This is a genomic window from Streptomyces sp. NPDC107454 (assembly GCF_055582885.1).
Map to the genome: position 1 here is coordinate 1 of NZ_JBVJPA010000019.1, position 202,430 is coordinate 202,430.

At 70.5% G+C, this 202,430-nt stretch carries 160 protein-coding genes, 1 tRNA gene, 1 rRNA gene, 2 pseudogenes and 1 riboswitch; of the genes and pseudogenes, 105 read left to right on the forward strand and 59 right to left on the reverse strand.

Annotation, left to right across the window (positions count from 1 at the left end):
• The 3 genes from rrf to ACZ69M_RS39545 form a co-directional block, all read left to right on the forward strand.
• Positions 1-94: ribosomal RNA gene (gene rrf / locus ACZ69M_RS39535) — 5S ribosomal RNA — on the forward strand; the annotation flags it as partial.
• Positions 95-208: 114 nt separating this feature from the next.
• Positions 209-871, forward strand: coding sequence for a DegT/DnrJ/EryC1/StrS family aminotransferase (locus ACZ69M_RS39540; RefSeq protein WP_470057922.1), 663 nt, complete (start codon positions 209-211; stop codon positions 869-871).
• 84 nt (positions 872-955) lie between these two features.
• A tRNA-Thr gene (locus ACZ69M_RS39545) sits at positions 956-1,031 on the forward strand.
• Between the two features lie 64 nt (positions 1,032-1,095).
• Here ACZ69M_RS39545 and ACZ69M_RS39550 read toward each other — a convergent pair.
• Positions 1,096-3,843 carry a SpoIIE family protein phosphatase gene (locus tag ACZ69M_RS39550; protein ID WP_470057724.1) on the reverse strand — a complete coding sequence of 916 codons (2,748 nt, stop codon included), beginning with the start codon at positions 3,841-3,843 and terminating at the stop codon, positions 1,096-1,098.
• Positions 3,844-4,271: 428 nt separating this feature from the next.
• On the opposite strand from ACZ69M_RS39550, the gene ACZ69M_RS39555 reads away from it, so the two are divergent.
• The 10 genes from ACZ69M_RS39555 to ACZ69M_RS39600 all read left to right on the forward strand — a co-directional run bounded on the left by ACZ69M_RS39555 (position 4,272) and on the right by ACZ69M_RS39600 (position 19,261).
• Complete coding sequence (locus tag ACZ69M_RS39555) at positions 4,272-9,767, forward strand: HAMP domain-containing protein (protein ID WP_470057726.1); 5,496 nt, start codon at positions 4,272-4,274, stop codon at positions 9,765-9,767.
• A 301-nt stretch (positions 9,768-10,068) separates the two neighbouring features.
• The gene (locus tag ACZ69M_RS39560; protein WP_054228614.1) at positions 10,069-10,752 is read left to right on the forward strand and encodes a response regulator; all 684 of its coding nucleotides are present in this window, start codon (positions 10,069-10,071) and stop codon (positions 10,750-10,752) included.
• A 124-nt stretch (positions 10,753-10,876) separates the two neighbouring features.
• On the forward strand, positions 10,877-13,615 hold the full coding sequence (locus tag ACZ69M_RS39565; RefSeq protein WP_470057727.1) for a DNA translocase FtsK: 2,739 nt from the start codon (positions 10,877-10,879) through the stop codon (positions 13,613-13,615).
• Positions 13,616-13,928: 313 nt separating this feature from the next.
• Positions 13,929-14,783, forward strand: coding sequence for a helix-turn-helix domain-containing protein (locus ACZ69M_RS39570; protein WP_352051086.1), 855 nt, complete (start codon positions 13,929-13,931; stop codon positions 14,781-14,783).
• Positions 14,784-14,925: 142 nt separating this feature from the next.
• Complete coding sequence (gene rimO / locus ACZ69M_RS39575) at positions 14,926-16,413, forward strand: 30S ribosomal protein S12 methylthiotransferase RimO (RefSeq protein WP_470057729.1); 1,488 nt, start codon at positions 14,926-14,928, stop codon at positions 16,411-16,413.
• Positions 16,410-17,123, forward strand: coding sequence for a CDP-diacylglycerol--glycerol-3-phosphate 3-phosphatidyltransferase (pgsA, locus tag ACZ69M_RS39580; protein ID WP_470057731.1), 714 nt, complete (start codon positions 16,410-16,412; stop codon positions 17,121-17,123). The genes rimO and pgsA overlap by 4 nt, the downstream gene beginning before the upstream one ends.
• On the forward strand, positions 17,120-17,665 hold the full coding sequence (locus ACZ69M_RS39585; RefSeq protein WP_470057733.1) for a CinA family protein: 546 nt from the start codon (positions 17,120-17,122) through the stop codon (positions 17,663-17,665). Before pgsA ends, ACZ69M_RS39585 begins: the two co-directional genes overlap by 4 nt.
• A 109-nt stretch (positions 17,666-17,774) precedes the next feature.
• Positions 17,775-18,152, forward strand: coding sequence for a helix-turn-helix domain-containing protein (locus ACZ69M_RS39590; protein WP_054228608.1), 378 nt, complete (start codon positions 17,775-17,777; stop codon positions 18,150-18,152).
• A 213-nt stretch (positions 18,153-18,365) separates the two neighbouring features.
• Entirely contained in the window at positions 18,366-18,836 is a 471-nt protein-coding gene (locus ACZ69M_RS39595; protein ID WP_352051082.1) for a Dps family protein, read from the forward strand.
• 164 nt (positions 18,837-19,000) lie between these two features.
• Complete coding sequence (locus ACZ69M_RS39600) at positions 19,001-19,261, forward strand: hypothetical protein (RefSeq protein ID WP_470057735.1); 261 nt, start codon at positions 19,001-19,003, stop codon at positions 19,259-19,261.
• 207 nt (positions 19,262-19,468) lie between these two features.
• Here the strand turns inward: ACZ69M_RS39600 and ACZ69M_RS39605 are convergent, their stop codons facing one another.
• The 3 genes from ACZ69M_RS39605 to ACZ69M_RS39615 all read right to left on the reverse strand — a co-directional run bounded on the left by ACZ69M_RS39605 (position 19,469) and on the right by ACZ69M_RS39615 (position 26,205).
• Positions 19,469-20,230, reverse strand: a complete 762-nt coding sequence (locus ACZ69M_RS39605) for an SDR family NAD(P)-dependent oxidoreductase (protein ID WP_470057737.1) — start codon at positions 20,228-20,230, stop codon at positions 19,469-19,471.
• A 72-nt stretch (positions 20,231-20,302) separates the two neighbouring features.
• A complete protein-coding gene (locus ACZ69M_RS39610) occupies positions 20,303-21,139 on the reverse strand; it encodes a DNA-formamidopyrimidine glycosylase family protein (RefSeq protein WP_470057738.1) in 837 nt (278 codons plus the stop codon).
• Positions 21,140-21,231: 92 nt separating this feature from the next.
• Positions 21,232-26,205, reverse strand: coding sequence for an ATP-dependent helicase (locus tag ACZ69M_RS39615; RefSeq protein WP_470057740.1), 4,974 nt, complete (start codon positions 26,203-26,205; stop codon positions 21,232-21,234).
• A 148-nt stretch (positions 26,206-26,353) separates the two neighbouring features.
• Between ACZ69M_RS39615 and ACZ69M_RS39620 the strand changes: the two genes are divergently transcribed.
• Genes ACZ69M_RS39620 through ACZ69M_RS39630 form a run of 3 tightly spaced genes read left to right on the forward strand, consistent with a single transcriptional unit; the run spans position 26,354 to position 28,292 of the window.
• A complete protein-coding gene (locus tag ACZ69M_RS39620) occupies positions 26,354-27,349 on the forward strand; it encodes an AraC family transcriptional regulator (protein ID WP_470057742.1) in 996 nt (331 codons plus the stop codon).
• A complete protein-coding gene (locus ACZ69M_RS39625; protein WP_470057924.1) occupies positions 27,247-27,987 on the forward strand; it encodes an AzlC family ABC transporter permease in 741 nt (246 codons plus the stop codon). The genes ACZ69M_RS39620 and ACZ69M_RS39625 overlap by 103 nt, the downstream gene beginning before the upstream one ends.
• On the forward strand, positions 27,984-28,292 hold the full coding sequence (locus ACZ69M_RS39630; protein ID WP_352051076.1) for an AzlD domain-containing protein: 309 nt from the start codon (positions 27,984-27,986) through the stop codon (positions 28,290-28,292). Before ACZ69M_RS39625 ends, ACZ69M_RS39630 begins: the two co-directional genes overlap by 4 nt.
• Before the next feature lie 58 nt (positions 28,293-28,350).
• Here the strand turns inward: ACZ69M_RS39630 and ACZ69M_RS39635 are convergent, their stop codons facing one another.
• Entirely contained in the window at positions 28,351-29,304 is a 954-nt protein-coding gene (locus ACZ69M_RS39635; RefSeq protein WP_470057744.1) for a hypothetical protein, read from the reverse strand.
• Positions 29,305-29,384: 80 nt separating this feature from the next.
• Here ACZ69M_RS39635 and ACZ69M_RS39640 point away from each other — a divergent pair, with 80 nt between their 5' ends.
• Complete coding sequence (locus tag ACZ69M_RS39640; RefSeq protein ID WP_099920341.1) at positions 29,385-29,579, forward strand: DUF3046 domain-containing protein; 195 nt, start codon at positions 29,385-29,387, stop codon at positions 29,577-29,579.
• 60 nt (positions 29,580-29,639) lie between these two features.
• Positions 29,640-30,854, forward strand: a complete 1,215-nt coding sequence (locus ACZ69M_RS39645) for an AI-2E family transporter (protein ID WP_470057746.1) — start codon at positions 29,640-29,642, stop codon at positions 30,852-30,854.
• A gap of 31 nt (positions 30,855-30,885) precedes the next feature.
• Here the strand turns inward: ACZ69M_RS39645 and ACZ69M_RS39650 are convergent, their stop codons facing one another.
• Positions 30,886-31,740 carry a hypothetical protein gene (locus tag ACZ69M_RS39650; protein WP_470057748.1) on the reverse strand — a complete coding sequence of 285 codons (855 nt, stop codon included), beginning with the start codon at positions 31,738-31,740 and terminating at the stop codon, positions 30,886-30,888.
• Between the two features lie 326 nt (positions 31,741-32,066).
• Here ACZ69M_RS39650 and recA point away from each other — a divergent pair, with 326 nt between their 5' ends.
• The 3 genes from recA (at position 32,067) to ACZ69M_RS39665 (ending at position 35,942) form a co-directional block, all read left to right on the forward strand.
• Entirely contained in the window at positions 32,067-33,191 is a 1,125-nt protein-coding gene (recA, locus tag ACZ69M_RS39655; protein WP_470057749.1) for a recombinase RecA, read from the forward strand.
• Between the two features lie 3 nt (positions 33,192-33,194).
• A complete protein-coding gene (gene recX / locus ACZ69M_RS39660; protein WP_470057751.1) occupies positions 33,195-34,169 on the forward strand; it encodes a recombination regulator RecX in 975 nt (324 codons plus the stop codon).
• 141 nt (positions 34,170-34,310) lie between these two features.
• Positions 34,311-35,942 (forward strand): nuclease/transposase family protein, encoded by a 1,632-nt coding sequence (locus ACZ69M_RS39665; protein WP_470057753.1) that lies wholly within the window; start codon positions 34,311-34,313, stop codon positions 35,940-35,942.
• Positions 35,943-35,947: 5 nt separating this feature from the next.
• On the opposite strand, the pseudogene ACZ69M_RS39670 reads toward ACZ69M_RS39665, so the two are convergent.
• From ACZ69M_RS39670 to ACZ69M_RS39705, 8 genes and pseudogenes are all read right to left on the reverse strand, one after another.
• Positions 35,948-36,160, reverse strand: a pseudogene (locus ACZ69M_RS39670) (rhodanese-like domain-containing protein); the annotation flags it as partial.
• A complete protein-coding gene (locus tag ACZ69M_RS39675; protein WP_470057926.1) occupies positions 36,151-36,687 on the reverse strand; it encodes a cupin domain-containing protein in 537 nt (178 codons plus the stop codon). The pseudogene ACZ69M_RS39670 and the gene ACZ69M_RS39675, both read right to left, overlap by 10 nt.
• Before the next feature lie 88 nt (positions 36,688-36,775).
• Positions 36,776-36,862, reverse strand: coding sequence for a putative leader peptide (locus tag ACZ69M_RS39680; protein WP_313960178.1), 87 nt, complete (start codon positions 36,860-36,862; stop codon positions 36,776-36,778).
• Between the two features lie 159 nt (positions 36,863-37,021).
• Positions 37,022-38,878, reverse strand: a complete 1,857-nt coding sequence (locus ACZ69M_RS39685; protein ID WP_470057755.1) for an FAD-dependent monooxygenase — start codon at positions 38,876-38,878, stop codon at positions 37,022-37,024.
• A 176-nt stretch (positions 38,879-39,054) separates the two neighbouring features.
• Positions 39,055-39,951 carry an amino acid ABC transporter permease gene (locus tag ACZ69M_RS39690; protein WP_470057757.1) on the reverse strand — a complete coding sequence of 299 codons (897 nt, stop codon included), beginning with the start codon at positions 39,949-39,951 and terminating at the stop codon, positions 39,055-39,057.
• Positions 39,948-40,613 (reverse strand): amino acid ABC transporter permease, encoded by a 666-nt coding sequence (locus tag ACZ69M_RS39695; RefSeq protein WP_388203577.1) that lies wholly within the window; start codon positions 40,611-40,613, stop codon positions 39,948-39,950. The genes ACZ69M_RS39690 and ACZ69M_RS39695 overlap by 4 nt, the downstream gene beginning before the upstream one ends.
• A 75-nt stretch (positions 40,614-40,688) precedes the next feature.
• Positions 40,689-41,528, reverse strand: a complete 840-nt coding sequence (locus ACZ69M_RS39700) for a glutamate ABC transporter substrate-binding protein (RefSeq protein WP_470057759.1) — start codon at positions 41,526-41,528, stop codon at positions 40,689-40,691.
• Between the two features lie 74 nt (positions 41,529-41,602).
• Complete coding sequence (locus ACZ69M_RS39705) at positions 41,603-42,379, reverse strand: amino acid ABC transporter ATP-binding protein (protein WP_384915644.1); 777 nt, start codon at positions 42,377-42,379, stop codon at positions 41,603-41,605.
• Positions 42,380-42,676: 297 nt separating this feature from the next.
• On the opposite strand from ACZ69M_RS39705, the gene ACZ69M_RS39710 reads away from it, so the two are divergent.
• Positions 42,677-43,363, forward strand: coding sequence for a response regulator transcription factor (locus ACZ69M_RS39710; RefSeq protein WP_470057761.1), 687 nt, complete (start codon positions 42,677-42,679; stop codon positions 43,361-43,363).
• A 9-nt stretch (positions 43,364-43,372) separates the two neighbouring features.
• On the forward strand, positions 43,373-44,782 hold the full coding sequence (locus ACZ69M_RS39715) for a sensor histidine kinase (RefSeq protein WP_470057762.1): 1,410 nt from the start codon (positions 43,373-43,375) through the stop codon (positions 44,780-44,782).
• Positions 44,783-44,824: 42 nt separating this feature from the next.
• Here ACZ69M_RS39715 and ACZ69M_RS39720 read toward each other — a convergent pair whose 3' ends face one another.
• The gene (locus tag ACZ69M_RS39720; RefSeq protein WP_470057764.1) at positions 44,825-45,823 is read right to left on the reverse strand and encodes a TAXI family TRAP transporter solute-binding subunit; all 999 of its coding nucleotides are present in this window, start codon (positions 45,821-45,823) and stop codon (positions 44,825-44,827) included.
• A gap of 231 nt (positions 45,824-46,054) precedes the next feature.
• Between ACZ69M_RS39720 and ACZ69M_RS39725 the strand changes: the two genes are divergently transcribed.
• Entirely contained in the window at positions 46,055-46,546 is a 492-nt protein-coding gene (locus ACZ69M_RS39725; RefSeq protein WP_470057766.1) for a pyrophosphohydrolase domain-containing protein, read from the forward strand.
• 24 nt (positions 46,547-46,570) lie between these two features.
• On the opposite strand, the gene ACZ69M_RS39730 is transcribed toward ACZ69M_RS39725, so the two are convergent.
• Positions 46,571-47,830 carry a cation:proton antiporter gene (locus tag ACZ69M_RS39730; RefSeq protein ID WP_470057768.1) on the reverse strand — a complete coding sequence of 420 codons (1,260 nt, stop codon included), beginning with the start codon at positions 47,828-47,830 and terminating at the stop codon, positions 46,571-46,573.
• Between the two features lie 4 nt (positions 47,831-47,834).
• Positions 47,835-48,320: a cation:proton antiporter regulatory subunit gene (locus ACZ69M_RS39735; RefSeq protein ID WP_168496318.1), complete on the reverse strand. Its 486-nt coding sequence runs from the start codon at positions 48,318-48,320 to the stop codon at positions 47,835-47,837.
• Positions 48,321-48,564: 244 nt separating this feature from the next.
• Here ACZ69M_RS39735 and ACZ69M_RS39740 point away from each other — a divergent pair, with 244 nt between their 5' ends.
• Both ACZ69M_RS39740 and ACZ69M_RS39745 read left to right on the forward strand, forming a co-directional pair.
• Positions 48,565-49,641: a HAMP domain-containing sensor histidine kinase gene (locus ACZ69M_RS39740; protein WP_470057770.1), complete on the forward strand. Its 1,077-nt coding sequence runs from the start codon at positions 48,565-48,567 to the stop codon at positions 49,639-49,641.
• A 32-nt stretch (positions 49,642-49,673) separates the two neighbouring features.
• A complete protein-coding gene (locus ACZ69M_RS39745) occupies positions 49,674-50,357 on the forward strand; it encodes a response regulator (protein ID WP_470057928.1) in 684 nt (227 codons plus the stop codon).
• Between the two features lie 92 nt (positions 50,358-50,449).
• On the opposite strand, the gene ACZ69M_RS39750 is transcribed toward ACZ69M_RS39745, so the two are convergent.
• The 3 genes from ACZ69M_RS39750 to ACZ69M_RS39760 all read right to left on the reverse strand — a co-directional run bounded on the left by ACZ69M_RS39750 (position 50,450) and on the right by ACZ69M_RS39760 (position 54,314).
• On the reverse strand, positions 50,450-50,926 hold the full coding sequence (locus tag ACZ69M_RS39750) for a hypothetical protein (protein WP_470057772.1): 477 nt from the start codon (positions 50,924-50,926) through the stop codon (positions 50,450-50,452).
• 604 nt (positions 50,927-51,530) lie between these two features.
• Complete coding sequence (locus tag ACZ69M_RS39755) at positions 51,531-53,390, reverse strand: M1 family metallopeptidase (RefSeq protein WP_470057774.1); 1,860 nt, start codon at positions 53,388-53,390, stop codon at positions 51,531-51,533.
• A 318-nt stretch (positions 53,391-53,708) separates the two neighbouring features.
• A complete protein-coding gene (locus tag ACZ69M_RS39760) occupies positions 53,709-54,314 on the reverse strand; it encodes a DUF6817 domain-containing protein (protein WP_470057930.1) in 606 nt (201 codons plus the stop codon).
• A gap of 67 nt (positions 54,315-54,381) precedes the next feature.
• Here ACZ69M_RS39760 and ACZ69M_RS39765 point away from each other — a divergent pair, with 67 nt between their 5' ends.
• Positions 54,382-54,882: a GNAT family N-acetyltransferase gene (locus ACZ69M_RS39765; protein WP_470057776.1), complete on the forward strand. Its 501-nt coding sequence runs from the start codon at positions 54,382-54,384 to the stop codon at positions 54,880-54,882.
• Between the two features lie 35 nt (positions 54,883-54,917).
• Here ACZ69M_RS39765 and ACZ69M_RS39770 read toward each other — a convergent pair whose 3' ends face one another.
• Complete coding sequence (locus tag ACZ69M_RS39770) at positions 54,918-56,855, reverse strand: serine/threonine-protein kinase (RefSeq protein ID WP_470057778.1); 1,938 nt, start codon at positions 56,853-56,855, stop codon at positions 54,918-54,920.
• Positions 56,856-57,010: 155 nt separating this feature from the next.
• On the opposite strand from ACZ69M_RS39770, the gene miaB reads away from it, so the two are divergent.
• Positions 57,011-58,540, forward strand: coding sequence for a tRNA (N6-isopentenyl adenosine(37)-C2)-methylthiotransferase MiaB (gene miaB / locus ACZ69M_RS39775; RefSeq protein WP_470057780.1), 1,530 nt, complete (start codon positions 57,011-57,013; stop codon positions 58,538-58,540).
• A gap of 72 nt (positions 58,541-58,612) precedes the next feature.
• Positions 58,613-59,332: a class III extradiol dioxygenase subunit B-like domain-containing protein gene (locus ACZ69M_RS39780; RefSeq protein ID WP_470057782.1), complete on the forward strand. Its 720-nt coding sequence runs from the start codon at positions 58,613-58,615 to the stop codon at positions 59,330-59,332.
• 246 nt (positions 59,333-59,578) lie between these two features.
• Here ACZ69M_RS39780 and ACZ69M_RS39785 read toward each other — a convergent pair whose 3' ends face one another.
• Together ACZ69M_RS39785 and ACZ69M_RS39790 are read right to left on the reverse strand one after the other, a co-directional pair.
• Positions 59,579-59,842 carry an antitoxin gene (locus ACZ69M_RS39785; protein WP_054229864.1) on the reverse strand — a complete coding sequence of 88 codons (264 nt, stop codon included), beginning with the start codon at positions 59,840-59,842 and terminating at the stop codon, positions 59,579-59,581.
• Between the two features lie 24 nt (positions 59,843-59,866).
• Positions 59,867-60,160 carry a hypothetical protein gene (locus ACZ69M_RS39790; RefSeq protein WP_470057784.1) on the reverse strand — a complete coding sequence of 98 codons (294 nt, stop codon included), beginning with the start codon at positions 60,158-60,160 and terminating at the stop codon, positions 59,867-59,869.
• Positions 60,161-60,343: 183 nt separating this feature from the next.
• Here ACZ69M_RS39790 and miaA point away from each other — a divergent pair, with 183 nt between their 5' ends.
• The 6 genes from miaA (at position 60,344) to hflX (ending at position 68,706) form a co-directional block, all read left to right on the forward strand.
• Complete coding sequence (miaA, locus tag ACZ69M_RS39795) at positions 60,344-61,282, forward strand: tRNA (adenosine(37)-N6)-dimethylallyltransferase MiaA (RefSeq protein ID WP_470057786.1); 939 nt, start codon at positions 60,344-60,346, stop codon at positions 61,280-61,282.
• A gap of 108 nt (positions 61,283-61,390) precedes the next feature.
• Entirely contained in the window at positions 61,391-61,993 is a 603-nt protein-coding gene (locus tag ACZ69M_RS39800) for a hypothetical protein (RefSeq protein ID WP_470057932.1), read from the forward strand.
• 64 nt (positions 61,994-62,057) lie between these two features.
• Positions 62,058-62,927 carry a diaminopimelate epimerase gene (dapF, locus tag ACZ69M_RS39805; RefSeq protein WP_470057788.1) on the forward strand — a complete coding sequence of 290 codons (870 nt, stop codon included), beginning with the start codon at positions 62,058-62,060 and terminating at the stop codon, positions 62,925-62,927.
• A 236-nt stretch (positions 62,928-63,163) separates the two neighbouring features.
• Entirely contained in the window at positions 63,164-65,446 is a 2,283-nt protein-coding gene (locus ACZ69M_RS39810; protein ID WP_470057789.1) for a RelA/SpoT family protein, read from the forward strand.
• A gap of 67 nt (positions 65,447-65,513) precedes the next feature.
• Complete coding sequence (locus ACZ69M_RS39815) at positions 65,514-66,995, forward strand: M1 family metallopeptidase (protein WP_470057791.1); 1,482 nt, start codon at positions 65,514-65,516, stop codon at positions 66,993-66,995.
• A 214-nt stretch (positions 66,996-67,209) separates the two neighbouring features.
• On the forward strand, positions 67,210-68,706 hold the full coding sequence (gene hflX, locus ACZ69M_RS39820) for a GTPase HflX (protein WP_470057793.1): 1,497 nt from the start codon (positions 67,210-67,212) through the stop codon (positions 68,704-68,706).
• An 85-nt stretch (positions 68,707-68,791) separates the two neighbouring features.
• On the opposite strand, the pseudogene ACZ69M_RS39825 reads toward hflX, so the two are convergent.
• A pseudogene (locus ACZ69M_RS39825) lies at positions 68,792-68,986 on the reverse strand (hypothetical protein); the annotation flags it as partial.
• Between the two features lie 291 nt (positions 68,987-69,277).
• Positions 69,278-70,507 carry a trypsin-like serine peptidase gene (locus tag ACZ69M_RS39830; protein ID WP_470057795.1) on the reverse strand — a complete coding sequence of 410 codons (1,230 nt, stop codon included), beginning with the start codon at positions 70,505-70,507 and terminating at the stop codon, positions 69,278-69,280.
• Positions 70,508-70,791: 284 nt separating this feature from the next.
• Here ACZ69M_RS39830 and ACZ69M_RS39835 point away from each other — a divergent pair, with 284 nt between their 5' ends.
• The 5 genes from ACZ69M_RS39835 (at position 70,792) to ACZ69M_RS39855 (ending at position 79,519) form a co-directional block, all read left to right on the forward strand.
• Positions 70,792-72,261 carry a diaminobutyrate--2-oxoglutarate transaminase family protein gene (locus ACZ69M_RS39835; RefSeq protein WP_470057796.1) on the forward strand — a complete coding sequence of 490 codons (1,470 nt, stop codon included), beginning with the start codon at positions 70,792-70,794 and terminating at the stop codon, positions 72,259-72,261.
• 232 nt (positions 72,262-72,493) lie between these two features.
• Positions 72,494-74,458 carry an IucA/IucC family protein gene (locus tag ACZ69M_RS39840; RefSeq protein WP_470057798.1) on the forward strand — a complete coding sequence of 655 codons (1,965 nt, stop codon included), beginning with the start codon at positions 72,494-72,496 and terminating at the stop codon, positions 74,456-74,458.
• Positions 74,459-74,602: 144 nt separating this feature from the next.
• Positions 74,603-75,340: a GNAT family N-acetyltransferase gene (locus ACZ69M_RS39845; protein ID WP_470057800.1), complete on the forward strand. Its 738-nt coding sequence runs from the start codon at positions 74,603-74,605 to the stop codon at positions 75,338-75,340.
• Positions 75,341-75,396: 56 nt separating this feature from the next.
• A complete protein-coding gene (locus ACZ69M_RS39850; protein WP_470057801.1) occupies positions 75,397-77,475 on the forward strand; it encodes an IucA/IucC family protein in 2,079 nt (692 codons plus the stop codon).
• Between the two features lie 40 nt (positions 77,476-77,515).
• On the forward strand, positions 77,516-79,519 hold the full coding sequence (locus ACZ69M_RS39855) for an ATP-dependent DNA helicase (RefSeq protein WP_470057803.1): 2,004 nt from the start codon (positions 77,516-77,518) through the stop codon (positions 79,517-79,519).
• A gap of 1,126 nt (positions 79,520-80,645) precedes the next feature.
• On the opposite strand, the gene lexA is transcribed toward ACZ69M_RS39855, so the two are convergent.
• Complete coding sequence (gene lexA / locus ACZ69M_RS39860) at positions 80,646-81,422, reverse strand: transcriptional repressor LexA (protein WP_054229877.1); 777 nt, start codon at positions 81,420-81,422, stop codon at positions 80,646-80,648.
• Positions 81,423-81,939: 517 nt separating this feature from the next.
• On the opposite strand from lexA, the gene nrdR reads away from it, so the two are divergent.
• Positions 81,940-82,524 (forward strand): transcriptional regulator NrdR, encoded by a 585-nt coding sequence (gene nrdR, locus ACZ69M_RS39865; protein ID WP_470057805.1) that lies wholly within the window; start codon positions 81,940-81,942, stop codon positions 82,522-82,524.
• A 151-nt stretch (positions 82,525-82,675) separates the two neighbouring features.
• On the forward strand, positions 82,676-85,573 hold the full coding sequence (locus tag ACZ69M_RS39870) for a vitamin B12-dependent ribonucleotide reductase (protein WP_470057807.1): 2,898 nt from the start codon (positions 82,676-82,678) through the stop codon (positions 85,571-85,573).
• Between the two features lie 114 nt (positions 85,574-85,687).
• Here the strand turns inward: ACZ69M_RS39870 and ACZ69M_RS39875 are convergent, their stop codons facing one another.
• Positions 85,688-86,221, reverse strand: coding sequence for a TerD family protein (locus ACZ69M_RS39875; RefSeq protein WP_099920298.1), 534 nt, complete (start codon positions 86,219-86,221; stop codon positions 85,688-85,690).
• 156 nt (positions 86,222-86,377) lie between these two features.
• On the opposite strand from ACZ69M_RS39875, the gene ACZ69M_RS39880 reads away from it, so the two are divergent.
• The 3 genes from ACZ69M_RS39880 to ACZ69M_RS39890 all read left to right on the forward strand — a co-directional run bounded on the left by ACZ69M_RS39880 (position 86,378) and on the right by ACZ69M_RS39890 (position 88,668).
• A complete protein-coding gene (locus tag ACZ69M_RS39880; protein WP_099920297.1) occupies positions 86,378-86,983 on the forward strand; it encodes a YdbC family protein in 606 nt (201 codons plus the stop codon).
• Positions 86,984-87,089: 106 nt separating this feature from the next.
• Entirely contained in the window at positions 87,090-87,773 is a 684-nt protein-coding gene (locus ACZ69M_RS39885) for a histidine phosphatase family protein (RefSeq protein WP_099943680.1), read from the forward strand.
• Positions 87,763-88,668 carry an ADP-ribosylglycohydrolase family protein gene (locus ACZ69M_RS39890; RefSeq protein WP_470057809.1) on the forward strand — a complete coding sequence of 302 codons (906 nt, stop codon included), beginning with the start codon at positions 87,763-87,765 and terminating at the stop codon, positions 88,666-88,668. The genes ACZ69M_RS39885 and ACZ69M_RS39890 overlap by 11 nt, the downstream gene beginning before the upstream one ends.
• Positions 88,669-89,234: 566 nt before the next feature.
• On the opposite strand, the gene ACZ69M_RS39895 is transcribed toward ACZ69M_RS39890, so the two are convergent.
• A complete protein-coding gene (locus ACZ69M_RS39895; protein WP_181652770.1) occupies positions 89,235-90,767 on the reverse strand; it encodes an MFS transporter in 1,533 nt (510 codons plus the stop codon).
• A gap of 196 nt (positions 90,768-90,963) precedes the next feature.
• Between ACZ69M_RS39895 and ACZ69M_RS39900 the strand changes: the two genes are divergently transcribed.
• The 3 genes from ACZ69M_RS39900 (at position 90,964) to ACZ69M_RS39910 (ending at position 93,239) form a co-directional block, all read left to right on the forward strand.
• Positions 90,964-91,608: a TetR/AcrR family transcriptional regulator gene (locus tag ACZ69M_RS39900; protein ID WP_470057812.1), complete on the forward strand. Its 645-nt coding sequence runs from the start codon at positions 90,964-90,966 to the stop codon at positions 91,606-91,608.
• A gap of 234 nt (positions 91,609-91,842) precedes the next feature.
• On the forward strand, positions 91,843-92,544 hold the full coding sequence (locus tag ACZ69M_RS39905; RefSeq protein WP_470057813.1) for a ribonuclease HII: 702 nt from the start codon (positions 91,843-91,845) through the stop codon (positions 92,542-92,544).
• 68 nt (positions 92,545-92,612) lie between these two features.
• Positions 92,613-93,239, forward strand: coding sequence for a hypothetical protein (locus ACZ69M_RS39910; protein WP_470057815.1), 627 nt, complete (start codon positions 92,613-92,615; stop codon positions 93,237-93,239).
• A gap of 466 nt (positions 93,240-93,705) precedes the next feature.
• Here ACZ69M_RS39910 and ACZ69M_RS39915 read toward each other — a convergent pair whose 3' ends face one another.
• Together ACZ69M_RS39915 and ACZ69M_RS39920 are read right to left on the reverse strand one after the other, a co-directional pair.
• Complete coding sequence (locus ACZ69M_RS39915) at positions 93,706-94,341, reverse strand: hypothetical protein (protein ID WP_403699853.1); 636 nt, start codon at positions 94,339-94,341, stop codon at positions 93,706-93,708.
• Positions 94,342-94,564: 223 nt separating this feature from the next.
• Positions 94,565-96,763 carry a RecQ family ATP-dependent DNA helicase gene (locus tag ACZ69M_RS39920; protein ID WP_470057816.1) on the reverse strand — a complete coding sequence of 733 codons (2,199 nt, stop codon included), beginning with the start codon at positions 96,761-96,763 and terminating at the stop codon, positions 94,565-94,567.
• A gap of 133 nt (positions 96,764-96,896) precedes the next feature.
• Between ACZ69M_RS39920 and ACZ69M_RS39925 the strand changes: the two genes are divergently transcribed.
• The 7 genes from ACZ69M_RS39925 to ACZ69M_RS39955 all read left to right on the forward strand — a co-directional run bounded on the left by ACZ69M_RS39925 (position 96,897) and on the right by ACZ69M_RS39955 (position 107,841).
• Complete coding sequence (locus tag ACZ69M_RS39925; RefSeq protein ID WP_470057818.1) at positions 96,897-98,423, forward strand: DUF4192 domain-containing protein; 1,527 nt, start codon at positions 96,897-96,899, stop codon at positions 98,421-98,423.
• A gap of 571 nt (positions 98,424-98,994) precedes the next feature.
• Positions 98,995-100,935: a glycogen debranching N-terminal domain-containing protein gene (locus ACZ69M_RS39930; RefSeq protein WP_470057820.1), complete on the forward strand. Its 1,941-nt coding sequence runs from the start codon at positions 98,995-98,997 to the stop codon at positions 100,933-100,935.
• A gap of 131 nt (positions 100,936-101,066) precedes the next feature.
• Positions 101,067-101,825 carry an NUDIX hydrolase gene (locus ACZ69M_RS39935; RefSeq protein WP_067375254.1) on the forward strand — a complete coding sequence of 253 codons (759 nt, stop codon included), beginning with the start codon at positions 101,067-101,069 and terminating at the stop codon, positions 101,823-101,825.
• 111 nt (positions 101,826-101,936) lie between these two features.
• Positions 101,937-103,850 (forward strand): ABC transporter ATP-binding protein, encoded by a 1,914-nt coding sequence (locus ACZ69M_RS39940; protein WP_470057822.1) that lies wholly within the window; start codon positions 101,937-101,939, stop codon positions 103,848-103,850.
• Positions 103,851-104,012: 162 nt separating this feature from the next.
• The gene (locus tag ACZ69M_RS39945) at positions 104,013-104,900 is read left to right on the forward strand and encodes a FadR/GntR family transcriptional regulator (protein ID WP_159064415.1); all 888 of its coding nucleotides are present in this window, start codon (positions 104,013-104,015) and stop codon (positions 104,898-104,900) included.
• Positions 104,901-105,353: 453 nt separating this feature from the next.
• Entirely contained in the window at positions 105,354-106,889 is a 1,536-nt protein-coding gene (locus ACZ69M_RS39950) for an RNA polymerase sigma factor (protein WP_470057825.1), read from the forward strand.
• A gap of 133 nt (positions 106,890-107,022) precedes the next feature.
• Positions 107,023-107,841 carry a S1 family serine peptidase gene (locus ACZ69M_RS39955; RefSeq protein WP_470057826.1) on the forward strand — a complete coding sequence of 273 codons (819 nt, stop codon included), beginning with the start codon at positions 107,023-107,025 and terminating at the stop codon, positions 107,839-107,841.
• 410 nt (positions 107,842-108,251) lie between these two features.
• On the opposite strand, the gene ACZ69M_RS39960 is transcribed toward ACZ69M_RS39955, so the two are convergent.
• The gene (locus ACZ69M_RS39960) at positions 108,252-108,482 is read right to left on the reverse strand and encodes a DUF7455 domain-containing protein (RefSeq protein WP_075030622.1); all 231 of its coding nucleotides are present in this window, start codon (positions 108,480-108,482) and stop codon (positions 108,252-108,254) included.
• Between the two features lie 440 nt (positions 108,483-108,922).
• On the opposite strand from ACZ69M_RS39960, the gene ACZ69M_RS39965 reads away from it, so the two are divergent.
• From ACZ69M_RS39965 to ACZ69M_RS39990, 6 genes are all read left to right on the forward strand, one after another.
• Positions 108,923-111,046 carry a DNA gyrase/topoisomerase IV subunit B gene (locus tag ACZ69M_RS39965; RefSeq protein WP_470057828.1) on the forward strand — a complete coding sequence of 708 codons (2,124 nt, stop codon included), beginning with the start codon at positions 108,923-108,925 and terminating at the stop codon, positions 111,044-111,046.
• A 561-nt stretch (positions 111,047-111,607) separates the two neighbouring features.
• A complete protein-coding gene (locus ACZ69M_RS39970) occupies positions 111,608-112,132 on the forward strand; it encodes a DUF1453 domain-containing protein (protein WP_470057829.1) in 525 nt (174 codons plus the stop codon).
• Positions 112,129-113,280, forward strand: coding sequence for a sensor histidine kinase (locus ACZ69M_RS39975; protein WP_470057831.1), 1,152 nt, complete (start codon positions 112,129-112,131; stop codon positions 113,278-113,280). The genes ACZ69M_RS39970 and ACZ69M_RS39975 overlap by 4 nt, the downstream gene beginning before the upstream one ends.
• Complete coding sequence (locus ACZ69M_RS39980; RefSeq protein WP_470057833.1) at positions 113,277-113,960, forward strand: response regulator transcription factor; 684 nt, start codon at positions 113,277-113,279, stop codon at positions 113,958-113,960. Before ACZ69M_RS39975 ends, ACZ69M_RS39980 begins: the two co-directional genes overlap by 4 nt.
• Before the next feature lie 105 nt (positions 113,961-114,065).
• Positions 114,066-114,554: a DUF485 domain-containing protein gene (locus ACZ69M_RS39985; RefSeq protein ID WP_352051119.1), complete on the forward strand. Its 489-nt coding sequence runs from the start codon at positions 114,066-114,068 to the stop codon at positions 114,552-114,554.
• A complete protein-coding gene (locus ACZ69M_RS39990; RefSeq protein WP_470057835.1) occupies positions 114,551-116,143 on the forward strand; it encodes a solute symporter family protein in 1,593 nt (530 codons plus the stop codon). Before ACZ69M_RS39985 ends, ACZ69M_RS39990 begins: the two co-directional genes overlap by 4 nt.
• A 120-nt stretch (positions 116,144-116,263) precedes the next feature.
• Here the strand turns inward: ACZ69M_RS39990 and ACZ69M_RS39995 are convergent, their stop codons facing one another.
• A complete protein-coding gene (locus ACZ69M_RS39995; RefSeq protein ID WP_266629486.1) occupies positions 116,264-116,956 on the reverse strand; it encodes a response regulator in 693 nt (230 codons plus the stop codon).
• A 161-nt stretch (positions 116,957-117,117) separates the two neighbouring features.
• On the opposite strand from ACZ69M_RS39995, the gene ACZ69M_RS40000 reads away from it, so the two are divergent.
• The 3 genes from ACZ69M_RS40000 (at position 117,118) to ACZ69M_RS40010 (ending at position 120,021) form a co-directional block, all read left to right on the forward strand.
• Positions 117,118-117,933: an ABC transporter ATP-binding protein gene (locus ACZ69M_RS40000; protein WP_054229902.1), complete on the forward strand. Its 816-nt coding sequence runs from the start codon at positions 117,118-117,120 to the stop codon at positions 117,931-117,933.
• Complete coding sequence (locus ACZ69M_RS40005) at positions 117,923-118,798, forward strand: ABC transporter permease (RefSeq protein WP_470057838.1); 876 nt, start codon at positions 117,923-117,925, stop codon at positions 118,796-118,798. Before ACZ69M_RS40000 ends, ACZ69M_RS40005 begins: the two co-directional genes overlap by 11 nt.
• Before the next feature lie 158 nt (positions 118,799-118,956).
• On the forward strand, positions 118,957-120,021 hold the full coding sequence (locus tag ACZ69M_RS40010; protein ID WP_470057840.1) for an ABC transporter substrate-binding protein: 1,065 nt from the start codon (positions 118,957-118,959) through the stop codon (positions 120,019-120,021).
• Between the two features lie 173 nt (positions 120,022-120,194).
• Here ACZ69M_RS40010 and ACZ69M_RS40015 read toward each other — a convergent pair whose 3' ends face one another.
• The 4 genes from ACZ69M_RS40015 to ACZ69M_RS40030 form a co-directional block, all read right to left on the reverse strand.
• Positions 120,195-120,875, reverse strand: a complete 681-nt coding sequence (locus ACZ69M_RS40015) for a response regulator (protein ID WP_470057841.1) — start codon at positions 120,873-120,875, stop codon at positions 120,195-120,197.
• Entirely contained in the window at positions 120,872-122,689 is a 1,818-nt protein-coding gene (locus ACZ69M_RS40020) for an ATP-binding protein (RefSeq protein WP_470057843.1), read from the reverse strand. Before ACZ69M_RS40020 ends, ACZ69M_RS40015 begins: the two co-directional genes overlap by 4 nt.
• Before the next feature lie 119 nt (positions 122,690-122,808).
• Positions 122,809-123,753, reverse strand: coding sequence for a sucrase ferredoxin (locus ACZ69M_RS40025; RefSeq protein ID WP_470057844.1), 945 nt, complete (start codon positions 123,751-123,753; stop codon positions 122,809-122,811).
• 100 nt (positions 123,754-123,853) lie between these two features.
• Complete coding sequence (locus tag ACZ69M_RS40030) at positions 123,854-125,149, reverse strand: citrate synthase (protein ID WP_470057846.1); 1,296 nt, start codon at positions 125,147-125,149, stop codon at positions 123,854-123,856.
• Between the two features lie 98 nt (positions 125,150-125,247).
• On the opposite strand from ACZ69M_RS40030, the gene ACZ69M_RS40035 reads away from it, so the two are divergent.
• Positions 125,248-126,438, forward strand: a complete 1,191-nt coding sequence (locus ACZ69M_RS40035) for a citrate synthase (RefSeq protein WP_470057848.1) — start codon at positions 125,248-125,250, stop codon at positions 126,436-126,438.
• Positions 126,439-126,606: 168 nt separating this feature from the next.
• Here the strand turns inward: ACZ69M_RS40035 and ACZ69M_RS40040 are convergent, their stop codons facing one another.
• From ACZ69M_RS40040 to ACZ69M_RS40050, 3 genes are all read right to left on the reverse strand, one after another.
• A complete protein-coding gene (locus ACZ69M_RS40040) occupies positions 126,607-126,843 on the reverse strand; it encodes a hypothetical protein (protein WP_054229908.1) in 237 nt (78 codons plus the stop codon).
• A 344-nt stretch (positions 126,844-127,187) separates the two neighbouring features.
• Positions 127,188-127,358 carry a hypothetical protein gene (locus ACZ69M_RS40045; protein ID WP_470057850.1) on the reverse strand — a complete coding sequence of 57 codons (171 nt, stop codon included), beginning with the start codon at positions 127,356-127,358 and terminating at the stop codon, positions 127,188-127,190.
• Between the two features lie 271 nt (positions 127,359-127,629).
• Positions 127,630-128,136, reverse strand: a complete 507-nt coding sequence (locus ACZ69M_RS40050) for a DUF6082 family protein (protein WP_452970582.1) — start codon at positions 128,134-128,136, stop codon at positions 127,630-127,632.
• Positions 128,137-128,573: 437 nt separating this feature from the next.
• Between ACZ69M_RS40050 and ACZ69M_RS40055 the strand changes: the two genes are divergently transcribed.
• Positions 128,574-129,728 (forward strand): CobW family GTP-binding protein, encoded by a 1,155-nt coding sequence (locus tag ACZ69M_RS40055; RefSeq protein ID WP_470057934.1) that lies wholly within the window; start codon positions 128,574-128,576, stop codon positions 129,726-129,728.
• Between the two features lies 1 nt (position 129,729).
• On the opposite strand, the gene ACZ69M_RS40060 is transcribed toward ACZ69M_RS40055, so the two are convergent.
• Positions 129,730-132,189: a DNA gyrase/topoisomerase IV subunit A gene (locus tag ACZ69M_RS40060; RefSeq protein ID WP_470057853.1), complete on the reverse strand. Its 2,460-nt coding sequence runs from the start codon at positions 132,187-132,189 to the stop codon at positions 129,730-129,732.
• Positions 132,190-132,468: 279 nt separating this feature from the next.
• Between ACZ69M_RS40060 and ACZ69M_RS40065 the strand changes: the two genes are divergently transcribed.
• The 4 genes from ACZ69M_RS40065 (at position 132,469) to ACZ69M_RS40080 (ending at position 137,337) form a co-directional block, all read left to right on the forward strand.
• Positions 132,469-133,809: a M16 family metallopeptidase gene (locus ACZ69M_RS40065; protein ID WP_403699793.1), complete on the forward strand. Its 1,341-nt coding sequence runs from the start codon at positions 132,469-132,471 to the stop codon at positions 133,807-133,809.
• On the forward strand, positions 133,806-135,194 hold the full coding sequence (locus tag ACZ69M_RS40070; RefSeq protein ID WP_470057855.1) for a M16 family metallopeptidase: 1,389 nt from the start codon (positions 133,806-133,808) through the stop codon (positions 135,192-135,194). The genes ACZ69M_RS40065 and ACZ69M_RS40070 overlap by 4 nt, the downstream gene beginning before the upstream one ends.
• Positions 135,195-135,493: 299 nt before the next feature.
• A riboswitch (cyclic di-AMP (ydaO/yuaA leader) is annotated at positions 135,494-135,654 on the forward strand.
• A gap of 12 nt (positions 135,655-135,666) precedes the next feature.
• A complete protein-coding gene (locus ACZ69M_RS40075) occupies positions 135,667-136,431 on the forward strand; it encodes a M23 family metallopeptidase (protein WP_067375294.1) in 765 nt (254 codons plus the stop codon).
• A gap of 210 nt (positions 136,432-136,641) precedes the next feature.
• Positions 136,642-137,337, forward strand: a complete 696-nt coding sequence (locus ACZ69M_RS40080) for a GntR family transcriptional regulator (RefSeq protein ID WP_470057857.1) — start codon at positions 136,642-136,644, stop codon at positions 137,335-137,337.
• Positions 137,338-137,520: 183 nt separating this feature from the next.
• Here the strand turns inward: ACZ69M_RS40080 and ACZ69M_RS40085 are convergent, their stop codons facing one another.
• Positions 137,521-137,802 carry an HPr family phosphocarrier protein gene (locus ACZ69M_RS40085; RefSeq protein ID WP_054229914.1) on the reverse strand — a complete coding sequence of 94 codons (282 nt, stop codon included), beginning with the start codon at positions 137,800-137,802 and terminating at the stop codon, positions 137,521-137,523.
• A gap of 178 nt (positions 137,803-137,980) precedes the next feature.
• On the opposite strand from ACZ69M_RS40085, the gene ACZ69M_RS40090 reads away from it, so the two are divergent.
• The 4 genes from ACZ69M_RS40090 to ACZ69M_RS40105 all read left to right on the forward strand — a co-directional run bounded on the left by ACZ69M_RS40090 (position 137,981) and on the right by ACZ69M_RS40105 (position 143,411).
• Entirely contained in the window at positions 137,981-140,800 is a 2,820-nt protein-coding gene (locus ACZ69M_RS40090) for a bifunctional acetate--CoA ligase family protein/GNAT family N-acetyltransferase (protein WP_470057859.1), read from the forward strand.
• A gap of 127 nt (positions 140,801-140,927) precedes the next feature.
• Positions 140,928-141,515 (forward strand): DUF5998 family protein, encoded by a 588-nt coding sequence (locus tag ACZ69M_RS40095; protein ID WP_470057860.1) that lies wholly within the window; start codon positions 140,928-140,930, stop codon positions 141,513-141,515.
• Positions 141,515-142,702, forward strand: coding sequence for an alkaline phosphatase family protein (locus ACZ69M_RS40100; RefSeq protein WP_470057862.1), 1,188 nt, complete (start codon positions 141,515-141,517; stop codon positions 142,700-142,702). Before ACZ69M_RS40095 ends, ACZ69M_RS40100 begins: the two co-directional genes overlap by 1 nt.
• A 61-nt stretch (positions 142,703-142,763) precedes the next feature.
• A complete protein-coding gene (locus ACZ69M_RS40105; RefSeq protein ID WP_470057863.1) occupies positions 142,764-143,411 on the forward strand; it encodes a thymidine kinase in 648 nt (215 codons plus the stop codon).
• 20 nt (positions 143,412-143,431) lie between these two features.
• Here ACZ69M_RS40105 and ACZ69M_RS40110 read toward each other — a convergent pair whose 3' ends face one another.
• The gene (locus ACZ69M_RS40110; protein WP_470057865.1) at positions 143,432-144,235 is read right to left on the reverse strand and encodes a VOC family protein; all 804 of its coding nucleotides are present in this window, start codon (positions 144,233-144,235) and stop codon (positions 143,432-143,434) included.
• A 323-nt stretch (positions 144,236-144,558) separates the two neighbouring features.
• On the opposite strand from ACZ69M_RS40110, the gene ACZ69M_RS40115 reads away from it, so the two are divergent.
• On the forward strand, positions 144,559-145,410 hold the full coding sequence (locus ACZ69M_RS40115; protein WP_470057867.1) for a sulfurtransferase: 852 nt from the start codon (positions 144,559-144,561) through the stop codon (positions 145,408-145,410).
• 85 nt (positions 145,411-145,495) lie between these two features.
• Here ACZ69M_RS40115 and sepH read toward each other — a convergent pair whose 3' ends face one another.
• Positions 145,496-146,551 carry a septation protein SepH gene (gene sepH, locus ACZ69M_RS40120; protein ID WP_097224578.1) on the reverse strand — a complete coding sequence of 352 codons (1,056 nt, stop codon included), beginning with the start codon at positions 146,549-146,551 and terminating at the stop codon, positions 145,496-145,498.
• A 471-nt stretch (positions 146,552-147,022) separates the two neighbouring features.
• On the opposite strand from sepH, the gene ACZ69M_RS40125 reads away from it, so the two are divergent.
• A complete protein-coding gene (locus ACZ69M_RS40125; protein WP_470057869.1) occupies positions 147,023-147,790 on the forward strand; it encodes a hypothetical protein in 768 nt (255 codons plus the stop codon).
• Here the strand turns inward: ACZ69M_RS40125 and ACZ69M_RS40130 are convergent.
• On the reverse strand, positions 147,714-149,033 hold the full coding sequence (locus ACZ69M_RS40130) for a D-arabinono-1,4-lactone oxidase (RefSeq protein ID WP_470057871.1): 1,320 nt from the start codon (positions 149,031-149,033) through the stop codon (positions 147,714-147,716). The genes ACZ69M_RS40125 and ACZ69M_RS40130 overlap by 77 nt on opposite strands.
• Positions 148,993-150,231 (reverse strand): MFS transporter, encoded by a 1,239-nt coding sequence (locus ACZ69M_RS40135; protein WP_470057873.1) that lies wholly within the window; start codon positions 150,229-150,231, stop codon positions 148,993-148,995. The genes ACZ69M_RS40130 and ACZ69M_RS40135 overlap by 41 nt, the downstream gene beginning before the upstream one ends.
• Before the next feature lie 188 nt (positions 150,232-150,419).
• On the opposite strand from ACZ69M_RS40135, the gene ACZ69M_RS40140 reads away from it, so the two are divergent.
• Both ACZ69M_RS40140 and ACZ69M_RS40145 read left to right on the forward strand, forming a co-directional pair.
• The gene (locus tag ACZ69M_RS40140; protein WP_470057875.1) at positions 150,420-151,547 is read left to right on the forward strand and encodes a ferrochelatase; all 1,128 of its coding nucleotides are present in this window, start codon (positions 150,420-150,422) and stop codon (positions 151,545-151,547) included.
• Between the two features lie 8 nt (positions 151,548-151,555).
• Positions 151,556-152,371: an inositol monophosphatase family protein gene (locus ACZ69M_RS40145; RefSeq protein WP_470057877.1), complete on the forward strand. Its 816-nt coding sequence runs from the start codon at positions 151,556-151,558 to the stop codon at positions 152,369-152,371.
• A gap of 137 nt (positions 152,372-152,508) precedes the next feature.
• Here ACZ69M_RS40145 and ACZ69M_RS40150 read toward each other — a convergent pair whose 3' ends face one another.
• Positions 152,509-152,682, reverse strand: a complete 174-nt coding sequence (locus ACZ69M_RS40150; RefSeq protein WP_165854003.1) for a hypothetical protein — start codon at positions 152,680-152,682, stop codon at positions 152,509-152,511.
• A gap of 417 nt (positions 152,683-153,099) precedes the next feature.
• Here ACZ69M_RS40150 and ACZ69M_RS40155 point away from each other — a divergent pair, with 417 nt between their 5' ends.
• The 4 genes from ACZ69M_RS40155 (at position 153,100) to ACZ69M_RS40170 (ending at position 156,681) form a co-directional block, all read left to right on the forward strand.
• Entirely contained in the window at positions 153,100-153,753 is a 654-nt protein-coding gene (locus ACZ69M_RS40155; protein WP_010983842.1) for a response regulator transcription factor, read from the forward strand.
• 6 nt (positions 153,754-153,759) lie between these two features.
• Positions 153,760-155,007: a sensor histidine kinase gene (locus ACZ69M_RS40160; RefSeq protein WP_352051145.1), complete on the forward strand. Its 1,248-nt coding sequence runs from the start codon at positions 153,760-153,762 to the stop codon at positions 155,005-155,007.
• Positions 155,008-155,399: 392 nt separating this feature from the next.
• Positions 155,400-155,696: a DUF4193 domain-containing protein gene (locus ACZ69M_RS40165; RefSeq protein WP_003997302.1), complete on the forward strand. Its 297-nt coding sequence runs from the start codon at positions 155,400-155,402 to the stop codon at positions 155,694-155,696.
• Positions 155,697-155,709: 13 nt separating this feature from the next.
• Positions 155,710-156,681, forward strand: coding sequence for a hypothetical protein (locus ACZ69M_RS40170; protein WP_470057880.1), 972 nt, complete (start codon positions 155,710-155,712; stop codon positions 156,679-156,681).
• 246 nt (positions 156,682-156,927) lie between these two features.
• Here the strand turns inward: ACZ69M_RS40170 and ACZ69M_RS40175 are convergent, their stop codons facing one another.
• Positions 156,928-157,389 (reverse strand): DUF3093 domain-containing protein, encoded by a 462-nt coding sequence (locus tag ACZ69M_RS40175; protein WP_067375327.1) that lies wholly within the window; start codon positions 157,387-157,389, stop codon positions 156,928-156,930.
• 58 nt (positions 157,390-157,447) lie between these two features.
• Between ACZ69M_RS40175 and ACZ69M_RS40180 the strand changes: the two genes are divergently transcribed.
• The 9 genes from ACZ69M_RS40180 (at position 157,448) to ACZ69M_RS40220 (ending at position 166,205) form a co-directional block, all read left to right on the forward strand.
• Entirely contained in the window at positions 157,448-158,032 is a 585-nt protein-coding gene (locus ACZ69M_RS40180; RefSeq protein WP_470057882.1) for a PaaI family thioesterase, read from the forward strand.
• Positions 158,029-158,553 carry a dUTP diphosphatase gene (gene dut / locus ACZ69M_RS40185; protein ID WP_054229931.1) on the forward strand — a complete coding sequence of 175 codons (525 nt, stop codon included), beginning with the start codon at positions 158,029-158,031 and terminating at the stop codon, positions 158,551-158,553. The genes ACZ69M_RS40180 and dut overlap by 4 nt, the downstream gene beginning before the upstream one ends.
• 1 nt (position 158,554) lies before the next feature.
• The gene (locus ACZ69M_RS40190) at positions 158,555-159,316 is read left to right on the forward strand and encodes a DUF3710 domain-containing protein (protein WP_266430079.1); all 762 of its coding nucleotides are present in this window, start codon (positions 158,555-158,557) and stop codon (positions 159,314-159,316) included.
• A 249-nt stretch (positions 159,317-159,565) separates the two neighbouring features.
• Positions 159,566-160,744, forward strand: a complete 1,179-nt coding sequence (locus ACZ69M_RS40195; RefSeq protein WP_470057885.1) for an alginate lyase family protein — start codon at positions 159,566-159,568, stop codon at positions 160,742-160,744.
• A gap of 86 nt (positions 160,745-160,830) precedes the next feature.
• Positions 160,831-161,529: an ABC transporter ATP-binding protein gene (locus ACZ69M_RS40200; protein ID WP_470057887.1), complete on the forward strand. Its 699-nt coding sequence runs from the start codon at positions 160,831-160,833 to the stop codon at positions 161,527-161,529.
• Between the two features lie 171 nt (positions 161,530-161,700).
• Entirely contained in the window at positions 161,701-164,238 is a 2,538-nt protein-coding gene (locus tag ACZ69M_RS40205) for a DUF4118 domain-containing protein (protein WP_470057889.1), read from the forward strand.
• Entirely contained in the window at positions 164,235-164,918 is a 684-nt protein-coding gene (locus tag ACZ69M_RS40210; RefSeq protein WP_054237129.1) for a response regulator, read from the forward strand. Before ACZ69M_RS40205 ends, ACZ69M_RS40210 begins: the two co-directional genes overlap by 4 nt.
• Before the next feature lie 117 nt (positions 164,919-165,035).
• Positions 165,036-165,434 (forward strand): OB-fold nucleic acid binding domain-containing protein, encoded by a 399-nt coding sequence (locus ACZ69M_RS40215; protein WP_079090087.1) that lies wholly within the window; start codon positions 165,036-165,038, stop codon positions 165,432-165,434.
• Positions 165,435-165,437: 3 nt separating this feature from the next.
• A complete protein-coding gene (locus tag ACZ69M_RS40220; RefSeq protein ID WP_470057891.1) occupies positions 165,438-166,205 on the forward strand; it encodes a DUF3159 domain-containing protein in 768 nt (255 codons plus the stop codon).
• Positions 166,206-166,378: 173 nt separating this feature from the next.
• On the opposite strand, the gene ACZ69M_RS40225 is transcribed toward ACZ69M_RS40220, so the two are convergent.
• Positions 166,379-167,056 (reverse strand): potassium channel family protein, encoded by a 678-nt coding sequence (locus ACZ69M_RS40225; RefSeq protein WP_054237132.1) that lies wholly within the window; start codon positions 167,054-167,056, stop codon positions 166,379-166,381.
• Positions 167,056-167,727 carry a potassium channel family protein gene (locus tag ACZ69M_RS40230; protein ID WP_054237133.1) on the reverse strand — a complete coding sequence of 224 codons (672 nt, stop codon included), beginning with the start codon at positions 167,725-167,727 and terminating at the stop codon, positions 167,056-167,058. Before ACZ69M_RS40230 ends, ACZ69M_RS40225 begins: the two co-directional genes overlap by 1 nt.
• A gap of 381 nt (positions 167,728-168,108) precedes the next feature.
• Here ACZ69M_RS40230 and ACZ69M_RS40235 point away from each other — a divergent pair, with 381 nt between their 5' ends.
• From ACZ69M_RS40235 to ACZ69M_RS40245, 3 genes are all read left to right on the forward strand, one after another.
• The gene (locus ACZ69M_RS40235; RefSeq protein WP_097286546.1) at positions 168,109-170,160 is read left to right on the forward strand and encodes an APC family permease; all 2,052 of its coding nucleotides are present in this window, start codon (positions 168,109-168,111) and stop codon (positions 170,158-170,160) included.
• A 139-nt stretch (positions 170,161-170,299) separates the two neighbouring features.
• Positions 170,300-171,628 carry a class I SAM-dependent RNA methyltransferase gene (locus ACZ69M_RS40240; RefSeq protein WP_470057894.1) on the forward strand — a complete coding sequence of 443 codons (1,329 nt, stop codon included), beginning with the start codon at positions 170,300-170,302 and terminating at the stop codon, positions 171,626-171,628.
• A gap of 119 nt (positions 171,629-171,747) precedes the next feature.
• Positions 171,748-173,214, forward strand: a complete 1,467-nt coding sequence (locus tag ACZ69M_RS40245) for a WGR domain-containing protein (protein ID WP_470057896.1) — start codon at positions 171,748-171,750, stop codon at positions 173,212-173,214.
• Positions 173,215-173,362: 148 nt separating this feature from the next.
• Here ACZ69M_RS40245 and ACZ69M_RS40250 read toward each other — a convergent pair whose 3' ends face one another.
• The 4 genes from ACZ69M_RS40250 to ACZ69M_RS40265 all read right to left on the reverse strand — a co-directional run bounded on the left by ACZ69M_RS40250 (position 173,363) and on the right by ACZ69M_RS40265 (position 182,362).
• Positions 173,363-175,576 carry an MMPL family transporter gene (locus tag ACZ69M_RS40250; protein WP_470057898.1) on the reverse strand — a complete coding sequence of 738 codons (2,214 nt, stop codon included), beginning with the start codon at positions 175,574-175,576 and terminating at the stop codon, positions 173,363-173,365.
• A gap of 187 nt (positions 175,577-175,763) precedes the next feature.
• Positions 175,764-177,479 carry a hypothetical protein gene (locus ACZ69M_RS40255; protein WP_470057935.1) on the reverse strand — a complete coding sequence of 572 codons (1,716 nt, stop codon included), beginning with the start codon at positions 177,477-177,479 and terminating at the stop codon, positions 175,764-175,766.
• A gap of 178 nt (positions 177,480-177,657) precedes the next feature.
• Positions 177,658-178,077 carry a TOBE domain-containing protein gene (locus ACZ69M_RS40260; RefSeq protein ID WP_470057900.1) on the reverse strand — a complete coding sequence of 140 codons (420 nt, stop codon included), beginning with the start codon at positions 178,075-178,077 and terminating at the stop codon, positions 177,658-177,660.
• 133 nt (positions 178,078-178,210) lie between these two features.
• Positions 178,211-182,362 (reverse strand): molybdopterin-dependent oxidoreductase, encoded by a 4,152-nt coding sequence (locus ACZ69M_RS40265; protein WP_470057901.1) that lies wholly within the window; start codon positions 182,360-182,362, stop codon positions 178,211-178,213.
• A 193-nt stretch (positions 182,363-182,555) separates the two neighbouring features.
• On the opposite strand from ACZ69M_RS40265, the gene ACZ69M_RS40270 reads away from it, so the two are divergent.
• The 4 genes from ACZ69M_RS40270 to ACZ69M_RS40285 all read left to right on the forward strand — a co-directional run bounded on the left by ACZ69M_RS40270 (position 182,556) and on the right by ACZ69M_RS40285 (position 185,336).
• Positions 182,556-182,945, forward strand: a complete 390-nt coding sequence (locus ACZ69M_RS40270; RefSeq protein WP_403699707.1) for a cell division protein SepF — start codon at positions 182,556-182,558, stop codon at positions 182,943-182,945.
• 161 nt (positions 182,946-183,106) lie between these two features.
• Complete coding sequence (locus ACZ69M_RS40275; RefSeq protein WP_470057902.1) at positions 183,107-184,264, forward strand: AAA family ATPase; 1,158 nt, start codon at positions 183,107-183,109, stop codon at positions 184,262-184,264.
• Positions 184,261-184,599, forward strand: a complete 339-nt coding sequence (locus tag ACZ69M_RS40280) for a nucleotide pyrophosphohydrolase (protein ID WP_075030563.1) — start codon at positions 184,261-184,263, stop codon at positions 184,597-184,599. Before ACZ69M_RS40275 ends, ACZ69M_RS40280 begins: the two co-directional genes overlap by 4 nt.
• Positions 184,600-184,859: 260 nt before the next feature.
• The gene (locus ACZ69M_RS40285; protein WP_382011838.1) at positions 184,860-185,336 is read left to right on the forward strand and encodes a DUF6099 family protein; all 477 of its coding nucleotides are present in this window, start codon (positions 184,860-184,862) and stop codon (positions 185,334-185,336) included.
• A 319-nt stretch (positions 185,337-185,655) separates the two neighbouring features.
• On the opposite strand, the gene ACZ69M_RS40290 is transcribed toward ACZ69M_RS40285, so the two are convergent.
• Positions 185,656-186,579 carry an LLM class F420-dependent oxidoreductase gene (locus ACZ69M_RS40290; RefSeq protein WP_470057904.1) on the reverse strand — a complete coding sequence of 308 codons (924 nt, stop codon included), beginning with the start codon at positions 186,577-186,579 and terminating at the stop codon, positions 185,656-185,658.
• Positions 186,580-186,809: 230 nt separating this feature from the next.
• Here ACZ69M_RS40290 and ACZ69M_RS40295 point away from each other — a divergent pair, with 230 nt between their 5' ends.
• Both ACZ69M_RS40295 and ACZ69M_RS40300 read left to right on the forward strand, forming a co-directional pair.
• Entirely contained in the window at positions 186,810-188,294 is a 1,485-nt protein-coding gene (locus ACZ69M_RS40295) for a 3' terminal RNA ribose 2'-O-methyltransferase Hen1 (RefSeq protein ID WP_470057906.1), read from the forward strand.
• Positions 188,291-190,846, forward strand: coding sequence for a polynucleotide kinase-phosphatase (locus tag ACZ69M_RS40300; protein ID WP_470057908.1), 2,556 nt, complete (start codon positions 188,291-188,293; stop codon positions 190,844-190,846). Before ACZ69M_RS40295 ends, ACZ69M_RS40300 begins: the two co-directional genes overlap by 4 nt.
• A gap of 47 nt (positions 190,847-190,893) precedes the next feature.
• Here the strand turns inward: ACZ69M_RS40300 and ACZ69M_RS40305 are convergent, their stop codons facing one another.
• Together ACZ69M_RS40305 and ACZ69M_RS40310 are read right to left on the reverse strand one after the other, a co-directional pair.
• On the reverse strand, positions 190,894-191,787 hold the full coding sequence (locus ACZ69M_RS40305) for a hypothetical protein (RefSeq protein ID WP_470057910.1): 894 nt from the start codon (positions 191,785-191,787) through the stop codon (positions 190,894-190,896).
• Positions 191,784-192,833, reverse strand: coding sequence for an SPFH domain-containing protein (locus ACZ69M_RS40310; protein ID WP_352053410.1), 1,050 nt, complete (start codon positions 192,831-192,833; stop codon positions 191,784-191,786). The genes ACZ69M_RS40305 and ACZ69M_RS40310 overlap by 4 nt, the downstream gene beginning before the upstream one ends.
• Positions 192,834-193,000: 167 nt before the next feature.
• Between ACZ69M_RS40310 and ACZ69M_RS40315 the strand changes: the two genes are divergently transcribed.
• The 3 genes from ACZ69M_RS40315 (at position 193,001) to ACZ69M_RS40325 (ending at position 196,952) form a co-directional block, all read left to right on the forward strand.
• Positions 193,001-194,230: an arginine deiminase gene (locus ACZ69M_RS40315; protein WP_352053409.1), complete on the forward strand. Its 1,230-nt coding sequence runs from the start codon at positions 193,001-193,003 to the stop codon at positions 194,228-194,230.
• Between the two features lie 117 nt (positions 194,231-194,347).
• Positions 194,348-195,382: an ornithine carbamoyltransferase gene (gene argF, locus ACZ69M_RS40320; RefSeq protein ID WP_470057912.1), complete on the forward strand. Its 1,035-nt coding sequence runs from the start codon at positions 194,348-194,350 to the stop codon at positions 195,380-195,382.
• A gap of 112 nt (positions 195,383-195,494) precedes the next feature.
• On the forward strand, positions 195,495-196,952 hold the full coding sequence (locus ACZ69M_RS40325) for an amino acid permease (RefSeq protein WP_470057914.1): 1,458 nt from the start codon (positions 195,495-195,497) through the stop codon (positions 196,950-196,952).
• Here the strand turns inward: ACZ69M_RS40325 and ACZ69M_RS40330 are convergent.
• Positions 196,912-197,364, reverse strand: coding sequence for an ATP-binding protein (locus tag ACZ69M_RS40330; RefSeq protein WP_060897576.1), 453 nt, complete (start codon positions 197,362-197,364; stop codon positions 196,912-196,914). The two genes, ACZ69M_RS40325 and ACZ69M_RS40330, sit on opposite strands and share 41 nt — an antisense overlap.
• 345 nt (positions 197,365-197,709) lie before the next feature.
• Between ACZ69M_RS40330 and ACZ69M_RS40335 the strand changes: the two genes are divergently transcribed.
• Positions 197,710-198,537 (forward strand): enoyl-CoA hydratase family protein, encoded by an 828-nt coding sequence (locus ACZ69M_RS40335; protein ID WP_099920224.1) that lies wholly within the window; start codon positions 197,710-197,712, stop codon positions 198,535-198,537.
• 26 nt (positions 198,538-198,563) lie between these two features.
• Positions 198,564-200,831 carry a bifunctional salicylyl-CoA 5-hydroxylase/oxidoreductase gene (locus ACZ69M_RS40340; RefSeq protein ID WP_470057917.1) on the forward strand — a complete coding sequence of 756 codons (2,268 nt, stop codon included), beginning with the start codon at positions 198,564-198,566 and terminating at the stop codon, positions 200,829-200,831.
• Positions 200,832-200,850: 19 nt separating this feature from the next.
• On the opposite strand, the gene ACZ69M_RS40345 is transcribed toward ACZ69M_RS40340, so the two are convergent.
• Positions 200,851-202,059, reverse strand: a complete 1,209-nt coding sequence (locus tag ACZ69M_RS40345; RefSeq protein ID WP_470057918.1) for a sulfate adenylyltransferase subunit 1 — start codon at positions 202,057-202,059, stop codon at positions 200,851-200,853.
• 2 nt (positions 202,060-202,061) lie between these two features.
• A partial coding sequence (locus ACZ69M_RS40350; RefSeq protein WP_470057920.1) for a phosphoadenosine phosphosulfate reductase domain-containing protein occupies positions 202,062-202,430 on the reverse strand: 369 nt, incomplete at its 5' end.

Sequence of the window (202,430 nt, forward strand, 5' to 3'; positions counted from 1 at the left end):
AACGCCCGGTTACATTCCGAACCCGGAAGCTAAGCCTCACAGCGCCGATGGTACTGCAGGGGGGACCCTGTGGGAGAGTAGGACGCCGCCGAACTCATATTAAAAGAGCTGGTCCCCGAACTTCGGTTCGGGGACCAGCTCTTTTTTGTTGTCCGACACTTTGCGTTCACTTTGCGCGACAAGCATCCGCGGCATGGGTACAGCTGCAATGCTCAGGGCCGCGGGCGTCGGAGTCGGCGACGAGGTCATCGTGCCGGCGTTCGGGAACGTCGAGGTCGCGGAGGCCGTGACCCAGGTCGGTGCGTCGGCCGTGTTCGCCGACATAGATCCGGTGACCTACTGCCTTGACGCCGGTGCTGTCGAGGCGGCCGTCACCCCGAGGTCGAACGCTGTCGTCGTCGTACACCGCTTCGGTCGGTCGGCCGACATGGTGCGACTGCGGGATGTCGGGCAGCGACACGGGCTCCTGGTGCTGGAACTGGGCGAGTCCGAGGCGCCGTACGACGAGATCGCGCAGCGCAGGGAGCGGGCCTCCTATCTCGACGGGCGGCTCAGCGGAGTGCGCACGCCGGACGGCGGTGACGGGCACACGTACCAGCAGTACGTCGTGCGCGTGCCCGGCAATGGCCGGCCGGACCGGGATGCCTTCGCACGGGCCGTACGGGCCAAGGGAGTCGAGTGCCGGGTGCCGGTGAAGACGCCTGTGCACCGGCTGCCCGGGTTCCGTCGGGACGTGCACCTCCCGGAGACCGAGCGGGCCGCCGACGAGACCCTCGCGCTGCCCGTGGACGCGTCGTTGACGAAGCGGGAGATGCAGCGGATCGTGTCCGCGTGCAATGCGCTCGGCGGATTGCTGCAGCCCGCCTTCTGATCCGACGGGACTGGTTGGGAGCACGCCGCTGTTCGGGGTATGATCTATTTCGTTGCCGCGAGGGAAACCTCGAAAAGGCGACTGGCCCCCCTAGCTCAGTCGGCAGAGCGTCTCCATGGTAAGGAGAAGGTCAACGGTTCGATTCCGTTGGGGGGCTCCAGCAGAAAAGGCCTCCACCCTTGCGGGTGGGGGCCTTTCGCATGTCCCGGAGTCGAGTGCCGACCTCAGTCCCGCTGAAGACCCGGCACCCGCATGGCCAGAATCGCCATGTCGTCGGACGGGGCGTCGGAGGCGAAGCGCTCGACCGCGCGCATGATGCGGGCGGCCACCGCTCCAGCCGTGAGGCCCGTACACGTCGTGAGGACGTCCGTGAGGCCGTCGTCGCCCAACATGCGGGTGCCCTCACGGCGTTCGGTGACGCCGTCCGTGACACACAGCAGGACGTCGCCCGGGTCGAGGGTGATGGTCTGCTCGTACAGCTCCAGGTCCTCCATGACACCGAGGAGGGGCTGCGGTTCGGCAGCCGCTTCCACGGTGCCGTCCTGGCGCAGGCGGAGCGGGAGCGGATGGCCCGCGCAGACCACCTTCAGCATGGCGCTGCCGTCCTCCTGAGGCCACAACTCGCCGTAGAGCAGGGTCAGGAAGCGGCTGCGGGCGCCCTCGTCCAGGATCGCCGAGTTCAGGCGCTCCAGGACCGCGGGGCCGCCGAAGCCCTCGCGGGCCAGGAGGCGCAGGGCGTGCCGGGCGAGGCCCGTGACCGCCGCCGCCTCCGGGCCCGTACCGCAGACGTCGCCGATGGCGAAGCCGTAGACGCCGTCACGGATCGGGAAGAGGTCGTAGAAGTCGCCGCCGACCTCGTTGCCCTCGCCTGCCGCGCGGTAGATGACCTCGACCTCGACGCCGTCGATGTGCGGGAGGTCGGGCGGCAGGAGGCTGCGCTGGAGGGACTGGCTGATGGCCGTGCGCTCCGAGTACAGGCGGGCGTTGTCGAGGGCCAGGGCGGCCCTGCGGGACAGGTCCTCGGCCAGTTCCAGGATTTCCTGGCGGAAGTGTTCGTCGGAGGGCTTGCCGAGCGTCAGCATGCCGATGACGCGGTTGCGGGCCACCAGGGGCAGGACGACGGTCTCGCCGCCGACCGCCGCGGCCGTCGCCAGGGTCGTACCGATGCCGGAGGTGACCGAGGCGGGCTCGCCGAGGCCCAGGCTGCGCATGGAAGTCCGCAGGGCCGCCTGGTGGGCGGCCTCGCCCGGGGCCGCCCAGACGCGGGCGCCGGGGGTGGGGACCGGGTCCGGTGGAGCGATCTTCGAGAGCAGGGCCTTGAGACCGTCGATGCGTTCCTCGTCCTCGTGCAGGACGTACGAGAGGTACGGGTCCGAGGCCTGGTCGGCGATCGTGTAGACCGCGCACCAGGTGGCGAGGGTCGGGACCGTCATCTGGGCCATCAGGGCGAGGGTCTGGTCGCGGTCCAGGGTGCCGGCGAGGAGGTCGGAGGCCTCGACGAGGAAGCTCAGCGAGCCGCGGCGCAGGCGTTCCAGCTCACCCAGGCGGGCCGATTCCACCGCGAGCGCGATGCGGTCGGCGGCGAACTGGAGGCGCAGGGCCTCCTCGTTCGAGTAGCGGGAGGGTCCCTCGGCCGCGACACCGAGGGAGCCGGTGAGGCGGCCCTCGACCTTCAGCGGGACCGTGACGACCGAGCGCATGCCGGTGCCGGCCAGCAGCGGTACGGCGCCGGGGACGACCGTCAGGTCCTCGTGGACGGCGGGCATGCGGGCCGAGCCGTAGCGGCCGGGGCCCGCCTCGACGGGGACGCGGGCGAAGCGCTGGCGGGCGGAGGGCAGGCCCGTCGAGGCTCGTACCTCCAACTCCGTCTCGTCGTCGGTCGCGAGGAGCAGGAACGCGGAGTCGCCGTCGAGCATGTCGCGGGCGCGCTCCACCGTGCGCTGGAGGAGGCCGTCCAGGTCGTCCGGGGCGGGGGAGCCGATGAAGACCTCGAAGGGGTCGGTGGCCTGGCCCTCGGAGCTGGTCGTCGTGTCGGTGGCCGACGCCCGCAACGGGGTCTGCAGGACGGCGCGTTCGTGGTCGCGTACGAGGAGGCAGACCGTGGAGGGTTCGCCGCCCGTGTCGCGTACGCGGAGGTGGGAGGCGTAGACCGGGGTCACGCGGCCGCTCGCGCCGCGGAGCCCGTACGTGCCCTCCCAGCGCGAGAGTTGGAGGGCCTCGACGATGCCGGTGCTGGTGCCCGGGGTGTGCGGCCAGGCCGCGAGGTCGGTGAGGGGCTTGCCGACGACCTGCTCGGCGGCGTACCCGAAGAGGTCCTCCGCGTCCTCGTTCCAGGCCGAGATGGCGCCGACGCGGTCGATCTGGATCACCGCGACGCGGACGCGGCCGTCGGCGAGCGGAAGGAGGTCGGCGGGGAGGGAGGGGCCCGCGGTGCGGGTGCCGACCGGGCGATCGGGGAGGTCGAGGTGGAACCAGACCTGCTTGTGCGTGGGGGAGTAGTCGACGCCCCAGCGGCCGGCCAGGGCGGCGCACAACTGGAGTCCGCGCCCGCCCTCGCGGTCGGGGCTGCCCATGTTCACAGCCGTCGCCTGGAGTGGAATTTCACGTTCCGGGTAGCGGTCCGCCACCTCGATGCGTACGCCTTCGTCGCTGCGCAGACACAGGACATCCGCGGAGGTGCCCGCATGCACGACAGCATTGGTGACGAGTTCGCTGGTCAGAACCACCGCGTCGTCGACGATGTCGGCGAAGCCCCAGCCCTGGAGGGTGTCGCGGACGAAGGATCTGGCGGTCGCGACCGATCGCCCGACGGGATCGAAACTGGCGGCCGCGCGCGCGGTGATCACAGCACTCCTTGTCCGGTTGTCGGCGTGCGGGGCCCCGTGGCCGACCCGCTCCTGCCGGGGCAGTGCCTGGTTCCCGGTCGACCGAGGATCCTGGGGCTGTCCCCCAGGATGCAGTCCGGTGGTCATGGTGCGGTGCCCCTCCGATGCCTGCCCGCTCGTTCTTGTGCCACCGTCCAGGCCGGACAAACCGGTGTGGCTGGACAGCCGCATGCAAGGTTACTTACCTTCGCCGTCCATGCGGATGCCGGTCACCGGTGTTTCCGTCGGGAGAGGGGCAGAGTTTCCGTTCGGACAGGTGCGTGTGTTTCCGTTTCCGTCCTGACAAGGCTGTGCCCGCTTCCGGGCGGTGTGCGGACGATGTGCGAAGCTGCCGAACTGTTATGGCCTGGTTCAGCCGGGGTGAAACACTGGGCAAGCTCCAGTGGGAAGGTCGGACAGGCTGAGTGCCTGCCGGTCCGCCGAGCAAGTAGTACCTGAGCACGAGCAGTAGTACCCGAGCAAGCAGTACCCGAGTACGCCGAGCAGTAATGGTCGACCCTTGCGGGAGGGACACAGTGGAGTCTGGCGCAGCGACGCGGGGCGGTAAGACGCGCGCAGAAGACGGACAGTCCCTGAACAACCGGCGCACACCACGCAATGGCACCACCGAGGTGGATACGGCTGCCCTGAACAGGCTGCTGACGGCCCTGGTGTCGATGCGGGACGGCAATTTCCGCAAGCGCCTCACGGTCTCCGGTGATGGCGTGATGTCGGAGATCGCGGCTGTCTTCAACGAGGTGGCGGACCGGAATCTGCATCTGACGGGTGAGCTGTCGCGGGTGCGGCGGGTGGTCGGGCGTGAGGGAAAGCTCACGGAGCGGCTGGAGTCGGGCGCCTGCGAGGGTTCCTGGGGTGTCGCGATCGACGCGTCGAACGCGCTCGTCGACGACCTCGTACGACCGGTCTCCGAGGTCGGCCGGGTGCTGTCCGCGGTGGCGGAGGGCGATCTGTCGCCGCGTATGGAGCTGCGGGCGCAGGCGGCGGACGGCAACGGGCATCCGCTGCGCGGGGAGTTCCTGAAGGTCGGACGGACGGTCAACAACCTGGTCGACCAGCTGTCGACGTTCACCGACGAGGTCACGCGCGTGGCCAGCGAGGTGGGCACCGAGGGCAAGCTGGGCGGGCAGGCCCGGGTGCGCGGAATGTCCGGTTCGTGGAAGGACCTCACGGATTCGGTCAACACCATGGCGTACCGGCTGACGGCTCAGGTGCGTGACATCGCTCTCGTGACGACGGCGGTCGCGAAGGGCGACTTGTCCCGGAAGGTCACGGTTCACGTGGCCGGCGAGATGCTGGAGCTGAAGAACACCGTCAACACGATGGTGGATCAGCTGTCCTCGTTCTCCTCCGAGGTGACGCGCGTCGCCCGCGAGGTGGGCACCGAGGGCGAGCTCGGCGGCCAGGCGCAGGTGCCAGGTGTGGCCGGTGTGTGGAAGGACCTCACCGACTCGGTGAACCTGATGGCCGGCAACCTCACGGCCCAGGTGCGTGGGATCGCGCAGGTGACGACGGCGGTCGCGAGCGGTGACCTGTCGCAGAAGGTGACTGTTTCCGCACGCGGCGAGGTCGCGCAGCTCGCCGAGACGATCAACCAGATGACCGAGACGCTGCGGACGTTCGCGGACGAGGTCACGCGGGTGGCCAACGAGGTCGGTGGCGAGGGGCGGCTCGGCGGTCAGGCGAACGTGCCGGGCGCGGCGGGGACGTGGAAGGACCTCACGGACTCCGTCAACACGGTCTTCCGGAACCTCACCACCCAGGTGCGGGACATCGCCGCGGTGACGACGGCGGTGGCCAACGGTGATCTGTCGCAGAAGGTCACCGTCGACGTGGCCGGCGAGATGCTGGAGCTGAAGAACACCGTCAACACGATGGTCGACCAGCTGTCGTCGTTCGGTGTCGAGGTCACGCGCGTGGCGCGCGAGGTCGGTGTCGAGGGTGAACTGGGCGGCCAGGCGCAGGTGCCGGGTGTGGCCGGTACGTGGAAGGACCTCACCGACTCCGTCAACACGGCGTTCCGGAACCTGACGGGTCAGGTCCGCAACATCGCGCAGGTGACGACGGCGGTCGCGAACGGTGACCTGTCTCAGAAGGTGACGGTCGACGTCTCCGGAGAGATGCTCCAGCTGAAGAACACCGTGAACACGATGGTGGACCAGCTGTCCTCATTCGCCGATCAGGTGACGCGGATGGCCAGGGACGTGGGTACGGAGGGCCGCCTGGGTGGTCAGGCCCGCGTGGACGGCGTGTCCGGTACGTGGAAGGAACTCACCGACTCCGTCAACTTCATGGCGGGGAACCTGACCTCGCAGGTACGGCAGATCGCCCAGGTCACCACGGCGGTGGCGCGGGGTGACCTGTCGCAGAAGATCGACGTGGACGCGCGCGGCGAGATCCTGGAGCTGAAGAACACCATCAACACGATGGTCGACCAGCTCTCCGCCTTCGCGGACCAGGTGACGCGGGTGGCCCGTGAGGTGGGTACGGAGGGCCGGCTCGGCGGTCAGGCGCAGGTGCCTGGCGTCGCCGGTGTGTGGCGCGACCTGACGGACTCCGTGAACGGCATGGCGGGCAACCTCACCGCCCAGGTGCGCAACATCGCGCAGGTCGCGACCGCGGTGGCGCGGGGTGACCTGTCGCAGAAGATCGACGTGGACGCGCGTGGCGAGATCCTGGAGCTGAAGAACACCCTCAACACGATGGTGGACCAGCTCTCGAACTTCGCCGAGCAGGTGACGCGGGTGGCCCGTGAGGTGGGCACGGAGGGCATGCTCGGCGGTCAGGCCGAGGTGCAGGGTGTCTCCGGCACCTGGAAGGACCTCACGCAGTCCGTGAACTTCATGGCGAACAACCTGACCATCCAGGTCCGTAACATCGCCGAGGTCACGACGGCGGTCGCCATGGGCGACCTGTCGAAGAAGATCACCGTCGACGCCAAGGGCGAGATCCTCGAACTCGTCACCACCGTGAACACGATGGTGGACCAGCTGTCGTCCTTCGCCGAGCAGGTGACCCGGGTGGCCCGCGAGGTGGGCACCGAGGGCATCCTCGGCGGGCAGGCCCATGTGCCCGGTGTCACGGGCATCTGGAAGGACCTCAGCAACAACGTGAACCTGATGGCCAACAACCTGACCATGCAGGTGCGCAACATCTCCCAGGTCGCCGCGGCCGTCGCCAACGGCGATCTGACCCGTACGGTGACGATCGAGGCGCGCGGCGAGGTCGCGCAGCTCGCCGACACCTTCAACACCATGGTGAAGACGCTGAGTTCGTTCGCCGACCAGGTCACCAAGGTGGCCCGCGAGGTGGGCACGGACGGCATCCTCGGCGGGCAGGCGCACGTCCCGGGTGTGGCCGGTACGTGGAAGGACCTCACCGAGTCCGTGAACGGGATGGCGTCCAACCTGACCGGTCAGGTGCGCAACATCGCGATGGTCACCACGGCCATCGCCAAGGGCGACCTCACCAAGAAGATCGACATCGACGCGCGCGGCGAGATCCTGGAGCTGAAGACCACCATCAACACGATGGTCGACCAGCTGTCGTCCTTCGCCGAGGAGGTCACCCGAGTCGCCCGCGAGGTGGGCACCGAGGGGCAACTGGGCGGCCAGGCCCGGGTGCGTGACGTCGACGGCACCTGGCGCGACCTCACGGAGTCGGTGAACGAGATGGCCGGGAACCTGACCCGGCAGGTGCGTGCCATCGCGCGCGTGGCGACCGCGGTGACCCGCGGCGACCTGAACCTGAAGATCGACGTGGACGCCTCGGGCGAGATCCAGGAACTTCAGGACTACATCAACAAGATGATCGCCAACCTGCGCGACACCACCATCGCCAACAAGGAACAGGACTGGCTCAAGGGCAACCTCGCCCGTATCTCCGCCCTGATGCAGGGGCGCCGCGACCTCGACGACGTGGCCTCGCTGATCATGAGCGAGCTGACGCCGGTGGTCTCGGCGCAGCACGGCGCGTTCTTCCTCTCCATGCCGCTGGTCGACGGCAAGGAGGCGGGCAACGACGAGGACGCCTACGAGCTGCGCATGCTCGGTTCGTACGGCTACTCGATGGGCTCCATGCCGACGTCGTTCCGGCCCGGTGAGGCGCTGATCGGGACGGCCGCGCAGGAGAAGCGCACGATCCTGGTGGAGAACGCGCCGAGCGGCTACCTGAAGATCTCGTCCGGGCTCGGTGAGGCGCCCCCGGCGCAGGTGATCGTGCTTCCGGTGCTCTTCGAGGGGACCGTGCTGGGCGTGATCGAGCTGGCGTCCTTCACGCCGTTCACGCAGATCCAGAAGGACTTCCTGAACCAGATCGCCGAGATGATCGCGACGAGCGTCAACACCATCTCCGTCAACACCAAGACGGAGGTGCTGCTCAAGCAGTCGCAGGAGCTCACCGAGCAGCTGCGGGAGCGCTCGGCGGAGTTGGAGAACCGGCAGAAGGCCCTTCAGGACTCCAACGCGGAACTGGAGGACAAGGCCGAGCTGCTGGCCCAGCAGAACCGCGACATCGAGGTCAAGAACACCGAGATCGAGGAGGCGCGGCAGGTCCTGGAGGAGCGTGCCGAGCAGCTCGCGGTCTCCATGCGCTACAAGAGCGAGTTCCTGGCGAACATGTCGCACGAGCTGCGCACGCCGCTCAACTCCCTGCTGATCCTCGCGAAGTTGCTCGCCGACAACGCCGAGTCGAATCTGACGCCGAAGCAGGTCGAGTTCGCGGAAACGATCCATGGAGCGGGTTCCGACCTGCTCCAGCTGATCAACGACATCCTCGATCTGTCGAAGGTCGAGGCGGGCAAGATGGACGTGTCGCCGACCCGCATCGCGCTGGTCCAACTCGTCGACTACGTAGAGGCCACTTTCCGTCCGCTGACCGCGGAGAAGGGCCTGGACTTCTCCGTCCGGGTGTCGCCGGAACTGCCCGCCACGCTGCACACCGACGAGCAGCGCCTCCTTCAGGTGCTGCGCAACCTGCTCTCCAACGCGGTGAAGTTCACCGACTCCGGAGCGGTCGAATTGGTGATCCGGCCCGCCGGCGCGGATGTCCCGGTGGCCATCCGGGAGCAGCTCCTGGAGGCGGGTTCGCTGCGGGACGCGGACGCCGGTCTGATCGCGTTCTCGGTGACGGACACCGGCATCGGGATCGCCGCCAGCAAGATGCGGGTGATTTTCGAGGCCTTCAAGCAGGCGGACGGTACGACGAGCAGGAAGTACGGCGGCACGGGTCTGGGGTTGTCCATCTCGCGGGAGATCGCGCGTCTGCTGGGCGGTGAGATCCACGCCCAGAGCGAGCCGGGACGCGGTTCGACGTTCACGCTGTATTTGCCGCTGCACCCGAGCGAACTGCCCCCGCAGGGCTACGGGCAGCTCGCGCCCGCCCTGGAGGCCGGGGAGTTGCTCGCCTCGGAGGCGGAGCTGTCCGGGGTCGGCATCGAGACGCCGGCCGAGGTGAAGTCGTACCAGGAGACGCAGAACGGGCCCGCCGCGCTCTTCAGGCGGCGCCGCAGGGCGCTGCCCGCGAACGAGCAGCGCCCGGGGCTGCCGGGGCCGAACGGGACCGCGGGTGCCTCTCAGGAGCAGTGGGCGGCCGGGGTTCAGCAGGAGGCGGCGCCGCAGCCGCGCCGAGGCATCCGGTTCGAGGGCGAGAAGGTGCTGATCGTCGACGACGACATCCGCAACGTGTTCGCGCTCACCAGCGTCCTGGAGCAGCACGGCCTGTCGGTGCTGTACGCCGAGAACGGCCGTGAGGGCATCGAGGTGCTGGAGCAGCACGACGATGTGACGGTCGTCCTGATGGACATCATGATGCCCGAGATGGACGGCTACGCCACGACGACGGCGATTCGCCGGATGCCGCAGTTCGCCGGGCTGCCGATCATCGCGCTCACGGCGAAGGCGATGAAGGGCGACCGGGAGAAGGCCATCGAGTCCGGTGCGTCCGACTACGTCACCAAGCCGGTCGATCCCGACCATCTGCTCTCCGTGATGGAACAGTGGATGCGCGAGGAGTGAGCGGGATGGGTGTCGCCGGGTGGTGTCGGCGGCCGGGAAGCCGGGCTGTGCGCGCCGACTCGGCGGCGCGGGGCGCCCGACGTCGTATAACTGACGGTGGCCGAAGCCGTGTAGAAGTGCGGGATTCGGGGAACCTTCTGGTCTCCCGCTACGTTTCTGCTACGTGCACAGTGACATCGCGGTGACAGGGTGTGGCGACAGGCGGGGTGCGGCTACCATGACCGGCACAAGGACGGGCGACGCAAGGGAGTCGTCCTCTGGGGCGGCGCCCGGTGCACTGCCGGGGCGAGGAGGGCGGGCCATGGTGCAGAAGGCCAAGATCCTTCTGGTCGATGACCGGCCGGAGAATCTGCTGGCGCTGGAGGCGATCCTCTCCGCGCTCGATCAGACACTGGTACGGGCATCGTCCGGAGAGGAAGCGCTCAAAGCGCTGCTGACCGACGACTTCGCGGTCATTCTGCTGGACGTCCAGATGCCCGGAATGGACGGTTTCGAAACCGCGGCGCACATCAAGCGGCGCGAACGGACTCGGGACATCCCGATCATCTTTCTCACGGCGATCAACCACGGCCCGCACCACACCTTCCGGGGGTACGCGGCGGGTGCGGTGGACTACATCTCCAAGCCGTTCGACCCATGGGTGCTGCGCGCGAAGGTCTCGGTCTTCGTCGAGCTCTACATGAAGAACTGCCAACTGCGCGAGCAGGCAGCGCTGCTGCGGCTGCAGCTGGAGGGCGGCGGCAAGACGGCGCTCGGCTCGGCCAAGGAGCCGGCCGGTCTCCTCGCCGAACTCTCCGCGCGGCTCGCCGCCGTTGAGGAGCAGGCCGAGGCGCTGTCCAAACAGCTCGACGACGACTCGGCGGACGCGGCGGCGGTGGCGACCGCGGCCCATCTCGAACGCAAACTCACGGGACTGCGCCGGGCGCTGGACGCGTTGGAGCCGGGCACGGGAAGCGGCGCGCCGTCGGTGCCGTCGCAGAACTGACCTCCGAGGAGTCCTTCGTTCGCGGTGAGCGCGCGTCAGTTCTGGTCCCTGGTACGGGCGACACGAACGGGTGAAGCAGTAGGCACACGTGTCCGCTGTCGTCTCCACCGGTAACCTCACACTCATGGCCTCACGTCAGTCCGCAGCCAAGAAGCCGCCCGCGAAGAAGGCGGCCGCTCCGACGAAGGCTCCGGCGAAGAAGGCCCCCGCGAAAAAGGCAGCCGCCAAGAAGGCGCCCGCCAAGAAGGTCGCGGCGAAGAAGGCCCCACCCGCGTCGGCGCCCAACCCCACCGCGGGTGTGTACAAGCTCGTACGCGCCGTGTGGCTGGGCCTCGCGCACGCCGTCGGCGCGATGTTCCGCGGCATAGGACGGGGCGCGAAGGGGCTCGACCCGGCGCATCGCAAGGACGGACTCGCGCTGCTGCTGATCGGGATCGCGCTGATCGTCGCGGCGGGCACGTGGTCCAACCTGCACGGTCCCGTCGGCGACCTCGTCGAGATGCTGGTGACGGGTGCCTTCGGGCGCCTCGACCTGCTGGTGCCGATACTGCTCGCGGTCATCGCCGCCCGCTTCATCCTGCATCCCGAGAAGCCGGAGGCCAACGGGCGCATCGTGATCGGCCTGTCCGCGCTCGTCATCGGTGTGCTCGGCCAGGTCCACATCGCCTGCGGGGCGCCCGCGCGCAGTGACGGCATGCAGGCGATAAGGGACGCTGGCGGGCTCATCGGCTGGGCGGCCTCGACGCCTCTGACGTACATGATGGGCGACGTCCTCGCGGTGCCGCTGCTCGTGCTGCTCACGATCTTCGGCCTGCTGGTCGTCACGGCGACTCCCGTCAACGCGATCCCGCAGCGGCTGCGGCTGCTCGGGCAGAAGCTGGGCGTCGTCCAGGCCGACCCCGACGAGGACGCCTTCGGCGAGGACGACGAGCGCTACGACGAGCAGTGGCGTGAGGCGCTTCCCGCCCGCTCCCGGCGGCGTTCACGCGCCCCTGAGGGATACGACGCGGAGAGCGCCGAGGAGGAGGCGCTCACCAAGCGCCGCGGCCGTCCCCGGCGGCCCGGTGCGCAGCAGCCCGACATGAACCGGCCCATGGACGCGGTGGACGTCGCCGCGGCCGCCGCCGCCGCGCTCGACGGCGCCGTGCTGCACGGGATGCCGCCCTCCCCGCTGGTCGCCGATCTGACGCAGGGTGTCACGGCGGAGCGTGACGGCTACGAGGAGACGACCCCGGTGCCGGCCGCGCGCGCCAAGGCCGTCCCGGGCGCCAAGCGGCCCAAGCAGGAGGCCCTGGCCGTCGAGTCCGTCGTGCCCGACCTCACCAAGTCCGCGCCCGACGCGCCCCGCGACCTGCCCCCGCGCGCGGAGCAGCTCCAGCTGTCCGGTGACATCACCTACTCCTTGCCGTCGCTGGACCTCCTGGAGCGTGGCGGGCCCGGCAAGACGCGCAGCGCCGCCAACGACGCCGTGGTCGCCTCGCTCCAGAACGTCTTCATGGAGTTCAAGGTCGACGCCGCCGTCACCGGCTTCACGCGCGGTCCGACGGTCACGCGCTACGAGGTCGAGCTCGGCCCCGCCGTCAAGGTCGAGCGGATCACGGCGCTCACCAAGAACATCGCGTACGCCGTCGCGAGCCCCGACGTGCGGATCATCAGTCCGATCCCCGGCAAGTCGGCGGTCGGCATCGAGATCCCCAACACCGACCGCGAGATGGTCAACCTCGGTGACGTGCTGCGCCTCGCGGACGCGGCCGAGGACGACCACCCGATGCTGGTCGCGCTCGGCAAGGACGTCGAGGGCGGCTATGTGATGGCCAATCTGGCGAAGATGCCGCACGTGCTCGTCGCCGGAGCCACCGGTTCCGGTAAATCCTCGTGCATTAACTGCCTGATTACGTCCGTCATGGTCCGGGCGACCCCCGAGGACGTCCGGATGGTCCTCGTCGACCCCAAGCGGGTCGAGCTGACCGCGTACGAGGGCATCCCGCACCTGATCACGCCGATCATCACCAACCCGAAGCGGGCCGCCGAGGCGCTGCAGTGGGTCGTACGGGAGATGGATCTGCGCTACGACGACCTCGCGGCGTTCGGCTACCGGCACATCGACGACTTCAACGAGGCCATCAGGAACGGCAAGGTGAAGCTGCCCGAGGGCAGCGAGCGCGAGCTGACGCCGTACCCGTATCTGCTGGTGATCGTCGACGAGCTCGCCGACCTGATGATGGTCGCGCCGCGCGACGTCGAGGACGCGATCGTGCGCATCACGCAGCTCGCGCGTGCGGCCGGCATCCACCTGGTGCTCGCCACCCAGCGGCCGTCCGTGGACGTCGTCACCGGTCTGATCAAGGCGAACGTGCCGTCCCGGCTCGCCTTCGCCACGTCGTCGCTGGCGGACTCGCGCGTCATCCTCGACCAGCCGGGTGCCGAGAAGCTGATCGGCAAGGGTGACGGGCTCTTCCTGCCGATGGGGGCCAACAAGCCCACCCGTATGCAGGGTGCCTTCGTCACCGAGGACGAGGTCGCGGCCATCGTGCAGCACTGCAAGGACCAGATGGCGCCGGTCTTCCGGGAAGACGTCACCGTGGGCACCAAGCAGAAGAAGGAGATCGACGAGGACATCGGCGACGACCTCGACCTGCTGTGCGCAGCCGCCGAACTGGTCGTCACCTCGCAGTTCGGGTCCACCTCGATGCTCCAGCGCAAGCTGCGGGTCGGCTTCGCCAAGGCAGGGCGGCTGATGGACCTCATGGAGTCGCGCGGCATCGTCGGGCCCAGCGAGGGCTCCAAGGCGCGTGATGTTCTTGTGAAGGCCGACGAGCTGGATGGAGTGCTCGCCGTGATTCGTGGGGAAGCTGAAGCGTAGAGCTTTTGGCGGAGGAAAACAGGACAGGTCGGTCACCGTACGGGTGAGATCTCGGCGGCTCGGTCATGGCGCGGACGGTTCGCTCCGTGACACATGGATATTCGAACGTGACTCACCCGTAAGGGAAAGACGGGCAACCGTTTCCCTTCGTCGTACGTCAAGTTGAGCGAGGGGACAGGTCCCTGTCCCAACATCAGGATGACCGGCCATTCTGATGGCGTACAAAGTCCCACCGCCCGGTTGCCCCACCCTTTCGCACCCCCCCTAAACTGAACCTCCAGCACAGGTGGCTACACGCTCGAAAGGCGCCCCCGTGTCCATCGGCAACTTCCCTGACGGCAACTCCCCCGAAGACGAGCGCCCGTTCGAAGAGCACCGCGAAGAAGTCCTCTCGGTCGGTCGTGCCCTGCGGCAGGCCCGCATCGAGGCAGGACTGACGGTTGACGACGTCAGCAACGCCACCCGGGTCCGTATCGGCATCGTGCACGCGATGGAGCAGGACGACTTCGCCCCCTGCGGCGGTGACGTGTACGCGCGCGGTCACATCCGGACGCTGGCCCGGGCCGTGCGCCTCGATCCGGCCCCGCTGCTCGCCCGCTACGACGCCGAACACGGCGGGCGTCCCGCGCCGACCCCCGCCGCCCCGCTGTTCGAGGCGGAACGTATCCGTCCCGAGCGCCGCGGGCCGAACTGGACCGCCGCGATGGTCGCGGCGATCGTCGCCGTGATCGGCTTCGTCGGCTTCACCGTGGTCAAGGGCAGCGGTGGGAGCGACGCGAAGTCGTCGGTCGCCGAGGGCTCCACACCGACCGCCAGTACGTCCACCACCTCGGCCAGCCCCAAGATCAGCAAGCCCGCCGACCCGAAGCCCGAGCCCTCCGACAGCGCCATCGCGGCGGCTCCGCAGGACAAGGTGACCGTCCAGGTGAGCGCCCCCGACGGGCGCAGCTGGATCTCCGCCAAGGACCACAATGGCCGGCTTCTCTTCGATGGTCTGCTCAAGCAGGGCGAGTCCAAGACCTTCCAGGACAAGACGAAGATCGACCTGGTCCTCGGCGACGCGGGCGCCATCAAGCTGTACGTGAACGGCAAGAAGATCGACGATCAGTTCCAGCCCGGCCAGGTCGAGCGACTGACGTACACGAAGGGCGACCCCGTCGTCGGATGACTTCGGACGGCCGTGAGGGTCGCACAAAGGGCTCACGAAACGGGCGCACAAAGGGTTCTCCGCACAGGCGGGTACGGGGTTGGCCAAGATCGGCCAACCCCGTCGACGTGGGCTGTCAGTGAGACAAAGTAGTCTTGAGCCCATGCCTGAACGCCGTACCGTCGCACTCGTCACCCTTGGCTGCGCCCGTAACGAGGTGGACTCGGAGGAGCTCGCAGGCCGCTTGGAGGCGGACGGCTGGCAACTCGTGGAGGACGCCGAAGAAGCGGACGTCGCCGTCGTCAACACCTGTGGCTTCGTCGAAGCCGCCAAGAAGGACTCCGTCGACGCACTCCTGGAAGCCAATGACCTCAAGGGGCATGGCAGAACCCAGGCCGTCGTGGCGGTGGGCTGCATGGCCGAGCGGTACGGCAAGGAGCTCGCCGAGGCCCTCCCCGAGGCCGACGGCGTCCTCGGCTTCGACGACTACGCGGACATCTCGGACCGCCTCCAGACCATCCTGAACGGCGGCATCCACGCCTCCCACACCCCCCGCGACCGGCGCAAGCTGCTGCCGATCAGCCCCGCCGAGCGGCAGAGCGCGGGCGAGGAGGTGGCCCTTCCCGGCCACGGCGCCCCCTCGGACCTCCCGGAGGGCGTCGCCCCGGTCTCCGGCCCGCGTGCGCCCCTGCGCCGCCGCCTGGACGGCTCCCCGGTGGCCTCGGTGAAGCTCGCCTCCGGCTGCGACCGGCGCTGCTCCTTCTGCGCCATCCCGTCCTTCCGCGGCTCCTTCATCTCGCGCCGCCCCAGCGACGTGCTGAACGAGACCCGCTGGCTGGCCGAGCAGGGCGTCAAGGAGATCATGCTGGTCTCCGAGAACAACACCTCGTACGGCAAGGACCTGGGCGACATCCGCCTCCTGGAGACCATGCTGCCCGAGCTCGCCGAGATCGACGGCATCGAGCGCGTGCGCGTGAGCTACCTCCAGCCCGCCGAGATGCGCCCCGGGCTCATCGACGTGCTGACCTCCACGCCGAACATCGCGCCCTACTTCGACCTGTCCTTCCAGCACTCCGCGCCCGACGTACTGCGCGCGATGCGGCGCTTCGGCGACACGGACCGCTTCCTGGAGCTGCTCGACACCATCCGCTCCAAGGCCCCGCAGGCCGGCGTGCGGTCCAACTTCATCGTGGGCTTCCCCGGTGAGACCGAGGCCGACCTCGCGGAGCTGGAGCGCTTCCTCACGGGCGCACGCCTCGACGCCATCGGCGTCTTCGGGTACTCCGACGAGGACGGCACGGAGGCGGCGACGTACGACAACAAGCTCGACCAGGACGTGGTCGACGAGCGCCTCGCGCGCGTGTCCCGGCTCGCCGAGGAACTGGTCGCGCAGCGCGCCGAGGAGCGCGTCGGTGAGACCGTCCACGTGCTCGTCGAGTCGATCGGCTCCGCCGACGGGGAGGAGTGGGGCGCGGTCGGCCGTGCCGCGCACCAGGCGCCCGAGACCGACGGTCAGGTGCAGTTCACGAGCGGCGAAGGTCTGACGGTGGGCCGTATCGTCGAGGCCAAGGTGGTCGGTGCGGAAGGTGTCGACCTGGTGGCCGAGCCGCTCCTGGGCTCGCTCCCGTGTACTGAGGAGGCGGCCAGATGACCGGAGCCCCGGCGTCCGCGGCGGGCGGCTCCTCCAGCGCGAACGGCGCGGCGGGCGCTCCCGGCGTTCCCGGGGGCTCCAAGCCGGCGCGGGGCGGGAAGCTGGGCGCTGTGGCCGTCAATCAGGCCAGCCTCTGGAACATCGCGAACATCCTGACCATGATCCGGCTCGTCCTGGTGCCGGGCTTCGTGGCGCTCATGCTGGCCGACGGCGGGTACGACCCCGCGTGGCGTGCCTGGGCGTGGGCTGCCTTCGCCGTCGCCATGATCACCGACATCTTCGACGGGCACCTGGCGCGTACGTACGACCTGGTCACCGACTTCGGGAAGATCGCTGACCCCATCGCCGACAAGGCGATCATGGGTGCGGCGCTGATCTGCCTGTCCTACCTCGGTGATCTGCCGTGGTGGGTCACGGGAGTGATCCTCGGGCGCGAGCTCGGGATCACCCTGATGCGCTTCCTGGTGATCCGCTACGGGGTCATTCCGGCCAGCCGTGGCGGCAAGCTGAAGACCCTCGCGCAGGGCACCGCGGTCGGGATGTACGTCCTGGCGCTGACGGGGCCGCTGGCCACCCTGAGGTTCTGGGTGATGGCCGTGGCGGTCGTCCTGACCGTCGTCACCGGGCTCGACTACGTAAGACAGGCCGTTGTGCTGCGCAGGAGCGGGATCGCCGAGCGGCAGGCGGCCGCCGAGGAGGCAGAACGGTGAGTTCTGCGGCCGCCGAAGTGCTGCGACTACTCACGGTGAGGGGCGAGACGCTCGCCGTCGCCGAGTCGCTGACCGGTGGTCTGGTGGCGGCGGAGATCACCGCGACGCCCGGGGCCTCCCAGGCCTTCCGGGGCTCCGTGACGGCGTACGCCACCGAACTCAAGCACGAACTGCTGGGTGTCGACGCCACTCTGTTGGCCCAGCGTGGTGCGGTGGATCCGCAGGTCGCGGCCCAGATGGCGGCCGGTGTGCGCAAGGCGCTCGGCGCGGACTGGGGGATCGCGACCACCGGTGTCGCGGGACCCGAACCCCAGGACGGGCAGCCGGTCGGGACGGTTTTCGTGGCCGTCGAAGGGCCCTCCCGAGCATCTTTTCATGCTGCCGGCGGCGGGAAAGTGATACCGCTGCGGTTGAACGGCGACCGGGCGGAAATCCGTATGGAGAGTGTACGGAGCGTACTCGCACTGCTCCTGAAGGAGCTGGCGGGCGAACAGACCGGGAATGAGCGGGCACAGGATACGGAACAGAACGGGGGGTTTTGATGTTTGCAGCCCTGAGTGAACACGACATCGCTCCCCGCACGGCCGCGGCGCAAGGCGGTACGGTGGGGCGTGAAGGATGCGGCTACGCGGTCCGAGGAGGGAGCCACCGATGATTCTGCTCCGTCGCCTGCTTGGTGACGTGCTGCGTCGGCAGCGCCAGCGCCAGGGCCGTACTCTGCGCGAAGTCTCCTCGTCCGCCCGAGTTTCACTCGGCTATCTCTCCGAGGTGGAGCGGGGGCAGAAGGAGGCATCCTCCGAGCTGCTCTCCGCCATCTGCGACGCGCTGGACGTACGGATGTCCGAGCTCATGCGGGAAGTGAGCGACGAGCTCGCTCTCGCCGAGCTGGCCCAGTCTGCAGCGGCCACTGAGCCGGTGCCCACACCGGTGCGCCGTCCGATGCTGAATTCCGTATCGGTCACCGGCGTACCACCGGAACGGGTCACCATCAAGGCGCCTGCCGAGGCGGTCGACGTCGTCGCCGCCTGACGCTCACGAGTTCGCGCTCATGAGCTGAGCACGCTTGTGAAAGCCCCGGCCGGGGCTGCTCCAGGGGAAACCTGGAGCGGTTTCGGCCGGGGCTTTCGCTGTCTCCCGGTCCACTCGCTCCAGGTGACCCGAATTGTGCGTATATGCCATGGTTGATGAGGTCGTGATGGACGCGGCCGTTGTTGATCAGGTCGAGTGGATCGGAGAATCCCGATGTACGTCGTGAAGAGCCCGTTGTCCGACGCGGATCTCAAGACCGTGTCCGGCGCCCTCCAGGGAGCGCTGGTCGACCTGGTGGATCTCTCCTTGGTGGCGAAGCAGATCCACTGGAACGTGGTCGGACCGCGCTTCCGTTCCATCCACCTCCAGCTCGACGAGGTCGTGGACACCGCACGGCTGCACTCCGACACGGTGGCGGAGCGCGCCTCGACGCTCGGAGTTCCGCCCGACGGACGTGCCGCGACCGTGGCCACCACCAGCGGTATCGGTGTGACACCCGAGGGCTGGATCAAGGACACCGACGCCGTGGAGGCGCTCGTGGACGCGCTGAGCGCGGTGATCAGCCGGATGCGGGTGCGGGTGGACGCGACGGGCGAAGCCGATCCGGTGAGCCAGGACATCTTCATCCAGATCACCGCCGACCTCGAGAAGCATCACTGGATGTTCCAGGCGGAGAACGGGTGACGCCCGGAGGCGGGCGGCTCACGGTGGTGACCGCCGGGCGCCCCGTGGTGGCCAGGGGGCGCCGTGACCGGCTTCGGATGTGTCTTGGGTGCGCCTCTGTGCCGTTGATGCGCCCTGCCGGTGGGTGAGAGCGCGGGTCTAGCTTCGGGCTGGAGGTGGACACCATGGCAGGGCGGATAGCGCGCTGGGGGGCTGCGCTGGGGCTCGGTGCGCTGTGGTGGTGGGGCGTCGTCCGGCTCGCGCTGGCGCCCGATGCCGGGGCGCTGGAAGGGGCGGTCGCGGCCGGGGGATGGGGGTTGAGCCTGCTGCCGGTGCACTGTGTGCCGAAGGCGGAGGTCGTGCGCGCCGGCGCCGGGGCGCACGGGCGGCGCGAGGGGTGGCTACGACGTGGGACGCGTGGGGGGCGTGAGCCGGGGGCTTCGTAGCGGCGGGGCGCTCGGTGGAGGGGGTGGGAGGGGTGTGGCGCGTTTGGGGGCGCGTGGCGCCTGGGGCTCGGCGCGGGAGGGGGCTGGGCACAGAGGGGGCGGGAGCAGGGTGGAGATGTCGCAGGGCGGATGCCCGGAGGCGGCGGCGCGGGGGTGCTGCTGGCGTTGGTGGGGTTGCTGGGGGCGGCGTGGGGGTGCCGCTGGGCGCTACCAAGGCATCGCTACGCCGCCGTTCGGGCGCAGGATCTGCCCCGTCGTGAACGCCGAGGCGTCGGAGGCCAGATGCAGCACGGCATGGGCGATGTCCTCGGGTTCGCCGACCCGGCCGAGCGGCGACAGCCGGGCCATGACCGCTTCGGTGCGCGCCTGGGCGTCCCCGTGACGGTCGGTCATCGGCGTACGTGTCCAGCCGGGCGCGACCGCGTTGACACGGATGCCGTGCGGGCCGATCTCGGTCGCCAGGGTCTTCGTCAGCTGCACGACGGCCGCCTTCGACGCGCCGTAGCAGAGCAGGCCGGGGCCGCCGGTGTCGATGGCGCCGGACGCCATCGTGATGATGCTCCCGCGGACGCTCGTCGCGATCATGAGGCGGGCGGCCTCCTGGCAGGCGTACAGCACGCCCTTGAAGTTGACGCCCAGCACGCGGTCCAGGTCCTCGTCCCGGGTCTCCAGGACCGGGCTGCGGTGCATGATCCCGGCGACCGCCGCCATGACGTCGAGCCGTTCGCAGGACGCGACGGCCTGTCGGAGCTGCGTACGGTCGCTGACGTCGAGCGGATGTGTGTGGGCCGTACCGCCCTGGGCCTTGATGAGGGTCGCCGTCTCGTGCAGGCCCTGCGGGTCCCGGTCCGCGCAGTGGACGGTGGCCCCCGCCTCCGCCAGTAGGACGGCTGACGCGCGGCCGATCCCGCTGGCGGCGCCGGTGACGAATGCGGTGCGTCCGGTGAGGTCGTACGCCTTGACGGGCATGAAGGGACGGTACGAGGGTTTCTGACGGTCCGTCAATTAGTCGTATGGCAAGGAGTTGTACGGCGGGGAGTTCTACGGGAGGGGCCGGTGCTCGGAGGGCGGGATACGGCCCGGGGCCGGAGTCGGGCCTGACTGGCACGTCGGGCACCAGTACGTGGGGCGCTCTCGGGAGCCGTCGCCCTGGTCGGCCCGGCGGATCGAGGTGCCACAGCGCAGACAGGGGCGGGGTGCGCGGCCGTACACGAAGAGGTTCTGGTCGCGACGGCCGGTGGTGATGCGGGTCGGGCGGTCGCGGTTGGTCTCCAGGAGCTTCTTGGCCAGGGCCGGGAGCAGGGTGGCGCGATCGGCGGGAAGCTCACCGATGGGCAGCCAGGGGGTGACCCGGAGGAGGAAGCACAGCTCGCTCTTGTAGACATTGCCGATCCCGGCGAGGTTGCGCTGGTCGAGGAGAGCCTCGCCGAGGGAGCGGGCGGGGTCTTGGAGGAGGTTCTCCAAGGCGCTGTCGGGGTTCCAGTCCGGGCCGAGGAGGTCGGGGCCGAGGTGGCCTACGGCGCGGTCCTCGTCCGTGGTGCGGAGCAACTCCAGGACGGGGAGCCGGTAGCCGACGGCCGTGCGGTCCGCGGTGCCGAGGATGGCCCGGATCTGGTGGGCGGGGCCGCCGCTCCAGCGCTGGCCGTTCGCGTACACCTTCCAGGAGCCGTCCATGCGCAGATGCGAGTGCAGGGTCAGGCCGCCCTCGATCCGGGTGAGGAGGTGCTTGCCGCGCGGGGTGACATCCAGGACGGTGCGGCCGGTGAGGTCTGCGGTGGCGTACTTGGGCACCCGCAGGTCGGAGCGGGTCAGCACCTTGCCCGCGAGGGCGATGTGCAGTCGCCTCGCGGCTTGCCAGACGGTGTCTCCTTCGGGCATGGGTTCCAGGGTGGCACGAGTGGGGTGAGGAGCGGCAGGGTGGGGCGGAGTGGGGTGGGATGCGGGTACGTGGGGTGCGTGCGGTTGGGGGCTCAGGCGCGCAGGCGCAGGCCGCGGGGGGTCGCGATGAAGCCGGCGCCTTCCAGGAGGGTGCCGAACGGGGATGTCAGGGCGGAGGCGCCGTTGACGCGCTCCACCGTGACCGTGCCGAGGGAGCCCGCGCGGGCGGCCGCGGCGAGGGCGTCGGCGGCGGCACGCAGACGGGCGTCCTCCATGACCGAGCCGTCCAGGTCCGAAGGCCAGGCCAGCAGGGTCTTGCCGCCGCGCTCCATGTACAGCGTCAGCTCACCGTCGACGAGCACGACCAGGGAGCCCGCCTTACGGCCCGGTTTGTGTCCGGCGCCGGTGGGGGGCTCGGGCCAGGAAAGGGCGGCGCCGTACGCGTTCGCGGGGTCGGCGGCAGCCAGGACCACGGCCTGGGAGGTGGCCCGGGACGAGGAACGGGAGCGGAACCGGTTGGGGGAGAGCACGGGGTCGGCGGGGTCGCTCGCGAAGCCGTGGTCGTCGGCGAAGACGGAGTCCTCGGTCTCGGGGAAACCGAGGGGGCTCGTCGCGTCGAGGTCGAGGTCGAGGTCGTCGGGGAAGGCGTGGGTGTGCGCGGGGTCGTCGTGGCCGTCAGGGAAACCGTTGGTGTGCGCGGGGTCGCGGCTGTCGGGGAAACCGTTGGTGTGGCGGCGGCCGGGGGCGTCCGGGAAACCGGTCGGCGCCGGGAAGGTGTCTCCCGGGATGCTGTCCCTGGGGTCCTGGGCGGTCAGTGATTCGCCCCGGTCCCGCGCGTTCGCCGCCGCGCGCAGGCGGTCCACCGCTCCGTCCATCGCGAACTGGGCGGCACCCAGTCCTTCCACCACGTAACCCCGGCGGGCCTGCCCGCTGTCCTCGAAGGCGGACAGGATGCGGTACACGGCGGAGAAGCCGCCTTCGACCCCTTCCGCGGCGACGGCGCCCCGGGTCACCACGCCGTGCCGGTCGAGCAGTGTGCGGGCCAGGGCGTGGGCGCGCACGGTGGCGTCGGGCTCACGGGCGGGCAGCAGCGACCAGCGGCCGGCCACCGTCGGCGGGCCCGTACGGGACTGGGGCCGTGCCGCGCCGGTCAGGGAGCCGTAGCGGCCGCGCGGGACCGTGCGTTTGGCGCGGTGCGCCGTGGACCCGGCGGTGCGACCCGAACCCAGGAGGGCGCGCATCGGTGCGAGCGTGTCGTTCGTGAGCCGACCGGACCAGGCCAGGTCCCAGATCGTGTCGGCGAGTTGGGGATCGGTGGCGTCGGGGTGGGTGGTGGCGCGGACCTGGTCGGCGATCTGGCGGAAGAACAGGCCGTAGCCCCCGGAGAGGGCGTCCAGCGCCGACTGGTGCAGGGCGGTCAGCTCCAGGGGGTGCGGGTCCGGGAGGAGCAGCGGAGCCGCGTCCGCGAGATAGAGCGAGACCCAGCCGTCCTTGCCCGGCAGCGCCCCGGCCCCGGCCCAGACCACCTCTCCGGCGGCCGTGAGTTCGTCGAGCAGCGCGGGGGCGTAACCGGAGACGCGGGAGGGGAGGACCAGCTTCTCCAGGGCGGAGGCGGGCACCGAGGCTCCCTGCAACTGCTCGATGGCGCGTACCAGTCCGTCGATGCCGCGCAGCCCGTGCCCGCTGTCGACGTGCTGCCACTGCGGCAGGAACTGTGCGAGCGCGGCGGGCGGCACCGGCTCCAACTCGTGGCGCAGGGCCGCGAGCGAACGGCGCCGCAGTCTGCGCAGCACGGCCGCGTCGCACCACTCCTGGCCGATGCCCGCCGGGTGGAACTCCCCTTGGACGACGCGGCCGTTCGCCGCGAGGCGTTGCAGTGCTCCGTCCGTGACGGCCGTGCCGAGACCGAAGCGGGCGGCTGCGGTGGTGGAGGTGAACGGGCCGTGGGTGCGTGCGTAGCGCGCGAGGAGGTCGCCGAGCGGGTCCTTGACCGGCTCCGTGAAGGCCTCGGGGACGCCGACGGGCAGCGCCGTGCCCAAAGCGTCCCGCAGGCGGCCGGCGTCCTCGATCGCCGCCCAGTGGTCGGCGCCGGCGATACGGACCTTGATGGCGCGGCGGGCGGCGGCCAGCTCCTTGGCCCACTGCGACTCGGCGCCGCGCTCGGCCAGGTCGGCATCCGTGAGCGGGCCCAGCAGGCGCAGCAGGTCGGCGACGCCTTCGGCGTCCTTGACCCGGCGGTCCTCGGTGAGCCACTGGAGCTCCCGCTCCAGCTCGGCCAGGACCTCGGCGTCGAGCAGCTCGCGCAGCTCGGCCTGGCCCAGGAGCTCGGCCAGCAGGCGGGAGTCCAGGGACAGGGCGGCGGCGCGTCGCTCGGCGAGCGGGGAGTCGCCCTCGTACAGGAACTGGGCCACGTATCCGAACAGGAGGGAGCGCGCGAAGGGGGAGGGCTCGGGCGTGGTGACCTCGACGAGCCGCACCTTGCGGGACTCGATGTCGCCCATCAGCTCGGTGAGCCCGGGGACGTCGAAGACGTCCTGGAGGCATTCGCGGACCGCTTCGAGGACGATCGGGAACGATCCGAACTCGCCGGCCACCTGGAGCAGTTGGGCGGCGCGCTGCCGCTGCTGCCACAGCGGGGTGCGCTTTCCCGGGCTGCGGCGCGGCAGCAGCAGCGCGCGGGCCGCGCACTCACGGAACCGGGCCGCGAACAGAGCCGAGCCGCCCACCTGGTCGGTGACGATCTGGTCGACCTCGCCCTTGTCGAAGGCGACGTCCGCCGCGCCGACGGGCGCCTGCTCCGTGTCGTACTCCGTGCCCAGCTTCATGGGCTCCTGGTCGAGCAGGTCCAGGCCCATCACGTCGGCGTCGGGCAGGCGCAGCACGATGCCGTCGTCGGCGTGCATGACCTGGGCGTCCATGCCGTAGCGCTCGGAGAGCCGGGCGCCCAGTGCCAGGGCCCAGGGGGCGTGCACCTGGGCGCCGAAGGGGGAGTGCACGACCACCCGCCAGTCGCCCAGCTCGTCACGGAACCGCTCGACGACGATCGTGCGGTCGTCCGGGACGTGACCGCACGCCTCGCGCTGTTCGGTGAGGTACGACAGCACGTTGTCGGCGGCCCAGGCGTCCAGTCCCGCGGCCAGCAGCCGCAGGCGGGCGTCGTCCCTGGGGAGCGAGCCCACCTCGCGGAGGAACGCGCCGACCGCCCGGCCGAGCTCGAGAGGGCGGCCGAGCTGGTCGCCCTTCCAGAAGGGGAGCCGGCCCGGGACACCGGGGGCGGGGGAAACCAGGACGCGGTCGCGGGTGATGTCCTCGATGCGCCAGGAACTCGTGCCGAGCGTGAAGACGTCCCCGACGCGGGACTCGTAGACCATCTCCTCGTCGAGCTCACCGACCCGGCCGCCGCCCTTCTTGGGGTCGGATCCCGCGAGGAAGACCCCGAACAGCCCGCGGTCGGGGATGGTCCCGCCGGAGGTGACGGCGAGGCGCTGAGCGCCGGGACGGCCCGTGATCGTACCCGCGACGCGGTCCCACACCACGCGGGGCCTGAGCTCCGCGAAGGCATCGGACGGATAGCGGCCCGCGAGCATGTCGAGCACGGCCGTGAACGCCGACTCGGGCAGCGAGGCGAAGGGCGCCGCCCGGCGGACCGTGGCGAGCAGGTCGTCGACCTGCCAGGTGTCGAGTGCGGTCATGGCGACGAGCTGCTGCGCCAGCACGTCCAAGGGGTTGGCGGGGACCCGCAGGGACTCGATGGAGCCGGTGCGCATCCGCTCGGTGACCACCGCCGCCTGGACCAGGTCGCCGCGGTACTTGGGGAAGACGACGCCGGTGGACACCGCGCCGACCTGGTGGCCCGCGCGGCCCACGCGCTGGAGGCCGGAGGCCACGGAGGGCGGTGACTCGACCTGGACGACGAGGTCGACCGCGCCCATGTCGATGCCGAGTTCGAGGCTGGAGGTGGCGACCACGGCGGGCAGGCGCCCCGCTTTCAGGTCCTCCTCGACCAGGGCCCGCTGCTCCTTGGACACCGAGCCGTGGTGAGCCCGCGCGATGACGGGCGGCGCCCCCTGGGCCGCGCCGGAGCCCCCCATCAGCTGGGCCGGGGCGTGCGCCTCCGCCAGGGGTTCGCCCGTCGCTCGCTCGTACGCGATCTCGTTCAGCCGGTTGCACAGGCGCTCCGCCAGGCGGCGGGAGTTGGCGAACACGATCGTGGAGCGGTGGGACTGGACGAGGTCGGCGATCCGCTCCTCGACATGAGGCCAGATGGAGGGCTTCTCCGCGCCCTCGCTGCCGTCGGCGACCGGGGAGCCGCCCAGCTCGGCCAGGTCCTCGACCGGGACGACCACGGAGAGGTCGAATTCCTTGCCCGACGGCGGTTGGACGATCTCCACCTTGCGGCGGGGCGAGAGATAGCGCGCCACCTCGTCCACCGGACGCACCGTCGCGGAGAGGCCGATGCGGCGCGCCGGCCTGGGCAGCACCTCGTCGAGGCGCTCGAGGGTGAGCGCGAGATGGGCGCCGCGCTTGGTGCCCGCGACCGCGTGCACCTCGTCCAGGATCACCGTCTCGATACCGGTCAGCGCGTCGCGCGTCGCCGACGTCAGCATCAGGAACAGTGACTCGGGGGTGGTGATCAGGATGTCCGGCGGGCGGGTGGCCAGCGCGCGGCGCTCGGCGGCGGGGGTGTCGCCGGAGCGGATGCCGACCTTCACCTCGGGCTCGGGCAGCCCGAGGCGCACCGACTCCTGCCGGATGCCGGTCAGCGGGCTGCGCAGATTCCGCTCCACGTCCACCGCGAGGGCCTTGAGCGGCGATACGTACAGCACCCGGCAGCGCTTCCTGGGGTCGGCCGGGGGTGGGGTCGAGGCCAGCTGGTCGAGCGCGGCGAGGAACGCTGCCAGGGTCTTGCCGGAGCCGGTCGGGGCGACCACCAGCACGTCCGAGCCCTCGCCGATGGCCTTCCACGCGCCGGCCTGGGCGGCGGTGGGCGCGGAGAAGGCCCCCGTGAACCAGCCGCGGGTCGCGGGGGAGAAGCCGTCCAGGGCTCGGTGTGCGGAGCTGACCATGCGTCCATCCTGCACCCGGCCACTGACAATCGCTCTGACCTGCGGGAACGCGCCCGATGGGGGCGATGCGCCGTCGGCTGGTGATGGGTCGGGGCCGGGGGGTGTCTCCCGCGGCCCCTCGGCGAGGGAGTGACGGAGAATGGGGGGCGTGACAGGTTCAGGGCAGGAGCGGGCTCGGCACTGGCGGTACGCGGAGCTGCCGGGTGTCGATCTGTTGCGGGCGCGGTTCGTCGAGAAGATCTTTGTGCGGCACACCCACGAGAACTTCGTGATCGCCGCCATCTCCGACGGTGTCGAGGTCTTCCACCACGGCGGCGCCGACCAGTACGCGGGTCCGGGCGCGCTCGCGCTGGTCAACCCCGACACCCCGCACACGGGCCGGGCGGGTGTTCCCGAGGGCTGGCGGTACGGGGCCGTGTACCCCTCGCCCGAGCTGGTGGCGGAGATCGCAGCGGAGACCACCACGATTCGTGGAACCCCCGGATTCGTCAGCCCGGTGCTCGACGATCCGTACGCGGCGGGTCTGGTGCACGAAGTGCTCCGGGCCGCGGAGGAGGGCAACGCGCTCGCGGCCGACACCCTGCTACGGGTCGCGGTGACCCGGTTGCTGCGCCTGAACGGCGGTCCGCTGCCGCAGCGGGGTGTGCACACCGCGGGCGCCCGTGTCGCCGCACGCGCGCGTGCCGTGCTGGAGGAGCGGATGGTCGAGCCTCCGACCCTGGAACGGCTCGCCGCCGACCTCGGCACCAGCCCCTTCGCCCTGCTGCGCGCGTTCCGCGAGACCTACGGCATGCCGCCCCACACCTGGCTGACCGACGCCCGGGTACGCCGGGCGCGCCACCTCCTGGACGCCGGTTCCGCGCCCGCCGAGGCGGCCGTCGCCGTCGGCTTCACCGACCAGCCCCATCTCAACCGTCACTTCACCCGGATCGTGGGCGTGCCTCCGGGCGCCTACCAGCGCGAGCGCAAGAACGTACAAGACGCCGACGGAGGGCCGTACCTACCGTCCGGGGTGTGGCAGAACAGACAGCTCTCGCAGATATACGAAGTGAAGAAAGCGGCGGAAAACCCGACGCGGCCGTCGTCCGGGACGCCCTGGGAGTCGGGGTCGCCGTCGGACTGTCCGGTTTCGCCTTCGGAGTGACTTCGGCAGGCAGCGGGCTCACCGTGCTGCAGACCTGCGCGCTCAGCCTCCTGGTGTTCACCGGCGCCTCGCAGTTCGCGCTCGTGGGCGCGCTCGCGAGCGGCGGCAACCCGCTCACGGCAGCTGCGGGCGCGTTCTTCCTCGGGGTGCGCAACGCGTTCTACGGACTGCGGCTGTCACAACTGCTGGCCCTCCCGCGCGCGGTACGTCCGTTCGCCGCGCAGTGGGTCATCGACGAGACCACGGCCGTCGCGCTCGCCCAGCCCACCCGCCGCAGTGTCCGGATCGGCTTCACCGTCACCGGGCTCACCCTGTACGTGCTGTGGAACCTCACCACGCTGCTGGGCGCCGTCGGGGCCGAGGCCATCGGCGACACCGACGCGTGGGGGCTGGACGCCGCCGGGCCCGCCGTCTTCCTCGCGCTGCTCGCACCGATGCTGAAGACCACCACGGAGCGCGCGGTCGCCGGTGCCGCGGTTCTTCTGGGGCTGGGTCTGCTGCCCGTGCTGCCCGCCGGAGTCCCCGTCCTGGTGGCGGCGCTGGCCGCTCCCGCCGCCCTCTACATAGAGGGGCGACGCGCTCCGAAGCCCGCCGGCCGTATGCAGGCCGACAACGACGCACCAAGGGAAGACCGTTGAACATCTGGATCGCGATCGGGGCGACCGCCGTCGGCTGCTACGCCGTCAAGCTCATCGGCCTGCTGGTCCCCGTCGGCGTCCTGGAGCGGCCGCTCGTCAAGCGCCTCGCCGCCCTGCTGCCCGTTGCCCTCCTGGCCGCGCTCACGGCTCAGCAGACCTTCGCCGACGGGCGTGTCCTGGTCGTGGACGCGAAGGTCGCAGGACTCGCTGCGGCCGCCGTTGCCCTGCTCCTGCGCGCCCCCTTCCTGCTCGTGGTCGGCGCGGCCGTGGTCGTGACGGCGGGAATGCGGGCACTGACAGGCTGACGCCCGGGACGCGGACGGCCCGCACACGCGTGTGCGGGCCGGGAACCGCCCGCGTCACTCAGCCGATGGGCCGTCCGTACGCCCGCAGGGTGCGCAGGGCCTCGATCGTCACCACGGGGCGGCACTCCAGGGCGGTACCCGGTGCCCACCGGCGCCAGCGGATCGGCCAGCCGCCGTCCTCACGCTGCTCGCCCGCCAGGAAGTCGAGCGAGCGCGCCATCTCCTCGTCGGTGAACCATGCGCGCGCGAGCGACCCAGGGGTCTTCGCGTAGTCGTGCGGGAAGTGGTGCTCGTCCGGCGCGTATCCGGATGCCACCGGAAACGCCTCCAGGCGCGCCGGGTCCAGTGCCGCGAGCCGGTGCTCGCGCACCAGGCGGCCCAGCCGGTCGGCGGCGGCCTCCGCGCGCGGTCGGTCGGGGGCGGAGTCCAGGAAGGCCACGGCCGCCTCGATCTCGTACGGGTGGGACTTGTCCAGGGACTCGACCGCCCGCCAGCAGAAGTCGGTGGCCCGGAACAGCCAGGCGTGCCATACCTCGTTGCGGTGCAGCAGGCCCACCACGGGCCCGGTGGCGAGGAGTTCACTCGGCGGGTCGTCGACGATCGGTACGAAAGGAGCGTGCGGATAGCCACGCTGACTGGGATGGACCGCCGGCAGTGCGCCGTCCGCCGTCGACACCGAGGTCAAGTAGCGGCACACGCGCTCCACGCGCTGTCCGCCGCACCGCCCGATCGAGTCGAGGACGCGTAGCGCGTGCCCGGTGTGCAGCGGCTGGCTGACCGGACCGCGGAGATCGGGTTCGAGCGCGTGACCGTATCCCTCGTCGTCATTGCGGTAGGCGGCCAGCGCGGTCTCCACCGCGTCGGCGGCGCCGACGTCGCTGTCCAGGAAGTGGTACGCGAAACGGCGCTGCTCCAGCACGCGTGCGGTGAGCCAGATGAAGTGCTCGGCGCGCGAGAGCGGGGTGTGCGCCGGGGGCGTCGGGGGGAGTGGGGATGCTCCTGATTCGGCCATGTCTCAGACCGTAGGACGGAAAGCGGTCTCGGCAAGGGGTCCCGGCCCGGGCCCACTCTCAGGGGCGGGATACTGGAGTCATGCGGTTGACGGTCTTCTGGCAGCGGATGGCGGATCACTTCGGTGAGGTGTACGCCGACACCTTCGCGCGCGATCATGTGATGACGGAGCTCGGCGGACGGACCGTGCACGAGGCGCTGAACGCCGGCTGGGAGGCCAAGGACGTGTGGCGCGTGGTGTGCGCGACCATGAACGTTCCGTACGAAAACCGCTGACGGACCCCGAAGATCCGGGGCCGGTCACCGATCGTCGGTGGCGTGGGCGAGACTTGCCCCGTGGCCCCGACAGACGAGACCGCGCAGGTCGACCAGCAGACATCCCCTTTCGGCACGACGCCGCCCACCCTGCCCCCGGGCGGGGAGGCCCCGGGGCAGGGCGCGCGCATGCCGCGCTGGCTGCCGCGCGCGATGGTGCTCGCGCTCACCCTCGTCGCCCTGTTCCAACTGGGCAGTTGGGCGTTCCACCAGCTCATCGGGCTGTTGATCAACATTCTGATCGCGTTCTTCCTGGCGCTCGCCATCGAGCCCGCCGTGAGCTGGATGGCCTCGTACGGTATGCGGCGGGGGCTGGCCGCCTTCCTCGTCTTCTTCGGTCTGCTGATCGTGACGGCCGGATTCATCACGCTGCTCGGCTCGATGCTCGCGGGTCAGATCATCAAGATGATCGAGGGCTTCCCCGAGTACCTGGACTCGGTGATCAACTGGATCAACTCGAGCTTCCACACCCATGTGAGACGGGTGGACGTCCAGGACAGCCTGGTGCACTCCGACTGGCTGCGGAAGTACGTGCAGAACAGCGCGACCGGCGTCCTGGACGTGTCCGCACAGGTGCTCGGCGGCCTCTTCAAGCTGCTGACGATCACGCTGTTCTCGTTCTACTTCGCGGCCGACGGGCCCCGGCTGCGGCGCGCGTTGTGCTCCGTGCTGCCGCCCGCGCGGCAGGCCGAGGTGCTGCGCGCGTGGGAGATAGCCGTCGACAAGACCGGCGGCTATCTGTACTCGCGCGGTCTGATGGCGCTGATCTCCGGCATCGCGCACTACATCCTGCTGCAGTCCCTGGGCGTGCCCTACGCGCCCGTGCTCGCCGTCTGGGTGGGTCTGGTCTCGCAGTTCATCCCCACCATCGGTACGTATCTCGCCGGGGCCCTGCCGATGCTGATCGCCTTCACCATCGACCCCTGGTACGCGCTGTGGGTGCTGATCTTCGTCGTGGTCTACCAGCAGTTCGAGAACTACGTACTGCAGCCCAAGCTGACGGCCAAGACCGTGGACATCCACCCCGCGGTCGCCTTCGGCTCGGTCATCGCGGGCACTGCCCTCCTCGGGGCCGTGGGTGCCCTGATCGCGATCCCCGCGGTCGCCACCCTCCAGGCCTTCCTGGGGGCCTATGTGAAGCGGTACGACGTCACGGACGACCCTCGGGTGCACGGTCACCGGACCAGGAGGTCGACCTCCTTCCGCGCCCGTCTTCGCGGGCTGCTCGGCCGATGAGGCTGATGAAGCCGATGAGGTTCACCAGGATTCACCAGGTGAGGGCCGCCCACACTCCGGCGCCCAGGACCGCCGCCGCGTAGCAGCAGACCGCCGCGCGGACGACCCGCTGCCGTGTCCGCTCGCTCCACGGCGTGTGCGAGAGCAGCCGGGCCAGCGCGGGCAGGACCAGCACGGCGTGCAGACTCACTCCGTGCAGCGGCTTGAGCGGGGCCGTCGAGTGGTACGCCGCCTCCTGGTGACCGGTGCGGGTGAGGACGACCCCGCGCGCGATCATCGCGGCGCCGGACGCCAGCGCGACGAGCAGGATCGCGAATCCGGAGCGCAGCGCGAGCGGCATCCCCGGAGGGCCCGTGGGCCGGTTCCTGAAGGAGGCCACCGCGAACACGGTGAGCAGCACCACGAGAACCCCGCCGCCCACCGCGAGCGTCATTGACACCGCCGTGTCGAAGCCGGTCTCCATGTTGAGGTGCGAGGGCACCCGCCGCCACGCCTGAAGGGTGATCCCGCCCACCTCCACGACACAGTCGGCGGCGAACACGACGAGCAGCGCCGAGCGCAGACGCGTTCCGACCCGCAGATACGACGTGACCCATGTGATCGCGATCAGCGTCAGCCCGAAAGAGAGCCCGAACGTGACGGGCTTGCGCCAGGAGACGGGCCCGTCCCAGGGGCCGCCGTCCACGGCGAAGACGACCAGATGCGCCAGCCCGGAGAGCACCAGCACGGCGCCGGTCGCATGACAGAGTCGCTCGGCGGGACGCACTCCGCCCCACGCCCCACGCCACCCGGGGCCCACCGGAGACGGTCGTGCCGCAGACGGTCGTGCGGGCGGGGCGACGTCGGTGGTCACGGCGGGAGCGGGGATTCCGCTGCGGCTCTCCATGGGGCCAAGCTTCGGCGGTCAGGGCCGTGAGGTCGTCGTACGGCCGAAGACTCCGGTGGTACGCCCCGTGGAGTAGGCGGGGATCCAGGCCGTTGTCGGTCCGCGAACGTAGGCTCGGAGGTGCTGCGTGGTGCGCTTGACACCAAAATCGAACATCCATTCTTATGGAATCTCCGGCTGGGCTCTCGGCGGGGATTTCGGCAGGGTTTTCGCAGAGATGTACCCGAGTTATCCACAGGCTGGACGGGCGTCGGGGCGCATTGTCAGTGGCAGGCGTTAGCGTCTTTGACGTGAAGCGATCGACTCAAGCAAACCGGGTGGAACCCATGGCAGGTACGGACCGCGAGAAGGCGCTCGACGCCGCGCTCGCACAGATTGAACGGCAATTCGGCAAGGGCGCGGTGATGCGCCTGGGCGAGCGGCCGAACGAGCCCATCGAGGTCATCCCCACCGGGTCGACCGCGCTCGACGTGGCCCTCGGTGTCGGCGGCCTGCCGCGCGGCCGAGTGGTGGAGGTGTACGGCCCGGAGTCCTCCGGTAAGACGACGCTGACGCTGCACGCGGTGGCGAACGCGCAGAAGGCCGGCGGCCAGGTGGCCTTCGTGGACGCCGAGCACGCCCTCGACCCCGAGTACGCGAAGAAGCTCGGTGTCGACATCGACAACCTGATCCTTTCCCAGCCGGACAACGGCGAGCAGGCGCTGGAAATCGTGGACATGCTCGTCCGCTCCGGCGCGCTCGACCTGATCGTCATCGACTCCGTCGCCGCCCTGGTGCCGCGCGCGGAGATCGAGGGCGAGATGGGCGACTCGCACGTGGGTCTGCAGGCCCGTCTGATGAGCCAGGCCCTGCGGAAGATCACCAGCGCGCTCAACCAGTCGAAGACCACTGCGATCTTCATCAACCAGCTGCGCGAGAAGATCGGCGTGATGTTCGGGTCCCCGGAGACCACGACGGGTGGCCGGGCGCTGAAGTTCTATGCCTCGGTGCGACTCGACATCCGCCGCATCGAGACGCTGAAGGACGGCACCGACGCGGTCGGCAACCGCACCCGCGTCAAGGTCGTCAAGAACAAGGTCGCGCCGCCCTTCAAGCAGGCCGAGTTCGACATCCTCTACGGGCACGGCATCAGCCGCGAGGGCGGCCTGATCGACATGGGCGTGGAGCACGGCTTCGTCCGCAAGGCCGGCGCCTGGTACACGTACGAGGGCGACCAGCTCGGCCAGGGCAAGGAGAACGCGCGCAACTTCCTGAAGGACAACCCCGACCTCGCCAACGAGATCGAGAAGAAGATCCTGGAGAAGCTGGGCGTCGGTGTGAGGCCGACGGAGCCCACCGCCGAGCCGGGCGCGGACGCGGCGGTCTCGACCCCCTCGGACGAGGCCCCGAAGACGGTGCCCGCTCCGGCGGCGAAGGCCACCAAGTCCAAGGCCGCGGCGGCCAAGAGCTAGTCCATGACGCGACGAACCGACTGGGCCGAGTACGCCTACCCCGGCCCCCCGCGGGGGCAGGGGCACGGGGGGAACGGCGACTCGGCCGGAGACGGTGAAAGAGCGCACGGCGGGGACGGACCGTACGGGGACGAGACGTACGGCGGCTCCTCCGCGTACTCCGGTGACACGTATGGCCCCGAGGCGTTCCACGGCGGGGATTCGTACGGCGGTGACGGTCCGGCGGCCTATGGCGAAGGCGAAGGTCTGACGGACGGTCATGATTCCCCGGGCGGTGGATCGCGCCGTGGCGGTGGGCGGCGCGGCGACGGGGGGCGCGGCGATGGGGGGCGCGGCGATGGGGGGCCGCGAGGTGGACGAGGGCGTCGGAGGCGTGGCGGTTTCGGTGAGCCGTCCGACGACCCACAGGACGGAGGCACTTCTTCCTCGTCGAGGGCCGAGAAGGGGGAGCCTCCAGCGGACCCGGCTGAGCGGGCGCGGGCGATCTGTCTGCGCCTGCTCACCGGGACCCCGCGCACGCGGAAGCAGCTCGCGGACGCGTTGCGCAAGCGTGAGATCCCCGACGATGTGGCGGACGAGGTGCTGTCACGGTTCGAGGAGGTCGGGCTGATCAACGACGGTGCCTTTGCGGACGCCTGGGTGGAGTCCCGGCACCACGGCCGGGGTCTGGCCCGGCGGGCGCTCGCGCGGGAGCTGCGGACCAAGGGTGTGGACTCGACGCTGATCGACGAGGCCGTCGGGCAGCTCGACTCCGAGCAGGAAGAGGCGACGGCGCGTGAGCTCGTCGCGCGCAAGCTCCGCTCCACGCGCGGCCTCGACCGCGACAAACGGTTGCGACGCCTCGCGGGCATGCTCGCCCGCAAGGGCTACTCCGAGGGGATGGCGCTGCGCGTGGTTCGCCAGGCGCTGGAGGAAGAGGGGGAGGACACGGAGGGGTTGGGAGCTGCTGCCGATGGAGACTCGAGCACGTTCTGGTGAGCAGGAGCGAGTGCCGGTGTGAGGCGTCGTGCCACGCGCCTTGAGGGAACTGGTGTTCGTGCGTCGAATGGGTGACCTTTTCAGGCGGTGCTCGTTGGATGCGGTGTCGGGATCTTCGGGTGGGACGAGCGGGGGTGAAGGATGGGCGAACTGAGGAAGGTGGCGGAGTCCTTCGTCGCGTCCGGTCCGACCGGCGTGGCGGTCAGGACCCGGCTCAAGCGCCTGCCCCCTGGGGACGAGGAGGTGCTGCGGCTGGTAGGTGCGTATCTGGGGTCGCTCGCTGCGAAGGATCTTGCGGCGCGGTGCCGGGACGGGCTGGAGCATTCCGCCGACATCTGGGCGGCCCGCAAGCGCGAGCTGACGCCTCTCTCGTCGTCGCGCTGGGCGGGCAGCATCACCAAGGCGTCGCACGACCAGTGGGTGCTGGCCCGCCGCTGTCAGTTGACGCACGTCCAGAACTTGGAAGCGGGCATCAGGACCCTCACACACCGGCTGTCCCTGCCCCTCGGGCAGAAGGGTTCCAGGAAGGCGCCGGGCGGTTACCGGTCGAAGCGGGAATGGCATGCCAAGGCGCGTCGCCTGCACGTGCTGGAAGACCGGCTGGCCGCCGAGCGGGCCGACCGCGAAGCCGGACTCGTGCACGTCGTACGCGGCGGCAAGCACCTGGCCCGCACCCGCCACCACCTCGACGCCGCCCGCCTCACCGAGGCCCAGTGGCGTGAACTCTGGGAGGCCGAGCGCTGGTTCTGCCAGGCGGATGGCGAGTCCGGCAAGCGCTACGGCAACGAGACGATCCGCGTCAGCCCCGAGGGCGAGGTGAGCATCAAGCTCTCCGCGCCGCTCGGGCATCTGGCGAACGCCGGGCACGGCCGGTACGTCCTCGCCTGCCGCGCCACGTTCGCGCACCGGGGCACCGAGTGGGCCGACCGGATTGAGGCCAACCGGGCCGTCGCCTACCGCGTTCATCTGGACGTGGGCCGAAACCGCTGGTATCTGACCGCCTCCTGGCAGATCCCGCCCACCCCCGCCATCCCCCTGCGCGCCGCGCTCGCCGACGGCGTGATCGGTGTGGACATGAACGCCGACCACCTCGCCGCCTGGCGCCTGGACACCCACGGCAACCCGACCGGCACCCCCCGCCGCTTCCTCTACGACCTGTCCGGCACACGGGAGCACCGCGACGCCCAGGTCCGCCACGCCCTCACACGGCTGTTGCACTGGGCCCTGGCCTGTGGGGTGAAGGCGATCGCCATCGAGGACCTGGACTTCGCCGCGGACAAGACCCGCGAGAAGCACGGCCGCAGGAAGCGGTTCCGGCAGGTCATCTCCGGCATGCCCACCGGCAGGCTCCGCGCCCGGCTGACCTCCATGGCCGACCAGACGGGCATCGCGATCATCGCCGTGGACCCCGCTTACACCTCCCGGTGGGGCGGCCAGCACTGGCAGAGGCCTCTCACCAGCAGCAACCGTAGGACGACTCGCCATGACGCGGCAGCGGTGGCGATCGGAAGGCGCGCCCAGGGACACCCGATCCGGCGACGGACGGCACCGCCCCCGCACGACCAGAGCGATCGTGCGGGGCATCGGACCGCCCAGGCCCGACCGGACATCCCCTGGCGTGAGGGAACCCGCCCCCGCATTCCCGGACCACGGACACGATCCGTGCCGCCCGGACGCGGAGCGAACGCGGGGGACCAGTGTGCCCAACACCGTCCGGGGCACACGGCTGAGCACGAGTCCTGGCAACAGGACTCACTCCCGCTCAGTCTTTAGGAACGGTCGAGCCGCCACTCCAGTTCGCGCTCGACGACGAGGGCGCCGGGGATCAGTCCGTCGCGCTCGCGCAGGGCGGCGTACCGGATGTCGACGAGGAGGGCTTCGCCGGCCTGCGTGGCGGAGTACGCCTCCTCGGCCTCCACCCGGTCGAGTCCCTCGCGGACCCGTTCCAGCAACGTGTCGATACCCACCGGGCGGTGTGCGCTCACTGCCAGTCCTCCGGACGCTCGACGTGCTCCAGGCGCAGTACCCGCCCCGTGCGGCTGTAGCGGCGGATCCGGGGCAGTGGCGGGTAGTACGCGTGGACGGAGATCGCGTACTCCTCGGTGGACTCGTTGAGCACCTCGTGCACGTGGTGGCGGCCGAAGGAGCGGCCCTCGCCGGCCGGCAGCCGACGTTCGCGGTCGACGTCCTCGGAGAGTTCGAGGGTCTTCCAGCCGTCGGTGGGCAGGCGGGCGGCGAGCGAGTACTCCTTGAGCTCGCCCGCGGCGGCGACGAAGGCGCCGACCGAGTCGGCGTGGTCGTGCCAGCCGGTCCCGGTGCCGGGGGGCCAGCCGATGAGCCAGGCCTCGCTGCCGCCGGGGCCCACCAGACGCACCCAGGTGCGGCCCTCGGGGTCGAGCGGGAGGGAGGCGATCAGTTCGGCGTCGGCGGCGGTGCGGCGCACGAAGTCGAACAGGTCGGCCTGGGTGGGGGCCTGGACCGGTGCGGAGAGGAAAGGCGTGAGGGAGGGGGTGGACACAGACACGGGTACCGTCCTGGGCGTTCGCGTGGGTGCGCGCGGCAGCCGACGGGGAGGGGCGGCGCGCGGGGTGAGAAGAGCTGCGAATTCAGCAGGACGGGCGACACACGCAGCCCGCATAGCGGACGAGGTCCATATGGACCCTCCGCCACAGGCGCACACAGGTGTCGGTCACGATCCGGAGTACACCATGGCGGTCCGAGCCGGTCAACTCACCGTCACTATGTGGACCATACGGTGACCGAGGGTGCCGCGATGGCCGTGGCTCAGCCTCTCCGGACGAGCTCGGCGACGTGAGCCCGGTGGTCCGGGGCGGGCCGGACCACCAGGGTCGTCAGGTCGTACTCGCCGCGGTCTGCGCTTCCGCTTCCACCGTGGCGGGGCCGCCCAGTGCCGTCTCGGCTGCCGCGTACAGGTCGGCCGGGCGCACCCCGCTCAGCGCGGTGACCAGGTGGCCGTCGGGGCGCACCAGGAGCACGGTGTGTGCCGCCGCGCCGGGATAGCTCTCGGCGACCAGCAGCTCGGCGCGGTGCGGCAGCGCGGTCACCGCGGCCGCGAGCCGGGGCATGATCCCGGCCGTCACCCAGTGCTTGCGCGCCCACACGCCCGTACCCGGAGCGATCAGTACGACGAGCAGCACCCCGCGACCGAGCCGCTCCCGCAGCTGTACGAACGAGCCGTCCTCCGCGGTCACGCGTACGTCGACGACCGGCGCACCGGGAGCCGTGTCCACCGGGGTCTCCGACTCGGTGTGCGCGGGCGCGAGCGGCGAGTCGACGTACGCCCCCGGCGCACCCAGCGGGCCGCGTCCCAGGTGGCCGTCCGTGAGCAGCGCGTCGTGGCCGCGGGCCGACCCGGGGACGTACGAGCGCAGGCCTCCGCCGCCGCGCAGCAGTGGCAGCGCCTGGTCGGCGGCGCGCAGCCGGGCGGCGACGACGGCCCGCCGCTCCGCCTGGTAGCTGTCGAGCAGCGCCTCGTGCGGGCCGTGGTGCCAGGCGAGCGCCAGCTTCCAGGCGAGGTTGTCGGCGTCCCGCAGGCCCTCGTCCAGGCCCTGGGTGCCGAGCGCGCCGAGCAGGTGCGCGGCGTCCCCGGCGAGGAAGACCCGGCCGGCCCGCCAGCGGCGGGCGAGGCGGTGGTGGACGGTGTGGACTCCGGTGTCGAGCAGCTCGTACGGGGGTGTGGAGCCCGCGTTCCAGCCCGCGAGGGTCTCGCGGATGCGCGCCACCAGCAGGTCGGGCGTGACCAGGTCCTTGCCGGGCGGCAGCAGCCAGTCCAGCCGCCACACGTCGTCGGCGAGGGGGCGCGCGGTCACCTCCCCGCTCGCGGGGCCCGACGTCCGCCACGGAGGCATCCGGTGCAGCAACGCCTGGCCGGGCCAGGGGAGTTCCGTGCGCAGCGCGGCGACGGCGTACCGTTCGACGGCTGTACGTCCGGGGAAGCGGATGTCCTGGAGCTTGCGCACGGTCGAGCGCGGTCCGTCGCAGCCGACCAGGTAACTGCCGCGCCACCATGTGCCGTTGGGGCCGCGGGTGTGCGCCGTGACGCCCGAGGACTCCTGCTCGATCGAGTCGAGGCGGCTGCCCACGGCGACCTTGATCAGCCGCTCGTGGATGATGGCCTCGCGCAGGGCGCCGGTCAGCGCGTGCTGGGCGAGGTGCAGCGGGGCGGGCGCGTCGGCGCCCTCGGAGTCCTGCGCGTCCGCGGTCGGGCCGAGCCTGGCGCTTTTCAGGCTCTGCGCGCTCCCCTTCAGGTCCCGTGCGCTCCCTCCGGAGCGCTGGGCGCCACTCTCCGAGCCGTGCGCGCCGTCCCCAAAGGCCTGCGGGCCGCCCATCGCGCCGCGTGTACCGCCCCCCGCGCCGTGCGTCGCGCCCCCGGGGCCGTGCGCATCGGCTTCGAAGTCCGGCGAGTCCGTGTCGGACGCCCGGACAGCGAAGTCGATCTCGCGCATCACCTGCTTGCGCCGCATCGACCGCCATCCGGCCCAACGGAAACCGGCATCGGTGAGGGGCAGGCCCGTCAGGCGCTCGATGAGCGCGGCCGTGTCCTCGCGCAGCACCACGGTCCGCGCGAGCCGTTGTTCGTCCTTGCCCGGCCCCTCGTCGAGGACCACGGAGGGGACCTCCTGGCGGGCCAGCGCAAGGGCCAGCGTGAGGCCCACGGGCCCCGCGCCGACGATGATCACCGGGTCCACGGCGCGCGGCCCCCTGCCCGGAGCGGTGTCCTGAGGAACGGTCGGGAACAGGCAGTTGGAACGGGGTGCACGATCACAGAACGTATGCAACCCATTGCCGGTGCTTGCGTCAAGTGACGGGGGCAGTGGTGATCATGCCACCGCCCCCGTTGACGCCGACGCAGGGTGAGGATCCGTCAGATGTTGCCGCCCGCGCCGCCCGCGCCGGTCGGCTCCGTGCCCCCGACCGCGGCCGGCGCGAGCACCACGCCCGTCGACTTCTTGCCACGCCGCAGTCGTCCCTCGAGCCAACTCGCGAAGCTCGTGAGGCTGAAGTTGATCGCGATGTAGATCAGGGCCACGACGGTGAAGCTGGCGATGGTGTTCGCGCCGTAGTACGCGCTCATCGGGCCGACGGAGGCGAGCAGCTCGGGGAAGGTCAGGACGGCGCCGCCGATCGCGGTGTCCTTCACGATCACGACGAGCTGGCTGACGATCGCCGGGAGCATCGCGGTGACCGCCTGCGGCAGCAGGATGAACCGCATGACCTGGTTCTTGCGCAGACCGACGGCCATGGCCGCCTCGGACTGCCCCTTGGGCAGCGTCAGGATGCCCGCGCGGACGATCTCCGCGAGGACCGAGGAGTTGTAGAGCACCAGTCCCGTGAAGACCGCGTAGAGCGGACGGTCGTCCGAGCTGATGTTCGTGTACTCGGAGTACGCGGCGAGAGCGAAGATCATGAGGACCAGCACCGGGATGGCGCGGAAGAACTCCACGATCGCGGCCGCCGGTATCCGGATCCAGGCGTGGTCGGAGAGCCGGGCGATGCCGAAGACGGCGCCGAGCGGCAGGGCGATGACCATGGAGAGGGCCGCGGCTTTCAGGGTGTTCAGCAGTCCCGGCCAGAGGTACGTGCTCCAGGCCTCGCCGTGGACGAAGGGTTTCCACTTCTCCCAGGCGAGCTGGTCCTTGTCGTTGAGGCTGGTGATCACCCACCACAACAGGGCCGCGATGGCGACCAGGAACAGCGCCGAGTAGAGGATGTTGCGCCGCTTGGCACGGGGGCCCTGGGCGTCGTACAGGACGGACGTCATCGCTTCACCGCAACCTTCTTGCCCACCCAGCCGAGGAGGAGGCCGGTCGGCAGCGTCAGACACATGAACCCGAAGGCGAAGACGGCTGAGATGGCGACGAGTTGGGCCTCGTTCTCGATCATGGACTTCATCAGGGTGGCCGCTTCGGCGACACCGATCGCGGCCGCCACCGTGGTGTTCTTCGTCAGGGCGATCAGCACGTTCGTCAGCGGACCGACGACCGAACGGAACGCCTGGGGAAGCACGATCAGGGTGAGGACCTGGGTGAAGTTCAGACCGATGGCGCGGGCCGCCTCCGCCTGCCCGACGGGCACGGTGTTGATGCCGGAGCGCAGCGCCTCGCAGACGAAGGCCGAGGTGTAGGCGATCAGACCGAGCACGGCCAGCCGGAAGTTGATCGTCTCGAACTTGTCCGCGCCGAGATTCACCCCCAGGGTCTGGCTGAGGCCCAACGAGGTGAACAGGATGATCACGGTCAGCGGGATGTTCCGCACGATGTTCACGTAGGCGGTGCCGAAACCGCGCATGAGAGGCACCGGACCGACCCGCATGCCGGCCAGCAGGGTTCCCCATATGAGGGAGCCGACGGCTGAGAGGACGGTGAGCTTCACCGTCATCCAGAACGCTCCCAGCAGGTCGTAACCTTGAAGAAAGTCGAACACGATTTCCCGCGCTTCCGCGTGTGGTGATGCCCGGGTGCGCCGCCCCCCGAGGGCGGCGCACCGGCGGGCCCTACATCAGCTGACGATGTTGCCGATCTTCGGAGCGGGCTCGTTCTTGTACTGCGCCGGACCGAAGTTCTTGTCCACGGCCTTCTGCCAGGAACCGTCGGAGACCATCGCCTCGAGAGCCGTGTTGATCTTGGCCTTGAGGTCGCTGCCCTTCTTGACGCCGATGCCGTAGTTCTCGTTGGTCATCTTGAAGCCGCCGAGCTTGAACTTGCCCTTGAAGGCGGCCTGCGAGGCGTAGCCGGCGAGGATCGAGTCGTCCGTCGTCAGGGCGTCGATCGCCTTGTTCTGCAGACCCGTCAGGCAGGCCGAGTACGTCGGGTACTGCTGGAGCTGGGCCTTGGGCGCCAGCTTGTCGTGCACGTTCTGCGCCGAGGTCGAACCGGTCACGGAACACAGCTTCTTGCTGTTGAGGTCCGAGGGCGACTTGATGGCGGTGTCGTCGGCGCGGATCAGCACGTCCTGGTGGGCGAGCAGGTAGGGGCCGGCGAAGTCGACCTTCTGCTGACGCTCGGGGGTGATCGAGTAGGAGGCGGCGATGAAGTCGACGTCACCGCGCGAGAGCGCGTTCTCGCGGTCGGCGCTCTTCGTCTCCTTCCACTCGATCTGGTCGGGCTTGTAGCCGAGCTTTCCGGCGACGTACGTGGCGACGTCGACGTCGAAGCCCGCGTAGCCCTGCGGGGTCTTCTGGCCGATGCCCGGCTGGTCGAACTTGATGCCGACGGTGATCTTGCCGCCGCCGCTGCCCGAGGAGCCGCTGTCCTTCTTGTCGTCGGAGCCGCACGCCGTGGCGGTCACGGCGAGTGCGAGTACGACGGCCGAGGCGGCGGTGACCTTGCGGAGCTTCATGGTGAACATCCTTTGGGTGGGGAAGAGACGCAGGCCTTCAGGCCTGGGCTTCAGTGATGAAGAAGCGCAGGCCGTCAGTGGTGAAGGATCTTCGACAGGAAGTCCTTGGCGCGGTCGCTGCGGGGATTGCTGAAGAACTGGTCCGGCACGGCCTCTTCGACGATGCGGCCGTCGGCCATGAAGACCACCCGGTTGGCAGCCGAACGGGCGAAGCCCATCTCATGGGTGACGACGATCATCGTCATGCCGTCGCTCGCGAGCTGCTGCATGACCTCCAGGACCTCGTTGATCATCTCGGGGTCGAGCGCCGAGGTCGGCTCGTCGAAGAGCATGACCTTGGGGTCCATCGCCAGCGCCCGCGCGATCGCGACCCGCTGCTGCTGACCGCCCGACAACTGCGCGGGGTACTTGTCCGCCTGGGTGCCCACACCCACCCGGTCCAGCAGTGCGCGGGCCTTCTCCTCGGCCGCCTTCTTGTCGGCCTTGCGGACCTTGATCTGACCCAGCATCACGTTCTCGAGCACCGTCTTGTGCGCGAAGAGGTTGAAGGACTGGAAGACCATTCCCACGTCGGCCCGCAGCCGGGCCAGTGCCTTGCCCTCGTCGGGCAGCGGCTTGCCGTCGATGGTGATGTCGCCCGAATCGATCGTCTCCAGGCGGTTGATGGTGCGGCACAGGGTGGACTTCCCGGACCCGGAGGGCCCGATGACCACGACGACCTCGCCGCGCGCGATCGTCAGGTCGATGTCCTGGAGCACGTGCAACGCGCCGAAGTGCTTGTTGACGCTCTTCAGGACGACCAGGTCCTCGGTCGCGGCCACGGCATCCTTGGCCACCGATACTTCGGTCATCGCTCTGGGGCTCCGTCCTCCTCGGTTTCGGTGGACAGTAGTGACCCCGTGCGACCAGCGTCATTACATCTGAGGGGAACTTGAGCATCACGATCCGGTAGCAATCGGACACGTGTCGTAGCAGCTGTTGCGCGGCCGCGTCCCGGCCGCGTACCGGCTGGGTAACGGAAGCCCTCCGCGACCCGAAGTCTCTTGACGCGGTCGTGATCCATCGGCGTGACTTCCTTGGTGCACACGCGTGTGCGCCGCGATCCAACAGGATCGGACCGTACGACCGATGAACCGGAGGGGGCCGGAATGAGACTGCTGCTCGTCGAGGACGACAACCACGTCGCGGCCGCCCTGTCCGCGGTGCTGGCGCGACACGGCTTCGATGTCACGCACGCCCGCAGCGGCGAGGAAGCCCTGCAGGCACTGGTTCCGGAGAGCGACGGCTTCGGTGTGGTCCTGCTCGACCTGGGCCTGCCCGACCAGGACGGCTACGAGGTCTGCGGCAAGATCCGCAAGCGCACCAGCACTCCGGTGATCATGGTCACCGCCCGCTCCGACGTACGGTCCCGGATCCACGGCCTCAACCTCGGCGCCGACGACTACGTGGTGAAGCCCTACGACACCGGTGAACTGCTCGCCCGTATCCATGCCGTCAGCCGGCGCAGCGTGCCCGACGACGCCGCCGGCTCCGGCGACACCGCGCTGCGGCTCGGGCCGGTCCGTATCGAACTGCCCACCCGTCAGGTCAGCGTCGACGGTTCGGCGGTCCAACTGACCCGCAAGGAGTTCGACCTGCTGGCGCTGCTCGCCCAGCGGCCCGGGGTGGTCTTCCGCCGGGAGCAGATCATCAGCGAGGTGTGGCGCACCAGTTGGGAGGGGACCGGGCGCACCCTGGAGGTGCATGTCGCGTCCCTGCGTTCCAAGCTGCGCATGCCGGCGCTGATCGAGACCGTGCGCGGCGTGGGGTACCGGCTCGTCGCTCCCACGGCGTAGCGTGCACCGGTGCGCACCCGCCTTCTTCCGCTGCTCATCGTCCTGATGGCAGCCGTGCTGCTCGCGCTCGGCGTCCCGCTCGCCGTGAGTGTCGCGGCCGCCGAGCAACAGCGTGTGGTCGTCGACCGCATCGACGACACGGCACGCTTCGCCGCCCTCGCGCAGTTCGTCACCGACCAGCCGGCCGGCGGCTCCCGGGTGGGCACGACGGACGAGCGCGGGGAGACCCTGCGCAAGGAGCTCGTCGCGTACTACGAGGTGTACGGCATCCGTGTCGGCGTCTTCTACCGCGACCTCGCGCCCATGGCCAACGCGCCCGAGAACTGGTACCTGGCCGCGAAGGGCGAGGGGCGTGACGCCTTCAACGAGGCGCTCCTGGGCCGCCGCAGCCACGACCCGGAGCAGGTCTGGCCGTGGCAGCGTGGCCGGCTCGTCGTCGCCTCGCCGGTCATCCGGGACGGTGACGTCATCGCGGTCGTGGTCACCGACTCGCCGACCGGACAGATGCGTTCGAAGATCCTGCACGGCTGGGTGATCATCGGTGCGGGTGAGGTCGCCGCGATGCTCCTCGCCCTCGGCGCGGCGCTGCGGCTGACCGGCTGGGTGCTCAGGCCCGTGCGCGTCCTCGACGCCACCACCCACGACATCGCGACCGGGCGGCTGAAGTCGCGGGTCGCGGTCGCAGGCGGTCCACCGGAACTCAGACGCCTGGCCCGGTCGTTCAACGAGATGGCGGACAACGTCGAAGACGTCCTGGAACAGCAGCGCGCCTTCGTCGCCGACGCCTCGCACCAGTTGCGCAACCCGCTCTCGGCGCTGCTGCTGCGCATCGAACTGCTCGCGCTCGAACTGCCGGAGGACAATGAGGAGATCGCGTCGGTCCGCACCGAGGGCAAGCGCCTCGCCGAGGTCCTGGACGACCTGCTCGACCTGGCGCTCGCCGAGCACGCCGAGGCGGACCTGCGGCTGACCGACATCGGTGAGCTGGCGGCCGAGCGCGTCGCGTCCTGGTCACCACTGGCCGACAGCAGGGGCGTACACCTGACCGGCACCTGCCCGGCCACCACCGCCTGGGCCGACCCGGTCACCCTGTCCAGCGCTCTGGACGCGGTGATCGACAACGCGCTGAAGTTCACGCCCGAGGGCGAGGACGTCGAGGTGGCTGTCGCGTCGAACGGTGAGGTCTCGACGGTCGTCGTCACCGACCGCGGTCCGGGCCTCAGCGACGAGGAACTGGCCCGCATCGGCGACCGTTTCTGGCGCAGCGCGGGGCACCAGAACATCAAGGGCTCGGGCCTCGGCCTGTCCATCTCGCGGGTGCTGCTCTCGGCGGGCGGCGGCTCCATCGCGTACGCCCGTCACGAGCCGCACGGTCTCAAGGTGACGGTGACGGTGCCGAGGTCGCGGCCCGAGTCGTGAGCGGGGCGGCCAGGGCCACCGGGGCCGACGTGCTGGTCGCCGCTACGGCTTGACCGAGCGGTAGTAGCGCCGGGCGCCCTCGTGCAGGGGCAGCGGGTCCGTGTAGATGGCCGTGCGCAGGTCCACCAGCTGGGCCGCGTGCACCTGACGGCCGATGCCGTCGCGGCTGTTGATCACCGTACGAGTGAGTTCCTCGGTGAGCCGGGCGTCCGAGTCCTCCCGGGTGATCAGGAAGTTCGCCACCGCCAGCGTCTGCACGGACGAGCCCTGCTGGGCCTCGGGGTAGGCGTCGGCGGGCATCACCGCGGACCGGTAGTAGCGGGCCGCGCCGCCCTGCTCGTGCAGCTTCGCGACGAGGTCGCCGGCGATCGGCACCAGCCTGACGGCGAAGTGCTTCGAGAGCTGCTGCACCGCGCTCGTCGGCAGGCCGCCCGACCAGAAGAAGGCGTCGATCCTGTGTTGTTCGAGGAGGTCCGGCATGGTGCCGATGCCGTCCGGAAACGGCTTGATGTCCTTCGCGGAGTCGAGCCCGGCCGCCTGGAGAACATGCTCCGCTATCAGCCGTACCCCGGAGCCGTCCGGCCCCACGGCGACCCTCTTGCCGCGCAGGTCCGCCACCGACTGCACGGACGAGGAGCGCGGGACGACCAGGTGCACATAGTCGTCGTACAGCCGGGCACAGCCGCGCAGTTGGCCCGATCCCGGCTTGTTCTCCAGGATGTACGTCTCGACCGCGTCGGCCGCCGCGATGGTGAAGTCGGCCTGGCCCGTGGCCACCCGGCGGACGTTCTCCTGCGAGCCGTCGCTGTTCTTCAGCCGGACGTCCAGGCGCGGCATGTCCTTGGCGAGCGCGGTCTGCAGGAGTGTGCCGTACTTCTGGTACACCCCGGTCGGGGTGCCCGTGCTGAACGTGATCCTGCCGCCCGGCGACTCCTCGCCCAGCGGCAGCAGCCACCACAACAGCAGCCCGGACACCACGAGCGCGGCGGCCGAGCCGAACAGCGCGCGGCGCCGGTCGATACGGGGGAGTGGCAGGAACATGCGCGCGATCCTGCCAGCCGGGGGGCCGTCCTGACCAGGGCGGGGCCGAGAGAGGGCGAGAGAGGGCGAGAGAGGGCGAGAGAGGCCGTGAGGGGGGCGTGAGGGGGCGGGAGAGGTGCGGCAACGGGTCGGCGGGGGCCGGGAACTGAGCTCGGAATGGTCGGAGGGGGTAGGAAACCGGGCCCGGAATGGTCGGAGGGGGCAGGGAATCGGGCTCGGTAGGGTCGGCGGATGCAGACCTCGCCCGACTCCCCGGTCACTACTTCCGAGTCTCCCGATCCCTCCCCCGCATCTCCTCCCCCCGCGTCTCCCTGCGCCGCGTCTCCTTCCCCCGCTTCCCTGGTCCGTGAGTTCCACCTCGCCTTCGGGCTCGACGCGCGCAGCACGCCGACGGAGGTCTCCCCGGCGCTCGCCGCCCACCGGGGTGAACTGCTCGCCGAGGAGGCCGCCGAAGTCGCCGAGGTCTCGGTCTCGGGCCCGCTGGACCGGCTGGCGCACGAGCTGGCCGACGTCGTGTACGTGGCGTACGGCACCGCGCTCGTCCACGGCATCGACCTCGACGCGGTGATCGCCGAGGTCCACCGCTCCAACATGACGAAGCTGGGCCCCGACGGCCGCGTCGCCCGCCGGGCCGACGGCAAGGTCCTCAAGGGGGAGCACTACCGGGCGCCGGACGTGTCGCAGGTGCTGCGGGGGCAGGGGTGGAGAGGCGCGGACGCGTAGGCCCCTCTGCTCGATCGGCCCGGCTCAGTCCCCGACGGCGGTCTGCTGCCGCACCTCACCCTCCGCCTCGGGCTGTTCCGGTTCCGCCTCCTCGGGCTGTGCCGCGGGGCCCCGGCGCCCGGGGAGACCGAACCGGGCCGTGAGCCGTTCGGCCAGCGGCTGGGTGTAGCGGGCGGTGAGCGGGCCGAGTACGACCAGGATCAGGACGTACGCCGTGGCCAGCGGGCCGAGCGAGGGTTCGATGCCGGCCGTGACCGCGAGCCCGGCGATGACGATGGAGAACTCGCCGCGCGCGACCAGCGCGCCGCCCGCTCGCCACCGGCCACCCACGGAGATACCGGCCCGGCGCGCCGCCCAGTACCCGGTGGCGATCTTCGTCAGAGCCGTGACGACGGCCAGCGCGAGCGCGGGCAGCAGCACCGGCGGGATGCTCGCCGGGTCGGTGTGCAGTCCGAAGAAGACGAAGAAGATCGCCGCGAAGAGGTCCCGCAACGGGCTGAGCAGCGTGTGCGCGCCCTCCGCGACCTCCCCGGACAGGGCGATGCCGACCAGGAACGCTCCGACGGCCGCGGAGACCTGGAGCTGCTGTGCGATGCCCGCGACGAGGATCGTCAGGCCCAGCACGACGAGCAGCAGCTTCTCGGGGTCGTCGCTGGAGACGAAGCGGGAGATGACACGGCCGTAGCGGACGGCCAGGAACAGGACGAGTCCGGCGGCTCCCAGGGCGATCGCGAGCGTCACACTGCCCGCGGCCAGCCCGACCCCGGCCACCAGCGCGGTGACGATGGGCAGGTAGACCGCCATCGCCAGGTCCTCCAGGACGAGGATGCTGAGGATCACCGGTGTCTCCCGGTTGCCCACCCGCCCCAGGTCGCCCAGCACCTTGGCGATGACACCGGACGAGGAGATCCAGGTGACGCCCGCCAGGACCACGGCGGCCACCGGACCCCAGCCGAGCAGCAGCGCGGCGGCCGCGCCGGGCAGGGCGTTGAGGGTGCAGTCGACCAGGCCCGAGGGGTAGTGGGCCTTGAGGTTGGAGACCAGATCGCTGGCCGTGTACTCCAGGCCGAGCATCAGCAGGAGCAGGATGACGCCGATCTCGGCGCCGGTGGCGACGAACTCCTCGCTCGCGCCGAGCGGGAGCAGCCCGCCCTCGCCGAAGGCGAGACCGGCCAGCAGATACAGCGGGATCGGGGAGAACCGCAGCCGGGCGGCGGCCCGCCCCAGCAGCCCGAGACAGAGGATGATGGCGCCGAACTCGATCAGCAGAACAGCAGAGTGCACGCGCTCACTCCCGTCCGAGTATCGCCGCGGCGCCGTCGACGCCTTCGCGGGTGCCGACGACGATCAGGGTGTCCCCGCCCGCCAGCCGGAAGTCCGGGGTCGGCGAGGGGATGGCCTCGGCGCGGCGCAGCACCGCCACCACCGACGCGCCGGTCTCGGTCCGCATCCGGGTCTCGCCCAGCACCCGGCCGTTCCAGTGGGAGGTCGCGGCGATCTCGATGCGCTCGGCGATCAGCCCGAGGTCGGTGGTGTAGAGCAGGCTCGGGCTGTGGTGGGAGGGCTTGAGCGCGTCGATCAGCGAGGCCGCCTCGCCGCTCGTCAGCCGCAGCGACTGGGCGCAGGAGTCGGGGTCGTCGGCGCGGTACACGCTCACGGTGCGGGCGCCGTCGCGGTGCGCCACCACCGACAGGTGGCGCTGTTCGCGCGTCATGAGGTCGTACTGGACCCCGATGCCCGGCAGTGGCGTCGCCCTAAGGCGTGGCGTGGACATGATCTCCCCTTGTTCATCGAGTCGGTTGCTCATCGCGTCGTGTCACTCATCGCGTCGTGTCACTCATCGAGTCGCGGTCCTGCGTTCCCGTGCAAATCGGTCATGCTGCCATCCCCCGTACGGTGGTGACATGGGTGTTGGCACGGATGGACACGGCCGCTCGACAGACGCGAAGCTGACCGGGACAGCGGCGTCGCCGCAGCTCGGAAGGGCCGGAGGGACAGGAAGGGACGGACAGAAGAACGTGTCGCTGTTCCGGCGGATCTTCCTGCTCAATGCCGCGGGCCTGACCGTGGCCACCGCGCTGCTGCTGGGCCCGGTCACCGTGTCGACGCCGATACTGCCGGGCGAGGTGCTGGTCGTCGTCGCGGGACTCGCGGTGCTGCTCGTCGTCAACGCGCTCGTGCTGCGGATTGGGCTGGCCCCGCTGCAACGGCTCGGCCGCGCCATGGCCACCGCCGACCTGCTGCATCCCGGGGCCCGGGCACCCGTCAACGGCCCCGCGGAGGTCGCCGGGCTGATCACCACGTACAACACCATGCTCGACAGGCTGGAGACCGAGCGCGCCACCAGCTCGGCCCGCGCGCTCTTCGCGCAGGAGGGCGAGCGCCGGCGTATCTCCCAGGAACTCCACGACGAGGTGGGCCAGACCCTGACCGCCGTGCTGCTGCAGCTCAAGCAGGTCGCCGACCAGGTGCCCGGGGAGCTGCGGGAGGAGGTGCGGCAGGCGCAGGAGGCGACCCGCGGCAGCCTGGACGAGATCCGGCGCATCGCCCGCCGGCTGCGCCCCGGGGTCCTGGAGGAACTCGGTCTGCACAGCGCGCTGCGGTCGCTGGCGGGCGAGTTCACCACGCACGGCCTGTCCGTACGTCACGATCTCGACGGAGATCTGCCGCCGCTGACCGAGGAGACGGAACTCGTGGTCTACCGGGTGGCTCAGGAAGGGCTCACCAACACAGCCCGGCACGCGGGCGCCGATCACGCCGAACTGCGGTTGCGGCGGGTCGTCGGCGAGGGCGGTGGTGACGGTGGTGATGACGGCGGCCACGGCGTCGAGCTCCTCGTGCGGGACAACGGCAAGGGCCCCGGCCGGCTGCGGGAGGGGGCGGGGATCAGCGGTATGCGGGAGCGCGCCCTGCTGATCGGCGCCGCGCTCTCGATCGAGGCCAGGCCGGGGGCGGGCACCGACGTACGGCTGCGCATCCCGACGAAGACTGGGGCGAAGACAGGCGCGCAGACCGGCGCGTCGACGACAGGCGCATCGAAGACCGGCGTACCGCCGCAGCTCCGCGCCACGACCGCTTTCGAGGGAGACCGATGACGTCCGTGCCGCCCATGTCGTCCGTGTCGTCCATGTCGTCCGTGCCCGACCGGCAGCCCGGCGGGGGCCGGCCCACCCGGGTTCTGCTCGCCGACGACCACACACTCGTGCGCCGTGGCGTACGGCTCATCCTGGACGGCGAACCGGACCTGACCGTCGTGGCCGAGGCCGGGGACGGTGCCGAAGCGGTCGCGCGGGCCCGCGACACGGACGTGGACCTCGCCGTCCTCGACATCTCGATGCCCCGGATGACCGGACTCCAGGCGGCCCGCGAACTCTCCCGCCGCCTTCCCGACCTGCGCATCCTCATCCTGACGATGTACGACAACGAGCAGTACTTCTTCGAGGCGCTCAAGGCGGGGGCCTGCGGTTACGTACTGAAGTCGGTCGCCGACCGCGATCTGGTCGAGGCGTGCCGGGCGGCGATGCGCGACGAGCCGTTCATCTATCCCGGCGCCGAGACCGCGCTCGTACGCACCTATCTGGAGCGGATGCGGCGCGGCGAGGCGCTGCCCGTGCGGACCGTCACCGACCGCGAGGAGGAGGTGCTCAAGCTGGTCGCCGAGGGCCACACCACGAAGGAGATCGCCGAACTGCTCTACATCAGCGCCAAGACCGTGGAGAGCCACCGGGCGAACCTGCTGCAGAAGCTCGGCCTGCGCGACCGTCTCGAACTCACCCGGTACGCGATCCGGGCCGGGCTCATCGAGCCGTGACCCGGGCCGGAAAGGGAGAGGCTCGCCCCTGGCGGGAAAGGGAGAGGGCCGACCCGTGCACGGGTCGGCCCTCTCTTGGCGGTGCCGCCGGATCACTTCACCGTCACGACGACGGTAGGCGAGACGACCTTGCCCGCCATGACCCGAAGCTGCTCCTTGCCCTTGTTGTTGAACTTGGTGACCAGGGAGTAGCTGCTGCCGTTCTTGAGCACGGTGCTGGACTTCACCGCGGTCCACTTACCGTTGTGCATGCGCATCAGCACCACCTTGGTGCCGACCTTCACTCCCTTGGCGCGTCCGGTGAACGTCACCGCCTGGCCGACCTTCACCTGGGCCTTGCTCGCCCTGGCGGTGATCGAACCGTTGGCCATCGGCGTGCCGGTCCTGGTGGGCTTGGCGGTTCCGGTCATGGTCGGCATGGGGCTGCTGGTCATGATCGGCTTGGGCCTCGGTGAGGCCGCGCTCGAGGACGCGGCGAAGGCACCCGCCGTCCCGGCCGACAGCAGAGTGACGGAGAGCGCGCCGGCGCCGATCGCCTTGGCGCAGCGGCTGCGGAGTGTGGAATTCACGTGTGACTCCTGACGTGACGGATCCCCCCACAAACGGATCCCGCCCATATGGGCGAAATGTTCGCTTTTGAGGTTATCCACGTCGAGGCCGAGCCTGCGACCGGACGAGGGTTCGATCCCTGTGTGAAAAGCATCAAAAAACCCTCACTATCGGACAAAAACGCCTGATCGGAGGCCCTTGCGGAGGGTTACGAACTTCTTACCCAGCGTCCATGGCGGCCGATGAGTCCGCGGAGGTCAGGAGAGAGGGCGCATATCCGCGCCGTACACCGTGAGGTAGTCCGGGACGACGATCCGGCTCGCCGGGGACTCCCGGTGCACCTCCTGGCGCCCTCTGGCGGGCCGTCCACCCGGCTGCGCGCCCCGCGGCACCGGGGAGTGCGGACGGGGCCCGCCCGCTGGACGGACCGACCCGCCCGTGGTCGGTCGTGTACGGCGAGGGCCTCGGCCAGTAGACGTGGGTCGATGCAGTGACGCCGGTCCGTGGGCCGAGGTCACGACGCCGATCCGTGAGTCGATGTCACGCCCCTGATCACTCACGCCCGGTCGTCGGTTCGCCGCGGATGACATTCCAAGGGGTCGACCGCGGCGAACCGGCGCCGAATCAGCCGTCGATGCGGTGCTGGGTCCAGAACGAGGTCAGGTCCGTGGTCGTGGCGGCCTGGGCGGCCGCCTTGAACTCGGCCGTGGTCGAGACGCCGTACCAGTGCGAAGTGGCGTAGTCCTTCAGCAACTTCGCCATGACGGTGTCACCCAGGACGCGCCGCAGATCGTGCAGGGCGCACTTGCCGTAGCCATAGACGACGGTGGAGTACCGGGAGGAGTGGGCGTCCCAGTAGGCCATCGAGTTGGTGATCTTCTCCGCCGTCGAGGCCCAGGAGACGCTGTTCCAGCAGTTCGTGCCGGTACTGCCCAGCGCCAGGTCGGTGGCGTAGTCGGTGAACGCCTCGTCCAGCCACGGGCTGTTGTACTCGTCGTCGCCGACGATCCCGTAGAACCACTGGTGCCCGATCTCATGGGTGAGCGCCGTCGTGGAGACCAGGTCGAGGACGAACCCCGGGTACTCCATGCCGCCGAACCAGAAGTTGTTGTCGATGACGGCGTCCAACTCGCCGTACGGATAGGCGCCGAAGCGTCCCGCGTGGGTGTCCACCGCGGTCTTCGCGGTGGTGAGCATGGACTGTGCGCTGGACGAACTGATCCCCGAGACCGAGTAGATGTTGATCGGGGTGCCCGCCGTCGACGTACCCGAGATCTTGGTGAACGGGCCCGCCGCCCAAGCGAAGTCACGGACCTTGGAGGCGGTGGCCGTGGTGACCGTGCGTCCACTGGATCCGGGGGTGTCCACCGAGGTGCCCGTGGCCGGGACCAGCAGGGTGGTCGGGTGGTCGAGGGTCACCTTGAAGTCGGCGGCCAGGGAGTAGAACGACTCACCGTTGTTGGTGTACGGGTCCAGGTGCCAGCCCGAGCCGTCCTTGATGGCGAGAACCGGCAGCGCGTTGCCGATCATGCTGAACGCGCCGTCGTGGCCGAAGCGGTCGGCGCCGCTGGGGACGGTGATCCCCAGGTCGAAGCCGATCGTGGTCGACTGGCCCTGCGCCAACGGGGTCGGGAGGGCGATCTGAAGGGCCGTGCAACCGACCGACAGCGCACCCGCGGTGCCTCCGGTGACGTTGCTGACCGCGATCGGCATCGCGGAGCAGGTGCCGTGGTAGTTGTCCCACAGCCTCAGGTACACCTCGCTGAGCGGGGTGGAGGAGGCGTTGGTGAACGTCGCGCTCTCGTGGCCCGTCCAGACCGTGCCGCTCGTGTCGCTGCTCAGGCTGACGGTGTACGAGGGGGCGGCCGGCGTGCGTGTGGAGTCCGCCGGCGGGGTCGTGCCGCCGGAGGTGTCGAGGGCGATGTCATCGAGGACGAAGCTGGTCTGGAGGCTGGAGTCCTCGGTCCCGGTGAAGGCGAGGCTCACGGTCTGGCCCGCGAACGCCGACACGTCGAACGACTTCTGTACGTAGCCGGTGGCCTTGTTGAGGTTCGAGTACGTCGCCAGTGTCGTACTGCCGATCTTCGCCGTCAGCTTGTCGTACGCGGTCGACGAGGTCGTCTCGGCGGTGTCGATGTGCAGCCAGAAGGTGAGCGTGGCGCTGCTGCACCCGGACGGGATCGTGACGCTCTGCGAGAGGGTGTCGGTATGGGTACTGCCGACACCGTTCAGCCAGGCGAAGCTGGTGCCGCCATGGGCGCTCTGACCGGAACGGCTGGTGATCACGGTCGACGACGACTGGGTCCAGGGCGAAGTCCCGCTCTCGAAACCACCGTTGGTGACCACCTGGGCCGGAGTGCAGTCGGCGGCCAGTGGTGCCGTGGGCGGCGCGGCTGCCGCCGGGGTGACAGGGAGCAGGGCGGCGGCCAACGCGGCGATGCCCAGTGCGCTCGCGGCGAGGGCCTTGTGGGGGGTCGGTCTCACACGAAACTCCTTTGAGGCGGCCGGGATTCCGGCCTGCTCGGTGGCCGCCCTGACGGCCTGGGTGCGCCGGGGGCAGCCGGGGGCTGCGCGCATCGCTTGCGCGATCGCTGGGGTGAGATTTCCGTTGCGTCTCCCCGTGGTCGGGGCGACGGCTGCGGGAAGCCTGGCAGATTTGACCGGGTCATGCCATCAGTGACGGGTAAAAGTGTTCGCTGACCTGAAGTGTTCGGGCTCCGCCCACGGCCGTGCGCGGTACGAGTCCGTCGAACCGTGTGATCAGTGATGCGTGCTGAGTGCTGAGTGCTGAGTGCTGAGTGATCAGTGATCCGGGAGCGCGGCGTGCGGGCCGAGCCGGCGGGTGCAGGCGTCCCGGGCCGGGGCGGACAGCAGGTCGCCCGCTCCGGTGAACAGCCGGTACAGGGACGGGCCGTACCGTTCGGCCAGCTCGGCGTTGTGGGCCAGGACATCGAGCTCGTTGGCGGCGGTGATCTCCAAGAACGCTCGCAGGTCGTCCTCCGCGGGGATGTGCTCGCGGCCGGTGAAGCGATCACGGAACACCACGGGCCGATCGCCCCCGATCTGGGGAAGGACGGCGCCGCGGTCGCAGCTCGCGTAGAGGTACACCAGCGCCTCGGCCCGGTCGCCGATCAGCTCCGCCAGGGTCGCCCGCTCGGCGACCGGCAGCAGGTGCGGGTCGAAGCCGTCGGTCCCGTACGCGGCATGGCACAGCCCCGCCGCCTGGACCACGGGGTCACCGCCCCAGTCGGCCAGGATCCGCCGGACACGGCCGAGATGCTCCAGCAGTGTGCCGCCCGGATGCGGCATCTCGGCGGTGCCCCGCGCACGTAGGAAGGCTTCGGCACGCGACCACCGGGACGCGTCACCGTCGCCCGTCACTTCGGGAACTTCGCGTACTTCGGGCATTTCGGTCACTCCGGCCTCCTCGGGATGGGGATTCAAGGTCTCGGCAGGCCACTGAGAGACTCCCACCATGGAGACGAGTGCGGGGGCGGACCGGATCAGTCCGGGGCGGTCAATGGAATGGGAGCTGCGCTCCGCGGAGCAGGCGGATGTCGAGGTGATCGCCGAGCTGCGGGCGACGGTGATGCGCCCGGACCTTGAGCGGTTGGGCCGGTTCGACGAGCGTAGGGTCCGCCGGCGGCTGCGGGAGTCCTTCTCCCCGGGGCACACGTCGGTCGTCATCGCCGACGGCGACTTCGCGGGCTGCGTCACGCTGAGGCCGGCCGAGGACGGGCTGTGGCTGGAGCACTTCTATCTCGTCCCGGACTTGCAGGGCCGGGGACTCGGTTCGGCGGTCCTGCGTACCTTGCTGGACCGCACCGACGCCGACGGCCTGCCCGTTCGTCTGAATGTCCTACAGGGCAGCGCCGCCCGGCGACTGTACGAGCGCCACGGGTTCACCGTGGAGGTTCAGGACCCGATCGACGTCTTCATGGTGCGACGACCGGGCGCGGGCATCCCCGCCCCGTGAGGGGAGAGGCCCATCAGGGATGAAGGGGCCTGTTCCTAGGCCGCGTTGCGCCAGACCTTCACGTCCAAGGTGGCGTACGTCGTCCCGGACGAACCCCGATATGTCACGAGCCCCACGTGCCCCGTCCCGCTGACCACGCACATCTGCTGGCCGGCGGTGAGGTCCTTGACCCAGATGTAGCTCTTGTAGCCGGTCGCCGCCTTGCACGCGTCCAGGCTTCCCTGCCGTCCCACGGGCAGCAGGGCGAGGGAGCTGCCGGAGTCGGTGCCGGGGGCGAGGACCGCCCCCGAGGAGTAGACGGCGTACGTCAGATCCTCGTCAGAGGTCCCGGTGTCCGCCTTGGACCGCACCGGAGTGTCCGCGAGATACAGGTCGTGGCTCGCGGTCATCCGGATCCCGGCGTACGCCACCGGAACGGGGACCGTGGGGGCCGCGGGCTTGCTGGACGCGACGGTCGGGGGAGCTGAGGTAACGGTCCGCGTGGGCGTCGGGGGCCCCGAAGGGCTCGGCGGCAGAGCGGACTTGGCCGTCTTGGGCTTCTTCGAGGCCCGGGGTGACGGGGAGCCGGACGCCGACGGCGAAGCCTCGGCGGGCGTCGCCGACTGCGACGCGGCCACGTCCTGTGCCCGGTTGTCGTTCTTGTCGCCGTCCCCCGGGACGAGCAGCAGCGCGGTGGCCGCCCCGCCGGCGACGAGTACGACCGCGGCTGCCGCCAGTACCCAGCCCCGGGCCTTGCGGCCCTTGCCGCCCGTGCCCACCGAGGAGGTCTGTGCGGCGTCCGGCTCCTGCGGCTGCTGCCAGGGATGCGGAGCGTAGGGACCCGGCGCGGCCCCTGGCCCCATCACGAAGGGTCCGGGCAGCGCGGCGTGGGACGGCGCGGTGGGGGAGTAGGCCATCGGAGGCCCGAAAGCGCCGGGACCGCCGGGACCGCCGGGACCGAAACCGCCGGATCCAGCGGGTCCGAAAGCCCCCGAAGGCCCCGCGCCCCCGGAGGTCCCCGAAGCCCCCGAAGCGTGGGCGTCCGCAACCTCCTCCGCCCGGGCCCGATCGGCGCCTTCGGCGCGAGCCGCGATACCCGCCGCCAGCTCACCCGACAGCCACGCCCCGGACGCGGACCGCGCTTCGGCACCGAGATCCGCCTGGATCGTCTGGACGGAGCGTATGACCTCCTCGACGGAAGGCCGCTCGGCGGCGGGCTTGCGCAGACACCGTGCCACCAGCTCCCGTATCTCCACCGGCACGCGGCTGAGATCGGGCTCCTCGTGCACCACCCGGTAGAGCACCGCGTGCGGATCCCCGTCCCCGAAGGCGGCGCGGCCCGTCGCCGCGAACACCGCGGTCTGCCCCAGCGCGAACACGTCGGCCGACGGCATGGCATCCCCGCCGAGCACCTGCTCCGGCGCCATGTAGGCGACGGTTCCCAGGGCCGTGCCGCTCATCGTCACCGACGTGGCGTCCGCGGCCCGCGCGACACCGAAGTCGATGACCCGCGGGCCGTCGGCGGCGAGCAGCACGTTCGACGGCTTGAGGTCCCGGTGCACGATGCCCTCGCGGTGCACCGCCTGCAGTGCCTCCGCGACACCGGCGATCAGCCGCAACACGGTGTCGAGGGGCAGCGGCCCGTGATCGCGTACCGCGTCGGCGAGGGAAGGCCCCGGCACATAGGCGGTCGCGCACCACGGCATCGACCCCCCGGTGTCGCTGTCGACGACCGGAGCCGTGTACAGCCCGTGCACCCGGCTCGCGGCGGCCACCTCGGCCTGGAACCGCTTCCGGAACTCGGCGTTCTCGGCCAGCTCCGGCCGGATCACCTTGACCGCGACGGCCCGCCCGCCCGGCGTGTGCGAGAGATAGACCCGTCCCATGCCCCCGGACCCGAGCCGGGCCACCAGCCGGTAGCCGCCGACAACCCGAGGATCGCCGTCCTCCAGAGGCTGGAAACTCTCCACATCGGCCCCACCGTCGCTCAACACGCCCCACTCCACCCCGAGATCCGTTCTGTGGTGCCCCATTGCATCACGGGCCCCCTCGTCCCCGTGGGGACGGCCGCCGACCTCGTGGCCGGGCCCGGCCCGCTCCTCGAAGCCCTCGGACGGGGGCTCTCCCGAAACCGCCTACCCTTGGAGGCATGACCAGCAGCAGCGACCGGAGTCAGGCAGTGGACGTTCAGGAACCCAAAACCTATGAGGTGCGCACCTACGGGTGCCAGATGAACGTCCACGACTCCGAACGGCTCTCCGGGCTCCTCGAAGGCGCCGGTTACGTGCGCGCGCCCGAAGGGTCCGACGGTGACGCGGACGTCGTCGTCTTCAACACCTGCGCCGTCCGGGAGAACGCCGACAACAGGCTGTACGGCAACCTCGGCCGCCTCGCGCCGATGAAGACGAAGCGCCCCGGGATGCAGATCGCCGTCGGCGGCTGCCTGGCCCAGAAGGACCGCGACACCATCGTGAAGAAGGCGCCCTGGGTGGACGTCGTCTTCGGTACGCACAACATCGGCAAGCTGCCGGTCCTCCTCGAGCGCGCCCGCGTGCAGGAAGAGGCGCAGGTCGAGATCGCCGAGTCGCTGGAGGCGTTCCCGTCCACGCTGCCGACCCGCCGCGAGAGCGCGTACGCGGCCTGGGTCTCCATCTCCGTGGGCTGCAACAACACCTGCACCTTCTGCATCGTCCCGGCGCTGCGTGGCAAGGAGAAGGATCGCAGGACCGGCGACATCCTCGCCGAGATCGAGGCACTGGTCGGCGAGGGCGTCTCCGAGATCACACTGCTCGGGCAGAACGTCAACGCGTACGGCAGCGACATGGGCGACCGCGAGGCGTTCAGCAAGCTGCTGCGGGCCTGCGGGCAGATCGAGGGCCTGGAGCGGGTCCGGTTCACCTCCCCGCACCCCCGTGACTTCACCGACGACGTCATCGCCGCCATGGCCGAGACTCCGAACGTGATGCCGCAGCTGCACATGCCGCTGCAGTCCGGTTCGGACCCGGTCCTGAAGGCGATGCGCCGGTCCTACCGGCAGGACCGCTACCTCGGGATCATCGAGAAGGTGCGCGCCGCCATTCCGCACGCCGCCATCACCACCGACATCATCGTGGGCTTCCCCGGCGAGACCGAGGAGGACTTCGAGCAGACCATGCATGTGGCGAGGGAGGCCCGCTTCTCGGCGGCGTTCACGTTCCAGTACTCCAAGCGCCCCGGCACCCCGGCCGCCACCATGGAGAACCAGATCCCCAAGGAGGTCGTCCAGGCGCGCTACGAGCGTCTCGTCGCCCTCCAGGAGCAGATTTCCTGGGACGAGAACAAGAAGCAGGTCGGCCGCACCCTGGAGCTGATGGTCGCCGAGGGCGAGGGCCGCAAGGACGGCGCCACCCACCGCCTCTCCGGCCGTGCGCCCGACAACCGCCTGGTCCACTTCACCAAGCCCGACCAGGTCGTACGCCCCGGTGACGTGGTCACCGTCGAGGTCACCTACGCCGCCCCGCACCACCTGCTCGCCGAGGGCGCCGTCCTGGACGTGCGCCGCACGCGCGCGGGGGACGCCTGGGAGAAGCGCAACGCGGCCGAGGCGCCGAAGCCCGCCGGTGTGATGCTGGGGCTGCCGAAGATCGGTGCTCCGGAGCCGCTGCCGGTCGCCACCGGCAGCGGGTGCGGCTGCGACTGACCCCGGGACGGCTGCGACTGACCCCGGGACGGGAGGCTCCCGGACCGGCCGCGCGGGGTTACGCTGCCGATCATGCTTGTAGCCGCCGCAGTCTGCCCCTGTCCGCCGCTGCTCGTCCCCGAGGTCGCCGCCGGTGCGGCGCCGGAACTGGCCGCCGCGCGCGCGGCCTGCACGGACGCTCTGGGGGTACTGGCCGCCTCGCGCCCCGACCTGCTGGTGGTCGTCGGGCCCGCCGAGCAGAGCGGGCGCGGGCCGTACCCGCAGGGGACGCCGGGCTCGTTCCGCGGGTTCGGTGTGGACCTCGACGTACGTCTCGGGGGAGGGACGTCGCTTGCCGGGGCGCCGGAGCGTCCGCTTCCGCCCTCGCTCGCCGTCGCCGCCTGGCTGCTGGAGCGCACAGGCTGGTCCGACGCCCCCGTCGAAGGCCTTGGGGTGGGAGAACCTCTCGAGGCCGAGCGCTGCGTCCAGGCGGGGGCGGGGATCGTCGCGCGCGCCGACCGGGTGGCCCTGCTGGTGATGGGTGACGCCAGCGCGTGCCGGACGCTCAAGGCACCCGGCTATCTCGACGAACGCGCGGCGGGCTTCGACGCGGAGGTCGCCCGGGCGCTGGGTACGGCTGATGTGGCGGCCCTGAAGGCGCTGGACGCCGAGCTGGCGTACGAACTGAAGGTCTCCGGGCGGGCCCCCTGGCAGGTCCTCGCGGGCGCGGCCGAGGGTGCGGACCTGGGCGGTGCCCTGCTGTACGAGGACGCGCCGTACGGGGTGGGGTACATGGTGGCGGCCTGGTCCTAGGTGGCCTCGAGGTCCTGGGGGGTCGTAGCGGTCCTGGGGGTCCAAGCGACCCTGGGGCTCCGACCGAGAAGGCCGTCGGCCGACAGAGCCGAGCCTCGATACGGCCGGCTGGACACGGTGGCCCGGACATCGCGGTGCGGACACGGCGGCCCGGACAGGGCGGCCCGGACACGGCGGACGGCCGGGAGCCCGGTGTGCTCCGCGGCCGTCCGCCGATGTGTGCTGATATGTATCGATATGTGCCCGTCAGGGCGTCGGAGGCGGTGGGGGCACGTCCGGCGGCGGCGTGGCGCCGTCGGTTTCCTTGTGCGCGAGTCGGTCCATGGCGCCCTTGGCCTTGCCGGTGCCCGTCTGGATCTTGTCGCTGTACTTGCCCTTGGTCTTTTCGTCGACCACCTTCGCGGCCTTGTCGAGACCGTGCGTGACCTTGTCCCCGTGCTGTTGCGCGAGGTCCGAGACCTTGTCCTTGGCGGGTGCCAGTTTGGCTTTCAAATTGTCCAGGAGACTCATGGTCCACCTTCCCTCGCGGGACAGTTACGTGCGGGCGCTTTCGCCGGCCTCGTTGTCCGCGGCCTTTTCGGCGGTCTGCTGCTGGGGGATCTCGACGTCATCCTTGGCGGTGGTCTCCGCGGGCTCGGTCGCCGCGACCGCGCCTTGACTCTCGGAGCCTCCCGGGCTCTCGGAGCCTTCGGACTTCTCGGATGAACCCTTCGCCTCCTCCGTCACCTCCGCCTCGGGATCGGCCGTTTGCGTGTCGGCCTGCACCGCGGCGGTTGACGCCTCCTCCGTAGCCTTCGACCTTCCAAGAAGTCGTGCAAAAACGCCCATATCCACTCCATACGTTACTCGTGAGGGCGAAATTCCGCGTCACCCGGTGCGTCCCATTGCGTCGCACGGGTCACCGGCTCTCGAAAACCGGCGGCTGGAACCTCGCAACAGGCAACGACCCCGGGCTCGTGGCGTCACGTAGCTCGTTCGAGAAGAGGCCTCAAGGTTTGCGAGACTGGGGCGGTGAGTAGCGCACCCTCCACCCCCCGTGTCATCGCCGTCGTAGGACCGACCGCCGCAGGAAAGTCCGATCTGGGCGTGTACCTCGCCCAACGGCTCGGCGGCGAGGTCGTCAACTCCGACTCCATGCAGTTGTACCGAGGGATGGACATCGGTACCGCCAAACTGACGCCGCAGGAGCGCGGCGGGATCCCGCACCACCTCCTGGACATCTGGGACGTGACCGTCACGGCCAGCGTCGCCGAGTACCAGCGGCTCGCCCGCGCCCGCATCGACTCGCTGCTCGCCGACGGCCGCTGGCCGATCCTGGTGGGCGGCTCCGGGCTGTACGTCCGTGGGGCCGTCGACCATCTGGAGTTCCCCGGCACCGACCCCGAGGTGCGGGCCCGGCTGGAGGAGGAGCTCACGCTGCGTGGCTCCGGAGCGCTTCACGCGCGTCTGGCCATCGCCGATCCGGAGGCCGCGCACGCGATCCTGCCCAGCAACGGCCGCCGTATCGTCCGCGCCCTCGAGGTCATCGAGATCACCGGAAAGCCTTTCACCGCCAACCTCCCCGGCCACGACTCCGTCTACGACACCCTGCAGATCGGCGTCGACGTCACGCGCCCCGAGCTCGACGACCGCATCGCGCGCCGCGTCGACCGCATGTGGGAGGCGGGGCTCGTCGACGAGGTGCGTGCGCTGGAGGCGCGCGGACTGCGTGAGGGGCGTACGGCCTCGCGTGCGCTCGGGTATCAGCAGGTGCTCGCGGCGCTCGCCGGGGAGTGCACCGACGCCGAGGCGCGCGCCGAGACCGTACGCGCCACCAAACGCTTCGCGCGACGTCAGGACTCCTGGTTCCGGCGCGATCCCCGGGTGCACTGGCTGAGCGGCGCTGCGGCGGATCTCACAGAACTCCCGCAGCTCGCCCTGGCGTTGGTCGAACGACCGGTCACAGCCTGATCACGTCATGGCATCGGGACGCTCCGGCCGCCGTCCGGGCCTTCGGCGCCGTGCCATCATCGAGCTTCGATCGACCAAGTGGAGTCCGAGTTGGGAGGGCGCGTGGCGATGGAGGCCGGCCCTCGCGACACCGCACAGGACGCGGAGCACGACACCGCGCAGGAGCAGCAGAAACCGCAGGAACGGCTGGAACCGCTGGAACCGCTGGAACGTCAGGATTTCGTCGGAGACCGACCGGGCCCCGACGGGGACCTGCTGGGCGGCGACGGTGAGCGGCTCGGTGGCGGCGGTGCTCCGCTGAGCTCCGACGGGCCCGACGAGCCTTCCGGCGGTGTGAGCGCCGACGGTCCGGCACCGGACGAGATGGTGCCGGCCGAGGTCGAGGTCGAGCTGCGCCCGCAGCGGCGACTGCGGATCTGGCAGCTCGCGCCGATCGTGATGCTGGCCGCGACGGGCTCCCTGATGTTCGCCTTCCCGCTCGCCTTCGAGTTCGGTGACGGCGGTGCGGTGGTCGCCATGCTCGGCCTGCTGATCTGCTCGTGCGCCGCGGGCTGGGGCATGATGGCCGCCCGCCGGGTCGGCTACGTCTGGCCGGGCCTGCCGCCGAGGGGCACCGGCCGCCGTCTGGACTGGCGCGTCGTGCTCGCGTACGTCGTGGTGGTCGTGGCGGTGGCGGTACTCGCCGTCTGGCGCGTCGCCCGCCTCCGCTGAGGTCCGCCTTCACCTGGTCCCCTGCCGCGACCGTGGTGTCGGAGCGACCCCGTAGGATCGAGGAATGAGCACGCGGATCGCCTTCCTCAAGGGGCACGGGACCGAGAACGACTTCGTGATCGTCCCGGACCCGGAGAACGCCATCGACCTGCCCCCGACCGCCGTGGCCGCCCTGTGCGACCGCCGCGCGGGCATCGGCGGCGACGGTCTGCTGCATGTCGTTCGGTCCGCCTCGCACCCCGAGGCCAAGGACATGGCGGCCGAGGCGGAGTGGTTCATGGACTACCGCAACGGCGACGGCTCGGTCGCGGAGATGTGCGGCAACGGAGTGCGGGTGTTCGCGCGCTACCTCCAGCGTGCCGGACACGTGGCCGAGGGAGACATCGCGGTCGCCACGCGCGGGGGCGTGAAGCGCGTGCACCTCGCCAAGGACGGCGCCGTCACCGTCGGCATGGGCAAGGCGGCTCTCCCCGAAGGGGACGTCACCGTGAGTGTCGGCGAGCGCAGCTGGCCCGCGCGCAACGTCAATATGGGCAACCCGCACGCCGTCGCCTTCGTGGACGACCTCGCGCACGCCGGCAACCTGTTCACGCCGCCGCCGTTCGCTCCGGCCGCGGCCTACCCGGACGGGGTGAACGTCGAATTCGTGGTCGACCGGGGGCCGCGGCACGTCGCCCTGCGCGTCCACGAGCGTGGCTCCGGGGAGACCCGGTCGTGCGGTACGGGCGCGTGCGCCGTGGCCGTCGCGGCGGCCCGCCGTGACGGAGCCGACCCGGCCGTGACGGGAACTCCGTCGACGTACACCGTCGACGTGCCCGGCGGCCGCCTGGTGATCACCGAGCGCCCGGACGGCGAGATCGAGATGACCGGCCCCGCGGTGATCGTCGCCGAAGGCGAGTTCGACGCGGAGTGGCTGGACACCGTGCAGTTCTGAACGGACGTCCCGGGCGATGCCGTAACCCTCGTTCCTTCCAAAACCTCGCGTCCGTAAACCCCCTGAACCTTCGCTCGAATGGGTGATCCGTTTCACGCTCGGCGAGAGGCGGTCAGCCGGGCGTGGTGGGCTCGGTAGCATCAAGCACCGGCCCGGACGGGGGAATCGGGACCAACCCCTGAGCCGTGTACGCCATGGGGCACCCCGTCCGCCGGTCTACGCAGCCGGAGGTGCCCATGAGTGCGGAGGCGACGAACCCCGCGACGCCAGCCCCTGCAACGCCCTCCCCCGAGCTCTCGACTTCGCTCGAGCGGGGGGACCCCCATGAGCAGGGGGTACCCCCGTCGCACCGCAGGAAGAGCCGTCCTCGGATCGATCTGCGCCGCCTCGGCCGCGCCGCGCTGCTCGGCACGACGTCCCGCGACCGGCTGCCCGACGCGATCGGTCACGTGGCCGAGGCGCATCGCGCGCACCACCCGGACGCGAACATGGAACCGCTGCGCCGGGCTTACGTACTGGCGGAGTCCTCGCACCGCGGCCAGATGCGCAAGAGCGGTGAGCCGTACATCACCCACCCGCTCGCGGTAACCCTGATCCTCGCCGAACTCGGCGCGGAGACCACGACGTTGACCGCCTCCCTGCTCCACGACACCGTCGAGGACACGGAAGTGACGCTGGATCAGGTGCGTGAGGAGTTCGGCGACGAGGTCTGCTATCTCGTCGACGGCGTCACCAAGCTAGAAAAGGTGGACTACGGGGCGGCCGCCGAGCCCGAGACGTTCCGCAAGATGCTCGTCGCCACCGGCAACGACGTCCGCGTGATGTCGATCAAACTCGCCGACCGGCTGCACAACATGCGCACACTCGGCGTCATGCGCCCCGAGAAACAGGCGCGCATCGCCAAGGTCACCAGGGACGTGCTGATCCCGCTCGCCGAACGGCTCGGCGTCCAGGCGCTCAAGACCGAGCTGGAGGACCTCGTCTTCGCGATCCTGCATCCCGAGGAGTACGAGCACACCAGGGAACTGATCGTCGACAACGCTTCGCGCGCGAGCGACCCGCTCGCCGAGATCGCCGAGGAGGTGCGCACGGTCCTGCGCGAGGCCGGGATCCCGGCCGAAGTCCTCATCAGGCCACGGCACTTCGTCTCCGTGCATCGCGTGTCACGCAAACGCGGGCCCATGCGCGGCGCCGACTTCGGACGTCTCCTGGTGCTCGTGAACGAGGACGCGGACTGCTACGGGGTCCTCGGTGAACTGCACACCTGTCTCACCCCGGTCGTCTCGGAGTTCAAGGACTTCATCGCGGTCCCCAAGTTCAACCTGTACCAGTCGCTGCACACGGCCGTCGCGAGCGGCGACGGCGAGATCGCCGAAGTCCTCATCCGCACCCACCAGATGCACAAGGTCGCCGAGGCCGGGGTCATCGCGCTCGGCAATCCCTACGCTCCTCCTTCGGAGGAGCAGTCGGACGAGCAGTCCGAGGGCCGGCCGGGCGTCGGCGGACGCCCGGTGGACGGCGAGCGGGTGGACCCCACCCGCCCCGGCTGGCTCTCCCGGCTCCTCGACTGGCAGGAGGGCGCCCCCGACCCGGACACGTTCTGGTCCACGCTGCGCGAAGACCTCGCCCAGGACCGCGAGATCACCGTCTTCCGCGCCGACGGCGGCTCGTTGGGTCTTCCGGAGGGCGCCAGTTGCGTGGACGCCGCCTACGCGCAGTACGGCGAGGACGCGCACGCCTGCATCGGCGCCCGCGTCAACGGCCGCCTGGCGACGCTCAGTACGGTCCTGAAGGACGGCGACACCGTGCAGCTCCTCATGGGCCAGGACCCCGCCTCGGAGCCCTCCAGGGAGTGGCTGGAGCACGCGCACACGCCCGCCGCGCGGATCGCCATCCAGCGCTGGCTGGCCGCACACCCCTCACCCGTCACCACGGAGGACCCGGCGGCCCGGGAAGCCCCGGAAACCAGCGAGACCCCGGCCGCGGCCGGCAGACCGTCCGTCGAGACACCCGCGGCCCGCCCCACGGACGGGTCCGCAGCCCGCCCCGCCGCCCGTCCCGCCGCCGCGAACGCCGTCGTCGACCAGCCCGGCGCCTCCGTACGCCTCGCGGGCTGCTGTACGCCCGTACCGCCCGACGAGGTGACCGGCTTCGCCGTACGCGGAGGAGTGGTGACGGTCCACCGCGTGGAGTGCGCAGGAGTGGCGCGCATGAAGAGCTCGGGGCGCGCGGAGGTGGAAGTGCGCTGGGGCGACACCACCGAGTGCCGGGTCACCCTGGTCGCCGAGTCCTTCGGACGCCCGCATCTGCTCGCCGACCTCACCGAAGCCATCGCCCTGGAGGGCGTCGCGATCGTCTCGGCGACCGTCGAACCCCCCAGCCAGCAGCGGGTACGCCACACGTACACGCTGCAACTCCCGGACGCGGCCCGCCTTCCCGGGCTGATGCGCGCGATGCGCAACGTGCCGGGCGTGTACGACGTGAGCCGGGCGCAGCACGCGGCGGCTGCCACGCAGTAGCACCCGATCGAGTGGGCCCGGCGCGAGTCGTCGCCGCGGGGCCGGTGCGCGCTGGTAGCCGTGGTCCATGCTGCTCACCCCTCGCACCAGGAACCGCCGTATCCAGGGGGCGTTCCTCGCCTCCGCCGTCTCGGTCTGTCTCGTCGCCGCGAGCGCCCCGTCCCCGGCCACGCCTCTCGGCATCGGTGACCGGCTCTTCCCGCACCTGGGCAATCCCGGGTACGACGTCAAGTCGTACGACCTCTCCTTCACCTACCCCGGCGCCAACGACAAACCGCTGGCGGCCGTCACCACGATCGACGCCGTGACGTCCGAGCGGCTCGAGCGCGTCAATCTGGACTACACGCACGGCACGGTGGAATCGGTCGAGGTCAACGGCGCGCCGGCGACGTTCACGAGCGCCGGGGAGGACCTGGTGGTGACGCCCGGGCAGCCGGTGCCCGCGGGCGGCTGGATGCGGATCACCGTGCGGCACTCGAGCGATCCGGTCACCACCGGGAACGGGGACGGCGGCTGGGTGCGGACGAAGGACGGCCTTGCCATGGCCAACCAGGCCGACGCCGGGCACATGGTCTTCCCGTGCAACGACCACCCCTCGGACAAGGCGATGTTCACCATCCACGTCACCGCGCCCGACGGGTACACCGCCGTGGCCAACGGCCTGCCCGCCGGGGTCGACCGGACCGGCAAGTCCACCACGTGGACGTACCGCACCGCGCACCCCATGGCGACGGAACTCACCCAGGTGTCCATCGGCCGCTCCAGCGTGCTGCACCGGGAGGGTCCGCACGGCCTGCCGGTCCGTGACGTCGTGCCCACCAAGGACCGCGAGCTGCTCGAACCGTGGCTCAAGAAGACGCCCGACCAGATCGCCTGGATGGAGAGCAAGGTCGGCCCGTACCCCTTCGAGACCTACGGGCTGCTGATGGCCCAGGCACAGACCGGCTTCGAACTGGAGACACAGACACTCTCTCTCTTCGAGAAAGAGATCTTCACGGAGCCCGCGCTGCCCAAGTGGTACGTCGAGTCGATCATGGTGCACGAGCTGTCGCACCAGTGGTTCGGCGACAGCGTCAGCCCCCGCGTCTGGTCCGACCTGTGGCTCAACGAGGGCCACGCGACCTGGTACGAGGCCCTGTACGCCGAGGAGAAGGCGGACAAGCCCATGGAGACCCGTATGAAGGCGGCCTACCGCGCCTCCGACTCCTGGCGGGCCGCCGGAGGGCCGCCCGCGGCGCCCAAGGAGCCCGCCCCGGGGCAGAAGATCAGCATCTTCCGGCCGAGCGTCTACGACGGGGCCGCGCTCGCCCTGTACGCGCTGCGCCAGGAGATCGGACATGCGACCTTCGAGCGCCTGGAGCGCACCTGGGTCGCCCTTCACCGGGACGGCACGGCCACGACCGCCGACTTCGAGCGGCTCGCCTCCGACCTCGCGAACCGCGACCTGAGCGGGTTCTTCCGAGCCTGGCTCTACGGCACGAAGACGCCGCCGATGCCCGGGCACCCGGACTGGAAGAGTGACGCCCCGAAGGCACGCAAGGGCGCCTGAGAACTCGGATGACGAGACGGGACGTGCCGTGCGACCATCATCGGGTCGGCGGCGCGGCCCCGCGAAGGGTTGGCCCGGCGGAATCCGGGAATCTCCCGGTGGTCCCGGACGTTCTTCCTTGTGACGGGCGGTGTCCGTCGCCGAACAGGCTTCACCAGTGACGCCATCGATACCACCAGTGACGTATCGGTGTCCCCATCGACGTAAGGATCCAATGACCTCCTCTTCTTCCCCTTCCCAGGACGCGCAGAGCCTCGCGCAGAACTACCCCGAAGGTCTTCGGGCCGATGCCCTGATGGAAGAGGACGTCGCCTGGAGCCACGAGATCGACGGAGAGCGGGACGGCGAACAGTTCGATCGCTCCGAGCGCGCGGCCCTGCGCCGCGTGGCGGGCCTCTCCACCGAGCTCGAGGACGTCACCGAGGTCGAGTACCGACAGCTCCGTCTGGAGCGCGTGGTCCTCGTCGGTGTGTGGACCACGGGAACCATTCAGGACGCGGACAACTCGCTCGCCGAGCTGGCAGCCCTCGCGGAGACCGCGGGCGCGCTCGTGCTCGACGGCGTCGTCCAGCGCCGGGACAAGCCCGACGCGGCCACGTACATCGGATCCGGCAAGGCCAACGAGCTGCGGGACATCGTCCTGGAGACCGGCGCCGACACCGTGATCTGCGACGGTGAGCTGAGCCCCGGCCAGCTGATCCACCTCGAGGACGTCGTCAAGGTCAAGGTCATCGACCGTACGGCCCTGATCCTCGACATCTTCGCCCAGCACGCCAAGTCCCGAGAGGGCAAGGCTCAGGTCGCGCTCGCGCAGATGCAGTACATGCTGCCGAGGCTGCGCGGCTGGGGTCAGTCGCTGTCCCGTCAGATGGGCGGCGGCAAGGGCGGCGGTCTCGCCACCCGTGGTCCCGGTGAGACCAAGATCGAGACGGACCGGCGTCGTATCCGCGAGAAGATGGCGAAGATGCGCCGGGAGATCGCGGACATGAAGACCGGCCGCGAGATCAAGCGCCAGGAGCGCCGCAGGAACAAGGTGCCCTCGGTCGCCATCGCCGGCTACACCAACGCGGGCAAGTCCTCCTTGCTCAACCGCCTCACGGGCGCGGGCGTGCTCGTCGAGAACGCGCTGTTCGCGACCCTCGACCCGACCGTGCGCCGGGCCGAGACCCCGAGCGGGCGGCTGTACACCCTGGCCGACACGGTCGGGTTCGTACGCCACCTGCCGCACCACCTCGTCGAGGCGTTCCGCTCCACGATGGAGGAGGTCGGCGACTCCGACCTGATCCTGCACGTGGTGGACGGCTCGCACCCGGCGCCGGAGGAGCAGCTGGCCGCCGTGCGCGAGGTCATCCGCGACGTCGGCGCGACCGACGTGCCCGAGATCGTGGTGATCAACAAGGCGGACGCGGCCGACCCGCTGGTCCTCCAGCGGCTGATGCGGATCGAGAAGCGTTCCATCGCGGTCTCGGCCCGCACCGGGATGAACATCGCCCAGCTGCTCGCGCTCATCGACAACGAGCTGCCCCGCCCCTCGGTCGAGATCGAGGCGCTCGTGCCGTACACGCACGGCAGGCTGGTCGCGCGCGCCCACTCCGAGGGCGAGGTGATCTCCGAGGAGCACACCCCGGAGGGCACCCTGCTCAAGGTGCGGGTGCACGAGGAGCTGGCGGCCGACCTCGCGCCGTACGTTCCGGCGCCCGTCGCGCTCTAGACCCCCCGCTTCCGCAGGGACGACGTACGAAGGCCCGCACCCTCTCGCAGGGGGCGGGCCTTCGCCGTGGCCGGGTGAGCGGCGCCTACTGTCCGCCGTACCGCTTGCTCATGTTCTCGTAGAGCGCCTGCGCGCCCTTGCCGAGCTGCGGCCCCGCGAGCCAGGTGTTGTCGGCCGGGCCGATCGAGGTGTTCGAGACCAGCTCGGTCTTGCCGTCGACGACCCGGAACCAGCCGCCGCCGGAGGAACCGCCGGTCATCGTGCAGCCGATGCGGTACATCATCCGGGATCTTGATCTTGTCGTCGCCGTTCTGCGACGAGGCCGGTGGCGATGAGAACGCGGCGCTGGCCGCGCCCACGTACGGAACGCATGCTGGTGTAAGCCCCGTTGAAGTTCTGACACCTCACTATGCCCGGGCAGTTGGGGGCGAACGGCGGTGGAGTGGTGAACGTTTCTGTGCGCCACCCCACCGCCGCCCGTGCGGTCCGTGTGAGATTCCTGTCAGGCCCGTCGGGTCACTGGCCTGCGCATCGTCGTCTCACGGGCCCGTTGCCCCACGGGCGCCTTGTCTCACTGGCTCGCGAACTTCTTGCTCACCGAGTCGTACACACCCTTGGCGACCGCACCCAGGTGCGGACCCGCCAGCCAGCCCGCGCTGACCGGGCCGATCGAGGTGTTGGACACCAGGGCGGGCTTGCCGTCCGACCCGGTCGCCACCCAGCCGCCGCCGGACGAACCACCGGTCATGGTGCACCCGATGCGGTACATCGTCGGGTCCGCCTTGGCGATCGACAGACGGCCGGGCCTGTCGGTGCACTGATACAGCTTCTGCCCGTCGAACGGCGCCGCCGCCGGGTAACCGGTCGCCGTGATGCTCGCGACCTTGGGTACGGCCGGAGCGTCGAAGTTCACCGGGAGCGCCGAACCGACCGTCTCCTCAAGGGATTTGCCGTTGCTGCCCTTCTCCGGCGTCACATGCAGGACCGCGTAGTCGTAGGACGCGCCCTGGCCGCCGGTGGAGCCGCCCTGGGCGATCCACTGGTCCGAGGTCTGCGCCCAGTCGCTCCACCAGACACCGTACGGAGCGACCTCCGTCCGCGCGGCGTTCTGCAGCTGGGCGGACGTCCTGCCGGCGTTGTTGTAGGAGGGCACGAAGGCGATGTTGCGGTACCAGCCGCCCTTCTTGCCGGCGTGCACACAGTGGCCCGCGGTCCACACGAGGTTCGACTTGCCCGGGTGCGCGGGGTCCTCGACCACGGTCGCCGAGCACACCATAGTGCCCTCGGGGGAGTCGAAGAACACCTTGCCCGCCTCGGGCACGCTGTCGTGGTAGGCGGCGCTCACGGCCTTCGCCGCCACGGGCGCCGGAGTGGCGTCGGTGACGCCCTGGTCACCGGAGAGGTCGTTCTCGTCGACGCCCTTGTTCTTGTCCGGGTCGTCGGCGCCGCGCATCCGGTCCGGGTCCCACAGCCCCTTGATGATGGGGTTGACGAAGTCGTTGGCCTCGCGCAGCCAGTCGTCCTTGTTCCAGTTCTTCCAGGCGCCGTTCTTCCACTTGTCGATGTCGATCCCGTGCTCTTTGAGCTTGTTCTTGATGTCGTCCGGGATCTTGATCTTGTCGTCGCCGCTCTGGGACGCCGACGCGCCGGCCTGGCCGCTCGCGTTGCTGTCGCCCGAGTCGCAGGCGGTGGCGGTCAGCGCCAGTACCGCCGTCAGGCCGACGGCGGCCAGTACGGGGGAGGTTCCGCGGCGCGCGCTCCTCCCTCGACGAGCGGCGAAGGGCGGGCGTATGGATCGCATGGTGTAACTCCCCCTGGACGTAAGAGAACCTGTCAGGATCCGCCGATCCGGAGTCCCTCGGTACGGGACACAGGTGCATCGTTCGGTGTCTCTGAACGGCACCACACACTATGCGCTCGCTGTGGGGGACATCCCACGGAACGGCAACGGTTCCGTCACGGCAAGGATCTTCGACTCACCCGCTTCCCCGCGCCGGCCGCGTCGTTGGTACGTACGGGGGACCTGCCGCCTGCGCTCAGAGTCCCCTGCCAACTCGCCTCTGGACAGCGGGAGGACCTGAAGTCGTGGCCGTGACCGAGTCTGCGGTGGTACCGGTGGGGCGCGAGCCCGAGGAGTCGCGGGAGAGGGCACCCGGAGTGTCCGAGGGGGCGCGCGCGGCGCACGAGGGGATTCTGCGGCGTCAGTCGGCGCGCGAGTCGGCGGCCCGCACCTACGCGCGCGCCCTGCCGATCGTCCCCGTGCGGGCGCGGGGGCTGACCATCGAGGGCGCGGACGGGCGGCGTTACCTCGACTGTCTCTCCGGCGCGGGCACCCTGGCCCTGGGACACAACCACCCGGTGGTCCTGGAAGCGATCAGGAAAGTCCTCGACTCCGGGGCGCCCCTGCACGTCCTCGACCTGGCCACACCCGTCAAGGACGCCTTCACCACCGAGCTGTTCCGCACGCTGCCCCCGGAGTTCGCCGCCCGCGCGCGGGTGCAGTTCTGCGGACCCGCCGGGACGGACGCCGTCGAGGCCGCGTTCAAACTGGTGCGCGCGGCGACCGGACGCACCGGAATGCTCGCGTTCACCGGTGCCTATCACGGGATGACCGCGGGGGCGCTCGAAGCATCCGGGGGCGCGACCGAGGTACGGGTCGCGCGCCTGCCCTACCCCCAGGACTACCGCTGCCCGTTCGGCATCGGCGGTGAGCGGGGTGCCGAACTCGCCGCGCGCTGGACAGAGTCCCTGCTCGACGACACCAAGTCCGGCGTGCCACACCCCGCCGGAATGATCCTCGAACCCGTCCAGGGCGAGGGCGGGGTGATTCCCGCGCCCGACGACTGGATGCGCCGGATGCGCGAGATCACCGCGGCGCGCTCCATTCCCCTGATCGCGGACGAGGTCCAGACCGGCGTCGGGCGCACCGGAGCCTTCTGGGCCGTGGAACACAGCGGGATCACCCCGGACGTGATGGTCCTGTCCAAGGCCATCGGAGGCAGTCTGCCGCTGGCCGTCGTCGTCTACCGCGACGACCTCGACGTCTGGCAGCCGGGCGCCCACGCGGGCACGTTCCGCGGCAACCAGCTGGCCATGGCCGCGGGCACGGCGACCCTCGCGTACGTCCGCGAGAACGGACTGGCCGAGCGCGCGGCGACCCTGGGCTCCCGCATGCTCACTCAACTCGGCGGACTCGCCGCGGAGTTCCCCTGCATCGGTGACGTACGGGGCCGCGGGCTGATGATCGGCGTCGAGCTGGTGGATCCCGAGGCGGCCCCGGACATCACCACCGACGGCCCCCGGCCCGCCGCCCCCGAACTTGCCGCCGCCGTGCAGAGCGAGTGCCTGCGCCGCGGTCTGATCGTGGAGCTGGGCGGGCGCCGCGCCAGCGTGGTGCGACTCCTCCCGCCCTTGACGATCAGCGACGAACAGGCGACCGCGGTGCTCGATCGACTGGCGGACGCGGTGGCGGCGGTGGCGACGGCGGCGCGCGCGGGAGTGGACGGGCCGGCCGGGCACGGTCGCGGTTCCGCCTCCGGTGAGCACGCGGGATAGGACCTGCCACCGCCGCGGGCGGCCCGTACGGCGGTCCCCTCGACGGGTCCCGCGCCCGGCCGGGACGCAGACCTCACGCGGACCACCCCACTCGGACCCCTCACTCGAACCCCCCTTCGCCCCGGACCACCGTCCGCCCACCCGGACCGACCGGGAACGCCCCACGCCCCAAGCACCCCAGTACCGCCCCGGCTCGTCGCCGCACGAGCCTGAACGACCCCGAGGAACTCTCTTGAACGCCACCCCCGCACCCGACGGCCGCCCCGACACCCACGAGCGAGCGGCCTGTGGCACGCAGACCCCGCCGGCTCTGGGAGCCGACGCGGTCCCCCGGCAGATGGGAGGGGCCCGGGAGACCGAGCGGCTGCGCGGCGCCACCGTCGACCTGCTGGAGCACCCCGCCGCCCACACCGCGGCCCAGGCGGCGGCGGTCGAGAACCTGTTGCGCTGCTGGGTACGGGAGAACAACCTGCCCGCCCCCACCGACGGCACCCTCCGCATCCCCCTCCCGGCCAGCGGCACGTCTCTCCTGACGCCGGTCCACCACTGGTCCCCGACCGGCTGGCACCGCTTCGGCCTCCCGCACCTCGCCGACGCCCCCGAGGGGGCACCGCCCGCCGACGCCGTCACCGTGGCGGCCCTGCTCGCGCGCCAGGCGGCGACGGGCGACGGGACGACGAGCACGGCCGAGGTGACGTCGAAGCCCGTCTCCGCAACCGGCCCCGCCGGGGACGGTGCCGACCTGGTCGGCCGGGTCGCCGACTCGGTGCGGCGGACCGTCGTGTTCATCAACGACCGCAGGGAACGGCCCGCAGACATCCCCGACTTCTTCCTCGCCGCCGAACAGGCACTGGTGCTGGGGCACCCGTGGCACCCCACCCCGAAGAGCCGGGAAGGGCTCTCCGAGGCCGAAGCGCGGCTGTACTCACCCGAGTTGCGCGGCTCCTTCCCGCTGCACTGGATGGCGGTCGCCCCCGCGGTCCTGGCGGCCGACTCGGCGTGGACGGAGCGCGGCCGGCCCGTCCCCGCACAGCTGCTCACCGTGCGGCTGGCCGGAGCCGGGCTGTCCCTGCCCGACGGGTACGCTGCCCTGCCCCTGCACCCCTGGCAGCTGGCCGACGTCCGGCACCGGCCCGAGACCGCGGCCCTGCTTGACGCCGGACTGCTCCGGGACCTCGGCCCGCACGGCTCCGCCTGGCACCCGACCTCCTCCGTCCGCACCCTCTACCGCTCCGGCGCCCCCGCGATGCTCAAGCTGTCGCTGGGCCTGCGCATCACCAACTCCCGCCGTGAGAACCTCCGTAAGGAGCTCCACCGCGGCGTGGAGGTTCACCGTCTGCTGCGCAGCGGCCTGTCCAAGCAGTGGCAGTCGGCCCACCCGGGCTTCGACATCGTCCGCGACCCGGCCTGGCTCGCCGTCAACGCCCCGGACGGCACCCCGCTGGCCGGGCTCGACGTGATGATCCGCCACAACCCGTTCGGGCCGACCGATGACGCCGGCTGTGTCGCGGGGCTCGTCTCTCCCCGGCCCCACGCCCGACCCGGCGCACGCAGCGGATCCGAGGACCGGCCTGTCATGCGATCCCGGCTCGCCGAGATCGTCACCCGCCTCGCCGGACGCACCAGCAGGCCCCGTGGCGCCGTCGCCGCCGAGTGGTTCCTGCGCTATCTGGAGCACGTCGTACGCCCCGTGCTCTGGCTCGACAGCGAGGCGGGGATCGCGCTGGAAGCACACCAGCAGAACACCCTGCTCCTGCTGGACCCCGAGGGCTGGCCCACGGGCGGCCGCTACCGCGACAACCAGGGCTACTACTTCCGCGCCTCCCGGCGCGCCGAGCTGGAGGCCCGGCTGCCCGGCATCGGCGAACACAGCGACACCTTCGTCTCCGACGAGGTCACCGACGAGCGCTTCGCCTACTACCTGGCGATCAACAACGTGCTCGGCCTCATCGGCGCGTTCGGCTCCCAGCACCTCGCCGACGAACAACTGCTGCTCGCCGCCTTCCGCCGCTTCCTCACCGACGTGGCCTGCGGCCCGGCCCGACTGCGTACGCCCCTGCCCGCCCACCTACTCGACTCGCCCGTCCTGCGCTGCAAGGCCAACCTGCTGACCCGGCTACGCGGCCTCGACGAACTCGTCGGCCCGGTCGACACCCAGTCCGTCTACGTCACCCTCGCCAACCCGCTCCATTCCTGACGAAGCCGCCCTCGCCGACCCGCTGTCAGCCTTGACGAAGCCGCCCTCGCCGTCCCCCTGCCAGTCCTGACGAAGTCATCCTCGCCAACCCCCTGCCAGCCCTGAGGAACATGTCCCACCCCGTCTTCTGAGAGGAGCGTCGCCGTGCCTCCCACCGATGCGAGCACCGACGCCGGTACCGCCCCCGTCACCGACCTCGGCGCCGACCCGGGCCCCGGACCGGGCACGGGCAACGAGGACACCCTCGACCTGCGCCTGCCCGACGAGCTCCTCGCGCTCCTCGGCTCCGAGGTCGAGTCGGCCGGGGGAGACGACCTGCTCGACCGCATCGGTGGCTGGGGCCCGATCCCCACTCCCGTAGGCGCCTTCCACCTGGTCCCCGTCCGTGTGGAACGTGATCTCCCGCTCGTCTCCCGCTGGATGAACGACCCCGCCGTCGCGGAGTTCTGGGAGCTGTCAGGACCCGAGTCGGTCGCAGAAGAACATCTGTGCCGCCAGCTCGACGGCGACGGCCGCAGTGTGCCCTGCCTCGGCGTGCTGGACGGCACCCCGATGAGCTACTGGGAGATCTACCGCGCGGACCTCGACCTCCTGGCCCGCCACTATCCCGCCCGCCCGCACGACACCGGCCTGCACCTGCTCATCGGCGGTGTCGCCAACCGCGGACGAGGCATCGGCTCCGCCCTGCTCCGCGCCGTCGCCGACCTCGTACTGGACAAGCGCCCGGCCTGCGCCCGCGTCGTCGCGGAACCCGACCTCCGTAACACCCCTTCCGTCTCTGCCTTCCTGAGCGCGGGCTTCCGGTTCTCCGCCGAGGTCGACCTGCCCGGCAAACGGGCAGCCCTCATGGTCCGGGACCGGAGCCTGCGCGATCTGTTGTAGCGCCCTGCCCGCACCGCACCGCTCGTTCCGATCCGGTTCCCTGTCAAGGAGTCCCCGTGCCGCATCCATCCGCCACCCCGGCATCCGGAGAGCTGCCCGCCTTGTACGATCCGCCCGAGCTGCGCAAAGACCGATGGGACCAGGTCGGCCGCCGACTGCTCGCGAAAATGATCGGTGAGTTCGCCCACGAGGAGATCGTCAGACCGGAACCGGAGTCCGATCTGGATCCGGGGCCGGACCCAGGTTCGGGTCCGGAGCCGGGTTCGGAGGCTCGGCGGGGCGCGGAGGGAAAAGTGGCGCCCCTCCGCGGTGAACACCATCCGGCGACCGGCCTCGAGACCTCCGCCGGAGCGGCCTCCTCGCGACCCTCACCACACCCCGCCTCCGCCCGCCACGACACCCCGTACCAGGACACCCCGCACGAGAACAGCGGGCACGAGAACAGCGGGCGCGAGAACAGCGGGCACACCGACACCCTCCGCCCCTACGCCCTGCGCCTCGACGCCGGCGGCAGCCTCTCGTTCCGCGCCCGCCGCGCCTCGTACGACAGCTGGCGCGTCGACCCCGCCTCGCTCACCCTCACCGAGGAGGGGGCGGAGCCGTGCCCCTTCACCGACCCGCTCGGCTTCCTCACCCGGGCTCGCGGCACGCTGGAGATCGACGGCGCGACGCTCGGCCACGTGGTCCGTGAACTGAGCACGACACTCGCCGCGGACGCCCGCCTCCACCGCGACGCCCGTACGGCGTCCGAACTGGCCGACCTCGGCTACGCCGAACTGGAGGGCCACCAGACCGGCCACCCCTGGATCGTGCTGAACAAGGGCCGCCTCGGCTTCTCCGCGACGGACGCCGCCGACTGGGCGCCGGAGGCCCGCAGAGCGACGCCGATCCCCTGGATCGCGGTGCACACCACGCTCGCCACCTACCGAGGCGTCCCGAGCCTTCACTCGGCCGAACAGCTCTACGCGCGCGAACTCGCCCCCGCCACGCGGGAGTCCTTCGAGGGGGTACTGCGCGCGCGTGGGCTCACTCCGGAGTCGTACCTCTATCTGCCCGTGCACCCCTGGCAGTGGGACGACGTCGTGCTGCCCCTTTTCGCGCCCTCCGTAGCCGCGGGAACGATCGTGCCGCTGCCCTCCGACGGCGACCTGCGGCTCCCGCAGCAGTCGATCCGTACGTTCCTCAATGTCTCGCGCCCGGACCGGCACACGGTGAAGCTGCCGCTGTCCGTGCTCAACACCCTGGTCTGGCGCGGCCTGCCGACGGAACGCACGCTCGCGGCGCCCGCCGTCACCGCATGGATGCATGCCCTGAGAGACGCCGACCCCTTTTTGCGGGACACCTGCGGGGTGATCCTGCTCGGCGAGGTCGCCTCGGTGACGGTGAACCACCCCGTGTACGACGCCCTCCCCGAAGTGCCCTATCAGTACAAGGAGTTGCTCGGCGCCATCTGGCGCGAGCCGGTCTCCCGCCATCTGGCGCCCGGTGAACGCGCGCGCACCCTGGCCGCGCTCCTGCACACCGACCCGGACGGCCGCGCCTTCACCGCGGAGCTCGTCGCCCGCTCGGGCCTCGCCCCCAACGTCTGGCTGCGCCGCCTCTTCGCCGCGCTCCTGCCGCCGCTGCTGCACTTCCTCTATCGGTACGGCACGGTGTTCAGCCCCCACGGAGAGAACGCGATCGTCGTCTTCGACGCCCACGACGTCCCCGTCCGCCTCGCGGTGAAGGACTTCGTGGACGACGTCAACGTGAGCGCGGACCCCCTGCCCGAGCACGCGACCATGCCGGACGACGTGCGGAACGTACTGCTGACCGAGCCGCCGGCGTTCCTGACCCAGTTCATCCACTCCGGGCTCTTCGTGGGGGTCTTCCGCTATCTCGCACCGCTCTGCGAGGAACAACTGGGCGTTCCGGAGGCCGAGTTCTGGGCGCTCGTCCGGGCGGAGATCGTACGCCACCAGACGCGCTTTCCCGAGCTCAAGGAGCGCTACGAGATGTTCGATCTGCTCACTCCGCGTATCGAGCGCCTGTGCCTCAACCGCAACCGACTGCACCTGGACGGCTACCGCGACCGTCCCGAGCGCCCGCACGCCGCGGTGCACGGCACGGTCCCGAACCCCCTCCACCGGCCTTGATCGCCCGATTGTCAGTGGCGCCCCGTAGGCTGGCAACGCTATGACAGAGCCCTCACTCCCCGAACTCCTGCATGCTGCCGTCACTGCTGTCGGCGGCACGGAGCGCCCTGGCCAGGTGACCATGGCCGAAGCCGTCGCGGGTGCCATCGACGACAGCTCCCACCTGCTGATCCAGGCGGGCACCGGCACCGGAAAGTCGCTCGGCTACCTCGTGCCCGCGCTCGCCCACGGGGAGCGGGTGGTCGTGGCGACCGCCACCCTGGCGCTCCAGCGGCAGCTCGTGGAGCGCGATCTCCCGCGGACTGTCGACGCGCTGCACCCGCTGCTGCGCCGCCGCCCGGAGTTCGCGATGCTCAAGGGCCGGTCGAACTACCTGTGTCTGCACCGGCTGCACGAGGGCGTGCCGCAGGACGAGGAGGACGGCCTCTTCGACCAGTTCGAGGCGGCCGCGCCCACCAGCAGGCTGGGCCAGGACCTGCTGCGACTGCGGGACTGGTCGGACGAGACCGAGACCGGCGACCGCGACGACCTCACGCCCGGCGTCTCCGACCGCGCCTGGGCTCAGGTGTCCGTTTCATCCCGTGAGTGCCTGGGCGCCACCAAATGCGCCTATGGAGCGGAGTGCTTCGCCGAGATGGCCCGCGAGCGCGCCAAGCTCGCCGAGGTCGTCGTCACCAATCACGCGCTGCTCGCGATCGACGCCATCGAGGGCGCGCCGGTCCTCCCGCAGCACGAGGTGCTGATCGTCGACGAGGCCCATGAGCTGGTCTCCCGGGTCACCGGTGTCGCGACCGGCGAGCTCACGCCCGGCCAGGTCAACCGCGCGGTGCGGCGCGCCGCGAAGCTCGTCAACGAGAAGGCGGCCGATCAGCTCCAGACCGCCGCCGAGGGCTTCGAGCGGCTGATGGAGCTCGCGCTTCCGGGCCGCCTGGAGGAGATCCCGGAGGATCTCGGATACGCGCTGATGGCACTGCGCGACGCCGCTCGTACGGTGATCTCGGCGATCGGCTCCACCCGCGACAAGTCCGTCCAGGACGAGGACTCCGTCCGCAAGCAGGCTCTCGCCTCGGTGGAGTCGGTGCACGACGTGGCGGAGCGGATCACCAACGGCTCCGAATGGGACGTCGTCTGGTACGAGCGTCATGACCGTTTCGGAGCCTCGCTCCGCGTCGCTCCCATGTCCGTCTCCGGCCTCCTCAGGGAGAAGCTCTTCGCGGACCGTTCCGTCGTCCTGACCTCGGCCACCCTGAAGCTCGGCGGTGACTTCAACGGAGTGGGGGCGTCGCTGGGACTCGCCCCGGAGGGCACGGAGGGCGATGACCTCCCGCAGTGGAAGGGCGTCGACGTCGGCTCGCCCTTCGACTACCCCAAGCAGGGCATTCTGTACGTGGCCAAGCACCTGTCCCGCCCCGCGCGCGACGGCGACCGTGGGGACATGCTGGACGAGCTCACCGAGCTGATCCAGGCCGCGGGGGGTCGCACGCTGGGGTTGTTCTCCTCGATGCGGGCCGCCCAGCTCGCGGCGGAGGAGCTGCGCTCGCGCATCCCCGAATATCCCATCCTGTTGCAGGGCGAAGAGACGCTCGGCGAGCTGATCAAGAACTTCGCGGCCGACCCCAAGACCTCCCTCTTCGGCACGCTCTCGCTCTGGCAGGGCGTCGACGTCCCCGGGGCCAGCTGCCAGCTCGTCGTCATGGACAAGATCCCCTTCCCGCGCCCGGACGACCCGCTGATGAGCGCCCGCCAGAAGGCCGTCGAGGAGAACGGCGGCAACGGCTTCATGGCCGTCGCCGCGACCCACGCTGCGCTGCTGATGGCCCAGGGCGCCGGCCGCCTCGTACGGGCCACGGGCGACCGGGGTGTGGTGGCGGTACTGGACCAGCGCCTCGCGACGGCGCGCTACGGCAGTTACCTCAAGGCGTCCCTCCCCGACTTCTGGTACACCACGGACGGTAACCAGGTACGCAGGTCGCTCACCGCGATCGACGCGGCGGCCCGGAAGGCGGAGGAGACGGTGGCGGCGGGGGAGACGGAGGAGGCGTAGGCCTTCCTGGCCGCAGGCCGAGGAACCCCGCGCACTTGGCCCGAGGCGGGCCTGCCCGGGTGCCCCTTCGGGCGGAGTTGCTTCGCCTCGGATGCCCCGCCGGCCGAACAACACCACCCACACGGCCACACCCGCCCCCCGCGAACCACCGGCCCTACGGGCACCCCCAGGCCCAGCTCGTACCCTCAGTCTCGGGACCTCCGCCCCGGTCCCACCCCAGACCCTCCCGACACCCGATCACGCGGCGCGACACCCGCGTATGCCGCGCGATACCTGCACATGCCGCGCGAACCCGATCACGCGGCGCCATCACACGCGCCTGCCGTGCGACCCCGCGTATGCCACGCGACCCCCGCGCCTGCCGTGCGACCCCGCGTATGCCACGCGACCCCCGCGTCTGCCGTGCGACCCCCGCGTGTGCCGTGTGCGTTCCCCGCACATGCCGCCGAGCCGCGCATATCGCTCCGCGCTCAAGCATGTCGCTCGGCGCCGCGCATGTCGCTCGGGGCTCGAGCATGTCGGCTGGCGCCAGTGCTTGTCGCTGGGCGCCTGCGCATATCGCTCGGTGTCGCGCACGCCGTCCCGCGCCTACGCATGTCGCGCGGTAACGCGAAGGTCGACCGGTGCGCGGCACGTCGCCCGACGCCCGCACGCCGTCCCGCGCCTACGCATGTCGCGCGGTAACGCGAAGGTCGACCGGTGCGCGGCACGTCGCCCGACGCCCGCACGCCGTCCCGCGCATACGCATGTCGCGCGGTAACGCGAAGGTCGACCGGTGCGCGGCACGTCGCCCGACGCCCGCACGTGTCGCCCGGGGCCTACGCATATCGCGCGGCAACGCGCACGCCGTCCGGCGCCCGGCATATCGCCCGGTGCCGCACGTGTCGCCCGGAGCCCGCACATATCGCTCCGTGCCTGCGCATTTCCCTCGGAGCGTGCGGATGATCCTCCCGCCCCGTGAGCAAAAGCCCCTCGGGGGTCTCGTCGGGGCGGCCCATCCCTGGACGCCGCGACGAGACCCCCCGCCCAACCCCCGGAGGGCAACGCACAGGGCCCCGGAACCGGCGCAGGTGGTCCCGGGGCCCGGTCAAGGGCGGGGGCGGGGTGTCCCGCCCGGCATGTGCCGTCACACGCGCCGCAGCACCGCCACCACCTTGCCCAGAATGGTCGCCTCGTCGCCGGGAATCGGCTGGTACGCGGCGTTGTGCGGGAGGAGCCACACATGGCCGTCCTCGCGCTTGAACCGCTTCACCGTGGCCTCGCCGTCCAGCATCGCGGCCACGATGTCGCCGTTCTCCGCGACCGGCTGGCGCCGGACCGTCACCCAGTCCCCGTCGCAGATGGCGGCCTCGATCATCGAGTCACCGACGACCTTCAGGACGAACAGCTCGCCGTCACCGACCAGCTGCCGGGGGAGGGGGAAGACGTCCTCCACCGACTCCTCGGCCAGGATCGGGCCACCGGCGGCGATACGGCCGACGAGCGGCACATACGACGCGGCCGGCTTGCCCGCAGTGTCCGTGGGCTGCGCCGAGGACTGGTCGGAGCCCCGGACCTCGTACGCCCGCGGCCGGTGCGGATCGCGGCGCAGGAAGCCCTTGCGCTCCAGTGCCATCAGCTGGTGGGCGACCGACGAGGTGCTGGAGAGGCCGACCGCCTGTCCGATCTCCCGCATCGACGGCGGATAGCCGCGCCGCTGCACGGAGTCCCGGATGACCTCGATCACCCGGCGCTGCCTGTCGGTGAGTCCCGAGCTGTCGGCGCGGATGCCTGGAGGTCGCCCTGGCAGGGAGCGCTTGGGCCCCTCATGATTCGTGGCTTCATTCATCGCATGCACCGGCTCGAGTCGGCCCTGGGAGCGGTCCTGGGCAGTGATGGTGGCACTGTCTGCGGTGGTGGTCACGTCGGCCCCTCTCGATGGTCTCCCTGCTGGACAACGGTAGTTGCTTTCGAAAGGTTGCGCCAAACACACGTTCGAGTGAAAAATCGCGGATTGCCTGTCGTGATCATGTGTCTGGGTGTATAGCCAACGATGCATCCGGCGGACAAAAGGGCTCATTGCTGTACTCTTCACCGCCGGGGCGATGACCGTGCCGACAGATGTGGGCCGCGGCCCAGTCTGCCATCCGGCACCCCGTAAGTCGGGTACCGGCCCCCTTCCGCGCGCTGACCACGGTATCTCCGTGTGTCCGGGATCGGTATGGCCGTGCGGCACATGCCATTACGTGCGCGACACGCGTGTCCTGGGTGAATTTACGGGTCGATCCCCACATCTAGTGGTTGGATTGCTGTAGCAGCCCAGAAGTTGTGGTCCCCCGGGTCTAAGAGCCTCCCGCCATCGCCTATGCTTGGGGCTGCTTCGAGGGGCCCGAGAGGTCCCGCGAGGTCTATGAGTCGTGCTGTGAAGGAGGGTTGGAGCCATGCACTGCCCCTTCTGCAGGCACCCCGACAGTCGTGTCGTCGACAGCCGTACGACCGATGACGGCACGTCGATCCGCAGGCGCCGCCAGTGCCCCGACTGCTCCCGTCGTTTCACGACGGTGGAGACGTGCTCGCTGATGGTGGTCAAGCGGTCCGGCGTCACCGAACCCTTCAGTCGTACCAAGGTCATCAATGGTGTGCGCAAGGCGTGCCAGGGGCGGCCGGTCACCGAGGACGCGCTCGCCCAGCTCGGCCAGCGGGTCGAGGAGGCGGTGCGGGCCACCGGGAGCGCCGAGCTGACCACCCACGACGTGGGTCTGGCCATACTCGGCCCGTTGCAGGAACTCGACCTCGTCGCCTATCTGCGCTTCGCGTCCGTGTACCGGGCGTTCGACTCGCTCGAGGACTTCGAGGCCGCCATCGTGGAACTCAGGACAGAGACGAAGCAGCGCCCCGCCGCGGACGAGGAAGACGCGGGCGAGGCGGCTGCGGACGTGGCAGCCGCGGACGCGGAGCGCCCGGAAAGCGACCGCGGGTCCGGAGGGACCGTCCAGGTCCCCGTGCCCGCCAACGCCGCCGACTGACGGAAGGGCCGACTCCGATCGGCCCCCAGCGGTGGCGACCAAAGACCTGTTGCGGGCGGCCGCGTAGCGGCGCCCGCAGCACCAGACACACACCGTGCCATGGGAAGAACGTGGCACTTCAGGGCGTTTTAGCCCGATACAGGGAGGCGGCATGACAGAGACGGCGAGCGGTCCGGCACGAGGTTCCCGCGCCAAGGGCACCAAGGCCAGCAAGGGACTGCGCATCGAGCGCATCCACACCACCCCCGGCGTGCACCCGTACGACGAGGTGGAATGGGAGCGCCGTGACGTCGTCATGACCAACTGGCGCGACGGCTCGATCAATTTCGAGCAGCGTGGCGTCGAGTTCCCCGGCTTCTGGTCGGTGAACGCGGTCAACATCGTCACCAGCAAGTACTTCCGTGGTGCCGTGGGCACCCCGCAGCGCGAGGTGAGCCTCAGGCAGCTCATCGACCGCATCGTGAAGACGTACCGGAAGGCCGGCGAGGACTACAAGTACTTCGCCTCGCCCGCCGACGCCGAGATCTTCGAGCACGAGCTGGCGTACGCCCTCCTGCACCAGATCTTCAGCTTCAACAGCCCGGTCTGGTTCAACGTCGGAACGCCTCAGCCCCAGCAGGTCTCGGCCTGCTTCATCCTGTCCGTCGACGACTCCATGGAGTCGATCCTCGACTGGTACAAGGAAGAGGGCATGATCTTCAAGGGCGGCTCCGGCGCCGGCCTGAACCTCTCCCGTATCCGCTCCTCCAAGGAGCTCCTCTCCTCGGGCGGCAACGCCTCGGGTCCCGTCTCCTTCATGCGCGGTGCCGACGCCTCCGCAGGAACGATCAAGTCGGGTGGCGCCACGCGCCGCGCGGCCAAGATGGTCATCCTCGACGTCGACCACCCCGACATCGAGGACTTCATCGAGACCAAGGTCAAGGAGGAGGAGAAGATCCGCGCCCTCCGTGACGCGGGCTTCGACATGGACCTGGGCGGCGACGACATCACGTCCGTCCAGTACCAGAACGCCAACAACTCGGTCCGTGTGAACGACACGTTCATGAAGGCGGTCGAGGAGGGCGGCAAGTTCGGTCTCACCTCCCGTATGACCGGCGAGGTCATCGAGGAGGTCGACGCCAAGACGCTCTTCCGCAAGATGGCCGAGGCCGCCTGGGCCTGCGCCGACCCGGGCATCCAGTACGACGACACGATCAACCACTGGCACACGTGCCCGGAGTCCGGTCGTATCAACGGCTCGAACCCGTGCAGCGAGTACATGCACCTGGACAACACGTCCTGCAACCTCGCCTCGCTGAACCTGATGAAGTTCCTCAAGGACGACGGCAAGGGTCACCAGTCCTTCGAGGTCGAGCGCTTCGCCAAGGTCGTCGAGCTGGTCATCACCGCGATGGACATCTCGATCTGCTTCGCGGACTTCCCGACACAGAAGATCGGCGAGAACACCCGCGCCTTCCGTCAGCTGGGCATCGGCTACGCCAACCTGGGCGCCCTCCTGATGGCGACCGGTCACGCGTACGACTCCGACGGCGGTCGCGCCCTCGCCGGTGCCATCACCTCGCTGATGACCGGCACCTCCTACCGGCGTTCCGCCGAGCTCGCCGCGGTCGTCGGCCCGTACGACGGCTACGCCCGCAACGCGCAGCCGCACCAGCGCGTCATGAAGCAGCACTCCGACGCCAACGCCGTGGCCGTCCGTATGGACGACCTGGACACGCCGATCTGGGCCGCCGCCACGGAGGCCTGGCAGGACGTGCTGCACCTCGGTGAGAAGAACGGATTCCGCAACGCGCAGGCCTCGGTCATCGCCCCGACCGGCACCATCGGTCTCGCGATGTCCTGCGACACCACCGGCCTCGAGCCCGACCTCGCGCTGGTCAAGTTCAAGAAGCTGGTCGGCGGCGGCTCGATGCAGATCGTCAACGGCACCGTTCCGCAGGCCCTGCGCCGCCTGGGCTACCAGGAGGAGCAGATCGAGGCGATCGTCGCCCACATCGCCGAGAACGGCAATGTCGTCGACGCCCCGAGCCTCAAGCACGAGCACTACGAGGTCTTCGACTGCGCCATGGGCGAGCGCTCCATCTCCGCGATGGGCCACGTCCGCATGATGGCCGCGATCCAGCCCTGGATCTCCGGCGCGCTCTCCAAGACGGTCAACCTGCCGGAGACGGCGACCGTCGAGGACGTCGAAGAGGTCTACTTCGAGGCGTGGAAGATGGGCGTCAAGGCGCTCGCGATCTACCGCGACAACTGCAAGGTCGGCCAGCCCCTCTCCGCCAAGACCAAGGAGAAGGAGAAGGCCGAGGTCACGGCGAAGGCCGAGGACACCATCCGCACCGCGGTCGAGAAGGTCGTCGAGTACCGCCCGGTCCGCAAGCGCCTCCCCAAGGGTCGTCCCGGCATCACCACCTCCTTCACGGTGGGCGGCGCCGAGGGCTACATGACCGCCAACTCCTACCCGGACGACGGTCTCGGCGAGGTCTTCCTGAAGATGTCGAAGCAGGGCTCCACCCTCGCGGGCATGATGGACGCCTTCTCGATCGCGGTCTCCGTGGGTCTGCAGTACGGCGTGCCCCTCGAGACGTACGTCTCGAAGTTCACGAACATGCGCTTCGAGCCGGCCGGTATGACGGACGACCCGGACGTGCGGATGGCGCAGTCGATCGTCGACTACATCTTCCGTCGCCTGGCGCTGGACTTCCTGCCCTTCGAGACGCGCTCCGCGCTCGGCATCCACTCCGCCGAGGAGCGTCAGCGTCACCTGGAGACGGGCTCCTACGAGCCGTCCGACGATGTCGACATGGACGTCGAGGGTCTGGCCCAGTCCGCGCCCCGCGCGCAGGAGCTGAAGGCCGTGGCCACCCCGAAGGCCGAGGTCGAGGCGGCGAAGCCCGCCCCGAAGCAGGCCCACACCAGTGCCGAACTGGTGGAGATGCAGCTGGGCATCCAGGCGGACGCCCCCCTGTGCTTCTCCTGCGGTACGAAGATGCAGCGGGCCGGTTCCTGCTACATCTGCGAGGGCTGCGGCTCGACCAGCGGTTGCAGCTGACCCGAGGCCCTGAAGTCCTGAAGGGCGGCACGACCACCGGTCGTGCCGCCCTTCGGCGTTTCCTCGCTGCTACGGAGAAGGCTGTTTCAGGTGTCTCCTACGGAGAGGGCTGTTTCAGGCGTCGTGGCGCGTGCCCATGATGCGCGGGAACTCGGCGGGGTCGGTGTCGTAGCCGTGGATCCCCGGATGGAAGGTCCACTCTCCGGAGGCGTCGCGTACGAACTCGCCGACGGTCGCGGCCGTGGCCCCCAGGACGCCGCCGAAGTTGTCCTCCGCCAGCACGGTGTAGCCCTCTCGCATGCGCAGGCCCGGGTTGAGGACGCCCACGAACGACTTGTGGCCGGAACGCTGCTGGATGAGTACGCCCACCACCACACGCGTGTAGCCGCTGTTGAGGCGGTCGAGTTCCAGCGTCATGACCTCGTCCCAGCCGAAGCCCTTGCCGTCCTTGCTGTCCCGGTTGAGGTAGATGGTGCCGTCCGGTGAGCGGCTGTCGAAGTGCACCACATAGGCGGGAATTCCGTACGGATCGGCGGCCACGTACGTCGCCGCGATGATGTCGAGGTCGGTCGCGGGCTCGCCGACGGGACTCGGGTCCCACTTCACCGCGAGCTCGACCTTGCGGATGCCCTTGTTGAGACCGGTCATTGGATCTCCCCCTCCCCGTTCCCCATCTTCTTCAGCCCTCAACTGCTCTGTTGTCAAGGCCGGTTGTCCATCGTGCCACGCGCGCGGGGGCGCTCGCGCGGGTGCACTCCGCCGGAGCGTGACCGACGCCACGCTCCGTGGCCTTACGATGGCGCGGTGCTGGTCAAGTGGATTCGCTGCACCGTGGTGGACCGCCGCGGTTTCGAGCGGGGGCAGCGAAAGTGGGCGGGGCTGCTGGGTGAGCCGGGATTCCGGGGGCAGGGCGGGGGCTGGAGCCGAGGGCGGCCCGGGGTGGCGCACATCTTCGCCTTCTGGGAGAGCCGTGCCTTCTACGACTCCTTCATGGCCCGTTCGCACGACCGGCTCGCGGCTGCCCAGTCGGGGACCTTCAAGGACTCGCAGGCCAAACTCTTCGATCACCGGTTCGATGTGAAGACCGGCTTCGAGCCGCGCTTCACGGACGCCGACCTGCTGCGGGTGGCCCACTGCCGCATCCACGAGGAACGGGCCGAACACTTCGCGCTGATGCAGGAGAAGGTCTGGAACCCCGCGATGGCGGGCTCGCCCGGCATGGTGCGGGGCCTGTTCGGTGAGGCGCCGGGCCATGAGTTCCTGATCCTGTCCATGTGGCAGTCGGCCGCCGAACACGGTAAATACCGGGCCGAGCGGGTGGAACGGCTCGCGCTGCGCGCCCAGACAGAGGCCGATGTCGCGGCCCTGACCGGCGACATAGTGGCGCTGGAGCCCTCCTGGACGGTCTGACCGGAGTGCCGTCCGCGAGTGTGATCTGCGCGAAGAACGTGTGACCTATGCCGTATGGAGCCCGTACGAGTGCTCGATCGGCCGTCAGCCGTTTTAGGGTCTTGGCATGGTTCGACCACGGCGTATCGTCCTTGTCCGGCACGGTGAGTCAGCGGGCAACGCCGATGACACCGTTTATGAACGCGAGCCCGACCACGCTCTGGCGCTCACCGAGAAGGGGTGGCAGCAGGCGGAGGAGACGGGGAAACGCTTGCGGGAGGTCTTCGGGCGAGAGCGCGTAAGCGTGTACGTGTCGCCGTACCGCCGTACGCACGAGACGCTCCGCGCCTTCCACCTCGACCCCGAGCTCATACGGGTGCGCGAGGAGCCGCGGCTGCGCGAGCAGGACTGGGGCAACTGGCAGGACCGCGACGACGTACGCCTCCAGAAGGCCTATCGGGACGCGTACGGGCATTTCTTCTACCGCTTCGCGCAGGGCGAGTCCGGCGCCGACGTCTACGACCGGGTCGGCGGCTTCCTGGAGAGCCTCTACCGGAGCTTCGAGGCCCCCGATCACCCGTCGAACGTGCTCCTGGTGACCCATGGTCTTGCCATGCGGCTGTTCTGCATGCGCTGGTTCCACTGGACGGTCGCGGAGTTCGAATCGCTGTCGAATCCGGGGAACGCCGAGATGCGGATGCTCGTCCTCGGTGACGACGGGAGGTACACGCTTGACCGCCCGTTCGAGCGCTGGTGTGTACCTGAGTCGTACGGGGACCCCGGGATAGAGTGGCAGGGCGATGACCTCTGATTCCTCTCCCGGTGGACGCCTGGACCGCGCCCTGGCCAGCCTGCGCGGACTCGCGGTGGGGGACGCGCTCGGCTCGCGGTTCTTCGTGCCCGTGAACTACCCGCTGCTCAAGCGACGCGAGCTGCCGTCCGGCCTCTGGCGGTGGACGGACGACACCGAAATGGCCTCCTCCGTAGTGGCCGTTTTGGCCCAGCACCGCCGCATCGACCAGGACGCGCTGGCCGGCTCCTTCGCCGAGCACCACGATGACGACCGGGGCTACGGTCCCGCGGTCAACCGGCTGCTCGGGCAGATCCGGGAGGGGGGCGACTGGCGGGCGCTGGCGTCCGCCCTCTTCAAGGGACAGGGCTCGTGGGGCAACGGCGCCGCGATGCGGATCGCCCCCCTGGGGGCCTGGTACGCGGACGACCCGGAGCAGGCTGTCCACCAGGCGGAGATCTCGGCGTACACCACCCACCAGCACCGCGAGGCCGTCGTGGGCGCCATGGCCGTCGCCGCTGCCGCCGCCCTGGCGGCCGATCCGGCGAGCCCGCCGAGTGCCGAGGCACTGCTCGACGGCGTCGTCGCGCTCGTCCCGCGCAGCGCCGTGGGAGCCGGTCTGCGGCGCGCTCGCGACATGCTCGACTACGGGGACACCGCGACGGTCGCCGCCGTACTGGGCTGCGGGCGGCGTACGACGGCGCACGACACGGTGCCGTTCGCGCTCTGGTCCGCGGCCCGGGCCCTGGGCGACTACGAAGAGGGCTTCTGGTCGACCGCTCAGGTGGGCGGCGACATGGACACGACCTGCGCCATCGTCGGCGGTGTGATCGCCGCGGGCAAGGCGGGGGCACCGCCGGGGGAGTGGGTGGAGCGGACGGAGAGCCTGCCGGATTGGGTGCGGGCGGGGGCGTAGGCCGCGGGGACGGTTCGGTGACGCCGGGGAGTCCCCTGCGGAACACGGAACACGGAACGCGGAACACGGAACGCGGTGCCCGTGCAGGGTCCGGGTGGGCGTCGCGCGGCACGGGCACGGCTCCGGGCGTCCGGCGGCTCGTGGGGTAGCGCGTCGTACGGGGTTGGCCGTCGGCACCGTACGGCAGTGGCCCGCTGGGGCGCCTACGACGCCGTACCGCGGCCTGATGGTCCTTTCTTGGTGTCGGCCCGCGCGCGGCACGGCTCGCCCCTGGTGCCGCGCCGCGGCCCATAGCGCTCACCCTGGCGCCGTGGTGCCGCTCGCGGGGCCCTACAAGCTGCCGTATCGCTGACTACGAGGCCCGGACCCCCTGCTGTATCTCCGGCAGGGGCCGCCCTCGCTGCCGTAAGCCCTCGAAGGCCGCCCCCGGTGCCGTACAGCCGCTTGCAAGGCCGGGCCCCGGGGTGCCGATCCGCTGCGGATGGCCGGACCGTGGTCCTCGCCGTCCGTATCCCGGACCGGGGACCGGCCTCCGCAGCCCCCGCCAAGTTTCGGCGGGCCCCGCCTCAGCCCGCGGCGGGCCCCGCCGTGCCCGAGAGGGCCTCCAGGTCGCTCTTGCGGACCCGGATCACCAGCGCGGCGGTGGCCAGGGCCAGTACCGCCATCGCGACGGCCGGGACGAAGGCGGTCGAGATGCCCTGGGCGAGCACGTCGTGGCCCCACGGAGCGGGCAGCTGGTGGGTCTTGGCGAACTCCGCCTTCTGCTCGGGCGAGCCGTTCGCCAGGAACTTCGGCAGCTGCTTCTCCGCCTCGTCCCGGCTGGCCGAGCCGAAGACCGTGGTCAGGATGGAAAGACCGAGTGAACCGCCCACCTGCTGGGTGACGTTGAGGAGTCCGGACGCGGCGCCCGCCTCGTGCTGGGCGACGCCGGAGACCGCTGTCAGGGTCAGTGTCACGAAGTTCAGGCCCATGCCGAAGGCGAAGAGCAGCATCGGGCCGAGCACTCCGCCTACATACGTGCTGTCGGGGCTCATGAAGGTCAGCCAGCCGAGCCCGAGCGCGACGAGGGCGGAGCCGACGACCATGAACGGCTTGGGCCCGAGGACCGGCAGGAACCGCTGCGACAGCCCCGCTCCGATGCCGATCGCCGCCGTCACGGGCAGGAACGCCAGACCGGCCTGGATCGGGCTGTAACCCAGCACGTTCTGCACGAACAGGACGATGAAGAAGAACATCCCGAACATCGCCGCGGCCAGACTGAGCATGATCACGTACGTGCCGGAGCGGTTACGGTCGCCGAACATCTTCAGCGGAGTGATCGGTTCCTTCGCCCGGGTCTCGATGAACGCGAAGCCCAGCAACAGGACCAGCGCCGTGGCGAACGATCCGATGGTGAGGCTGTCGCGCCAGCCGTCCTCCGCGGCGCGGATGAATCCGTACACCAGAGAGGCCATACCGGCCGTCGAAGTGAGCGCGCCCGCGACGTCGAAGCGCCCCGGATGGCGCTCGGACTCGTTGATGTACATCGGGGCGAGCACGGTGATCAGCACACCGATGGGCACGTTGACGAAGAGCACCCAGCGCCAGTCGAGCCACTCGGTGAGCATGCCGCCCGCCAGGAGCCCGATGGCGCCGCCGCCTGCGGAGACCGCAGCGAAGACGGCGAAGGCCCGGTTCCGTTCCGGGCCCTCGGGGAAGGTGGTGGTGATGAGTGCCAGCGCGGTGGGCGACGCTATCGCGCCACCCACGCCCTGAAGGGCCCGCGCGGCCAGCAACTGCCAGGGCTCCTGGGCGAGTCCACCGAGCAGCGAGGCGAGCGTGAACAGCATGATGCCGGTCATGAAGACCCGGCGCCGACCGAGGATGTCACCCGCGCGGCCGCCGAGAAGGAGCAGGCCGCCGAAGGTGAGGGTGTACGCGCTGATCACCCAGGTGAGGTCGGTCGTGCTGAATTTGAGCGCGTCTTGAATGTGCGGGAGGGCGATGTTCACAATCGTCGAGTCGAGTACCACCATGAGTTGGCAGGCCGCGATGACGGCGAGTGCGATGCCGGGGTGCCCCTCCCGGCGGGCCGCTCCTGGCTTTGGGTCCTGGATCAACTGAGAGGTTTGAGAGGTTGTCACTATGGTTCCCCCACAAGTGCGTTAGTGAACGCTCGCGTTCACTGTTGCGGCAACGGTAGTGAGTCCCCGACAGTGAACGCAAGCGTTCACTGAAGTCGCTGCCGCGTGTCGTCACTTGACCGCTCGCTCTCCCCGAACTCCCCGCTCCCCCATGCGCAACGGAGACACTCAGATGGTTACTTCGCGTTGGACGGCCGCTCCCGCTCAGGCGGCCTCCCTGCGCCGACGCGGTGCCGTGCTCGAACGTGCGATCCTCGACGCCGCGCTCGAGCAGCTCAGTACGGTCGGCTGGAACGGCCTCACGATGGAGGGTGTCGCCGCCCGGGCCCAGACCGGCAAGGCCGCGGTCTACCGCCGCTGGCCGTCCAAGGAGGACCTCGTCGCGGACGCGCTGAAGGCCGGACTGCCGAGCCTGACGGAGGCCCCCGACCTCGGAAGCGTCCGGGACGACCTGCTGGAACTGTGCCGGCAGGTGCGTGAGGCGATGTACTCGCAGCCCGGATTCGCGCTGCGCTCAGTGCTTCACGAATGCGATGTGGCGCAGGCGGAACGCTTTCAGAGTCTGATCGTCGGAGGGGTCATCGAGCCGACCAAGCATCTGCTGCGAGAGATCGTGCACCGCGGAATCGAGCGGGAGGAGGTGCGATCGGACGCCGCGAACTCCTACGTCTTCGACGCCATTCCGGCGATGATGATGTATCGCTCGAAAGTGTGCGCGAGCGAATGGAGTGAACGGGATCTGGAGGAGATGATCGACCAGCTGATGGTCCCGCTGCTGCGACGGGCGGGGGCTGAGCCGCGGCCGACCGGGGCCTGAATCCGTGGACCGTCGGGTCGCTGGTTCGCGGACCGTCGGGTCGTTGGTCCGCGGATGGCCGGGCGGATGGCCGGGCGGATGGCCGGGCGGATGGTGGGGGGGCTGGTTCGGGGGTGGTCGGGGGTCTGATGTGTGGATCGTCGGGTGACTGGTTCGCGCTGGTGGCGGGGCTGCGGTCGCTCAGGGAAACCTGGGTGTCGCGAGGGGCTAGGGGCGGCGTAGGCTGAGGGCGCCATGCCGTACGAACCACCGACTCACACCGTCGAGCGCTCCCTCCGCGCCACGACCGGAGCGAAGATCATTGCCGGTGTCGACGAGGTGGGCCGTGGTGCCTGGGCCGGCCCGGTCACCGTCTGCGCCGCCGTCACGGGACTACGCCGTCCGCCCGAGGGCCTCACCGACTCCAAACTCCTCACCGCCAAGCGCCGTACCGTGATGGCCGCGGAGTTGGAGAAATGGGTGACGTCGTACGCTCTGGGGCATGCCTCTCCTGAGGAGATCGACGACCTGGGGATGACGGCCGCGCTGCGCCTGGCCGCGGTGCGGGCCCTGGAGGCCTTGCCCGTCCGCCCCGACGCGGTCATCCTCGATGGGAAGCACGACTACCTCGGGTCGCCGTGGCGGGTTCGCACGGTGATCAAGGGTGACCAGTCCTGCGTGGCCGTCGCGGCGGCCTCGGTGATCGCCAAGGTTCAGCGCGACAAAATGATGGCCGAACTGGGTGTCGACCATGCAGACTTCGGTTTTGCGGCCAACGCCGGGTATCCGTCTCCGGTGCACAAGGCCGCACTGGAGGAACGGGGCCCCACTCCGTACCACCGGCTGTCATGGGCGTATCTTGATGCGCTGCCCCAGTGGCGGCACCTCAAGAAGGTCCGCAGCTGGGCGGACGGAAGCGCTCCGGAGATCGAAGGTCAGCTCGGCTTCGATTTCTGACGGTTCCGCTCGCACTCATGTGCCACCCGCCGACGCGAGTCGCACCGGCGTTTGATAAATATCAGCTCATGCCTCTCATTCCCGAGGAGCCTCAGATTCACGAGAGTGCCCAGGGTCCCCGCGCGACTCCGGCCAGTGGCCGCACCGCGCCGACCCCCCGTCCCGTACCCGGTCCCCGTCCCGCGGCTCCGCCGCGTCCCGGACGTCCGGGACCTGTCCGGCCGATGCCGGCCCAACGCACCCCGCGTGAGCCGGTCGTGGCCACGCCGGGGTCAACCGCCCCGGCGGCCGCGCCCGCTGCCGCCACCCCACAGATCCAGCTGATCCCGGCCTCGGTCGAGGGCGCGCTGGACGCCGCCGAAGAAGCGGTCGACCTGCTGTTGGAGTCGGGCCGAGCCCCCGGTGAGGTGCTGGTGATCACCACCGGCGAACCGCATCCGTGGGCCGCGCACGAACTCTCCTTCGGCGAAGCCGCCTACTGGGCGCAGCACGACGCGGGCGACGACGTCTTCTACGCCGACGCCTCCGTCGCGGGCCGGGCCGCGTCCCGTCCCGTGGTCGTGGTCGCCGTCAACGGCGGTCCCGACGCTGCCGCCGCCACCGCCCTGCCCCTGGCCCTCGGCCGGGCCGGCGCCCTGTTGATCGTCTGCGGCGACCCGCAGCAGATCAACTCGGTACTGGGCGCCGGGGTCTGAACGAATCCCGGACACCGTCCGGGATTCGCTCGGGCGATGCTCTGGGCGATGTCTCGGGCGTGATGGTGGTGCCCCTACGGCACCACCTGTACGGCGGTCGTTCTGGCGTGCCTGCGGTACGTGGGCCTGTGGTTGATGTGCCGATGGCTTGTGCCTGTGGTTCGTGGCCCGTAGTGAGTGCTTGCTGGCCGAGGGCATGGTGGCGGCGGTGCGCGTCTTTGACGACGGGGTGTTTCCTCGGCGCATGCCGACGCCGGACGGCCTGGTGGCCGTCCGCATGTTCCGGAGAGGCGCGTACGCCTCTGGAGCGGGCGCAAGCACTACGGCGCTGCCCTTGCCCGGTCCCGCGCGCCGTGGGGCCATCACGGTGCGGGCGGACGCGCCCGGGCCACAGGGAGTGCCCCTCAGGGGTCCCAAAGGCTGTCGGTACCTGGGCGGGCGCCGACGCCTCACGGCCGCGGGCGACTCAGCGGGCGGCCGCCCGGCGCAGCACCTCCGACGCGGCGCCCCCGGTGCGCGGGAGCGGCGGCGGTGCCTCGGTCAGGGCGAAGGCCTCCGGTGGGGAGTCCGCGCTCGGACGGCGTCCGCCACGGCCCTCGCCGAGTACCTGCCAGCCGTCGTGCGTCAGTGTGATGTAGGCCCCACAGCGCAGCCCGTGGAGGGTGCAGGCGTCCCGCAGCCCCCACATCCACGCCCCGTCCTCCTCGGTCCACCGTGCGTCGCCCTCGCGGCAGTAGAGCAGCACCGCCGTGCGTACCGGGGTGCGGCGCCGCAGGTCGTGCGGGATCACCCGGCGCAACTGCGCCAGCAGGGAGTTGCGGAACATCCAGCCGTCGGCCGGCGCCGACCGCCGGGTGAACGAGGCGCTCGCCCGTAGCCGTTCGTCCGCGTCGAGGACGGCCACGATGGCGGTCGTGGGTCTCGGCCGGTGCCGTGCGTGCAATCCGCTGACGACCTCCCGGGGATTGCGCAGCAGCGGGATCCCCGCAGCGGCCCATTCGGCGGGTTCGAGCATACGGGTCAGTGGGTTGGCGGAAGCGGCGGACAGGTCGGCAGACGTCGACATGGATGCCGCCGAGGACGGAGCGAATCCGAAGGTCACGGTCCTCCCTTCGGCTACGCGCCCACACAGCGGGCGGGGTCGGACTTGGGGGAGCGCACGCCGCAGCAGAGCCCTACCGGATCACGGGCGAGCCGTGCGGGGAGCGGACCTCAATTCTTCCTGTCGAACTTGGTTGCGGCAACGAGCAATTGGGGCCACCGACCGTTTTCCGGCTATACGTCGTGTATATCCCTGCCCACTGTTCTTGTTCGCGACACATGGGTCACGCCTGTACGGCCAGGACCAGCGGCAACACCCCCTGCGCCCCGGATCGTCGCAGCATGCGCGCGGCGACGGCGAGTGTCCAGCCCGTCTCGGTGGCGTCGTCCACGAGCAGCACGGGACCGCCTGCTTCCTTGAGGGCTGCTGCCAGCGCGGGCGGCACGGCCAGCGCCCCGTCGAGTGCCTTGAGCCGCTGGGCGCTGTTGCTCCGGGAGACCTGTGAGACGGCCTCGCCGATGTACTCCACGGACCCCAGCAGCGGCAGTCGGCCGACCTCCGCGATCCGCGCGCCCAGCGACTGGATCAACTGTGGACGCCTGCGCGAGGCCATGGTGACGACGCCGACCGGGCGCGGCTGCGCGTCGGGCTGCCCGGAGGCCCAGCCGCCGGGCCCCTTCGCCCAGTCGGTCAGGACGCCGACCACGGCCTTCGCCACATCGTCCGGCACGGGCCCGTCCGGTGCCTGGGGCGTGAGCATCGGCCGCAGCCGGTTGCCCCAGCCGATGTCCGAGAGCCGCCCCAAGGCGCGTCCCGGTGCGGCCTGTTCGCCCGCCGGGATTCGCCCCTTCAGGTCGACGCCGACGGCCGGCAGGCCCGTAGGCCACATCTTGCGGGGGTCCACGTCGACACCGGCGCGGCCCAGCTCGCCGTTGGCCGCGTCGAGCGCGGCGGGGGACACGGACGCCTCGAACCGCGCGCCCGCACAGGTGTCGCAGCGCCCGCACGGCTTCGCCAGCTCGTCGTCGAGCTGGCGGCGCAGAAACTCCATCCGGCAGCCGGTGGTCGACACGTAGTCGCGCATCGCCTGTTGTTCGGCGGCCCGCTGCTTGGCGACCCAGGCGTAGCGCTCGGTGTCGTACGTCCAGGGCATGCCCGTGGAGATCCAGCCGCCCTGGACGCGCCGCACCGCGCCGTCCACGTCGAGCACTTTGAGCATCGTCTCCAGACGAGACCTGCGCAGCTCCACCAGGGGTTCGAGGGCGGGCAGCGAGAGCGGCCTCTCGGCGCGGGCCAGGACGTCCAGGGTTCGGCGCACCTGCTCCTCCGGAGGGAAGGCGATCGATGCGAAGTACTCCCAGATCGCCTGGTCCTCCTTGCCCGGCAGGAGAAGCACCTCGGCATGCTTCACCCCGCGGCCCGCGCGTCCCACCTGCTGGTAGTACGCGATGGGGGAGGAGGGGGAGCCCAGGTGCACCACGAATCCGAGGTCGGGCTTGTCGAAGCCCATGCCGAGCGCGGAGGTGGCGACCAGGGCCTTGACGCGGTTGGCGAGGAGGTCCTCCTCGGCCTGCTGGCGGTCCGCGTTCTCCGTCTTTCCGGTGTACGAGGTGACGGTGTGCCCGCTCTGGCGCAGGAACGCGGTGACCTCCTCGGCGGCGGCCACGGTGAGTGTGTAGATGATGCCCGAGCCCGGCAGATCGCTCAGGTGCTCGGCGAGCCAGGCCATCCGGTGGGCGGCGTCCGGCAGTCTCAGCACACCGAGGCTCAGGCTCTCCCGGTCCAGCGGCCCGCGCAGGACGAGTGCGTCGGTGCTGGCGCCGGTGCCCAGTTGCTCGGCCACATCGGCCGTCACGCGCGCGTTGGCGGTCGCGGTGGTGGCCAGGACGGGGACGCCCGGCGGGAGATCGGCGAGCATCGTGCGCAGCCTGCGATAGTCCGGCCGGAAATCGTGTCCCCAGTCGGAGATGCAGTGTGCCTCGTCGACCACGAGCAGGCCGGTCGCCGCGGCCAGCTTGGGCAGCACCTGATCGCGGAAGTCGGGATTGTTGAGCCGCTCAGGGCTCACCAGGAGCACGTCGACCTGGCTCGCGGCCACCTCGGCCTGGATCGTCTCCCACTCCTCCGTGTTCGACGAGTTGATGCTCCGCGCGTGGATACCGGCGCGGGCGGCGGCCTCCACCTGGTTGCGCATGAGGGCGAGGAGCGGCGAGACGATGACCGTGGGCCCGGCGCCCCGCTCGCGCAGCAGCGCGGTGGCGACGAAGTACACGGCGGACTTGCCCCAGCCTGTGCGCTGCACGACGAGGGCTCTGCGCTTGTCGGCCACCAGGGCCTCGATGGCGCGCCACTGGTCCTCGCGCAGCCGGGCCTCGCCCGCCGAGGCACCGACAAGGCGGGCGAGTACGGCATCGGCCGCGGCGCGCAGGTCGGCGTTGGGCAGGTCCGTGTGGGTCGCGGGGCGTGGGTCGTCGTTGCTCATGGCCCCATGCAACCCGATGGGTCGGACATCACGCGAATGAGGCCGCCGGGTTGTGGACAAGTCATGTCGTGGCCATGGCCAGGGTTATCCACAGGGCAAAGCGGAATTTCGAGATCCGCGGGATGGTCACGGCATGACGAATCACAACGAAGCAGCCGGCACGTCCGGTGACAGTGACATCAGCGGGCGCGGTCGGCATGGGGGCGACAGCGCAAGCCACGCGCCGAGCGGGCACAGCGGACGGGGCGCGCACGATGGGCACGACCTGCCCAGGCAGCACCAGGTGACCCTGCGCACACCGGCCGAACTGGCCGATGCCCTGCCCTACCTGCTCGGCTACCGGCCCGAGGACAGCATCGTGCTGGTAGCCCTGCACGACGGGGAGAGGCGCGGCCGCTTCGGCGGGCGGGCACGGCTCGGCATCCCCGCCCACGCGGACGACTGGCCGTCCGTCGCCGATCAGCTGGCGCAAGGACTGGTGAAGGGAAGCGAGCGCAGAGGGGCACGGCCCGAGAACATGGTCGCCTACCTCTGCCAGGAGCCGGGGACGGGAGAATCGGGACGGGACGTCATGGAACGTCTGCGGCCGCTCGCGCAGTTTCTGCGCACGGCCTGCGGTCGCCTCGACGTCCCCGTCATCGAGGCCCTGTGCATCTCCGACGGCCGCTTCTGGTCGTACTGCTGCCCCGGCCAGGGGTGCTGCTCGTCCGAGGGGCATCCGATGGGACTGCCCGGCACCTCCGTCCTTGCCGCCGCCGCGACCTACGCCGGCCTCCAAGTGCGCGGATCGCTGAGGGAATTCACCGCTCGGTTCATTCCGTGGGAAGGCGCGGCCGCACGGGAGCAGCAGACCGCGCTCGACACGGCGAGCATGGCCCTGGTTCCCAGGATCCTCGACGGCGAGGGCCGTGCGGAGGTGGCCGAGGAGACCCTCGGACTGGCCCGGCGGATCGTGAAGCGATTCGCCGACGCCCCGCCCGTGTCCGGCACACGCCCGGCGGACCTCCGCGACGACGGCCTCCTGGAGCACGACGAGGCCGCCACCTTGATCCTCGGACTTCAGGACCGCGCGACCCGCGACCGCGCCGCCGAGTGGATGGAGGGCGACGAGGCAGGCCCGGCCCTGCGCCTCTGGCGGGCGATGGCCCGCCGCTGCGTCGGTCCCTACGGCGAGCACGCGGCGGCACCCCTCACCCTCGCCGGGTGGGTCGCCTGGTCGACCGGTGACGAGCTGGAGGCTCGCGAGGCCCTGGCCATGGCACTCGGCGCCGATCCCGACTACCTCTTCGCCCGCCTCCTGCACCAGGCGTGCAACGAGGGCCTCGACCCGGAGTCGATCCGCCGCTGCCTGCGCGCGGAGCGCACCGGCCGGACAGGCACGGAAGCGGAACAGCCATCGGGTTCCGATCGCTCGACGCCGCGCGATGTCGCCGAGCCGCCGGGCACCTCGAACCGGCGCCGGCGCAGGGTACGCCCGGCGGGGATCGGGACACCGCGCGGAAGCGGGCGTCACCCCGGGGCGGGTGGCCTGCGCCGACGGCGGCCCACGGATGAGGCCGCGCCCGGTGGGGAGGGACCCGGGCGCGCGCCCGAGGCGGCGAGCGAAAGGGCACGTGCCCGCCGCAAGGGCGGTCGGCGGGTTGTGGGGGAGGAGACGTGAGCGTGGGGGCGGGGCGGATCCACGATGAGCGGGTCGGGTGACACCTGAGGCGCCCCGGGCACCGGGTCTCACTCCACTCGACTCGGCGGCACGCCCCAGCCCGCGCGGCACGGGCGTACGGCGCGCGCCCTCGGTTCCCAAGCCCGAGCCCTTGGCCCCCACCGCACCCGTACCAGCCCTCGGCGGTATGCCACACCGACCATCCCACCGCCATCCGGTCTGCTTGCCCGGCCCAGGGCGTGACCCCGGACGGGGCCGTTCCGTTCACCTGTGTGGCGGTATTTGTGGCCGGGCCGCGCCGCCGAACGCCCTCGCCCCTCCGGAGCCCCCCACCCGGCGCCGAGCGCGCCCCAGGCGCACTGACCGAGGAAGCCACATGCCCCTGCCCATCCCACCCTCCGATCCCGACGGCGCCCTCCCGCCGGTGCGCGGGTCCGCTCAGCCCTTCCCACGTCGCGCCGGTTCGCAGGCCCCGTTCGCAGGAGTCGAGAGCGCTTTGAGCCCTTTCGCGGGCCCGGGCGGTCCGGCGGCTCGTCACAGCCCGCTTCCCGGGCCGCGCCGGACCACGGATTTGCCACCCGTGCACAACGCCCTGATCTGCGTCGCCCTGCCAGGACTGGCGATCTCCACGGACCAGGGGCAGCTGAACGGCCGCGGACTGGAGGGGTTCTACCGCGCGGGCCGCCGGACGCTGTCCCGCTGCCAGGTGCGAGTGGCGGGGCGCGAACCACTCGCCGTACAGGCCCGGATGCTCGCCGCCGACCGAGCCCGCTTCGTCGGGACGGTGCGCGCCTCCGCCGACGGCGGCCCGGATCCCGACGTGGTCGTGGAGCGGACGCGGGACGCGGACGGCACGGAACGGATCACGCTGCGCAGCGCCTCCCCCCGCGCCCTGCGCGTGCCCGTAGAGGTCGCCCTCGCCACGGATCTCGCGGAGCTCGGCTCCGTCGCGTCGGGCCGAGCCGGGCCCGAACTGCCCGCCAGCGTCCACGACTCGGGCCTGCGATGGTCCTGTGCCACCGGCAGCTCGATCGTCACCGCCGACCCACCGCCCGTCGACGCCCTGGCCTCCGCGGGACTGCTGCGCTGGGAACTCGAACTGCCGCCCGGCGGCACCCGGAGCCTGGAGCTGAGGGTGCGACCGGGCGGTGCGGGGCCGGCCAGAGCCGTCGGCCGCGGCGCCACGAGCCCGCTCTCCGCCGCCCGTGCCACGGGCGACGACCCCAGGGTCCAGATGCTCATGGACACCTGCGTCGAGGACCTCCAGGCGCTACTGCTGCGCGATGCCGCCCACCCGTCGGACACGCACCTCGCGGCGGGGGCGCCGTGGCGATGCGGCCTGGCGCCGGCAGAGGCACTGGTCGCGGCCCGGATGACACTGCCACTCGGCACCCGGCTCGCCGCGGGCACGCTGCAGACCCTCGCCCGCACCCAAATCGCGGGCCCCGGAGCGCAGTGCGGCCTGATCCCCGGCCCGCGCCGGGACGCCGGTCCGCACCTGCCTCCGGGCTGCACGGCCACCGAGGCGACCCTGCTGTTCCCCGTACTGCTCGCGGAGGCCAGGCGCTGGGGACTTCCGGAGCGGGAGACCGAGGAACTGCTGCCCGCGGCCGAGCGGTGCCTCGCATGGCTGCGGACCACCGTCGGTGACGGCACCTATCTGCCCGACCCGCACCCCGGCGGTCCATTCCGCTGCGAGACGCAGGCGCACGCCCACCGCGCGGCACTGCTGGGCGCCGATCTGCTCGACACGTACGGCCGGCCGGGTGGCGAGGGACTGGTTCAGTGGGCCCAGGAACTGCGGACCGCGTTCCGCGGGGACTTCTGGGCCGAGGACCGGGGAGGCGGCAGACCGGCGGCCGCCCGGGCCCCGGACGGGCGCCTCGTACCCCACCTCGGCGCGAGCACCGCCCACCTCCTCGACACGGGGCTGCTCGGCTCCGGCGTGTTCGCCCCCGGCCTCCTCGACAAGGTGCAGACCGAGCAGCTCGCACGGCTGCTCGGCGGCCCGGCCATGGACTCCGGCTGGGGTCTGCGCAGCCTGGGTGCCAAGGAGGCGGCGTACAACCCCTTCGGACACCGCAGCGGCGCCGTGCGCGTCCAGGAGACCGCGACCGCCGTCACCGGCCTGTTCACCGCCGGATACGAGAAGGAGGCGAGCGCTCTGCTTCGGGGGCTGCTGGCGGCCGCCGAGACCTTCGGAAACAGGCTGCCCGAGATGTACGCGGGAGAGCAGCGCACGGAAGGCGGCGCCCCGCTCCCGCACCCCGCTGCCTGTCGGCCCGCGGCCACGGCGGCGGCCGCCGGAGTACTGCTCCTCACCTCCCTCGCGGGCATCCGCCCCGATGCTCCGGCCCGGACGGTGACGCTGCGCCCGGTCAGTAGCGCGCCGCTGGGCGAGATCGGACTGACGGGACTGCGGATCGCGGGCGCCGCGTTCTCCGTGCGCGTCAGCAGACTCGGTCTCGCGATGGTGGAGGAGGCTGCCGGCGGACTGCAGTTGGGAATGTGACCTCGCGCGAAGCGTCCTCGGACGGCGACCGGCAGCGGCCGGTGGGACCCGCACAGGACGGAAGTGGATCATCAGTGGAAGCGACTGACGAAGGGCGTGTTTATCGTCAGGCAGACGACTATGATCGCGGCATGCCCTACGACCCGTCGGCCTTTCCGCCCTTTGCCGTGACCGTGGACCTGGTCGTGCTGACCGTGCGTCGCCATGCCCTGTGTGCACTGGCGGTACGGAGGGGGGAACAGCCTTTCCAGGGACGATGGGCGCTCCCGGGCGGCTTCGTACGGCCCGACGAGGACCTGGGGCAGGCGGCCGCGCGCGAACTGGTCGAGGAGACCGGGCTGCGCGCCCACGACCCGTCGGCCCCGGCACAGGACAACGGCGCGCACCTGGAACAGCTGGCGACCTACGGCGACCCCAAGCGCGACCCGCGGATGAGGGTGGTCAGCGTCGCCCATCTCGCGCTGGCCCCCGATCTGCCCGCGCCCAGGGCCGGAGGCGACGCCAACAGCGCGCGCTGGGCGCCCGTGGAGGAGTTGCTGCAACAGGGCGGCTACGGCCGCGACGGAGAGCAGGCGGCACCTCTCGCCTTCGACCATGCCCAGATCCTCTCGGACGGGGTGGAACGCGCCCGGTCCAAGATCGAGTACTCGTCGCTGGCCACCGCCTTCTGCCCGTCCGAGTTCACCGTCGGAGAGCTGCGCCGCGTGTACGAGGCTGTGTGGGGGGTGGCACTCGACCCGCGCAACTTCCACCGCAAGGTGACGGGCACTCCGGGATTCCTCGTGCCCACGGGCGGCACGACCACGCGCCAGGGCGGCCGACCCGCGCAGCTGTTCCGCGCCGGCGGCGCCACGTTGCTCAATCCACCGATGCTGCGCCCCGAGGTCTGACGAGGGCGGATCGGCTCACGGGGCGCGTCGCGCCGAAAGAGTGGAGAGAGCTGCCTCGGATGAGCCGCAAGATGCCCGAAAAACCGTAAATGTCACGCTATCTTGCTGTGAGTGATCCAGGCCATCGGATTGACCAGCAACCCCCGCAAGGAGCTTCCTCCCGCCGTCGACGACGTGTCCTTCAAGGCGCGCCCGGGTCGTGTCACAGCGCTCCTCGGGGCCCCGGGCGCGGGCAAGACGACGACGCTGAGGCTCATGCTCGAACTCCAGCGGGGCCGTGGAATCACCTACTTCAGAGGCCGTCCACTGCACCAGATCGCCCATCCCTCGCGTGAAGTCGGTGTGCTCCTGAGCGAGGTGCCGGGCCATCCCGCGCGTACGATCCGCGGACAGCTCGGCATGGTGGGCGCGGCCGTCGGTGTCCCGATCCGGCGCGTCGACGAAGTGATCGAGGTCGTCGGGCTCGTGAGCCTGCGCGACGAGCGCCTGGGCACCCTGTCGCGTGGTATGGACCGCCGTCTGGGTCTGGCCTGTGCGCTGCTGTCCGATCCGCACGCCCTCGTCCTCGACGATCCCGCCGGCGGTCTCTCCGTCACCGAAGGTCGTTGGCTGCACGGGATTCTGCGGGCGCACGCGGCCCACGGAGGCACCGTTCTGTTCAGCACGGACGACCCCAAGGAGGCCGCTCGGACGGCCGACCGGGTCATCACACTGGAGGGAGGCCGCCTCGTCGCCGACCAGGAGGCCGCGGACTTCGCCCGCACCCGGCTCCGCCCCCGGGTCGCCGTCCGCAGCCCGCACGCCGCCCGCCTCGGAGCCCTGCTCGCCAAGGAGGCCCGCGCCGCGCAGCGTTCCGTCGAGGTCGTACGCGAGGACGGCAACCGGCTCTCGGTGTACGGCAGCACCTGCGCCGACATCGGCGAGACCGCCTTCCGGCACGGCATCCTCGTACACCAACTCGCCGCCGAAACCGGCGACATGGGGCCACATGCCACGCTCCATGCCGAGGGTCTCGCCTCCGCGACCGTAGTCACCTCTGCCCTCGTGGCCTCTGCCTCCGCGACCTCCATCCCCACGGACGATGCCCTCACGGATGATGCTCCCGCGACCGACGAACCCGCCACCGCCGTAGCTGTGACCGAGGCGCACACGCCCGACGAGCCGGGGCCGACGGCCGAGTCGGAGACCCGCCCGGCCGCTTCGCCGGGCGCGCGGGACCTGCCCCAGCTCCCGCCCCTCATCGCCTTACGCCAGGCGCCGAGCCCACTGCGTCCGCTGCGCTACGAACTGCGACGCGCCACCGGAGTCGGCACCGGCTACCTCACCGCGATCACCGTGCTGGTCACCTCCGCCCTGCTGTCCGTACTCCTGGCCAGAATCGGTCACACACCCCAGCCGCGGCTCCTGGCTGCTTGGCCGCGTGAATGCCCCCTGCCGCCTGCGGCGCTCGGTGCGGGACTGCTCGGGGCGCTTGCCTTCGGCGAGGAGTTCCGCCACCCCGCCCTGGCCGCGGACCGCGGCACCGTCCCCCGCCGGCTGGGACTGCTCGCCGCCAAACTCCTCGTCGCCTCGGCCACCGCGCTGGCGCTGGCCGTCCTCACGGTGGGCTGCGACCTCGAAATGCTCTATCTCGTCTACGGACGAGAGCTGGTCGGAGTTCCCGCGGACTGGCTTTCACTGAGCGCGAGTTGGATCGGCCTCACCGTGGGCTGCGCCTGGGCGGGAGTGCTGGCGGCCGGCATCTTCCGGTCCACCACCGCCGGGCTCGCGGCGGTGCTCGCCGTCCCGGTCGTGGTCGTACCACTCGTACAAAAGACCTTGGCGGGACCGTCCGTGCGGAAGGCGGCCGGGTTTTCCGAGCGATTGCGTGAGCTCCTGCTGATGCAATGGCCGTTCGGAGGAGCGCGCTATATCGCGGCCGGGGCGCGCCTTGTCGCCCAACCCGTGGGCGGTGCCCTGATGTTGTCGCTGACCGCTCTGCTCTGCGCGTATCTGCTCACGACCCTGCGAAGCAGGGTGCGATGACGACCGTCCTTACCCTTCCGTTCCCGCTGTGCGCACAACTCCCCGGAGAACGCCCATTTCTTTCCGATAAGGCGTCAATTGCGACGCGGTGAGCGATCACCCTTTCGTGTGCTTTTCACCAAAGACCTCAAGGGAGTTGGAGACAGCGCCGACAAATGATCCGTGAGTACCCTTGCGCACACCATGATGACCGCCGCCCGCTCCTCAGACTCCGGCCTGGCCGGCCCGGGCGGACTCGACCGCTACCCCTACGCCGAGGGCCCTGGTGCCGAACGCGTCGGCGCCTCCGCGTGGGAGGGCGCGGACCCGGAACTGGGCCGCGTCGGCCGGCGCGCCGCGGGCAGCCGCGGACGCGGACTGCACGGCCAACTCGTTCAGCAGCTGGGTCAGATGATCGTCTCTGGCGACCTGGGCGCGGACCGGCCGCTCGTCCCCGAGGAGATCGGGCAGCGGTTCGAGGTCTCCCGTACCGTCGTCCGTGAGTCGCTCCGTGTCCTGGAGGCGAAGGGGCTGGTCAGCGCCCGCCCCAACGTCGGCACGCGCGTGCGCCCCGTCAGTGACTGGAATCTTCTCGACCCGGACATCATCGAATGGCGGGCCTTCGGACCGCAGCGCGACGACCAACGCCGCGAGCTGAGCGAGCTGCGCTGGACGATCGAGCCGCTCGCCGCGCGTCTGGCCGCCGGGCACGGGCGCGAGGAGGTCCAGCAGCGTCTCGGAGACATGGTCGAGATCATGGGCCACGCCATGGCGCAGGGTGACTCGCTCACCTTCTCGCGGGCCGACGCGGAGTTCCATTCGCTGCTCATCCAGGTATCCGGCAATCGCATGCTGGAGCACCTTTCCGGGATCGTCTCGGCCGCGCTCCAGGTCTCCGGCGGCCCCGTCACCGGCTGCGACCGACCGAACGAGACCTCCTTGACGCACCACGGCCGGATCGTCGACGCCTTGGCCGAGGCCGACGGCGCGGCGGCCGAGGCGGCCATGCGGCAGTTGCTCGCCGTTCACCCCGAGGTGGAGCGCGTGGTGCCCGCGCCGCGCGAGCACTGATCGCGCCCCGAGGGCGGCGCGGTCGGGGGGCGTGTGCCCTCTCGTGGCATCGCTTGGTCGGCGGAGCATCCCCCGCCGGACCCCGTCGGATCCTTCCGGGATCCGGCGGGATCCGGCGATGTGATGAAGGTGATCAAGCCATCGGTTGAGGTGATGAACCCATCGGTTTGAGGTGATGAGTCCATCGGCTGACCTCCTCTGACCGTATCTGGCCGCTTTTGGGCACTTACGGGGTGTGACTCGGGCCACGCAGATTGGGCGTAACGCTCTTCGGAACTGCGCGATGACCTAAGAGGTGACAGCCGAGGAGGGAATACGGACGCCGTTTACGGCGCTGTGCATCTTCCCGGCTCCCGCCCGCGCCGTCGACCCATCCCCAAGTCGGCGGTCGTCGGCTCCTGTCCGCAGTGGACGGAGCCGGAAGCCGTTTTCCAACGTTCCGAGAGGTTGTTCGTGTCGGCCAGCACATCCCGTACGCTCCCGCCGGAGATCGCCGAGTCCGTCTCTGTCATGGCGCTCATTGAGCGGGGAAAGGCTGAGGGGCAGATCGCCGGCGATGACGTGCGTCGGGCCTTCGAAGCTGACCAGATTCCGGCCACTCAGTGGAAGAACGTACTGCGCAGCCTCAACCAGATCCTCGAGGAAGAGGGTGTGACGCTGATGGTCAGTGCCGCGGAGCCCAAGCGCACCCGAAAGAGCGTCGCAGCGAAGAGTCCGGCCAAGCGCACCGCCACCAAGACGGTCGCGGCGAAGACGGTGACCACCAAGAAGGCCACCGCCACCACCGCCCCGGCGATGCCCATGGCCGACGACCCGGCTGAGGACGCGTCCGCCAAGAAGGTCGCCGCCAAGAAGACGGTCGCCAAGAAGGCCGTCGCGAAGAAGACGGTCGCCAAGAAGGCCGTCGCAAAGAAGACCACCGCCAAGAAGGACGACGTCGAGATGATCGACGACGAGGCGGTCGAGGAGACCCCGGGCAAGCCCGGTACCGAGGAGCCCACCGAGGACGGCGCCCAGGGCTTCGTCCTGTCCGACGAGGACGAGGACGACGCGCCCGCGCAGCAGGTCGCCGCCGCCGGCGCCACCGCCGACCCGGTCAAGGACTACCTCAAGCAGATCGGCAAGGTCCCCCTGCTCAACGCAGAGCAGGAGGTCGAGCTCGCCAAGCGCATCGAGGCGGGCCTCTTCGCCGAGGACAAGCTGGCCAACGCCGACAAGCTCGCCCCCAAGCTCAAGCGCGAGCTGGAGATCATCGCCGAGGACGGCCGCCGCGCCAAGAACCACCTCCTGGAGGCCAACCTCCGTCTGGTGGTCTCCCTGGCCAAGCGCTACACCGGCCGCGGCATGCTGTTCCTGGACCTCATCCAGGAGGGCAACCTCGGTCTGATCCGCGCGGTCGAGAAGTTCGACTACACCAAGGGCTACAAGTTCTCCACGTACGCCACCTGGTGGATCCGTCAGGCGATCACCCGCGCCATGGCCGACCAGGCCCGCACCATCCGTATCCCGGTGCACATGGTCGAGGTCATCAACAAGCTCGCGCGCGTGCAGCGTCAGATGCTCCAGGACCTGGGCCGTGAGCCCACCCCGGAGGAGCTGGCGAAGGAACTCGACATGACCCCTGAGAAGGTCATCGAGGTCCAGAAGTACGGCCGCGAGCCCATCTCGCTGCACACCCCGCTGGGCGAGGACGGCGACAGCGAGTTCGGTGACCTCATCGAGGACTCCGAGGCCGTCGTCCCGGCCGACGCGGTCAGCTTCACGCTCCTCCAGGAGCAGCTGCACTCCGTCCTCGACACCCTGTCCGAGCGCGAGGCGGGCGTCGTCTCCATGCGGTTCGGTCTCACCGACGGTCAGCCGAAGACCCTCGACGAGATCGGCAAGGTGTACGGCGTCACGCGTGAGCGGATCCGTCAGATCGAGTCCAAGACGATGTCGAAGCTGCGCCACCCGTCGCGTTCGCAGGTGCTGCGCGACTACCTCGACTAGGTCTCGACCGTACTGTCGCCGAGGGCCCGACTCCCGATGGGGAGCCGGGCCCTCGGCGCATCCATGGAGTGCGCGCCGCCGTCCGCTGGATCACTCTGGGTTTTCCATGACCATCCCAGAGTGAGGAACGCGCATGCGCCGTCCTTTCGCCCCAGTACTGGCCCTTGCGGCCGCCGCGGCCCTCATACCGCTGGCATCCCCCGCCCCGGCCGCGACCGACGACGTCATCATCGGGGGCCATCCGGTCGACATCGCTCAGAGCCCGTGGACGGTGGCACTGTCCAGCCGTGACCGGTTCGGAGGAACGCGGGCCGGGCAGTTCTGCGGCGGCGTGGTGATCGGCCCGTCGCTCGTGCTGACCGCGGCCCACTGCCTGAGCCCGCTCGTGCTGGGGGCGCCATCGCAGCAGATGCACGACTTGAAGATCATCGCGGACCGTACCGACCTGCTGTCCAGCAAGGGCAAGGAGATCTCGGTGCGCGACACCTGGGTCAATCCGCAGTACGACGCCGCCACGAACGCCGGGGACTTCGCCGTGATCACCCTGGCCTCCCCGCTGCCCCAGAGCTCGGTCATCCGTATGGCCCCCGCAGGGGATCCCGCGTACGCACCCGGCACGGCCGCCGCGGTCTACGGCTGGGGCGATACGTCAGGCACCGGCAATTACGCGCTCGGCCTGCGGTCCGCGAGCGTGAAGGTACTTTCCGACTCCGTCTGCGAGCGGGCGTACCCGGGGAGTGAAGACGGAACCTATCAAGCCACTTCCATGGTGTGCGCCGGGGAGGCCTCGGGTGGGCGGGATGCCTGCCAGGGGGACAGCGGTGGCCCGCTGGTGGCCAAGGGGCGGCTGATCGGCCTTGTGTCGTGGGGCAGCGGCTGTGGGCAGGCGGGAAGCCCCGGGGTCTACACGCGGGTCTCGGACGTCGTCAAGGCGCTCGGCACGAGCCGCTGAGGGCGTAGGGGGCGGAAGCAGCGGTACGGAACGCAGCGGGTCGCGGGCCGCGGATCACAGGGCGCCAGGGGAGGGGAACCAGGTGGCGCCTGGGGGGAGAGTGACTCGGGCCGGTGACCTGTGGCGGTGCGCTGGAGCGGTATGGGCCGGTGGCGCGTCGAGCTGCGCCTGAGTGGGCCGGTGGCGCGTGAAGGTGCGCGGCCAGGGTGTGAACCGGTGACGCGTTGCAGTGCGTGAGCCGTGAGCCCGATGCACGTCACGTCCGCACGAGGCTGTGACGCGCACCGGGCGGTGGCGCACTGCACCGCCAGGAAGCGGTACGCATACGGGCGGCCACCCCGAGTAGCAGGGGTGACCGCCCGTACACCGGCCTATTGCCAGAGCTGGCTCGTCGTCGTTGACGCGAAGTGTCAGCGCTCTTCGTCGTTGGACGTTGCCGGGACCGACGTCAGTCGCTCCGTCTCGTCCTGTATCTCAGCGGCGATCTTCTTGAGTTCCGGCTCAAACTTGCGCCCGTGGTGGGCGCAGAAGAGCAGTTCACCGCCGCTGAGGAGGACGACGCGCAGATATGCCTGGGCGCCGCAACGGTCGCAGCGGTCAGCGGCCGTCAGCGGGCTCGCGGGGGTCAGAACAGTAGTCACGTCGCCTCTTCTCTAGCTCGACGAGCTGTCGTACCAGGGTCAACATCCAACCAGGCCGAAAACGTTCCCGCTCGTGGCTTTTCCTCGAAAAATTCTTCCGGGGCGGCTGTCTGCTGCCGGGTGGCGGCGAATGAGCCGTATTACGTGTCTTTGTGTCTTACGGGTTCGCGCAGTCTGTCAGGGTCAGTCCTCCCCGGCTGGCTTGCCGGTTGTTCATGAGGACGTGCCCGGAGCCTAAATGGTTCATGCCTGGAAGGGAACGTGATATGTACTTCACTCCATCGAGGGATCGAACACTCATGCGAGCCTGGACTAGTCTGAGTTCATGCGAGGGTGGCGTTACAACGGCTCTACCAGGCCTCGGTACCCTCTGAGCGGAGACCGAAGCCGACCCCTTACCCAAAAGGGTCCCATCTGAAATTCAGCGAGGAGCGAACCGCGTGACCGCCGACACGTCCGTGCCGTCCACAGCGTTGCTGACCGGAGCAGACCGGGACGGTTCCAACTACACCGCGCGGCACCTGCTCGTCCTCGAGGGGCTCGAGGCCGTACGCAAGCGCCCCGGCATGTACATCGGCTCGACCGACAGCCGCGGTCTGATGCACTGCCTGTGGGAGATCATCGACAACTCCGTGGACGAGGCCCTCGGGGGCTACTGTGACCACATCGACGTGATCCTGCACGACGACGCCTCGGTGGAGGTGCGGGACAACGGCCGCGGCATCCCGGTCGACGTGGAGCCCAAGACCGGCATGTCCGGCGTCGAGGTCGTGATGACCAAGTTGCACGCGGGCGGCAAGTTCGGAGGCGGCTCGTACGCGGCCTCCGGCGGTCTGCACGGCGTGGGAGCCTCGGTGGTGAACGCGCTCTCCGCCCGTCTGGACGTAGAGGTGGACCGTGGTGGCCACACCCATGCGGTGAGCTTCCGGCGCGGCACCCCGGGAGCGTTCAAGGCGGACGGTCCCGAGGCCGCCTTCGACGCGACCAGCGGGCTGCGCAAGCTGAAGCGGATCCCCAAGACCCGCACCGGCACGCGCGTGCGCTACTGGGCCGACCGCCAGATCTTCCTCAAGGACGCCAAGCTCTCCCTGGAGAACCTGCACCAGCGCGCCCGCCAGACCGCGTTCCTGGTGCCCGGCCTGACCATCGTCGTCCGTGACGAATACGGGCTCGGTGAGGGCGGCAGCAAGGGTGAGGAGTCCTTCCGCTTCGACGGCGGCATCAGCGAGTTCTGCGAGTACCTGGCCACCGACAAGCCCGTCTGCGACGTCCTCCGCTTCTCCGGGCAGGGCACCTTCAAGGAGACCGTCCCGGTCCTCGACGACCACGGGCAGATGACGCCCACCGAGGTCACCCGTGAACTCGGCGTCGATGTGGCGCTGCGCTGGGGCACCGGCTACGACACGAACCTCAAGTCGTTCGTGAACATCATCGCCACGCCCAAGGGCGGCACCCACGTCGCCGGCTTCGAGCAGGCCGTCGCCAAGACGATGAACGAGGTGCTGCGGGCCAAGAAGCTGCTGCGGGTCGCCGAGGACGACATCGTCAAGGACGACGCACTGGAGGGCCTGACCGCCGTCGTCACGGTGCGTCTCGCGGAGCCGCAGTTCGAGGGGCAGACCAAGGAGGTCCTCGGCACCTCGGCGGCCCGCCGGATCGTGACGAACGTGGTCTCCAACGAACTCAAGGCCTTCCTGACCACCACGAAGCGGGACGCGGCCGCGCAGGCCCGGGTCGTGATGGAGAAGGCCGTGGCTGCCGCGCGTACGCGGATCGCGGCCCGCCAGCACAAGGACGCGCAGCGTCGGAAGACGGCCCTCGAGTCCTCCTCGCTGCCCGCCAAGCTCGCGGACTGCCGCAGCGACGATGTCGAGCGCAGCGAGCTGTTCATCGTCGAGGGGGACTCCGCGCTCGGCACCGCCAAGCTGGCCAGGAACTCCGAGTTCCAGGCGCTGCTGCCGATTCGCGGCAAGATCCTCAACGTCCAGAAGGCGTCCGTCACGGACATGCTCAAGAACGCCGAGTGCGGCGCGATCATCCAGGTCATAGGGGCCGGGTCCGGGCGGACGTTCGACATCGACGCGGCGCGGTACGGGAAGATCATCCTGCTCGTCGACGCCGACGTCGACGGTGCGCACATCCGGATTCTGCTGCTGACGCTGTTCCAGCGGTACATGCGGCCGATGGTCGAGGCGGGGCGGGTGTTCGCGGCGGTGCCGCCGCTGCACCGCATCGAGCTGAGCCAGCCCAAGAAGGGCCAGGACAAGTACATCTACACGTACTCGGACCGTGAGCTGCGCGAGACGCTGCTCGAGCTGCAGCGCAAGAACGTGCGCTACAAGGACTCGATCCAGCGTTACAAGGGTCTTGGCGAGATGGACGCCGATCAGCTCGCGGAGACGACCATGGACCCGCGTCACCGGACGCTGCGGCGGATCAACATCTCCGACCTGGAGGCGTCCGAGCAGGTGTTCGACCTGCTGATGGGGAACGATGTCGCTCCCCGCAAGGAGTTCATCTCCAGCTCTGCGGCGACGCTGGATCGGTCGCGTATCGACGCGTAGGCGCTGCGCCGGCGGCGCCGCCGGGTGGCTGTGGTGGGTCGAGGCCGTGGCGGTACGTCGAGTCCGTCGCCGCTGGATCAGATGTGGGCCGGGCACGGGAGCCGCTGCTCGATGCGGTGCTCGGTGCAGTGCTCGATCCGGGCGTAGGCGACGGGCTTGCGACGCACCGCCACGGCTCCTTCCGCAGGAAGGCCGGCTGCGGGTGGGTGGTGGGGGCCGTTCGCGCTGTTCCTCGCGCGGTCGGGGACGCCGGTCCGAGTGTGCAAGCCCGTCCGGCGTTTGAGGACGAGGCCGTTTCAGGCCGACAGGGGGTCTGGGGGGCGTAGCCCCCTGGGATGGGTCGGGTAGGGGCGGCGGGGGCGAGAAGCGCGGTTGGCGGTCGCGGGCCGTGGGGGGGCTCACCCGTGGGCACTCCACCCGTGGGTGGAGGGATGGAGTGGGTGCGGATCCACCCGCGATCCACCCCGGCTCCGATCTGCTGAGCTGCCGATTTCCGTAGCGTCGAAGACGTCGACAGCGCTCGCTGCCGGAACCCGCTCTTCCTCGCCCACGGAGGCCGTGATGTCCGGGCTCGTCAATGCCTTGGTGATCCTCGCTGTTGTTGTGCTGGTCATCGCGCGCCAATTCCGTACGCGCAGGATCAGCATGGACAGGCGCTGGTGGATCGTGCCCGTCGTCCTGGCCGTGATCGCTCTGCGGGAGCCGGGCCTGATCGACATCCACCATCGGACCGAGGCGATCCTGCTGCTGGGGGCAGAGCTGTTCATCGGGCTGGCCACCGGAGCCGCGTGGGCGTGGACGACACGGATATGGGCGGAGCCGGACGGCTCGGTGTGGAGCAAGAGCACCAAGGCCAGCGCGGCCGTCTGGGGCGTGGGCATAGCCCTGCGGCTGGGACTGTTCGGCATCGGCACCCTGTTGGGCGTCCATCAGGACAGCTCCGCCCTGCTGCTCGCCCTAGCGGCCACTCTGCTGGTCCGGTCCGGGATCCTGGCCTGGCGCTCTCAGTCTCTGCATCCGGCTGTCGCGCAGGCGACGGCGTACGGTGACGACGTGCCTCAGGGCTCGTGGAAGGAGCGCGTATGACGGAGAACGCCTTGAAGCGCTGGCCCTCCCGCGAAGCGCTGTCCCGAGCGGGAGTGGTCACGTCCAGGCGTGCGCTCGCCTGGGCCGCGCGCCTCTTCGCCCTCGGCCTGCTCCTGTGGACGACCTTCACGAGTGGCCATCTGGGCGCCTGGAAGATCGCGGCGGGGGCTATGGGGGTCCTCGTCTGCGGGCTGGCGGCGTGGGCCTTCTGGCGGACCACGCTCGAACACCGTCTGCTGCCGTCTCTGGCACTGCTCGCGCTACTGCTCGCACTCGCGACGGTGGGGGTGAATACGGGCTTCCGGGTGCCGGCCCTCGTCCTGTGGTGCGGGTGCGCCATCAGCGCCATAGAGAGGCTGCCTCTAGCGGCGGCGTTGCCTGCCACCTCCGTGGCACTGAGCGCGTTCGCGGCGGTCAACAACGACGTCTGGCTGACCACGGCGGCCACCGCCGGGGGGCTCGCCCTGGCGGGATACGTGTTGCGCCTCGACGCGGAGGCCCGCGGCAGTGCCCAGCGGTTGCTCGCTCAGGAGCGGGCGGCTCGTGCGGCCGAGGCGGAGTCCGCGGCGCTCGCGGAGCGGGCCAGGATCGCGCGGGAGATCCATGACGTCCTGGCGCACAGTCTCTCGGCACAGATGGTGCATCTGGAGGCGGCCCGGCTGCTGATCGAGCGGGGCGGCGACCGGGAGCAGATCCTCGAGCGGGTCGTGGCGGCACGTGGGATGGCCCGTGAGGGGCTGGCCGAGACCCGGCAGGCGCTCTCCGCCCTCCGGGGGGAGATGTCCCCGGTGGAGGACTTCCTGACCGAGCTGGTCGCCACGGCGGACGGCGCCGACATCACCGTCGCGGGTGAACGGCAGCCGCTGCCCGCCGAGGCCTCGCAGGCGGTGCGCAGGGTGGCGCAGGAAGCCCTGACGAACGTCCGCAAGCATGCGCCGGGCGCCAAGGTCCACATGCGGCTCGAGTACGGCGAGCACGAAGTGACCCTCGGAGTACGGGACTCGGGAGGACCGCCGGGCGAACTCAGCGGTGCGGGGGCCGGGTACGGTCTGCTGGGCATGCGGGAGCGTGCTGAGCTGCTGGGCGGCTCGTTGGAGGCCGGGCCGGACGAGGAGGGGTTCGTGGTGACGCTGAGGGTGCCCGTATGACGGAGGAGGAGACCAGGAAGCCGGCTCGGGTCGTGGTGGCGGACGACCAGACCGTGGTGCGCGAAGGCATTGTGATGCTGCTGGGCCTGTTGCCGGGGATCGAGGTCGTGGGTGCGGCCGGGGACGGTCACGAGGCCGTGGCGCTGGTGGCCGAGCTCGCCCCGGACGTCGTGCTGATGGACTTGCGCATGCCCCGCTGCGACGGCGTCGAGGCGACCCGGCGTATTCGCGCTGAGTATCCGGGGACACAGGTCGTCGTGCTCACCACATACGCGGACGACGAGTCGCTGTTCCCCGCGCTCAGGGCGGGAGCCCGTGGCTATCTCACGAAGGACGCGGGCGGCGAAGAGATCGTGCGCGCGGTGGAAAGCGTGCTGTCCGGGGACGCGGGACTCTCGCCGAGCATCCAACGGCGGCTGCTGGAGCGGCTGTCGGAACCGGCGCCCGCGGCTGTTGCCCCCGTGGAGCCGCCCGATGGGCTCACCACTCGGGAGACCGAGGTGCTGCTGCTGATCGCCGAGGGCCTCACCAATCAGGAGATCGCCCGCAGGCTGCATGTCTCCCCCGCCACCGTGAAGACCCACATCAACAACCTCTTCGCCAAGACAGGCCTCAAGGATCGTGCTCAGGCGGTGCGTTACGCCTTTGGGAAAGGTCTGGTGCGGCCACCGACGGGATGAGTCACCTGATGGGGTGAAGAGCGCGGAGAGAAGAGTCCGGGATCTTCCCGATCTGTCCATCCTTGGGCACGCGGCAGAAAAAGGGTCGCGGACAAGGAGAGTTCGGTGGAGAAGCACGACGGTCGCGATACCGGGGAGGTCCGGTTCGATGACCCCTGGTACGACGCGCTCGCCTCCGGCTGGGGTGAGTTGGACGGCACGGGCGCGCCCGCTCCCGCTGTGCCGTCCGCGCGCCCGGAGCACGAAGGTCGCACGGGCGGGACGGCCGACGTCTATCTGGAGGTGCAGCGCAGCGCGGCCTTCCAGGAGGTGCGCAGCCGGTATCGGAGGTTCGTGGTGCCGGGCGTCGCCGTGTTCTTCACCTGGTACCTGGGCTATGTGGTGACCGCGACGACGGCGCCCGGGTTCATGGCCCGGCCCGTCGCCGGTGCGGTGAACGTGGCGATGGTCGCGGGGCTCGGGCAGTTCCTCAGCACGTTTCTGTTCACGTGGGCGTACGCGCGGCATGCGCGGTTGCGCAGGGACCGGGCCGCGCTCGATCTGCGCTGGGACACCCAGGAGCTGACCCGGGGCGTCAGAGGTGGTGAGCGGTGACCGGCAACCATCAGACACTGGCGTTGCTGCTGTTCAGCGCGTTCGTGGCGGTGACGCTGGGGATCACGACGTGGGTGAGTCGAAACCGGCACGGGTCGGCCGAGGAGTTCTATGCCGGCGGGCGGTTGTTCTCGCCGATGGAGAATGGTTTTGCCATTTCGGGCGACTACATGTCGGCGGCGTCGTTCCTGGGGGTCACGGGACTCATCTCGCTCTACGGCTACGACGGGCTGCTGTATGTCGTCGGGTTTCTCGTCGCTTGGCTGGTCGTCCTGTTCCTGGTCGCCGAACTGGTGCGCAACTGCGGGCGGTTCACGCTCGCCGACGTCGTCGCGGCCCGGATGGACGAACGGCCGGTGCGGATCGCGGTGGGAACCTCTTCGGTGACCGTGTCCGTTCTGTATCTGGTGGCGCAGATGGTGGGGGCGGGCAGCCTGGTCGCGCTGCTGCTGGGAGGCTCGAGCGAGGCGGCGCGGAACTGGACGGTGATCGGCGTCGGCGCGCTCATGGTGATCTATGTGTCGCTGGGAGGGATGCGGGCCACCACATGGATCCAGATCGTCAAGGCGGTCCTGTTGCTGAGCGGTTCCATCGCCTTGACCGTGCTCGTCCTGGTGCGGTTCCACGGGGACGTGAACGAGTTGCTGCGTTCCGCGGCGGAGCGCAGTGGCCATGGTGACGCGTTCCTCGCACCCGGTTTGAAGTACGGCGGGGACTGGACGGCGCGCTTCGACTTCATCAGCCTCGGTCTCGCGCTGGTGCTCGGAACGGCCGGGCTGCCGCACATCCTGTCGCGTTTCTACACCGTGCCCACGGCACGGGCCGCGCGGCGCTCGGTTGTCTGGTCGATCGGGCTCATAGGGGGTTTCTACCTGATGACGATCGTGCTGGGCTTCGGCGCGGCGGCGATCGTCGGCCCGGAGGCGGTGCGGGGAGCGAACGCGGCGGGCAACACCGCGGTTCCGCTGCTCGCGCTTGATCTGGGCGGCGGCGCGAACTCCGCGGGAGGAACGGTTCTTTTTGCCGTCGTCGCGGCCATTGCCTTCGCAACGATCCTCGCGGTCGTCGCCGGGATCACCCTGGCGTCCTCGGCGTCGGTGGCCCACGACCTCTACGCCTCGATGCGCCGTCGGCACGCGAAGCCCCGCAGCGAGGTCGCCGTGGCACGTACGGCGGCGGTGGGTATCGGGGTGGTCGCGATCGCGCTCGGGCTGCTGGCCCGCGATCTGAACGTGGCCTTCCTGGTGGGCCTCGCCTTCGCGGTCGCCGCGTCCGCGAACCTGCCGGTGCTGTTGTACTCGCTGTTCTGGCGGAGTTTCACGACCCGCGGTGCCGTGTGGGCCGTATACGGCGGCCTGGTGCCCGCGCTGCTGCTCGTCCTGCTGTCGCCAGTGGTGTCGGGGAGTGCCGATTCGCTGTTCCCGAGCGTGGACTTCCAGTACTTCCCGTTGCAGAACCCCGGCCTGGTGTCGATTCCGCTCGGCTTCCTGGCGGGCTGGCTGGGTACGGTCACGTCCGCGGAGCCGCCGGACGAGGCCAAGCACGCCGAGACCGAGGTGCGGTCGCTGACGGGTGCAGGCGCGGTCTGAGGCGGCCTTAGGCGAGTGTTTGGGGGCGCCTCCAGCAGTGGGGCGCCCCCGGCGACGTACGGCCCGACGACGTACGTCGTGCGTCGGACGGGTGTTATTGGCTCGGCGTAAGGCGCGGGGTTAAGGCGCTACCCAGGCGTACCGGTGTTCCGGGCGGCCCGTGTCGCCGTACTTCAGCGAGAGGCGCAGCCGTCCTGCCTGTTCGAGGTGGCGCAGATAGCGCTGGGCGGTGGAGCGGCTGAGCCCGGTCTCGGCCGCGACCTCGTGGGCCGACAGCGGCTGGTTCGCGCGGTGGAGGACACCGCAGATCAGGTCCGTGGTGGGTTCCGAATGGCCGCTGGGCAGCCCCGGCGACGACGGGACGGACGTGGTGCGCAGGGCGCTGAAGATCCGGTCGACCTGTTCCTGACCCGCCACGCCGCGCCCGCCGACCCGGTCGACGGTGCGCCGCAGGGCCGCGTACGAGTCGAGGCGGGTGCGCAGCGCGGCGAAGGTGAACGGCTTGACCAGATAGTGCAGGGCGCCCAGACGCATCGCGGCCTGCACGGTCGTCACATCGCTGGCCGCGGTGATCATGATGACGTCGGTGCCGTGGCCGCGTTCGCGCATGCGGTGCACCAGTTCGAGGCCCGTCTGGTCGGGCAGATAGTGGTCGAGCAGGACCAGGTCGACGGGCGCGCGCTCCACGGCGGCCAGGGCCTGGGCAGCGCTGTGCGCGCGGGCGGCCACCCGGAATCCGGGAACCTTCCCCACGTACTTCGCGTTGATCTCAGCGACGCGGAAGTCGTCGTCCACGACCAGGACGTCAATCATCGGGCCTCTTTCTCTCAAGGCCTGGCGAGCGTTAAGCCCGTGTTTCGGCTCCGCTGTTGTAGCGCGAGCAAAACGAGCACAACAGACTCTTGCAAGCATAAGAAGGCCTTGCGCCCAGAAGACTGATGCTGTGGCCCGCGCCACATCTACGGTCCCGGGCCATGAGCGCAGACACCAGCCCCGCCATTGAGCTGCGGGGCGCGAGCAAGATCTTCAAGACCCCGTCAGGGGGTCTGCACACGGCGGTCAGGGAGCTCGATCTGACCATCGGCCGTGGCGAGTTCGTGGCTGTCGTCGGCCCCACCGGCTGCGGGAAGTCCACGACCTTGACCCTGGTGAGCGGTCTGGAGGAGCCCACCGAGGGCGAGGTCCTGGTGGCCGGTGAGCCCGTCGCGGGCGTCGGTGACAAGGTCGGCTTCGTCTTCCAGCAGGACGCCACCTTCCCCTGGCGGACCGTCCTGTCCAATGTCATGGCGGGCCCGCGTTTTCGCGGTGTTCCGAAGACGGAGGCCAAGCAGCGGGCCCGTGAATGGCTGGCCAGGGTCGGACTGTCGGCCTTCGAGGACCGTTATCCCCACCAGCTCTCCGGTGGTCAGCGCAAGCGCGTCGCCCTCGCCGCGACCTTCGTCAACGACCCCGAGATCCTGCTGATGGACGAGCCGTTCTCGGCGCTCGACGTGCAGACCAGGGCCCTGATGTCGGACGAGCTGCTGGAGCTGTGGGAGGGCACGGGCGCCTCGGTCGTCTTCGTCACCCACGACCTGGAGGAGTCCATCGCGCTCGCCGACAAGGTCGTCGTGATGACCGCGGGCCCCGCCACCGTGAAGCAGGTCTTCGACATCGATCTGCCGAGGCCGCGCAAGGTCGAATCGGTGCGCCTGGAGCCGCGGTTCATCGAGATCTACCGTGAGATCTGGGAGTCCCTCGGTGAAGAGGTCCGCATCACTCGAGAGAGGGGCGCCGCGAATGTCGCCTGACGTCATGCCCGAGACCGTCGTCGCGGCGACGGCCACCGAGCCCGCCAAGTCGGGACGCGCCCACTCCCGCGCCCGTGCCGCCCGCAGACGCCGGATGATCGTCGCCGCCGCCCGTGCGGTGCTCCTGGTCGCCGTGCTCGGCCTGTGGGAGGTGTTCGCACGCGCCAAGATCATCGACCCGTTCAACTTCTCCATGCCGTCGAAGATCTGGGACCAGATCTACACCTGGGTGACCCATGGGACGGCGCTCGGCTCACTCGGCGAGCAGGTCTGGTACACGCTCCAAGAGGCACTGCTCGGCTGGATCATCGGAGTTGTGACCGGTGTGATCTTCGGCATCGCGCTGGGACGCATCGCCTTCCTCGCCGATGTCCTTGGTCCATACATCAAGGTGCTCAACTCCATACCCAGGATCGTCCTTGCGCCGATCTTCGTGATCTGGTTCGGGCTTGGGCCGGCCTCCAAGGTCGCCTCGGCCGTGGTCCTGGTCTTCTTCCCGGTCTTCTTCAACGCGTTCCAGGGTGCCCGCGAGGTCGACCGCAACCTCGTCGCCAACGCCCGGATCCTGGGGGCGAGCGACCGCCGGGTGACGCTTCAGGTCGTCATCCCCTCCGCCACCTCGTGGATCTTCACCAGCCTCCACGTCAGCTTCGGCTTCGCCCTCATCGGCGCGATCGTCGGCGAGTACATCGGCGCCACCAAGGGCATCGGCCTGCTCGTCGCCCAGTCCCAGGGCACCTTCAACGCGGCTGGTGTGTACGCCGCGATGGTCATCCTTGCCGTCGTCGCCCTGCTGGCCGAAGGACTGCTCACCTTCGCCGAGCGCCGCATCTTCCGCTGGAAGCCGTCGGACTCCGAGAGCTGATCGGCGGACAACACCCGCCCAGGGTGCCCGTTTTCTGCTCAGGGCGCTCCAAGGCGCCCGACTTCCTCTCAGCGCTTTCCAGGGTGCTCCCTTTCCGCTCAACGCCCCCCAGGGCACCCCTTTTCCCGCACTGCCCTCTCACAAGGACGTGACCCATCATGCGCAAGACCGCCAGATACTCCGCGCTGGCAGCCGCCGGTCTGCTCGCCCTCTCCTCGCTCACCGCCTGCGCCAACGACGCGGCCTCCACCACCGCAGACTCCGGCAGCAACGGGGGCGGCGGCAAGGGGGAGCACGTCAAGATCATGGTCGGTGGCCTGGACAAGGTCATCTACATGCCGGCGATGCTCACGCAGCGGCTCGGCTACTTCAACGACGAGGGTTTGAATGTCGAACTCCTCAGTGAGCCGGCCGGTGTGCAGGCGGAGACCGCACTCGTGTCCGGACAGGTCCAGGGAGCCGTCGGCTTCTACGACCACACGCTCGACCTGCAGACCAAGGGCAAGGCCGTGGAGTCCGTCGTGCAGTTCTCGCACGCGCCCGGTGAGGTGGAGATCGTCTCCACCAAGCGAGCGGACGACATCACCTCGCCCAAGGACTTCAAGGGCAAGAAGCTCGGCGTCACCGGGCTCGGTTCCTCCACCGACTTCCTCACCAAGTACCTCGCGGTCAAGAACGGTGTGAAGGTCAGCGAGTTCGCGCCGGTCGCCGTCGGCGCGGGTCCGACCTTCGTCTCGGCGCTCCAGAAGGGGGCCATCGACGGCGGCATGACGACGGACCCGACCGTCGCCACGGTCCTGCAGAAGGGCCTCGGCAAGGTGCTCATCGACATGCGCACGCCGAGCGGTTCGCAGGAGGCGCTGGGCGGTCCGTATCCCTCGTCCAGCCTCTACATGCAGACGGACTGGGTGAACGGCCACAAGGAGACGGTCCAGAAGCTGGCCAACGCCTTCGTGAAGACCCTCACGTGGATGTCCACGCACAGCGCCTCCGAGATCGCCGCCAAGATGCCCGCCGACTACTCCCAGGGCAACAAGACGCTCTATGCGACCGCCATCCAGAGCACGCTGCCGATGTTCACCAAGGACGGCGTGATGCCCGTGGACGGCCCCGAGACCGTCGAGAAGGTGCTCAAGGCGTTCAACCCCAACATCAAGAACGCCAAGGTGGACCTGAGCAAGACATACACCACGGAGTTCGTGAAGAAGGCCGCCACCGGCTGAGGAAGAAAGCCACCGAGGCCACCGCAGGCGGAGAAACGAAGGCCACCGCAGGCGGAGAAACGAAGGCCGCCGCGGGCGGGGAAGCGAGGGCCGGCGCGGGCCCGGTGCGGGGCAGGGACTCCTCCCCGCCCCGTGGCCCCGCCTTCGGGATCTCCCGCTCTTCGGCCGTGCCCTCAGGTGCGGGTCGCCCAGACGTAGCGATGCTCCGGGCGGCCCGCGTCGCCGTATTTGAGGGTCAGCCTGGCCCGTCCCGTGCGCTCCAGGAGCTTCAGATAGCGCTGGGCGGTCTGTCGGCTCAGTCCGGTCTCCTCGGCGATCTCCTGGGCCGACAGCGGCCCCTCGGCGGTCACCAGGGCCCGCCGGACGAGCTCCGCGGTCGTGGGGGAGTGCCCTTTGGGCAGGTCCGGCTCCGCACTCGCCGACAGGGCGCCGAAAATCCGGTCCACCTGGGCCTGTTCGGCCTCGCCGCCGCCGTCGAGCGTGCGGCGCAGACCCGCGTACGCCTCCAGCTTGGCGCGCAGGCCCGCGAACGCGAACGGTTTGACCAGGTATTGCAGGGCGCCCTGCCGCATGGCCGCCTGGACGGTCGAGATGTCGCGGGCCGCGGTCACCATGATGACGTCGGTCTGGTGGCCGCGCCGCCGCATCTCCTGGACGACCGTGAGTCCCGTCTCGTCGGGCAGGTAGTGGTCCATCAGGACCAGATCCACGTGGGGCAGCGTCTCTATCCCGTGCAGCGCCTCGGCGGCGCTGTGCGCCTCGCCGGCGACGCGGAAGCCGGGCACCTTGGCGACGTACGCGGCGTTGACCCGGGCGACCCGTGTGTCGTCGTCCACGACCAGGACCTCGATCATCGCGACTCCTCCTCGGCGGTCGTGGTGGCGGCGGTGGCGCCGGTGGTGTCCTGGGAGAACGTGTCCGGCTGTGGCACGAGTTCCGGTGCGGGCCCGTGGCCGGGTTCACCCTCCGGGCCTGCCATGAGGCCCGCGGTCGGCACCAGGGCTTCAGCCGGCACCAGGCCTGCAGCCGGCACCAGGCCTTCCGCCGGCCCGAGACCGGCCTCCGTGAGCGCTTCCGGCAGTACGACCGTGAACTCCGCGCCCCCTCCGTCGGCCTCCGCCGCCTCCGCGCTGCCTCCTTGCCGCTCGGCGAGCCGGCGCACCAAGGAGAGCCCGAGTCCGCGTTTGCCGTGCGCGGGTGGCTTCTTCGTGGACCACCCTTCCGTGAAGATCAGCTCCCGCCGCTCCGCCGGAATTCCGGGTCCGGTGTCCCGTACGCGCAGCACGGCCGTGCGTCCCTCGGCGCGCAATTCGACCTCCACACGCGCGTGTGGGGTGCCCGCGACGGCGTCGAGCGCGTTGTCGACCAGATTGCCCACGACGGTGACCAGCCCCCGCGGGTCGACCAGCCGGTCGGGCAGCCTGGTTCCGTCCGCGACCCAGAGGGCCACCCCGCGCTCGGCCGCCACCGTGGCCTTGCCGACCAGCAGGGCGGCCAGCAACGGATCGTGGATCTTCTCGGTGACCTGTTCCGCGGTGACCCTGTGGTCGCCGACCACCTCGCCGACGAACTCCACGGCGTCGTCGTACATCTCCAGCTCCAGCAGCCCCAGGACCGTGTGCATCCGGTTGGCGTGCTCGTGGTCCTGCGCGCGCAGGGCGTCGATCAGCCCGTGGGTCGAGTCGAGTTCACGTCCCAGCTGCTCCAGTTCCGTGCGGTCGCGCAGGGTGGCCACGGCGCCGCCGTCGTCGGTCGGCATGCGGTTGGCGACCAGAACGCGCTGACCGCGGACCGTCAGAAGATCCGTGCCGGTGACCCGGCCGGCCAGCACATCGGTCGTGCGGCCCGGCCCGAGCACGTCGTCGAGCGGCTGCCCGATGGCCTCCGCGTCGAGCCCGAGCAGGCGCTGCGCCTCGTCATTGAGGAGCCGCACGCGGCCGACACGGTCCAGAGCGATGACGCCCTCGCGGATACCGTGCAGCATCGCCTCGCGCTCCGCGAGCAGCGCCGAGATGTCGGAGAAGGCCAGGTCACGGGTCTGCCGCTGGACCCGTCGGGACAGTAGATACGCGGCGAACGCGCCGACGGCCAGAGCCCCGCCCGCATACGCGAGGAGTCCCGGGATCGCCTGGATCAGCCGGGCGCGCACACTGTCGTACTCGATGCCCACCGAGACCGCGCCGATGATGTGCCCGTCGGCGTCGCGCAGCGGTACCTTGCCGCGGGCCGAGCGCCCCAGCGTGCCGCTGTCGATCTCCATGACGTCCTGGCCGGCCAGAGCCCGGTGAGGGTCGGTCGAGACGACCCCGCCGATCTGCGAGGTGTCCTTGTGCGACCAGCGCACCCCGTGCGTGTTCATCACCACGACGTACTCGGCCTTGCTGGCCTTGCGGATCCGTTCCGCGGCGACCTGCACGGGACCCTTCACGGACGGCAGGGTCGTCTGCAGGTCCCTGGCGATCTGCGGCTGGGCCGCCGTGGTCTGCGCGATCGCGAGTGCCCGGCGCATGGCCTCGTTGTCGAGCTGGGCGCTGAGCGGGGCGAGGAACAGCCCTGTCACGAGCACGGCAACACCGGCGGCTATCGCCACCTGCATCAGCAGCACCTGAGAGAACGCCCGCCGCGGCAGACCGAGGCGCAGTCGTCGTGCGGGGGGAGTGGGGCTCATACCCATGACGGTACGGGGGAGCGCGCGCCGGGCCGAGGGGAGTGTGGCGTGGATCTCTCGAGCGGCGTGTGGGGAAGCTGTGGTCGGCGGGTACGGGCCGGCCCGCTCAGGAGTCCTGGTCAGCAGGCTACGGGGATCGTGGCCCGGGGCATCTCCCGTACGGCCACCACGTCCATCCGGGCCGGGGATCCCAGCACCGAGCCGCAGCTCTCCGGGCGGGGCGGCAGTGAGGCGCCCTGCGCGACGATGACACGCCACAGGCGCCCGTCGGTGTGGGCGACGGTCACCTCCCAGCGCGGCGCCGCGCCGTCTGTGCGGACGACGCCGAGGGCTTCCGCGGCGTCCTCTCCGCAAGCTCTGCGTACGGCCAGCTCCGCCGCCTGCCCGGGCCGCTCCCACGCCGAGTTGCCCCGGCATCCCTCCGTGACGACGCGGCCCTCCCGCACGCCCTGGAGGATCTCCTTGACCGCGTGGGCCTCGGCCCGCCCGTAGGAGTATCCGTACGGCAGGACGAGCAGGGTGGGCGAGAAGCGGTGCCCGCCGAGGTGGGTGACCTCCCACGCGCCCGCCACGCCCGAGGCGGCGAGTTCCGCCGCGAGGGGGCGGCCCAGGAGCGCGCAGCACCGGTCGCGCTTGCCGTTGGTGCACACGAGCGCGAGCGGGTCGCCCGTGTGGCGCCGACCCTGGAGAGCCGCGTCGAAGGTGCGCGGGTCTCCCTCGCCGAGCGCGGTGAAGTCCAGGTCGAGCAACCGCTCGGGAGCGCACGTCGTGGCGCCGTGCAGCCATACGTTGCCCGGGGTGGTGTGAGCCGCGTACACCTGGCGTTCGGCGGGCGTACCGCAGTCGGCGTGCCGCCCGGGGCGGCGGATGAGCGCGATCCGCACCCCGGTGTCCTGGGCCGCGGCTTCGAGCGCGCGGCCGAGCGCCGGGTCCAGGTGGCTCGACGTGAGCGCCTTGGCACCCCAGGGGCCCGGCTGTTCGAGGAGCAGCCATGTCCTCGCGGTCGCCGCGGTCCCCGCGAGGGGCTCGTCGAGGTCCCGGGACGCGGTCGTGCACGTACTCACAGAGGTGAGCCTAACCTGACTTCGCCCAGGGTGACTTCCGACCGCGTGTATGGGGGCGCACTTTGGGCGCATTCGGAGCGCTGTGGGGCGCTCCGGGGGCTCACTTGGGGAGTGGTTGCGGCGGTCGTGCTCCTACGTAGTGGCCGCTCGGGCGCATGCGCAGCGGGCGTTCCTCGTACTCCTCCAGGGTGTGGGCGATCCATCCCGCTGTTCGGGCGACGGCGAAAACCGTCTCCCCGGCGGAGGCGGACATGCCGGAGGAGACCGTGAGGACGGCCAGCGCCAGGTCGACATTGGCGTGCAGGGGAGTGTGCCGGGCGGCGGTGGTCACGATGTCCTGGGCCGCCGCCAATGCGGGCGCCGCGCCCGGGACCTCCTCCAGGAGGGCGAACAGGGCACGCGCGCGTGGATCCTCGCCGGGGTAGAGCCGGTGGCCGAGCCCGGGGACACGGCGCCCGGCGCGCAGTTCGTCGGCGACCACGGGGGCGGCGGTGCCCTGGTCGAGGACGTCGAGGAGCAGCCGGTGGGCGAGGCCGCTGGCCGCGCCGTGCAGGGGGCCTTCGAGCACGCCCAGGCCCGCGGAGACGGCGGCGTACGGGTGAGCCCGTGCCGAGGCGGCGACCCGCACCGCGAGTGTCGAGGCGGCCAGGTCGTGGTCGACGAGCAGGCCGAGTGCCGTGTCCAGCACGCGAAGTGACGCCTCGTCGGGAGTCCGGCCGGTGAGGCGTCCCCACAGCCGGTGGGCCAGCGGGCCTTCGTCGCGGTGGTCGTGACGCAAGGGCGGGAGGGCGGCGACGAGGGTGGGGATGAGGGTGCGCGCGGTGCCGAGGACGGCGCTCTCCGTGAGGTCGAAGCGCAGTGGATCGGCGGCCGATGCGGCGATCGCGGCGACCCGGAGCCGGTCCGTGGGGCCGCTGTGCTCGGGCAGCGCGTCCACGGCGCGGCGGGCGGCGGTGACGGACGCCTCCGGGGCGGTGAACGTGACACCGGGGCGCAGCTCTCCGGTCCACAGCCATTCGGCGATCTCTTCGTAGGAGTGACGCGCGGCCAGCTCGGTCGCGTCGACGCCTCGGTAGTAGTACCGGTCCTTGTCGATGAGAGTGATGCGGGTGCGGACGGACAGCTCGCCGCCGGTGCTCGAACTCCCGCTGGAATCACGCCTGTTGCGCCGGGCGAGCGCCTCCACCTCCCTGGCGTCGAAGGTACTGCCGCGACCTCCTGGGTCGCGTCGGCTGCTGAGCTGACCGCGGCTCACATACGCGTACACGGTCTCGGGCTTCACACCGAGCAGCTCGGCGGTCTCCCTGGTGCTGAGCCGCCGGCCTTCGTGGCCTCCGCGTCCTCCAGGTCCTTCGTGTCCCTCATGCGTCGACCCTGCCGCTTCTTGATCCCTCATGGGCGCCACCGTATCCGTGTATCAGTATGTTGATCCAATCAATATTGACACGGATCTAGTCAATCATGGACAGTCGAATCAAGTTCAGGGAGGAAAGTATGCCGATCAACCGGGCCGCGACCGCACCGTCCATCACCCCTGTCGACGTACCGAGAGGACTCTCGGGCGTCGTCGTCACCGACACCGCACTGGGTGATGTCAGGGGGCGGGAGGGCTTCTACCACTACCGCCAGTACTCGGCCGTCGAACTCGCACAGACCCGTGGGTTCGAGGACGTCTGGCATCTACTGGTCCACGGTGAACTGCCGGACGCGGCGCGCGGTGCCGCCTTCGCCGCGCGGACCGCGGCGCTGCGTGGGCTGCCGGACGAGGTGCGCGCGGCGCTGCCGGCGATCGCCGCGGCGACCGGACCGTCCGGACCGCTCGCGGGCCTGCGGACCGCATTGTCGCTGCTCGGCGCGTCGTTGGGGTTCCGGCCCGTGTACGACATCGACGTCGACCGGCGTCGCGCGGACACGCTCGCGGCGTGCGCGGCCGTGCCGACGCTGCTCACCGCGCTGTATCGGCTCGGGCGGGGGCTGGAGCCGGTGGAACCGCGTGCCGACCTGCCGTATGCGGCGAACTACCTCTACATGCTGACGGGCACGGAGCCGGACCCGGCGCGGGCCCGGGCGGTCGAGCAGTACTTGATATCAACCATTGATCACGGATTCAACGCGTCAACCTTCACCGCGCGGGTGATCACGTCGACGGGGGCGGACGTGGCCGCGTGCCTGGTCGGCGCGGTCGGGGCGCTGTCGGGCCCGCTGCACGGCGGTGCGCCGAGCCGGGCCCTGGACACCCTCGACGCGATCGGTACCTCCGACCGCATCGACTCCTGGATCCGTGAACGAGTCCTCGCGGGCGATCGCATCATGGGCTTCGGACACGCGGTGTACCGCACCGAGGACCCCCGCTCTCGCATGCTCCGCGGTATCGCCCAGCAGTTCGGCGGTTCTCTGGTCGATTTCGCCGTCGAGGTCGAACACCGGGTGGAGGCGATCCTGGCCGAGCTGAAGCCCGGCCGCGAACTCCACACCAACGTGGAGTTCTACGCGGGCGTGGTCATGGAACTGTGCGGTCTCCCACGGGAGATGTTCACCCCCACCTTCGCCGCGGCCCGCGTCGTCGGCTGGAGCGCCAACATCCTGGAACAGGCGGAGGACCCGAAGATCATCCGTCCGGCGGCACGGTATGTGGGGCCGGTTCCGCCGGTGGCGGTGCCGGTGGTTGAACCGGTGGCCGGCTGACGCGATCGGGTGTCGTGACACATGAAGGGCCCGGCATCACGTCGATGCCGGGCCTGGACGTCGTGGCCCAAGGGGTACCGGGCGGAACTCCGACCTTCAGTTGCCCGTGACCGGTTCCTGGAGCTGTGCCTGGATCAATTCCTGGAACAGTTCCGGGCGGCGGTGACGTCAAGCATCAGGGATGTCCTTCTTCGCGCGGAGCAGGGTCTCGCGCGTGATGATGACGATCCGCTCATAGTCGGCTCGTGCGGCGTCGGGCGGAAGCTCGGGGTCGAGTTCCTTGGTGGCCTCGCGCCCAATGACAGCGAAGCTGCCGTCACTGAGTTCGAAGATGTCGGGGCACGACTGGCCAGTGGCGCTGCCGCGCTCGCGTGGTGTTGCCCCGACACGTCGCACGATTTTCACGGAGTGGTACCAACCTTATGGCTCGGACTGATGGGTGCCTCCGAGCCGCGGGTCCTCGGAGCGTGACTGACTCCGAGCGGAGATGTTCGTCGGAGGCAAGAGATCTGTCTCCGAGCGCAGGGGTGTTCGTCGGAGTGCCCGTAGACCGGGCAGGCGACAATTTAGCGCTTCTTGTTGCCCATGGTGCGCAAAGCAACCAAGCAGTCGAGTGAACTTCGGCATCTCCCCTTGACGAAAAGTAGCATTGGGGTGATACGTACGCGTCGAGGTCACTGGCGGCGCACTCCCCGAGCGTGCGGGGCGTCCGGCTCACGCCGCCAGTGAATGCGTGGTGACCTGTGGCGTCATGCCCCACGCCGGAACACCTTTTCCACGGTGCTGCATATGCGCGCCAGGACGCGGTACGCGTCGCCGCGTTGGCCGGCGTTGGGGCTGAGGCAGGCGACCAGTACGGCTATCAGGACGGGAAGCAGGAGGGCAGCCACGACTGCCACGGCATATGTCGTGATCTCCACGGGGTGATACCGACCTTTTGGCTCGGAGTGATGGGTGGCTCCGAGTTGCGGGTCCTCGGAGCGTGGCTGACTCCGAGCGGAGATGTTCGTCGGAGGAAAGAGGTCTGTCTCCGAGCGCAGGGGTGTTCGTCGGAGTGCCCGGAGGTGCGGACGGGTGACAACCTATCGACTCCTGTCGCCCGTGGTGCGCAAGGTGACAGTGGGCAGCGGAGTGCACCTCGGCATCTTCCGTTGACGGCACGCGAGGGCCGTGTGCAGGGCGCACCGGGGGTCACGGCGTCTCTTCGTCCGGCTCCCCCACGACCCACCATTCGTCGGTGTCGGAATCAGTCTGATCCTGGATCAGGCTGTCCATCATCCGGCCCAGTTCGGCCTCTTTGGAGGAGTCGGGCAGGCTCTTGCGATGGTGTTCCGTCGCCACCCAGTACGCCCGGAAGATCTGGTTCTGACACATGATGCGGAAGTGGCCGTGCAGCTCCGCACGCGTCAGAGCCCCGATCCGGTGGAAATACAGGGCGTTGATGTAGAGCGCGTTGGCGAAGAGGTACTGCCGCTGCTCCTCGGAGCTGATCTCCGTTTCGTACGTGTTCAGGACGGCGGCGAGGGCGGGATCGTCCATGGCCTTGCACAACAGATCGAAATGGAGCCGGTGCTGCTCGGTGAGCACGGCGCGCCTGCGCTGCCGTGAGCTGCGTTCCGCGACGGCGTTGGCTGCGAGGGCGAGCTTGGCCCAGGTACCTGAGCCAAGCCTCCGTATCGCGGAATTCTGTGTGGCCATGTCAACCCCCGAATCAGGCGACCGTTCCGCCGGTCGTCGGTTGTGGGGCGACAGGGAGCGGACCGGCGAGCGGTGGGCGGCGCGCTTGCCGTCTCCCAGTTTTGCCGAGCGGCTCTGATCGGCGGGGAGGCGGAGAGGAGGCGCACGGAGGGAAGTGCGGGTCGCGTTCCCCGGCGCCATGTCCAACGTGTGCCCCGCGAGCGCCGCTAACAATCGTTCACTTCGCGGGGATTCCTCCCGCTCGTATCCTTGGTCGGCAGCCATTCCCCGTACGAGCGCCGGTCCACGAGCCGTCCTCGTCCAAGAGCCGGTTCATGAGCCGGAGCACGCGTCGGTGTGAAAGAGGTCGCCCGTTGAGCCAGCCCAGCCCGCAGCAGGTCCCGATCGACCAGACCTCGGGTCAGGCCCTGATCGACCAGACCTCAGGTCAGGTCCCCATCGACCGGACCGCCGGTGATCAGGTCCACGTCGAGGGAACTTCCGCCCGGCAGATCCCGGTCCTCGTCCTCGCCGGCTTCCTCGGCTCAGGCAAGACCACCCTGCTCAATCACCTCCTGCACCGCAGCGGAGGCAGCCGCATCGGCGCCGTCGTCAACGACTTCGGGGCGATCGAGATCGATGCGATGGCCGTGGCCGGGGCGCTGGGGGACTCCACCGTCTCGCTGGGGAACGGATGCCTGTGCTGCGCCGTCGACGCCAGTGAACTCGACGAGTATCTCGAGCGGCTGACCCGGCCCTCGGCCGGTATCGACGTCATCGTCATCGAGGCGAGCGGCCTCGCCGAGCCCCAGGAGCTCGTGCGGATGGTGCTGGCCAGTGAGCATCCGCGGATCGTCTACGGCGGGCTCGTCGAGGTGGTCGACGCGGCCGAGTTCGACGGTACGCGCGAGAAGCATCCCGAGATCGACCGGCATCTCGCCCTCGCCGACCTCGTCGTCGTCAACAAGATCGACCGAGCCGAGGACAGCGAGCGCGTGCTGCGCACCGTACGCGGGCTTGTCGACCGGGCCGCCGTCGTGCCCGCCACCTACGGCCGCGTCGATCCCGAGTTCCTCTTCGACTGCAGGCCGAGCGAGGAGCGCATCGGGCAGCTGTCCTTCGACGACCTCCACCGGCACGACGAGAGTGGTTCCCAGGGGCACCACGACCACCTGCACTCCGCCTACGAATCCCTCTCCTTCAGCTCCGAAGTGCCGCTCGGTCCCCGGGAGTTGATGGACTTCCTCGACAGCAGGCCCGAGGGGCTCTACCGCATCAAGGGCTACGTCGATTTCGGCGCCCAGGACCGGGACAACCGGTACGCCGTGCATGCCGTCGGACGGTTTCTGCGCTTCTACCCGGAGCCCTGGTCTTCTGCCGAGCCGCGCCTCACCCAGCTCGTGCTGATCGGCTCCGGCATCGACACCTCGACTCTGACCAAGGAGTTGGAGGCGTGCGAAAAGGACGCCCCACACGCCGACGAACACAGCATGTGGGGCGTCCTCCGCTACGTACAGGACCGCTACGTGCAGGACAGTCACGTACAGGACCGCTACGACCAGGACAGCCACGTACAGGACGAGGAGCCCGACGGTCTCGAAGAGACCGGTTGATCTACACCGGGCCCGCCACCACCGACACCGTCTTCGCCAGCGACACTCCCGAGCCGTCACGGCGCGGGTCGATCTCCGGCAGCTCGGCCGGTGTGCCGTTCTTCTGCGCGGCCCGGGCCGGAAGCGCGCCCGCCCAGGCCAGTGAGAGGCAGTCCTCGCCCTTCAGGAACCGCTGGCAGCGCACGCCACCCGTGGCGCGGCCCTTGCGCGGGTACTGGTCGAAGGGCGTCAGCTTGGCCGTGGTCTGGACGGAGTCGTCCAGCGTGCCGCGCGAGCCCGCCACCGTGAAGACCACGGCGTCCGCCGCCGGGTCGACCGCGGTGAAGGAGATCACCTTCGCGCCCTCGGTGAGCTTGATGCCCGTCATGCCGCCCGCCGCCCTGCCCTGCGGGCGGACCTGCGAGGCCTGATAGCGCAGCAGCTGGGCGTCGTCGGTGATGAAGACCAGGTCCTCCTCGCCGGTGCGCAGTTCGACCGCGCCGACGATCCGGTCGCCGTCCTTGAGGGTGATGACCTCCAACTCCTCCTTGTTCGAGGGGTAGTCGGGGACCACACGCTTCACGACGCCCTGTTCGGTGCCGATCGCCAGGCCGGGCGAGGACTCGTCGAGTGTCGTCAGACAGACCACCGTCTCGTCCGGCTCCAGGGAGGACAGGAACTCCGCGATCGGCGCGCCTCCGGAGAGGTTGGGCGCCGACGCCGTCTCCGGCAGCTGCGGCAGGTCGATCACGTTCAGCCGGAGCAGGCGGCCCGAGGACGTGACCGCCCCGATCTCGCCGCGTGCCGTCGCCGGCACCGCCGAGACGATCAGGTCGTGCTTGGTGCGCTTGGCGTCCTCGGCCTCCCCGAAGGGGTCGCCGTTGGCCGTACGGGCCAGCAGGCCCGTCGAGGACAGCAGCACCCGGCACGGATCGTCGGCCACCTGGAGCGAGACCGTCGCGGCGGGGGTGCCCGCGGACTCCAGAAGCACCGTGCGCCGGTCGGTGCCGAACTTCTTGGCGACCGCGGCCAGTTCTCCGGAGACCAGCTTGCGCAGCTCGGCGTCCGAGTCGAGGATGCCGGTCAGCTCGTCGATCTCGCCGTTGAGCCGGTCGCGCTCCGACTCCAGCTCGATGCGGTCGAACCTGGTCAGGCGGCGCAGCGGCGTGTCCAGGATGTACTGCGTCTGGATCTCGGAGAGCGAGAAGTGCTCGATCAGGCGTTCCTTCGCCTGCGCCGAGTTGTCGCTGGAGCGGATGAGGCGGATGACCTCGTCGATGTCCAGGAGGGCGACGAGGAGGCCCTCGACCAGGTGGAGACGGTCGCGCTTCTTGCCGCGGCGGAACTCGCTGCGGCGGCGCACGACGTTGAAGCGGTGGTCGAGATAGACCTCGAGGAGCTCCTTGAGGCCCAGGGTGAGCGGCTGACCGTCCACCAACGCCACGTTGTTGATGCCGAAGGACTCCTCCATCGGCGTCAGCTTGTAGAGCTGTTCCAGGACCGCTTCCGGCACGAAGCCGTTCTTGATCTCGATGACCAGGCGCAGTCCGTGCGAGCGGTCGGTGAGGTCCTTGACGTCGGCGATGCCCTGGAGCTTCTTGGCGTTGACCAGGTCCTTGATCTTGCTGATCACCTTCTCCGGGCCGACCGTGAAGGGCAGTTCGGTGACGACGAGGCCCTTGCGGCGCGCCGTGACGTCCTCCACCGACACCGTGGCGCGGATCTTGAAGGTGCCGCGGCCCGACTCGTAGGCGTCCCTGATCCCGGTCAGGCCGACGATACGGCCGCCCGTGGGCAGGTCGGGGCCCGGTACGTACTTCATCAGCGTGTCCAGGTCGGCGCCCGGATAGCGGATCAGGTGGCGGGCGGCCGCGATGACCTCGCCGAGGTTGTGCGGCGGCATGTTCGTCGCCATACCCACGGCGATCCCGGACGAGCCGTTGACCAGCAGGTTCGGGTACGCCGCCGGGAGGACGTCGGGCTCCTGCTCCTGGCCGTCGTAGTTCGGCGTGAAATCGACCGTGTCCTCGTCGATGGACTCGGTCATCAGTGACGTGGCGTCGGCCATCCGGCACTCGGTGTAACGCATGGCGGCCGGCGGGTCGTCATTGCCGAGTGAGCCGAAGTTGCCGTGGCCGTCGACCAGCGGCAGGCGCATGGAGAACGGCTGGGCCAGGCGCACGAGTGCGTCGTAGATCGACGCGTCGCCGTGCGGGTGGAGCTTACCCATGACCTCGCCGACGACGCGGGCGCACTTCACATAGCCGCGGTCGGGGCGCAGCCCCATCTCGTTCATCTGGTACACGATGCGGCGGTGCACGGGCTTGAGGCCGTCACGGGCGTCCGGCAGGGCTCGCGAATAGATGACCGAGTACGCGTATTCGAGGAAGGAGCCCTGCATCTCGTCCACGACGTCGATGTCGAGGATCTTCTCCTCGTACGAGTCGTCGGGCGGCGGGGTCTTCGTGCTGCGGCGGGCCATCGCTGCTGCGGCTCCTTCACAGTCTCTGCCGGGGCATGAACGGGTTCTGACGCGCACCATTGTGGACCGCCGCACTGACAACGCCGACCGCGACCCGTCCATAGAGGCTCCACGGAGCCCCGTTCCGCTCGCTCACGGTGAACGGAAGTCCGGCCTCCCACCTCAGGAATTCTCGCTCTCGGCGTACGAGGTGCGGGAACTTCGCCACCTGTCGGCGCGCTTGCATACAGTGGCAGGACCGGCAGGAATTCTGCAGTTTCCGCGATCGAAGGGACGTACATGCCCATGGGTCACACGGCCACAGCTGAAGCAGGCTCCGGCGGCCTGACAGCGACCGAGCACCGCCTGGCCAACGGCCTGCGCGTGGTGCTCTCCGAGGACCATCTGACCCCGGTCGCGGCGGTGTGCCTCTGGTACGACGTCGGCTCACGGCACGAGGTCAAGGGCCGTACCGGCCTTGCTCACCTTTTCGAGCACCTGATGTTCCAGGGCTCCGGCCAGGTGAAGGGCAACGGCCACTTCGAACTGGTGCAGGGCGCGGGCGGCTCCCTGAACGGAACGACCAGCTTCGAGCGCACCAACTACTTCGAGACGATGCCCGCCCACCAGCTGGAGCTCGCCCTCTGGCTGGAGGCCGACCGCATGGGCTCGCTGCTGGCCGCGCTCGACGACGAGTCCATGGAGAACCAGCGGGACGTCGTCAAGAACGAGCGCCGCCAGCGTTACGACAACGTGCCCTACGGCACCGCCTTCGAGAAGCTGACCGCGCTCGCCTACCCCGAGGGCCACCCGTACCACCACACCCCGATCGGGTCGATGGCGGACCTGGACGCGGCGACCCTGGAGGACGCCCGCGCCTTCTTCCGCACCTACTACGCGCCGAACAACGCGGTGCTCTCCGTGGTCGGCGACATCGACCCGCGGCAGACGCTCGCCTGGATCGAGAAGTACTTCGGCTCCATCCCCGGGCACGACGGCAAGCCCGCCCCGCGCGACGGCTCGCTGCCCGAGGTCATCGGCGAGCAACTGCGCGAGGTCGTCGAGGAGGAGGTCCCGGCGCGCGCCCTGATGGCCGCCTACCGGCTCCCGGAGGACGGCACGCGCGCGGCCGACGCGGCCGACGTGGCGCTCACCATCCTCGGCGGCGGCGAGTCGTCCCGGCTCTACAACCGGCTCGTACGCCGCGACCGCACCGCCGTAGCGGCCGGGTTCGGCCTGCTGCGGCTCGCCGGAGCGCCCTCCCTGGGCTGGCTGGACGTGAAGACGTCCGGTGACGTCGAGGTCCCGGTGATCGAGTCCGCCGTCGACGCCGAGCTCGCCCGGTTCGCCGAGGAGGGCCCCACGGACGAGGAGATGGAGCGCGCCCAGGCCCAGTTGGAGCGCGAGTGGCTGGACCGGCTCGGCACGGTTGCCGGCCGCGCCGACGAACTGTGCCGGTACGCCGTCCTGTTCGGCGACCCGCAGCTCGCCCTGACGGCCGTGCAGCGCGTCCTGGACATCACGGCCGAGGAGGTCAAGGAGGTCGCGAAGGCCCGCCTGCGACCCGACAACCGCGCGGTGCTCGTGTACGAGCCGGTCGCTGCCGACACCACCGAAGAGGACGAGGAGGCGGCGAAGTGAGCGAGCTCGCCACCATGGACTTCCACCCGCAGCCCCAGGCGGGCCAGGCCAAGCCCTGGGCCTTCCCGGCGCCCGAGCGCGGCACGCTGGACAACGGCCTGACCGTGCTGCGCTGCCACCGTCCCGGCCAGCAGGTCGTCGCCGTCGAGGTGCTGCTCGCCGCGCCGCTGGAGGCCGAGCCCGCGGGCCTCGACGGCGTCGCCACGATCATGGCGCGCGCCTTCTCCGAGGGCACCGACAAGCTCTCCGCCGAGGAGTTCGCCGCCGAGCTGGAGCGCTGCGGCGCCACCCTCGACGCGCACGCCGACCACCCCGGCGTACGGCTGTCGCTCGAAGTGCCCGTCTCGCGCCTGCCCAAGGCGCTCGGGCTGCTCGCCGACGCCCTGAGGGCACCGGCGTTCGCGGACAGCGAGGTCGAGCGGCTGGTGCGCAACCGGCTCGACGAGATCCCGCACGAGACGGCCAACCCGGCCCGGCGTGCCGCCAAGGAGCTCTCCAAGGAGCTGTTCCCGGCGACCTCGCGTATGTCGCGTCCGCGCCAGGGCACCGAGGAGACCGTCCAGAAGATCGACTCGGCGGCCGTACGCGCCTTCTTCGACAAGCACGTACGTCCCGCCACGTCGGCCGCCGTGATCGTCGGCGACCTGACCGGCGTCGACCTCGACGCGCTGCTCGCCGAGACGCTCGGCGACTGGACCGGTTCGTCCGCCGAGCCGCGCCCCGTGCCGTCGGTGGCCGCCGACGACACGGGCCGTGTGATCATCGTGGACCGCCCCGGCGCGGTCCAGACGCAGCTGCTCATCGGCCGTGTCGGCGCCGACCGGCACGACCGTGTGTGGCCCGCCCAGGTGCTCGGCACGTACTGCCTCGGCGGCACCCTCACCTCGCGCCTGGACCGCGTCCTGCGCGAGGAAAAGGGCTACACCTACGGTGTGCGGGCGTTCGGCCAGGTCCTGCGCGCCGCGCCGGACGGAACCGGCATCGCGATGCTCGCCATCAGCGGCTCCGTGGACACCCCGAACACCGGCCCGGCGCTCGACGACCTCTGGAAGGTGCTGCGCACCCTCGCCGCAGAGGGCCTGACGGACGCCGAGCGCGATATCGCCGTACAGAACCTGGTGGGGGTGGCGCCCCTCAAGTTCGAGACCGCGGCGGCCGTCGCGGGCACGCTCGCGGACCAGGTCGAGCAGTACCTGCCGGACGACTACCAGGCGACGCTGTACCAGCAGCTGGCCGCGACCGGCACCGTGGAGGCCACCGCGGCCGCCGTGAGCGCCTTCCCGGTGGACCGTCTGGTGACCGTCCTCGTCGGCGACGCCGCGCAGATCCAGGAGCCCGTCAAGGCCCTCGGAATCGGTGAAGTGACCGTCGTTCCGGCGGAGTAGAGGTTCAGCGGAGCAGCCGCTCAGCGGGGGCCGGCGGTAAGCCGAGCCGCACGCGGAGCGGAAGAGCGTGACTCCGTAGGGCCCGGGTGACTGAAGAGTCGCCCGGGCCCCTTTTTGATCGGATTTCCGCTCGGGTTCTCGCGCGGACTTCGTCCCCAAGATGTCCGTATTGGTAGGGAGGTTGCCCGTCTGCCCTGTGGCATGCACTACAAAAGCCGTGATCCGTTTGTTGATTGAAAGACGCCCCGTCTAGCGTCGGTGCGGCTGTTCGTCAGGCAGTGCGCCGCGCCCGCGGCACCGGACAGTCATCGCCGAGTCCCCGTACGGCGCGAGCCAGGGGAGCCGGGGACCCACACGTAGTCCCTGGGGTGAATCGGACGCCCTCCCTGGAGGGAGTCCGTAGGAGACCTTCCTGCTCCGAACCCGTCAGCTAACCCGGTAGGCGAGAGGGAAGGAAAGGATCAGCCTCTACATGGCGTTCACCTGTGGCCCCGGGAAACACCGCCGTCCGAGCCGCGTGAAGCGCTCCACCACGAACGCCGTCGGCGTCGCCGCGCTCACCACCACCGGTGTCATCGGAACCCTGGCCGCCCCGGCACTCGCCGCGGACGCCTCCGTCGAGCAGACCGGGCTGACCCAGGCCGTCACCCTCGGCGACAACGTCGCCGCCCAGATCGACGCGCAGGCCGCCGCCCAGCAGCGCGCCGCCGACGAGGCCGCCGCGCGCAAGAAGGCCGAAGAAGCCGCGCGCAAGAGGGCCGCCGAGGAGGCGAAGAAGGAGCGCGAGGCCAAGGAGCGTGCCGCCCGCGCCGCCGAGCGCAAGCGCCTCAACACCTTCGTCCTGCCGATCACCGGCTCGTACATCTCCACCGGCTACAAGACCGGCGGCAGCCTCTGGTCCTCCGGCAGCCACACGGGCGTCGACTTCCATGCCGCCTCCGGGACCTCGGTCCACGCGGTCGGCTCAGGCACGGTCGTCACGGCCGGCTGGGGTGGCGCGTACGGCAACCAGATCGTTCTGAAGATGCACGACGGCACCTACACGATGTACGGCCACCTGTCGTCCATCGGTGTCTCCGTGGGGCAGACGGTCACTCCGGGCCAGCAGATCGGCCTCTCCGGCTCCACCGGGAACACCACCGGGCCGCATCTCCACTTCGAGGCCCGCACGACGGCGGAGTACGGCTCCGACATGGACCCGGTCGCCTATCTCCGCTCGCACGGTGTGAACGTCTGACGTTCGCACACCCCGAACGTCCGACGACCGGCGTCAACACTTCCGAAGCCCCGGCCCCCCAGCCGGGGCTTCGTCGTTTCGAACGGCTGTCTGTCCAAAAAATATCCATGGATTCCGGCCCGCCATCGGAAATTCCGGTTCTCTGCAATAGAGTCGCTGAACAAGCGTCAATCGACCGCGTTTCGCGGGGATTAAGGCGGAGGTCCGGTCATGCGCATTCCCGCGCACTCGGTATGCACGGCGATCCGTGACGACATCGTCGCGGGTGTCTACGAGCGCGGCAGCCGGCTCACCGAGGAACTGCTCGCGCGCCGCTACGGCGTCTCGCGGGTCCCCGTGCGCGAGGCGCTGCGCACGCTGGAGGCCGAGGGCTTCGTCGTCACCCGTCGGCACGCGGGCGCGTGCGTCGCGGAGCCCACCGAGCAGGAGGGCGCGGACCTGCTCGAGATGCGCATCCTCCTGGAGCCGCTGGGCGCCGCGAGGGCCGCGCAGCGGCGCACCGAGGCCCACCTCAAGGTGCTTCGAGGCCTGGTCAGACTGGGCCAGGAGCGGGCCAGGAGGGGGAACAGCGAGGATCTGCGCTCGCTCGGCAGCTGGTTCCACGAGACCCTCGCGCAGGCCTCCGGGAGCCCGGCGCTGACCTCCACGCTGGCCCAGCTGCGGCACAAGATCGCCTGGATGTACGCGGTCGAGGCGCCGGTCAGTCCGGCGGAGTCCTGGGCGGAGCACGGCGGGATCGTGGACGCGGTGGCGCGCGGCGACAGCGAGCGGGCGCGGGCCGTCACGGCGCTGCACGCCGAGCGCGCGACGGCCGCGCACCGGCTGCGTTTTCCCGGCGGGGGAGATCGTCCAGAGCGTGTGAGGACTTCGCAACATCCCGTAAACATGACGGGCGTGCGTCATTAACACCGGCGCCGTATACAAAGAGGGGTAATTCGCGGGGGATTATTTCTGCTGCCCGCAATGAGAAAAAGCGAAGGGCCCGCCCGATGTTTTCGGGCGAGCCCTTCGAATGCGTGCGGGGCGGGGTCTTTTGGTGCGAAGGCCACTCCCGCCATCAATTGAGGAACCCCGTTCGGGGGCTCTTTCTCAGACGGTCTCGGGGAGCTCCTCGAGACCCTCCGCCACCAGCTTCGCCAGCCGGTCGAGCGCGGCGTCCGCACCCTCGGCGTCCGAGGCGAGGACGATCTCCTCGCCGCCCTGGGCGCCCAGGCCGAGGACCGCCAGCATGGAGGCCGCGTTGACGGGGTTGCCCTCCGCCTTGGCGATCGTCACGGGGATACCGGAGGCCGTGGCCGCCCGGACGAAGATGGAGGCGGGACGGGCGTGGAGGCCCTCGGCCCAGCCGACGTTGACGCGGCGCTCAGCCATGTGATGCTGCCCTTCAGGTGTTCAGGGTTGTCTAGACCAGTGTTCCACAACGTGAAGCGAGTCCGGGCTGGGCGTTGTTCCCGTCCCGGACTCCGCGTCGGATCCCGGCCTGGATCCGACTTCGGTGCCCCCAGCCTGCCCCGCGCCGTTGTCGGACGCGAGCCGTACTCTGGGGCCCATGCAGACCTCGTCGGACCGGCACGAGTACCCCTCCCACTGGGAGGCCGACGTGGTGCTGCGCGACGGCGGCACCGCCCGCATCAGGCCCATCACCGTCGACGACGCCGAGCGGCTGGTGAGCTTCTACGAGCAGGTCTCGGACGAGTCGAAGTACTACCGCTTCTTCGCGCCCTACCCGCGCCTGTCCGCCAAGGATGTCCACCGCTTCACGCACCACGACTTTGTGGACAGGGTGGGACTCGCGGCCACGGTCGGCGGCGAGTTCATCGCCACCGTACGCTATGACCGTATTAATGCCGATGGTCGGCCCGCCTCGGTTCCCGCGGACGAGGCCGAGGTCGCCTTCCTCGTGCAGGACGCCCACCAGGGCCGCGGCGTCGCCTCGGCCCTCCTCGAGCACATCGCGGCCGTCGCCAGAGAGCGGGACATCCGCCGTTTCGCCGCTGAGGTACTGCCCGCCAACACCAAGATGATCAAGGTGTTCACGGACGCCGGGTACCAGCAGAAGCGGCACTTCGAGGACGGCGTCGTACGCCTGGAGTTCGACCTCGAACCCACCGACCGCTCGCTCGCCGTGCAGCGCGCGCGGGAGCAGCGCGCCGAGGCGCGGTCCGTGCAGCGACTGCTCGCGCCCGGCTCGGTCGCCGTCATCGGAGCGGGCCGCACTCCCGGCGGGGTGGGACGCAGCGTTCTCGACAACCTGCGCGCGGCCGGTTTCACCGGGCGGCTGTACGCCGTGAACAAGGCACTCCAGGAGAAGGAGATCGACGGCGTCCCGGCCCACCGCTCCGTCCGCGACATCGCCGAGCCCGTCGACCTCGCGGTCGTCGCCGTGCCCGCGCCGTACGTCCCCGAAGTCGTCGCGGAGTGCGGCGAGCACGGGGTGCAGGGCCTCGTGGTCGTCTCCGCCGGGTACGCCGAGAGCGGCCCCGCCGGACGCGAGCGCCAGCGCGCACTCGTCCGCCAGGCGCGTACATACGGGATGCGCATCATCGGGCCGAACGCCTTCGGGGTCATCAACACCTCCCCCGAGGTGCGCCTCAACGCCTCGCTCGCGCCCGAGATGCCGCGCCCCGGGCGGATAGGCCTGTTCGCCCAGTCCGGCGCGATCGGGATCGCGCTGCTCTCCCGGCTGCACCGGCGCGGCGGCGGCGTCACCGGCGTGACCGGCGTGTCCACCTTCGTCTCCTCCGGAAACCGGGCGGACGTGTCCGGCAACGACGTACTCCAGTACTGGTACGACGACCCGGACACCGACGTCGCCCTGATGTACCTCGAATCCATCGGCAACCCGCGCAAGTTCACCCGGCTCGCCCGGCGGACGGCGGCCGCCAAGCCGCTGGTCGTGGTCCAGGGGGCGCGGCACGCCGCCGCTCCCCAGGGGCATGCCGTACGGGCCACCCGGCTGCCGCACGCCACCGTGTCCGCGCTGCTGCGGCAGGCCGGGGTGATCCGGGTCGACACGATCACCGAGCTGGTCGACGCGGGGCTTCTGCTGGCCCGCCAGCCGCTCCCCGCGGGACCCCGGGTGGCGATCCTCGGTAACTCGGAGTCCCTGGGGCTGCTGACGTTCGACGCGTGCCTGGCCGAAGGGCTGCGACCGCTTCCTCCGCTGGATCTGACCACGGCGGCCTCGGCGGAGGACTTCCACCGGGCGCTGACGAAAGCCCTTGCCGATGACAGGTGCGACGCCGTGGTGGTGACCGCCATACCGGCCGTGGGGGAGACGCCGGCCCAGGACGCGGCTCTGGCTCAGGCCCTCCGATCGGCCTCGGCCTCGGCCCCGGCGAAGCCGGTGCTCGTGGTGCACGTCGAGCTCGGCGGGCTCGCGGAGGCCCTGTCCGCGGCGGCCAGCACCGCGCCACAGGCGGCGTCCACGGCACCCGGCGCGGGCCAGGCACGCCGTCCCGCCGAACGCCCGGCCACCGCGGTGGGCGGCGCCTCGGAGGCGAGCCCCCGGCTCATCCCCGCCTACCCCGCCGCCGAGCGCGCCGTCCGCGCCCTCGGCGAGGCCGTGAAGTACGCCCAGTGGCGGCGCGAGGTGGCCGACCCCGGCAAGGTCCCCGAGTACGAGGACATCGACGAGAAGGGCGCCGCCGAGCAGATCGACGGGCTGCTCTCCCGGGGCTCGGGACTGACACTCGCCCCCGAGGACGCCTGCCTGCTGCTCGGGCGGTACGGCATCGACGTACACCGGGCACTGCCCGCGCCGACACCCGGCGAGGCCGCCGCGGCCGCGCGCACCCTCGATTACCCCGTGGCCCTCAAGACCACCGCACCGCACCTGAGACACCGTGCCGACCTGGGCGGCGTACGCCTGGATCTGACGGACGAGGCGCAACTGAGGAGGGCGTACACGGAGTTGACCGACCTCTTCGGAGCGCCGGAGGTGCTGCGCCCGGTCGTGCAGGGCATGGCGCCGCGCGGGGTCGACACGGTCGTACGGGCCGTCATCGACCCGGCGGCCGGGGCGGTGCTCTCGTTCGGCCTGGCCGGAGCCGCGTCGGAGCTGCTCGGGGACACGGCACACCGGCTGGTTCCGGTCACCGACCGGGACGCGAGCTCGCTGGTCCGGTCGATCCGGACGGCGCCGCTCCTGTTCGGCTGGCGTGGCTCGGCGCCGGTCGACACCGTGGCCCTCGAAGAGCTGATGCTGCGCGTCTCGCGGCTGGTCGACGACCACCCGGAGGTCGTCGCCGTCTCCCTGGAGCCGGTGGTGGTCGCCCCGCGCGGCCTGAGCGTGCTCGGCGCCACCGTGCGGCTGGCCCGCGCCCCCGTCCGCGACGACCTCGGCCCCCGCACGCTTCCCGTCGTCTGAGCCGTACCGGTCCAGTCGTCCGAGCCGTGCCGGCGCCCGCCGCTGTCGAGGATTCGTTCTGATCCGTCCACGACAGACACCCGCGAGCGGTGCCTCGCAGTCAGTGGGCCACCGTAGGATGGACGTCATGGCCAAGACCAGTACGACGACCCAGGGGCTGCGAGCGGCGATCGAGCGCAGCGGCTACTACCCGGCCCTCGTGGCCGAGGCGGTGGAGGCCGCGATCGGCGGCGACACCATCCGGTCGTACCTGGTCCACCAGGAGACGACGTTCGACGCCAACGAGGTGCGCCGGCACGTGACCGTGCTCGTCCTTACCGGCAACCGCTTCATCGTGAGCCACACCGACGAGCAGAACGCGGACACGACCTCACCGACGCCCTACGCCACGACCTCGACCGAGTCCGTGAAACTCGGCCGGATCTCGTCGGTCGTCGTCAGCCGGGTCGTCGCCAACCCCGAGTCGTACACGCCGGGCACGCCGCCCCGCGAGGTCGTCCTGACCATCGGCTGGGGCGCGGTCTCCCGCATCGACCTGGAGCCCGCGGCCTGCGGCGACCCCAACTGCGAGGCGGACCACGGCTACACGGGCAGCTCGACGGCGGACGACCTGAGCCTGCGCGTCAGCGAGGCCGGGGACGGCCCGGAGACGGTGCGCCAGGCCCTCGCCTTCGCGCAGTCCCTCTCCGAGGCGACCGCGGACATCGCCCGCTGATGGCGCTGCCCACCTGGGACCACCCGGAACCGCTGGCCATCGATTCCGCGCCCGTCCCCGAGTACGGCGCGGGCTCGCTCGCCGATCTGCTGCCCACGCTCGCCGCCGGCATGGGCGTCCCCGGCATGACCACCGCCATACCGGAACTGACCGAGGCCGACCGGAACTGCGTCTTCCTGATCGACGGTCTCGGCTGGGAGCAACTGAAGGCGCACCCGGACGAGGCCCCCTTCATGAGCTCCCTCCTCGGCAGCTCGCGCGGCGGCACCGGACGCCCGATCACCGCCGGTTACCCGGCGACCACCGCGAGTTCCCTGGCCTCCGTCGGCACGGGCCTGCCGCCCGGCGCGCACGGCCTGCCCGGCTACACCGTGCGCAACCCGAGGACCGGTGAGCTGATGAACCAGCTGCGCTGGAGTCCCTGGACGGAACCCCGCGCCTGGCAGCCGTACCCCACCGTCTTCCAGCTCGCGGACGCGGCGGGTGTGCACACGGCCCAGGTCACGTCCCCGACCTTCCAGAACACCCCGCTCACGAAGATCGCCCTGAGTGGCGGAACGTTCCACGGGCGGCTGTCCGGCGAAGAGCGCATGGACCTCGCGGCCGAACAACTGGCCGCCGGCGACCGCTCGTTGGTGTACACCTACTACGCCGAGGTGGACGGCAAGGGCCACCGCTTCGGCGTCGACTCGGACCCCTGGCGCGGTCAGCTGATGTACGTCGACCGCCTGGTCCAGCGCCTCGCGGAGCAACTGCCGCCGCGCTCGGCGCTGTACATCACCGCCGACCACGGCATGATCGACATCCCCTTCGACGAGCAGCACCGCATCGACTTCGACGAGGACTGGGAGCTGCGCGCGGGAGTCGCCCTGCTGGGCGGCGAGGCCCGGGCCCGGCATGTGTACGCCGTCCCGGGTGCCGAGGCGGACGTCCTGACCTGCTGGCGCGAGGTGCTCGGCGAGCAGTTCTGGGTGGCTTCACGCGACGAGGCGATCGCGGCGGGCTGGTTCGGGCCTCAGGTCGACGAACGGGTGTACGCCCGGATCGGCGACGTCGTGGCGGCGGCCTGCGACGACGTCCTGATCGTCGCGACCGAGCGGGAGCCGAAGGAGTCGGCGATGGTCGGCAACCACGGTTCGATGGCGCCGGTGGAGCAGCACGTTCCGCTCCTGGAAGTGCGTACCTGACGCTCCCCGCCCAGCTCTCCTCCGCCCGCCTCCCTTCTTGCCGAAAGGTGCTCAACTCCCCATGCCCGAGCTGGTGTTCTTCTCCGGAACGATGGACTGCGGGAAGTCGACGCTGGCTCTCCAGATCGAGCACAACCGCTCGGCCCGGGGCCTGCAGGGCATGATCTTCACGCGCGACGACCGCGCGGGGGAGGGCAAGCTCTCCTCGCGCCTCGGCCTGGTCACGGATGCCGTGGAGGTCGCGGACGACCAGGACCTGTACGGGTACCTCGTCGACCACCTCTCCCAGGGCGGCCGGGCGGACTACGTGATCGCGGACGAGGCGCAGTTCCTGGCCCCCGGCCAGATCGACCAGCTGGCCCGGGTGGTCGACGACCTGGGGGTCGATGTCTTCGCGTTCGGCATCACCACCGACTTCCGCTCCAAGCTCTTCCCCGGCTCCCAGCGCCTCGTGGAGCTCGCCGACCGGGTCGAGGTCCTCCAGGTCGAGGCCCTGTGCTGGTGCGGTGCCCGAGCCACCCACAACGCCCGCACGATAGGCGGCGAAATGGTCGTCGAGGGCGCCCAGGTGGTCATCGGCGACGTCAATCAGGCGGAGGACATCGGCTACGAGGTCCTGTGCCGTCGACACCACCGGCGCCGGATGACGGCGGCGACGGCCCGCGCGAGCGCCCTCTCACCCGACGTACTGCCGATCGCCTCCGCCTGACTCTCAGCGCGCAGCGTGCGTCATCGCTCGGTGCGGATCACCGAGAACACCGCGCCCTCCGGGTCCGCCACCGTGGCCACCCGTCCGTAGGGCGAGTCGTGGGCCGCCTTGAGGAGGTGTCCGCCGAGGTCGGTGGCCTGGGTGACGGCCTCGTCCACGTCCGCGACCTCGAAGTACGTCAGCCAGTGCGGGCCGCGGTCGCGGGGCAGGCCGTGGCCGACGCCGTGCATGCCCGCCACCGGGCGGCCGGCGACGTGCAGGGTCATGTAGTCGAAGTCGGCCGAGACGACCGGCTCCGGCTCGTGTCCGAAGACCCCCTGGTAGAACTTGACGACGCTCTCGGTGTCGCGGGTCACCAACTCGATCCAGGCGGGGGTGCCGTGCACCCCGTGGAGCGCCGTGCCCAGGTGGGCCGCCGCCTGCCAGACCCCGAAGACGGCGCCCGTGGGGTCCGAGGCGATCAGCAGCCGCCCGGCCTCTCCGGCGTCCAGGGGACCCACGCCCACGGTGCCGCCGCAGTGCCGTACCGACTCGGCGGTGTGGTTCACGTCCTCCGAGGCGAAGTACGGCGTCCAGGCGATCGGCAGATGCCGGTCGGGTGGCATCTGGCCGATTCCCGCCACCTCGTGGCCGTCGAGCAGGGCCCGCGCATACGGGCCGAGCTGCCGCGGGCCCGGCTGGAACTCCCAGCCGAACAGCTCTCCGTAGAACTCCTGGGTCGTGGCCATTCCGTGCACCATCAGGCTCACCCAGCAGGGCACGCCGGGTGCGTGCCGAGCGTTCGTGGTGCCGTTCGGGCCGGCCGACTCCCGTGCCTCGGTCATCGTCACTCTCTTCTCGGCCCCTCGCGGTGGCCGTTCACCTTCCGCCTACCAACCGCGTACCGCAATCGCGCGCGTGCACGCCCCGTGCCGATGCTCGCACCACCCGTCACCCTGCGCGCCCCGGCGGCGTCATCGTGTAGTGGTCCACTGCCGGAGAATGCCCGATGAGCCGTTTCCCATCCGTTTCCGCGCGATTGCCGGGGAGTGTCCATCGGCTGTACAGCATGTGCCCGATCCCGTACGCCGGGTGATCGGACCTGTCCGGCCGAGCAGAGTAGCCGGACCTGGACGCCGGGGCCACCCCGTACGCAAGGATGGTGGCCATGAACGCCATCATCTCCGCATCCGAACTCGCGAGCGATCTGGTGGGACCGAACCCGCCGGTCGTGCTCGACATCCGCTGGCAGCTCTCCACGGCGACAGCCGCCGGAGCCGCCCCCTTCGACGGCCGGGCCGCCTACGCGGCAGGGCACATCCCCGGCGCGGTCTTCGTCGACCTGGATGCCGAACTGGCCGGGGAGCCGGGCGAAGGCGGCCGCCATCCGCTGCCCGACCTGGAGGTCTTCAGCGAGGCGATGCGGGCCGCCGGGGTGTCCGCGGACCGGGATGTCGTCGTGTACGACGGCGGCGTGGGCTGGGCCGCCGCGCGGGCCTGGTGGCTGCTGGGCTGGACGGGGCATCCGTCGGTGCGCGTGCTTGACGGCGGGCTGGCCGCCTGGAGCGGGCCGGTGTCCTCGGAGGTCCCCGAGCCCACCCCCGGAACCTTCGAGCCGGTCGCGGGCTCCCGGCCGCTGCTGGACGCGGACGGGGCCGCCGCGCTCGCCCGTACGGGGCTGCTGCTCGACGCCCGGGCCGGGGAGCGCTACCGGGGCGAGGTCGAGCCGATCGACCCCGTGGGCGGGCACATCCCGGGTGCGGTCTCGGCGCCGACCACGGAGAACGTCACGGAGACCGGCGAGTTCCGGCCATCGGGTGAGCTCGCGGAGCGCTTCAAGTCCCTCGGCGTGACCGGCACTTCGGAGGTCGGCGTCTACTGCGGTTCGGGCGTGTCCGCCGCCCACGAGGTGCTGGCGCTCGCCGTCGCGGGCATCCCGGCCGCGCTGTACGTGGGTTCCTGGTCGGAGTGGTCGCGGGACAGCGGTCGTCCGGTCGCGGTGGGCCCCGACCCCCAGTAACGGTACGTCGCGGTGGGCCCCGACTCCGAGTAACGGCAAAGGGGCCCGCTCCAGCGTGGCGTGGGCCCCGATGCCGTACAACTGACTAGTCCTGCTTCTTTCGTCGCGTCCCGAAGACGATCTCGTCCCAGCTCGGGACCGCCGCTCTGCGGCCCGGGCGGACGCCGTCGGCCTCGGCCTGGCGGTCGGTCGCGCCGACGAGACGGTCGCGGTGGCTGCCGACCGAGCGGGGCATGAGCACGTCCGCGTAGGCGGACCCGGCACCGGCCGAGGCCGCGGGGGCCGGGGGCTCCTCCGCCTCGGGCTCGGTGGGTGGCTCCTCCGTCGCCGGAAGCTCCGCGGTGGCGGGCCGCTCGGGCACCACCATGTCGCCCCGGAAGCTGGGCACCGCTTCCAGGAGACTGGTGAGCGAGTCGCGGTCGCTCACGCTCTCCTCGATCGGCTCGGGGGAAGGCCCGGGCAGACTCGGGCGCTCCATCTGCCGGTCCAGGGCACGGTCCAGCGGGCGGTCGCGCGGCAGCCGTGCGATACGCGGGACGAACGGGAAGCTCGGCTCGGGCGCCGCGAGGTCGTCGGACTCGCCGATCAGCGAGCGCGCCTCGTCGTCGACGGCCTGGACGAGCCGCCGGGGCGGGTCGTACGTCCAGCTCGCCGAGTGCGGCTCGCCCGCGACCCGGTAGACCAACAGCACTTCCCACGTGCCGTCGTCACGACGCCACGAATCCCACTGGACGGTGTCCTTCTCGGCGCCCCGGATCAGCAGCCGTTCCTGGACGGCCTCGCCGAGCTGGGGTCCGGCGTTCTCACCAGGGCGGCGGACAGGAGTCTTCCGGGCCCGCTCGGCCATGAAGGCGCGCTCGGCGAGCACGGGGCCCTCGAAGCGACGGACCCGGTCGACGGGGATTCCCGCGAGCTGGGCGACTTCCTCCGCGGAGGCGCCGGCACGTATACGCGCCTGGATGTCTCGGGGGCGGAGATGACTCTCCACCTCGATCTCGATCTGGCCGAGGCGGGGACGGTCGCCGCGAACAGCGGCGCGCAGACGCTCGTCAATCGGAAGCGTGTACTCCGTGCTGTCCGCAGCCTTCAGCACCAGCCGTGTGCCGTCGTTAGAGACGGCCACGACACGCAGTTCGGGCATGGGGACCTCCCGGGTGGTGCCTGCCGACGTCACGTGCGTCGCTGCTTCCGCTAGTCGAGTGTGGCCTGCCCGGGTGCAGCCTGCCACAACCTTGCCGAGTTGCCCGGCGTGTCGGGCACGGGCCCGGGGTCGCCGTTATGGCACGGTTACCTATTCGCAACGCTAAGTGACGAACTCCATCACCCTGTGCAACGAGCCCCCTCCCGGCGGTCCTGTCAGGCCCCGGACACCCTGGCGGGAGTCCGGACCCAGGGCTCGCAACAGTACTCCATTCGGGCCATGTGCGTGGATCGGCACGCCGCCCAACTTCTAGTGAGGGGTGGTAGTTGGCCGTCCGCTGTGCCGTATTGGTGACCTTGAAACGTGTCGTACTTCACGGAATCGCCAGAAACGGAACTAAACGTTTCGCCCGTCCGTCCCTTTCTCGTGCAAGCGGTCGAGAAGTACGGGAAAGGCAGGCAAGGTCCGGGGATGCGCGAGAGGTCGGATACCGGCGAGGAACCGGGGGCAAAGGAAGGGGCACCGAGGAGGAAGCGGGTGGACCTGAGCCTTCCGCAAGTTGCGGGCAGCGCCGTGGCCGCGGTGGTGGCGGCCAAACTCGCCTCCTACTTCGGGGTGTACGGGACGATCCTGGGCGCCGGAGTGGTCAGCGCGATCGCCACCTGCGGAGGCACCGTCTTCCAGCACTTCTTCAAGCGCACCGGCGAACAGCTCCGTGATGTCACGGTCCAGGCGAAGCCGAAGCTGGGGCAGGCTCCGGTACCGGGGGCGTTCACCGAGGGCACCGTCTATCGCGCCCGGGTCAAGAGCTGGAAGCGGCCGGTGGTCGCGGCGGCGCTCGTCTTCGGCGTGACGATGGCGGGGATCACGACGTACGAGCTGGTGTCGGGGCAGAGCTTCAGCGGCGCCGGCACGAGCACCACCGTCGGTGACGCCCTCAAGGGCAGTGGCTCCGGCTCCCATTCAAGGCCCGGCACGACGCCTTCGAGCGGGTCCTCGTCGAGTGAGCCGTCGGCGACCGACGGCACTTCCGGCGCCGAGGACGGCGCCGGGGCCGGCACCACTCAGGGTGACGGCCGTGCCACGTCCCCTGCACCGACGCCGAGTTCCGGTGCCGCTTCGCAGGCACCGGCCGACACCCCGGCGCCCACGGACGGTTCGTCTACGAGCCCAGCACCCGACGCAAGTAGTCGTTCCCAAAGCGGCGATCCGGGTCAAGACGGTCCCGCAGCGCCGTGAACTCGCCGAAACGCGGATACACCTTCGAGAAGTACTCCGCGTCGCGGGTGTGGACCTTGCCCCAGTGCGGGCGGCCCTCGTGCGCCGTGAAGATCCGCTCGGCCGCGGTGAAGTACGCCTGATAGGGCGTACCCCTGAACATGTGGACGGCGATGTAGGCGCTCTCCCGCCCGGACGCCGTGGAGAGCGCGATGTCGTCCGCGGGGGCGGTGCGCACCTCGACGGGGAAGCTGACCCGCAGGGACGAGCGGTCGACCATCGTCTTCAACTCGCGCAGCGTCTCGACGAGCGCCTCGCGCGGAACGGCGTACTCCATCTCCACGAAGCGCACCCGGCGCGGAGAAGTGAAGACCTTGTAGGGAATGTCGGTGTAGGTCCGCGCGGACAGCGCCCGGCTGGAGATCTTGGCGATCGCCGGGATGGTCGCGGGCGCGGCACGGCCGACCAGATTGGCCACCTGGAAGACCCCGTTGGAGAGAAACTCGTCCTCGATCCAGCCGCCGATCTGCCCGATCGGCTTCTCGGGGCCGGCGCTGCGGTTGTTGCGCTTGGTGTTGCAGTTGCCGGTGTGCGGGAACCAGTAGAACTCGAAGTGCTCGTTCTCGGTGAAGAGTTCGTCGAAGTCGGCGGTGACCTTGTCGAAGGTCATCGGCTCCTCGCGGGCCGTGAGCAGAAAAATGGGCTCTACGGAGAAGGTGATCGAGGTGACGATCCCCAGGGCGCCGATGCCCACCCGGGCCGCCGCGAAGACATCGGGGTTCTCCGCCTCGGAGCAGGTGAGGAGCGAACCGTCCGCGGTGACCAGCTCAAGTCCCTTGATCTGCGCGGCGATCGAGGCCGAGTCGCGGCCCGTGCCGTGCGTTCCGGTGCTGGTCGCGCCCGAGACCGTCTGCTCCATGATGTCGCCCATGTTCGTGAGCGACAGCCCCTCGCGCGCGAGAGCCACATTGAGACGCTTGAGCGGGGTGCCCGCCTCAACGGTGACGGTCCCGGCCGCGCGATCAATATTGCGGATGCCGGTCAACAGTTGAGGGCGGATCAACACGCCGTCGGTCGCGGCGGCGGCGGTGAAGGAGTGCCCGGTGCCGACGGCCTTGACCCTCAGACCATCGTCGGCAGCCTTGCGTACGGCCGCGGAGAGCTCCTCGACCGAAGCGGGGGTGACCTCCCGTACGGGACGGGCGGTGACGTTCCCCGCCCAGTTACGCCACGTGCCGCTCTTCCCGCTCACTGTGGTGCTCATGGGTCCCCTCCCGCTGCGGAACCGGCCTGCTCAACCGGCGATACCCGAGGAATCCGACCGCGACCGCGACGGCTCCGGACACCGCCGGAACCCCGTACCCGGCCTTCGCACCGGCGGCGTCGATCACCCAGCCGGCCACGGAGGAGCCGAGCGCGACCCCGACCGCGAGTCCGGTGCTCACCCAGGTCATGCCCTCGGTCAGTTTCGCGCGTGGTACGTGCTGTTCGATGAGGGACATCGTCGTGATCATCGTGGGAGCGATGGACAGGCCCGCAACGAACAGCGCCACGGCCAGAAACGGCAAGTTTCCGACCAGTAGCAGGGGGATCATACTCACGGCCATGGTGCATATGCCCAGCAGCCACCGACGTTCGGGCGCCCCCTTGAAGTGCAGCAGTCCGAACACGGCTCCCGCCGCGCAGGAACCCGCCGCATAGAGGGCCAGAACCACACTCGCGGCGCCCTTGTGGCCCTGCTCCTCCGCGAAGGCCACGGTGACCACGTCCACGGCCCCGAAGATCGCTCCGGTCGCCACGAACGTGGCCACCAGGACCTGGAGTCCGGCCGCGCGCAGCGCCGAACCGCTGGTGTGGTGCTCACGCGGGTGCGGCACGGGCTCGGTCGCGCGCTGGGAGGTCAGCCAGAAGACGCCCACCGCCAGGAAACAGGCGGCGAGCAGTGGCCCGGCCTCAGGGAACCACACCGTGGACAGGCCGATGGAGAAGATCGGCCCGAAGATGAAGCAGATCTCGTCCACCACGGACTCGAACGAGTACGCGGTGTGCAACTGCGGGGTGCCTCCGTAGAGGGCCGCCCAGCGGGCCCGGATCATCGCACCGATGCTCGGGACACAGCCGATCCCGGCCGCGCAGAGGAACAGCACCCAGTCCGGCCACTCGAAGCGCGCGGCCAACAGCAGCCCGGCGGCCGCCACGAGCGCGAACAGGGTGACGGGGCGCAGCACCCGCCGCTGGCCGTGCAGGTCCACCATCCGGGAGACCTGCGGGCCCATCACCGCGGCCGCGAGCGCCATGGTCGCCGACAGCGCGCCCGCGAGCCCGTACCGCCCGGTGAGCTGGGAGATCATCGTCACCACGCCGATGCCCATCATCGACAGGGGCATCCGGCCGAGGAAGCCCGCGGCGGAGAAGCCCTTGGAGCCGGGGGCGGCGAACAGGGCGCGGTACGGGCTGGGCACGAAGGGTCTCCGGTGGGCTCGGCCCGGCCGCACGGTCACTGCGTGCGGCCGGACTCCGGTAAGGCGTGTAGATGGCCGATACAGCTTACGGGTTAGGTGACCCTAACGCACTACCTCGCGCACTTCCCGATTCCGCTTGTCATGTGGCTGTTGTCCGGCTGTCAGCGGCGGATGGCAGGATCGGACCCATGCCAGATGTGCTCGATGCCACCCCCTACGACGCCCTGCTCCTGCTCTCGTTCGGCGGCCCCGAGGGCCCGGACGACGTGGTTCCGTTCCTGGAGAACGTGACGCGGGGGAGAGGCATCCCCAAGGAACGGCTGAAGGAAGTGGGGCAGCACTACTTCCTGTTCGGCGGGGTCAGCCCGATCAACGACCAGAACCGTGCCCTGCTCGACGCCCTCCGCAAGGACTTCGCGGACCACGGCCTGGACCTGCCCGTGTACTGGGGCAACCGCAACTGGGCGCCGTACCTCACCGACACCCTGCGCGACATGGTCGCCGACGGCCGCCGCCGCGTCCTCGTCCTCGCCACCAGCGCGTACGCCTCGTACTCGGGCTGCCGGCAGTACCGCGAGGACCTCGCCGGCGCCCTGGCGGCCCTGGAGGCCGAGGGCCTGGAGCTGCCGAAGATCGACAAGCTGCGGCACTACTTCAACCACCCCGGCTTCGTGGAGCCCATGATCGAGGGCGTCCTGAAGTCCCTCGCCGAACTCCCCGAGGACGTACGGGCGGGCGCGCATCTCGCTTTCACCACGCACTCCATCCCCATCGCGGCCGCCGACACCTCCGGCCCGGCCGAGGATCACGGCGACGGCGGCGCCTACGTCGAGCAGCACCTGGACGTGGCGAAGCTGATCGCCGACGCCGTGCGCGAGGAGACCGGGATCGAGCACCCCTGGCAGCTCGTGTACCAGTCGCGCTCCGGAGCCCCGCACATCCCGTGGCTCGAGCCCGACATCTGCGACCACCTGGAGGAGCTGCACGGGGCCGGGGTCCCGGCCGTCGTGATGGCCCCCATCGGGTTCGTCTCGGACCACATGGAGGTGCTGTACGACCTCGACGCGGAGGCGACGGCCAAGGCGGCGGAGCTGGGCCTGCCCGTGCGCCGCTCGGCCACCGTGGGCGCCGACCCCCGCTTCGCCGCGGCGATCCGCGACCTCGTCCTGGAGCGTGCCGCGACGGAGAACGGGCTCCAGGTGACACCCTGCGCCCTGGGCGCGCTCGGCGCGAGCCACGGCCTGTGCCCTGTGGGCTGCTGCCCGGCCCGCGCCCCCAAGCCCGCCGCCGCGGGCGCCGACAGCCCATACGCCTGAGGAGCCCCTTGATCGAGCCCCTGCACGCCGAACTGCTCCAGCTCGCCCACGACGCCGCCCGCCGTGCCGGCGAGCTGCTGAGGGACGGCCGCCCGGCGGACCTCACGGTCGCCGCCACCAAGTCCAGCCCGATCGACGTCGTCACCGAGATGGACATCGCCGCCGAGAAGCTGATCACCGACCTGATCTCCCAGCACCGCCCCCACGACGGCTTCCTCGGCGAGGAAGGCGCCTCCAGCGAGGGCACCAGCGGCATCCGCTGGGTCGTCGACCCGCTCGACGGCACGGTGAACTACCTCTACGGGCTGCCGACCTGGGCTGTGTCCATCGCGGCCGAACAGAACGGCGAGACCGTCGTCGGAGTCGTCGCGGCACCGATGCGCGGCGAGACCTACAGCGCCGTGCGCGGCAGGGGCGCCCGGGCCAGCGGGGCCTGGGTCGGCGAGCGCCGGCTGTCCTGCCGCCCGTCGCCGCCCCTGGACCAGGCCCTGGTCTCGACCGGCTTCAACTACGTGACCGAGGTCAAGGTCCACCAGGCCGAGGTCGCCCACCGGCTGATCCCCCTGCTGCGCGACATCCGGCGCAGCGGTTCGGCGGCCGTCGACCTGTGCGACGTCGCCGCGGGCCGCCTCGACGGCTACTACGAGCGCGGTCTGCACCCCTGGGACCTCGCGGCGGGCGACCTGATCGCCCGTGAGGCGGGCGCCCTGACCGGTGGACGCCCCGGAGAGCGCCCCGGGGGCGCTCTGGCGGTCGCGGCCTCCCCGGGCGTCTTCGAGCCCCTCCAGCGGCTTCTGGAGGAATTCGGCGCCTGGCACGACTGAGGACACCCACCGTTCCCGCTCCGTACGGCACCCGCTGCTCCCGGCGCGTACAGCGGCTACGGGATTCGGTACGCACAACAACGGAGCGGGGCCCCGGCACTGGATCGATGCCGGGGCCCCGCTCTCGTACGAACTGCTCAGACGCGCGACGCGCCGACCTCCACACCGTGCTCGGCGGCAAGGCGGCGCAGGTCCTCGAGCTCGGCCTGCTCGACCTCCGCGAGGAAGTCGTCGCCTGTTTCGCGAGCCCGCGTCAGGTCGGACTCGGTCGCCCTTATGCGCTGCAGAAGTCCTGCGGTGAATGCGTCCATGCTGCGCCCCCTCGTCCTGGGTCGTGGGTCGGTGGCACGGGGGTGTGCCGTTGGGAAGGGGCGATCACGTCTCCAGAGGGTGCCCAGCGCTGCCCGGGCTGGGCGGCGACGGTGCCGGACACCCACGCCCGCTCTGCGGAAGCGGTTGGACGTACCACAAGGTGGCTTGCCACATGCAGAGCGTGATCGCGGGGTGTAAAGCCGTCCTACCCCCCGCTCCCTTCCGTGGAAACCTCAACCCGGCGAGAAAATCTCGCATTCCCGGGCCCCGAGACCGTCGTACTGGTCGCCTCTCACCCGCCTTACAGCCGGTTTATGGCCGAAAAGGGCAGGATGGAGGCCTCACCCATGACAGACCCCCCTGCTCACGTGTGCCGAAGAGGCGCAACGCGGGTGGACAGAGGAAGGACAAGCGACGTGCGCGTACTCGTCGTCGAGGACGAGCAGCTGCTCGCCGATGCGGTGGCCACCGGACTGCGCCGGGAGGCCATGGCCGTCGACGTCGTGTACGACGGTGCGGCCGCCCTGGAGCGCATCGGCGTCAACGACTACGACGTGGTGGTCCTCGACCGCGACCTCCCGCTCGTGCACGGCGACGACGTCTGCCGCAAGATCGTCGAGCTCGGCATGCCCACGCGCGTGCTGATGCTCACCGCCTCCGGCGACGTCAGCGACCGTGTCGAGGGCCTGGAGATCGGCGCCGACGACTACCTCCCCAAGCCGTTCGCGTTCAGCGAGCTGACGGCACGCGTGCGTGCTCTCGGGCGTCGTACGAGCGTGCCGCTGCCACCCGTCCTGGAGCGCGCCGGGATCAAGCTCGACCCCAACCGGCGCGAGGTCTTCCGCGACGGCAAGGAGGTCCAGCTCGCGCCCAAGGAGTTCGCCGTCCTGGAGGTGCTGCTGCGCAGCGAGGGCGCCGTCGTCTCCGCCGAGCAGCTCCTGGAGAAGGCCTGGGACGAGAACACGGACCCCTTCACCAACGTCGTCCGCGTCACCGTCATGACCTTGCGCCGCAAGCTCGGGGAACCCCCGGTCATCGTCACCGTGCCCGGCTCCGGGTACCGGATCTGATCCGCGGTGGCCACGACTCCCGCGCCCCCCACGGCGCCTCCGAAGCCCACCTGGGACCCCAGAAGGGCGGAGCCTCCGTTCCCCTGGCTGCGTCCGACCATCCGGATACGGCTCACGCTGCTGTACGGCGGCATGTTCCTGATCGCCGGCATCATGCTGCTGTCGATCATCTATCTGCTCGCGGCGCAGGCCCTGAACACGGGCGCCGAGCCGCTCTTCAAGATCGTCAGTGGCACGTCGATCAAGGTGAGCAGCGACAACTGCCCCGCCGTCCAGGCGGGCAACCTGTCACTCGACGAGTTCAACGTCGCGATCAGCAACTGCATCGACCACCAGCGTCAGACGGCCCTGGACGACCTGCTCAGCCGCTCCCTGCTCGCCCTGCTCGGCCTCGCGATCATCGCCTTCGCCTTCGGCTACGCGATGGCGGGCCGCGTCCTGTCGCCGCTCGGCCGGATCACCCGCACCGCGCGCGCGGTGGCGGGCTCGGACCTGTCCCGGCGGATCGAGCTGGACGGCCCGGACGACGAGCTGAAGGAGCTGGCGGACACCTTCGACGACATGCTGGAGCGGCTGCAGCGGGCCTTCACCGCCCAGCAGCGGTTCGTCGGCAACGCCTCGCACGAACTGCGCACCCCGCTCGCGATCAACCGCACGCTCCTCGAAGTGCACCTGTCCGACCCCGGAGCCCCGGTGGAGCTCCAGCAGCTCGGCAAGACGCTGCTCGCCACCAACGAGCGCAGCGAGCAGCTCGTCGAGGGACTGCTGCTGCTCGCCCGCAGCGACAACCAGATCGTCGAGCGCAAGCCCGTGGATCTCGCCGAGGTCGCCACACAGGCCGTCGACCAGGTGCACGCCGAGGCCGCGGCCAAGGGTGTGGCGATCCGCGGGGAGCGCGCCGCGGCGGTCGTCCAGGGCAACGGCGTCCTGCTGGAGCGGATCGCCCTGAACCTCGTCCAGAACGCGGTGCGGTACAACGTGCCGGACGACGGCTGGGTCGAGGTCACGACACAGGTCCAGCACGGCCAGGCGGTACTGGTGGTCACGAACACGGGTCCGGTGGTTCCCGCGTACGAGATCGACAATCTTTTTGAGCCTTTCCGGCGGCTGCGCACGGAGCGCACCGGCAGCGACAAGGGCGTGGGCCTCGGCCTTTCCATCGCCCGGTCGGTGGCCCGCGCACACGGGGGCCATATCGCGGCAGAGCCGCGCGAGGGGGGTGGGCTCGTGATGCGCGTCACCCTGCCCATCTGAGAACATGTCGCGGACACGCGGCGATGTTCGCTTTGCGCGGAATTTTCTGGTCGCCCATCCGGGAGACTCGTGTGTGATCGATCACAAGGGCGAATTTCTGGCCATCTACTCTCCGTGGTCACGCAGGCTGTCGTAAAGCCGGGAAAATCCGGGTTTTCGGGGGTCTAGATCACGGGAAGTACACGGTGGGACGCCTTTGAAGTGGGCCCTTCGGACCGTGTACGGTCCGCATCGCCATCCAAGCCGATCACTCATGAGGAGTCCGGTTGGGTGTCGATTGAGTAACAGACCTTGATGTGAGGCAAAATCTCCGCCTCAGGTCGGGCACAAGTCCGGCCTCTCACGCGTTACGTGCGCTGAGACACCGCAGACACCCAGAGGGGGAGAGCGACATGGCAACGGATTACGACACCCCACGCAAGACCGACGACGACGTCGACTCGGACAGCCTTGAAGAACTGAAGGCTCGCCGGAACGACAAGTCCACGTCGTCTGTCGATGTAGACGAGTTCGAGGCCGCAGAAGGCCTGGAGCTTCCCGGAGCGGACCTCTCGAACGAGGAGCTGGCCGTCCGGGTGCTGCCCAAGCAGCAGGACGAGTTCACTTGCATGAGCTGCTTCCTGGTGCACCACCGCAGCCAGCTGGCCCGCGAGAAGAACGGTCAGCCGATCTGCCGCGACTGCGACTGAGGCAGGGTCGGCCGTGACTGGCTCGACCCCACCTTGGAAGCGCCGCTTCCCTTCACGGGCAGCGGACGAAGGGCCCTCAGACGGCCCTGAAGGCGTGCGTGACGACGAGCGGGGCTCTTCCCGACCAGGATCAGCCTCGCTCGAGCGGGCGCCCGCCACAGCGCCGACAGGCGCCTTCGAGCGGGCCGGCATGGTGAAGCCGGCCGGCGATCCGGAACCGTCCGACGGTTCGGTTCCGGCGGACGTCGCCGTTCCCGCCACCGGCCGCCGTGCGGCCGGCCTTCGGGACGGGGTCAGAAAGGGCGTCCAGAAGGGCGGCAGCAGGGCCAAGGCGGGCCTGTCCCACCTCGCCGACCGGATCATCGACATCGCGCCGCGCGTACCCGTACGGGACCTGGCGACCCTCCGCAGGCAGTTCCCGGGACTCACCCCCGAACAGCTCGCGGACAAGCTCGTCGTGGGTGCGGCCAACGCGACGTCCACGGTGGGCGCCGGGATCGGCGCCGCCGCGATGCTGCCGGTGCCGCCCGCGATGCCGACCGAGCTGGCCGCGGAGATCACCGGCGTCGCCGCGATCGAGCTGAAGCTGATCGCCGAGCTCCACGAGGTCTATGGCCTTCGGCCGCCGGGCAACCTCAAACAGCGCAGTACCGGGTATCTGAACTCCTGGTCCTCCGAGCGCGGGATCGACGTGACCAAACCGTCGACGATCAACGCCGCGTTGGGCGGCCAGATGAAGCGTGAGCTGCGCCAGCAGATCATGAAACGCATGGTCCGGGATCTGCCGAACCTGATGCCGTTCATGGTGGGCGCGGCGGTGGGAGCGGTCATGAACCGCCGGGACACCAAACGCCTGGCGGCGCGTATCCGCAAGGACCTGCGCAAGTCCCAGGTGCCGTGGGACGCGCTTGCGGAGCTGCCGCCCCTGGAGAAGCCGGCGGATCCCCTGCGGATGGGGGAGATCCCCAAGGAACTGGGGCACTGAGCCCCGCCCGGCACCGCCCGCCCGCCGAGTCGGGACGAGCGACGGGGCAGGGGCACCGGCTCGTGAGGATCTCCGGCTCGTGGGGGTCACCGGCTCGTGGTGGGCCGGGAGCACTGGATGTGGAGGCGCACTGCCTGTGGAGCGGTGTGCGCCGGTGCGTAACCGCTACCCCCAAGGCGCACGGTCGCGCGCCGTGGTGTTCGGGGCGCGACTTCCTCTTCGCAAGCGCCTCTGATTCCGGTGTCCCTACGCCGTGGCCCGAGCCGCCTCGAGTGCCGCAATCAGGCGCTCCGGCTCCCTCGTCGACAGGTACAGGTACGGCGTGGGGTCGGCCGGGTCGGTGACCTGGACGCGGAGGGCCGTGGGGATGTAGGCCCGCAGCAGCATGAAGGCGCGCGGGTCCGCCTTGTACGTGCGCCAGGCGCGCGCCTCCTCCTGGTCCATGATCTCCGCGTCGCCCAGGGCCGCGACCGGGATCTTCGCCTCGCCCGCGATCAGGGAGTCACCGACGACCCGGATGCGGATCGACCCGTACGCGCTCGCCACGACCGCCGAGACCGCGGTGCCGCCGACCAGCGCGCCCAGCAGCGGCAGCGTGCCGAAGGGGAGGAAGACCAGGGCCATCGCTATCCCGATCAGGAAGCAGATCGCCCACCAGCTGCGGGGGGCGGTGAGGCGTTCTTCGTACGGGGAGGCGGAGAGCTGCATGAAGCCAAGCTTGGCACGGTGCGAAGACTTGGTGGACGCGCGGGTAAGGTCTGCGGCTGTGAGTCGTACTTCCGCAGCTCTGCAGCCTCCCGCCGACGCCGTCGCGCCGGTGCGGCACCCCGACGCGCCCGCCCCAGGCGAGCTCCTCGGCGCCCACTACGAACAGTGTTTCGGGTGTGGCGGGGAGCAGTCGCACGGACTGCACCTGGAGGCCCGCGCGGGGGAGGGCGTCAGCGTCACGGCGGAGTTCACGGTACGGCCCGCCCACCAGGGCGCCCCGGGGCTCGCGCACGGCGGAGTGCTCGCCACCGCCCTCGACGAGACGCTCGGCTCGCTGAACTGGCTGCTGCGCACCATCGCGGTCACCGGCCGCCTGGAGACCGACTTCGTCCTGCCCGTCCCCGTGGACACGGTGCTGTATCTGGAGGCCGAGGTCACGGCGGTGGCCGGCCGCAAGATCTACTCGACCGCCACCGGGCGGATCGGTGGCCCCGACGGGCCCGTCGCCGTTCGCGCGGACGCCCTCTTCGTCGAGGTCAAGGTCGACCACTTCATCGACAACGGCCGCCCGGAGGAGATCCGGGCGGCCATGAACGAACCGGACCAGATCCGCCGTGCCCGTGCTTTCGAGGTGAACCCGTGACCCGCGAGCCCCGTCAAGAACTCGCCGTGCTGATCCGCCGCGTCGACCCGGACGTACCGCTTCCCGAGTACGCGCAGCCGGGTGACGCCGGAGCCGATCTGCGTACCACCGAGAGCCGTGAACTGAAGCCGGGCGAGCGCGCCGTACTGCCCACGGGTGTGTCCATCGCGCTGCCCGAGGGGTACGCGGCCTTCGTGCACCCGCGTTCCGGGCTTGCCGCCCGCTGCGGTGTCGCCCTCGTGAATGCCCCGGGGACGGTTGATGCCGGGTACCGTGGGGAGATCAAGGTGATCGTGGTGAATCTCGACCCGCGCGAGTCGGTGCGGTTCGAGCGCTTCGACCGGATTGCTCAACTGGTCGTCCAGCAGGTCGAGAAGGTCCGCTTCCAGGAGGTCGCGGAACTTCCCGACTCGGCGCGGGCCGCAGGGGGCTTCGGGTCCACTGGCGGTCATGCCGCCGTGGGCGGCACAACGGGTGGGAATCGATACGCTTCGGTCGTATCCGACCGGGAAGGACAGTGACGTGTTCGGACGTCGCAAGAAGGGCAGTGCCGCCGAGGACGCGGCGGGCGAGGCCGAGCAGGTCGTCGACAGTGTCGACACTGAGGCGGACGAGGCGGAGCGGGAGCGCGTGAGGCTCGAGCCGGAGCCGCGGCCCGACGGACCCTGGGACGACTCGGAGGTGCGGGACCCCGCCGAGGGCCGCGTGGACCTGGGTGGTCTCTTCGTGCCCGGAGTCGACGGCATGGAGCTGCGGGTCGAGGTCGCGGGCGACGCGATCGTCGCGGCCACCGTCGTCCTCAAGGACAGCGCCATCCAGCTGCAGGCCTTCGCCGCCCCCAAGCGTGAGGGCATCTGGGGCGAGGTGCGCGAGGAGATCGCCAGCGGCATCACCCAGCAGGGCGGTGTCATCGACGAGGTCGAGGGCCCGCTGGGATGGGAGCTGCGCGCGCAGGTCCCGGTGCAGCTGCCGGACGGCACGGGTGGTTTCCAGGTCGTGCGGTTCGTCGGCGTGGACGGGCCCCGCTGGTTCCTGCGTGGAGTGATCTCCGGGCAGGGCGCCGTGCAGCCGCAGGCCGCGGGCCTGCTGGAGCAGATCTTCCGGGACACGGTCGTCGTACGCGGTGAGGGCCCGATGGCCCCGCGCGACCCGATCGTCCTGAAGCTGCCGAACGACGCGCAGATGGTGCCCGAGGGTGTCCAGCAGGAGGAGCAGAGCGGTTCCCGCTTCTCCGGAGGCATGGGACAACTGCAGCGCGGACCGGAGATCACCGAGGTCCGCTAGAGCCTGTTCGCCGGACGCTCCGCGGGCAGAACAGCTCCAGGGCCGGACGCTCCGCGGGCAGAACAGCCACACGGCATGAAAGGGCCGCGCCTCTCCACGGGGTGCGGCTTTTTCGTGTGCGCGGACCCGCGGCGGGTTCTCGTGCGAGATCCCTTGACGGCCAGTTGGTCTGTACCTATGGTCTCGGCCCAGCGCCTATGTTCATGCAGGCGTTCATCGTTCACATACGAGAACGGATGGCCCCCCACCATGCGCCGTACCGCACTCCTCGCCACCGTCACCGCCCTCGTCGCGGGCGCCCTCGTCTGGCCAGCCGCCCGACAGGCTGACGCCGCCCCCGTCACCTTCGCGCACCCCGGAGTCACGGTCTCCAAGAGCCAGCTGGACTTCGCCCGCACCAAGGTCAACGCCGGGGCCCAGCCCTGGAAGGCCGCGTACGACCAGATGATGGCGAGCAAGTACGCCGACCTGAACCGCGTCCCGAAGCCCCGCGCGACCGTGGAGTGCGGCTCCTACTCCAACCCCAACTACGGCTGCACGGACGAGCGCGAGGACGCGATAGCCGCGTACACCGACGCCCTCGCCTGGTACATCACCCGCGACGACCGGTACGCGAAGAAGTCGATCGCCCTGATGGACGCCTGGTCGGCCGTGATCAAGGAGCACACCAACAGCAACGCGCCCCTTCAGACCGGCTGGGCCGGCTCCTCCTGGCCCAAGGCCGCCGAGCTCATCAAGTACACCTACACCGGCACCTGGGCCAACTCCGGCCGCTTCGCGACCATGCTGCGCACCGTCTACCTCCCCGAGGTCATCAACGGCTCCAACTCCAACGGCAACTGGGAACTGTCGATGATGGAGGCCGCCGTCGGCATCTCCGTCTTCCTCGAGGACCGGACGTCGTACGACAAGGCCATCGCGAAGTTCCGGACCCGTGCGGCCGCGTACATCTACCTCTCCTCCGACGGCGCGCTGCCCAAGACCGTGCCGAGCCAGAACCTCGACACCACCGCGAAGATCGTCAACTACTGGCAGGGGCAGTCCACCTTCGTCACCGGGCTCACTCAGGAGACCTGCCGCGACTTCACGCACACCGGGTACGGCATCTCGGCCATCTCGCACATCGCCGAGACCAGCCGGATCCAGGGCGAGGACCTGTACGGCACCGATGTCGGCGAGCGGCTGCGGCAGGCGCTCGGATTCCAGTCGAAGTACCAGCTGGGCGAGGCGGTGCCGAGCTGGCTGTGTGGTGGTTCCCTCACCCTCGGGCTGGGTCCGGTGACCGAGACCGGCTACAACGCCCTGCACAATCGCCTGGGCATCGCCATGACCAACACCCAGAAGCTAACCGAGCAGAACCGGCCGTCCGGCAGCAACAACCTCTTCGTCGCCTGGGAGACTCTCACCGACGGGGACAACCCCAACTGACGCCCTCTCCGGCCGGGCGCCCCGGTGTCGTCACCGGGGCGCCCGATCGGCGGGGGAGGCAATCGCCCGGCTGACCGGGGAGGGACATGAGCCAGGTCGAGGTCGCCACGAAGACCATGGTGCGCGTCGAGAACGTGCATCGCTGGTACGGCGGTGGAGCCGACGTCGTACCCGCCCTGCGCGGAGTCTCCTTCGACGTGCCGCGCGGTGAACTTGTCGCCCTCACCGGCCGCCCCGGGTCAGGCAGGACCACACTCCTCAACCTGGTCGGCGGGCTCGACGAACCGGACGCGGGGCGGATCACCGTCGACGGGCACGCACTGGAGGGGCTCGGCGAGGACGGCCTGCTGGAACTGCGCCGGGAACGGATCGGCTTCGTCTTCCAGCCCCTCGGGCTCATCCCGCTGCTCACCGTCGCCGAGAACGTCGGTGTGCCGCTGCGGCTGCGCGGGGTCGCGGAGCACGCGCGCGAGGAGCGGATCGCACGGCTGCTCACCCTGGTCGGGCTCACCGACCACGCGGCGCGCCGACCCGGGGAGCTCACCGGCGGGCAGCAACAGCGCGTGGCGATCGCGCGCGCCCTCGCGGGCGACCCCGCGCTCCTCGTCGCCGACGAGTTCGCGGCTGGACTCGACGCGGGGACCGGCCGTGCCCTGATGGAGCTGTTGCACACGCTCGTCCGCGGCGAACAGGTGACGGTCCTGGTCGCCCCCTCCCGGGCGACCCCGCTCGACCTGGCCGACCGGATCCTGGAGCTGTGCGACGGAGGGATCGTCGAGCACTGAGCCGAGCGCAGGGCCGAGCAGGGCCCGGACCAGCGCATCAGGGTTGTGCCGACCGGCGCATCAGAGTTGCGTCAAAGACGGCCGTCGGCCGACTCCCCGCCCCATTTGTCGAGATTGTTGGCCGTAAGGTCGACGCTGCGTATACAGCGGTGACAGGAAGACAATGGGGCCATGGGACGCGGCAAGCTTCGGATCTACCTCGGTGCGGCACCGGGCGTCGGCAAGACGTACGCGATGCTCTCCGAGGCGCACCGCCGGGTCGAGCGGGGCACCGACTGCGTCGTCGCCTTCGTGGAGCACCACAACCGGCCGCGCACCGAGGTGATGCTGCACGGCCTGGAGCAGATTCCGCGCAAGCATCTCGACTACCGCGGCTCCGCCTTCACCGAGATGGACGTGGACGCCGTACTGCTGCGCGCCCCGGCCGTCGCCCTGGTGGACGAACTCGCGCACACCAATGTCCCCGGCTCCCGCAACGCCAAGCGCTGGCAGGACGTGGAAGAGCTGCTCGCCGCCGGCATCGACGTCGTCTCCACCGTCAACATCCAGCACCTGGAGTCACTGGGCGACGTCGTGGAGTCCATCACGGGCGTACGGCAGCGCGAGACCGTCCCGGACGAGGTCGTACGGCGGGCGGACCAGATCGAGCTGGTCGACATGTCGCCGCAGGCGCTGCGCCGGCGTATGGCGCACGGCAACATCTACAAGTCCGACAAGGTCGACGCGGCCCTGTCCAACTACTTCCGGCCCGGCAATCTGACCGCGCTGCGTGAGCTGGCGCTGCTGTGGGTGGCCGACCGGGTCGACGAGTACCTGACCGAGTACCGCAGTGAGCACCGGGTCTCGAAGATCTGGGGTTCGCGGGAGCGGATCGTCGTCGGTCTCACCGGCGGTCCGGAGGGCCGCACACTGATCCGCCGGGCCGCGCGGCTCGCGGAGAAGGGCGCGGGCGGCGAGGTCATGGCCGTCTACATAGCCCGCAGCGACGGACTGACCTCCGCCTCGCCCAAGGAACTGGCGGTCCAGCGCACGCTGGTGGAGGACCTGGGCGGCACCTTCCACCACGTCGTCGGGGACGACATACCGGTCGCGCTGCTCGACTTCGCGCGTGGGGTGAACGCCACCCAGATCGTGCTCGGTTCCTCGCGCCGCAAGACCTGGCAGTACGTCTTCGGGCCCGGCGTCGGCGCCACCGTCGCCCGGGAGTCGGGCCCCGACCTGGACGTCCACATCGTCACCCACGACGAGGTCGCCAAGGGGCGCGGACTGCCGGTCGCCCGGGGCGCGCGGCTCGGCCGCTCCCGGATCATCTGGGGCTGGCTGGTCGGAGTGGGCGGCCCGGTGGTGCTGGCTGTGCTGCTGAACACCATCGACCTCGGCCTCGCCAACGACATGCTGCTGTTCCTGACGGTGACGGTCGCGGCGGCGCTGCTCGGCGGGCTCTTCCCGGCCCTCGCCTCGGCGGCCTTCGGATCGCTGCTGCTGAACTACTTCTACACGCCGCCGCTGCACCGGCTGACGATCGCCGACCCCAAGAACATCGTCGCCATCGCGATCTTCGTCGGGGTCGCCGTCTCTGTGGCCTCCGTCGTGGACCTCGCCGCCCGGCGTACGCACCAGGCGGCCCGGCTGCGCGCCGAGTCGGAGATCCTCTCCTTCCTCGCGGGCAGCGTGCTGCGCGGCGAGACCAGCCTTGAGGCCCTGCTGGAACGGGTCCGGGAGACTTTCGGCATGGAGTCGGTCGCCCTGCTGGAGCGGGCCGGCGACGTCGACCCGTGGACGTGCGCGGGCAGCGTGGGCCCCCGGTCGCCGAAGCGGCCCGAGGACGCGGACGTGGACATGCCGGTCGGCGACCACATGGCGCTCGCGCTCTCCGGACGTGTCCTGCCCGCCTCCGACCGCCGGGTGCTCGCCGCCTTCGCCGCCCAGGCCGCGGTCGTCCTGGACCGCCAGCGCCTCCAGCACGAGGCCGATCAGGCCAAGGAGCTGGCCGAGGGCAACCGCATCCGCACCGCGCTGCTCGCCGCCGTGAGCCACGACCTGCGGACCCCGCTGGCCGCGATCAAGGCCGCGGTCACCTCGCTGCGCTCCGACGACGTGGCCTGGTCGGAGGAAGACCAGGCGGAGCTCTTGGAGGCGATCGAGGAGGGCGCCGACCGGCTCGACCACCTCGTGGGCAACCTGCTCGACATGTCCCGTCTGCAGACCGGCACGGTCACCCCGCTGATCCGCGAGATCGACCTCGACGAGGTGGTCCCGATGGCGCTGGGCGGCGTACCCGAGGGCAGCGCCGAGCTGGACATCCCCGAGACGCTGCCCATGGTCGCCGTCGACCCCGGCCTGCTGGAACGCGCGGTCGCCAACCTCGTCGAGAACGCCGTCAAGTACAGCCCCATCGACGAACCGGTCCTGGTGTCCGCGAGCGCCATGGCGAACCGGGTGGAGGTGCGGGTGGTGGACCGCGGCCCGGGAGTCCCCGACGAGGCCAAGGACCGCATCTTCGCGCCCTTCCAGCGCTACGGCGACGCTCCCCGCGGCGCGGGCGTCGGCCTCGGCCTCGCGGTCGCCCGCGGCTTCGCCGAGGCGATGGGCGGCACACTGAACGCCGAGGACACGCCTGGCGGCGGACTCACCATGGTGCTCACGGTCCGGGCGGTGGACAGACTGCCCGACCTGGCCACGGCAACAGCAGAAAGGCAGGCTTCATGACCAGGGTGCTCGTGGTCGACGACGAGCCGCAGATCGTACGTGCCCTCGTGATCAACCTGAAGGCACGGCACTACGAGGTCGACGCGGCCGCCGACGGCGCCGGTGCGCTCCAGCTCGCCGCCGCCCGCCATCCCGATGTCGTCGTTCTCGACCTCGGGCTGCCCGACATGGACGGCGTAGAGGTGATCAAGGGGCTGCGCGGCTGGACCCGGGTGCCGATCCTGGTGCTCTCGGCCCGGCACTCCTCGGACGAGAAGGTCGAGGCGCTCGACGCGGGCGCCGACGACTACGTCACCAAGCCCTTCGGCATGGACGAACTGCTGGCCCGGCTGCGCGCCGCGGTGCGCCGCGCGGAGCCGACCGGGGGCGGCGAGGACGACGTCGTCGTCGACACCGAGGACTTCACCGTCGACCTGGCCGCCAAGAAGGTCAACCGGGAGGGGCGGGACGTACGGCTCACCCCCACGGAGTGGCATCTGCTGGAGGTGCTGGTGCGCAACACCGGCCGCCTGGTCAGCCAGAAGCAGCTGCTCCAGGAGGTGTGGGGACCGTCGTACGGCACCGAGACGAACTATCTGCGGGTCTACATGGCGCAGCTGCGCCGCAAGCTGGAGGTGGACCCCTCGCATCCTCGGCACTTCATCACGGAGCCGGGGATGGGATACCGGTTCGAGAAGTAGTCCCCGCGGGAAGGGGTACAGAGCGGGTAGGGATGCAGGAAGGGCACGGGTGCGCGAAAGGGCACGGGTGGGCGCACGCGTTCAACCGACGTCAGTGCTCCCCGGTACGCTTTCGGTATGAGTGCTGTTCCTCGTTCCGAAAAGCCGGCAGGCCGGTTCCGGCGCATGATCGACCGGCTTTCCTCGTCCCAGGAGGACCTGGAGTCCGAGGAACTGCGTGAGGACTCCGAGACCGCGGGCTGTACGCGGATCGGTGACTGCCACGACCGACAGATCGTCACGGTTACTGGTACCTTGCGCACGGTCACTCTGCGCCCGCGGGCCGGAGTCCCGGCCCTGGAGGCCGAGCTGTTCGACGGTTCGGCCGCCCTGGACGTGGTCTGGCTAGGCAGACGCTCCATCGTGGGCATAGAGCCGGGACGCAAGTTGATCGCCTCGGGCCGGATTTCGATGAGCCGGGGCCGTAGGGTGCTTTTCAATCCGAAGTACGAACTCAGACCCCTCGGACGGGAGTAGCCGGTGACGTCGCTCGACAAGCCGACCGAAGACGCCCAGGACGCCCAGCAGGATGCGCGGGCGGTGACCGAGGCCGCACTCTTCGAGGCGTTCGGCGGCGTGCGGGGCATGGTCGAGACGGTGGTGCCCGGCCTGCTCTTCGTCACCATCTTCACGATCAACAAGAACCTGCACTGGTCGGCGATCGCCGCCCTCGGGGTGTCCCTGCTGCTGGTCGTGGTCCGCCTCGCGATGCGGGACACCGTCAAGCACGCCTTCAGTGGCGTCTTCGGCGTCGCCTTCGGCGTGGTCTTCGCGATGATGACGGGCAACGCCAAGGACTTCTATCTGCCGGGCATGATCTACACGCTGGGCCTGGCCGTCGCCTACATCGTCACGACCCTCGCGGGCGTGCCTCTGATCGGTCTGATCCTCGGCCCGGTGTTCAAGGAGAACCTCTCCTGGCGCACCCGGAATCCCGGCCGCAAGAAGGCGTACGCGAAGGCCAGTTGGGCCTGGGGCCTGATCCTGCTCGCCAAGTGCGCGATCCTCTTCCCGCTCTACTGGTGGGCCAACACCGCGCAACTGGGCTGGGTCCTGATCGCGCTGAAGATCCCGCCCTTCCTCCTCGCCGTCTGGCTGACCTGGGTGTTCCTGGCCAAGGCCCCCGCCCCCATCGACGTGTTCGCCGAGATGGAGGCGGAGGAGCAGGCCGAGAAGGAGCGCAAGGCCGCCGTCGGGAACGAGTCCGGTGACGAGGCCACGGCCGGCCGTCACCGCCGCGACGCGTAGCGGTTTTCCGTACGACGTAGTTCCCCGCACCACGTAGTTCCCCGTACGACGTCGGGGGCGCCCGGAGATCTCCGGGCGCCCCCGACGTCGTATCGGAGCAGTCGGAGCCGACGACAACGCCGCAGATGTGCGTGCCGAGCCCCGCGTCTGCGGCATGATCCGCCGGACAGGCCCTAGCTCGTCGCGTCGTCGCGGCGGACCGAGAGCAGGTCCTCGAGCTGTTCCTCGCGGGCCTGGGCGGCGACGAAGAGGAGTTCGTCGCCCGCCTCCAGGGAGTCCTCCTGGGAGGGCGTGAGGACGCGGGTGCCGCGGATGATCGTGACCAGGGAGGTGTCCTCGGGCCACTCCACGTCGCCGACCTGCGTGCCGGCCAGGGCCGACTCCGGCGGGAGGGTCAGCTCGACCAGGTTCGCGTCGCCGTGGCTGAAGCGCAGCAGCCGGACCAGGTCGCCGACGCTCACGGCCTCCTCGACCAGGGCCGACATCAGACGCGGGGTGGAGACCGCCACGTCCACGCCCCAGGCCTCGTTGAACAGCCACTCGTTCTTCGGGTTGTTCACACGGGCGACCACGCGCGGGACGCCGTACTCGGTCTTCGCGAGCAGGGAGACGACCAGGTTGACCTTGTCGTCACCGGTGGCCGCGATGACCACGTTGCAGCGCTGCAGCGCCGCCTCGTCCAGCGAGGTGATCTCGCAGGCGTCGGCGAGCAGCCACTCCGCCTGCGGGACGCGCTCGACCGAGATGGCCGTCGGCGCCTTGTCGATCAGCAGAATCTCGTGCCCGTTCTCCAGGAGCTCGCCCGCGATGGAGCGACCGACGGCACCGGCACCGGCAATGGCGACCCTCATCAGTGACCGCTCTCCTCTTCGGGGCCCTCGGCGAACGACGCCTCGACCTTCTCGACGTCGTCCGTGCGCATCATCACGTGCACCAGGTCGCCCTCCTGCAGCACCGTCTGAGAGGTGGGCAGGATCGCCTCGCCCAGCCGCGTGAGGAAGGCCACACGCACCCCGGTCTCGTCCTGGAGGCGGCTGATCTTGTGGCCGACCCAGGCGGCGGAGGCGTGCACCTCGGCGAGCTGCACCCCGCCGGTGGGGTCGCGCCACAGCGGTTCGGCACCCGAAGGGAGCAGCCGCCGCAGCATCTGGTCGGCCGTCCAGCGGACGGTGGCGACGGTCGGGATGCCCAGGCGCTGGTAGACCTCGGCGCGGCGCGGGTCGTAGATGCGCGCCGCGACGTTCTCGATGCCGAACATCTCGCGGGCCACCCGGGCGGCGATGATGTTCGAGTTGTCACCGCTGGAGACGGCGGCGAAGGCGCCGGCCTCCTCGATGCCCGCTTCGCGCAGGGTGTCCTGGTCGAAGCCGACTCCGGTGACACGACGGCCGCCGAAGCCGGAGCCCAGTCGTCGGAAGGCGGTGGGGTCCTGATCGATCACAGCGACCGTGTGCCCCTGTTGCTCCAGGGTCTGGGCCAGAGCGGAACCCACTCTTCCGCAGCCCATGATGACGATGTGCACGACCGTCCTTCCGAATGTAAATGGTTACGGCTCAGGCTAAACAGGGTCTCAGACCGCCGCCCAAGCTACACACGCGCGGTCGATCACGGGCACCCCTGTGCACATTCGCCTGTGCGTTCTCGGGGATCAGTGGCGATTGAAGCTCCGCACGCTGAAGAGAGTCAGGATTCCGAGGCCGACGAGTCCTGCGGTGGCGCCGATGAGCTCAGCGGTCACGTGCATGGAACCTCCATAGTGGGATAAACAGGGGCTTTGTCATATAGGCATGCGGATGTACGAGGCCGCTGAATCCGCAACGGGGCCCCTCCCCGTTTTCACTCGGAGAGCAGATGTCGAGCGGCGGGTGGGCGACCCCCCGTTCGAACGCTTACGATCCTCTGCGTGTCCAAACTGACCGACGTGCCCAAACGGATCTTGATCGGGCGCGCATTGCGCAGTGACCGGCTCGGGGAAACCCTGCTGCCGAAGCGCATCGCACTCCCCGTCTTCGCATCCGACCCGCTCTCCTCCGTGGCCTACGCACCCGGGGAAGTGCTTCTGGTCCTCTCCATCGCGGGCGTGTCGGCCTACCACTTCAGCCCCTGGATCGCGCTCGCGGTCGTCGTGCTGATGTTCACGGTGGTGGCTTCCTACCGGCAGAACGTGCACGCCTACCCCAGTGGTGGCGGCGACTACGAGGTGGCCAACACCAACCTCGGCCCCAGGGCCGGCCTCACCGTCGCCAGCGCGCTGCTCGTCGACTACGTCCTCACCGTCGCCGTGTCGATCTCGTCCGGCATCGAGAACCTCGGCTCCGCCATCCCCTTCGTGGTCGAGCACAAGGTGCTGTGCGCCGTCGTCGTCATCGTGCTCCTCACGCTGATGAACCTGCGCGGAGTCAAGGAGTCCGGAAAGCTCTTCGCGATTCCGACGTACGTCTTCGTCGCGGGCGTCTTCATCATGATCGCGTGGGGCGCCTTCCGCGGGCTCGTGCTGAACGACACCATGCGCGCGCCGACCGCCGACTACCACATCAAGGCCGAGCACCAGGGGCTCGCGGGCTTCGCGCTCGTCTTCCTGCTGCTGCGCGCCTTCTCCTCCGGCTGTGCGGCGCTCACCGGCGTCGAGGCGATCTCCAACGGTGTCCCCGCCTTCCGCAAGCCCAAGTCGAAGAACGCCGCGACCACTCTCGCGGCGATGGGCCTGCTCGCCGTCACCATGTTCTGCGGCATCATCGCCCTGGCCATGTCGACCAAGGTCCGGATGGCCGAGAATCCGGCCACGGACCTGATCCACAACGGCGTCCCGATCGGCTCCGGCTACGTGCAGAACCCGGTGATCTCGCAGGTCGCCGAGGCGGTCTTCGGCAAGGGCAGCTTCCTGTTCATCGTGCTCGCTGCCGCCACCGCGCTGGTCCTGTTCCTCGCGGCCAACACCGCGTACAACGGCTTCCCGCTGCTCGGCTCGATCCTCGCCCAGGACCGCTATCTGCCGCGCCAGCTGCACACCCGCGGCGACCGCCTCGCCTTCTCGAACGGCATCGTCCTGCTCGCGGGCGCCGCCACACTCCTGGTCGTCATCTACGGCGCCGACTCGACCCGGCTGATCCAGCTCTACATCGTCGGCGTCTTCGTCTCCTTCACGCTCAGCCAGACCGGCATGGTCCGGCACTGGAACCGCCACCTGCGTACCGAGAAGGACCCGGCCAAGCGCAGCCACATGATCCGCTCCCGCGCGATCAACGCCTTCGGCGCCTTCTTCACCGGCCTGGTGCTGGTCGTCGTCCTCGTCACCAAGTTCACGCACGGTGCCTGGGTCGCCCTGCTCGGCATGGTGATCTTCTACGCGACGATGAGCGCGATCCGTAAGCACTACGACCGCGTCGCCGAGGAGATCGCCGCCCCGGAGGGCCCCTCCGACGACAGCGTCCGCCCCTCGCGCGTCCACTCGGTGGTCTTGATCTCCAAGATCCACCGCCCGACCCTGCGTGCCCTCGCCTACGCCAAGCTGATGCGCTCCGACACCCTCGAAGCGCTCAGCGTCAACGTCGACCCGGCCGAGACCAAGGCCCTGCGCGAGGAGTGGGAGCGGCGCGGCATCGACGTACCGCTGAAGGTCCTCGACTCGCCGTACCGCGAGATCACCCGGCCCGTCATCGAGTACGTGAAGGGCCTGCGCCGGGAGTCCCCGCGCGACGCGGTCTCGGTCATCATCCCCGAGTACGTGGTCGGCCACTGGTACGAGCATCTGCTGCACAACCAGAGCGCGCTGCGGCTCAAGGGCCGGCTGCTGTTCACGCCCGGTGTGATGGTCACCTCCGTGCCCTACCAGCTGGAGTCCTCGGAGGTCGCGAGGAACCGGGCCCGCAAGCGGCAGGAGTGGAACGCGCCGGGTGCGGTGCGCCGGGGTCCGGCGGAGGAGCGCCCGAAGGAGTCCTCGAACACCAAGGGATGACGGCCTCGCGACCGCAGGGGCTGACGGCTTTGTGGTGAGCGGCCGGGCAACGTCCACGTAGACTGGTGGGCTGTTGTCCGGCCGTTCGCGGTTCCGCGACCCCTTCCTCATCCCCTTTCGCATCTGGAGTCACCCCGCCATGCAGGCAGAACCGAAGAAATCGCTGGTGGGGGAGGAGTACGAGGTCGAGATCGGCCCCGTGGCCCATGGCGGGCACTGCATCGCCCGTACGGCCGAGGGCCAGGTCCTCTTCGTCCGGCACGCCCTGCCCGGCGAGCGCGTCGTCGCGCGTGTCACGGAGGGCGAGGAGGGCGCGCGCTTCCTGCGCGCGGACGCGGTGACGATCCTCTCGGCGTCCAAGGACCGCGTCGAGGCCCCCTGCCCCTACGCCGGCCCCGGCCGCTGCGGCGGCTGCGACTGGCAGCACGCCAAGCCGGGCGCGCAGCGCCGCCTCAAGGGGGAGGTCATCGCCGAGCAGCTGCAGCGGCTCGCGGGCCTCACGCCCGAGGAGGCGGGCTGGGACGGCACGGTGATGCCCGCCGAGGGCGACAAGCTGCCCGCCGGCGAGGTTCCGGCCTGGCGTACGCGCGTCCAGTACGCCGTCGACGCCGACGGCAACGCCGGACTGCGCCGCCACCGCTCGCACGAGGTCGAGCCGATCGAGCACTGCATGATCGCGGCGCCGGGCGTGAGCGAACTCGGCATCGAGGAGCGCGACTGGTCCGGCATGGCCTCGGTCGACGCGATCGCCGCGACCGGCTCCCAGGACCGCATGGTCATCCTGGAGCCCCGCCCCGGCGCCCGCCTGCCCCTCGTGGAACTCGACAAGCCCGTCTCCGTGATGCGCGTCGAGGAGCACGACGGCGGCATCCACCGCGTCCACGGCCGCGCGTTCGTGCGCGAGCGGGCCGACGGCCGTACGTACCGTGTCGGCAGCGGCGGCTTCTGGCAGGTTCACCCGATGGCGGCCGACACCCTGGTCAAGGCCGTCATGCAGGGCCTGATGCCGCGCAAGGGCGAGATGGCGCTCGACCTGTACTGCGGCGTCGGCCTCTTCGCGGGCGCCCTCGCGGACCGCCTCGGCGACAAGGGTGCGGTCCTCGGCATCGAGTCCGGCAAGCGCGCGGTCGAGGACGCCCGGCACAACCTCACCGCCTTCGACCGGGTCCGCATCGAACAGGGCAAGGTCGAGTCGGTCCTCCCGCGTACCGGCATCACCGAGGTCGACCTCATCGTCCTCGACCCGCCTCGCGCCGGCGCCGGCAAGAAGACGGTCGAGCACCTCTCCTCCCTGGGCGCCCGCCGCATCGCCTACGTCGCCTGCGACCCGGCGGCCCTCGCCCGCGACCTCGGGTACTTCCGTGACGGTGGGTACAAGGTGCGGACGCTGCGGGCGTTCGATCTGTTTCCGATGACGCATCATGTGGAGTGCGTGGCGATTCTGGAGCCGGTGAAGGCGGACTCCTGACCCGAAGGTCCTTGCGCAACGGTCCTGACCCGACGCGTCGTTGTCAGTGGTGACCACTAGTTTGGAGTCACTGGAAGACGGCCGGAGCGGCCGACCGGGCCTTTGGGGAGGGGTGTGCTGTGTCCGCTGCGCAGGCACGACAGTCGGGGAACACGACGTATCTGGAGCTGTCCCAGGAGAGCGGCGGTGCCCACAAGTTCTACGAGGTGACCGTCGAGGGAACCACCGTCTCCGTGCGGTACGGACGGATCGGTGTGGACGGGCAGCGTCAGACCTCGGCGTTTCCGACCGTCGAGAAGGCGAACGCGGCGGCGGCGAAGAAGATAGCGGAGAAGGTGCGCAAGGGGTACGCGCCCGCCGTTCAGGGGCAGCGCGCGGCCCGGGCCGTGACGCGCCGTCAGGTGACGTCCGCCCCGTCCACGGCGCGGGCGACGGCGCCGGTGCTGTGGCGGTTCCGTACGGGCGCCTCGGCGTTCGGCATCCATGTCGACGAGGACCGCTGCTGGGTGGGCAACCAGCACGGCAGCGTCTACAACCTGAGCCACGACGGCGAGGTGTTGGCTCACTACTCCCTGCCGGACGGTGTGAAGTGCCTGGTGGCGGACGACTTCTGGATCTACGCGGGCTGTGACGACGGCCGGGTGTACGACCTCTCCTCGAAGGTGCCGTTCGCGGCCTACGAGATAGCGGCCGAGGTGGACATCTTCTGGCTGGACATTCACGCGGGCGTGCTGAACGTCTCCGACCGCAACGGCGGTCTGACGGTCATCGACCACGAGGACGAGCTCCAGTGGTCGCGCAACTCGTCCGGGGACAACGCGTGGATGGTGCGGGCCGACGACCACGCCGTGTACCACGGGCACAGCCGCGGCGTGACGGCGTACGCGGCGGACGGCACCAGCCAGCTCTGGCACACCGCGACCAACGGCAATGTGCTCTTCGGATGGCAGGAGGAGAACGCCGTCTACGCCGGGACGGGGCGGCGGGTCGTCCAGCGGCTCGCCAAGTCCGACGGGCGGATCGAGGCCTCGTACGCGTGCGATGCCGCGGTGTACTCGTGTGCCACGTCCCCCGGCGGGCGGTACGTCTTCGCGGGCGACTCCGCTTCCTCGGTCTACTGCTTCACCGCCGACGGCTCCCGGCTGTGGAAGCTCGGCACGGGCGGCGGCTCGGCGCTGTCCATGCAGTACCACGACGACAGGCTGTACATCGTCTCGACAGACGGCTCGCTCGCCTGCATCGACGCCAGCGAGGCCGCGATCAACGCCGCCCAGTCGGGCACCGTCCCGGTCGCCGCGGACATCAAACTGGCGGCCGCCCTGCCGACGTACGCACCGCTGACCACCGCCGCCTCCGTCGCCACGGTCAGCGCCGTCCCCGCGCCGGGGAACGGGGTTGTCGTGGAGTGCACTCAGGAAGGAGGCCGAGTGCGCGTGCACGTGGTCTCCGAGGGCTATGAGCCGAGTTGGAACGTCCAGTTCCCGCGTGCGATACGCCAGCCGGGCGCCCGCTATGTCGTGGACGCGCTGCACTCCTCGACGGGTGGCTTCTACCGGGTGCGCGGAGAGATCAGGCGTCTGGTGTGACGTTCACCGACCAGGGCAGGTAGGCGCGGGCTGTCTCTCGGCCTTCGAGGGGGCCCCTTGTGTACGACCGCCTCCGCCGGGCCAGGACAGCCGGCCCGGAGGACCGCCCGTGTTCGGTGCGGGCGGCCCTCCGGCGTGGCGGGGTTGGTCAGACGCGGGCCGGTTCCTGTGTGGCCGGGTCGTCGTGTGCCGGGGCGACGGCGGACTGGTGGACGAGACCCTCGCCTTCCACGTCGACCTTGGGCAGGATCCGGTCCAGCCGGCGCGGCATCCACCAGGCGGCCTTGCCGAGCAGGGCCAGGACGGCTGGTACGAAGGCCATGCGGATGACGAAGGCGTCGAACAGGACGGCGATGGCGAGGCCGAAGCCGATCATCTTGATCATGGATTCGCCGGCGCCGATGAAGCCGGAGAACACGGCCATCATGATCAGTGCGGCGGCGACGACGACGCGGGCGCTGTGGCGGAAGCCGCTCTGGATGGCCTCATGCGGGCTGTCGCCGTGGACGTAGGCCTCGCGCATGCGGGCGACGAGGAAGACCTCGTAGTCCATGGCGAGGCCGAAGACGATGCCCACGAGGAAGATCGGCATCAGGCTCATGATCGGGCCGGTGGTCTCCACGCCGAGGAGTGAGGCGAGCCAGCCCCACTGGAAGACGGCGACGACGGAGCCGAGTGCGGCGAGCACCGACAGGAGGAAGCCGACGGCTGCCTTGATGGGGACCAGGATCGAGCGGAAGACCACCATGAGGAGCAGGATGGCCAGGCCGACCACCACGATCAGATAGGGGATCAGGGCCTTCTGGGTCTTCTCCGCCATGTCGATGTTCAGGGCGGTGGTGCCGGTGACCTCGAAGCTCGCGCCGTCGGTCGAGGCCTCGGTGGCGGGGCGCTCGTTGCGGATGGTTTTGACGAGGTCCTGGGTCTTCGTGTCGGTGGGTGCGGTGGAGGGGACGGCGGAGAAGACCGCGGTGTCGCCCGTGGTGTTGAAGCGGGCGGGGGAGACGGACACCACCCCGTCCGTGGCCTTGATCTTCTTCTCGATGGTGGTGACCGCGGCCTTGGGGTTCGCGGCGCCCTTGGCGTCGACGACGATGGTCAGGGGGCCGTTGAAGCCGGGGCCGAAGCCGTGGGCGAGGTCGTCGTAGGCGCGGCGCTCGGTGGTGGAGGTGGGCTTGGCCTCGTCTCCGGTCGTACCGAGCTGGAGGTCCATGACGGGCACGGCGAGCGTTCCCAGGCCCACGACGGACAGCAGGAGCACGGGCAGGGGGCGGCGCAGGACGAAGCGGGCCCAGCGGCTGCCGCCGTTGTTCTCGCTGTCTTCCTTGAGCCGGCCGCGCTTGCGGGAGCGGCGGGAGAGGACGGCGTTGGGCCAGAAGCCGAGGAGGGCGGGGACCAGGGTCAGGGCGATGAGGACGCCGATGATGACGGCTCCGGCGGCGGCGAGTCCCATTTTGGTCAGCAGGGGGATGCCGACGACGGAGAGTCCGGCGAGGGCGATGACGACGGTGAGGCCGGCGAAGACGACTGCGGATCCGGCGGTTCCGGTGGCGAGGCCGGCGGCTTGCTGCGGGGTGTGGCCCTTGGCGCGTTCCTCGCGGTAGCGGGAGACGATGAAGACGGCGTAGTCGATGCCGCAGGCGAGGCCGAGCATGGTGGCGAGCGTGCCGGTGGTCGAGGAGAGGCCGAACGCGCTGGACAGGGCCATGATCGCGGCCATCGAGACGCCCACGCCGATGATCGCGGTGAGCAGCGGCAGTCCGGCGGCCGTCAGCGAGCCGAAGGTGATGATCAGGACGAGCGCGGCGATGGCGATACCGATGCCCTCGGCCGCTCCGCCCGCGGAGGGCTGGGTCGCCAGCGCGGTGCCGCCGACCTCGACCGTCAGGCCGGACTTCTTGGCCTGCGCTATCGCGTCCTTCAGGTGGTTTTTGCTGGCGTCGGTGAGGTCGTCGGCCTTCACCTTGTAGGTGACGGTCGCGTACGCCGTCGTCGCGTCCTTGCTGACGGCCTTCGCCTGGAAGGGGCTGACCGCGCTCGCGACCTGCGCGCCGTCGGCCGCCTCGTCCACCAGCTTGGTGATGGTCTTCTTGTTCTCGGCGGCGGTGATCTTCTGGCCGTCGGGGGCCACGAACACGATCCGGGCGCTCGCCCCGTCGGCCTTCGCCCCGGGGAAGCGCTGCTCCATGAGGTCGAAGGCCTTCTGGGACTCGATCCCCGGCATGGAGTTGTCCGGATCAGGCGCGGCGGGAGCCTTGGCAGCGCCGAGACCGACCGCGGCCAGGACCGCCACCCAGATCAGGGCGACGTACCAGCGCCGCCGGAAGGCCGTACGGCCCAGTCGATAAAGGAAAGTAGCCACGGGCTGAGGTCTCCACTCGTCCGATCTCGGGAACCCCATCAGGTTCCCCGTGGCAGACCCCTCCCGTCGTCGTGCAGGTGCCGACATTTCCGACTACTGAGAACGCAGTACGCCGCTTCCGGATCATCCTCCTGACGTCTACCGCCGGCCGCGGGGAACCGCGACCGGCGGCGTACGTCAGGGGGGCCTAGCGGGTGCTTGCCGGGGCCTTCAGGTGCAGATCCGTGCTGGAGAGTGTCATCGGCGTGGCCGAGACGGCCCGCAGCCGGAGGCGCACTCCGGCGCGGGGGAGGGTGAACCTGCCGGAGGGCGGCAGGAGCTCGTAGCTGGCCGAGGCGTGCCGGCCGAGTGTGGCGGGGCCGGACTTGATGGACCAGTAGCGGCCCATGCCCTGGCCCGTGGTCAGGGTGAAGTGCGGGGTGAGGGCCGTGTCGCCGAGGTTGGTGACGCGGACGGTGAGCGCGGTCACGGTCTTGGCGCTGGTGGTCCGGGTCTCGCCGACCAGCCGCATCCTCAGGGGCGGCGAGCCCGTCACCGCCAGGGTCGACGCGACCAGGGCGGGGACGATCAGCAGCACGCCTGCGGCGATGCGCGCCCGCTGCCGGTGCGGGCCGCGCAGGAAGGCGGGCCGGGGCTGCCACGCCGTGGTGAAGGCCGACGGCGGGGCGGTCACGGCAGCGGCCAGCCAGAGCGGCGTCATCATCAGGTAGTAGCCGTCCTGCGAACGCGTCGCCAGGAAGAACGCGCACCACGGCAGGACCACCGCGGCCGGTCCCAGCCGCCGCACGAACAGCACGAAGAGCCCGAGCAGCCCCGCGGCCAGCAGCATGCTCGCGTGCGAGTACCAGGACAGCCGGTCGCTGCCGTCGGTGAAGTACAGCGAGATGCCGACCAGGCCCTGCCCGTGCAGGTTCGCCTTCTGGGTGAGCGGGAGTGCGATCCCGGAGAACCAGCTGCGCGGCTCGCTCACGATGAAGTACGCGTTGATCAGCAGCCAGGTCAGGGCGGCCACCCCCACGATCCGGCCCACGGCGGCCGCCGCCGCGCGCGCTCCGAGGTCGCCGCGGCGCAGGGCGTAGACCCCGGCCAGCAGGAACGGCGTGAGGAACCACGGCAGCTGCTGCGAGGCGCAGGCCGCGCCCAGGCATGCCGCCCGCGCCCAGTCGCTCCATCCGCCGTAGCCCATCCGCGGCCAGCCCACCACCACCGGGATGAGGAAGGCGCAGGCGATGATCGCCGGATAGCCGAGCCGGGCGTACGCGGTCAGCAGGCCGAGGCCGAGGCAGACCAGCGTGGCCGCGGACCGCCACTGCGTCGGCAGCATCCGCCACATCACGATCGTGCCCACGATCAGGGCTCCGGTGGCGGCCAGGACCGCGGGAGCGGCCCCGTGCCCGACCCACAGCAGCGGCGCGGTGAGCAGCAGGGGAAGCGGCGGATAGCCGTACGTGTAGTCGTAGCCGCCGGTCATCGTCGGGGTGAGGGCGACCCCGTGCTGCCCGAAGAGCCAGGGCCACGGCTGGTCGTAGACCTGGTGCCCGGCGACGAACTCACGGGCGGCCTGCGCGGTGAGGACCGACTCGTCACCGCCGCCGTGGTACATGGCGAACCCGCACATCGCGAGCGTCACGGCCGTCACCAGGATCACGAGGTCGAGGCGGGCCAGCGAGCGGGCCCGGCGCACGGTCAGCGTCAGGACGCCCGTCACCAGGATCGAGGCGTAGCAGACCGAGATCACCGCCGCGACGGCGAGCCGGTGGCTCGCGGCCGCCGTCCACATCGGACGCGTACCGATGAAGAGGCTGATGTCGGCGAGCAGGGTCAGGACGCGGTGCCACTGCGCGGGCGTCTCGTCGGGCAACGCCTTCGTGAGGGCCTTCTGGCCGGTGGTCGACGGCCTCATTTCTGCCAAGTACACGGGATTGGACGGTAATTCCCGCAGATGAAGGCCGTGATGCCGGACGTGAAGAGTCCGGTATGAGGGTGGTAAGAAGAGTGTTTACGGCCGATGTGGGTGCGTGTCATGCGGGAGCGTCTCATATAAGGGCGTCTCATGCTTTGACGTGACATACGGGGGTGTCTCAGGCGTTGGAGAGGGACACCTCGGTGGATTTGATGAGCGCCACGACCGTCGATCCGGCCGCCAGGCCGAGCTCCGTCAGCGCGTCCTTGGTGATCGCGGAGGTCAGCTCGCCGCCCGGGACCTCGACCTTGACGCGGGCCATGGCCCCGCCCGTGGAGACCTCCGTCACCGTGCCCGGGAACTGGTTGCGGATGCTCACCCCGTCGACCGGCCCGGTGGCCAGGGACACCTCCGTCGACTTGACCAGGGCGCGGACCGTGGAACCCGCGGTGAGACCCAGATCCTCGACCGCCTCCGCGGTGATGGCCGCGGTGAGGTCCTGACCGCCGTCGAGGCGGACCTTGACCGTCGCCATCACCTCGCCCGGTGTGACGGAGGTGACGGTTCCGGGGAGCTGGTTGCGGATGCTCAGGCTCATGCGTGCGCCTCAATGTGCGGTGCGGTGGGGCAGCGAACGACGGATGCCGGTGCGCTGTGAATAGTCGAGTTTCGCCAATTATGTGCAACTCGCGGCTCTCGGTGGGCTCACCACACCCCGTGTCTCCCAGGTCTCAGTACACGTCCCGTACATACCGCTTCTCCGCCGCCAGCTGTTTGACGTAGGCGGTGGCCTCCGTCTCGCCCAGACCGCCGTGCGTGACGGCGATGTCCCGCAGCGCCCGGTCGACGTCCTTGGCCATCCGTGAGGCGTCTCCGCACACATAGAAGCGGGCGCCGTCCTGGAGCCAGTGCCACAGCTCGGGCCCGTGCTCACGCATCCGGTCCTGGACGTAGACCTTGGCGCGCTGGTCGCGCGAGAACGCCGTGTCGAGCCGGGTGAGTGTGCCGTCGTCGAGCAGGCCGGTCAGCTCGTCCTCGTAGTAGAAGTCGGTGGCGCGGTGCTGCTCGCCGAAGAACAGCCAGTTCGGCGCCCGATGGCCGAGCGCCCGGCGCTCCTCGAGGAATCCGACGAACGGCGCGACTCCGGTACCGGGCCCCACCATCACCGTGGGTGTCGTCGCGTCCGCCGGGGGCCTGAAGTGCGGCGACCGCTGCACGTAGACCGGGACCTCCGCCTCCGGCTCGGCATCGGCGAGGAAGGGCGAACAGACCCCGCCCCTCGCCCGGCCGACCGGATTCTCGTACCGCACCACGGAGACGGTCAGCGAGACGAGGTACGGGTCGACGAGCGGACTCGACGAGATCGAGTACAGCCGGGGCTGCAACCGCTTGAACACCGCGGCCCACTCCGCCGCCGACGCGCGCACCGGATGCTCGGCCACGACGTCCACGGCCTGCCGCCCCCACGACCAGCGGGCCAGCTCTCCCTTGTTGTCCGGACGCAGCAGCTTCCTCAACTCGCGCCCGTCACGCGTCCGTTCGCCCACGAAGCGCAGCAGATCCGGGGTGATCCGCGTGATGTCGAAATGCCGAAGCAGGGCCTTGCCGAAGGCGACCTCGCCAACACTCGCCACATCGACGGCCGTTGAGCCGTCGACGCCGACCGTCTCCAGCCATTCGCTGACCAGAACGGGCGAGTTGACGGGCCGTACGCCGAGCGCGTCCCCCGCCTCGTACGGCAGCGGGCTCTCGCTGTCCCGGGTGTCGAAGGTGAACCGGCGTACTTCCTTGCCGGCGCCGGGCAGGCTGAGCAGCCGGTTGCCGGTGAGACGGGCGGTGGCGGCCGGCGCGGGCTTGGAGGACTTGGAGGGCTTGGCGGTCCGTGGCGACTCGGGTGCCCTGGATGTCTCGGATATCTCAATTGCAGTGGATATCTCGGATGTTTCGGGCGTCCTGGACATCTCGGTCCGTCCGCCGAGCGCGGTGAGGATCAGCTCCAGCCAGGCGCCCGCGTTCGGCTCGTAGTCCGGTTCGCAGTCCGTACGGGGAGCCAGGCGTACGGCGCCCAACTCGTCCAGGCGCGCGTCCAGCCGACGCCCGTGCCCGCAGAAGTCGTCGTACGAGGAGTCGCCGAAGGCCAGCACGGCATAGCGCACGCCGTCCAGCCGCGGGGCCTCGTGCCCGGACAAGGTGTCCCACAGGCCGGACCCGTTGTCGGGCGCGTCACCGTCCCCGAAGGTGCTGGTGATGAAGAGCAGATCTGCGCTGCGGGCGAGCGCGCCGACGTCCGCCTCGTCCATGCCGACCAGTCGCGCCCGGTGCCCGGTGGCGGCGAGCCGCTCGGCGGTGGCCGTCGCGAACTCCTCCGCGTTCCCGGTCTGCGAGGCCCACAGCACCACCACCTCACGGCCCGCGGACTCCGGCGCGGGAGCCGCCGGGGGCGCGGAGCGCGAGTACATCCCGGCGAGCACGCCGTTCACCCAGAGGGCGTGCTCGGGGCCGAAGGGGGCGTCCGGGGGGAGGACGGGCACGCCCGGGAGCCCGGAGGGGAGCCCGGCGAGAAAGCCGCTGAGGTACTGCCGCTCGACGGAGGAGAGCACGGGCGGGGGAGCGGGCTCCAGACCGAAGCCTCCGGCCGCCGTCACGACTCCGTCGGACATCATCGGCCCGTCGGACATCATCGGCCCGTCGGGCACCTTCGGCCCGTAGGGCGTCTCCGGTAGCGCCCTTCGGGCGGCAACGCGCGCCAGCGACACCGCGCACACCTTGAACTCCGGCTGGAACGACACCGGATCCACCGCGTCACTGGTCACCGCGTTGATGCTCAGGTACTCCCCGAACAGGTCGTTCCAGTGGAAGGGCGCGAACACGCACCCCACCCGCACCCGGTCCGTCACCACCGCCGGCAACACGGCCCGCCCCCGCCGGGAGGCGACCTCCACCGAGTCCCCCTCCCCGATCCCGAGGGCGGCCGCGTCCTGCGGATGCAGCTCCACGAACGGCCCGGGGTTGAGCCTGTTGAGCTTGGCCACCTTCCCCGTCTTGGTCAGCGTGTGCCACTGGTGCTGCAGACGCCCGGTGTTGAGCACGAACGGAAAGTCGTCGTCGGGCATCTCGGCGGGCGGCAGATGGGGCCGCGCGTAGAAGACGGCCCGTCCGCTCGCGGTGGGAAACGACAACTCACCGTCGCCCGCCGGCTCCACATACCGGATCGGATTCCGCGCGGGCCCGTCCTCCCGCGCGACGGGCCACTGCACGGGTCCGCCCCGCAGCCGCTCGTAGGAGGCACCCCGCAGATCCCACCCGGTCTTCGGGTTCCACGCCTCCTTGATCTCCTCGAAGATCTGCTCGGCACTGTCGTACGAGAACCCCTTCTCGTACCCCATGGCGCGGGCCACGGCCGCGATGATCCGCCAGTCCGCCCGCGCCTCCCCGGGCGGGTCGACGACGGACCGCGCCAGGGTCAGCGTCCGCTCGCTGTTGACCAGGACGCCCTCGGCCTCCGTCCACAGCGCGCCGGGGAGCACGACATCGGCGTACGCGTTGGTCTCGGTCTCGGCGAAGACGTCCTGGGTGACGACGAACTCGGCGGCTTCGAGCCCTTCGATGACGGTCCGGCGGTTGGCGACCGAGGCGACGGGGTTGGTGCAGATGATCCAGCAGGCCTTGATGTCCCCCTCGGCCATCTTCCGGAACATCTCGACGGTGCCCTGCCCCACCCCGTCCTTGCGGATGCTCCCGACCGGCAGCCCCCACAACTCCTCTACGAAGGCACGCTCCTCGTCCACCAGCACCGACCGCTGCCCGGGCAGCCCGGGACCCATGTACCCCATCTCGCGCCCGCCCATGGCGTTGGGCTGACCGGTGAGGGAGAACGGTCCGCTGCCGGGCCGGCAGATGGCGCCCGTGGCGAGATGGAGATTGACGAGCGCGTTGGTGTTCCAGGTGCCGTGCGTGGACTGGTTGAGCCCCATGGTCCAGCAGCTCGTCCACTCCCCGGCCTCACCGATCAGCCGCGCCGCCGCCCGGATGTCGTCCTCCGGGATGCCGGTGATGTCGGCCACGGCCGCGGGCGGATAGTCGGCGAGGAACGCGGGCATCGCCTCCCAGCCCTCGGTGTGCCGGGCGATGAAGTCCGGGTCCGTGCAGCCGCCTTCGTGCAGCAGGTGCAGCAGTCCGTTGAGCAGCGCGAGGTCGGTTCCGGGCCTGATCTGCAGAAACAGATCGGCCTTCGCCGCCGTCGCGGTGCGCCGTGGATCGACGACGATCAGCTTGGCCCCGGCCTTCACACGCTCCATGAGCCGCAGGAAGAGGATCGGATGGCAGTCGGCCATATTGGACCCGATGACGAGGAACACGTCCGCGCGGTCGAGATCGTCGTACGACCCCGGCGGTCCGTCGGCGCCGAGCGACAGCTTGTAGCCGGTGCCCGCGCTCGCCATGCACAGCCGTGAGTTCGACTCGATCTGGTTCGTCCCCACGAAGCCCTTGGCCAGCTTGTTGGCGAGGTACTGCGCTTCGAGGGTCATCTGCCCGGAGACATAGAAGGCGACGGCGTCCGGGCCGTGCTCGTCGATGATCGCGCGCAGGCGCCGGGCGGTCTCGGCGAGGGCCGCGTCGACGGGCAGGGGCCGTGGCTCCTCGCCGCGGTCCTCGCGCACGAGCGCGGTGGTCAGCCGGCCGGGCGCGGCGAGCATGTCGGCCGTGGTCGCGCCCTTGGTGCAGAGCCGTCCGGAGTTGGCGGGGTGCCGCTTGTCCCCGGACGCCTTCAGGACCGTACGCCGCCCGTCCGGCCCCCGGCCGATGTCGAGGACCATGCCGCAGCCCACACCGCAGTACGAGCAGACGGTCCGGACCTGCTCCGGGCGGGGGGTCGTGGTCATGCCGACGACAGTACGAATTGCCCGTTACGCGGATGTCACATGGTCGGATCTTGGAGGGTTACGCCCGCTGCACAACCGGCCGACGGGCGATGTGAGGGTGTCGCGGACCGTGTCGCTGTTGGGCCGAACAGGTGACCATGCGTAAGAATTGGCCGGTGCAGACAATGAGTGCGAGCCAGGACGGGGTGGGCCAGTGAACAGCCACGACGTCACCGACGAGCAGTGGGAAGGGCTCGCCCAGGTCGTTCCGCTTCGGGGCCGGGACGCCTGGCCCTCCGCGGTGCATCACCGGTCGATACCCGAGGCCGTGACCGAGACGCGGCGCCGCTTCGTGGTCCTGCGGGTCAATGTGTTCGCGGACGCCCGCGACGTCGCCGAGACGCTGATGTCGGGCATCCCGGTGCTGCTCGACCTGACCAGCGCGGAGACCGAGGTCGCCAAGCGGGTGCTGGACTTCAGCACGGGGGTGGTCTTCGGTCTGGCGAGCGGCATGCACCGGGTCGACCGCAACGTGTTCCTGCTGACACCGCGCGGGACCGAGGTGCGAGGGCTGATGGAAGGGGCGGGGGTTCCCGGTATCTGATCAAGATCAAGGGAGGGCGGGGGGTTCCTGGGATCTGACCAGGGGCGACCAGGGCCGGGCACCGCGCGCGGGCGCGCGCTGGTCCCTCGATCGTGGGAAGGCCACCAGGCTGTAACGGTTCGCCTGCGGTTCGTCCGTCAGGGGGCCCTTACCGTCCACATATGACCGTGTCATCTCTGGCGGCCCCCGCCCAGGCCGAGGCGCGCCCCGACCGGCCCGGCGCCACCGAACTCAGGCTCGCCTCCTTCGCCGCACACCGGCGCGCCCGGTTCCCGCTCGGCCCCCTCACCCTCTTCACCGGCCCCAGCGGCAGCGGCAAGACCGGTGCCCTGCGGGCGTACGAGGCACTGGCGCGGCTGGGCGGCGGCGCCGCGCTGGGTGAGGTGTTCCCGGACCCGGTTGCCTGTGTGCCCGAGCGGGCCAGGCCCGACGCCCAGCGACGGCGCGGCTTCCGCATCGGCTGCACGGTCGACGGCCCCGAAGGACCCGTACGGCTCGATGTCGCCGTACAGGCCGAGCCCGAACTGCGCATCGTCGGCGAGCGGTTGACCGCGGGCGGCCTGACCCTCCTGGAGACCGCGCTACGGGACCCCGGCCGCCGTGTCGTCCAGGCGGCCTGGCACACGGCGGGCACGTCGGCGGTCACCCGGGGCCCGCTCCCCGACGACCGCCTCGGCACCGCGCTGCTGCCCCTGCGCGTCGCCGGCCGGACGGACGGCGAACGGCGGGTCCTCGCCGCGGCCGAGCAGCTGGTCGTCGCCCTGCGGTCCGTGTACGCCTGCGACCCGAGCCCCCGACGGATGCGCGCCGCCGCCCCGCTCGGCGCGGGGCGGCTGCTCCGGGGCTGCGACAACCTCGCCGAGGTGCTGTGGCGTACCCGGTCGGAGTGCGGCCACCGCTACGCGCACCTGGTCACGGCGGTACGGGCCGGCTGCGCGGGCCCCGTCACGGACGTCCTGGCCGAGCCGCTCGGCGACGGCACGGTCCGCGCGCTCCTCGACCGCGGGGACGGCGTCCGTACGCACCTGGGGCTGCTCGGCGACGGCGAGTTGAGGTATCTGGCGCTGGCCCTGGTGCTGCTCACGGGGCCCGGCGTGCTGGAGGTCGACCCGGCGGGGGAGGTCCCGGCCGCGCTGCAGACGCTGACGGTGCTGGCCGACGGCCTCGACCGGGGGCTGGACGTGCGGCAGGCCGGGGAGCTGGTGCGGCTGGCGGCGCGGATGTGCGAGCGGGGGCACATCCGGCTGGTGGGTGCGGTGGGCGATGCCGTCCGGGTGTGCGAGGTGCCGGGGGTCACGGTGGTAGACCTGACGCCGTGAGTGAAAGTGAACTGGATGTGGCGAAGTTGCAGCGCAGGCTGGCCGAGTTCGCGGCCGCACGGAACTGGCAGCAGTACCACACGCCGAAGAACCTGGTCGCCGCGCTCAGCGTGGAGGCGTCCGAACTGGTCGAGATCTTCCAGTGGCTGACGCCCGAGGAATCGGCGCGGGTCATGGACGACGCCGACACCGCGCACCGCGTCACGGACGAGGTGGCGGACGTGCTGGCGTATCTGCTCCAGCTGTGCGAGGTGCTCGGCATCGACGCGCTGGCGGCGCTCGACGCGAAGATCGACCGGAACGAGCGGAGGTTTCCGGTGGGGGAGGGGGCGTAGGGGAGCCCGGCATTGCGCGGTGCGCGGTGCTGTCGTGGAGGAGCCGCGGTGCTTCGCGGAGGGGCCGGGGTGAGGGCGGCGGGGAAGCGCCAGGTCCGGTTGTCACTCTCCGAAGTCGTTGAGTTGTCCACATTCAACTCTGTGTCCACAGATTTCGGTCTTCCTCTGGCTTTTCGTCTCGCGGGCTCTCACTCTGGGTAGTGGACAGGGGAGTTCGGGTGGACGTGCGACGAGCGCGTCGGGACAGACGGGGGCAGCGCATGGACGCGGTGCGGCTCATCGGGGCGAGCAGACGCGCCCTCGCGGGGAGCGGGGACACGATCGAGGTGGTGGCGGAGGCGTGGCAGGCGCAGGCCCTGGCTCAGGCCATAGGGAGTCGTTTCGCCGTCTCGGGGCCGCCTGAACTGCGGGGCGAGGCGCTTGGACTGACGGAGCTGGCGGGCCGGGGCTGCGGTGTGCTGGACGCGCCGCCCCCCGACATGGCCGACCTGCGCGCCGCTCAGCTCACCGAGTTGGGTGATGCGCGAGAGTCCCTGCTGTGCCTCGGGGGTCTCCTCGGCGAGGTCGGTATCGCCCTCGTCGGTATCGCCTGCGCGGCGGACGATCAGGGGAGGTACTGGCAGTGCATGGAGGCGATCGACGCGGCGGACGAGTCCCGGGACCGGGTCCTGGAGATGCTGAGACGGTTGGCGGCGCGGGATCAGGGGGTGGTGGAGCGGGGGCGGGCGACGGGGTAGACAGGGGATCTTCTCTCGCCCCCGCCGCCCCTACCCGTCCCCTCCTCCCGGGGCTCCGCCCCAGCCCCCGGGGGTGTCGGTCGCCTGCGGGTGGGTGGGGGCTGGTCGCGCAGTTCCCGGCGCCCCTTGAGGAGCGCTGCGCGCATCGTTTCAGACCGGGCGTCCTGCGACATGACGGTCTCCTCGGCCCTCGGCCGGCGCCGGGCGGTCCGGCTCCGCCCGAGCCCGACGATCACCACCGACCCGAGTCACTGCCACCAACCCGCATCGCACGAGGAGTTGACGGATGTCACCGGCCGAGGGCCCGAGGAACGCGATCTCAGCCGAGCTGCGGCATGACCTCCGCGGCGATCAACTCCAGGTGGTCCAGGTCGTCGAGGTCCAGCATCTGCATGTACATCCGCTGCGACCCGGCAGCCTGGTACTGGGCGATCCTCTCGACGACCTCCGCCGGAGAGCCCGCGAGCCCGTTCGCCTTGAGCTCGTCGACGTCCCGCCCGATGGCGTCCGCGCGCCGCTTCACCTCGCTGTCGTTCCTGCCGACACAGGCGACGAGCGCGTTCGAGTACACGAGGTCGTCACCCTTGCGCCCGGCCAGCTCGGCCGCCGCCCGCACCCGCTGGAACTGCTGCTTCGTGTCCGCGAGGGAGGCGAAGGGGATGTTGAACTCGTCGGCGTACCGCGCCGTCAGCTCGGGCGTGCGCTTGGCACCGTGGCCGCCGATCAGGACCGGCACCTTCGGCTGCGCGGGCTTGGGCAGCGCGGGGGAGTCCTTGAGCTGGTAGTACTTCCCCTCGTAGGTGAACCGTTCACCGACGGGCGTCTCCCACAGGCCCGTGACGATGGCGAGTTGTTCCTCCAGCCGCCCGAACTTCTCCTTGGGGAACGGAATTCCGTACGCCTCGTGCTCGGCCTCGTACCAGCCGGAGCCCAGACCGAGTTCCACCCGACCGCCCGACATCTGGTCGACCTGCGCGACCTGGATGGCGAGGACGCCGGGGAGGCGGAAGGTACCGGCCGTCATGAGCGTGCCGAGGCGGATCCGGCTCGTCTCACGGGCGAGACCCGCCAGCGTGATCCAGGCGTCGGTGGGTCCGGGAAGCCCGTCGACGGATCCCATGTGCAGGTAGTGGTCAGAACGGAAGAAAGCTCCGTAGTTGAGGTCTTCGGCGGCCTTGGCGACGCGGAGCAGCGTCTCGTAGGTCGCTCCCTGCTGCGGTTCTGTGAAGACTCGAAGATCCATGCATCCATCATGCACCGGTCACATCAGCCGCCTCAGCTGGAACCGCTGCCACGGAGCTCGGCGGGAAAATTCCAGGGTCTGCCGGCAGCGTTCGCTATACGTTGGAGCAGGCGCGCCGACGACAGGCCGGGAGCAGTGATCCCCCGGTGCGCTCTCCCCCGCTGTGGTTCACCGGCGCTCGGCGCAGGTGAGGTTTGCACAGCTCAGAAAACATTTCGAGGCAGATTCCAGTGTTCCTGACGATCAGTACCACCGGTACCCCAGAGCGCCCCGCCACCGACCTCGGCTTCCTGCTGCACAAGCATCCCGACAACGCGCAGGCGTTCTCGACCTCCTACGGCACGGCGCACGTCCTCTACCCCGAGGCGTCCGTCGAGCGGTGCACGGCCGCACTGTTGCTGGAGGTCGACGCGGTGGCGCTGGTCCGGCGCGGCAAGGGCAAGGGCCGTGGCGGCGCACCCGACGCCGCGCTCGCGCAGTACGTCAACGACCGCCCGTACGCCGCCTCGTCCCTGCTCGCCGTGGCACTGAGCGCGGTGTTCTCCAGCGCGATGAAGGGCCAGTGCGCCGCGAAGCCGGGCCTGCCGGCGCGGCCGCTGCCGCTCCGGATCGAGGTGCCCGCGCTTCCCGCCAGGGGCGGCGCCGACCTCGTACGCAAGCTGTTCGAGCCGCTCGGGTGGACGGTGGCGGTCGGGGCCGTGGCGCTGGACGCGAAGTTTCCCGAATGGGGCGACTCCCGCTACGTACGCATGGAACTGGAGGCGTCGGGTCTGACCGTGGCCGAAGCCCTGCGTCACCTCTACGTCCTGCTTCCGGTGCTCGACGACGCCAAGCACTACTGGGTGTCGTCCGACGAGGTCGACAAGCTGCTGCGGGCGGGTGAGGGCTGGCTGCCGGACCACCCCGAGCAGAAGCTGATCGCCGACCGGTACCTCTCGCGCCGCTGGTCGCTGACGCGGGAGGCGATGGAGCGGCTGGAGCTCGTACGGCTCGCCGAGGCCGACGACACCGAGGTCGAGGAGATCGACAACGCTGTCGACGCGGAGGCGGACACGCAGGAGAAGCCGGTGCCGCTCGCCGTCCAGCGCCGGGACGCGATCCTCGCCGCGCTGCACGCGTCGGGCGCGGCCCGCGTGCTCGACCTCGGCTGCGGGCAGGGGCAGCTGGTGCAGGCTCTGCTCAAGGATGTGCGGTTCACGGAGATCGTCGGTGTCGATGTGTCGATACGCGCGCTCACCATCGCCTCGCGGCGGCTCAAGCTGGACCGGATGGGCGAGCGGCAGGCCGCGCGCGTGCGGCTCTTCCAGGGCTCGCTCGCGTACACCGACAACCGCCTCAAGGGGTACGACGCCGCCGTGCTCAGCGAGGTCGTCGAGCACCTCGACCTGCCCCGGCTGCCCGCCCTGGAGTACGCCGTCTTCGGCTCGGCCCGTCCCCGTACGGTCCTGGTGACGACACCGAACGTGGAGTACAACGTCCGCTGGGAGACCCTCCCGGCCGGTCACTCCCGCCATGGCGACCACCGGTTCGAGTGGACCCGGGAGGAGTTTTGGACCTGGGCCCGCCAGGTGGCCGGGCGGCACGGATACGAGGTGGAGTTCACGCCCGTCGGCCCCGACGACCCGGAGGTCGGTCCGCCGACCCAGATGGCCGTCTTCACCCTCGCCACCGCCACCACCGCCCCGACCACCACGAAGGAGGAGAAGGCCGCATGACCGGCAACGACACCACCCAGGCCCAGGGGCGCACCCTGCCCGTCACCGACCTCTCCCTCGTCGTCCTGATCGGCGCGTCCGGCTCCGGCAAGTCCACCTTCGCCCGCCGGCATTTCAAGCCGACCGAGGTCATCTCCAGCGACTTCTGCCGCGGCCTGGTCGCCGACGACGAGAACGACCAGAGCGCCAGCGGCGACGCCTTCGACGTCCTCCACTACATCGCGGGCAAGCGGCTCGCGGCCGGCCGGCGCACCGTCGTGGACGCCACGAACGTCCAGCAGGAGAGCCGCCGCCAGCTGATCGAACTCGCCAAGAAGCACGACGTGCTGCCCATCGCGATCGTGCTCGACGTGCCGGAGGAGGTGTGCGCCGAACGCAACGCCTCGCGCACCGACCGCGTCGACATGCCGCGCCGCGTCATCCAGCGCCACATTCGTGAACTGCGCCGTTCGCTGCGGCACTTGGAGCGCGAGGGCTTCCGCAAGGTGCACGTCCTGCGGGGCGTGGCGGAGATCGAGAGCGCCGAGGTGCGGACGGAGAAGCGGTTCAACGACCTGACCCACCTCACCGGCCCCTTCGACATCATCGGTGACATCCACGGCTGCGCCTCGGAGCTGGAGACCCTGCTCGGCAAGCTCGGTTACGTCGACGGGGCGCACCCGGAGGGCCGTACGGCCGTCTTCGTCGGCGACCTCGTCGACCGCGGCCCGGACACGCCCGGAGTTCTGCGCCGTGTGATGTCCATGGTCGCGGCCGGCGACGCGCTGTGCGTGCCGGGCAACCACGAGAACAAGCTCGGCCGCCACCTCAAGGGCCGCAAGGTCCAGCACTCCCACGGACTGGCCGAGACCATCGAGCAGCTGGACGGCGAGAGCGAGGAATTCCACGCGCGGGTGCGGGAGTTCGTCGACGGGCTGGTCAGTCACTACGTCCTGGACGGCGGGCGGCTCGTCGTCTGCCACGCCGGACTGCCCGAGAAGTACCACGGCCGTACGTCGGGCCGGGTGCGCTCGCACGCGCTGTACGGCGACACGACCGGGGAGACGGACGAGTTCGGCCTGCCGGTGCGCTATCCGTGGGCGGAGGACTACCGGGGCCGGGCGGCCGTCGTCTACGGTCACACCCCGGTCCCCACGGCCACCTGGCTGAACAACACCATCTGCCTCGACACCGGAGCCGTGTTCGGCGGCAAGCTCACCGCGCTGCGCTGGCCGGAGCGCGAGCTCGTCGACGTACCGGCCGAGCGGGTCTGGTACGAGCCGACGAAGCCGCTGGCCTCCGAGGCTCCCGGCGGACACGAGGGGCGGCCGCTCGACCTCGCCGACGTGCACGGGCGGCGGGTCGTCGAGACGCGGTACGCCGGGCGGGTGTCGGTACGGGAGGAGAACGCGGCGGCGGCCCTCGAGGTCATGAGCCGGTTCGCGGTCGACCCGCGCCTGCTGCCCTACCTCCCGCCGACGATGGCGCCCACGGCGACCTCCCAGGTGGAGGGCTACCTCGAACACCCCGCCGAGGCCTTCGCCCAGTACAAGGAGGACGGCGTCGCCCGCGTCGTGTGCGAGGAGAAGCACATGGGGTCGCGGGCGGTGGCGCTGGTCTGCCGGGACGCGGGGGTGGCTCGGGAGCGGTTCGGCGTCGCGGAGGGGCCCACGGGGGCGCTGTACACCCGTACCGGCCGGCCCTTCTTCCACGACTCCGACGTCACCGAGGAGATCCTCGGGCGACTGCGGGACGCGGTGACGGCGGCCGGGCTGTGGGAGGAACTGCGTACGGACTGGCTGCTGCTCGACGCCGAGCTGATGCCGTGGTCGCTCAAGGCGTCCGGGTTGCTGCGCAGCCAGTACGCGGCGGTCGGCGCCGCGGCAGGGGCGGCGTTCCCGGGGGTGCTGGCCGCGCTCGAAGGGGCCGCTGAGCGTGGGGTCGACGTCCGGGAGCTGCTCGGCACGCAGCGGGAGCGGGCCGCGGACGCGGCGGCGTTCACCGAGGCGTACCGGCGGTACTGCTGGCCGACTCAGGGGCTGGAGGGGGTGCGGCTCGCTCCCTTCCAGATCCTCGGGGTCCAGGGCCGCAGTCTCGCCGCGGTGCCGCACGACGAGCAGCTCGCGCTCATCGACCGGCTGGTCGAGCACGACGGGAGCGGGTTGCTGCAGACGACTCGGCGGTTGTTCGTGGACACCGGGGACGCGGAGTCCGTGCGGGGCGGGGTGGACTGGTGGCTGGAGATGACCGGGCGCGGGGGTGAGGGCATGGTCGTCAAGCCGGTCGGGGCGGTGGTGCGGAGCGGACAGGGGCGTCTTGTCCAGCCCGGCATCAAGTGCCGGGGCCGTGAGTATCTGCGGATCATCTACGGCCCTGAGTACACGCGTCCTGAGAACCTCGCCCGGCTGCGGGGGCGTTTCCTGAACCACAAGCGGTCGCTTGCGCTGCGGGAGTACGCGCTCGGGCTGGAGGCGTTGGACCGGCTGGCGGAGGGGGAGCCGTTGTGGCGGGTGCACGAGGCGGTGTTCGGGGTGCTGGCCCTGGAGTCGGAGCCGGTGGACCCACGTCTGTAGCGGTTCTCGCCCCGCGCCCCTGAAAGCCTGGGGTCGTCCGGTGTTTGTCAGCTCACCAGACGCAGCCTCACCCCCGCCACCCCCACCCGTACCGTCTGCCCCCACACCAGCTCCACCGCGTCGCTCTCCATGCCGTCGCCGAAGGCGATGAGGCGGTCGGACTCGACGGTGAGGGAGAGGCGGGCGGAGGCGGTGAGGGAGCCGGCGACGAGGGACGTGCCGGTGGCCGGTGACGGCCAGGCCTCGCGGACGAACCAGAGAAGGCGTTCCTCCGCGGGCCCGGGCAGTGGCAGCTCACCGCCCCGCTCCTGCCACACCGAGCGGAGCCACCCGCTGGCGCCCGTCCCGGTACCCACCAGGACCCCGGAGGAGGCCTGGGGCTCGACGGCACCCCCGTACTCGTCGAGCCCCAGCCGATAGCGGGCCGTCTGATGGCTCGCGGTTCCGAGATAGATCTCGTTGAGCGCGAGGAGCCGCTGCGTGTCGTCGGCGACCGCCTCGACCATGGTCAGCTCGTCGGCCCGGCCCCCGCGCGCCGCGGCGAGCAGCGCGCCCGCGTCGCGCGGCCGGTGCCGCACGAGCACCCCCGGGTTCCGTCCGGGGTCGGTGTCGATCCCCACCACCGGCTGTCCGGTCAGGTACTTGGCCACGTTCGCCACCAGCCCGTCCTGCCCGACCACGACCACCACGTCCTCCGGGGCGAACAGAAAGCGGTCCAGGTCGCCCCGCTCGACGCGCGCTTGACGCCAGGTCAGCGGCACCGCCGCGACCACCTCCGCCAGTGCCTCCCGCGCCCGCCGGTGCCGCTCGGCCACCTCCTCGATGTCGCGCCCCCGGGAGGAGAGGAAGAACGCCGCCTGTCCGTGCGTCCCGTGCCGGGCCACCAACTCCTCGTACTCCGTGGTGCGATGGACGAGGACGACCCGGGGCGCGAGACTCACTGCTCCGGCCCCCCGGCGGCCCCGTTGCCCAGCCGTGCGAGCAGGCCCGTCAGGACGTCCGGCGACACCGTCACACTGTCGATGCGCGGCAGGTTCTCCGCGAGCCGCGTGCCCGTCAGGGCGTGCAGCGTGGCGACATCCACGTCTCCGTGGACCCGCAGCCAGGCGGCCTGCGCCTCGGCCCGCGCCTCGCCGATCTCCCGCGCGGCCGTGGCCTCGGCCTTGGCGAGCTGTACCACCCGGCTGCCCTCCGCCTCCGCGAGCCGCACGGTGCGCGCCGCCTCCGCCCCGGCCCGCACCGCGTCCGCCGCCGCGTGCTCCTCCGCCTCGCGCCGCGCGTTGGTGCCGCGCTGATCGACCAACTGCTCCTCACGCCGGGCGAGTTCGATCTGGCTGGCGAGCTCGTTCTCGGCGATCGCCCGCTCCCGCTCGACGGCGACGGCCCGGCGTTCGTACGTCGCCTTGTCCGCCTCCTGCTGGATCTGCTCGCGGGCGGGAGTGCGCAGTGCCCGCTCCACCTCGGGTTCCGGGCGCAGCGCGACGACCCGTACGGCCACCACCTCGATCCCCGTCGCCGGCAGCCGGGGTTCGGCGGCGAGCCCGCCCGCGATCCGCTCCCGTACCGATGCGACGCCGTCCACCAGGGCCGCTGCCAGCGTCGTACGGGCCAGTACGTCCAGCGCGTGCTGCTGGGCCGTCTCGGTCAGCAGCGAGCCCAGCTGTTCGAGGGGCGCCCCGCGCCAGACCCCGGTGTCGGGGTCGATGGAGAAGTCGAGCCGCGCGGCCGCGACCCCGGGATCGACGATCCGGTAGGTGACGGTCGCCTGCACCGCGACGTCCTGGAAGTCGGACGTGCGGGCGTGGAAGGTCATCGCCAACTCGCGGTCGTCGACCGGGACTTCGGAGAGCGTGGCGGTCAGGGAGCGGTACCAGAAGCTGAGTCCGGGCCCGTCGTGCGCCAGTCGGCCCGACCGGTGGTGCCGGACATGGGCGGTGGGCGCCCCGCGCAGATGGCGCCAGCCGAGACGCCGGGTGATGTCGGCCATGGGTACCCCCTCGCCGCCGGGCGATCCCGGCGACCCACTGTGATGCGCTTTTGTCGTCGCAATGACGATAACGAAGGGGCGCCCTTATCGTCAAGGGGACGAAATCAACTCGCCCGTCTCCCGTCGATCCACGGGTGAACAGGCGTCCGGATGGTCAGGATGGAGGCATGGGATTCCACGTCGACTCCGAGGCCGGGCGGCTGCGCCGCGTCATCCTGCACAGACCCGACCTCGAGCTCAAGAGGCTCACCCCCAGCAACAAGGACGCCCTGCTCTTCGACGACGTGCTGTGGGTGCGCCGGGCCCGGGCGGAGCACGACGGGTTCGCGGACGTGTTGCGCGACCGCGGGGTCACCGTCCATCTCTTCGGCGACCTGCTCACCGAGGCCCTGGAGATCCCGGTGGCCAGATCGCTCGTCCTGGACCGGGTCTTCGACGAGAAGGAGTACGGGCCGCTGGCCACCGACCACCTCCGGGCGGCCTTCGAGACCCTGCCCGCCCCGGAACTGGCGGCCGCGCTGGTCGGCGGGATGACCAAACGGGAGTTCCTGGACGCGCACCCGGAGCCGACCTCCGTGCGCTTCCATGCCATGGACCTCGACGACTTCCTCCTCGGCCCGCTCCCCAATCACCTCTTCACCCGGGACACCTCCGCCTGGATCTACGACGGGGTCTCCATCAACGCCATGCGCTGGCCCGCGCGGCAACGGGAGACCGTGCACTTCGAGGCGATCTACCGGCACCATCCGCTCTTCCGCGACGAGCACTTCAACCTCTGGTCGGAGGGGCAGGCGGACTACCCGTCCACCATCGAGGGCGGTGACGTGCTCGTCATCGGCAACGGTGCGGTGCTCATCGGCATGAGCGAGCGGACGACGCCGCAGGCCGTCGAGATGCTCGCGCACAAGCTGTTCGCCGCCGGGTCGGCCCGTACGATCGTGGCGCTCGACATGCCCAAGCGGCGGGCCCTCATGCACCTCGACACCGTGATGACGATGGTCGACGGCGACACCTTCACTCAGTACGCGGGGCTCGGCATGCTCCGCTCGTACACCATCGAACCGGGCTCGGGGGACAAGGAGCTGAAGGTCACCGACCATCCGCCGGAGCACATGCACCGTGCGATCGCGGCGGCACTGGGGCTGAGTGAGATCCGGGTGCTGACCGCGACACAGGATGTGCATGCGGCGGAACGGGAGCAGTGGGACGACGGGTGCAATGTCCTCGCGGTGGAGCCCGGGGTCGTCGTCGCCTATGAGCGGAACGTGACCACCAATACGCACCTGCGGAAGCAGGGTATTGAGGTGATCGAGATTCCGGGGAGCGAGCTGGGGAGGGGGCGGGGCGGGCCTCGGTGTATGAGCTGTCCCGTGGAGAGGGACGGGGTGGGGGTCTGATGGGGGCGTGGCCGGTCGCGAGGTCGCCCGGGACGTACCGTATAGAAATGTGGGCGATCGTATAGACTTCCAATCGTTCCCTTGTTCGCCCCGTCCCCGTACCTCTGGAGCGCCCCCATGGCGACAGTCCCGACCGCCCTCGCCGGACGCCACTTCCTCAAGGAGCTGGACTTCACCGAGGAGGAGATCCGCGGTCTGATCGAGCTGGCCGCCGAGCTCAAGGCGGCCAAGAAGGCCGGGGCCGAGACGCAGTACCTGCGGGGCAGGAACATCGCGCTGATCTTCGAGAAGACCTCGACCCGTACGCGCTGCGCGTTCGAGGTCGCCGCCGCGGACCAGGGCGCGTCGACGACGTATCTGGACCCGTCCGGTTCGCAGATAGGCCACAAGGAGTCCGTGAAGGACACCGCGCGTGTCCTCGGCCGGATGTTCGACGCGATCGAGTACCGGGGCGACAGCCAGGCCTCCGTCGAGGAGCTGGCCGCGTACGCCGGAGTGCCCGTCTACAACGGTCTGACCGACGACTGGCACCCCACCCAGATGCTCGCCGACGTGCTCACCATGACCGAGCACTGCGACAAGCCGCTCGGCGAGATCGCCTTCGCCTACCTGGGTGACGCCCGTTTCAACATGGGCAATTCCTATCTGGTCACCGGGGCGCTCCTCGGCATGGACGTCCGGATCGTCGCCCCGGAGGCCTACTGGCCCGCCGCGGAGATCGTCGCCGAGGCCCGCAAGCTCGCCGAGAGCAGCGGCGGGCGCGTCACCCTCACCGAGCACCTCGGTGAGGGCGTCCACGGCGCCGACTTCGTCGCCACCGACGTCTGGGTCTCGATGGGCGAGCCCAAGGAGGTGTGGGACGAGCGCATCGCCGCGCTGTCCCCGTACGCCGTGACCATGGACGTGCTGCGCGCCACCGGCAACCCGGACGTGAAGTTCCTGCACTGCCTGCCGGCCTTCCACGACCTGGGCACCAAGGTCGGCCGCGAGATCCACGAGACCCACGGCCTCGACTCGCTGGAGGTCACCGACGAGGTGTTCGAGTCGGCGCACTCGGTCGTCTTCGACGAGGCCGAGAACCGGCTGCACACCATCAAGGCGATCATGGTCGCCACCCTCGGCCGACCGGGAATCCCCGAGGTCCTGGCCTGACGGCCGTCCCCGCAGGCCTTATCCTGACCGGCGGTCCGGAGCCACCCCTTCCGCGACCGCCGTGCGACCGACCCCGTCGCACCCCGCACCACCGGAAATGAGCACCACCCGCATGTCCGCTCCACGCATCAAGTCCCCCCAGCTGCTGATGGCCGAATCAGGCGCCGACCGCGAAGGTCATGGCCTCAAGCGGACCATGGGTCTCTTCCAGCTCATCTGCTTCGGCGTCGGCGCGATCGTCGGCACCGGGATCTTCGTCGGACTCTCCGACTCGGTCGCACAGGCCGGACCCGCCGTGGTCGTGTCGTTCATCCTCGCGGCGATCACCTGCGTCTTCACCGCGTTCTCCTTCGCCGAGCTCGGCGGCGCGATCCCGGTCTCCGGATCCTCGTACTCCTTCGCCTACGCGGGACTGGGTGAGGGCACGGCCTTCCTCGTCGGCTGGTGCCTGCTCCTGGAGTACGGCGTCTCCGTGTCGGCCGTGGCGGTCGGCTGGAGCCAGTACGTCAACGAGCTGCTGCACAGCCTCCTGGGCGTGCAGCTGCCCGCCGCTCTCTCGGCCGGCCCGTCCGACGGCGGGATCGTCAACCTCCCCGCGGTCATCGTGATCGCGCTGGCCTCGGTCCTGCTGATCCGCGGGGTGCGCGAGAGCGCCCGGGCGACCGCGGCCATGGCCGTGCTGAAGCTCGTGGTGCTCGTCGCCTTCTGCGCGATCGGGTTCAGCGCCTTCAAGGACGGCAACCTCACGCCGTTCTCCCCGGCCGGGCTGGGCGGTATCGGCGCGGGCACCACGGCGGCCTTCTTCTCGTACATCGGCTTCGACGCGATCACCACGGCAGGCGAGGAGGCCAAGGACCCCCGCCGCAACATCCCGATCGCCATCCTGGTCTGCATCGGTCTGGTCACCCTGCTGTACTGCGCGGTGGCCCTCGCGGCGATCGGAGCCGTCGGCGGCGACGCGGTCGCCGGGCGGCCCGCCGCGCTGTCGTACGTCGTCAACGTGGTCACCGGCTCCACGGTCGGCGCCGGGGTCGTCGCGTTCGGAGCGGTCGTCGCCATCGCCTCGGTCGTGCTCGCGGTGATGTACGGTCAGACCCGCATCCTCATGTCCATGTCCCGCGACGGGCTCGTGCCGCGGGTCTTCGAGAGGATCTCGCCGAAGACCTCGACACCGGTCGCGGGAACCCTGATCGTCGCCGTCGTTTTCGCCGTCCCGGCGGCCTTCGCCCCGCTCGACGCCGTCGTCAACCTGACGACGATCGGCACGCTCGCCACCATGGCCGCCGTCAACGTCGCGGTGATCGCGCTGCGGCGCCGGCAACCGGGTCTCGCCAGGACGTTCCGGGTGCCGCTCTACCCCGTGGTGCCCCTGCTCGGCATCGGCTTCTGTCTGTACCTGATGTACGAGACGGGCTGGACGACCTGGATCCAGTTCGCGTGCTTCCTGGCGGCCGGCTTCCTCGTGTACGTGCTCTACGGGCGCCGCAACTCCCGGCTGGCCGCGGCTGGAGCCGCTCCCGGCGCCGAGGTCACGCCGGACGCCGCTGAGCGGGCACCACAGGCAGTCTGAACCAGACCGCCTTGCCGGAGCCGGTGGGGCGGTGGCCGCAGGAGGAGCTGAGGGTGCGGATCAGGAGGAGGCCGCGCCCGTGCTCCTGCCAGGGGTCGGGCTCACCGGGCGGCTCCGGGACCGTGAGGTTGCCGGGCGGCTCCGGGTCCGGGTCGTGCACCTCGACCTGACAGCCGGTCGGCATCAGCTCCACGACCAGCTCTATGGGACCGTCCCCCGCGGTGTGCTCCACGGCGTTGGCGACCAGCTCCGCGGTGAGCAGTTCCGCGGTGTCGCTGTCGGCCGCGTGCTTCAGCTCGGCCAGCGCGGTGCGGACCAGGGCGCGGGCGACCGGCACGGCCGCGGCGGTGTGCGGCAGCGCGATGCGCCAGGAGGCGGGGGCGGGGGTGTCGTGCAAGGTGGGTCCGTTCATGGAGCAGGTTGTCCTGCTTTCAACGTGAGGAATGGTACGGCGCGGCCGGACGGAGACGTCAGGCGGGCGCTTTCCAGGACATTCGGTGGGCGCCCTCCCAGGACGTTCGGCTCGGCATGAGGCCCCGTACCCAGCTCAACGCCCCCTCTCCCGCGCGGTGCTCCCGCCGTTACGGGGCTATCGAGAACCCGTGACGCGGTGACGGGAAACGGTCACTTCCCGACCACGTTATTGCGTGGTCGTGACGACAGTCACAGACTGGTGATAACTTCGTGGAGTAACGACGCCCGCTGTCCGGCGCCCTGTGGCGCGGACCGCCGCCCCCGTCCGAGGAGGCCGCCCGTCATGAGTCCCTTCACCGGCTCCGCCGCCCGCACCTCCGACTGGCAGCACCTGAGGTGCGAGGTCGCCGACGGGGTCGCCACGGTCACCCTGGCCCGCCCCGAGAAACTCAACGCCCTCACCTTCGGCGCCTACGCCGACCTGCGCGATCTGCTCGCCGAGCTCTCCCGTGAGCGGTCGGTACGGGCGCTGGTGCTGGCGGGGGAGGGGCGCGGCTTCTGCTCCGGCGGTGACGTCGACGAGATCATCGGCGCGACCCTGTCCATGGACACCGCCCAGCTCCTCGACTTCAACCGGATGACCGGGCAGGTCGTGCGGGCCGTACGGGAGTGCCCGTTCCCGGTGATCGCGGCGGTGCACGGGGTCGCGGCGGGCGCCGGAGCCGTCCTCGCCCTGGCCGCCGACTTCCGGGTGGCCGACCCGAGCGCCCGGTTCGCCTTCCTCTTCACCCGCGTCGGACTGTCCGGCGGCGACATGGGCGCCGCCTATCTGCTGCCCCGGGTCGTCGGGCTCGGTCACGCGACCCGGCTGCTGATGCTCGGCGAACCGGTGCGCGCGCCCGAGGCCGAGCGGATCGGCCTGATCAGCGAGCTGGCGGACGAGGGCGGCGCGGATGAGGCCGCGCAGCGGCTGGCCCGCCGCCTGGCCGAGGGCCCGGCTCTCGCGTACGCCCAGACCAAGGCCCTGCTCACCGCCGAACTGGACATGCCCCTCGCCGCCTCCGTCGAGCTCGACGCCTCGACCCAGGCCCTCCTGATGACCGGCGAGGACTACGCCGAGTTCCATGCGGCGTTCACGGAGAAGCGCGCGCCGAAGTGGCGGGGGCGATAGCCGTGGTGACGCGGACGAGTGCGTCTGTGCGTGTCGCCGTCATCGGCGGCGGCCCCGGCGGGCTGTACGCCGCCGCGCTGCTCAAGCGCCTCGGCCCAGGCCGCGAGGTCACCGTCTGGGAGCGCAACGCCCCCGACGACACCTTCGGCTTCGGTGTCGTGCTCTCCGACGAGACGCTCGGCGGGATCGAGCACGCCGACCCGGTCGTGTACGCGGCGCTCCAGGACGAGTTCGTGCGCTGGGACGACATCGACATCGTGCACCGGGGCGTGCGCAGCACCTCCGGAGGCCACGGCTTCGCGGCGCTCGGCCGGCGCCGGCTCCTGGAGATCCTGCACGAGCGCTGCCGCTCGCTCGGCGTCGAGCTGCGCTTCCGGGCCGAGGCCCCGCCGGTCGCCGAGCTGATGACGGCGTACGACCTGGTCATCGCCGCCGACGGGGTGCACAGTGCGACCCGGGCGGCGTACGCGGAGGTGTTCGGACCGTCGGTCGAGGAGCACCGGTGCCGTTACATCTGGCTCGCCGCCGACTTCGCCTTCGACTCCTTCCGCTTCGAGATCGCGGAGACCGAGCACGGCGTGATGCAGCTGCACGGCTACCCCTACGCGGCCGGCGCCTCCACCGTCATCGTCGAGATGCGCGAGGAGGTGTGGCGGGCGGCCGGTTTCGCGGACCTCGACGAACAGGAGTCCGTCGAGCTCTGCGGCAAGATCTTCACGGACGCGCTCGGCGGGCGGCAGCTGCGGTCCAACAAATCGACGTGGACCACCTTCCGTACGGTGGTCAACGACCGCTGGTCCCACGGCAATCTGGTCCTCCTCGGGGACGCCGCGCACACCGCGCACTTCTCCATCGGCTCCGGCACCAAGCTCGCCGTCGAGGACGCGCTCGCGCTGGCCGCCTGCCTGGAGGAGCGGCCCAGCCTCGACGAGGCACTCGCCGCGTACGAGGAGGAGCGGCGCCCTGTCGTCGCGTCCACCCAGCGGGCGGCGCGGGCCAGCCTGGAGTGGTTCGAGAACCTGGGGCTGTATCTCCATCAGCCCGCACGGCAGTTCGCCTTCAACCTCCTCACGCGCAGCCGCCGTGTCACACATGACAACCTGCGGCTGCGGGACGCGCACTTCACGGCGGCGGTCGAGCGCGAGTTCGGCTGCCCGCCCGGCACACCGCCGATGTTCACCCCGTTCCGGCTGCGCGGTCTGACCCTGCGCAACCGGGTCGTGGTCTCACCGATGGACATGTACTCGGCCGTGGACGGCGTCCCCGGCGACTTCCACCTCGTCCACCTGGGCGCACGGGCGCTCGGCGGCGCGGGCCTGGTGATGACCGAGATGGTGTGCGTGAGCGCCGAGGGCCGCATCACCCCCGGTTGCGCGGGCCTCTACTCACCCCGGCAGGCCGAGTCCTGGGGGCGGATCATCCGCTTCGTGCACGCCCAGTCACCCGGCACCGCGATCGGCGTCCAGCTCGGACACTCCGGCCGCAAGGGCTCCACGAAGCTGATGTGGGAGGGCATGGACGAGCCCCTGGAGGAGGACAACTGGCCCCTCGTGGCCGCCTCCCCGATCCCGTACGGACCGCGCAGCCAGACCCCCCGGCAGCTGACCCGTGCCCAACTCACCGACATCCGCGAGCAGTTCGCGGCAGCCGCCTGGCGTGCCGCCCGCTGCGGCTTCGACCTCCTCGAACTGCACTGCGCCCACGGCTACCTGCTGTCCGGCTTCCTCTCACCGCTCACCAACCGGCGCACCGACGCCTACGGCGGCTCGCTGGAACGCAGACTGCGCTTCCCGCTGGAGGTCTTCGACGCCATACGGGCCGTGTGGCCGGAGGAGCGGCCGATGACCGTCCGCATCTCCGCCACCGACTGGGCCGAGGGCGGCAACACCGGGGACGAGGGCGTGGCGATCGCCCGGGCCTTCGCGGCGCACGGAGCCGACGCGGTCGACGTGTCGACGGGGCAGGTGGTCGCCGACGAAGAGCCCGAGTACGGCCGCTCGTACCAGACCCCGTTCGCCGACCGGATCCGCCACGAGACCGGCCTCCCCGTGATCGCCGTCGGCGCGATCTCCTCCTGGGACGACGTCAACTCCCTGATCCTGGCCGGGCGTACGGACCTGTGCGCACTCGCCCGGCCGCATCTCTACGACCCGCACTGGACGCTGCACGCGGCGGCCGAGCAGGGGTACGAGGGTCCGGGCGTCGCCTGGCCCAAGCCCTACCGCGCGGGCAGCCGCCGCCCGCAGACCGGACGCATCGACGCCCCCAAGCCCCGGCTCTCGCTGGGGACTTGAGGGCGCTGAAAGAGCGGACCTAACGGGAGAGGTCGGCCATGCCCGCCGTCAGTGTCGAGCCGTCCGCCGGGTCGACGAGGAGGAACGCGCCGGTGCGGCGTACGTCCGCGTAGTCGTCGAGCGCGAGCGGCTCGGCGGTGCGCAGGGTGATGCGCCCGAGGTCGTTCGTGGTCAGCTCGCCCGCCCCGCCCAGGTCCTTGACGATCGCCTTCACGGTCCGCGTGGTGTGCTTGACCAGCACCCGGTCGCCGACCCTGAGCGCCCGGTCGGCCAGATGACAGACGGCCGCCCGGACGTCCTGCGTGAGCGCGGGCGCGTCCGGCCCGGCGGTGATCATGTCGCCGCGTGAGACATCGCGCTGGTCGGCCAGGCGCAGGGTCAGCGACTGCGGCGCGTACGCGAGGCCGGCGTCCTTGCCGAGCACGTCGATGCCGGCGATCTCGGAGGTCTCTCCGGAGGGATGGACGGTGACCCGGTCCCCGACCCGCAGCGTTCCGGACACCAACTGCCCCGCGTAGTGGCGGACCTCGCCGTGCCGGATCACGTACTGGACCGGGAAGCGCACCGGAGCGGACATGGGCTCGGAACCCACCGGCACGGTCTCCAGGAACTCCAGGAGCGCCGGACCCTCGTACCAGTCCATGCGCGCCGAACGCTCCACCACGTTGTCCCCGCACAGCGCCGAGACCGGGATCGGAGTGAAGCCGGGCAGGTCCAGCTCGGCTGCGTGGCCCGCGAAGTCCTCGACGATCCGCTCGAAGTCCTTCTGCTCGTAGCCGACGAGGTCCATCTTGTTGACGGCGAGGACCACGTGCTGGACGCGCAGCAGTGCGGCGACGGCGGCGTGCCGGTGGGTCTGCTCGACCACCCCGTGCCGCGCGTCGACCAGGATGATCGCCAGTTCGGCCGTGGAGGCGCCGGTGACCATGTTCCGGGTGTACTGCACGTGCCCGGGGGTGTCGGCGAGGATGAACCGGCGGCGTGCCGTGGCGAAGTAGCGGTAGGCGACGTCGATGGTGATGCCCTGTTCGCGTTCGGCGCGCAGGCCGTCGGTGAGGAGGGCGAGGTCGGGGGCGTCCTGGCCGCGGCTCGCCGAGACGCGCTCGACGGCCTCCAGCTGGTCCGTCAGGACCGACTTGGAGTCGTGCAGCAGTCGTCCGACCAGGGTGGACTTGCCGTCGTCGACGGAGCCGGCGGTCGCGAACCGCAGTGTGTCGATGGTCGGCATGTCTAGAAGTACCCCTCGCGCTTGCGGTCTTCCATCGCGGCCTCGGACATCTTGTCGTCGGCGCGGGTGGCGCCCCGCTCGGTGAGCCGGGAGGCGGCGATCTCTGCGATCACGGCGTCCAGCGTGGTCGCGTCGGAGTCGACGGCGCCGGTGCAGGACATGTCGCCGACGGTCCGGTAGCGGACGAGCCGCTTCTCCACGACCTCGTTCGCGCGCGGCCCGCCCCACTCACCGGCGGTCAGCCACATCCCGCCGCGCCGGAACACCTCACGGCGATGCGCGAAGTAGATGTCGGGGAGTTCGATGCCTTCGCGGGCGATGTACTGCCAGACGTCGAGTTCGGTCCAGTTGGAGAGGGGGAAGACGCGGAC

Coding starts and splice junctions, on each gene's coding strand:
- rimO (WP_470057729.1), top strand. CDS start 14,926: ATGCCTGAACGCCGTACCGTCGCACTCGTCACCCTTGGCTGCGCCCGT.
- recX (WP_470057751.1), top strand. CDS start 33,195: ATGACGCGACGAACCGACTGGGCCGAGTACGCCTACCCCGGCCCCCCG.
- ACZ69M_RS39800 (WP_470057932.1), top strand. CDS start 61,391: ATGGAGGCCGGCCCTCGCGACACCGCACAGGACGCGGAGCACGACACC.
- ACZ69M_RS39540 (WP_470057922.1), top strand. CDS start 209: ATGCTCAGGGCCGCGGGCGTCGGAGTCGGCGACGAGGTCATCGTGCCG.
- ACZ69M_RS39885 (WP_099943680.1), top strand. CDS start 87,090: ATGGTTCGACCACGGCGTATCGTCCTTGTCCGGCACGGTGAGTCAGCG.
- ACZ69M_RS39810 (WP_470057789.1), top strand. CDS start 63,164: ATGAGTGCGGAGGCGACGAACCCCGCGACGCCAGCCCCTGCAACGCCC.
- ACZ69M_RS39760 (WP_470057930.1), bottom strand. CDS start 54,314: ATGCCCGAAGTACGCGAAGTTCCCGAAGTGACGGGCGACGGTGACGCG.
- ACZ69M_RS39925 (WP_470057818.1), top strand. CDS start 96,897: ATGACGAATCACAACGAAGCAGCCGGCACGTCCGGTGACAGTGACATC.
- ACZ69M_RS39765 (WP_470057776.1), top strand. CDS start 54,382: ATGGAGACGAGTGCGGGGGCGGACCGGATCAGTCCGGGGCGGTCAATG.
- ACZ69M_RS40210 (WP_054237129.1), top strand. CDS start 164,235: ATGACCAGGGTGCTCGTGGTCGACGACGAGCCGCAGATCGTACGTGCC.
- ACZ69M_RS39615 (WP_470057740.1), bottom strand. CDS start 26,205: ATGGTCAGCTCCGCACACCGAGCCCTGGACGGCTTCTCCCCCGCGACC.
- ACZ69M_RS39790 (WP_470057784.1), bottom strand. CDS start 60,160: ATGGGCGTTTTTGCACGACTTCTTGGAAGGTCGAAGGCTACGGAGGAG.
- nrdR (WP_470057805.1), top strand. CDS start 81,940: ATGCACTGCCCCTTCTGCAGGCACCCCGACAGTCGTGTCGTCGACAGC.
- ACZ69M_RS39725 (WP_470057766.1), top strand. CDS start 46,055: ATGCAGACCTCGCCCGACTCCCCGGTCACTACTTCCGAGTCTCCCGAT.
- ACZ69M_RS39700 (WP_470057759.1), bottom strand. CDS start 41,528: ATGAAGCTCCGCAAGGTCACCGCCGCCTCGGCCGTCGTACTCGCACTC.
- ACZ69M_RS39565 (WP_470057727.1), top strand. CDS start 10,877: ATGGCCTCACGTCAGTCCGCAGCCAAGAAGCCGCCCGCGAAGAAGGCG.
- ACZ69M_RS39665 (WP_470057753.1), top strand. CDS start 34,311: ATGGGCGAACTGAGGAAGGTGGCGGAGTCCTTCGTCGCGTCCGGTCCG.
- ACZ69M_RS40265 (WP_470057901.1), bottom strand. CDS start 182,362: ATGACCACGACCCCCCGCCCGGAGCAGGTCCGGACCGTCTGCTCGTAC.
- miaB (WP_470057780.1), top strand. CDS start 57,011: ATGACCAGCAGCAGCGACCGGAGTCAGGCAGTGGACGTTCAGGAACCC.
- ACZ69M_RS40085 (WP_054229914.1), bottom strand. CDS start 137,802: ATGGCTGAGCGCCGCGTCAACGTCGGCTGGGCCGAGGGCCTCCACGCC.
- ACZ69M_RS39605 (WP_470057737.1), bottom strand. CDS start 20,230: ATGCCCGTCAAGGCGTACGACCTCACCGGACGCACCGCATTCGTCACC.
- ACZ69M_RS39610 (WP_470057738.1), bottom strand. CDS start 21,139: ATGCCCGAAGGAGACACCGTCTGGCAAGCCGCGAGGCGACTGCACATC.
- ACZ69M_RS40310 (WP_352053410.1), bottom strand. CDS start 192,833: ATGGCCGACATCACCCGGCGTCTCGGCTGGCGCCATCTGCGCGGGGCG.
- ACZ69M_RS39720 (WP_470057764.1), bottom strand. CDS start 45,823: ATGTTCCTGCCACTCCCCCGTATCGACCGGCGCCGCGCGCTGTTCGGC.
- ACZ69M_RS40150 (WP_165854003.1), bottom strand. CDS start 152,682: ATGGACGCATTCACCGCAGGACTTCTGCAGCGCATAAGGGCGACCGAG.
- ACZ69M_RS39875 (WP_099920298.1), bottom strand. CDS start 86,221: ATGACCGGTCTCAACAAGGGCATCCGCAAGGTCGAGCTCGCGGTGAAG.
- ACZ69M_RS40075 (WP_067375294.1), top strand. CDS start 135,667: ATGGCGTTCACCTGTGGCCCCGGGAAACACCGCCGTCCGAGCCGCGTG.
- ACZ69M_RS39830 (WP_470057795.1), bottom strand. CDS start 70,507: ATGCGATCCATACGCCCGCCCTTCGCCGCTCGTCGAGGGAGGAGCGCG.
- ACZ69M_RS40290 (WP_470057904.1), bottom strand. CDS start 186,579: ATGGATCTTCGAGTCTTCACAGAACCGCAGCAGGGAGCGACCTACGAG.
- ACZ69M_RS40335 (WP_099920224.1), top strand. CDS start 197,710: ATGAGTCCCTTCACCGGCTCCGCCGCCCGCACCTCCGACTGGCAGCAC.
- ACZ69M_RS39935 (WP_067375254.1), top strand. CDS start 101,067: ATGCCCTACGACCCGTCGGCCTTTCCGCCCTTTGCCGTGACCGTGGAC.
- ACZ69M_RS40030 (WP_470057846.1), bottom strand. CDS start 125,149: ATGAGGGATCAAGAAGCGGCAGGGTCGACGCATGAGGGACACGAAGGA.
- ACZ69M_RS39550 (WP_470057724.1), bottom strand. CDS start 3,843: ATGACCACCGGACTGCATCCTGGGGGACAGCCCCAGGATCCTCGGTCG.
- ACZ69M_RS40010 (WP_470057840.1), top strand. CDS start 118,957: ATGCGCAAGACCGCCAGATACTCCGCGCTGGCAGCCGCCGGTCTGCTC.
- ACZ69M_RS40275 (WP_470057902.1), top strand. CDS start 183,107: ATGACCGTGTCATCTCTGGCGGCCCCCGCCCAGGCCGAGGCGCGCCCC.
- argF (WP_470057912.1), top strand. CDS start 194,348: ATGGCGACAGTCCCGACCGCCCTCGCCGGACGCCACTTCCTCAAGGAG.
- ACZ69M_RS40080 (WP_470057857.1), top strand. CDS start 136,642: ATGCGCATTCCCGCGCACTCGGTATGCACGGCGATCCGTGACGACATC.
- recA (WP_470057749.1), top strand. CDS start 32,067: ATGGCAGGTACGGACCGCGAGAAGGCGCTCGACGCCGCGCTCGCACAG.
- ACZ69M_RS39650 (WP_470057748.1), bottom strand. CDS start 31,740: ATGGAGAGCCGCAGCGGAATCCCCGCTCCCGCCGTGACCACCGACGTC.
- ACZ69M_RS40095 (WP_470057860.1), top strand. CDS start 140,928: ATGGCCAAGACCAGTACGACGACCCAGGGGCTGCGAGCGGCGATCGAG.
- ACZ69M_RS40300 (WP_470057908.1), top strand. CDS start 188,291: ATGACCGGCAACGACACCACCCAGGCCCAGGGGCGCACCCTGCCCGTC.
- ACZ69M_RS40325 (WP_470057914.1), top strand. CDS start 195,495: ATGTCCGCTCCACGCATCAAGTCCCCCCAGCTGCTGATGGCCGAATCA.
- ACZ69M_RS39955 (WP_470057826.1), top strand. CDS start 107,023: ATGCGCCGTCCTTTCGCCCCAGTACTGGCCCTTGCGGCCGCCGCGGCC.
- hflX (WP_470057793.1), top strand. CDS start 67,210: ATGACCTCCTCTTCTTCCCCTTCCCAGGACGCGCAGAGCCTCGCGCAG.
- ACZ69M_RS39780 (WP_470057782.1), top strand. CDS start 58,613: ATGCTTGTAGCCGCCGCAGTCTGCCCCTGTCCGCCGCTGCTCGTCCCC.
- ACZ69M_RS40035 (WP_470057848.1), top strand. CDS start 125,248: ATGCCGATCAACCGGGCCGCGACCGCACCGTCCATCACCCCTGTCGAC.
- ACZ69M_RS39980 (WP_470057833.1), top strand. CDS start 113,277: ATGACGGAGGAGGAGACCAGGAAGCCGGCTCGGGTCGTGGTGGCGGAC.
- ACZ69M_RS40165 (WP_003997302.1), top strand. CDS start 155,400: ATGGCAACGGATTACGACACCCCACGCAAGACCGACGACGACGTCGAC.
- ACZ69M_RS39975 (WP_470057831.1), top strand. CDS start 112,129: ATGACGGAGAACGCCTTGAAGCGCTGGCCCTCCCGCGAAGCGCTGTCC.
- sepH (WP_097224578.1), bottom strand. CDS start 146,551: ATGCCCGAACTGCGTGTCGTGGCCGTCTCTAACGACGGCACACGGCTG.
- ACZ69M_RS40100 (WP_470057862.1), top strand. CDS start 141,515: ATGGCGCTGCCCACCTGGGACCACCCGGAACCGCTGGCCATCGATTCC.
- ACZ69M_RS40115 (WP_470057867.1), top strand. CDS start 144,559: ATGAACGCCATCATCTCCGCATCCGAACTCGCGAGCGATCTGGTGGGA.
- ACZ69M_RS39815 (WP_470057791.1), top strand. CDS start 65,514: ATGCTGCTCACCCCTCGCACCAGGAACCGCCGTATCCAGGGGGCGTTC.
- ACZ69M_RS40065 (WP_403699793.1), top strand. CDS start 132,469: ATGCCCATGGGTCACACGGCCACAGCTGAAGCAGGCTCCGGCGGCCTG.
- ACZ69M_RS40225 (WP_054237132.1), bottom strand. CDS start 167,056: ATGAGGGTCGCCATTGCCGGTGCCGGTGCCGTCGGTCGCTCCATCGCG.
- ACZ69M_RS39855 (WP_470057803.1), top strand. CDS start 77,516: ATGACAGAGCCCTCACTCCCCGAACTCCTGCATGCTGCCGTCACTGCT.
- ACZ69M_RS39970 (WP_470057829.1), top strand. CDS start 111,608: ATGTCCGGGCTCGTCAATGCCTTGGTGATCCTCGCTGTTGTTGTGCTG.
- ACZ69M_RS39595 (WP_352051082.1), top strand. CDS start 18,366: ATGTACGTCGTGAAGAGCCCGTTGTCCGACGCGGATCTCAAGACCGTG.
- ACZ69M_RS39560 (WP_054228614.1), top strand. CDS start 10,069: ATGGTGCAGAAGGCCAAGATCCTTCTGGTCGATGACCGGCCGGAGAAT.
- ACZ69M_RS40110 (WP_470057865.1), bottom strand. CDS start 144,235: ATGACCGAGGCACGGGAGTCGGCCGGCCCGAACGGCACCACGAACGCT.
- ACZ69M_RS39785 (WP_054229864.1), bottom strand. CDS start 59,842: ATGAGTCTCCTGGACAATTTGAAAGCCAAACTGGCACCCGCCAAGGAC.
- ACZ69M_RS40175 (WP_067375327.1), bottom strand. CDS start 157,389: ATGCAGCTCTCCGCCTCCCCGTACGAAGAACGCCTCACCGCCCCCCGC.
- ACZ69M_RS39710 (WP_470057761.1), top strand. CDS start 42,677: ATGAGACTGCTGCTCGTCGAGGACGACAACCACGTCGCGGCCGCCCTG.
- ACZ69M_RS39635 (WP_470057744.1), bottom strand. CDS start 29,304: ATGGCCGAATCAGGAGCATCCCCACTCCCCCCGACGCCCCCGGCGCAC.
- ACZ69M_RS39705 (WP_384915644.1), bottom strand. CDS start 42,379: ATGACCGAAGTATCGGTGGCCAAGGATGCCGTGGCCGCGACCGAGGAC.
- ACZ69M_RS40255 (WP_470057935.1), bottom strand. CDS start 177,479: ATGAGGCCGTCGACCACCGGCCAGAAGGCCCTCACGAAGGCGTTGCCC.
- ACZ69M_RS40315 (WP_352053409.1), top strand. CDS start 193,001: ATGGGATTCCACGTCGACTCCGAGGCCGGGCGGCTGCGCCGCGTCATC.
- ACZ69M_RS40285 (WP_382011838.1), top strand. CDS start 184,860: ATGGACGCGGTGCGGCTCATCGGGGCGAGCAGACGCGCCCTCGCGGGG.
- pgsA (WP_470057731.1), top strand. CDS start 16,410: ATGACCGGAGCCCCGGCGTCCGCGGCGGGCGGCTCCTCCAGCGCGAAC.
- ACZ69M_RS39735 (WP_168496318.1), bottom strand. CDS start 48,320: ATGTCCACGCCACGCCTTAGGGCGACGCCACTGCCGGGCATCGGGGTC.
- ACZ69M_RS39910 (WP_470057815.1), top strand. CDS start 92,613: ATGCCTCTCATTCCCGAGGAGCCTCAGATTCACGAGAGTGCCCAGGGT.
- ACZ69M_RS39640 (WP_099920341.1), top strand. CDS start 29,385: ATGCGGTTGACGGTCTTCTGGCAGCGGATGGCGGATCACTTCGGTGAG.
- ACZ69M_RS40240 (WP_470057894.1), top strand. CDS start 170,300: ATGCAGGCAGAACCGAAGAAATCGCTGGTGGGGGAGGAGTACGAGGTC.
- ACZ69M_RS40260 (WP_470057900.1), bottom strand. CDS start 178,077: ATGAGCCTGAGCATCCGCAACCAGCTCCCCGGAACCGTCACCTCCGTC.
- ACZ69M_RS40345 (WP_470057918.1), bottom strand. CDS start 202,059: ATGCCGACCATCGACACACTGCGGTTCGCGACCGCCGGCTCCGTCGAC.
- ACZ69M_RS40330 (WP_060897576.1), bottom strand. CDS start 197,364: ATGAACGGACCCACCTTGCACGACACCCCCGCCCCCGCCTCCTGGCGC.
- ACZ69M_RS39995 (WP_266629486.1), bottom strand. CDS start 116,956: ATGATTGACGTCCTGGTCGTGGACGACGACTTCCGCGTCGCTGAGATC.
- ACZ69M_RS39590 (WP_054228608.1), top strand. CDS start 17,775: ATGATTCTGCTCCGTCGCCTGCTTGGTGACGTGCTGCGTCGGCAGCGC.
- ACZ69M_RS40050 (WP_452970582.1), bottom strand. CDS start 128,136: ATGGCCACACAGAATTCCGCGATACGGAGGCTTGGCTCAGGTACCTGG.
- ACZ69M_RS40125 (WP_470057869.1), top strand. CDS start 147,023: ATGCGCGAGAGGTCGGATACCGGCGAGGAACCGGGGGCAAAGGAAGGG.
- ACZ69M_RS40140 (WP_470057875.1), top strand. CDS start 150,420: ATGCCAGATGTGCTCGATGCCACCCCCTACGACGCCCTGCTCCTGCTC.
- ACZ69M_RS40090 (WP_470057859.1), top strand. CDS start 137,981: ATGCAGACCTCGTCGGACCGGCACGAGTACCCCTCCCACTGGGAGGCC.
- ACZ69M_RS40215 (WP_079090087.1), top strand. CDS start 165,036: ATGAGTGCTGTTCCTCGTTCCGAAAAGCCGGCAGGCCGGTTCCGGCGC.
- ACZ69M_RS39870 (WP_470057807.1), top strand. CDS start 82,676: ATGACAGAGACGGCGAGCGGTCCGGCACGAGGTTCCCGCGCCAAGGGC.
- ACZ69M_RS39600 (WP_470057735.1), top strand. CDS start 19,001: ATGGCAGGGCGGATAGCGCGCTGGGGGGCTGCGCTGGGGCTCGGTGCG.
- ACZ69M_RS40015 (WP_470057841.1), bottom strand. CDS start 120,875: ATGATCGAGGTCCTGGTCGTGGACGACGACACACGGGTCGCCCGGGTC.
- ACZ69M_RS40105 (WP_470057863.1), top strand. CDS start 142,764: ATGCCCGAGCTGGTGTTCTTCTCCGGAACGATGGACTGCGGGAAGTCG.
- ACZ69M_RS40020 (WP_470057843.1), bottom strand. CDS start 122,689: ATGAGCCCCACTCCCCCCGCACGACGACTGCGCCTCGGTCTGCCGCGG.
- ACZ69M_RS40200 (WP_470057887.1), top strand. CDS start 160,831: ATGAGCCAGGTCGAGGTCGCCACGAAGACCATGGTGCGCGTCGAGAAC.
- ACZ69M_RS40130 (WP_470057871.1), bottom strand. CDS start 149,033: ATGAGCACCACAGTGAGCGGGAAGAGCGGCACGTGGCGTAACTGGGCG.
- ACZ69M_RS39920 (WP_470057816.1), bottom strand. CDS start 96,763: ATGAGCAACGACGACCCACGCCCCGCGACCCACACGGACCTGCCCAAC.
- ACZ69M_RS39745 (WP_470057928.1), top strand. CDS start 49,674: ATGTCGTCCGTGCCCGACCGGCAGCCCGGCGGGGGCCGGCCCACCCGG.
- ACZ69M_RS40205 (WP_470057889.1), top strand. CDS start 161,701: ATGGGACGCGGCAAGCTTCGGATCTACCTCGGTGCGGCACCGGGCGTC.
- ACZ69M_RS40060 (WP_470057853.1), bottom strand. CDS start 132,189: ATGGCCCGCCGCAGCACGAAGACCCCGCCGCCCGACGACTCGTACGAG.
- dapF (WP_470057788.1), top strand. CDS start 62,058: ATGAGCACGCGGATCGCCTTCCTCAAGGGGCACGGGACCGAGAACGAC.
- ACZ69M_RS39690 (WP_470057757.1), bottom strand. CDS start 39,951: ATGACGTCCGTCCTGTACGACGCCCAGGGCCCCCGTGCCAAGCGGCGC.
- ACZ69M_RS40000 (WP_054229902.1), top strand. CDS start 117,118: ATGAGCGCAGACACCAGCCCCGCCATTGAGCTGCGGGGCGCGAGCAAG.
- ACZ69M_RS40005 (WP_470057838.1), top strand. CDS start 117,923: ATGTCGCCTGACGTCATGCCCGAGACCGTCGTCGCGGCGACGGCCACC.
- ACZ69M_RS39900 (WP_470057812.1), top strand. CDS start 90,964: ATGGTTACTTCGCGTTGGACGGCCGCTCCCGCTCAGGCGGCCTCCCTG.
- ACZ69M_RS40195 (WP_470057885.1), top strand. CDS start 159,566: ATGCGCCGTACCGCACTCCTCGCCACCGTCACCGCCCTCGTCGCGGGC.
- ACZ69M_RS39890 (WP_470057809.1), top strand. CDS start 87,763: ATGACCTCTGATTCCTCTCCCGGTGGACGCCTGGACCGCGCCCTGGCC.
- ACZ69M_RS39905 (WP_470057813.1), top strand. CDS start 91,843: ATGCCGTACGAACCACCGACTCACACCGTCGAGCGCTCCCTCCGCGCC.